The sequence below is a fragment of the Klebsiella sp. P1954 genome (assembly GCF_018199955.1).
In the GTDB taxonomy this organism is placed as follows: domain Bacteria; phylum Pseudomonadota; class Gammaproteobacteria; order Enterobacterales; family Enterobacteriaceae; genus Klebsiella; species Klebsiella pneumoniae.
Genome location: NZ_CP073373.1, coordinates 3,373,021 through 3,598,390 on the forward strand (window position 1 = coordinate 3,373,021; position 225,370 = coordinate 3,598,390).

General features: G+C 56.1%; 239 protein-coding genes, 3 tRNA genes, 4 rRNA genes and 1 other RNA gene (2 of these 247 running past the window's edge). 160 read left to right on the forward strand and 87 right to left on the reverse strand.

Annotation, left to right across the window (positions count from 1 at the left end; translation table 11 throughout):
• Positions 1-51, forward strand: partial view of a 4-alpha-glucanotransferase gene (malQ, locus tag KB890_RS16035; RefSeq protein WP_004181464.1) — the 3' end only. The gene continues 2,043 nt to the left of window position 1, outside the view; 51 of the gene's 2,094 nt are visible here — the last part of the coding sequence; its start codon lies off the left edge, out of view; it ends in the stop codon at positions 49-51.
• 102 nt (positions 52-153) lie between these two features.
• On the opposite strand, the gene gntT is transcribed toward malQ, so the two are convergent.
• From gntT to gntX, 3 genes are all read right to left on the reverse strand, one after another.
• The gene (gene gntT / locus KB890_RS16040) at positions 154-1,470 is read right to left on the reverse strand and encodes a gluconate transporter (protein WP_002920542.1); all 1,317 of its coding nucleotides are present in this window, start codon (positions 1,468-1,470) and stop codon (positions 154-156) included.
• 336 nt (positions 1,471-1,806) lie between these two features.
• On the reverse strand, positions 1,807-2,382 hold the full coding sequence (gene nfuA / locus KB890_RS16045; protein ID WP_002920540.1) for a Fe-S biogenesis protein NfuA: 576 nt from the start codon (positions 2,380-2,382) through the stop codon (positions 1,807-1,809).
• A gap of 58 nt (positions 2,383-2,440) precedes the next feature.
• A complete protein-coding gene (gene gntX, locus KB890_RS16050) occupies positions 2,441-3,115 on the reverse strand; it encodes a DNA utilization protein GntX (RefSeq protein ID WP_004181462.1) in 675 nt (224 codons plus the stop codon).
• Positions 3,116-3,153: 38 nt separating this feature from the next.
• On the opposite strand from gntX, the gene bioH reads away from it, so the two are divergent.
• Complete coding sequence (gene bioH / locus KB890_RS16055; protein ID WP_004181461.1) at positions 3,154-3,927, forward strand: pimeloyl-ACP methyl ester esterase BioH; 774 nt, start codon at positions 3,154-3,156, stop codon at positions 3,925-3,927.
• A gap of 120 nt (positions 3,928-4,047) precedes the next feature.
• Positions 4,048-4,317: a YdgH/BhsA/McbA-like domain containing protein gene (locus KB890_RS16060; protein ID WP_002920510.1), complete on the forward strand. Its 270-nt coding sequence runs from the start codon at positions 4,048-4,050 to the stop codon at positions 4,315-4,317.
• A gap of 88 nt (positions 4,318-4,405) precedes the next feature.
• On the opposite strand, the gene feoC is transcribed toward KB890_RS16060, so the two are convergent.
• The 5 genes from feoC to greB form a co-directional block, all read right to left on the reverse strand.
• Complete coding sequence (feoC, locus tag KB890_RS16065) at positions 4,406-4,645, reverse strand: [Fe-S]-dependent transcriptional repressor FeoC (protein WP_002920509.1); 240 nt, start codon at positions 4,643-4,645, stop codon at positions 4,406-4,408.
• 9 nt (positions 4,646-4,654) lie between these two features.
• Positions 4,655-6,973 carry a Fe(2+) transporter permease subunit FeoB gene (gene feoB / locus KB890_RS16070; protein ID WP_002920508.1) on the reverse strand — a complete coding sequence of 773 codons (2,319 nt, stop codon included), beginning with the start codon at positions 6,971-6,973 and terminating at the stop codon, positions 4,655-4,657.
• A 28-nt stretch (positions 6,974-7,001) separates the two neighbouring features.
• Complete coding sequence (feoA, locus tag KB890_RS16075) at positions 7,002-7,229, reverse strand: ferrous iron transporter A (RefSeq protein ID WP_002920506.1); 228 nt, start codon at positions 7,227-7,229, stop codon at positions 7,002-7,004.
• A 412-nt stretch (positions 7,230-7,641) separates the two neighbouring features.
• Entirely contained in the window at positions 7,642-9,972 is a 2,331-nt protein-coding gene (locus KB890_RS16080) for a Tex family protein (protein ID WP_004150056.1), read from the reverse strand.
• A 100-nt stretch (positions 9,973-10,072) separates the two neighbouring features.
• Complete coding sequence (greB, locus tag KB890_RS16085; RefSeq protein WP_002920503.1) at positions 10,073-10,546, reverse strand: transcription elongation factor GreB; 474 nt, start codon at positions 10,544-10,546, stop codon at positions 10,073-10,075.
• Between the two features lie 227 nt (positions 10,547-10,773).
• Here greB and ompR point away from each other — a divergent pair, with 227 nt between their 5' ends.
• Positions 10,774-11,493 (forward strand): osmolarity response regulator transcription factor OmpR, encoded by a 720-nt coding sequence (gene ompR, locus KB890_RS16090; protein ID WP_001157751.1) that lies wholly within the window; start codon positions 10,774-10,776, stop codon positions 11,491-11,493.
• On the forward strand, positions 11,490-12,845 hold the full coding sequence (envZ, locus tag KB890_RS16095) for a two-component system sensor histidine kinase EnvZ (RefSeq protein WP_002920333.1): 1,356 nt from the start codon (positions 11,490-11,492) through the stop codon (positions 12,843-12,845). The genes ompR and envZ overlap by 4 nt, the downstream gene beginning before the upstream one ends.
• Before the next feature lie 77 nt (positions 12,846-12,922).
• Here envZ and pckA read toward each other — a convergent pair whose 3' ends face one another.
• The 5 genes from pckA to KB890_RS16120 form a co-directional block, all read right to left on the reverse strand.
• Positions 12,923-14,545, reverse strand: coding sequence for a phosphoenolpyruvate carboxykinase (ATP) (pckA, locus tag KB890_RS16100; protein ID WP_004181458.1), 1,623 nt, complete (start codon positions 14,543-14,545; stop codon positions 12,923-12,925).
• Between the two features lie 360 nt (positions 14,546-14,905).
• On the reverse strand, positions 14,906-15,790 hold the full coding sequence (gene hslO, locus KB890_RS16105) for an Hsp33 family molecular chaperone HslO (RefSeq protein ID WP_004188324.1): 885 nt from the start codon (positions 15,788-15,790) through the stop codon (positions 14,906-14,908).
• Between the two features lie 18 nt (positions 15,791-15,808).
• Positions 15,809-16,210 (reverse strand): ribosome-associated heat shock protein Hsp15, encoded by a 402-nt coding sequence (gene hslR / locus KB890_RS16110; RefSeq protein ID WP_004181457.1) that lies wholly within the window; start codon positions 16,208-16,210, stop codon positions 15,809-15,811.
• A complete protein-coding gene (gene yrfG, locus KB890_RS16115) occupies positions 16,207-16,890 on the reverse strand; it encodes a GMP/IMP nucleotidase (RefSeq protein ID WP_020323924.1) in 684 nt (227 codons plus the stop codon). The genes hslR and yrfG overlap by 4 nt, the downstream gene beginning before the upstream one ends.
• A 60-nt stretch (positions 16,891-16,950) precedes the next feature.
• Entirely contained in the window at positions 16,951-19,077 is a 2,127-nt protein-coding gene (locus KB890_RS16120; protein WP_103809532.1) for an intracellular growth attenuator family protein, read from the reverse strand.
• Positions 19,078-19,397: 320 nt separating this feature from the next.
• Here KB890_RS16120 and nudE point away from each other — a divergent pair, with 320 nt between their 5' ends.
• Positions 19,398-19,958 carry an ADP compounds hydrolase NudE gene (gene nudE / locus KB890_RS16125; RefSeq protein WP_002920321.1) on the forward strand — a complete coding sequence of 187 codons (561 nt, stop codon included), beginning with the start codon at positions 19,398-19,400 and terminating at the stop codon, positions 19,956-19,958.
• 53 nt (positions 19,959-20,011) lie between these two features.
• Here the strand turns inward: nudE and mrcA are convergent, their stop codons facing one another.
• Positions 20,012-22,570: a peptidoglycan glycosyltransferase/peptidoglycan DD-transpeptidase MrcA gene (mrcA, locus tag KB890_RS16130; RefSeq protein ID WP_004185951.1), complete on the reverse strand. Its 2,559-nt coding sequence runs from the start codon at positions 22,568-22,570 to the stop codon at positions 20,012-20,014.
• A gap of 118 nt (positions 22,571-22,688) precedes the next feature.
• Between mrcA and KB890_RS16135 the strand changes: the two genes are divergently transcribed.
• From KB890_RS16135 to trpS, 12 genes are all read left to right on the forward strand, one after another.
• The gene (locus KB890_RS16135; RefSeq protein WP_020323926.1) at positions 22,689-23,489 is read left to right on the forward strand and encodes a type IV pilus biogenesis protein PilM; all 801 of its coding nucleotides are present in this window, start codon (positions 22,689-22,691) and stop codon (positions 23,487-23,489) included.
• Positions 23,473-24,006 (forward strand): PilN domain-containing protein, encoded by a 534-nt coding sequence (locus tag KB890_RS16140; RefSeq protein WP_020323930.1) that lies wholly within the window; start codon positions 23,473-23,475, stop codon positions 24,004-24,006. The genes KB890_RS16135 and KB890_RS16140 overlap by 17 nt, the downstream gene beginning before the upstream one ends.
• Entirely contained in the window at positions 23,996-24,424 is a 429-nt protein-coding gene (locus tag KB890_RS16145) for a HofO family protein (protein WP_020323928.1), read from the forward strand. The genes KB890_RS16140 and KB890_RS16145 overlap by 11 nt, the downstream gene beginning before the upstream one ends.
• The gene (locus tag KB890_RS16150) at positions 24,414-24,797 is read left to right on the forward strand and encodes a HofP DNA utilization family protein (RefSeq protein WP_004889465.1); all 384 of its coding nucleotides are present in this window, start codon (positions 24,414-24,416) and stop codon (positions 24,795-24,797) included. The genes KB890_RS16145 and KB890_RS16150 overlap by 11 nt, the downstream gene beginning before the upstream one ends.
• Positions 24,730-25,974 (forward strand): DNA uptake porin HofQ, encoded by a 1,245-nt coding sequence (hofQ, locus tag KB890_RS16155; protein ID WP_014906844.1) that lies wholly within the window; start codon positions 24,730-24,732, stop codon positions 25,972-25,974. Before KB890_RS16150 ends, hofQ begins: the two co-directional genes overlap by 68 nt.
• A gap of 270 nt (positions 25,975-26,244) precedes the next feature.
• Positions 26,245-26,766 (forward strand): shikimate kinase AroK, encoded by a 522-nt coding sequence (gene aroK / locus KB890_RS16160; RefSeq protein ID WP_002920267.1) that lies wholly within the window; start codon positions 26,245-26,247, stop codon positions 26,764-26,766.
• A 55-nt stretch (positions 26,767-26,821) separates the two neighbouring features.
• On the forward strand, positions 26,822-27,916 hold the full coding sequence (gene aroB / locus KB890_RS16165; protein WP_002920264.1) for a 3-dehydroquinate synthase: 1,095 nt from the start codon (positions 26,822-26,824) through the stop codon (positions 27,914-27,916).
• Positions 27,917-28,000: 84 nt separating this feature from the next.
• Complete coding sequence (damX, locus tag KB890_RS16170; RefSeq protein ID WP_020323919.1) at positions 28,001-29,287, forward strand: cell division protein DamX; 1,287 nt, start codon at positions 28,001-28,003, stop codon at positions 29,285-29,287.
• A gap of 78 nt (positions 29,288-29,365) precedes the next feature.
• Positions 29,366-30,193 (forward strand): adenine-specific DNA-methyltransferase, encoded by an 828-nt coding sequence (gene dam, locus KB890_RS16175; protein ID WP_002920260.1) that lies wholly within the window; start codon positions 29,366-29,368, stop codon positions 30,191-30,193.
• A 17-nt stretch (positions 30,194-30,210) separates the two neighbouring features.
• Positions 30,211-30,888, forward strand: coding sequence for a ribulose-phosphate 3-epimerase (rpe, locus tag KB890_RS16180; RefSeq protein ID WP_002920259.1), 678 nt, complete (start codon positions 30,211-30,213; stop codon positions 30,886-30,888).
• Positions 30,881-31,642: a phosphoglycolate phosphatase gene (gph, locus tag KB890_RS16185; protein ID WP_002920257.1), complete on the forward strand. Its 762-nt coding sequence runs from the start codon at positions 30,881-30,883 to the stop codon at positions 31,640-31,642. The genes rpe and gph overlap by 8 nt, the downstream gene beginning before the upstream one ends.
• Positions 31,635-32,639: a tryptophan--tRNA ligase gene (trpS, locus tag KB890_RS16190; RefSeq protein ID WP_002920253.1), complete on the forward strand. Its 1,005-nt coding sequence runs from the start codon at positions 31,635-31,637 to the stop codon at positions 32,637-32,639. The genes gph and trpS overlap by 8 nt, the downstream gene beginning before the upstream one ends.
• A 72-nt stretch (positions 32,640-32,711) precedes the next feature.
• Here trpS and cysG read toward each other — a convergent pair whose 3' ends face one another.
• From cysG to nirB, 3 genes are all read right to left on the reverse strand, one after another.
• Positions 32,712-34,085, reverse strand: a complete 1,374-nt coding sequence (gene cysG, locus KB890_RS16195; protein ID WP_002920252.1) for a siroheme synthase CysG — start codon at positions 34,083-34,085, stop codon at positions 32,712-32,714.
• A gap of 153 nt (positions 34,086-34,238) precedes the next feature.
• Positions 34,239-34,565, reverse strand: coding sequence for a nitrite reductase small subunit NirD (gene nirD / locus KB890_RS16200; RefSeq protein WP_002920249.1), 327 nt, complete (start codon positions 34,563-34,565; stop codon positions 34,239-34,241).
• Positions 34,562-37,105 (reverse strand): nitrite reductase large subunit NirB, encoded by a 2,544-nt coding sequence (gene nirB, locus KB890_RS16205; protein ID WP_002920243.1) that lies wholly within the window; start codon positions 37,103-37,105, stop codon positions 34,562-34,564. The genes nirD and nirB overlap by 4 nt, the downstream gene beginning before the upstream one ends.
• A 238-nt stretch (positions 37,106-37,343) precedes the next feature.
• Between nirB and KB890_RS16210 the strand changes: the two genes are divergently transcribed.
• Complete coding sequence (locus KB890_RS16210) at positions 37,344-38,666, forward strand: cytosine deaminase (protein ID WP_004174045.1); 1,323 nt, start codon at positions 37,344-37,346, stop codon at positions 38,664-38,666.
• On the opposite strand, the gene tsgA is transcribed toward KB890_RS16210, so the two are convergent.
• A complete protein-coding gene (gene tsgA, locus KB890_RS16215) occupies positions 38,663-39,850 on the reverse strand; it encodes an MFS transporter TsgA (RefSeq protein ID WP_002920240.1) in 1,188 nt (395 codons plus the stop codon). The genes KB890_RS16210 and tsgA overlap by 4 nt on opposite strands.
• 276 nt (positions 39,851-40,126) lie before the next feature.
• On the opposite strand from tsgA, the gene ppiA reads away from it, so the two are divergent.
• The 5 genes from ppiA (at position 40,127) to argD (ending at position 43,469) form a co-directional block, all read left to right on the forward strand.
• A complete protein-coding gene (ppiA, locus tag KB890_RS16220) occupies positions 40,127-40,696 on the forward strand; it encodes a peptidylprolyl isomerase A (RefSeq protein WP_002920238.1) in 570 nt (189 codons plus the stop codon).
• Positions 40,697-40,802: 106 nt separating this feature from the next.
• Positions 40,803-40,970 (forward strand): YhfG family protein, encoded by a 168-nt coding sequence (locus tag KB890_RS16225; protein WP_002920231.1) that lies wholly within the window; start codon positions 40,803-40,805, stop codon positions 40,968-40,970.
• Entirely contained in the window at positions 40,960-41,562 is a 603-nt protein-coding gene (locus tag KB890_RS16230) for a putative adenosine monophosphate-protein transferase Fic (RefSeq protein WP_004181446.1), read from the forward strand. The genes KB890_RS16225 and KB890_RS16230 overlap by 11 nt, the downstream gene beginning before the upstream one ends.
• Before the next feature lie 32 nt (positions 41,563-41,594).
• A complete protein-coding gene (gene pabA / locus KB890_RS16235) occupies positions 41,595-42,158 on the forward strand; it encodes an aminodeoxychorismate synthase component 2 (protein ID WP_002920229.1) in 564 nt (187 codons plus the stop codon).
• Positions 42,159-42,248: 90 nt separating this feature from the next.
• A complete protein-coding gene (argD, locus tag KB890_RS16240; RefSeq protein WP_002920226.1) occupies positions 42,249-43,469 on the forward strand; it encodes a bifunctional acetylornithine/succinyldiaminopimelate transaminase in 1,221 nt (406 codons plus the stop codon).
• Here the strand turns inward: argD and KB890_RS16245 are convergent.
• A complete protein-coding gene (locus KB890_RS16245; protein WP_020323923.1) occupies positions 43,459-45,537 on the reverse strand; it encodes a YccS/YhfK family putative transporter in 2,079 nt (692 codons plus the stop codon). The genes argD and KB890_RS16245 overlap by 11 nt on opposite strands.
• A 51-nt stretch (positions 45,538-45,588) precedes the next feature.
• Positions 45,589-46,221 (reverse strand): cAMP-activated global transcriptional regulator CRP, encoded by a 633-nt coding sequence (gene crp / locus KB890_RS16250; RefSeq protein ID WP_000242758.1) that lies wholly within the window; start codon positions 46,219-46,221, stop codon positions 45,589-45,591.
• A 306-nt stretch (positions 46,222-46,527) separates the two neighbouring features.
• Between crp and KB890_RS16255 the strand changes: the two genes are divergently transcribed.
• The gene (locus KB890_RS16255; RefSeq protein WP_002920158.1) at positions 46,528-46,932 is read left to right on the forward strand and encodes an OsmC family protein; all 405 of its coding nucleotides are present in this window, start codon (positions 46,528-46,530) and stop codon (positions 46,930-46,932) included.
• A 54-nt stretch (positions 46,933-46,986) separates the two neighbouring features.
• Here the strand turns inward: KB890_RS16255 and KB890_RS16260 are convergent, their stop codons facing one another.
• From KB890_RS16260 to KB890_RS16275, 4 genes are all read right to left on the reverse strand, one after another.
• The gene (locus tag KB890_RS16260; RefSeq protein WP_002920153.1) at positions 46,987-47,856 is read right to left on the reverse strand and encodes a phosphoribulokinase; all 870 of its coding nucleotides are present in this window, start codon (positions 47,854-47,856) and stop codon (positions 46,987-46,989) included.
• 36 nt (positions 47,857-47,892) lie between these two features.
• A complete protein-coding gene (locus tag KB890_RS16265) occupies positions 47,893-48,111 on the reverse strand; it encodes a YheU family protein (protein ID WP_004174055.1) in 219 nt (72 codons plus the stop codon).
• Positions 48,108-49,106 carry a hydrolase gene (locus tag KB890_RS16270; RefSeq protein ID WP_021468514.1) on the reverse strand — a complete coding sequence of 333 codons (999 nt, stop codon included), beginning with the start codon at positions 49,104-49,106 and terminating at the stop codon, positions 48,108-48,110. Before KB890_RS16270 ends, KB890_RS16265 begins: the two co-directional genes overlap by 4 nt.
• A gap of 227 nt (positions 49,107-49,333) precedes the next feature.
• The gene (locus KB890_RS16275; protein ID WP_004174057.1) at positions 49,334-51,238 is read right to left on the reverse strand and encodes an ABC transporter ATP-binding protein; all 1,905 of its coding nucleotides are present in this window, start codon (positions 51,236-51,238) and stop codon (positions 49,334-49,336) included.
• A 173-nt stretch (positions 51,239-51,411) separates the two neighbouring features.
• Between KB890_RS16275 and kefG the strand changes: the two genes are divergently transcribed.
• The 4 genes from kefG (at position 51,412) to slyD (ending at position 54,660) form a co-directional block, all read left to right on the forward strand.
• Entirely contained in the window at positions 51,412-51,975 is a 564-nt protein-coding gene (kefG, locus tag KB890_RS16280) for a glutathione-regulated potassium-efflux system ancillary protein KefG (RefSeq protein ID WP_004151401.1), read from the forward strand.
• A complete protein-coding gene (gene kefB / locus KB890_RS16285) occupies positions 51,962-53,767 on the forward strand; it encodes a glutathione-regulated potassium-efflux system protein KefB (RefSeq protein ID WP_004181441.1) in 1,806 nt (601 codons plus the stop codon). The genes kefG and kefB overlap by 14 nt, the downstream gene beginning before the upstream one ends.
• Positions 53,768-53,778: 11 nt before the next feature.
• The gene (locus tag KB890_RS16290; RefSeq protein WP_002920143.1) at positions 53,779-53,979 is read left to right on the forward strand and encodes a YheV family putative zinc ribbon protein; all 201 of its coding nucleotides are present in this window, start codon (positions 53,779-53,781) and stop codon (positions 53,977-53,979) included.
• Between the two features lie 93 nt (positions 53,980-54,072).
• On the forward strand, positions 54,073-54,660 hold the full coding sequence (slyD, locus tag KB890_RS16295) for a peptidylprolyl isomerase (RefSeq protein ID WP_002920140.1): 588 nt from the start codon (positions 54,073-54,075) through the stop codon (positions 54,658-54,660).
• Between the two features lie 58 nt (positions 54,661-54,718).
• Here the strand turns inward: slyD and KB890_RS16300 are convergent, their stop codons facing one another.
• Positions 54,719-54,937 carry a protein SlyX gene (locus KB890_RS16300; RefSeq protein WP_002920136.1) on the reverse strand — a complete coding sequence of 73 codons (219 nt, stop codon included), beginning with the start codon at positions 54,935-54,937 and terminating at the stop codon, positions 54,719-54,721.
• 222 nt (positions 54,938-55,159) lie between these two features.
• On the opposite strand from KB890_RS16300, the gene fkpA reads away from it, so the two are divergent.
• From fkpA to bfr, 11 genes are all read left to right on the forward strand, one after another.
• A complete protein-coding gene (gene fkpA, locus KB890_RS16305; RefSeq protein ID WP_004174060.1) occupies positions 55,160-55,990 on the forward strand; it encodes an FKBP-type peptidyl-prolyl cis-trans isomerase in 831 nt (276 codons plus the stop codon).
• A gap of 168 nt (positions 55,991-56,158) precedes the next feature.
• Positions 56,159-56,881, forward strand: coding sequence for a helix-turn-helix transcriptional regulator (locus KB890_RS16310; RefSeq protein ID WP_002920130.1), 723 nt, complete (start codon positions 56,159-56,161; stop codon positions 56,879-56,881).
• Positions 56,881-57,267, forward strand: coding sequence for a sulfurtransferase complex subunit TusD (gene tusD / locus KB890_RS16315; RefSeq protein ID WP_002920128.1), 387 nt, complete (start codon positions 56,881-56,883; stop codon positions 57,265-57,267). Before KB890_RS16310 ends, tusD begins: the two co-directional genes overlap by 1 nt.
• On the forward strand, positions 57,267-57,626 hold the full coding sequence (gene tusC / locus KB890_RS16320; protein ID WP_004174061.1) for a sulfurtransferase complex subunit TusC: 360 nt from the start codon (positions 57,267-57,269) through the stop codon (positions 57,624-57,626). Before tusD ends, tusC begins: the two co-directional genes overlap by 1 nt.
• A gap of 7 nt (positions 57,627-57,633) precedes the next feature.
• Positions 57,634-57,921 (forward strand): sulfurtransferase complex subunit TusB, encoded by a 288-nt coding sequence (gene tusB / locus KB890_RS16325; RefSeq protein WP_002920119.1) that lies wholly within the window; start codon positions 57,634-57,636, stop codon positions 57,919-57,921.
• A 124-nt stretch (positions 57,922-58,045) separates the two neighbouring features.
• Positions 58,046-58,420: a 30S ribosomal protein S12 gene (gene rpsL, locus KB890_RS16330; protein ID WP_002920115.1), complete on the forward strand. Its 375-nt coding sequence runs from the start codon at positions 58,046-58,048 to the stop codon at positions 58,418-58,420.
• Positions 58,421-58,516: 96 nt separating this feature from the next.
• Positions 58,517-58,987 (forward strand): 30S ribosomal protein S7, encoded by a 471-nt coding sequence (rpsG, locus tag KB890_RS16335; protein ID WP_002920113.1) that lies wholly within the window; start codon positions 58,517-58,519, stop codon positions 58,985-58,987.
• Positions 58,988-59,083: 96 nt separating this feature from the next.
• Positions 59,084-61,198: an elongation factor G gene (gene fusA / locus KB890_RS16340; protein WP_002920103.1), complete on the forward strand. Its 2,115-nt coding sequence runs from the start codon at positions 59,084-59,086 to the stop codon at positions 61,196-61,198.
• Positions 61,199-61,267: 69 nt separating this feature from the next.
• Positions 61,268-62,452, forward strand: coding sequence for an elongation factor Tu (gene tuf, locus KB890_RS16345; RefSeq protein ID WP_004174069.1), 1,185 nt, complete (start codon positions 61,268-61,270; stop codon positions 62,450-62,452).
• A gap of 180 nt (positions 62,453-62,632) precedes the next feature.
• Positions 62,633-62,827, forward strand: coding sequence for a bacterioferritin-associated ferredoxin (gene bfd / locus KB890_RS16350; RefSeq protein ID WP_004152415.1), 195 nt, complete (start codon positions 62,633-62,635; stop codon positions 62,825-62,827).
• 73 nt (positions 62,828-62,900) lie between these two features.
• Entirely contained in the window at positions 62,901-63,377 is a 477-nt protein-coding gene (gene bfr, locus KB890_RS16355; RefSeq protein ID WP_002919971.1) for a bacterioferritin, read from the forward strand.
• Here bfr and KB890_RS16360 read toward each other — a convergent pair.
• Complete coding sequence (locus KB890_RS16360) at positions 63,361-63,846, reverse strand: prepilin peptidase (RefSeq protein ID WP_004197092.1); 486 nt, start codon at positions 63,844-63,846, stop codon at positions 63,361-63,363. The two genes, bfr and KB890_RS16360, sit on opposite strands and share 17 nt — an antisense overlap.
• Before the next feature lie 383 nt (positions 63,847-64,229).
• Here KB890_RS16360 and rpsJ point away from each other — a divergent pair, with 383 nt between their 5' ends.
• The 31 genes from rpsJ (at position 64,230) to KB890_RS16515 (ending at position 79,128) form a co-directional block, all read left to right on the forward strand.
• Positions 64,230-64,541 (forward strand): 30S ribosomal protein S10, encoded by a 312-nt coding sequence (gene rpsJ, locus KB890_RS16365; RefSeq protein ID WP_001181005.1) that lies wholly within the window; start codon positions 64,230-64,232, stop codon positions 64,539-64,541.
• A gap of 32 nt (positions 64,542-64,573) precedes the next feature.
• Positions 64,574-65,203: a 50S ribosomal protein L3 gene (gene rplC, locus KB890_RS16370; protein ID WP_002919796.1), complete on the forward strand. Its 630-nt coding sequence runs from the start codon at positions 64,574-64,576 to the stop codon at positions 65,201-65,203.
• 10 nt (positions 65,204-65,213) lie between these two features.
• Complete coding sequence (rplD, locus tag KB890_RS16375; protein ID WP_002919794.1) at positions 65,214-65,819, forward strand: 50S ribosomal protein L4; 606 nt, start codon at positions 65,214-65,216, stop codon at positions 65,817-65,819.
• Positions 65,816-66,118, forward strand: coding sequence for a 50S ribosomal protein L23 (rplW, locus tag KB890_RS16380; protein ID WP_000617546.1), 303 nt, complete (start codon positions 65,816-65,818; stop codon positions 66,116-66,118). The genes rplD and rplW overlap by 4 nt, the downstream gene beginning before the upstream one ends.
• Before the next feature lie 17 nt (positions 66,119-66,135).
• A complete protein-coding gene (gene rplB / locus KB890_RS16385; protein WP_002919786.1) occupies positions 66,136-66,957 on the forward strand; it encodes a 50S ribosomal protein L2 in 822 nt (273 codons plus the stop codon).
• 16 nt (positions 66,958-66,973) lie between these two features.
• Complete coding sequence (gene rpsS / locus KB890_RS16390) at positions 66,974-67,252, forward strand: 30S ribosomal protein S19 (RefSeq protein ID WP_001138115.1); 279 nt, start codon at positions 66,974-66,976, stop codon at positions 67,250-67,252.
• A 14-nt stretch (positions 67,253-67,266) separates the two neighbouring features.
• Positions 67,267-67,599, forward strand: a complete 333-nt coding sequence (rplV, locus tag KB890_RS16395; RefSeq protein ID WP_002919773.1) for a 50S ribosomal protein L22 — start codon at positions 67,267-67,269, stop codon at positions 67,597-67,599.
• Between the two features lie 17 nt (positions 67,600-67,616).
• The gene (rpsC, locus tag KB890_RS16400; RefSeq protein ID WP_002919766.1) at positions 67,617-68,315 is read left to right on the forward strand and encodes a 30S ribosomal protein S3; all 699 of its coding nucleotides are present in this window, start codon (positions 67,617-67,619) and stop codon (positions 68,313-68,315) included.
• A 12-nt stretch (positions 68,316-68,327) separates the two neighbouring features.
• A complete protein-coding gene (gene rplP / locus KB890_RS16405) occupies positions 68,328-68,738 on the forward strand; it encodes a 50S ribosomal protein L16 (RefSeq protein WP_002919759.1) in 411 nt (136 codons plus the stop codon).
• A complete protein-coding gene (gene rpmC, locus KB890_RS16410) occupies positions 68,738-68,929 on the forward strand; it encodes a 50S ribosomal protein L29 (protein WP_002919754.1) in 192 nt (63 codons plus the stop codon). The genes rplP and rpmC overlap by 1 nt, the downstream gene beginning before the upstream one ends.
• Positions 68,929-69,183 carry a 30S ribosomal protein S17 gene (rpsQ, locus tag KB890_RS16415; protein WP_002919751.1) on the forward strand — a complete coding sequence of 85 codons (255 nt, stop codon included), beginning with the start codon at positions 68,929-68,931 and terminating at the stop codon, positions 69,181-69,183. The genes rpmC and rpsQ overlap by 1 nt, the downstream gene beginning before the upstream one ends.
• A gap of 165 nt (positions 69,184-69,348) precedes the next feature.
• Positions 69,349-69,720: a 50S ribosomal protein L14 gene (rplN, locus tag KB890_RS16420; protein ID WP_002919748.1), complete on the forward strand. Its 372-nt coding sequence runs from the start codon at positions 69,349-69,351 to the stop codon at positions 69,718-69,720.
• A gap of 10 nt (positions 69,721-69,730) precedes the next feature.
• The gene (rplX, locus tag KB890_RS16425) at positions 69,731-70,045 is read left to right on the forward strand and encodes a 50S ribosomal protein L24 (protein WP_000729185.1); all 315 of its coding nucleotides are present in this window, start codon (positions 69,731-69,733) and stop codon (positions 70,043-70,045) included.
• Positions 70,046-70,059: 14 nt separating this feature from the next.
• A complete protein-coding gene (gene rplE / locus KB890_RS16430; protein ID WP_001096200.1) occupies positions 70,060-70,599 on the forward strand; it encodes a 50S ribosomal protein L5 in 540 nt (179 codons plus the stop codon).
• A gap of 14 nt (positions 70,600-70,613) precedes the next feature.
• Complete coding sequence (rpsN, locus tag KB890_RS16435; RefSeq protein WP_002919667.1) at positions 70,614-70,919, forward strand: 30S ribosomal protein S14; 306 nt, start codon at positions 70,614-70,616, stop codon at positions 70,917-70,919.
• A gap of 33 nt (positions 70,920-70,952) precedes the next feature.
• Positions 70,953-71,345, forward strand: coding sequence for a 30S ribosomal protein S8 (gene rpsH / locus KB890_RS16440; protein ID WP_002919665.1), 393 nt, complete (start codon positions 70,953-70,955; stop codon positions 71,343-71,345).
• A 12-nt stretch (positions 71,346-71,357) separates the two neighbouring features.
• Positions 71,358-71,891, forward strand: a complete 534-nt coding sequence (gene rplF, locus KB890_RS16445; RefSeq protein WP_002919662.1) for a 50S ribosomal protein L6 — start codon at positions 71,358-71,360, stop codon at positions 71,889-71,891.
• 9 nt (positions 71,892-71,900) lie between these two features.
• Positions 71,901-72,254, forward strand: a complete 354-nt coding sequence (gene rplR / locus KB890_RS16450; protein WP_000358960.1) for a 50S ribosomal protein L18 — start codon at positions 71,901-71,903, stop codon at positions 72,252-72,254.
• A 14-nt stretch (positions 72,255-72,268) separates the two neighbouring features.
• On the forward strand, positions 72,269-72,772 hold the full coding sequence (gene rpsE, locus KB890_RS16455) for a 30S ribosomal protein S5 (RefSeq protein ID WP_002919545.1): 504 nt from the start codon (positions 72,269-72,271) through the stop codon (positions 72,770-72,772).
• A 3-nt stretch (positions 72,773-72,775) separates the two neighbouring features.
• Positions 72,776-72,955, forward strand: a complete 180-nt coding sequence (gene rpmD, locus KB890_RS16460) for a 50S ribosomal protein L30 (RefSeq protein ID WP_001140434.1) — start codon at positions 72,776-72,778, stop codon at positions 72,953-72,955.
• 3 nt (positions 72,956-72,958) lie between these two features.
• Positions 72,959-73,393, forward strand: coding sequence for a 50S ribosomal protein L15 (gene rplO, locus KB890_RS16465; protein ID WP_002919516.1), 435 nt, complete (start codon positions 72,959-72,961; stop codon positions 73,391-73,393).
• A gap of 7 nt (positions 73,394-73,400) precedes the next feature.
• Positions 73,401-74,732 carry a preprotein translocase subunit SecY gene (gene secY, locus KB890_RS16470; RefSeq protein WP_002919515.1) on the forward strand — a complete coding sequence of 444 codons (1,332 nt, stop codon included), beginning with the start codon at positions 73,401-73,403 and terminating at the stop codon, positions 74,730-74,732.
• A 33-nt stretch (positions 74,733-74,765) separates the two neighbouring features.
• Entirely contained in the window at positions 74,766-74,882 is a 117-nt protein-coding gene (gene rpmJ / locus KB890_RS16475) for a 50S ribosomal protein L36 (RefSeq protein ID WP_000868187.1), read from the forward strand.
• Positions 74,883-75,028: 146 nt separating this feature from the next.
• Positions 75,029-75,385, forward strand: coding sequence for a 30S ribosomal protein S13 (gene rpsM, locus KB890_RS16480; RefSeq protein ID WP_002919259.1), 357 nt, complete (start codon positions 75,029-75,031; stop codon positions 75,383-75,385).
• Between the two features lie 16 nt (positions 75,386-75,401).
• Positions 75,402-75,791: a 30S ribosomal protein S11 gene (rpsK, locus tag KB890_RS16485; RefSeq protein WP_002919257.1), complete on the forward strand. Its 390-nt coding sequence runs from the start codon at positions 75,402-75,404 to the stop codon at positions 75,789-75,791.
• 33 nt (positions 75,792-75,824) lie between these two features.
• A complete protein-coding gene (rpsD, locus tag KB890_RS16490) occupies positions 75,825-76,445 on the forward strand; it encodes a 30S ribosomal protein S4 (RefSeq protein WP_002919224.1) in 621 nt (206 codons plus the stop codon).
• A gap of 25 nt (positions 76,446-76,470) precedes the next feature.
• A complete protein-coding gene (locus KB890_RS16495; RefSeq protein ID WP_002919219.1) occupies positions 76,471-77,460 on the forward strand; it encodes a DNA-directed RNA polymerase subunit alpha in 990 nt (329 codons plus the stop codon).
• 40 nt (positions 77,461-77,500) lie between these two features.
• The gene (gene rplQ / locus KB890_RS16500; protein ID WP_002919206.1) at positions 77,501-77,887 is read left to right on the forward strand and encodes a 50S ribosomal protein L17; all 387 of its coding nucleotides are present in this window, start codon (positions 77,501-77,503) and stop codon (positions 77,885-77,887) included.
• A 108-nt stretch (positions 77,888-77,995) separates the two neighbouring features.
• On the forward strand, positions 77,996-78,364 hold the full coding sequence (locus tag KB890_RS16505) for a DnaJ family domain-containing protein (protein WP_004181439.1): 369 nt from the start codon (positions 77,996-77,998) through the stop codon (positions 78,362-78,364).
• Between the two features lie 2 nt (positions 78,365-78,366).
• Complete coding sequence (zntR, locus tag KB890_RS16510) at positions 78,367-78,792, forward strand: Zn(2+)-responsive transcriptional regulator (RefSeq protein WP_002919201.1); 426 nt, start codon at positions 78,367-78,369, stop codon at positions 78,790-78,792.
• Between the two features lie 57 nt (positions 78,793-78,849).
• Positions 78,850-79,128 (forward strand): alternative ribosome-rescue factor A, encoded by a 279-nt coding sequence (locus tag KB890_RS16515; protein ID WP_004145324.1) that lies wholly within the window; start codon positions 78,850-78,852, stop codon positions 79,126-79,128.
• On the opposite strand, the gene mscL is transcribed toward KB890_RS16515, so the two are convergent.
• The 5 genes from mscL to def form a co-directional block, all read right to left on the reverse strand.
• On the reverse strand, positions 79,064-79,477 hold the full coding sequence (gene mscL / locus KB890_RS16520; RefSeq protein ID WP_004145325.1) for a large-conductance mechanosensitive channel protein MscL: 414 nt from the start codon (positions 79,475-79,477) through the stop codon (positions 79,064-79,066). The genes KB890_RS16515 and mscL overlap by 65 nt on opposite strands.
• 140 nt (positions 79,478-79,617) lie before the next feature.
• Positions 79,618-80,994 (reverse strand): Trk system potassium transporter TrkA, encoded by a 1,377-nt coding sequence (gene trkA / locus KB890_RS16525; protein WP_002919153.1) that lies wholly within the window; start codon positions 80,992-80,994, stop codon positions 79,618-79,620.
• 13 nt (positions 80,995-81,007) lie between these two features.
• Positions 81,008-82,303, reverse strand: coding sequence for a 16S rRNA (cytosine(967)-C(5))-methyltransferase RsmB (rsmB, locus tag KB890_RS16530; protein ID WP_004181438.1), 1,296 nt, complete (start codon positions 82,301-82,303; stop codon positions 81,008-81,010).
• A gap of 52 nt (positions 82,304-82,355) precedes the next feature.
• Positions 82,356-83,303, reverse strand: coding sequence for a methionyl-tRNA formyltransferase (gene fmt / locus KB890_RS16535; protein WP_004150007.1), 948 nt, complete (start codon positions 83,301-83,303; stop codon positions 82,356-82,358).
• 14 nt (positions 83,304-83,317) lie between these two features.
• Entirely contained in the window at positions 83,318-83,827 is a 510-nt protein-coding gene (def, locus tag KB890_RS16540; protein ID WP_004174081.1) for a peptide deformylase, read from the reverse strand.
• 128 nt (positions 83,828-83,955) lie between these two features.
• Between def and dprA the strand changes: the two genes are divergently transcribed.
• Genes dprA through KB890_RS16570 form a run of 6 tightly spaced genes read left to right on the forward strand, consistent with a single transcriptional unit; the run spans position 83,956 to position 87,747 of the window.
• Positions 83,956-85,080, forward strand: coding sequence for a DNA-protecting protein DprA (gene dprA, locus KB890_RS16545; protein ID WP_002919139.1), 1,125 nt, complete (start codon positions 83,956-83,958; stop codon positions 85,078-85,080).
• Entirely contained in the window at positions 85,052-85,525 is a 474-nt protein-coding gene (gene smg / locus KB890_RS16550; protein ID WP_002919137.1) for a DUF494 family protein Smg, read from the forward strand. Before dprA ends, smg begins: the two co-directional genes overlap by 29 nt.
• Positions 85,526-85,551: 26 nt before the next feature.
• Positions 85,552-86,094: a DNA topoisomerase family protein gene (locus tag KB890_RS16555; protein ID WP_004145330.1), complete on the forward strand. Its 543-nt coding sequence runs from the start codon at positions 85,552-85,554 to the stop codon at positions 86,092-86,094.
• A 4-nt stretch (positions 86,095-86,098) separates the two neighbouring features.
• Positions 86,099-86,671: an L-threonylcarbamoyladenylate synthase type 1 TsaC gene (gene tsaC / locus KB890_RS16560; protein ID WP_002919132.1), complete on the forward strand. Its 573-nt coding sequence runs from the start codon at positions 86,099-86,101 to the stop codon at positions 86,669-86,671.
• Between the two features lie 3 nt (positions 86,672-86,674).
• A complete protein-coding gene (gene aroE, locus KB890_RS16565; protein ID WP_004181437.1) occupies positions 86,675-87,493 on the forward strand; it encodes a shikimate dehydrogenase in 819 nt (272 codons plus the stop codon).
• Complete coding sequence (locus KB890_RS16570) at positions 87,490-87,747, forward strand: DUF1488 family protein (protein WP_002919125.1); 258 nt, start codon at positions 87,490-87,492, stop codon at positions 87,745-87,747. The genes aroE and KB890_RS16570 overlap by 4 nt, the downstream gene beginning before the upstream one ends.
• Here KB890_RS16570 and KB890_RS16575 read toward each other — a convergent pair.
• Positions 87,723-88,277 (reverse strand): gamma carbonic anhydrase family protein, encoded by a 555-nt coding sequence (locus KB890_RS16575; RefSeq protein ID WP_002919123.1) that lies wholly within the window; start codon positions 88,275-88,277, stop codon positions 87,723-87,725. The genes KB890_RS16570 and KB890_RS16575 overlap by 25 nt on opposite strands.
• A gap of 471 nt (positions 88,278-88,748) precedes the next feature.
• Between KB890_RS16575 and KB890_RS16580 the strand changes: the two genes are divergently transcribed.
• From KB890_RS16580 to rrf (KB890_RS16600), 5 genes are all read left to right on the forward strand, one after another.
• Positions 88,749-90,288 (forward strand): 16S ribosomal RNA (locus tag KB890_RS16580).
• A 198-nt stretch (positions 90,289-90,486) separates the two neighbouring features.
• Positions 90,487-93,388 (forward strand): 23S ribosomal RNA (locus tag KB890_RS16585).
• A gap of 96 nt (positions 93,389-93,484) precedes the next feature.
• Positions 93,485-93,600: ribosomal RNA gene (gene rrf / locus KB890_RS16590) — 5S ribosomal RNA — on the forward strand.
• A gap of 14 nt (positions 93,601-93,614) precedes the next feature.
• A tRNA-Thr gene (locus KB890_RS16595) sits at positions 93,615-93,690 on the forward strand.
• A gap of 38 nt (positions 93,691-93,728) precedes the next feature.
• Positions 93,729-93,844, forward strand: a 5S ribosomal RNA gene (gene rrf / locus KB890_RS16600).
• Together the 16S, 23S and 5S rRNA genes with 1 tRNA gene alongside form the textbook arrangement of a ribosomal RNA operon.
• Before the next feature lie 404 nt (positions 93,845-94,248).
• On the opposite strand, the gene KB890_RS16605 is transcribed toward rrf (KB890_RS16600), so the two are convergent.
• The 3 genes from KB890_RS16605 to KB890_RS16615 all read right to left on the reverse strand — a co-directional run bounded on the left by KB890_RS16605 (position 94,249) and on the right by KB890_RS16615 (position 99,025).
• Positions 94,249-94,470: a putative periplasmic lipoprotein gene (locus tag KB890_RS16605; RefSeq protein WP_002919103.1), complete on the reverse strand. Its 222-nt coding sequence runs from the start codon at positions 94,468-94,470 to the stop codon at positions 94,249-94,251.
• A gap of 292 nt (positions 94,471-94,762) precedes the next feature.
• Positions 94,763-97,873 carry an efflux RND transporter permease subunit gene (locus tag KB890_RS16610; protein ID WP_004144975.1) on the reverse strand — a complete coding sequence of 1,037 codons (3,111 nt, stop codon included), beginning with the start codon at positions 97,871-97,873 and terminating at the stop codon, positions 94,763-94,765.
• Between the two features lie 12 nt (positions 97,874-97,885).
• Positions 97,886-99,025 carry an efflux RND transporter periplasmic adaptor subunit gene (locus KB890_RS16615; RefSeq protein ID WP_002919101.1) on the reverse strand — a complete coding sequence of 380 codons (1,140 nt, stop codon included), beginning with the start codon at positions 99,023-99,025 and terminating at the stop codon, positions 97,886-97,888.
• 378 nt (positions 99,026-99,403) lie between these two features.
• On the opposite strand from KB890_RS16615, the gene envR reads away from it, so the two are divergent.
• On the forward strand, positions 99,404-100,054 hold the full coding sequence (envR, locus tag KB890_RS16620; RefSeq protein ID WP_004150972.1) for an acrEF/envCD operon transcriptional regulator: 651 nt from the start codon (positions 99,404-99,406) through the stop codon (positions 100,052-100,054).
• An 87-nt stretch (positions 100,055-100,141) separates the two neighbouring features.
• Here envR and fis read toward each other — a convergent pair whose 3' ends face one another.
• The 10 genes from fis to msrP form a co-directional block, all read right to left on the reverse strand.
• On the reverse strand, positions 100,142-100,438 hold the full coding sequence (gene fis, locus KB890_RS16625; protein WP_000462905.1) for a DNA-binding transcriptional regulator Fis: 297 nt from the start codon (positions 100,436-100,438) through the stop codon (positions 100,142-100,144).
• Positions 100,439-100,462: 24 nt separating this feature from the next.
• Entirely contained in the window at positions 100,463-101,428 is a 966-nt protein-coding gene (gene dusB / locus KB890_RS16630; protein ID WP_004144972.1) for a tRNA dihydrouridine synthase DusB, read from the reverse strand.
• A gap of 357 nt (positions 101,429-101,785) precedes the next feature.
• Positions 101,786-102,667: a 50S ribosomal protein L11 methyltransferase gene (gene prmA / locus KB890_RS16635; protein ID WP_002918745.1), complete on the reverse strand. Its 882-nt coding sequence runs from the start codon at positions 102,665-102,667 to the stop codon at positions 101,786-101,788.
• An 11-nt stretch (positions 102,668-102,678) separates the two neighbouring features.
• Positions 102,679-104,130, reverse strand: a complete 1,452-nt coding sequence (gene panF, locus KB890_RS16640; protein WP_004181435.1) for a sodium/pantothenate symporter — start codon at positions 104,128-104,130, stop codon at positions 102,679-102,681.
• Entirely contained in the window at positions 104,120-104,362 is a 243-nt protein-coding gene (locus KB890_RS16645) for a YhdT family protein (RefSeq protein ID WP_002918740.1), read from the reverse strand. Before KB890_RS16645 ends, panF begins: the two co-directional genes overlap by 11 nt.
• A gap of 110 nt (positions 104,363-104,472) precedes the next feature.
• Complete coding sequence (gene accC / locus KB890_RS16650) at positions 104,473-105,822, reverse strand: acetyl-CoA carboxylase biotin carboxylase subunit (RefSeq protein ID WP_002918738.1); 1,350 nt, start codon at positions 105,820-105,822, stop codon at positions 104,473-104,475.
• A gap of 10 nt (positions 105,823-105,832) precedes the next feature.
• Complete coding sequence (gene accB / locus KB890_RS16655) at positions 105,833-106,300, reverse strand: acetyl-CoA carboxylase biotin carboxyl carrier protein (protein WP_002918736.1); 468 nt, start codon at positions 106,298-106,300, stop codon at positions 105,833-105,835.
• Between the two features lie 22 nt (positions 106,301-106,322).
• Positions 106,323-106,775, reverse strand: coding sequence for a type II 3-dehydroquinate dehydratase (gene aroQ, locus KB890_RS16660; RefSeq protein WP_020325264.1), 453 nt, complete (start codon positions 106,773-106,775; stop codon positions 106,323-106,325).
• Positions 106,776-106,998: 223 nt separating this feature from the next.
• Positions 106,999-107,607, reverse strand: a complete 609-nt coding sequence (gene msrQ, locus KB890_RS16665; protein ID WP_020325267.1) for a protein-methionine-sulfoxide reductase heme-binding subunit MsrQ — start codon at positions 107,605-107,607, stop codon at positions 106,999-107,001.
• Complete coding sequence (msrP, locus tag KB890_RS16670) at positions 107,607-108,608, reverse strand: protein-methionine-sulfoxide reductase catalytic subunit MsrP (RefSeq protein WP_004174108.1); 1,002 nt, start codon at positions 108,606-108,608, stop codon at positions 107,607-107,609. The genes msrQ and msrP overlap by 1 nt, the downstream gene beginning before the upstream one ends.
• 228 nt (positions 108,609-108,836) lie before the next feature.
• Between msrP and KB890_RS16675 the strand changes: the two genes are divergently transcribed.
• The 9 genes from KB890_RS16675 to tldD all read left to right on the forward strand — a co-directional run bounded on the left by KB890_RS16675 (position 108,837) and on the right by tldD (position 121,378).
• Entirely contained in the window at positions 108,837-109,028 is a 192-nt protein-coding gene (locus KB890_RS16675) for a hypothetical protein (protein WP_020325272.1), read from the forward strand.
• Positions 109,029-109,107: 79 nt separating this feature from the next.
• A complete protein-coding gene (csrD, locus tag KB890_RS16680) occupies positions 109,108-111,048 on the forward strand; it encodes an RNase E specificity factor CsrD (RefSeq protein ID WP_002918686.1) in 1,941 nt (646 codons plus the stop codon).
• Positions 111,049-111,353: 305 nt separating this feature from the next.
• Entirely contained in the window at positions 111,354-112,397 is a 1,044-nt protein-coding gene (mreB, locus tag KB890_RS16685) for a rod shape-determining protein MreB (RefSeq protein WP_002918653.1), read from the forward strand.
• Between the two features lie 70 nt (positions 112,398-112,467).
• Complete coding sequence (gene mreC / locus KB890_RS16690) at positions 112,468-113,460, forward strand: rod shape-determining protein MreC (protein WP_004149974.1); 993 nt, start codon at positions 112,468-112,470, stop codon at positions 113,458-113,460.
• Complete coding sequence (gene mreD, locus KB890_RS16695) at positions 113,460-113,948, forward strand: rod shape-determining protein MreD (protein ID WP_002918648.1); 489 nt, start codon at positions 113,460-113,462, stop codon at positions 113,946-113,948. The genes mreC and mreD overlap by 1 nt, the downstream gene beginning before the upstream one ends.
• Positions 113,949-113,955: 7 nt before the next feature.
• Complete coding sequence (locus KB890_RS16700; protein ID WP_002918646.1) at positions 113,956-114,537, forward strand: Maf family protein; 582 nt, start codon at positions 113,956-113,958, stop codon at positions 114,535-114,537.
• Positions 114,538-114,539: 2 nt separating this feature from the next.
• Positions 114,540-116,009 (forward strand): ribonuclease G, encoded by a 1,470-nt coding sequence (rng, locus tag KB890_RS16705; RefSeq protein WP_002918644.1) that lies wholly within the window; start codon positions 114,540-114,542, stop codon positions 116,007-116,009.
• Between the two features lie 37 nt (positions 116,010-116,046).
• Entirely contained in the window at positions 116,047-119,844 is a 3,798-nt protein-coding gene (yhdP, locus tag KB890_RS16710; RefSeq protein WP_020325269.1) for an AsmA2 domain-containing protein YhdP, read from the forward strand.
• An 88-nt stretch (positions 119,845-119,932) separates the two neighbouring features.
• Entirely contained in the window at positions 119,933-121,378 is a 1,446-nt protein-coding gene (gene tldD, locus KB890_RS16715; RefSeq protein WP_020325261.1) for a metalloprotease TldD, read from the forward strand.
• Between the two features lie 35 nt (positions 121,379-121,413).
• On the opposite strand, the gene aaeR is transcribed toward tldD, so the two are convergent.
• Positions 121,414-122,343 (reverse strand): HTH-type transcriptional activator AaeR, encoded by a 930-nt coding sequence (aaeR, locus tag KB890_RS16720; RefSeq protein WP_002918641.1) that lies wholly within the window; start codon positions 122,341-122,343, stop codon positions 121,414-121,416.
• A 131-nt stretch (positions 122,344-122,474) separates the two neighbouring features.
• Here aaeR and aaeX point away from each other — a divergent pair, with 131 nt between their 5' ends.
• From aaeX to KB890_RS16740, 4 genes are all read left to right on the forward strand, one after another.
• Entirely contained in the window at positions 122,475-122,678 is a 204-nt protein-coding gene (aaeX, locus tag KB890_RS16725; RefSeq protein WP_002918640.1) for a p-hydroxybenzoic acid efflux pump operon protein AaeX, read from the forward strand.
• A 7-nt stretch (positions 122,679-122,685) separates the two neighbouring features.
• Positions 122,686-123,618: a p-hydroxybenzoic acid efflux pump subunit AaeA gene (aaeA, locus tag KB890_RS16730; RefSeq protein ID WP_002918639.1), complete on the forward strand. Its 933-nt coding sequence runs from the start codon at positions 122,686-122,688 to the stop codon at positions 123,616-123,618.
• A gap of 5 nt (positions 123,619-123,623) precedes the next feature.
• Positions 123,624-125,591, forward strand: coding sequence for a p-hydroxybenzoic acid efflux pump subunit AaeB (gene aaeB, locus KB890_RS16735; RefSeq protein WP_002918632.1), 1,968 nt, complete (start codon positions 123,624-123,626; stop codon positions 125,589-125,591).
• A gap of 79 nt (positions 125,592-125,670) precedes the next feature.
• Entirely contained in the window at positions 125,671-125,946 is a 276-nt protein-coding gene (locus KB890_RS16740) for a barstar family protein (protein WP_002918629.1), read from the forward strand.
• A 50-nt stretch (positions 125,947-125,996) separates the two neighbouring features.
• Here the strand turns inward: KB890_RS16740 and yhcN-B are convergent, their stop codons facing one another.
• The 3 genes from yhcN-B to argR all read right to left on the reverse strand — a co-directional run bounded on the left by yhcN-B (position 125,997) and on the right by argR (position 127,471).
• The gene (yhcN-B, locus tag KB890_RS16745; protein ID WP_022631430.1) at positions 125,997-126,263 is read right to left on the reverse strand and encodes a DUF1471 family stress response protein YhcN-B; all 267 of its coding nucleotides are present in this window, start codon (positions 126,261-126,263) and stop codon (positions 125,997-125,999) included.
• A 98-nt stretch (positions 126,264-126,361) separates the two neighbouring features.
• Complete coding sequence (gene yhcN / locus KB890_RS16750; protein WP_004889568.1) at positions 126,362-126,625, reverse strand: peroxide/acid stress response protein YhcN; 264 nt, start codon at positions 126,623-126,625, stop codon at positions 126,362-126,364.
• 375 nt (positions 126,626-127,000) lie between these two features.
• Positions 127,001-127,471 (reverse strand): transcriptional regulator ArgR, encoded by a 471-nt coding sequence (gene argR, locus KB890_RS16755; RefSeq protein WP_002918625.1) that lies wholly within the window; start codon positions 127,469-127,471, stop codon positions 127,001-127,003.
• 414 nt (positions 127,472-127,885) lie between these two features.
• On the opposite strand from argR, the gene mdh reads away from it, so the two are divergent.
• The 10 genes from mdh (at position 127,886) to KB890_RS16805 (ending at position 137,545) form a co-directional block, all read left to right on the forward strand.
• The gene (mdh, locus tag KB890_RS16760) at positions 127,886-128,824 is read left to right on the forward strand and encodes a malate dehydrogenase (RefSeq protein WP_002918570.1); all 939 of its coding nucleotides are present in this window, start codon (positions 127,886-127,888) and stop codon (positions 128,822-128,824) included.
• A gap of 130 nt (positions 128,825-128,954) precedes the next feature.
• The gene (locus KB890_RS16765) at positions 128,955-129,584 is read left to right on the forward strand and encodes a GntR family transcriptional regulator (protein WP_004181430.1); all 630 of its coding nucleotides are present in this window, start codon (positions 128,955-128,957) and stop codon (positions 129,582-129,584) included.
• A complete protein-coding gene (locus KB890_RS16770; protein WP_004181429.1) occupies positions 129,571-130,236 on the forward strand; it encodes a GntR family transcriptional regulator in 666 nt (221 codons plus the stop codon). Before KB890_RS16765 ends, KB890_RS16770 begins: the two co-directional genes overlap by 14 nt.
• Before the next feature lie 211 nt (positions 130,237-130,447).
• Positions 130,448-131,716, forward strand: coding sequence for an SLC13 family permease (locus KB890_RS16775; protein WP_020325273.1), 1,269 nt, complete (start codon positions 130,448-130,450; stop codon positions 131,714-131,716).
• 32 nt (positions 131,717-131,748) lie between these two features.
• A complete protein-coding gene (ttdA, locus tag KB890_RS16780) occupies positions 131,749-132,648 on the forward strand; it encodes a L(+)-tartrate dehydratase subunit alpha (RefSeq protein WP_004181427.1) in 900 nt (299 codons plus the stop codon).
• The gene (gene ttdB / locus KB890_RS16785) at positions 132,648-133,265 is read left to right on the forward strand and encodes a L(+)-tartrate dehydratase subunit beta (RefSeq protein ID WP_004181426.1); all 618 of its coding nucleotides are present in this window, start codon (positions 132,648-132,650) and stop codon (positions 133,263-133,265) included. The genes ttdA and ttdB overlap by 1 nt, the downstream gene beginning before the upstream one ends.
• Before the next feature lie 141 nt (positions 133,266-133,406).
• Complete coding sequence (locus KB890_RS16790; protein ID WP_004181425.1) at positions 133,407-133,658, forward strand: oxaloacetate decarboxylase subunit gamma; 252 nt, start codon at positions 133,407-133,409, stop codon at positions 133,656-133,658.
• 15 nt (positions 133,659-133,673) lie between these two features.
• Positions 133,674-135,458 carry a sodium-extruding oxaloacetate decarboxylase subunit alpha gene (oadA, locus tag KB890_RS16795; RefSeq protein WP_004181424.1) on the forward strand — a complete coding sequence of 595 codons (1,785 nt, stop codon included), beginning with the start codon at positions 133,674-133,676 and terminating at the stop codon, positions 135,456-135,458.
• Positions 135,459-135,473: 15 nt separating this feature from the next.
• The gene (locus KB890_RS16800) at positions 135,474-136,775 is read left to right on the forward strand and encodes an oxalacetate decarboxylase subunit beta (protein ID WP_004181423.1); all 1,302 of its coding nucleotides are present in this window, start codon (positions 135,474-135,476) and stop codon (positions 136,773-136,775) included.
• A gap of 59 nt (positions 136,776-136,834) precedes the next feature.
• Positions 136,835-137,545, forward strand: a complete 711-nt coding sequence (locus tag KB890_RS16805; protein WP_004181422.1) for a hypothetical protein — start codon at positions 136,835-136,837, stop codon at positions 137,543-137,545.
• 25 nt (positions 137,546-137,570) lie between these two features.
• On the opposite strand, the gene degS is transcribed toward KB890_RS16805, so the two are convergent.
• From degS to zapG, 3 genes are all read right to left on the reverse strand, one after another.
• On the reverse strand, positions 137,571-138,629 hold the full coding sequence (gene degS, locus KB890_RS16810) for an outer membrane-stress sensor serine endopeptidase DegS (RefSeq protein ID WP_002918568.1): 1,059 nt from the start codon (positions 138,627-138,629) through the stop codon (positions 137,571-137,573).
• A gap of 87 nt (positions 138,630-138,716) precedes the next feature.
• Positions 138,717-140,084 carry a serine endoprotease DegQ gene (gene degQ / locus KB890_RS16815; protein WP_004174125.1) on the reverse strand — a complete coding sequence of 456 codons (1,368 nt, stop codon included), beginning with the start codon at positions 140,082-140,084 and terminating at the stop codon, positions 138,717-138,719.
• A gap of 173 nt (positions 140,085-140,257) precedes the next feature.
• Positions 140,258-140,656: a Z-ring associated protein ZapG gene (gene zapG, locus KB890_RS16820; RefSeq protein ID WP_002918565.1), complete on the reverse strand. Its 399-nt coding sequence runs from the start codon at positions 140,654-140,656 to the stop codon at positions 140,258-140,260.
• A gap of 190 nt (positions 140,657-140,846) precedes the next feature.
• Here zapG and zapE point away from each other — a divergent pair, with 190 nt between their 5' ends.
• The 6 genes from zapE to KB890_RS16850 all read left to right on the forward strand — a co-directional run bounded on the left by zapE (position 140,847) and on the right by KB890_RS16850 (position 145,353).
• Positions 140,847-141,974, forward strand: a complete 1,128-nt coding sequence (gene zapE / locus KB890_RS16825) for a cell division protein ZapE (protein ID WP_004144945.1) — start codon at positions 140,847-140,849, stop codon at positions 141,972-141,974.
• Positions 141,975-142,239: 265 nt separating this feature from the next.
• Entirely contained in the window at positions 142,240-142,668 is a 429-nt protein-coding gene (gene rplM / locus KB890_RS16830; RefSeq protein ID WP_002918559.1) for a 50S ribosomal protein L13, read from the forward strand.
• Between the two features lie 15 nt (positions 142,669-142,683).
• Positions 142,684-143,076: a 30S ribosomal protein S9 gene (rpsI, locus tag KB890_RS16835; RefSeq protein WP_000829818.1), complete on the forward strand. Its 393-nt coding sequence runs from the start codon at positions 142,684-142,686 to the stop codon at positions 143,074-143,076.
• 311 nt (positions 143,077-143,387) lie between these two features.
• Positions 143,388-144,026: a stringent starvation protein SspA gene (gene sspA / locus KB890_RS16840; protein ID WP_002918467.1), complete on the forward strand. Its 639-nt coding sequence runs from the start codon at positions 143,388-143,390 to the stop codon at positions 144,024-144,026.
• A 3-nt stretch (positions 144,027-144,029) separates the two neighbouring features.
• Positions 144,030-144,524, forward strand: a complete 495-nt coding sequence (gene sspB, locus KB890_RS16845; RefSeq protein WP_002918465.1) for a ClpXP protease specificity-enhancing factor — start codon at positions 144,030-144,032, stop codon at positions 144,522-144,524.
• 124 nt (positions 144,525-144,648) lie between these two features.
• On the forward strand, positions 144,649-145,353 hold the full coding sequence (locus tag KB890_RS16850) for an N-acetylmannosamine-6-phosphate 2-epimerase (protein ID WP_004181421.1): 705 nt from the start codon (positions 144,649-144,651) through the stop codon (positions 145,351-145,353).
• A 54-nt stretch (positions 145,354-145,407) separates the two neighbouring features.
• Here KB890_RS16850 and KB890_RS16855 read toward each other — a convergent pair whose 3' ends face one another.
• Both KB890_RS16855 and gltB read right to left on the reverse strand, forming a co-directional pair.
• The gene (locus KB890_RS16855; RefSeq protein ID WP_002918461.1) at positions 145,408-146,826 is read right to left on the reverse strand and encodes a glutamate synthase small subunit; all 1,419 of its coding nucleotides are present in this window, start codon (positions 146,824-146,826) and stop codon (positions 145,408-145,410) included.
• Positions 146,827-146,835: 9 nt separating this feature from the next.
• Complete coding sequence (gene gltB / locus KB890_RS16860; protein WP_004144939.1) at positions 146,836-151,296, reverse strand: glutamate synthase large subunit; 4,461 nt, start codon at positions 151,294-151,296, stop codon at positions 146,836-146,838.
• A 673-nt stretch (positions 151,297-151,969) separates the two neighbouring features.
• Here gltB and KB890_RS16865 point away from each other — a divergent pair.
• On the forward strand, positions 151,970-152,902 hold the full coding sequence (locus KB890_RS16865) for a tRNA modification radical SAM protein MnmL/YtqA (RefSeq protein ID WP_002918455.1): 933 nt from the start codon (positions 151,970-151,972) through the stop codon (positions 152,900-152,902).
• Positions 152,903-152,953: 51 nt separating this feature from the next.
• On the opposite strand, the gene KB890_RS16870 is transcribed toward KB890_RS16865, so the two are convergent.
• Both KB890_RS16870 and KB890_RS16875 read right to left on the reverse strand, forming a co-directional pair.
• Positions 152,954-154,237: an MFS transporter gene (locus KB890_RS16870; RefSeq protein ID WP_002918453.1), complete on the reverse strand. Its 1,284-nt coding sequence runs from the start codon at positions 154,235-154,237 to the stop codon at positions 152,954-152,956.
• 85 nt (positions 154,238-154,322) lie between these two features.
• On the reverse strand, positions 154,323-155,339 hold the full coding sequence (locus KB890_RS16875) for a Zn-dependent oxidoreductase (RefSeq protein WP_004181420.1): 1,017 nt from the start codon (positions 155,337-155,339) through the stop codon (positions 154,323-154,325).
• Between the two features lie 296 nt (positions 155,340-155,635).
• Between KB890_RS16875 and uxuA the strand changes: the two genes are divergently transcribed.
• The 4 genes from uxuA (at position 155,636) to mtgA (ending at position 160,795) form a co-directional block, all read left to right on the forward strand.
• The gene (uxuA, locus tag KB890_RS16880; protein WP_004181419.1) at positions 155,636-156,700 is read left to right on the forward strand and encodes a mannonate dehydratase; all 1,065 of its coding nucleotides are present in this window, start codon (positions 155,636-155,638) and stop codon (positions 156,698-156,700) included.
• A gap of 146 nt (positions 156,701-156,846) precedes the next feature.
• On the forward strand, positions 156,847-159,186 hold the full coding sequence (gene arcB, locus KB890_RS16885; protein ID WP_002918444.1) for an aerobic respiration two-component sensor histidine kinase ArcB: 2,340 nt from the start codon (positions 156,847-156,849) through the stop codon (positions 159,184-159,186).
• A 233-nt stretch (positions 159,187-159,419) separates the two neighbouring features.
• Positions 159,420-160,073: an isoprenoid biosynthesis glyoxalase ElbB gene (gene elbB, locus KB890_RS16890; RefSeq protein WP_004181418.1), complete on the forward strand. Its 654-nt coding sequence runs from the start codon at positions 159,420-159,422 to the stop codon at positions 160,071-160,073.
• A complete protein-coding gene (mtgA, locus tag KB890_RS16895) occupies positions 160,070-160,795 on the forward strand; it encodes a monofunctional biosynthetic peptidoglycan transglycosylase (RefSeq protein ID WP_004144927.1) in 726 nt (241 codons plus the stop codon). Before elbB ends, mtgA begins: the two co-directional genes overlap by 4 nt.
• Before the next feature lie 63 nt (positions 160,796-160,858).
• Here the strand turns inward: mtgA and npr are convergent, their stop codons facing one another.
• The 11 genes from npr to KB890_RS16950 form a co-directional block, all read right to left on the reverse strand.
• Entirely contained in the window at positions 160,859-161,131 is a 273-nt protein-coding gene (npr, locus tag KB890_RS16900; protein WP_002918431.1) for a PTS phosphocarrier protein NPr, read from the reverse strand.
• Positions 161,128-161,982, reverse strand: a complete 855-nt coding sequence (rapZ, locus tag KB890_RS16905; protein WP_002918428.1) for an RNase adapter RapZ — start codon at positions 161,980-161,982, stop codon at positions 161,128-161,130. The genes npr and rapZ overlap by 4 nt, the downstream gene beginning before the upstream one ends.
• A gap of 45 nt (positions 161,983-162,027) precedes the next feature.
• Positions 162,028-162,516, reverse strand: a complete 489-nt coding sequence (gene ptsN, locus KB890_RS16910; RefSeq protein WP_004144926.1) for a PTS IIA-like nitrogen regulatory protein PtsN — start codon at positions 162,514-162,516, stop codon at positions 162,028-162,030.
• Between the two features lie 70 nt (positions 162,517-162,586).
• A complete protein-coding gene (gene hpf, locus KB890_RS16915) occupies positions 162,587-162,874 on the reverse strand; it encodes a ribosome hibernation promoting factor (protein ID WP_002918423.1) in 288 nt (95 codons plus the stop codon).
• 22 nt (positions 162,875-162,896) lie between these two features.
• On the reverse strand, positions 162,897-164,330 hold the full coding sequence (rpoN, locus tag KB890_RS16920; RefSeq protein WP_002918420.1) for an RNA polymerase factor sigma-54: 1,434 nt from the start codon (positions 164,328-164,330) through the stop codon (positions 162,897-162,899).
• Between the two features lie 47 nt (positions 164,331-164,377).
• On the reverse strand, positions 164,378-165,103 hold the full coding sequence (gene lptB / locus KB890_RS16925) for an LPS export ABC transporter ATP-binding protein (protein WP_002918417.1): 726 nt from the start codon (positions 165,101-165,103) through the stop codon (positions 164,378-164,380).
• Between the two features lie 6 nt (positions 165,104-165,109).
• A complete protein-coding gene (gene lptA, locus KB890_RS16930; RefSeq protein ID WP_002918415.1) occupies positions 165,110-165,655 on the reverse strand; it encodes a lipopolysaccharide ABC transporter substrate-binding protein LptA in 546 nt (181 codons plus the stop codon).
• Entirely contained in the window at positions 165,624-166,199 is a 576-nt protein-coding gene (lptC, locus tag KB890_RS16935; protein WP_002918413.1) for an LPS export ABC transporter periplasmic protein LptC, read from the reverse strand. The genes lptA and lptC overlap by 32 nt, the downstream gene beginning before the upstream one ends.
• Positions 166,196-166,762: a 3-deoxy-manno-octulosonate-8-phosphatase KdsC gene (gene kdsC, locus KB890_RS16940; protein WP_002918405.1), complete on the reverse strand. Its 567-nt coding sequence runs from the start codon at positions 166,760-166,762 to the stop codon at positions 166,196-166,198. The genes lptC and kdsC overlap by 4 nt, the downstream gene beginning before the upstream one ends.
• Before the next feature lie 14 nt (positions 166,763-166,776).
• A complete protein-coding gene (gene kdsD, locus KB890_RS16945) occupies positions 166,777-167,781 on the reverse strand; it encodes an arabinose-5-phosphate isomerase KdsD (protein WP_004144922.1) in 1,005 nt (334 codons plus the stop codon).
• The gene (locus tag KB890_RS16950) at positions 167,778-168,755 is read right to left on the reverse strand and encodes a calcium/sodium antiporter (RefSeq protein WP_002918397.1); all 978 of its coding nucleotides are present in this window, start codon (positions 168,753-168,755) and stop codon (positions 167,778-167,780) included. The genes kdsD and KB890_RS16950 overlap by 4 nt, the downstream gene beginning before the upstream one ends.
• 209 nt (positions 168,756-168,964) lie before the next feature.
• On the opposite strand from KB890_RS16950, the gene mlaF reads away from it, so the two are divergent.
• The 7 genes from mlaF to murA all read left to right on the forward strand — a co-directional run bounded on the left by mlaF (position 168,965) and on the right by murA (position 173,771).
• Complete coding sequence (mlaF, locus tag KB890_RS16955; protein ID WP_004150950.1) at positions 168,965-169,777, forward strand: phospholipid ABC transporter ATP-binding protein MlaF; 813 nt, start codon at positions 168,965-168,967, stop codon at positions 169,775-169,777.
• A 7-nt stretch (positions 169,778-169,784) separates the two neighbouring features.
• Positions 169,785-170,567: a lipid asymmetry maintenance ABC transporter permease subunit MlaE gene (mlaE, locus tag KB890_RS16960; RefSeq protein ID WP_004150949.1), complete on the forward strand. Its 783-nt coding sequence runs from the start codon at positions 169,785-169,787 to the stop codon at positions 170,565-170,567.
• Positions 170,568-170,571: 4 nt separating this feature from the next.
• A complete protein-coding gene (gene mlaD, locus KB890_RS16965) occupies positions 170,572-171,123 on the forward strand; it encodes an outer membrane lipid asymmetry maintenance protein MlaD (protein WP_002918387.1) in 552 nt (183 codons plus the stop codon).
• 18 nt (positions 171,124-171,141) lie between these two features.
• Positions 171,142-171,777, forward strand: a complete 636-nt coding sequence (gene mlaC, locus KB890_RS16970) for a phospholipid-binding protein MlaC (RefSeq protein ID WP_002918386.1) — start codon at positions 171,142-171,144, stop codon at positions 171,775-171,777.
• Positions 171,777-172,064 (forward strand): lipid asymmetry maintenance protein MlaB, encoded by a 288-nt coding sequence (mlaB, locus tag KB890_RS16975; RefSeq protein WP_004181416.1) that lies wholly within the window; start codon positions 171,777-171,779, stop codon positions 172,062-172,064. The genes mlaC and mlaB overlap by 1 nt, the downstream gene beginning before the upstream one ends.
• Before the next feature lie 139 nt (positions 172,065-172,203).
• Positions 172,204-172,458: a BolA family iron metabolism protein IbaG gene (gene ibaG, locus KB890_RS16980; RefSeq protein ID WP_004144910.1), complete on the forward strand. Its 255-nt coding sequence runs from the start codon at positions 172,204-172,206 to the stop codon at positions 172,456-172,458.
• Between the two features lie 53 nt (positions 172,459-172,511).
• A complete protein-coding gene (gene murA / locus KB890_RS16985; protein ID WP_002918382.1) occupies positions 172,512-173,771 on the forward strand; it encodes a UDP-N-acetylglucosamine 1-carboxyvinyltransferase in 1,260 nt (419 codons plus the stop codon).
• 55 nt (positions 173,772-173,826) lie between these two features.
• On the opposite strand, the gene sfsB is transcribed toward murA, so the two are convergent.
• Together sfsB and ispB are read right to left on the reverse strand one after the other, a co-directional pair.
• A complete protein-coding gene (gene sfsB, locus KB890_RS16990) occupies positions 173,827-174,099 on the reverse strand; it encodes a DNA-binding transcriptional regulator SfsB (RefSeq protein WP_002918381.1) in 273 nt (90 codons plus the stop codon).
• Between the two features lie 197 nt (positions 174,100-174,296).
• Positions 174,297-175,268 carry an octaprenyl diphosphate synthase gene (gene ispB, locus KB890_RS16995; RefSeq protein WP_004144907.1) on the reverse strand — a complete coding sequence of 324 codons (972 nt, stop codon included), beginning with the start codon at positions 175,266-175,268 and terminating at the stop codon, positions 174,297-174,299.
• Between the two features lie 260 nt (positions 175,269-175,528).
• On the opposite strand from ispB, the gene rplU reads away from it, so the two are divergent.
• The 4 genes from rplU to cgtA all read left to right on the forward strand — a co-directional run bounded on the left by rplU (position 175,529) and on the right by cgtA (position 178,371).
• On the forward strand, positions 175,529-175,840 hold the full coding sequence (gene rplU / locus KB890_RS17000) for a 50S ribosomal protein L21 (RefSeq protein WP_002918379.1): 312 nt from the start codon (positions 175,529-175,531) through the stop codon (positions 175,838-175,840).
• A 20-nt stretch (positions 175,841-175,860) separates the two neighbouring features.
• On the forward strand, positions 175,861-176,118 hold the full coding sequence (rpmA, locus tag KB890_RS17005) for a 50S ribosomal protein L27 (protein WP_002434222.1): 258 nt from the start codon (positions 175,861-175,863) through the stop codon (positions 176,116-176,118).
• A 93-nt stretch (positions 176,119-176,211) separates the two neighbouring features.
• A complete protein-coding gene (locus KB890_RS17010) occupies positions 176,212-177,177 on the forward strand; it encodes a DMT family transporter (protein ID WP_004149938.1) in 966 nt (321 codons plus the stop codon).
• Positions 177,178-177,192: 15 nt separating this feature from the next.
• Positions 177,193-178,371, forward strand: coding sequence for an Obg family GTPase CgtA (gene cgtA, locus KB890_RS17015; RefSeq protein WP_002918377.1), 1,179 nt, complete (start codon positions 177,193-177,195; stop codon positions 178,369-178,371).
• A 51-nt stretch (positions 178,372-178,422) separates the two neighbouring features.
• On the opposite strand, the gene dacB is transcribed toward cgtA, so the two are convergent.
• Complete coding sequence (dacB, locus tag KB890_RS17020; protein WP_004149937.1) at positions 178,423-179,856, reverse strand: serine-type D-Ala-D-Ala carboxypeptidase; 1,434 nt, start codon at positions 179,854-179,856, stop codon at positions 178,423-178,425.
• Positions 179,857-180,091: 235 nt separating this feature from the next.
• On the opposite strand from dacB, the gene greA reads away from it, so the two are divergent.
• On the forward strand, positions 180,092-180,568 hold the full coding sequence (gene greA, locus KB890_RS17025) for a transcription elongation factor GreA (protein ID WP_002918375.1): 477 nt from the start codon (positions 180,092-180,094) through the stop codon (positions 180,566-180,568).
• Between the two features lie 152 nt (positions 180,569-180,720).
• Here the strand turns inward: greA and yhbY are convergent, their stop codons facing one another.
• Complete coding sequence (gene yhbY, locus KB890_RS17030; protein ID WP_002918374.1) at positions 180,721-181,014, reverse strand: ribosome assembly RNA-binding protein YhbY; 294 nt, start codon at positions 181,012-181,014, stop codon at positions 180,721-180,723.
• Between the two features lie 123 nt (positions 181,015-181,137).
• Here yhbY and rlmE point away from each other — a divergent pair, with 123 nt between their 5' ends.
• The 7 genes from rlmE to KB890_RS17065 all read left to right on the forward strand — a co-directional run bounded on the left by rlmE (position 181,138) and on the right by KB890_RS17065 (position 187,274).
• Positions 181,138-181,767 (forward strand): 23S rRNA (uridine(2552)-2'-O)-methyltransferase RlmE, encoded by a 630-nt coding sequence (rlmE, locus tag KB890_RS17035; RefSeq protein ID WP_002918373.1) that lies wholly within the window; start codon positions 181,138-181,140, stop codon positions 181,765-181,767.
• Positions 181,768-181,866: 99 nt separating this feature from the next.
• Entirely contained in the window at positions 181,867-183,801 is a 1,935-nt protein-coding gene (gene ftsH, locus KB890_RS17040; RefSeq protein WP_002918372.1) for an ATP-dependent zinc metalloprotease FtsH, read from the forward strand.
• A gap of 93 nt (positions 183,802-183,894) precedes the next feature.
• The gene (gene folP, locus KB890_RS17045) at positions 183,895-184,743 is read left to right on the forward strand and encodes a dihydropteroate synthase (RefSeq protein WP_002918371.1); all 849 of its coding nucleotides are present in this window, start codon (positions 183,895-183,897) and stop codon (positions 184,741-184,743) included.
• A complete protein-coding gene (glmM, locus tag KB890_RS17050; RefSeq protein ID WP_002918370.1) occupies positions 184,736-186,073 on the forward strand; it encodes a phosphoglucosamine mutase in 1,338 nt (445 codons plus the stop codon). The genes folP and glmM overlap by 8 nt, the downstream gene beginning before the upstream one ends.
• A gap of 229 nt (positions 186,074-186,302) precedes the next feature.
• Positions 186,303-186,632 (forward strand): preprotein translocase subunit SecG, encoded by a 330-nt coding sequence (secG, locus tag KB890_RS17055; RefSeq protein ID WP_002918369.1) that lies wholly within the window; start codon positions 186,303-186,305, stop codon positions 186,630-186,632.
• Between the two features lie 9 nt (positions 186,633-186,641).
• Positions 186,642-186,728, forward strand: a tRNA-Leu gene (locus KB890_RS17060).
• Between the two features lie 297 nt (positions 186,729-187,025).
• On the forward strand, positions 187,026-187,274 hold the full coding sequence (locus tag KB890_RS17065; protein ID WP_014906872.1) for a hypothetical protein: 249 nt from the start codon (positions 187,026-187,028) through the stop codon (positions 187,272-187,274).
• Positions 187,275-187,315: 41 nt separating this feature from the next.
• Here KB890_RS17065 and KB890_RS17070 read toward each other — a convergent pair whose 3' ends face one another.
• The 3 genes from KB890_RS17070 to argG form a co-directional block, all read right to left on the reverse strand.
• The gene (locus KB890_RS17070; protein WP_020325268.1) at positions 187,316-187,867 is read right to left on the reverse strand and encodes a YfaZ family outer membrane protein; all 552 of its coding nucleotides are present in this window, start codon (positions 187,865-187,867) and stop codon (positions 187,316-187,318) included.
• Between the two features lie 341 nt (positions 187,868-188,208).
• Positions 188,209-188,838 (reverse strand): winged helix-turn-helix transcriptional regulator, encoded by a 630-nt coding sequence (locus KB890_RS17075; RefSeq protein WP_004174150.1) that lies wholly within the window; start codon positions 188,836-188,838, stop codon positions 188,209-188,211.
• 169 nt (positions 188,839-189,007) lie between these two features.
• On the reverse strand, positions 189,008-190,351 hold the full coding sequence (gene argG / locus KB890_RS17080) for an argininosuccinate synthase (protein ID WP_004144895.1): 1,344 nt from the start codon (positions 190,349-190,351) through the stop codon (positions 189,008-189,010).
• A gap of 307 nt (positions 190,352-190,658) precedes the next feature.
• On the opposite strand from argG, the gene KB890_RS17085 reads away from it, so the two are divergent.
• From KB890_RS17085 to mtr, 12 genes are all read left to right on the forward strand, one after another.
• A tRNA-Met gene (locus KB890_RS17085) sits at positions 190,659-190,735 on the forward strand.
• A gap of 208 nt (positions 190,736-190,943) precedes the next feature.
• On the forward strand, positions 190,944-191,396 hold the full coding sequence (gene rimP, locus KB890_RS17090; RefSeq protein ID WP_002918364.1) for a ribosome maturation factor RimP: 453 nt from the start codon (positions 190,944-190,946) through the stop codon (positions 191,394-191,396).
• 27 nt (positions 191,397-191,423) lie between these two features.
• Positions 191,424-192,911, forward strand: coding sequence for a transcription termination factor NusA (gene nusA, locus KB890_RS17095; RefSeq protein WP_002918252.1), 1,488 nt, complete (start codon positions 191,424-191,426; stop codon positions 192,909-192,911).
• Between the two features lie 24 nt (positions 192,912-192,935).
• Positions 192,936-195,626 carry a translation initiation factor IF-2 gene (gene infB / locus KB890_RS17100; protein ID WP_002918250.1) on the forward strand — a complete coding sequence of 897 codons (2,691 nt, stop codon included), beginning with the start codon at positions 192,936-192,938 and terminating at the stop codon, positions 195,624-195,626.
• Positions 195,627-195,728: 102 nt separating this feature from the next.
• Positions 195,729-196,130 carry a 30S ribosome-binding factor RbfA gene (gene rbfA / locus KB890_RS17105; RefSeq protein WP_002918248.1) on the forward strand — a complete coding sequence of 134 codons (402 nt, stop codon included), beginning with the start codon at positions 195,729-195,731 and terminating at the stop codon, positions 196,128-196,130.
• Positions 196,130-197,074 carry a tRNA pseudouridine(55) synthase TruB gene (truB, locus tag KB890_RS17110; RefSeq protein ID WP_004144892.1) on the forward strand — a complete coding sequence of 315 codons (945 nt, stop codon included), beginning with the start codon at positions 196,130-196,132 and terminating at the stop codon, positions 197,072-197,074. Before rbfA ends, truB begins: the two co-directional genes overlap by 1 nt.
• Positions 197,075-197,222: 148 nt before the next feature.
• Entirely contained in the window at positions 197,223-197,492 is a 270-nt protein-coding gene (gene rpsO / locus KB890_RS17115) for a 30S ribosomal protein S15 (protein WP_002918244.1), read from the forward strand.
• Positions 197,493-197,734: 242 nt separating this feature from the next.
• Positions 197,735-199,870, forward strand: coding sequence for a polyribonucleotide nucleotidyltransferase (gene pnp, locus KB890_RS17120; RefSeq protein WP_004150944.1), 2,136 nt, complete (start codon positions 197,735-197,737; stop codon positions 199,868-199,870).
• Between the two features lie 108 nt (positions 199,871-199,978).
• Positions 199,979-200,863 carry a lipoprotein NlpI gene (gene nlpI, locus KB890_RS17125; protein ID WP_002918241.1) on the forward strand — a complete coding sequence of 295 codons (885 nt, stop codon included), beginning with the start codon at positions 199,979-199,981 and terminating at the stop codon, positions 200,861-200,863.
• A gap of 104 nt (positions 200,864-200,967) precedes the next feature.
• Positions 200,968-201,048, forward strand: coding sequence for a protein YrbN (gene yrbN, locus KB890_RS17130; RefSeq protein WP_085903200.1), 81 nt, complete (start codon positions 200,968-200,970; stop codon positions 201,046-201,048).
• Complete coding sequence (gene deaD / locus KB890_RS17135) at positions 201,041-202,972, forward strand: ATP-dependent RNA helicase DeaD (protein ID WP_004150943.1); 1,932 nt, start codon at positions 201,041-201,043, stop codon at positions 202,970-202,972. Before yrbN ends, deaD begins: the two co-directional genes overlap by 8 nt.
• A gap of 144 nt (positions 202,973-203,116) precedes the next feature.
• Positions 203,117-204,361: a tryptophan permease gene (gene mtr / locus KB890_RS17140; RefSeq protein ID WP_004185824.1), complete on the forward strand. Its 1,245-nt coding sequence runs from the start codon at positions 203,117-203,119 to the stop codon at positions 204,359-204,361.
• Positions 204,362-204,405: 44 nt separating this feature from the next.
• On the opposite strand, the gene KB890_RS17145 is transcribed toward mtr, so the two are convergent.
• The 3 genes from KB890_RS17145 to ubiU form a co-directional block, all read right to left on the reverse strand.
• Positions 204,406-205,413: a luciferase-like monooxygenase gene (locus KB890_RS17145; protein ID WP_002918234.1), complete on the reverse strand. Its 1,008-nt coding sequence runs from the start codon at positions 205,411-205,413 to the stop codon at positions 204,406-204,408.
• A 143-nt stretch (positions 205,414-205,556) separates the two neighbouring features.
• Positions 205,557-206,435 carry a U32 family peptidase gene (locus KB890_RS17150; protein WP_020325274.1) on the reverse strand — a complete coding sequence of 293 codons (879 nt, stop codon included), beginning with the start codon at positions 206,433-206,435 and terminating at the stop codon, positions 205,557-205,559.
• 5 nt (positions 206,436-206,440) lie between these two features.
• Positions 206,441-207,436, reverse strand: coding sequence for a ubiquinone anaerobic biosynthesis protein UbiU (gene ubiU, locus KB890_RS17155; RefSeq protein ID WP_002918232.1), 996 nt, complete (start codon positions 207,434-207,436; stop codon positions 206,441-206,443).
• Positions 207,437-207,657: 221 nt separating this feature from the next.
• On the opposite strand from ubiU, the gene ubiT reads away from it, so the two are divergent.
• Both ubiT and KB890_RS17165 read left to right on the forward strand, forming a co-directional pair.
• On the forward strand, positions 207,658-208,182 hold the full coding sequence (gene ubiT, locus KB890_RS17160; protein ID WP_002918231.1) for a ubiquinone anaerobic biosynthesis accessory factor UbiT: 525 nt from the start codon (positions 207,658-207,660) through the stop codon (positions 208,180-208,182).
• The gene (locus KB890_RS17165; RefSeq protein WP_022631432.1) at positions 208,176-208,679 is read left to right on the forward strand and encodes a GNAT family N-acetyltransferase; all 504 of its coding nucleotides are present in this window, start codon (positions 208,176-208,178) and stop codon (positions 208,677-208,679) included. Before ubiT ends, KB890_RS17165 begins: the two co-directional genes overlap by 7 nt.
• Here the strand turns inward: KB890_RS17165 and KB890_RS17170 are convergent.
• Positions 208,666-208,956 (reverse strand): GIY-YIG nuclease family protein, encoded by a 291-nt coding sequence (locus tag KB890_RS17170; RefSeq protein WP_002918226.1) that lies wholly within the window; start codon positions 208,954-208,956, stop codon positions 208,666-208,668. The genes KB890_RS17165 and KB890_RS17170 overlap by 14 nt on opposite strands.
• A gap of 49 nt (positions 208,957-209,005) precedes the next feature.
• Between KB890_RS17170 and KB890_RS17175 the strand changes: the two genes are divergently transcribed.
• The gene (locus tag KB890_RS17175; RefSeq protein WP_020325263.1) at positions 209,006-209,449 is read left to right on the forward strand and encodes a YhbP family protein; all 444 of its coding nucleotides are present in this window, start codon (positions 209,006-209,008) and stop codon (positions 209,447-209,449) included.
• Here the strand turns inward: KB890_RS17175 and KB890_RS17180 are convergent.
• The gene (locus KB890_RS17180) at positions 209,411-209,947 is read right to left on the reverse strand and encodes a type 1 glutamine amidotransferase domain-containing protein (protein WP_002918221.1); all 537 of its coding nucleotides are present in this window, start codon (positions 209,945-209,947) and stop codon (positions 209,411-209,413) included. The two genes, KB890_RS17175 and KB890_RS17180, sit on opposite strands and share 39 nt — an antisense overlap.
• 128 nt (positions 209,948-210,075) lie before the next feature.
• Here KB890_RS17180 and KB890_RS17185 point away from each other — a divergent pair, with 128 nt between their 5' ends.
• Positions 210,076-210,723, forward strand: a complete 648-nt coding sequence (locus KB890_RS17185; RefSeq protein ID WP_020317103.1) for an NAD(P)H-binding protein — start codon at positions 210,076-210,078, stop codon at positions 210,721-210,723.
• Positions 210,724-210,798: 75 nt separating this feature from the next.
• Complete coding sequence (locus tag KB890_RS17190; protein ID WP_020325275.1) at positions 210,799-211,839, forward strand: permease; 1,041 nt, start codon at positions 210,799-210,801, stop codon at positions 211,837-211,839.
• A 121-nt stretch (positions 211,840-211,960) separates the two neighbouring features.
• Here KB890_RS17190 and dolP read toward each other — a convergent pair whose 3' ends face one another.
• Genes dolP through KB890_RS17210 form a run of 4 tightly spaced genes read right to left on the reverse strand, consistent with a single transcriptional unit; the run spans position 211,961 to position 215,614 of the window.
• Positions 211,961-212,536 (reverse strand): division/outer membrane stress-associated lipid-binding lipoprotein, encoded by a 576-nt coding sequence (gene dolP, locus KB890_RS17195; protein ID WP_002918214.1) that lies wholly within the window; start codon positions 212,534-212,536, stop codon positions 211,961-211,963.
• Between the two features lie 9 nt (positions 212,537-212,545).
• A complete protein-coding gene (gene diaA / locus KB890_RS17200; protein ID WP_002918211.1) occupies positions 212,546-213,136 on the reverse strand; it encodes a DnaA initiator-associating protein DiaA in 591 nt (196 codons plus the stop codon).
• 25 nt (positions 213,137-213,161) lie between these two features.
• Positions 213,162-213,548, reverse strand: a complete 387-nt coding sequence (locus KB890_RS17205) for a YraN family protein (RefSeq protein WP_002918206.1) — start codon at positions 213,546-213,548, stop codon at positions 213,162-213,164.
• The gene (locus KB890_RS17210) at positions 213,506-215,614 is read right to left on the reverse strand and encodes a penicillin-binding protein activator (RefSeq protein WP_004181409.1); all 2,109 of its coding nucleotides are present in this window, start codon (positions 215,612-215,614) and stop codon (positions 213,506-213,508) included. The genes KB890_RS17205 and KB890_RS17210 overlap by 43 nt, the downstream gene beginning before the upstream one ends.
• Positions 215,615-215,677: 63 nt before the next feature.
• Here KB890_RS17210 and rsmI point away from each other — a divergent pair, with 63 nt between their 5' ends.
• A complete protein-coding gene (gene rsmI, locus KB890_RS17215; protein ID WP_004144878.1) occupies positions 215,678-216,541 on the forward strand; it encodes a 16S rRNA (cytidine(1402)-2'-O)-methyltransferase in 864 nt (287 codons plus the stop codon).
• A 200-nt stretch (positions 216,542-216,741) separates the two neighbouring features.
• Here the strand turns inward: rsmI and garD are convergent, their stop codons facing one another.
• Positions 216,742-218,313, reverse strand: coding sequence for a galactarate dehydratase (gene garD, locus KB890_RS17220; protein ID WP_002917960.1), 1,572 nt, complete (start codon positions 218,311-218,313; stop codon positions 216,742-216,744).
• A gap of 392 nt (positions 218,314-218,705) precedes the next feature.
• Here garD and KB890_RS17225 point away from each other — a divergent pair, with 392 nt between their 5' ends.
• The 5 genes from KB890_RS17225 (at position 218,706) to rnpB (ending at position 223,376) form a co-directional block, all read left to right on the forward strand.
• The gene (locus KB890_RS17225) at positions 218,706-220,037 is read left to right on the forward strand and encodes an MFS transporter (protein WP_004181408.1); all 1,332 of its coding nucleotides are present in this window, start codon (positions 218,706-218,708) and stop codon (positions 220,035-220,037) included.
• A 26-nt stretch (positions 220,038-220,063) separates the two neighbouring features.
• Positions 220,064-220,834 (forward strand): 2-dehydro-3-deoxyglucarate aldolase, encoded by a 771-nt coding sequence (gene garL, locus KB890_RS17230; protein ID WP_004181407.1) that lies wholly within the window; start codon positions 220,064-220,066, stop codon positions 220,832-220,834.
• A gap of 26 nt (positions 220,835-220,860) precedes the next feature.
• The gene (gene garR / locus KB890_RS17235) at positions 220,861-221,751 is read left to right on the forward strand and encodes a 2-hydroxy-3-oxopropionate reductase (protein ID WP_002917952.1); all 891 of its coding nucleotides are present in this window, start codon (positions 220,861-220,863) and stop codon (positions 221,749-221,751) included.
• 64 nt (positions 221,752-221,815) lie between these two features.
• Positions 221,816-222,961: a glycerate 2-kinase gene (gene garK, locus KB890_RS17240; protein ID WP_004181406.1), complete on the forward strand. Its 1,146-nt coding sequence runs from the start codon at positions 221,816-221,818 to the stop codon at positions 222,959-222,961.
• A 32-nt stretch (positions 222,962-222,993) separates the two neighbouring features.
• Positions 222,994-223,376: RNase P RNA component class A (rnpB, locus tag KB890_RS17245), an RNA gene on the forward strand.
• A gap of 461 nt (positions 223,377-223,837) precedes the next feature.
• On the opposite strand, the gene KB890_RS17250 is transcribed toward rnpB, so the two are convergent.
• Positions 223,838-224,302, reverse strand: coding sequence for an OB-fold putative lipoprotein (locus KB890_RS17250; protein ID WP_004150939.1), 465 nt, complete (start codon positions 224,300-224,302; stop codon positions 223,838-223,840).
• A 305-nt stretch (positions 224,303-224,607) separates the two neighbouring features.
• Between KB890_RS17250 and KB890_RS17255 the strand changes: the two genes are divergently transcribed.
• Entirely contained in the window at positions 224,608-225,018 is a 411-nt protein-coding gene (locus KB890_RS17255) for a Spy/CpxP family protein refolding chaperone (protein ID WP_004181404.1), read from the forward strand.
• Between the two features lie 73 nt (positions 225,019-225,091).
• Here KB890_RS17255 and KB890_RS17260 read toward each other — a convergent pair whose 3' ends face one another.
• Together KB890_RS17260 and KB890_RS17265 are read right to left on the reverse strand one after the other, a co-directional pair.
• The gene (locus KB890_RS17260; RefSeq protein WP_002917926.1) at positions 225,092-225,259 is read right to left on the reverse strand and encodes a hypothetical protein; all 168 of its coding nucleotides are present in this window, start codon (positions 225,257-225,259) and stop codon (positions 225,092-225,094) included.
• Positions 225,260-225,283: 24 nt separating this feature from the next.
• Positions 225,284-225,370, reverse strand: partial view of a pirin family protein gene (locus KB890_RS17265; RefSeq protein WP_002917925.1) — the 3' portion only. It continues 615 nt past the right edge of the window; the window shows 87 of its 702 coding nt (coding positions 616-702); the start codon falls outside the window, past its right edge; it ends in the stop codon at positions 225,284-225,286.

A 225,370-nucleotide genomic window follows, 5' to 3' on the forward strand; every position in this document is an offset into this window, starting at 1 on the left:
AAGGATCTGGATAAACGGCGCAAGGCGGCAAGCAAGAAAGCCGCCTCCTGATAACTTCCTGCCGCGCGCTCCTCTGCGCGGCGAAGAGCATGTCCGATAAAAAAGGCCGGCCCGCTTCACGCGGACCGGCCTTTTTCTGTGGCGGGAGTGACCTTACACCACCATCCCCAGCAGCAGACAGCCCACCAGGCCGCAGACTGAGATAATGGTTTCCAGCACCGACCAGGACTTGATGGTCTCGCCGATGGTCAGGTTAAAGTACTCTTTGAACAGCCAGAAGCCCGGATCGTTAACATGGGAGAAGATAACGCTGCCGGAGCCAACGGCGATAACCATCAGCTCCGGGCTGACGCCGGTGGTGGCGATCAGCGGCGCGGCGATCCCGCCCGCGGTGATGGCGGCTACGGTCGCCGAACCCAGCGCGATACGCAGCACCGCGGCGATAGACCACGCCATAAACAGCGGAGACATGTTCGATTCGTGCATGATAGAGGCGATGTATTTATCCATGCCGCTATCCACCAGCACCTGCTTGAAGGCGCCGCCGCCGCCGATAATCAACAGCATCATGGCGATGATTTTGATCGAAGAGGTCAGGGTATCGTTGATCTGCTCCATGGAGCGGCCGCGGTTCAAACCGAAGGTGAACAGGGCAATCAGTACCGCAATCAGGGTGGCCATCACCGGGTCGCCGAAGAACTCGGCAATTGGCAGGAAGGCGTGGCCTTTCGGCAGGATCATCTCAGCCACGGCGCGCATCGCCATCAGGATCACCGGAACCAGCGAGGTCCAGACGCTGACGCCAAAGCCTGGCATCTCTTCTTCAGTGAACACTTTCGGGTTATGCAGGCCTTCCGGGATCGGCTTATCTATCCCTTTCAGGAAGCGCGCAAATACCGGTCCCGCCAGGATAACCGTCGGGATAGCCAGAATGGTGCCGTAGAGCAGCGTTTTGCCCATATCGGCATGGAAGATGGTGGCGATCGCGGTCGGACCCGGATGCGGCGGCAGGAAGCCGTGGGTGACGGAGAGCGCGGCTGCCATCGGTACGCCGACGTACAGCAGCGGAATACGGGCCGAGGCGGCGATGGTGAACACCAGCGGCAGCATCAGCACGAAGCCCACTTCATAGAACAGGGCGAAGCCAACGGTGAAGCCGGTCAGGACCACCGCCCACTGAATATGCTTCTTACCGAACTTATTGATAAGCGTGGTGGCGATACGCTGGGCGCCGCCGCAGTCTGCCAGCAGCTTACCGAGCATAGCGCCGAAGCCCATGATCAGCGCGAGGCTGCCAAGGGTGCCGCCAACGCCGTTTTTGATGGAGACGATCACTTTATCCAGTGGCATACCCTGCATTAATCCGACGGCGAGCGCCACCAGAACCAGCGCAATGAAGCCGTTCATTTTGAAACGGATCATTAACAGCAACAACAGGGCAACCCCGATAGCAACGATGACTAATGGCATGATTTACCTGGCCTTAATTTGTTATGGGTAACGTCAAAGTTCGAACCTGTAGAGCATCCGCTCCGTCAGGGAGCAAAATAGTCTGGCGCCGTAAACGCTTGCATTATCCTTACCCAGAGAAAGGATAGCTGGCTATTTTTTTGCCGGTGGCGCCTGAAATGGATGATACGGGTAACATGTGAGGGTTGAGAATCACCTGACGGGGGAAAATGTTAAATATGAGACTTAAGTCATACTCTTTCCCCGGTTTTTGCCGGTCATTTAGCGGGAGATGTTGCGCGGTAACACAGAAAGGGCCAGGGAGGACCGGCGGCAGGGTGCCGCCGGAGGAAGGGCTTAGTAGTAGGAGTGCTCGCCGCGCTGATGCTCGGTCAGATCGCGAACCCCTTTCAGCTCCGGAAACTCGTTCAGCAGCTGTTTTTCAATACCTTCTTTCAGGGTCACGTCGACCATCGAGCAGCCGTTGCATCCGCCGCCGAACTGCAGGATAGCCAGACCGTCGTCGGTGATCTCCATCAGCGATACGCGGCCGCCGTGGCCCGCCAGCTGCGGGTTAATCTGCGACTGCAGCAGGTACTCGACGCGCTCCATCAGCGGGGCATCGTCAGAGACTTTGCGCATTTTGGCGTTCGGCGCTTTCAGCGTCAGCTGCGAGCCGAGCTGGTCAGTGACGAAATCAATTTCAGCGTCTTCCAGATAGGGCGCGCTGAGCTCATCGACATAGGCGGTCAGCTGTTCAAATTTCAGCGCCGTGTCGGTGTCTTCCACCGCATCCGGTGGGCAGTAGGATACGCCGCACTCAGCGTTTGGGGTGCCGGGATTAATCACAAATACGCGAATTTGCGTCCCTTCTTCCTGATTTGCCAGCAGTTTGGCAAAGTGCGCTTGTGCAGCATCGGAAATACGGATCATAGCGTTGGCCTAATAGTTGACTATTTTACTGGGTTATAATACGCCCATCAGCGGGGGTCTACAAGGTACGGCACAAACACCATACCTGAACCGTCGCGGCGCCGTTTCGCAAAAGCAGGCGGGATATCTCGGCGACGGTGCTGCCGGTCGTGACGACATCATCCACCAGAGCGATATGGAGTCCCTGCACGGCAAATTCAAGCTGAAAGGCATTTTTCAGGTTCTGCCTGCGCTGGCGGGCATTGAGCGAATGTTGGACGGCGCCGGCTCGCTGGCGAGTCAGGCCTTCGCGATGCCAGACGCATCCTCGCCAGCGGGCTAACGGTCGGCACAGTTCGTCGCACTGATTATAACCCCGGCGCCAGCGACGGCGATGCCATAGCGGCACGCCGATCAGAGCGTCTACTGGCGGCAAATCGTCACGCTGCAGAAGGCGCTGCAGCAGCAGACGCGCGAGGGCGGGGCCCAGCTCCGGGCGATGGTGAAACTTCAGCTGCTGCACCAGACCGCTCAGCGGCGGGCGATAGTCATTGACCGCCACCAGCCGATGCCAGGGAGGCGGCTTTTGCAGGCAGCGGCCGCAGGGGTGACGGGATGCCGCCGCCGGCAGGCCGCACTGCGGGCAGAGCGGGGGACAGGCGAGCAGGGCGCGGCTGCAGCGGGAGCAGATCCCCCAGCGGGCGACTGCCAGCGGCATTTGGCATAGCCAGCATAAGCTGTGTGCTGTTAGCATATTTGGCCTTCTGTCCAGTAAAAAGAGAACGGTAACGGATGAACGACATCTGGTGGCAAACAATCGGCGAAGGAGATTGTCATCTTGTGCTGCTGCACGGCTGGGGGCTGAACGCTCAGGTATGGGATTGCATCACGCCGCAGCTGGCTTCGCATTTTACCCTCCACCTGGTGGATCTGCCGGGCTATGGCCGCAGCGGCGGGTTTGGGGCGATGTCGCTGGAGGCGATGGCGCAGCGGGTGCTGGAGCAGGCCCCTCCACAGGCGGTGTGGCTGGGCTGGAGCCTGGGCGGGCTGGTGGCCAGCCAGGTCGCGATTATGCGTCCGGAACGCGTGCAGGCGCTGGTGACGGTTGCCTCTTCCCCCTGTTTCGCGGCTCGTGACGACTGGCCCGGCATCAAGCCCGAGGTGCTGGCCGGATTTCAGCAGCAGCTGAGCGACGATTTCCAGCGCACCGTCGAGCGATTCCTCGCCCTGCAAACCATGGGCACAGAGAGCGCGCGTCAGGATGCGCGGGCGTTAAAGCAGGCGGTGCTCTCGCTGCCGATGCCTTCCGCCGAGGCGCTGAATGGCGGACTGGAGATCCTCAGAACCGTCGATCTGCGTCAGGCGCTGGTCAGGCTGCCGATGCCGTTTCTGCGGCTGTATGGCCGGCTGGATGGACTGGTGCCGCGCAAGATCGTCCCGTTGCTGGATGACCTGTGGCCGGAAAGCGAGTCAATCCTCTTCGATAAGGCCGCGCATGCGCCGTTTGTTTCCCATCCCGCGGCCTTCTGCGAGCCGCTGCTGGCGCTGAAGAGGCGGCTGGGGTAATTTTTTTTGCCGCGCCATGGTAAAAGGGCCATTCCTAGCAATACTTAGGTTGTTACGGTGGTTGATTATTTCAATCCGCCACCGTGACCTACAATAACAACCTTATGGAGAGTAGAGGCTATGAAACTTGTTACAGGAATGGTTGCATCTCTGGTGATAGGCACCCTCTCTTTCGGCGCATTCGCCGCGAAAGAGATCCAAAAAGAAGACGTGGCGAAGATGAATCTGACCAAGGTCGGTAGCATTACGACCTCCAGGACGACGTCGCCGATGGATGCCCGACGTGATCTGTCGAAAAAAGCCGATGAGCTGGGTGGGAAATACTTTGTGGTGATTGCCGGGCAGAAAAACGAAAAAACCGTACACGCGAACGCTGACGTTTATAAATAATCCAGTCATAAGAAAACGGGCCTGCTGGCCCGTTTTTCATAGCTGTCTTACTCGTTTTACCTCGTTGCGCGACCAGGCCTGACTCCTTTCATCGCAGCGCCCACCACTCCTGTCGGCACGCCGCTTTCCCTTCAGGGCAACTTTTACAGCTGCCGGAGAGGCAGCCCTCGCTCGTTTCGCTGATCCGGACCACCTTACCCATGGCTTCCATTCGCTCAAGCATGGCGTCAATCAGCGGCTGAGGCGTCTGCAGGCGAGCACTGAGCTGTTTCGCCTCCATGCGGCCCTGCAGGGCCAGCATATCGCGGACTTCCATTAACGACGCCACAGTCCCTCCTTAGTGGCAATCGCCAGCCGGGCTGGAACAGCAGGAGGCCGGCGTTTTTCGCGTGGCCAGCAGCGAGACGTCCACCCGGCTGCGCGCCCGGCGCAACAGGCCGAAGAGCACCACGTTGAACAACACTACCGCCAGGATACACACCAGACTGTAGCGCGGGTGATCGCTAAAGCTAACGGTCTGGTAATAGAGCGTCGAGAGCGAATAGGCGATATTCAGCCCCCACAGGATGGAGAAGGTCATCCAGCCGCGGCTTGATTCGCGGGCGATGGCGCCCATCACCGAGATGCAGGGAATATAGAGCAGGACGAAGATCAGGTAGCTGTATGCCGCCGCCGCGCTGCCAAATTTACTGCCCATCACCCCCATGGCGCCGGTGGCCATTTCGCCATCGCCTTTGCTGGCTTCGATGGGGTTGGCCAGGACGCTGAGGCTGAAGGTGTCTTTCAGTCCCTGCCATGTCTCATCGACGGCGGCGAGCAGTTCTTCGCCGAGGCTGAAGGTCTGCGGATTGAATTCCTCATTCTGGATATCTTCGGCGGTATAGAGGGTGTTCAGCGTACCCACTACCACCTCTTTCGCCATCGCGCCGGTAAACAGGCCGACGGTGGCCTGCCAGTTATCTTCATGCACGCCGATCGGTTTAAACACCGGCGTAATGACCCTGCTCACCGAGGCCAGCGCGGAGTCGTTGATGTTGTCGACGACCTTACCGCTCAGTGAGAAGCTGTTCAGCGCGCTGAGGAAGATGCTGACGATGACGATCACCTTCCCGGCGCGCAGCACAAAGCCTTTCAGGCGCTGCCAGGTCTGGATAATCAGGCTCTTGATATGCGGGACGTGGTACACCGGCAGCTCCATCACGAACGGCGAGGCTTCGCCGCGCATAATGGTGTGCTTCAGCATCAGGCCGGTGAGGATGGCCATCACAATGCCCAGCACATAGAGCGAGAAGACCGCCAGCGCGCCGTTCTGACCAAAGAAGGCGGCCGCGAAGACGGCGAAGATCGCCAGCCGCGCGCCGCAGGACATAAACGGCGCCATCATAATGGTCATCAGACGCTCGCGCGGCGCGTCAAGGGTGCGGGCGCCCATCACCGACGGCACGTTGCAGCCAAAACCGACAATCAGCGGGACGAAGGATTTCCCCGGCAGGCCGAGGGCTTGCATCAGGCGATCCATCACAAAGGCGGCGCGCGCCATGTAGCCGGAGTCCTCAAGGAAGGAGAGAAACAGATACATCATGCCGATCTGCGGCACCAGCGGCAGCACGGTGTTGATACCGCCGCCGATCCCCTGGGCGAGGAACACGGTCAGCCAGTCCGGGAAGTGCAGGGTGTAACCCAGCCATTGAATGCCATGCACAAAGATCGCGACCGAGCCGGCATCGAAAATCGGCTGCAGCGCGCCGCCGATGTTGATCGCCAGCAGGAACATCAAGTACATGACAAAGAGAAAAATCGGCAACCCGAGGAAGCGGTTGAGGATCACTTTGTCCATCGCGGCGGTGAAGCGGCTTGGTTCGGCGGTCAGGGTATTGCTGACGGCGTCGCAAATGGCGGCGATGGTCTGATAGCGCGCGTCAGCGATGTGCAGCGCCGGGTCGTCGATCTCGTCGCTGAGATTCGCCAGGGCGATATCCAGTTTATCGGCGGCGTCGCCGGCATAGGCCCGGCTGTAGATATCGCCCTCCAGCATCTGCAGACCCAGCCAGCGCCGCTGCCGGGTCGGGATCTGCGCTGACATCTGCTGCGCCAGCAGGTCAGCTTCGCGCAGCAGCGGCTGCGGATAGTGGACCAGCTCAAGATCGCTGTTCGCCTGATGACGGTCGAGGGCGATCTTCAGCGCTTCGATCCCCCGTCCGCGAGTCGATACCAGCGGAATGACCGGGCAACCGAGACGGGCGGCGAGGGCGTCGATATCGATCCGCACCTGCTGCTTTTCGGCGATATCCAGCATGTTCAGCGCGACGACGCAGGGGATCCCCAGCTCGAGCAGCTGTAGCGTCAGATAGAGGTTGCGCTCGAGGTTGGAGGCATCGACCACGTTAATCAGCATGTCGGCGTCGCCGCTCAGGATGTAGTGGCAAGCAATCTGCTCGTCCAGCGAGGTCTGCGAGGAGATGGTGGTCAGGGAGTAGGTTCCCGGGAGGTCGACCAGCGTGACCTGGTGGTCAGTGGTGGCGAAAATCCCCTCTTTACGCTCAACGGTCACCCCAGCCCAGTTGCCCACGCGCTGGCGAGCGCCGGTCAGCTGATTAAATAAGGTGGTCTTGCCGGAATTAGGATTACCAATTAAACCAACGGTTAATTTTTGCATATTTCAGACTCTTGTGCCGGGCCAGCCGTTATTGTGCAACCGCTTCCAGTTCGATTAAGGCGAGATCTTTTTTGCGTAATACCAGACTGACGCGTCGGGTTTCAATATGAACAGGATCGCCGAGCGGCGCCACGCGAACCACATGAAAAGAGGAACCGGGCAGCATGCCGAGGGAGAGCAGTTTCTGACGGTATGCTGGGCTAATATCGCGAGAAAAACCGGTAATTTTCCACGCACTATCAGGTGTGAATTGCATAGGGCCTACTTGTCTATCGCTAACCGAAGAAGAATTTTCCGGACGCCTGGAGGCAGCTGCGCCGGGGACCGTAGCCAACGAAAAAAGAAAAAACGTTCTGTAATCGATGATAATGAGAATGGTTTTTATCATCAATACATATGATGCGCTGCAGGCTATTTTTAAAGTGAAAATCACCTTTTTATTGATATGCCGCAAAGTCAGCCTGTAATCAAAAATGCGCGAAATATTATTTCGGCGATCTAATGTTTAATTAAGGTTTCTGAAGTTAACGAAATGAAAATATTAATTTCGCTGCCTTTCAGGCATGGAATAAAAGCAGGTTATCAGAAACAACTGAACCTGTTTTGCGCGTGATGGCGATGGCCTGGTCATGAAAAAAAACTGCCCCTGAAAAAGGGGCAGGGAGAGTTTAGCGTTTTTTACCCATCGCTGCGGCGAGGGCATCCATCATCGCGCTGTTGCCGGCAGGCTGCGCCTCGCGACCGCGGGGTTTGGCGGCTTTCGCGGCCGGGCGATTTCCCTGCGGGCGCTCCTGACCACCGCCGCGGCGGGCGTTGCTGTCGCCCGGCTGCTCGTCGAGACGCATGGTCAGGGCGATACGCTTACGCGGCAGATCGACTTCCATCACTTTGACCTTGACGATGTCGCCCGCTTTCACCACGGTGTGCGGATCCTCAACAAACCGGTCAGAAAGCGACGAAATGTGTACCAGTCCGTCCTGATGAACGCCGATATCAACAAACGCGCCGAAGTTGGTGACGTTGGTGACGGCACCTTCCAGAATCATTCCCGGCAGCAGGTCATTCATGGTCTCCACACCATCGGCGAACTTCGCGGTCTTAAACTCCGGACGCGGATCGCGGCCCGGTTTTTCCAGCTCTTTGATAATGTCGGTGACCGTCGGGACGCCAAACTTCTCATCGGTGAAGTCCACTGCCTTCAGGTGGCGCAGCGCACTGCTATTGCCCATCAGATCTTTCAGCGCCTGCTGGGTGGCGGCCAGAATACGTTCGACCACCGGGTAAGCTTCCGGGTGAACGGTGGAGGCATCCAGCGGGTTGTCGCCGTGGTTGATACGCAGGAAGCCCGCGCACTGTTCAAAGGCTTTCGGCCCCAGACGGCTGACTTTCAGCAGCTGCTGGCGGTTCTGGAACTGACCATTCTCGTCGCGCCAGGCGACGATGTTCTGCGCCATCATGCGGGTCAGGCCGGCGACGCGGGTCAGCAGCGGAACGGAGGCGGTGTTCAGGTCAACGCCGACGGCGTTCACACAGTCTTCCACCACCGCGTCCAGCTTACGCGCCAGCTGGGTCTGGCTGACGTCGTGCTGATACTGGCCGACGCCAATGGATTTCGGGTCGATTTTCACCAGCTCGGCCAGGGGATCCTGCAGACGGCGGGCGATGGAGACCGCGCCGCGCAGCGACACGTCGAGGTCCGGAAACTCCTGCGCCGCCAGCTCGGAGGCGGAGTAAACGGAAGCCCCGGCTTCGCTGACGATCACCTTCTGGGCGGTGACCTTCGGGAACTGTTTCTGCACGTCGAGGAAGAAACGCTCGGTTTCACGCGAGGCGGTACCGTTGCCGATGGCCACCAGCTCAACGTTGTACTTCTCACACAGCGCGGCGACGGCGACGGCCGCTTTGGCGGCCTGGCCGGTGTGGGGATAGATGGTATCGGTAGCGACCAGTTTACCGGTGGCGTCGACGACGGCCACTTTCACCCCGGTGCGCAGGCCCGGATCGAGTCCCATGGTGGCGCGCAGCCCGGCGGGCGCGGCCATCAGCAGATCGTGCAGGTTGCGGGCGAAGACGTTGATTGCCTCGTCCTCCGCGCGTTCGCGCACGGTGCCCATCAGCTCGGTTTCGAGATGCATCAGGACTTTGATCCGCCAGGTCCAGCTGACGACGCCTTTACGCCAGCTGTCCGCCGGGGCGTTATTCAGGCGCAGGCCCAGGTGGTCGATAATAATTTGCTCGCCGTGGCTCTCTTTCGGCGGCTCGTCAAACTGCGGGTCAGCGTTTAAAGAGAGCTGCAGGACGCCTTCGTTGCGACCGCGGAACATCGCCAGCGCGCGATGCGACGGCACGGTGGCGATCGGTTCATGGTGATCGAAGTAGTCGCGGAATTTAGCGCCTTCCTCTTCTTTACCGCTGACGACGGTGGAGACCAGGTGGGCGTTTTTCCACAGATAGTCACGGACCTTCGCCAGCAGCGCGGCGTCTTCGGCAAACCGCTCCATCAGAATATAGCGCGCGCCGTCCAGGGCCGCTTTGCTGTCGGCTACGCCCTTATCGGCATCAATATATTTTGCGGCCTCCGCTTCCGGATCGTGGGCCGGTTCGTTCCACAGCAGGTCAGCCAGCGGTTCGAGCCCGGCTTCGATAGCGATCTGCCCGCGTGTACGGCGCTTCGGCTTGTAGGGCAGGTAGAGATCTTCCAGTTCGGTTTTGCTGAGCGTGGTGTTGATGGCTTTTTCCAGCGCGTCGGTCAGTTTGCCCTGTTCAGCGATGGATTTGAGGATCGCCTGACGACGGTCTTCGAGTTCGCGCAGATAGCCGAGGCGAGTTTCCAGATTACGCAGCTGCGTGTCATCCAGACCGCCGGTGACTTCTTTACGATAACGTGCAATAAACGGCACGGTGTTCCCTTCATCAAGCAGGCGAACGGCAGCTTCTACCTGTTCGGCTCTGGCCTGAAGTTCACCCGCAATAATGCGGCAGAGCGAATCATTCATCATGGCTTTTAATTCATCTTTAGGGTCAAAAAACAGGGACTAGTTATACGGACTGACGGCTAAAAATACCAGCCGCGCCGGGCGTCTCTCGGAAAGTTCTTGTCTATTTAACGTATTCGATCTCGTTGACATACCAGCTGGCTTCGCCCGCCGGCGTGTTGACGATGGCCAGATCGCCAACCTCTTTTTTTAACAGTGCGCGCGCCATCGGCGAGTCGATGGAGATATAGTCTTTGCGGCCAAAAATTTCATCGTAACCGACGATGCGAAAGCGCTTGATATCGCCTTCATCGTTTTCAATCTCTACCCAGGCGCCGAAGAAGACTTTACCTTCCTGTTGCGGCGAGTAATCGACGATTTTCAACTGTTCCAGACATTTGGTCAGATAGCGGACCCGGCGATCGATCTCCCGCAGGCGCTTTTTGTTGTACTGGTAGTCCGCGTTCTCGCTGCGGTCGCCGAGGCTGGCGGCCCAGGTCACCTTTTTGGTCACTTCCGGACGCTCCTGGCGCCACAGGTAGTCCATCTCCTGCTTCAGTTTTTCATATCCCTCGCGGGTGATCAGCGGCGTTTTCATCGTGAGTTCAACCTTCTGACTGTCTGTCGTTGCGCACAATTTGTAGCGCGTAATAATACCGACAGGATAAATACTGTGTCTTATGATTAAATGTATACTTAACCTGCTGTTAAATATGCTTTGTAACAATTTAGCCTGGAATATATACCAGATTTAGCTGGTGAGCGCGCCGGGCTTTTTTGAGAATACGCACTGACTATTGCAGTGAACCTTTGGGAGTACAAACAATGCAAGAGAATTATAAGATTCTGGTTGTGGATGACGACATGCGCCTGCGTGCGCTGCTCGAGCGTTATCTGACCGAGCAGGGCTTCCAGGTTCGTAGCGTGGCGAACGCCGAACAGATGGATCGTCTGTTAACCCGTGAATCCTTCCACCTGATGGTGCTGGATCTGATGCTGCCGGGCGAAGATGGTCTCTCTATCTGCCGTCGTCTGCGCAGCCAGAGTAACCCGATGCCGATCATTATGGTGACGGCGAAAGGCGAAGAGGTCGATCGGATCGTGGGCCTGGAGATCGGGGCTGACGACTATATTCCGAAGCCGTTTAACCCGCGCGAACTGCTGGCCCGCATCCGGGCGGTGCTGCGCCGCCAGGCGAACGAGCTGCCGGGCGCGCCGTCGCAGGAAGAGGCGGTTATCGCCTTTGGTAAATTCAAACTGAACCTGGGTACCCGCGAGATGTTCCGTGAAGACGAGCCGATGCCGTTGACCAGCGGCGAATTCGCGGTCCTGAAGGCGCTGGTGAGCCATCCCCGTGAGCCGCTGTCGCGCGATAAGCTGATGAACCTCGCCCGCGGCCGCGAATACTCTGCGATGGAGCGCTCCATCGACGTACAGATCTCCCGCCTGCGCCGCATGGTGGAAGAGGACCCGGCGCATCCGCGCTACATCCAGACCGTCTGGGGTCTGGGCTACGTCTTCGTCCCGGACGGTTCTAAGGCATGAAACGCGTGCGCTTTTCGCCGCGCAGCTCCTTTGCTCGCACACTGCTCCTGATCGTCACCTTGCTGTTCGTCAGCCTGGTGACGACCTATCTGGTGGTACTGAATTTCGCGATCCTGCCGAGTCTCCAGCAGTTTAATAAAGTGTTAGCCTACGAAGTGCGTATGCTGATGACCGACAAACTGCAGCTGGAGGATGGCACCCAGCTGGTGGTGCCCCCGGCGTTTCGTCGTGAAATTTATCGCGAGCTGGGGATTTCGCTCTATTCCAATGAAGCGGCGGAAGACGCAGGCCTGCGCTGGGCGCAGCATTATGAATTCTTAAGTCAGCAGATGGCCCATCAGCTTGGTGGCCCCACAGAGGTGCGGGTAGAGGTCAATAAAAGCTCCCCTGTGGTGTGGCTGAAGACCTGGCTGTCGCCCAATATCTGGGTGCGGGTGCCGCTGACCGAGATCCATCAGGGCGACTTCTCGCCGCTGTTCCGCTATACCCTGGCGATCATGCTGCTGGCGATAGGCGGCGCCTGGCTGTTTATTCGTATTCAGAACCGCCCGTTGGTGGATCTGGAGCACGCGGCGCTGCAGGTCGGGCGCGGCATTATTCCGCCGCCGCTGCGCGAGTATGGCGCCTCCGAAGTGCGTTCGGTGACGCGCGCCTTTAACCATATGGCGGCGGGCGTGAAGCAGCTGGCTGATGACCGTACGCTGCTGATGGCCGGGGTCAGTCATGATTTACGAACCCCGCTGACCCGCATTCGTCTGGCCACCGAGATGATGGGCGAGCAGGACGGCTATCTCGCGGAGTCGATCAACAAAGATATCGAAGAGTGCAACGCCATCATCGAGCAGTTTATCGACTATCTGCGCACCGGGCAGGAGATGCCGATGGAGCTGGCGGATCTGAATGCGGTGCTGGGGGAAGTGATCGCTGCGGAGAGCGGCTATGAGCGGGAAATCGCCACCGCCCTGCAGGCCGGCGAAATTCCGGTACGTATGCACCCGCTGTCTATCAAGCGCGCGCTGGCGAATATGGTGGTCAACGCGGCCCGCTATGGCAATGGCTGGATCAAGGTCAGCAGCGGCAGCGAAGCGAGCCGGGCCTGGTTCCAGGTAGAAGATGACGGACCGGGGATTAAACCTGAGCAGCGGGAGCACCTGTTTCAGCCGTTTGTACGCGGCGACAGCGCCCGCAGCACCAGCGGCACCGGGCTGGGGTTGGCGATTGTTCAGCGTATTATCGACAATCACAACGGCCGGCTGGAGATTGGCTCCAGCGAACGCGGCGGGTTACTGATCCGCGCCTGGCTGCCGGTGCACCGGATGCTGGCGCCGATGAAACCCGCCAGGGAGAGCTGATCGCGCCCGCGGTTAGCTGCTCAGGATGTTGCACAATAAAAAGCCGGGCAAGCCCGGCTTTTTCACCTTTGCGCCCGTTAGCGCTGCGGTCCTGCCGCCACCAGCGCGGCGCCCGCTGGCGTATCGGTATACTTCTCAAAATTCTCAATAAACAGCTTCGCCAGCTGGTCGGCTTTTTCCTGCCACTGCTCCGGGGAACCATAGGTGCTGCGCGGATCGAGGATGTGGGTATCCACGCCCGGGAGCGCCGTCGGGATCTGCAGGTTAAACATCGGCAGGGTAAAGGTCTCCGCGTTGTCCAGCGAGCCATTGAGGATGGCGTCGATGATCGCGCGGGTATCTTTAATCGAGATGCGCTTGCCGGTGCCGTTCCAGCCGGTATTGACCAGATAAGCCTGCGCGCCAGCCGCCTGCATGCGTTTGACCAGCACTTCGGCGTACTGCGTCGGGTGCAGCGACAGGAAGGCGGCGCCGAAGCAGGCGGAGAAGGTTGGCGTGGGTTCGGTTACGCCGCGCTCGGTGCCGGCCAGTTTGGCGGTAAACCCGGACAGGAAATGGTACTGCGTCTGGTCGGCGGTCAGGCGGGAGACCGGCGGCAGGACGCCGAACGCATCGGCCGTCAGGAAGATCACTTTGGTAGCGTGACCCGCTATAGACACCGGCTTAACAATGTTGTCGATGTGGTCGATGGGGTAGGAGACGCGGGTATTTTCGGTCTTTGAACCGTCATCGAAATCGACCGTGCCGTCGGCGCGTACCACCACGTTTTCCAGCAGGGCGTTGCGGCGGATGGCGTGATAGATATCCGGCTCGGCCGCTTCAGAGAGCTTGATGGTCTTGGCGTAGCAGCCCCCTTCGAAGTTAAACACGCCGTCGTCATCCCAGCCATGTTCGTCATCGCCAATCAGGCGGCGTTTCGGGTCGGTGGAGAGGGTGGTTTTGCCGGTGCCTGAGAGGCCGAAGAAAATGGCGACATCGCCTTTCTCGCCGACGTTGGCTGAGCAGTGCATGGAGGCGATGCCCTTCAGCGGCAGCAGGTAGTTCATGATCGAGAACATCCCTTTCTTCATCTCGCCGCCGTACCAGGTGCCGCCGATCAACTGAATGCGCTCGGTGAGGTTGAAGGCGACGAAGTTTTCCGAATTGAGGCCCTGCTCTTTCCACTGCGGATTGGTGCATTTCGCGCCGTTCATCACGATGAAGTCGGGCTCGAATTCAGCCAGCTCTTCATCGCTCGGACGGATGAACATGTTTTTAACGAAGTGCGCCTGCCAGGCCACTTCGGTAATGAAACGTACGCTGAGACGGGTATCGGCGTTGGCGCCGCAGAAAGCGTCGACGATAAACAGGCGTTTACCGGACAGTTGCTGGGTCACCAGCCCTTTCAGATGCTGCCAGGTTTCCTGCGAAAGCGGCTTGTTGTCGTTTTTACCTTTGCCTTTATCGGACCACCAGACGGTGTCGCGGGTGGTGTCGTCGCGCACGAGATACTTATCTTTCGGAGAACGACCGGTAAAAATGCCCGTGTCGACGGCGATAGCACCCAGAGTGGTTAATACGCCACGTTCGTAGCCTTCCAGGTTCGGGTCGAGCTCTTCCTGAAACAACATGTCGTAGCTGGGGTTGTGGACGATATCCTGGACGTCATTGATACCATAAGCCTTGAGATCCTGCGGGGTTAAACCATGATTAACGCGCATGTCACTGCTCCTTAGCCAAGATGTACTGCTGTAAATTGTAGGGTTAATTGCCGGGTATTGACCGCGACCAGGCTCATAGATTTACGTATCTCGACATTCCTCAGAATGACGATAAAAACGGTGACTCCTGTCACGAAGTGGAGTGGATTATCTCAGGAAATGGGCGGATGGTGGGGTTAGATGTTTCTCAATGGTTAAAAAGTAATTAAAAAAACTGCCGAAATGTGAATGTAATCGCTTTCCTGAAATTAAATTACGTAACTCTTTCAGGGAAAATCGATTCAACTCGCGAATAAATTAAAAGTCAGGCACAACGCGACAAACAACATTGCCGCCCTGTGCCTGAGAAAGATGCGGGGATTAATGAACCTGCGGATCGGCCGGAGAGGCGTTATTACGGATCTCGGCGATGTCCATGGCATTGAAGATATAGTGGTTACCGCAGTAGTCGCAGTGCATGTCAATTTCGCCTTCGTCGGCGAGGATGCTATCAATCTCTTCATCCGGCAGCGTCTTCAGCGCGCCGGCACAGCGTTCGCGGGAGCAGGTGCACTTGAACTCCACGCTCTGCGGGTCGTAGACCGTGACTTCTTCTTCATGATACAGGCGCCACAGCACATCATTTGCCGGCAGGGTGAACAGCTCTTCCGCCTTAATGGTCTCGGTAAGCGTCGCCAGGTGCTCGAAGTCGGCAGTCTGGGCATCCTGCGCCGGCATCACCTGCAGCAGCATCCCGCCCGCCATCGGCTGGCCTTCATGATCGCCGGTGCGGATGATAAGGCGCGTCGGCAGCTGCTCTGAACGCTGGAAATAATCTTCCAGGCAGGCGGCCAGCGTATCGCCTTCCAGACCGACCACGCCCTGATAGCGCTCACCTTCTTCCGGAGAGATGGTAATGACCAGGTAGCCGTTGCCGACCATCGTTTTCAGATCCGCATCGTCCGCAATCTCGCCCTGCACGCGCGCGACGCCGCGCAGCTGCTGCTGGTTATTGCCGTTGATCACCGCCAGCTGTAAAGGGCCATCCCCCTGCAGCTGTACGGTAATGTCGCCGGCAAACTTCAGCGTCGCGGTCAGCAGACTGGTGGCGACCAACAGCTCCGCCAGCACCGTTTTGACCGGTTGGGGATAGGTGTGATTCGCCAGAATCTGTTCCAGGGTTTCCGACACCGTCACCAGCTCGCCGCGCACGGCATAGTTTTCAAACAGATAACGATGTAATTGATCGTGTTGAGTCATAATCATCTCTCTTTCTGGCGCGAGTTATTCACTCTCGCCGTGTTTAAATCTCATCAGGTCGCGGCGCTCTTTCTTGTCCGGACGTCTGTCAGGGTGCGGCATGGTCAGGGCGTTCATTTTGCGCGCCAGGGCCATTTTTTCACGCTTCTCGATACTCTCCGCCGTCTCTGCATACAGGTTGACGGCTTCGCTTGCCGGGCGGCGCTGTTCGGTAATACCGATAATGCGCACCGTCCGCTCGTCGTTGCCCTGGCGCAGCGTCAGCATGGCGTCGAGTTCGACGATTTTTCCGGGTTTGCTACGTTGTCCGTTGTAATGCACCTTGCCGCCTTCAATCATTTCCCGCGCCAGCGCGCGGGTTTTGTAAAAGCGGGCGGCCCAAAGCCATTTGTCCAGTCTGACGGTTTCGGTGGGCTTTTCTTTCATCGCCTCTCCTTCGGGGTAAGCGAAGGGATCAGTCGTCGGTAATCATTCAGCCCCGGATGGCGCAGATACTGCTTTTCCGCCAGTCCGGAGTCAGGATTGGTAATACCCAGGCAGTAACGAATGCCAAACTCCCTCGCGGCATCCAGTATCGCCTCGCTGTCGTCGACAAACAGCGTTTTGTGCGCCTCAAGGCCAGTTTCCTCCGCCACGGCGCGCCACAGACGCTGCTCCTCTTTCGGATAACCAAATGTGTGGGTGGAAAGTAATAAATCAAGGTGCGCGTCCAGGCCGGTGTGTTTGAGCTTCACCGCCAGATTGTGGGGATGGGCATTGGTCAACAGAATGCGTCGCTTACCGCAGGCCTTGAGCGCATCAAGGAACGGCACGGTATCCTCGCGCAGCGTGGCGCGCGGACCTTGTTCGCTGGTCATCGCACAAATATCCAAACCCAGGCGCTCGCTCCAGTAATCCAGACAGTACCAGTTTAGCGTATGCTGCACGGCGTGATACTCCTGGCGCATGGCGTCTTTCGCCTCCTGCAAATTGAGGCCGCGGGCGGCCCCCCAGGTTTCAGGCACCAGCGTTTGCCAGAAGTAGTTGTCGAAGGCGAGGTCCAGGAGCGTGCCGTCCATATCCAGCAGAACGGTATCGACCTCCTGCCAGGCGATATCAAAGTGCATGATGACTCTCCAGCGAGCGGAAAATGGGCGACAGGGTATCACACCCTGTCGCCGGGAAAATTAATCTTGCGAGTCAGATGAGGGGAGCAAAACCGGATTAAGGCAGCTTTCGTAATATTTCTGAATCTCTTCCATACGCTGACGATGGCGTTGATAACGACGCAGGGCCTGCACGGCGTGGTAAGCCGTGCACCCCACCATTGACAGCAGCAGGGTGATGCCCAGATAACGCCACAGGCCGCTGCGGTCGGGGATGCGATGCAGGTTGATATGCTGCGTGCCGTTGGCGTCAGTAAACAGGTTGGTAACGATACCTTCGGCATGGAAGGGGGTATGCATGAGCATACCGGCCAGCCGCCGCAGTTCGCCCCACTGCTCATGGGCCGGATAATCATACAGACTCACCGCCGGCCACGGCTGATTGACCAGTACGCTGCCCTCATCGCTGGCGATAAGAAAACCGCCGGGAGCCGGGCTGTTCAGCGCCTGCGCGGCCCGTGAGGTTTCGCGTATCACAAAGGGCGCGGTTGAGGTGGTCACCAGATTCTCCAGCGACTCGGCGCTGACCGGCCGCAGCAGCACGTTCACGCCATCCAGCTTGCCGGCGGTGGCGCGCTTGGTTAACGTTTCCCAGTTACGGGTATTGCCAAGATTGACCAACGCATTCTTCAGTCGCAGGCAATCATCCTTTGCCGAGCAGAGATCGTTAGTTTTCTGCACGATATCGCCGAAATCATCCAGTAGCACCATGCCTGATTTCTGAATGGCGGAGCGTAGGGCAGGGCTGACGCGGGAATCATCGTCGGTTTCCGGGTGCAGCTGGCGCTGGACGGACTGCATCAGGGCGGTCGCTTTGCTGACAATGTCAGACTCCGGCAGCGGCAGAGGAGGGGCGTCGTTCCACACAATCTGTGAACAATCGAAAGGCAGGAACGGCGAATCCTCTTTGGCGGACCAACTGCCCGGCGTGCGGATGTTACACATCCCGGTACCGGTCAGGCGCAGCGTATCGCCAATGCGCACATGGGCTTTTTCCAGCTGGCTGACGGTAGTGGCTTCAATCGTTTGCGCGCCCTTCAGCCACGACAGGGTGAACTTAAACGGCATATTCAACGGTACGCTGGCCCACAGCATAATCACCACCACCAGGGCGCCGGCGGCGATAATCGCGCTGCGTAGCCAGTACTGCAGCGGGAAGTTTTTCACTTCATCATGAAGCGACAGGTAGCGTCCCTGACGGGCCACGTGGCGGTTGAGATAGATATCAATATCGGTCTGCTGCCCCAGGTCCTGGGCAATCCAGGGTTGCCAGTGGCGCGGATAGATGAGATCGATAATGCCCAGCGAGATGTTATTGATCTGCTCCTGATCGTTTTCGCCAAACAATCCCCAGCGCTTAGGGACGCCCCGCAGGCAATGGATTTCGCGCAGCGCGGCGCGACGCGGCGGGGCATAAATCCCCCACAGTCCGGCGGCGAGCAGCAACAAACCTGCGGCGACCAGCCAGGGGGTAAAGACAGCTGGCCCAATCAGGCTGAAATAAAAGAACAGAAAGGAGGCGACGATCAGGATCGCTTCGCGCAGCCCGTCCGGGCGATTCAGAGCGTGTTCTTCAGGCGTTTCCCGACGGATCTGCCGCAACTCTACCTGCTCGCTCTCTTCGCCGCGAATGGAGGCCTGGGTGGCCGAAGCGCGTTCCAGGGCGTAGCTTTGCGCTTCCTGGCGATAGTCGCTCAGGCTATGACCGTTAAGGGTGATAACCAGCGGCAGGCTGTCGGTGGGGATCAGCTCGACGCTGTTTTCATCGTTGATATGCTGTTCCCAGAACGGCGGCAGATGAACTTCAACCGAATCGAGGAAATAGCGCCATTTATTCGGCGCGTCGGTGGTGATCCCGTAGCGGGTGATGGCGCGTGTCACCGCATAGACGGTATCACTCTGTTCGTTCAGCGCCAGAGCGACAGGCGCGCTGGTCGCACCGGACGCCGGCACCTGCTGGGCGTGGCTCAACTCGGCAACATACTTCTCAATAGCCTGGCGCTCATCCGCAGGAAGCTGCCGCGTGGTAGCGTCGCTAAAGGCGTGCAGTAGGGGGAGTCGGCGGCGTCTGGCGTGAGCGCGATACCACCATCCGATGAGCAATACGCAGATTAGCAGAGCTGTAAGGAATATCAGAAAGGTGCCCATGCCCATCCCATCAAAGTTATTTTTTTCTTACGAAATCGTCGGTGAACGTGAAGACTAACGTCAAGCTGCAGTGTTAGCGGCGCACCTGCTTACAGGGTAGTGAATATGTCATGCAGCAGCGCACAAGCTTACCAAAAACGTTAAAGCGCAGAAATCGGTAAATTCTCAAAGCGAATTCAAGCTATTGACTTTTTTATCTTTATTACTTTTCCCCCTGAAGGGAAAAGGTTACAACTCTGTAAATAAGTAGCAATTTGGATTGCCGAAAGCGTGTTGCGTATCGCACAATGACTGCTTAATCACAGCATAGACCGATGACAATGAGCAAATCATTACAAAAACCCACCATTCTCAATGTTGAAACTGTCGCCCGTTCGCGCCTCTTTAATGTCGAAAGCGTCGATCTGGAGTTCAGCAACGGTGTGCGTCGCGTTTATGAACGTATGCGGCCTTCCACCCGTGAAGCGGTGATGATTGTGCCGATTGTGGATGATCACATTATTTTGATTCGTGAGTATGCCGTGGGGACGGAGTCCTACGAGCTGGGCTTCTCCAAAGGGCTGATTGATCCAGGTGAAACCGTGGATGAAGCGGCCAATCGCGAGCTGAAAGAAGAGGTTGGCTATGGCGCCAATAAGCTGACGTTTTTGAAGAAGCTCAGTATGGCCCCCTCCTACTTCTCCAGCAAAATGAATATCATGGTGGCGGAAGATCTCTATCCGGAGTCACTGCCGGGCGATGAACCTGAGCCGCTACCGCAGGTGCGCTGGCCGCTGGCGCAGCTGATGTCGCTGCTGGATGAAGAAGATTTTAACGAGGCCCGTAACGTCAGCGCGCTGTTTTTAGTGCGGGAATGGCTGCAGGCCCAGGGCCGACTCTGAACGAGCGTCCACGCTAAGTAGCAATAAAAAAGCGCCCGCAGGCGCTTTTTTTGTCAGAACAATTCGTGGGTTTCACCGCCGCCGTCAGTCAGGGTGGTGCCCACCTCACGGACTGCCTGCTGGGTGGGCTGGGTTCCTTCAATAAAGTACTCCGCCCGGCTATTGCCCCCATTCGCCAACTGACCGGTGCTGCGGTCGATATTCACCGTGACGATACCCGGCGGCGGAGTTAACGGTTCTTCCGGAACGCCTTCCAGCACGCTCTTCATAAAGCTGTCCCAGGCCGGCTGGGCGCTTTTGGCACCGCCTTCATAGCCAGAGATCTGATCTTTAATCGCTCCGGAGGCGGTGGTCCGGCCAAGATCGCGACGATGATCGTCAAAGCCGATCCAAACCGAGGTCACCACGCCCGGTCCGTAGCCTGAGAACCAGGCGTCCTTCGAGCTGTTGGTGGTCCCGGTTTTCCCACCGATGTCATGCCGCTGCAGATCGCGTCCGGCGCGCCAGCCGGTGCCCATCCAGCCCGGCTCGCCAAAGATGTTGCTGTTCAGCGCGCTCTTGATCAGGAAGGCCAGCGGTGTGTTAATCACATGCGGCGCGTATTCCTGTGCGCCGCTCTGCGCGACCAGCGACTGGTTGGCCTGCTCCAGCTGCGGCTGCGGCGGCACGTTGCCATTCTGCGGTTCCGCGGAGGTGGCGACATCTTCCACATCCTTGTTTTCCAGCACGTTGGATTTTGGCGTATCGCCGTAAATTACCGGTAAATCACACTGCGGACAGGCAATTTTCGGACGCTCCTCGAAGAGGACCCCGCCCTGATCGTTCTCAATCTTACTGATAAAGAAAGGATTGACCAGGAAGCCGCCGTTGGCCATCACCGAATAACCGCGAGCGACCTGCAGGGGCGTAAAGGAGGCTGAGCCCAGCGCCAACGATTCCGTGTGGACAATGTTCTGCGCCGGGAAGCCAAAGCGCTGCAGATACTCGGCGGCGTAGTCTACGCCCATGGCGCGCATAGCGCGCACCATCACCACGTTTTTCGACTGCCCCAGGCCCTGGCGTAAACGAATCGGACCGGCATACTGCGGCGGCGAGTTCTTCGGCCGCCAGTCGGAACCTGCGCCCGCATCCCAGCGCGAGATCGGCACATCGTTGAGCATACTTGCCAGCGTTAAGCCTTTATCCATCGCGGCGGTATAGAGGAACGGTTTAATGTTGGAGCCGACCTGGCGCAGCGCCTGGGTGGCGCGGTTGAATTTGCTCTGGTTAAAGTCAAACCCGCCGACAAGGGCAATAATCGCGCCGTTTTGCGGGTTAATGGAGACCAGCGCTGAGTTGACGTCCGGGAGCTGGGACAGCCACCAGCTGTCACCCACCTTGCGTACCCAGATCTGCTGCCCGGCCTGCACAACGTCGTTGACTTTACGCGGGGTCGCCCCTTGCTGCGTATCAGAGATAAAGCGACGGGCCCAGCGCACGCCCTCCATCGTCAGCGAAACGGAGTCGCCGTTAGCCAACAGCGCGACAGCCTCCTGGGCATTCGCGGAGGTGACCACCGCCGGGAAAAGCGGACCGTAGCCAGACTGACGCTTCAGCGAATCGACGATCTTCTTCGTCTCCCACGGCGTTTCGCCGACTTTCCACAGTACGCTGGCCGGGCCGCGGTAGCCGTGACGCATATCGTAATCCAGCACGTTATTGCGTACCGCCTGCTGGGCCGCCTGCTGGTTTTTGCGGGTAATGGTGGTATAGACCCGATAACCGTCTTCGTAGGCCTGCTCGCCGTAGCGATTCACCATCTCCTGGCGCACCATTTCACTCAGGTAAGGGGCGGAGAAGGCGATTTTCGGCGCGTGATAGCTGGCGTCGATGGGTTCGCTGCGCGCCTCATCGTATTGCGCCTGGGTGATGTATCCTTCGCTCAGCATACGCGACAGCACCACGTTGCGACGGGCGGTCGCGCGATCCATCGAATAGAGCGGGTTAAAAGTGGAAGGCGCTTTCGGCAGACCGGCAATCACCGCCATCTCACTCAGGGTCAGTTGGTCGATAGGTTTGCCAAAATAGACCTGCGCCGCGGCGCCGACGCCATAGGCGCGGTAGCCGAGGTAGATCTTGTTCAGATACAGCTCAAGGATTTCATCTTTATTCAGCAACTGCTCGATGCGGATGGCCAGAAAGGCCTCTTTAATCTTACGCATCAACGTCTTCTCGGGGCTGAGAAAGAAGTTACGCGCTAACTGCTGGGTGATGGTGCTGGCGCCCTGGGAGGCGTGGCCTGAAAACATCGCCACGCTGGCGGCGCGGAAAATACCTACCGGATCGACGCCGTGGTGCTCATAGAAGCGGCTGTCTTCGGTGGCGATAAACGCTTTCACCAGCTCGGGGGGAATTTGCTGCAACGTCACAGGGATACGGCGCTTTTCGCCGTACTGCGCAATAAGCTCACCGTCGGCGCTATAGACCTGCATCGGGATCTGCAAACGCACATCCTTCAGGGTTGCGACGTCGGGGAGTTGCGGCTCTATGTATTTGTAGAGGCCAAAAATCGAGCCTGCTCCCAGCAGTACGCAACAGACTGCAAGGATCAATAGATACTTTACGAACTTCACCGGTGTTTTCCCATTTAGTTTTATTTGGGCAGTTTATAAACAAACGCGCGGTAGTATAAAGGCAAGCCAGGTGCATTGATATAGCCGGGCAGTTTTGCCGGATAAGGAGATCGTAAGCATGGCTTTCAGAAACTGGCGGCTTGGAATGCATATCCAACAGGATAGCATTGCCATTGTCGCGCTATTGCATGAACGTTCACACTGGGCGCTGCGCCGCTGGTGGCGTATCCCATTGCCGCCGGGGCTGGTACGTCAGGGAATGGTGGCGGACGTCAGCGCACTCGGTTCGCGGCTGGCCGCCTGGCGGCGGGAGCTACCGGCGCAGCATCAGGTTAGTATCGCCTTTCCCGCGGTGCGCACACTGCAAAAGCGTCTTCCGTATCCCCAGTTCGCCCTGCGGGAGCGGGAACAGGCGACGTGGGTAGCCAGCGCCATGAGCCAGCAGCTGGCAATGCCTGCCTCCGCGCTATGTATTGATTATGCGCCCACCTCGCGGGATGACGGCTGGCAGGTTACGGCGGCGCAGCGGCTGGATATCAATGTTCTGCGGGAGCTGGCAGGGCGGCTGCGGCTGCGGGTGGCGGCCATCGTACCGGATGCCAGTGCGCTCGGCGCCTTTTTCCCCTGGATGACTGCGGCAGACCAGGGCCTGGCGTGGCGGGATGAAAAGCGCTGGCTGTGGGCGACCCGTGAGGCCTGGGGCAGCGACGCCTGCGCTGATGTCGGGTCCTTAAGCCAGCTGGCGGGGCAGCTTCAGGTTCCGCTGCGCCTGTGTATTGACGCGGGCGATGAGGCCAGTCGCTTTGATGTCTGGCAAGTGATTCACCGTCGGCAGCCCCCGCTGCCAGCCGATGGCGATCGTTACGCCATTGCCCTTGGGCTGGCGCTGGGAGGCGGGCGGCATGACGCATGTCGTTAATCTTCTTCCCTGGCGCGACCTGCGTCGCCGCCAGCGCCTGCGCTACGTCCTGTTGTTAACCATCGGCATTGTGCTGCTGGGCGGGATGGGCCTGCTGGTGAGCCGAACGGCGCGTCTGCAGCGCGACTTCCTGGCGACGCTTCACACGACGGCCGACGCGCAGCTGCTCGCTTCGCTTAAGCAGCGCGAGCAGGCGATGCGTGAGGCGTGGCAGCAGCATCAATGGCAGCGCCAGCAGTACCAGCGCAGATCGGCGATCGCCGCCTGGCAACCCAGGCTGCAGGCGCTGGCGGCAGATCTGCCCGCGCAGGCGTGGCTGACGCGGCTGGAGTACCAGGGCGTACTCCTCACGCTGGACGGCCTGGCCCTTAACCTGCAGGCGCTAACCAGCGTGGAGGCTGCGCTGACTCGCGTCGCGGGATTCGCGCCGGCAAAAGCCGGCGGGATCCAGCGCGACGCCGAGGGGCGTTGGCAGTTCAGTTTTACCCTGACGGGAGCGCGCGCTGATGCGGATTAACCTTCGGGGCGCCTGGACGGGGCTGCCGATCCTGATCGCAATGGGGCTGTCGGGAGGCGGCGTGGCGCTCTGGCGCGATCTGCGCCCGCCGCAGGCGGCGGTAACCCGTGATGCGGCGTTGCAAACGCAGTGGCGGCGGATCATGGCGCTGCGCATCCCCGGCGAGGAAAATCCCGGGGCGCGCATCGACACGCAGTCATTTTCGCCCATAGCCATTCCGCTCTCCGGAGCGAAGCTTATCGCCTGGCGTCCGCAGGGAAGCGGCGGCGAGATGGAGCTGACCCTGTCCTGGTCAACGGTACCCGCGCTTTTTTCCTGGCTGGCGCGCTGCGGGATGAATCCGCGTTCGTTGTCGCTGGGCCGTGAGGCGCAGACGCTCCGCCTGCGACTGCTGCTGGAGGCGGAAGATGAGCGGTAAACGCTGGATCTTCCTGTGGCTACCGCTGTCGCTGCTGGCGGCCGAGCGTGACCCTTTCCAGCCGGTTGAGGATCCCTGCCGCACGGCGCAGCTTTCGCAATGGCGCTATGGCGGGGCGGTTGGGGATGATGCTGGCTGGACGGGGTTTCTGCAGGATGGGAACGGAAAGTGGCGACGGGTACGCATGGATGAGCAATTGCCCACGGGCTGGCGGGTGAGCCGGCTGACGGCCGGTGAGCTGGACATCGTCACGTCTTCGGGATGTGAACCGCCAGCGTGGCGCTGGCAACGTGAAGGGAAACAACATGATGCGATGGATAAGCCTGCTGCTTCTGCTGCTGCCGCTGGTGGTGGCCCCCGCCGCCCGCAATGATAAACCGGTTTCGCTGGTGATTGACGATGCGCCAGTGGCTCAGGTGCTGCAAGCCCTGGCCGAAATGAACCATAAGAACCTCGTCGTCGCGCCGGACGTCAGCGGCACGCTCTCCCTGCGTCTGCAGAAGGTTCCCTGGAGCCAGGCGCTGCGGGCGGTAGCGGATAGCGCGGGTCTCTCTTTGCAACAGCAGGGGACGGTCATCTACGCGCACACTCAGGCCTGGCAAAAGGCAAATCAGGCGCAGCGTGAAGCCGAACAGGAGAAACGCCTGCAGAACCTGCCCCTGCAGGCGGAGAGCGTGACCCTGCACTTTGCCGACGCTGAAGAGCTGGCTAAAAGCGGCGGAAAGCTGCTCAGCGCCAGGGGACACCTGATGGCGGACAAGCGGACTAATCGGCTGCTGATCCGCGATGATGCCCGGCACCTGCCGGCGTTGAAGGCCTGGGCGCAGGAGATGGATCTGCCGGTCGGCCAGGTGGAGCTGGCCGCCCATATCGTGTCGATGAGCGAAACCAGCCTTCGTGAGCTGGGGGTGAAGTGGCGGCTTGCGGAAGCCGGAAGCCCGCCAGGCTCCGGGCAAATCACCACCCTAAGCAGCGATGTATCGGTAAACGATGCCAGCACCCGCGCAGGGTTTAACATCGGCAAGATCAACGGTCGCTTGCTTGAGCTGGAGCTATCCGCGCTGGAGCGCAAGCAGCAGGTCGAAATTATTGCCAGCCCGCGTTTATTGGCCTCCCACATGCAGCCTGCCAGCATCAAGCAGGGAAGCGAGATCCCCTATCAGGTTTCCAGTGGCGAAAGCGGCGCCACTTCGGTGGAGTTCAAAGAGGCGGTGCTGGGCATGGAGGTCACGCCGACGGTGCTGCAGCAGGGAAGAGTGCGGCTTAAGCTGCGAATAAGCGAGAATACGCCAGGCCAGGTGCTGAAGCAGGAAAACGGCGAAGCGCTGGCCATCGATAAGCAGGAGATAGAGACCCTGGTGGAAGTTCGCAGCGGCGAGACTTTAGCGTTGGGCGGCATCTTTTCGCAGAAAAACAAAACCGCCCGCGACAGCGTCCCGCTGCTTGGCGATATCCCGGTACTGGGACGTCTGTTTCGTCGTGACGGGAAAGATAATGAACGTCGCGAACTGGTTGTCTTTATTACGCCACGGATTCTGGCAGTACGTTAAGCAGGTTTTTCATGCTAAACACGTTTCAGGTGTTTGACGTGAGGACGGATTTAGCATACAAGGGGTACCGATTTGAGAGTCGGGTACGACATCAATCCTCCCTTTATTGTCCGGCGATTTTATTCAGTTGCCAAACCAGCCGGAGTATTGAGATAATTTTTAGTCTGACTCTCGCTCTATTGCATATGAGGTTTCAGTTCATGCCCTGCGGCGCTGGGTGTCTGCGAAGCGGGTTTATCATTAACGAATAGTCTTAGTAGTACCGAAAAAATGGCAGAGAAACGCAATATCTTTCTGGTTGGGCCTATGGGTGCCGGCAAAAGCACTATTGGGCGCCAGTTAGCCCAACAGCTCAACATGGAATTTTACGATTCTGATCAAGAGATTGAGAAACGCACTGGCGCTGATGTGGGCTGGGTCTTCGATGTTGAAGGCGAAGAAGGCTTCCGTGACCGTGAAGAGAAAATTATCAATGAGTTGACGGAAAAACAGGGGATTGTGCTGGCGACTGGCGGCGGCTCTGTAAAATCCCGTGAAACGCGTAACCGTCTCTCCGCCCGCGGCGTGGTGGTCTACCTGGAAACTACGATCGAGAAGCAGTTGGCCCGTACGCAGCGCGATAAAAAGCGTCCTTTGCTACAAGTCGATGCGCCGCCTCGTGAAGTGCTGGAAGCGCTGGCTGACGAGCGTAACCCGCTGTATGAAGAGATCGCCGATGTGACTATCCGCACAGACGATCAGAGTGCGAAAGTCGTCGCGAACCAGATTATTCATATGCTGGAAAGCAACTGATTCTGGCTTAATAAAAGTGCGTCAGAGTAATAGTCATTGAGGTGGATGTCGCGTTATGGAGAGGCTTACTGTTACCCTCGGGGAACGTAGTTACCCGATTACCATCGCGGCTGGTTTGTTTAACGATCCAGCTTCCTTCCTGCCACTCAAGTCGGGCGACCAGGCTATGCTGGTCACCAACGAAACGCTGGCGCCGCTTTATCTGGATACCGTCCGCTCTGCGCTGGAGCAGTCAGGGGTCAACGTTGACAGCGTCATTCTGCCAGACGGCGAGCAATACAAAAGCCTGGCGGTGATGGATACCGTGTTTACTGCGCTGTTGCAAAAACCACATGGCCGCGACACCACTCTGGTGGCGCTTGGCGGGGGGGTGATCGGTGATTTAACCGGTTTCGCCGCGGCAAGCTATCAGCGCGGCGTGCGTTTCATCCAGGTCCCTACCACCCTGTTGTCGCAGGTCGACTCGTCGGTCGGCGGCAAAACCGCAGTGAACCACCCTCTCGGCAAAAACATGATTGGCGCCTTCTGGCAGCCGGTTTCCGTGGTAGTTGATCTTAACTGTCTGAAAACTCTGCCGAAGCGCGAGCTCGCTTCCGGACTGGCTGAGGTCATCAAGTACGGGGTGATCCTGGATGGTGAATTCTTCAGCTGGCTGGAAAACAACATTGATGCGCTGCTGGCGCTGGACGATACCGCCATGGCGTACTGCATTCGCCGCTGCTGTGAACTGAAAGCGGAGGTTGTGGCAGCCGACGAGCGTGAAACCGGGTTACGTGCTTTACTCAATCTTGGACATACCTTCGGCCATGCTATCGAAGCGGAAATGGGCTACGGTAACTGGCTGCATGGCGAAGCGGTGGCGGCAGGTATGGTGATGGCGGCACGCACGTCCGAACGGCTGGGGCAGTTCCGCGCGCAGGATACTCAGCGCATTATCGATCTGCTCAAGCGTGCAGGCTTACCGGTACGCGGCCCGCAGGAAATGAGTGCGCAGGCGTATTTGCCCCATATGATGCGCGATAAAAAGGTACTGGCTGGCGAAATGCGGCTGGTGCTCCCGCTCGCAATAGGAAGCAGCGAGCTGCGCGGCGGAGTGCCGCACGATGTGGTTCTTGGCGCGATTGCTGATACTCAGCAGGCGCAACAATAAGAAGGTCTGGCCGCGTTCGCGCGGCGTTATCATTTCGGGTGATGTGCAATAATCGTGAGCATAAGCCTTTTAGTGGGGTGTTAAATGGATGATTTCAAACCAGAAGACGATATGAAAGCCGATCGCAACGATCGTCGTGCTGGTCGTTCCCGTCAGTCTTCCGAGCGTGATGCCGATCCGCAGATCAATTTTGACGATGTTGATCTTGATGCCGATGAAGGCCGTCCGACGCGCGCTGGTAAGGCCCGTCGCGAGCGTGAAGAGGAAGAGTTCGAAGAAGAACTGGATGCGCAAGACGAGGAGATGCTCGAAGAGCAGCCTGTAGAGCGTCGTCCGCGCAAGCGTAAAAAAGCGCCGGCCAAACCGGCCTCCCGCCAGTATATCATGATGGGTGTGGGGATTCTGGTGCTGCTGCTGTTGATCGTGGGTATCGGTTCCGCACTGAAATCGCCATCATCTTCCAGCCAGCAGACCGCTTCCGGCGAGAAGAGCATTAATCTGTCTGACGACCAGTCCGCCAGCATGCCTGCTGCCGGCCAGGACCAGACTGCCGCCGCTAACAGCACCTCACAGCAGGACGTAACGGTACCGCCTATTGCCGCGAACCCGACGCAGGGCCAGGCAGCGGTTGCGCCGCAGGGTCAGCAGCGTATCGAAGTTCAGGGCGATCTGAACAATGCGTTGACCCAGCAGCAGGGCCAACTGGACGGCGCCGTGGCTAACTCGACGCTGCCGACTGAACCGGCTACCGTCGCGCCAATCCGGAATGGCGCCAATGGCACCGCGGCGCCGCGCCAGGCGACCGAGCGTCAGACAGCAGCGACCCCGCGTCCGGCTGAACGTAAGCATACCGTTATCGAAGCGAAGCCGCAGCCGAAGCCACAGGCCGTGGTGAAAACGCCGGTAGAATCAAAGCCGGTCCAGCCGAAGCATGTTGAAAGCACGGCGACCACCGCTCCGGCGAAAACGTCCGTCAGCGAAAGCAAACCGGTGGCCACCGCTCAGAGCAAGCCGACCACGACGACCGCAGCGCCAGCGGCAACGGCAGCTGCGGCAGCGCCGGCAGCGAAGAGCGGGAAGACGGCAGGTGACGTCAGCTCAATGAAAACTGCGCCGTCGGGTCACTATACTCTGCAGCTCAGCAGCTCCTCTAACTACGACAACCTCAACAACTGGGCGAAGAAAGAGAAGCTGGATAAATATGTTGTCTATGAAACGTCGCGTAACGGCCAACCATGGTACGTGCTGGTGAGCGGTATCTATGCATCGAAAGATGAAGCGAAACGTGCTGTCACCTCGCTGCCGGCGGACGTGCAGGCGAAAAATCCATGGGCAAAACCGCTGCATCAGGTTCAGGCTGACCTGAAATAATGCCGTGGGGTAGTCTTAAGCGCAGGATGCTGTCGGAGCTTTCTCCACAGCCGGAGAACGTGTAATTAGTTAGGCAGCATGAAAAAGAATCGCGCTTTTCTGAAGTGGGCAGGGGGAAAGTTCCCCCTGCTTGACGATATTAAAAAGCATTTGCCGGAAGGCGAGTGCTTGATCGAGCCCTTTGTGGGCGCCGGGTCGGTATTTCTTAATACCGACTTTTCTCGTTATATCCTCGCGGATATCAACAGTGACTTAATCGGCCTGTACAACATCGTCAAACTGCGCACCGACGAATACGTCGCCGCCGCCCGTGAGATGTTTACCCCGGAAAATAACGTCGCTGAGCGCTACTACCTGTATCGTGATGAATTTAACCAAAGCCAGGATCCGCTGCGTCGCGCGGTGCTGTTCCTGTATTTGAACCGTCACGGCTACAATGGCCTGTGCCGCTACAATCTGCGCGGCGAGTTCAATGTGCCGTTTGGCCGTTATAAAAAGCCCTATTTCCCCGAAGCTGAGCTCTATCATTTCGCCGAGAAGGCGCAAAACGCCGAGTTTTACTGCGAATCTTACGAAGAGTGCATGCAACGTGCGGATAGCCGCACAGTGGTGTATTGCGATCCGCCCTATGCGCCGCTAACGGCGACGGCGAACTTTACCGCCTACCACACCAACAGTTTCAACCTGGAACAACAGGTACTGCTGGCGCAAAAGGCGGAATCGCTGATGAAAAAGCGCATCCCGGTGCTGATTTCCAACCACCGCACGCCGCTGACGCAGGAATGGTATAAAAACGCGGCAGAAACGCATATTGTGAAGGTGCGGCGCAGCATCAGCAGCAACGGTGGTACGCGTAAAAAGGTGGACGAGCTATTAGCGCTCTACCGTCCGCCTAAGACCAAATAAATTTCAAGGAGATGCGGATGAAGCAGTATTTGATTGCCCCTTCGATTCTGTCGGCTGATTTTGCCCGTCTGGGTGAGGATACCGCGAAGGCGCTGGCGGCGGGTGCGGATGTCGTGCACTTCGACGTTATGGACAACCACTACGTGCCAAACCTGACGATTGGCCCGATGGTGCTGAAGTCACTGCGTAATTACGGTATTACCGCGCCAATCGACGTTCACCTGATGGTGAAGCCGGTCGACCGCATCATTCCTGATTTTGCCGAAGCCGGCGCCAGCATTATCACCTTCCATCCGGAAGCCTCCGAACACGTCGATCGCAGCCTGCAGCTTATCAAAGAGCACGGCTGTAAAGCGGGCCTGGTGTTTAACCCGGCGACGCCGCTGAGCTACCTCGATTACGTGATGGATAAGCTGGACGTGATCCTGCTGATGTCGGTTAACCCGGGCTTTGGCGGCCAGTCCTTTATTCCCCAGACGCTGGATAAACTGCGTGAAGTGCGCCAGCGCATCGATGCGTCCGGCTACGACATCCGCCTGGAAGTGGATGGCGGCGTGAAAGCCAGCAATATCGGCGAAATCGCCGCGGCGGGTGCGGATATGTTTGTTGCCGGTTCGGCGATCTTCGGTCAGCCGGACTACAAGCAAGTCATTGATCAAATGCGTAGTGAATTAGCGAAGGTGAGTCATGGATAAATTACAGGCGATCCGCGGCATCGCATTTGATCTCGACGGCACGCTGGTGGACAGCGCGCCGGGTCTAACCTCGGCGGTTGATAACGCCCTGTACGCCCTGGAGCTGCCGGTGGCGGGAGAAGAACGCGTTATCACCTGGATCGGTAACGGCGCCGATGTCCTGATGGAGCGGGCGCTGACCTGGGCTCGTCAGGAGCGAGCAACGTTACGTGCGGCGATGGGTAAGCCTTCCGTCGACGATCATGATATTCCGCAAGACGAGCAGCTGCGCATTTTGCGTAAACTGTTTGACCGCTATTACGCCGAAGCGGCGGAAGAGGGCAGTTTCCTGTTCCCGGCGGTGGCCGATACGCTCGGCGCGCTGTATGCCAAAGGCCTGCCGCTGGCGCTGGTTACCAATAAGCCGACGCCGTTTGTCGCCCCGCTGTTGGACGCGCTCGATATTGCGAAATATTTTACCGTGGTGATTGGCGGCGATGACGTGCAGAATAAAAAGCCGCATCCGGAACCGCTGCTGCTGGTGGCGGAAAAGCTCTCTCTGGCTCCAGCCGAGCTGCTGTTTGTCGGCGATTCGCGCAATGATATTCAGGCGGCCAAAGCGGCAGGCTGCTGCTCTGTTGGTCTGACCTACGGTTATAACTATGGTGAACCGCTTGCGCTGAGCGAGCCGGACTATCTCTTCGACCAGTTTAACGAACTCTTACCCGCTCTCGGGTTACCGCACAGTGAAACTCAGGAATTGAAACATGACTAAGCCCATCGTTTTTAGTGGCGCACAGCCCTCAGGTGAACTGACCATTGGCAACTATATGGGTGCGCTGCGTCAGTGGGTAAACATGCAGGACGATTACCACTGCATCTATTGCATCGTGGACCAGCACGCCATCACCGTGCGCCAGGATCCGCAGCAGCTGCGCAAGGCGACGCTGGACACCCTGGCGCTGTATCTGGCCTGCGGCATCGACCCGCAGAAAAGCACTATCTTCGTGCAGTCGCACGTGCCGGAACATGCCCAGCTAGGCTGGGCGCTGAACTGCTACACCTATTTCGGCGAACTGAGCCGCATGACTCAGTTTAAAGACAAGTCAGCGCGCTACGCGGAGAACATCAACGCCGGTCTGTTTGATTATCCGGTACTGATGGCCGCTGACATTCTGCTGTACCAGACCAACCAGGTTCCGGTGGGCGAAGATCAGAAACAGCACCTTGAGCTAAGCCGCGATATCGCCCAGCGTTTTAACGCCATCTACGGCGATATTTTTAAAGTGCCTGAGCCGTTTATCCCTAAATCCGGCGCGCGCGTGATGTCGCTGCTGGAGCCGACGAAAAAGATGTCCAAGTCCGACGACAACCGCAACAACGTCATCGGCCTGCTGGAAGATCCGAAATCGGTGGTCAAGAAGATTAAACGTGCGGTCACCGACTCCGACGAGCCGCCGGTAGTGCGTTACGATCTGAAAGAGAAAGCGGGCGTCTCCAACCTGCTGGATATCCTCTCCGCGGTTACCGGGAAAACTATTCCTGAGCTGGAACAGCATTTTGAAGGCAAAATGTATGGCCACCTGAAAGGCGAAGTCGCCGAAGCGGTATCGGGCATGCTGATTGACCTGCAGGAGCGCTATCACCGTTTCCGTAACGACGAAGCGTTTCTCAATCAGGTGATGAAAGACGGTGCGGAAAAGGCCAGCGCGCGGGCTTCTCAAACCCTGAAAGCGGTATACGAAGCGATTGGCTTTGTCGCCAAGCCGTAAGCGACGCAACAGCTAAAAGGGCGGGATGCTATCCCGCCCTTTTTTATGCCTGTCACTTTATGGGAGGCAAGGTTAATGGTTCGAAAACCAGTTCAGTTTATCCCGCAGACCGACCACGCGGCCGACGATGATCAGCGCCGGGCTGGCCATCTGCTGCGCCAGAATATCCAGTTGTCCTAAGGTGCCGCTGACCACTTTTTGCGTCACAGCGGTGCCGTTCTCGACGATGGCGGCGGGCATATCTTCAGCCATGCCGTGAGCGATAAGCTTCTCGCGGATCGCCGGCGCCTGGTTCAGACCCATGTAGAACACCAGGGTTTGCTTCTCCACCGCCAGGTTCGCCCAGTCCAGCTCGCCGCCGGTTTTCAGGTGGCCAGTGACCAGGCGGACGCCCTGCGCGAAATCGCGGTGGGTCAGGGGGATCCCCGAATAAGCGGAGCAGCCGGAGGCGGCGGTAATGCCAGGCACAACGGAGAAGGGGATGCCCGCCTCGCAAAGCGTCTCCAGCTCTTCCCCTCCGCGGCCAAAGATAAAGGGATCGCCGCCTTTCAGCCGGACCACGCGTCTTCCTTTTTGCGCTTCGCGCAGCAGGATCTGGTTGATCTCCTCCTGCGGGACGCAGTGGTAGCCTGAGCGCTTGCCGACGAACACCCGATCGGCATCGCGGCGCACCAGATTCATGATGTCATCGGAGACCAGCCGATCATAGACCACCACGTCAGCCTGCTGGATCTGCTGCAGGCCTTTGAGCGTGAGCAGCCCGGCGTCACCGGGGCCGGCGCCAACCAGCACCACCTCGCCGCGATGCTCCAACGGCTCCGTCAGCAACTGCTCAGTGGTATCCGCGACTGCCTGCCGATCGTCATTAGCCAGCGACTGCGCCAGACGGTCGTTAACAAACAGCTTCTCCCAGAAGCGGCGACGCTCGCCTACGGTGGCAAACTGCTGCTTAACCCGCGCGCGCAGATGGCCGGCATAGCGGGCCAGCTGGCCGAGATGCAGGGGCAGAATTGACTCCAGTTTCTCGCGCAGCAGGCGCGCCAGAACCGGTGATGTCCCGCCCGAGGAGACGGCGACCATCAGCGGCGAGCGATCGATGATCGACGGCATGATAAAGCTGGCCTGGCGCGGGGCATCCACCACGTTACAGAAGATACGCCGCGCTTCGGCCGCCTCGCTAACCTGCTGGTTGACCGTCTCATCATCAGTAGCGGCGATGGCCAGCCAGCAGTTATCCAGCAGCGAGGGGATAAACTCCCCCTGCACCAGAGTTAGCATCTGTGAATCAGCCCACACCTGAAACTGGGGCGTGAAGTCGAGCGCATTGACCGTGACGTTAGCGCCAGCATCCAGCAGCAGACGGGCTTTGCGTTCGGCGACATCCCCGCCGCCAACCAGTAAACAATCGCGCTGGCGCAACTGGCAGAATATGGGTAAGTGATCCACAGAATAACCTCATAAAAATAAGGGGTAGAAAACGAGTGGTCGTAGAATAGCAGCAAAGGTAATACAAAACATGCGACATATCCCGCACTCATGCGCTGTCGGTCAGAACTGTTACTTATATCTCCCCCCGTGGCCGGGGGGAGGGAGAAGGACTTACGCTTTAAGCTGAACGTGTCCGTCTTTCACGCGAGCGTCGAAGCGGGCGATAGAGTGGCTGGCATCTTCCATGCACAGGCCGTCGCTTAGACGGAAGCGCTGTTTTTTCAGCGGGCTGGCGACCCATAGCGCGCCGTCATGCTCGGCGATAATCCCGCGAGACAGTACGCTGGCGTTGAAGAACGGATCAATGTTGCTGATGGCGAATACTCTGTCGTCATGGTAGGGACGGAAGATCGCCACCTGCTGCTGACCGAGCAGGGCGCAGACGCCGGTGGCCGGCAGGATGTCGTCGATGCTGCAGATATTTACCCACTGGCTCATGCTTTTTCCTCCACCAGAGTAACCGGGATACGCTCATACGGCGTGGCCGGGCGGTGCTGGTCACGTTCCGGCACCACCTGAACGTTCGGGTCGCGCTGGTCGCTGTTGATAAAGTGTTTGAAGCGGGTCTGCGCCGCCGGGTTGTTGACGGTCTCGGTCCACTCGCAGGCGAAGGCGGCGCGCAGGCGAGCCAGTTCTTCTTCCAGATGGTCGTTCAGACCGAGCTTGTCATCGATGATGACGCTGCGCAGATAGTCGATACCGCCTTCCATATTGTCCAGCCACGGGGCAGTGCGGGTCAGCTTATCGGCGGTGCGGATGTAGAACATCATAAAGCGGTCGAGATATTTGATCAGCGTATCGCGATCGAGGTCCGCGGCCAGTAGATCGGCGTGGCGTGGTTTCATCCCGCCGTTACCGCACACGTACAGGTTCCAGCCTTTCTCGGTGGCGATGATCCCGACGTCTTTGCCCTGAGCCTCGGCACATTCGCGGGTGCAGCCGGAGACGCCGAACTTCATTTTGTGCGGGGTGCGGATGCCTTTGTAGCGGTTTTCCAGTTCCACGCCGAAGCCGACGCTGTCGCCAACGCCGTAGCGGCACCAGGTGCTGCCGACGCAGGTTTTCGCCATTCGCAACGCTTTGGCGTAGGCGTGGCCGGTTTCGAATCCCGCTTCAATTAGCTGCCGCCAGATCTCCGGCAGGTCGTCTTTCTGCGCGCCAAACAGGCCGATGCGCTGAGAGCCGGTGATTTTGGTGTACAGATTGAATTCACGCGCGATGCGGCCCACGGCGACCAGCCCTTCCGGCGTGATTTCGCCGCCAGCTGAGCGCGGGATCACCGAATAGGTACCATCTTTCTGAATGTTGGCGAGGAAGTTGTCGTTGCTGTCCTGCAGCGGCGTGTGCTGCGGCTTGAGGATGTACTCATTCCAGCAGGAGGCCAGCAGGGAACCGACGGTCGGCTTACAGACTTCACAGCCGTAGCCCTGACCGTGTTTTTCCAGCAGCTCGTCGAAGGTTTTGATGCCTTCCACGCGGATCAGGTGGAACAGTTCCTGGCGAGAGTAGGCGAAGTGTTCGCACAGATTGTTGTTGACCTCGATGCCCTGTTTCGCCAGCTCGGCGTTGAGCACCTGAGTGACCAGCGGAATACAGCCCCCGCAGCCGGTCCCGGCTTTGGTTTCCGCTTTCAGCGCCGCCACGGTGTGGCAGCCTTTATTGATAGCGGCGATCAGGTCGCCTTTGCTGACGTCGAAGCAGGAACAGATCTGCGCGCTGTCCGGCAGTTTATCCACGCCGATGGACGGCTTGCCGCTGCCGGCGTGGGCCGGGAGGATCAGCGAATCCGGGTTTTCCGGCAGCTCGATGGCGTTGAGCACCAGCTGCAGCAGATTGCCGTAGTCGCTGGTATCGCCGACCAGCACCGCGCCGAGCAGCGTTTTGTTGTCGGCGCTGACGATCAGGCGCTTATAAACTTCTTTGCTTTCGTCGAGATAGACGTAGCTACGGGCGCCCGGCGTGCGGCCGTGGGCATCGCCGATCCCGCCCACGTCCACACCCAACAGCTTCAGCTTGGCGCTGAGGTCGGCGCCGGTGAAGCTATTTTCACTGCCGAGGAGATGGTCGACGGCCACCTGGGCCATTTTATAGCCGGGGGCGACCAGACCGTAGACGCGGTTGTTCCAGCTGGCGCATTCCCCGATGGCATAGATATCCGGATCGGAGGTCTGGCAGCTATCGTTGACCATGATGCCGCCGCGCTGGGCGACCGCCAGCCCGCACTGGGTGGCCAGCTTATCGCGCGGGCGGATCCCGGTTGAGAAGACGATGAAATCGACCTGCAGCTCGCTACCGTCGGCGAAGTGCATGGTTTTGCGCGCCTCGGTGCCCTGCTGAACAATCTCTTTGGTGTTTTTGCTGGTGTGAACTTTCACGCCCATGCTTTCGATTTTGCGCCGCAACTGCTCGCCGCCCATCTGGTCGAGCTGTTCGGCCATCAGCATCGGCGCGAATTCGATAACATGGGTTTCCACGCCGAGGTTTTTCAACGCGCCGGCCGCTTCCAGGCCGAGCAGGCCGCCGCCGACTACCGCGCCGCGTTTGCTGCGGCGGGCGCAGGATTCGATGGCGTTAAGATCTTCAATAGTGCGATAGACGAAGCAATCCTGGGTTTCCGCGCCTTTAATCGGCGGGATCCACGGGTATGAGCCGGTCGCCATAATCAGCTTGTCGTAGAACACGGTACGCCCGGCGCTGGAGTGGATCACTTTCTCCTGGCGGTTGATGGTGATCGCCCGTTCGCCGACCAGCACCTTGACGCCGTGTTTCTCATAGAAACCTTCGCGTACCAGCGACAGTTCTTCCGCAGTGTGATGGGAGAAATAAGACGACAGGTGGACGCGGTCGTAGGCGATACGCGGTTCTTCACAGAACACGGTAATGTCGAACTGTCCGGCAGGCGCCTTATCGAGAAGCTCTTCGATAAAGCGATGGCCAACCATGCCGTTACCGATAATAGCGATTCTGACTTTGCTCATTTTTGCCTCGATTTCTTTTCTATTACCGCCTACCTTAACGATTCAGCCATCAGGCTTATTGATGCAAATCAATGACAACTTCACCTACCACTTAATGGGTATGCGTTTGATTTGTCAGTATTTTTATAAGTCATGGAAAACGCTGACTTTTCCTTTTTGCTGATTTTGTGTACAAGAATTGGGTAAGCCGCGATTGGGGTTAGACAGAAAACAAGCCGTATTGAATAGAGAGGGTGATATGACAGCAGCGCCGCTTTGGTTGATTCAGAACGTACGCCTGGCAGACCGCGACGGCCTGTGGCAAATAGCCATTGATAAGGGCCGCTTTGGCGCGATCACGCCGATGGGGGAGGCGCACGATGAAAGCTATGAGGTATTGAACGCTCGCGGCGGGCTAGCGATCCCGCCTTTTATCGAGCCGCATATCCATCTGGATACCACCCAGACGGCCGGCGAGCCGAACTGGAATCAGTCCGGTACTCTGTTCGAGGGGATTGAGCGCTGGGCGGAGCGGAAAGCGCTGCTCAGCCATGAGGACGTCAAAGCCCGGGCGTGGAAAACCCTGAAGTGGCAGATCGCCAATGGCGTGCAGTTTGTCCGCACTCATGTCGATGTTTCCGATCCCACGTTAACGGCGCTGAAGGCGATGCTGGAGGTCAAACAGGAGGTGGCGCCATGGGTCGAGTTACAGATTGTCGCTTTTCCACAGGAGGGGATCCTCTCTTACCCCAACGGCGAGGCGCTGCTGGAGGAGGCCCTCAAGCTGGGGGCGGACGTCGTCGGGGCGATCCCGCATTTTGAGTTCACCCGTGAATATGGTGTGGAATCGCTGCATATCGCCTTCCGTCTGGCGCAGCAATATGACCGCCCACTGGATATTCACTGCGATGAAATTGACGATGAGCAGTCGCGCTTTGTTGAAACCGTTGCCGCGCTGGCGCTGAAAGCGGGGATAGGGCCGCGGGTAACGGCCAGCCATACCACCGCTATGCACTCCTATAATGGCGCTTATACCTCGCGTCTGTTCCGCTTGCTTAAGCTCTCCGGCATCAACTTTGTCGCCAATCCGCTGGTGAATATTCATCTGCAGGGCCGGTTTGACGACTACCCGAAGCGACGGGGCATTACCCGGGTGAAGGAGCTGTTGGCGGCGGGGATCAACGTTTGCTTTGGTCATGATGACGTCTTTGACCCGTGGTACCCGCTGGGGACCGGCAATATGCTGCAGGTCCTGCATATGGGGCTCCATGTTTGCCAGCTGATGGGCTACCAGCAGATCAACGACGGCTTGCAGCTTATCACTGACAACAGCGCCCGCACGTTTGGCCTCGAGGATTACGGCATTGTCAGCGGCAACCCGGCTAACCTGATCATTCTCCCGGCGGAGAATGGCTTTGAGGCCGTCCGCTGCCAGGTGCCGGTGCGCTGGTCAATTCGCCAGGGAAGGGTGATCGCGACCACCCAGCCGGCGCAAAGCTGGATCCAAACTGACCGCGGTGGCGAGGAGCTTTCTTTTATGAGGAACAGCCCCCTTGCGGATGCAAAGGGGCCGAAGGCTTAGTGAGACGCCGCCTGAGCGTTGTTCTGGCGATGACGGGAGACGAAGCCGAGGATAAAGCACATTACGAATACCACGGCATAGAGGCCGTTAGCGGTGTGCAGCGCGGCCAGGGGACCGCTGGCCGCCACAATCGGGCCGGTGACCACGAAAGTGAGCATGGTGCCGATGGTGCCGCAGGTGAGGATAAAGTTCACCAGCTTCGGCGAAGCGACCCGCGTCTGCTGCGAACCGAGCGTAATGATCGAGGTGTAAATGGCGCTGGAGAAGAAGCCCAGGGTCAGAATAAACCACGGCATATGCTCCGGCGAACCATTGATAAACAGGTACATCAGCACCGTCGCGAGCCCGGCGAGGACGGTTAAGATACGCTGCAGGTCGAAGAAGCGCAGGATGAAGCTGAATGACCACATGCCGATCATGTAGGACATCCAGAAATCGCTCACCAGTTTACCGGCGTCGCCGAGGCTCATGCCCAGGCTCTTCGCATATTCCGGTACCCAGGAGATAAAGCCCAGCTGACCGAGGATGTAGCACAGCGCCGCAACGGAGAGGAACAGTACGCCAATGCCCCACTTCTCTTTCACCACCGGCTGGCTGTTTTCACTCTGGGCTTTTTTGCCCAGCACCGGGAAATCACAGCCGAAAGTCAGGACGAAAATAGCGACATACACCAGACCAATACAGGCGTAGACCCAGTACCACTCGATGCTGCGCGCCAGCAGGACGGCGGCGACCATCGGGAAAATCATGCCCGCCATGCTAAAGAAGGAGTCGGTAAACAGCAGACGCGCCCCGCGCTGACGGCCTTCATACATATGGGTGATCAGGAAGGTCCCGATCGACATGGTGATCCCGCTCACCAGGCCAAGAACGAACATTGACGCGGAGAACAGCGCCAGGCTGTGGCTGAGCATCAGGCCGGCCACCGCCAGCACCATCAAAATAAAGCCAAAGCGCAGCTGAGTTTTCAGCGGCACGATTTCCATCAGCCAGGCATTGAGGAAGATGGAGATAAGAATACCGGCGTTCAGAAAGGTAAAGGTGTTGCTCATACTGGAAACGGGCAGATGGAAATAATCCGCAATGTTACCCATCACCATCCCGGTGACGATCACCAACGCGCCGGTCAGGGCGTAGGAGAAGAAGCTGATCCATGTGAGCTTAATACGGTTGCTGTTAGTCATGACTGGCCTGTGAATAGAAAGGTAAAGCGCGTTGACGCTGCGCCGGGCGGACAGATTTTATTCGTTCAGGTGATGTAATTAAATGTTTATTGTGAAATGGGTTATCTTTTGCATGTTTTAATGTGATCTGCATCACGCTTGTTCGCTGCAAAGGAGATCGTTTGCGCGGTTACAATTATTACAGCTAAGTAAAATTTGGTAAAAGGCTGGCCCAGGATGCAAAGGCTCTTTAGAATCAAGGCACTCGCTTTTATTCTGCTCCGTTAAGGAATTTCCATGCTCAAATCAACACTGGCGGCGATGGCTGCCGTTTTCGCTATTTCAGCGTTCTCCCCGGCCATGGCGGCAAAGGGCGATCCGCATGTGCTGCTGACCACTTCGGCAGGTAACATTGAGCTTGAGTTAAACAGCCAGAAAGCCCCGATTTCCGTGGATAACTTCCTGAAGTACGTCAACAGCGGCTTCTACAACAACACCACCTTTCACCGCGTGATCCCGGGATTCATGGTGCAGGGCGGCGGCTTTAACGAACAGATGCAGCAGAAGCAGCCTAACCCGCCGATCAAGAATGAAGCAGACAACGGCCTGCGCAACACCCGCGGTACCATCGCGATGGCGCGTACCGCCGATCAGGATAGCGCCACCAGTCAGTTCTTCATCAACGTGGCGGATAACGCCTTCCTCGACCATGGCCAGCGCGACTTTGGCTATGCGGTATTCGGCAAAGTGGTGAAGGGGATGGATGTTGCGGATAAGATCTCCCAGGTCCAGACCCATAACGTTGGTCCGTACCAGAATGTGCCGACCAAACCGGTCGTTATCCTCTCTGCGAAAGTGCTGCCCTAATCCTCCCGCGGCGCGGTGGTCTATCGCCGCGCCCGGTCGCCTCCCGGCATAACCTGAAATTGCTGCTTATACTTGTGGCACACAGGGGACGATAAGGGGGGCGACGATGCGTCCACTCACCGATAAGCAAAAATCCCGACTCTGGGAACAGACACGCAATACCAATTTTCAGGCCAGCCGTCGCCTTGAAGGCGTGACGGTGCCGCTGGTTACGCTGACTGCCGAAGAGGCGTTGGCGCGTCTGGCGACGTTGCGGAGGGAGTATGAGCGATAAATTCGGCGATGAACGCGATCCTTACCTTTATCCGGCGCTGAACGTGCTGCGCAACCGTCTCGGCATCCGCCAGGCTAAAAATCTGCAGCAGGCCGCCTTTGAGATGACAGCGCTGCGGGCGGCCACTCTGCCGCTGGGCCCGCGGGTGCGCGGCTTACCCTATTTGTGCGCTATTCATCATCAGTTGTATCAGGATCTGTTTGACTGGGCGGGCCGCTTGCGTGAAGTGAACCTCTACCTGGGCGATACGCCGTTCTGCCACTTTGCCCGGATCGAGGAGGAGGGGAATGCCCTGATGCAGGCCCTTGAGCAGGAGGATTATCTCAATGGCCTGCCGCGCGATACCTTCATCGAACGCCTGAGCTGGTTCTATGGTGAAATTAATGTGCTGCACCCTTTTCGTCTTGGCAATGGCCTGACCCAGCGCATTTTCTTTGAACAGCTGGCGATACATGCCGGCTACCTTCTTAACTGGCGTGACGTTGACCCCGCCGGCTGGAGTGCGGCCTGCCAGCAGAGCGCGATGGGCGATCTGGCCCCGCTGGTGGCGATCTTTCGCAAAGTGGTAAGCGAAGCGCGGGAATCTGAGTAGAATAGCCCGGTTTTGATTGTTCCGGAGCCGCTATGATCCTGCTTATCGATAACTATGACTCTTTCACCTGGAATCTGTATCAGTACTTCTGCGAACTGGGGGCGGAAGTACTGGTCAGGCGCAACGATGCGTTGACGCTGGAGGAGATAGCGGCGCTGGCGCCGGAGAAAATCGTGATCTCGCCAGGCCCCTGCACGCCGGATGAGGCGGGGATTTCCCTCGCGGTTATCCGCCACTATGCCGGAAAAACGCCGCTGCTGGGCGTCTGTCTCGGGCACCAGGCGATCGCCCAGGCGTTTGGCGCGACTATCGTGCGGGCGGCCCAGGTGATGCATGGCAAAACCTCGCTTATCGAGCATAACGGCGAAGGGGTGTTTCAGGGGCTGAATAATCCCCTGACGGTGACCCGCTATCACTCGCTGGTGATTGACCCGCCGACGCTCCCGTCCGAGTTTAACGTCACTGCCCGCAGCGCCAGCGGTGAGATTATGGGGATCCGTCACCGCGAATGGGATCTCGAGGGCGTGCAGTTTCATCCGGAAAGCATCCTCAGCGAGCAGGGCCATCAATTGCTGGCCAACTTTTTGAAACGGTGATTTTCAGTTGCTATTGACTGATTTTTTATGCATATTTTGTGATTATATTATCATAATCGCATCTGCGTAACGAAGAGGGATGGGCAAGACATGGCAACTGAACAACCGGCAATCACCCGCGCCACATTCGATGAAGTTATTTTGCCAATTTATGCACCGGCAGAATTCATCCCGGTGAAGGGGAAAGGCAGCCGCGTCTGGGATCAGCAGGGGAAAGAGTATATCGATTTCGCCGGCGGTATCGCGGTGACGGCGCTTGGCCATTGCCATCCGGCGCTGGTGGCGGCGCTGCATCAGCAGGGCGAAACGCTGTGGCACACCAGCAACGTCTTTACCAATGAGCCGGCGCTGCGTCTGGGACGTAAACTTGTCGAGGCTACCTTCGCCGAGCGCGTGGTGTTTATGAACTCCGGCACCGAAGCCAATGAAACGGCCTTTAAGCTGGCGCGTCACTATGCGGTGACCCGCCATAGCCCGTATAAAACCAAAATCATCGCCTTCCATAATGCCTTTCATGGCCGCTCCCTGTTTACCGTTTCCGTCGGCGGTCAGCCGAAGTATTCCGATGGTTTCGGCCCAAAACCGGCGGATATTGTCCATGTTCCCTTCAACGATCTGCAGGCGGTAAAAGCGGTGATGGATGACCACACCTGCGCGGTGGTGGTGGAGCCGATTCAGGGCGAAGGCGGCGTGACGGCGGCCACGCCGGCTTTTCTGCAGGGACTGCGCGAGCTGTGCGATCAGCACCAGGCGCTGCTCGTCTTTGATGAAGTACAGTGCGGTATGGGGCGTACCGGCTCGCTGTTCGCCTATATGCACTACGGCGTGACCCCGGATATTCTGACCAGCGCCAAAGCGCTGGGCGGCGGCTTCCCGGTCAGCGCCATGCTGACCACCCACGAGATCGCCAGCGCCTTCCATGCGGGCTCCCATGGCTCAACCTACGGCGGCAACCCGCTGGCCTGCGCGGTCGCCAACGCCGCCTTCGATCTGATCAATACCCCGGCGGTGCTGGATGGCGTGAGCGCGAAGCGCGAACTGTTCGTCAAACACCTGCAGCGGCTGGATGCCGAGTTTGATCTGTTCAGTGATATACGCGGGATGGGCCTGCTGATCGGCGCGGAACTCAAGCCGCAGCACAAAGGCCGTGCGCGTGATTTCCTCTATGCCGCGGCCGACGCCGGCGTCATGGTGCTCAACGCCGGGCCGGACGTGATGCGTTTTGTTCCCTCGCTGATCATCGACGAGCAGGATATTGCCGAGGGGATGGCGCGCTTTGCTCAGGCCGTGGCAAAGGTGATTAACGGCTGATCTTCCGCAGCCAGATGCCATGGTGCGGCCGCTGACGCCATGCCACTGATGAAATGGTGTGCATGGTGTTCAGATGGCCCAGAATGCGTTGCAGATGCTGCTCCAGGGTGCTTAACGGACCGATCGGCGCCTCGCTTTCCGGCGACTCCATAATATTGGCATCCCCTGCGCTGCCGGGACCATCGCTGTCCAGCCGCTGCTGGCAGCGCTGCAGCGCAATCTCACAGGATTCGAGATAGCGCTGGGCAAGATCCGGGGTCAGCATCGTATGCTCCCGGGCCAGGGTGGTCATAGCGTTGATGTGTTCGACGATAAACTGGCTGTGCGTCACCCACAGCTTCATATCTTCCAGATAGTGGGTATTAAACCCGGGTTCCTGCATCGCCTGATTCAGGGAGTTGTAGAGCGCGTTGTGCGCCTGGTTGACGCGCATGCGTTGATAGGCCAGCGCGGGGGCTTTTGGATCGGCGCTGAGGATCAGGCGAATTGCCTGCTGGTCGGCCTCCAGCGCATCGTGGGCGTTTTTTTTAAGCAGGCCGCTCTGCCACTGCGGCCACAGCCAGACCATCCCGCCGAAGGCAATCAGGCAGCCGATAAGGGTGTCGATCAGCCGGGCGATAATAAACTGTTCCCCGTTAAGCGTCAGCAGCTGCAGGGTATATACCGCCGTCACCGTAAACCCAACCATCGCCCAGCCATAGTGTTTGCGAATGATCAGATAGCTGAGCAGGGTAATCAGCAGCATCCCGCTCAGGGTGTAGCTCTCCGGAACGTGAAAATGCAAGGTCAGCCCGGCGATCGTCAGGCCGGCGAGTGTCCCCGCCGCCCGGTGAACAATACGCACCCGGGTGGCGCCATAGCCGTTCTGGGTGACGAAAAGCACCGTCATCAGGATCCAGTAGGGCTTAGGCAAGTGCAGGGCGTTGCCCATCAGGCTGGCGACGCTCAGCATCACGCTGATGCGGGCGGCATTGCGCAGCGCGGGCGATTTTAGCGACAGGTAGTTCTTTAGCGCGGGCAATAGCGGTAAACGACGCTCTTTATCGGCCATCAGGTCCCGGGCATACAGCGGGCGCTGGGTATGCAGCACCCGGGCGATGCGGCTGAAGTGCCAGGCGCAGAAGTGGCCGACCGGGTTATCCGGATGTTGTCTGGCGATCTTTTCCAGAGCCTCGATCTGTTTATCCATCTGAAAGCGCTTTGGAAAGCGATGATAGAGCATGTCATCCGCCAGCACGCGCAGGCGGGCGGCGACGGTCTGCGCGTTCCAGCGGATCACCGCTTCGGCATGGCTGCGTTCCACCAGCTTTTGCACCTCTTCCGGCTGATGCAGGCTGACCGAAATATGCTCCTGCAGATCCAGCCCCATCTGAAACGCCCGCAGCAGGCGCTTATGATCGTTGCGTTGGTTAGCGGCCAGCATATGCATCTGCTGATAGCACTGGGTAATCAGATCGACCACTTTCTGCTGGCGGGTGAGCAGCGGCGGCAGGGCGGTCGAGGGATCGGTATGCTGGGTCAGCAGGCTGTATTTGGCTTCACAGTAGTCCGCCAGCTCCCGGTAAAGCAGGCTAAGCGACTCCCGTAGCGGCTGTTCGCGCCACAGCCAGAACCAGAACCAGTTAAACACGCCGTACCACAGCGTGCCGAAGGCGTAGATCAGCAGCGGCTCCCAGATGGGCATATTGCCCGCCAGGCTCAGGGTAAAGATGGCGGCGATCAGCGACGCGGGCAGCAGCCGCGCGTGCAGCGAACTGATCTCCGCGGTAACGCCGAGCAAGAGCGCCAGGCCGCTTAGAATAAACGGCAGGGGTATCGCCTGGGCAAGCAGCAACTGCACCACCAGACTGCATCCGGCAAACAGGCAGCCGCCGATAATCAGGCGTTTGAAAAAGCGCTTATGCGGGGTATCAAGACCGGCAATGTTGCAGCAGGCGGGGACTAAGGAAAATAACAGCCCCTGCTGGAGATGGCCGAGCAGAAGACCGATGGCCACGGGCAGACACAGCACCAGCGTTTGCCGCAGTGCATAGTTGACTTCCGGGTGGTAAATCAGCCTGCGCCACATGAGGGAAAAACAAAAACGGCGTACTGCGGGAGCAATACGCCGCTTAGCAACTTAACGGGTGCCGTAGACGACGATGGTTTTACCGTGCGCGGAAATCAGGTTCTGATCTTCCAGCATTTTCAAAATACGACCAACGGTTTCACGAGAGCAGCCGACGATCTGACCAATTTCCTGGCGGGTAATTTTAATTTGCATACCGTCCGGGTGGGTCATGGCATCCGGTTGCTTCGCCAGGTTCAGCAGCGTCTGGGCGATACGGCCCGTCACGTCGAGGAAGGCGAGGTTGCCCACTTTCTCAGACGTGACCTGCAGACGGCGAGCCATTTGCGAAGAGAGACGCATCAGAATGTCCGGGTTCACCTGGATCAGCTGACGGAATTTCTTATAAGAGATTTCGGCCACTTCACATGCGGTTTTCGCCCGTACCCAGGCGCTACGCTCCTGACCCTCTTCAAACAGGCCTAATTCACCGATGAAATCGCCCTGGTTGAGGTAGGAGAGGATCATCTCTTTACCTTCTTCATCCTTGATGAGTACAGCCACGGAGCCTTTAACGATGTAGTACAGCGTTTCTGCTTTTTCACCCTGGTGGATCAGCGTGCTCTTTGATGGGTACTTATGAATGTGGCAATGAGACAAGAACCATTCAAGGGTAGGGTCTGTTTGCGGTTTGCCAAGCACCATGCGCGGTTATCCTCTGTTATAAGCTATCTCCGGGCGCCGACACTACACGGCGTCCGGGCATGCAATCGTATTGTTTCCCTATACCTGGGAAGCTGGCTGATGATTTTTCGACAGCCCGTAATGTGAACTCCTCTGCATACATGCAGTACATCAATGTATTACTGTAGCATCCAGACTGTTTTAGCATAGCTTTCGCCGCATGTCTCCTGGTGTCTCGCTTCAGCATGACGCAGGTCGCCTTCCGTTGCGAGAATTGTTATGTGCGCGTAATCTGACAGGAATATTGCGATACTGGAGTTAAATTTTATGCAAGCGCGTGTGAAATGGGTAGAAGGGTTAACCTTTATCGGGGAGTCCGCATCGGGACACCAGATTCTGATGGATGGCAACTCCGGGGATAAGGCTCCCAGCCCGATGGAGATGGTGCTGATGGCGGCGGGCGGTTGCAGTGCGATCGATGTGGTCTCCATTCTGCAAAAAGGTCGTCACGACGTGACCAATTGCGAAGTGAAGCTGACCTCCGAGCGTCGCGAAGAGGCTCCGCGTCTGTTCACGCATATTAATCTGCATTTTATCGTCACCGGCAAGGCGCTGAAAGATGCCGCGGTCTCCCGGGCGGTGGACCTGTCGGCAGAGAAATACTGCTCGGTGGCGCTGATGCTGGAAAAAGCGGTGAACATCACTCACTCCTATGAAGTGATCGAGGCGTAGTCTTCGCCTGCCGTTGTATCGAATCTCAACCCCGGCCAGGCCGGGGTTTTTTGGTTAGCCTATCTTACGGCCTTCCATCAGGCGCTCGACCAGCGGCGTCATGATAAGCTCCATCGCCAGCCCCATTTTACCGCCCGGCACCACCAGGGTGTTCATGTGCGAGATAAACGAGCCCTGCAGCATCGCCAACAGCCAGGGGAAATCGATATTCTGCAGATTGCGGAAATGGATCACCACAAAGCTCTCGTCCAGCGAGGGGATCGCTTTGGCGGCAAACGGGTTGGAGGTGTCCACCGTCGGCACGCGCTGAAAGTTGATATGGGTGCGGGAAAATTGCGGGGTAATGAAGTTGATGTAATCTTCCATCGAGCGGACGACCGAGTCCATCACCGCCTCCCGGGAGTGGCCGCGTTCGCTGGTGTCGCGAATAAGCTTTTGGATCCACTCGAGGTTAACGATAGGCACCACCCCGACCAGCAGGTCGACATGGCTGGCGACATCATGCTGCGGCGTGACAACCCCGCCGTGCAGCCCCTCATAGAACAGCACGTCTGTCGGCTCCGGCAGCGGCTGCCAGGGGGTAAAGGTCCCCGGCACCTGATTCCACGGCACGGCTTCGTCATAGGTGTGGAGGTATTTCCGCGACTGACCTTTACCGTGGCGACCATAGTCGACAAAGGTCTGCTCCAGCAGGCCGAAGTCGTTCGCCTCCGGGCCAAAGTAGCTGATATGTTTGCCCTGATCCCGCGCCTTACGGATCGCCATGTCCATTTCCGGGCGGGTGTAGCGATGAAAGCTATCGCCTTCCACCTCCGCGGCGTGCAGGTTTAGCTGCGCGAAGATTTTGCGAAAGGCAAGGCTGGTGGTGGTAGTGCCCGCGCCGCTGGAGCCCGTGACGGCGATCACCGGATGTTTGGCAGACATAACAACTCCCTGGTTAAACGATGTAGTGGCGTCGCCTTAGCCGTTAAACAGCGCGCGCGGCATAATATTGACCGTCTCATGCAGTTCCGACCACACAAGGACCGCCTCTCCGCGTTTCAGCTGCTGTTTTACATCGGCGACTTTATCGGCAAGTGAACGTTCATATTCACCATAATCGGTGCCTTCACGTAACACAAAGCTTTCAATCAGGTTATCCAGCGTTTCGGGATCCAGATCCTGCCAGGGAATAATCATGCGGGAACCTCCAGCCAGCGGTTTAACCAGTCGGGAATGCGTCTTTCCAGCCACATCTCCGGTTTACGCAGAGTGCCGCTGACAAAACCAACGTGGCCGCCTTGCTCGGTCAATTGATACTCTACGTTCGCGGGCAGTTGCTCCTGCGGCGGAATAGAGTGGTGATCCATAAACGGATCGTCTTTCGCGTGAATGATGAGCGTCGGCTTAGTGATATCGCTGAGCCGCGGCATGGCGCTGCATTGCCGGTAATAATCCAGCGCATCGGCAAAGCCATGGATTTTGGCGGTGATCATATCGTCAAATTCCCGGATGCGGCGCATCCCTTTGAGCTGGCGTAAATCGACGGGCAGCGAGCCCGGGTACGCTTTCAGCTTGCGTGAAGCGTTGGCTTTTAACAGATTGAGCAGATAGCGCTGATAAACCCGCGAGAAGCCCTTATCCATATGATAGCTGCAGGCTTCGAGCATGAAAGGCGCGGAGACGATCACCGCCGCATCCAGCGGGCAGCGGTCGCCTTCTTCTGCCAGCAGGCAGCCCAGCATATTGCCGCCCAGCGAATAGCCGACGGCCGCGGTCGGCGCGGGACCAAACTCGCGCTTCAGCCAGTGCAAAAACCAGGTGCCATCTTCCGTTTCGCCGGAGTGATAGATGCGGTGATTGCGGTTAGGTTCGCCGCTGCAGCCGCGGAAATGCATCACCACGCCCAGCCAGCCGCGCTGCATCGCCGCGTGGATCAGACCATGGGCGTACGGGCTGTGCAGACTGCCTTCCAGGCCGTGAAAAACGACGAGGCGCGGCTTATGGCGCGCCTGGTGCGGGTCTTCGCTCCAGGCCAGATCGACAAAATCGCCGTCCGGCAGCTCAAGGCGCTGCCAGTGCGGGGTAAAGCGCAATTTACGGCGAATCAGCCGCGGCAGCATGGTTTGCAGATGACGATTGCCCACGCCGCGCATCGGATGGAACTCACGCGAATCGTTTTCGGGGGGCGTCATGTCTGTGGGGATGATTTCAACCATAGCACCAGAACAATTAATAAACGTGATGATGACTATACCGCGCAGGGCATGCAGGGGGTTAGCCAATATGTGGTCTTGCGGCCAGTGACGCCAGCTTACAGCAAAAACAAATCATTGATGTCGCTGATGGCCAGGCCATGAAGAGGGCAGAAACCCACCCTGCCAGCGGCAGCGTACGCGCAGGCAGGATGAAGAGGAAGAGTTTAGCCTTCCTGAAGCATGCGCTCCAGCTGCTCCTGGGCCTCCAGCCAGGCCATCTCGCACTCCTCCAGCCCGGACTTCGCGCTGGCCTGCTGCTGCAGGCATTCGGTCAGCTCGGCTTTACGTGAGGCGTCATAAAGCTCACTGTCGCCAAGTTTTTCTTCCGCACTGGCCAACTGCGCGTTGAGCTTGTCCATCTCTTTTTCCAGACGGGCGATCTCTTTGCGCAGCGGTTGGGTCTGGCTGCGCAGCTCCGCTTCCCGACGCTTCTGGTCTTTGCGCGCCTGGGCGCTATTGCCGCTCTCTTTTGGCGCCTCGCCGCTCTGGGACTCCTGTTTTTGCGAGTCGCTGAGCCACTGCTGATAATCTTCCAGATCGCCGTCGAACGGCTCGACTTTACCATCGTGGACGAGGTACAGATCGTCAGTGGTGGAACGGATCAGGTGCCGATCGTGCGATACGACCACCAGCGCCCCTTCAAAGTCGATCAGCGCTTCGGTTAAGGCCTGACGCATATCGAGGTCAAGGTGGTTGGTCGGTTCATCGAGCAGCAGCAGGTTAGGGCGCTGCCAGACGATCAGGGCCAGTACCAGGCGCGCTTTTTCTCCACCGGAGAAGCGGCGGGTTTCTTCGCTCACCTTATCGCCCTGGAAACCAAAGCCGCCGAGATAATCACGCAGCTTCTGCTCCAGCTCCTGCGGCGCCAGACGCGCCAGGTGCTGCAGCGGCGACTCATCGGCGCGCAGGAATTCCAGCTGATGCTGGGCGAAGTAGCCGAGCTTGATGCCTTTCGCGAGGCCGATCTCGCCGCTTACGGGCTGGAGCTCGCCTGCCAGGAGCTTAATCAGCGTCGACTTCCCGGCGCCGTTGCGGCCCAGCAGGCCGATACGCGAGCCCGGCACCAGGTTAAGCTTGATGGAGTCGAGAATAATACGCTCGCCGTAGCCGGCGCTGACTTTCTCCATCTTCAGCAGCGGGTTAGGCAAGCTCTCCGGCTGGCGGAAGCTGAAGTGGAACGGGTTATCCACGTGCGCCGGAGCGATAAGCTCCATCCGCTCCAGCATTTTGATCCGGCTTTGCGCCTGCTTGGCCTTGGTGGCTTTGGCACGGAAGCGATCGATATAGCTTTGCAGGTGCGCGACGCGCTGCTGCTGGCTTTCGTACATCGCCTGCTGCTGAGCGAGGCGGGTGGCGCGCTGCACTTCAAACGAACTGTAGTTGCCGGTGTACTCAAACATTGTCTGCTGTTCGATATGGATAATTTTGTCGACGATAGGATCGAGAAAATCGCGATCGTGGGAGATGAGGATCAGCGTTCCCGTATAGCCCTTCAGCCACTTCTCCAGCCAGATCACCGCATCGAGATCGAGGTGGTTAGTCGGTTCATCGAGCAGCAGCAGATCGGAGCGGCAGATCAGCGCCTGGGCGAGGTTAAGGCGCATACGCCAGCCGCCGGAAAAATCGCTGACCGGCCGCTCAAGCTGTTCATTGCTGAAACCCAGACCGTGCAGCAGGCTGGCGGCGCGCGAACGGATCGTCCAGGCGTCGATGGCGTCCAGCTTACCGTGGACGGTGGCGATAGCATGACCGTCGTTGCGTTCGTTAGCCTGCTGGAGCGCGGCCTCCAGTTGGCGATATTCTCGATCGCCGTCAATGACATAATCGATTGCCGGCTGCGGTAGCGCCGGGGTTTCCTGATTCACCCAGGCCAGCTGCCAGTTGCCGGGATAGGTCATACTGCCGCCGTCAGCGCTTATCTCGTTTTTCAAAAGCGATAGCAGCGTCGATTTCCCGCAGCCGTTTTTCCCCACCAGACCGACCTTTTGGCCAGGATTGATGGTAGCGGTGGCGTTGTCCAGCAGGACGCGTACGCCGCGACGAATTTGTAACGAGGAGAAAACAATCATAAGGCGCCGTATGTTCAGACTATGTTAATTTGTCATTATGATAATGTAGTGTGGAAGCGAATCGCTTCACCGGGCCGCCATGGTAGCCCAAAACGAAGACGATACACAAAGTCATTCTGGCTGTGTCAAAACGCCGGGGCTGTGCAGGCCGCCAGAAGACCTACGGGAGGGGAATGATGTCTCAGACAGCGAAAGTGTTGCTGCTGTATGCCCACCCAGAATCTCAGGATTCCGTGGCCAACCGGGTTTTATTAGAGCCGGCCTTACAGTTGCCGAACGTCACCGTGCACGATCTCTACGCGCACTATCCGGATTTTTTTATCGATATTGCTTACGAACAGGACCTGCTGCGCCAGCATGAGGTGATTGTTTTCCAGCACCCTTTATATACCTGGAGCTGTCCGGCGCTGCTTAAGGAGTGGCTGGATCGTGTGTTAAGCCGCGGCTTCGCCAGCGGCGCCGGAGGGAACGAACTGGCGGGAAAGTACTGGCGCAGCGTGATCACCACCGGCGAGCCTGAGAGCGCCTACCGTCGCGATGCTAATCGCTATCCGATGAACGATATTTTACGTCCTTTTGAACTGACCGCCGGCATGTGCCGTATGCACTGGATGAGCCCCATTATCGTCTACTGGGCCCGGAGGCAGCAGCCAGAGGAGCTGCGCAGCCGCGCCCTGGCCTACCGGGACTGGTTGGCCAACCCTATCGCCGCCGGAGGTGTCCATGGCGGGATCTGATTTGCTGCTGGCGGGGGTGTTGTTTTTGTTCGCGGCCGTCATCGCCGTCCCTCTGGCTTCAAGACTGGGGATTGGCGCGGTGCTGGGCTATCTGCTGGCCGGGATCGCCATTGGTCCGTGGGGGCTCGGGTTTATCAGCGATGTGGATGAAATTCTCCATTTCTCTGAGCTCGGCGTAGTGTTTCTGATGTTTATCATCGGCCTGGAGCTCAATCCCGCCAAGCTATGGCGACTGCGGAGCTCCATCTTCGGCGTTGGCGCGGCGCAGGTGATGCTCAGCGCGGCGATCCTCGGTGGGTTGCTGATGACGACCGGGTTTTCATGGCAGGCGGCGGTGGTCGGCGGGATCGGCCTGGCGATGTCTTCCACCGCCATGGCGCTGCAGCTGATGCGTGAGAAGGGAATGAGCCGCAGCGAAGCGGGACAGCTAGGCTTTTCGGTGCTGCTGTTTCAGGATCTGGCGGTGATCCCGGCGCTGGCGCTGGTGCCCCTGCTGGCCGGTTCAGCGGATGAGCATGTGAACTGGTTGACGGTCGGCATGAAGGTCCTGGCCTTTGCCGGGATGCTGATTGGCGGACGCTATCTGCTGCGGCCGGTGTTCCGTTTTATCGCCAGCTCGGGGGTCAGGGAGGTGTTCACTGCCGCCACGCTGCTGTTGGTCCTCGGATCTGCCCTGTTTATGGAGGCGCTGGGGCTGTCGATGGCGCTGGGCACCTTTATTGCCGGCGTGCTGCTGGCGGAAAGTGAGTATCGCCACGAACTGGAGATCGCTATCGATCCGTTCAAGGGGCTGCTGCTCGGGTTGTTCTTTATTTCCGTCGGCATGGCGCTGAACCTTGGCGTACTGTATACCCATCTGCTGTGGGTGGCGGTGAGCGTGGCGGTGCTGGTGGCGGTAAAAATGCTGGTGCTCTATCTGCTGGCCCGTCTCTATGGCCTGCGAAGTTCCGAGCGGATGCAGTTCGCGGGCGTATTAAGCCAGGGCGGCGAGTTCGCGTTTGTCCTCTTTTCGCTGCCCGCCTCTCAGCGGTTGTTTCAGCACGACCAGATGGCGCTGCTGCTGGTGGCGGTAACGTTGTCGATGATGACGACGCCGCTGCTGATGAAGGGGATAGATAAGCTATTGTCGCGACGGCTGAACCCGGCGGACGATACTGATGAGGCGCCGTGGGTGGAGGATGACAAGCCGCAGGTGATTATTGTCGGGTTTGGTCGCTTTGGTCAGGTCATTGGTCGCCTGCTGATGGCCAATAAGATGCGTATTACGGTACTGGAGCGGGACATCAGCGCGGTAAATCTGATGCGCAACTATGGCTATAAAGTCTATTTTGGCGATGCCACCCAGCTGGAGCTGCTGCGCTCGGCGGGAGCGGAAGAGGCGCAGTCGATCGTCATCACCTGTAATGAGCCAGAAGATACCATGCGGCTGGTGGAAATGTGTCAACAACACTTTCCACATCTGCATATTCTGGCCCGCGCTCGCGGGCGCGTTGAGGCGCATGAGCTGCTGCAGGCCGGCGTGACGCAGTTTTCTCGTGAAACTTTCTCCAGTGCGTTGGAACTGGGGCGCAAAGCGCTCATCACCCTCGGGATGCATCCTCACCAGGCCCAGCGCGCGCAGCTGCACTTCCGACGCCTCGATATGCGAATGCTGCGCGAGCTAATGCCAGTGCATACTGATACGGTACAGATATCACGCGTGCGGGAGGCCCGGCGCGAACTGGAAGAGATTTTCCAGCGCGAAATGCAGAAAGAGAGCCGGCAGCTGGACGGCTGGGACGAGTTTGAATAAAGGTAAATCTTATGGCAGTGCGTAAACGTTTTATTGCCGGGGCGAAATGTCCGGCGTGCCAGGCGCAGGATTCGCTGGCAATGTGGCGTGAGAATAATGTCGATGTTGTTGAGTGCGTTAAATGCGGTCATCAGATGCGTGAGGCAGATAAAGAGGCCCGTGAGCATGTACGCAAAGAGGAGCAGGTGATTGGCATTTTTCATCCCGACTAGCGTTATCCGTCGGCTTTTTTTAAGCTAAAGGGTACACGGCAGCAGAATTCCGCTACAATCTGCGCCACTATTCTTCCCATCTCAGGAGATATCATGAAAGTAGCAAAAGACCTGGTGGTCAGCCTGGCCTATCAGGTACGTACAGAAGACGGTGTGTTGGTTGATGAGTCTCCGGTAAGCGCGCCGCTGGATTACCTGCACGGTCACGGCTCCCTGATTTCCGGCCTGGAAAACGCGCTGGATGGCCACGAAGTGGGCGACAAATTTGACGTTGCCGTCGGCGCTAACGACGCTTACGGTCAGTATGACGAAAACCTGGTGCAGCGTGTACCGAAAGACGTCTTCATGGGCGTTGATGAACTGCAGGTTGGCATGCGCTTCCTGGCGGAAACCGATCAGGGTCCGGTACCAGTAGAAATCACTGAAGTTGAAGACGACCACGTTGTGGTTGATGGCAACCACATGCTGGCTGGCCAGAACCTGAAGTTTAATGTGGAAGTCGTCGCCATCCGCGAAGCGACTGCGGAAGAGCTGGAGCACGGTCACGTGCACGGCGCGCATGGCCACGATCACGATCATGACCATGGTCATGACGGTTGCTGCGGCGGCCACGGCCACGATCATGGTCACGACCATGGTAAAGGCGGCTGCGGCGGCCACGGTGGCTGCGGCTGCCACTAATCTTTGCGCTTCGGCACGAAGACGACAAAAAAGCGGGGAAACCCGCTTTTTTTACGCCTCAATAGTGCGGCGGTGGCGTTTCTTCCGCCTGGGAGGCGATATGGGAGGGTTGGGTCGCCTTCAGCTTCTCGATCATCAGACGCATATGCTCCCGCATCTTCGCCATCTCGATCTCGTGGGCGGTCACGGTTTTGTTGAGGTCTTCGATGGTGATTTCCTGAAACGCCAGCCGGCTTTCCAGCTCCGCAAGGCGCGTTTCTAATGTGCTATCGTGCATGGGTAACCTCTTTAGTCTGATCCTGCGGGCGGATTCTACTTAAGTTTCCCCTGGCGCGCAGCATCGCTGCGCCGTACAGGAAACTTATTCATACAAAAATAGTCCTAAAAGAGGCGATATTCAGGAACGTCCGTATGTAGATTTTAACGGCAACGTTCTATAGTACGTTTTTTGCTTTTTACGATAACCCTGGGGCGAGAGGCCCCGGCCCTGGAGAAATGGATGAAATCACTGTTTAAAGTAACGCTGCTGGCGACCACAATGGCCGTCGCCCTGAATGCACCGCTGACCTTCGCTGCAGATACGGCAACGAAGGCAGCCCCGGCGGCTGAGAGTAAATCGGCATTTAAAAATGACGATCAGAAATCTGCCTATGCGCTGGGCGCGTCCCTGGGGCGTTACATGGAAAACTCCCTGAAAGAACAAGAGAAGCTGGGCATTAAGCTGGATAAAGCCCAGCTGATCGCCGGCGTACAGGACGCGTTTGCCGATAAGAGCAAACTGTCCGACCAGGAGATCGAACAGACTCTGCAGGCCTTTGAAACGCGCGTGAAGACCGCGGCTCAGCAGAAAATGGAAAAAGACGCCACTGAGAACGAAGCCAAAGGCAAAGCGTTCCGTGACAACTTTGCCAAAGAGAAGGGCGTGAAAACCTCAAAAACTGGCCTGCTGTATAAAGTCGAGAAAGAAGGCGCTGGCGATGCGCCGAAAGACAGCGATACCGTGGTGGTAAACTACAAAGGTACCCTGATCGACGGTAAAGAGTTTGATAACTCTTATACTCGCGGCGAGCCGCTCTCTTTCCGTCTCGACGGCGTGATCCCGGGCTGGACTGAAGGCCTGAAGAACATCAAGAAAGGCGGCAAAATCAAGCTGGTTATTCCGCCGGACCTGGCCTACGGTAAAACTGGCGTCCCGGGCATCCCGGCCAACTCTACGCTGGTCTTTGATGTAGAACTGCTGGATATCAAACCGGCGCCGAAGGCAGATGCACAGCCGGAAGCCGCAGGCGATGCGAAAGCCGCGGACGCGAAAGCTGACGCTAAGAAGTAATCAGGTTCAGGCCGCCGTCTCGTCAGAGGCGGCGGCTTTTTTATTGAGCGCAGATATAATTAAAACTGGAAAGATCCTCAGGCGCTGTATTACTTTAGATAGCTTAATAATGATGATGAGCCTGCCCTGACAATAACGACAGGCTCCTGAAAAGGAGTGCTTTTTTTCATGTCCAGGTCGCTTTTAACCAATGAAACCAGCGAGCTTGACCTGCTGGATCAACGTCCCTTTGACCAGACCGATTTCGATATTCTCAAATCTTATGAAGCGGTAGTGGACGGGTTGGCGATGCTCATCGGTTCGCACTGTGAAATCGTGCTGCATTCTTTGCAGGATCTGAAATGCTCTGCCATCCGTATCGCCAATGGTGAACATACCGGCCGCCAAATTGGTTCACCGATTACCGATCTTGCGCTGCGCATGCTGCACGATATGACGGGCGCCGATAGCAGCGTTTCCAAATGCTACTTTACCCGTGCTAAAAGCGGCGTACTGATGAAGTCGGTGACGATTGCCATTCGCAACCGCGATCACCGGGTGATTGGTCTGCTGTGTATCAACATGAATCTGGATGTGCCGTTTTCCCAGATCATGAGCACCTTTATTCCGCCAGAAACGCCTGAAGTGAACTCGCCGGTGAACTTTGCTTCTTCGGTAGACGATCTGGTCGCCCAGACGCTGGAGTTCACCATTGAAGAGGTGAATGCCGATCGCAGCGTGTCTAACAATGCGAAAAACCGTCAAATCGTGCTGAATCTCTACGAGAAAGGGATCTTCGATATTAAAGACGCTATTAACCAGGTAGCCGATCGTCTGAACATCTCCAAGCACACCGTCTACCTCTATATTCGCCAGTTCAAAAGCGGCGATTTCCAGGGGCTGGATAAGTAATGCGTTTTGCCCTCACGGTGACCGGCCCAGCCTATGGCACGCAGCAGGCGAGCAGCGCCTGGCAATTTGCCCAGGCCGTGCTGCAGGAAGGCCATGAGCTGGCGTGCGTTTTTTTCTATCGCGAAGGCGTGCTTAACGCTAACCAGTTGACGGCGCCCGCCAGCGATGAGTTCGATCTGGTGCGCGGGTGGCAATCCCTCCACGATGAGCACGGCGTCGCGCTGCATATCTGCGTGGCGGCCGCCCTGCGTCGTGGCGTAACGGACGAACGCGAAGCGCAACAGCTCGCTCTGCCTGGCCACAATTTGCAGCCGGGTTTTACCTTGAGCGGGCTCGGCGCGCTAGCGGAAGCGGCGCTTACTTGCGATCGGATGGTGCAGTTCTGATGAAACGTGTGGCTTTTGTATTTTCCTCTGCGCCGCACGGCAGCGCCGCTGGCAGGGAAGGCCTCGATGCCTTATTAGCAACCTCCGCGCTCACCGACGATATTGGCGTGTTTTTTGTGGGCGACGGCGTGTTTCAGCTGTTACCCGAACAGCGGCCTGGCGCTGTGCTGGCCCGCGACTACATCGCTACCTTTAAATTGCTGTCGCTATATGATATCGACCAGTGCTGGCTGTGCGCCGACTCAGCGCGAGAGCGCGGCCTGGATCCCGCGACCCCGTGGGTGGTGGATGTCGAATGCCTGGCGCCGGATGCCCTGCGCGCCCGTCTGCATGAATTTGATGTGATTTTGCGTTTCTGAGGCCCCCATGCTCCATACGCTCAGTGTTTCCCCCTGGCATGCCGACATCGCAGCGATGCTTCGTTTGATGGAGCACGGCGACGATCTGGTACTACTGTCTGACGGCGTCACCGCGGCCATCGCCGATGGTCGCTTCCTTGAGATCCTGCAATCCGCCCCCATAACCCTATACGTGCTGCAAGACGACGTTGACGCCCGCGGGCTGGCTGGTCAAATTGCGGACAGTGTCGGCAGGGTTAGCTATACTGATTTCGTCAGACTCACAGTCAAACATGCCGGTCAGTTGGCCTGGTGATGGCGGGATCGTTGTATATTTCTTGACACCTTTTCGGCACCGCCCTAAAATTCTGCGTCCTCATAATATATGAGGCGATTTATTACGTGTTTACGAAGCAAAAGCTAAAACCAGGAGCTATTTAATGGCAACAATTAACCAGCTGGTACGCAAACCACGCGCGCGCAAAGTTGCAAAGAGCAACGTGCCAGCGCTGGAAGCCTGCCCGCAGAAACGTGGCGTATGTACTCGCGTATATACCACCACTCCTAAGAAACCGAACTCCGCACTGCGTAAAGTTTGCCGTGTGCGTCTGACTAACGGTTTCGAAGTCACCTCCTACATCGGTGGTGAAGGTCACAACCTGCAGGAGCACTCCGTGATCCTGATCCGTGGCGGTCGTGTTAAAGACCTTCCGGGTGTTCGTTACCACACCGTTCGTGGTGCGCTTGACTGCTCCGGCGTTAAAGACCGTAAGCAGGCTCGCTCCAAGTACGGCGTGAAGCGTCCTAAGGCTTAATGGTTCTCCGTTAAGTAAGGCCAAACTGATTTATCTTAATGTCATACTAAACTCTTAGAGTTTTGGACAATCCTGAATTAACAACGGAGTATTTCCATGCCACGTCGTCGCGTCATTGGTCAGCGTAAAATTCTGCCGGATCCGAAGTTCGGATCAGAACTGCTGGCTAAATTTGTCAATATCCTGATGGTAGATGGTAAAAAATCTACTGCAGAAACTATCGTATACAGCGCGCTGGAGACCCTGGCTCAGCGTTCTGGTAAATCTGAACTGGAAGCCTTCGAAGTTGCGCTCGAAAACGTGCGCCCGACTGTCGAAGTTAAGTCCCGCCGCGTAGGTGGTTCTACTTATCAGGTTCCAGTTGAAGTTCGTCCGGTCCGTCGTAATGCCCTGGCAATGCGTTGGATCGTTGAAGCTGCTCGTAAACGCGGTGATAAATCCATGGCTCTGCGCCTGGCGAACGAACTCACTGATGCTGCAGACAACAAAGGTACTGCAGTTAAGAAACGTGAAGACGTTCACCGTATGGCCGAAGCCAACAAGGCGTTCGCTCACTACCGTTGGTAATCCCTTCGGAGTCATAGTCACCAGGCGGGCGCTTCAGATGAGTCGCCCGCTCTGGATAACTTAACTGAACGCCTAAAGAAATAAACGAGGAATCAAATGGCTCGTACAACACCCATCGCACGCTACCGTAACATCGGTATCAGTGCGCACATCGACGCCGGTAAAACCACTACTACCGAACGTATTCTGTTCTACACCGGTGTAAACCACAAAATCGGTGAAGTTCATGACGGCGCCGCTACCATGGACTGGATGGAGCAGGAGCAGGAACGTGGTATCACCATCACTTCCGCTGCGACTACTGCATTCTGGTCTGGTATGGCCAAACAGTATGAACCGCACCGCGTAAACATCATCGACACCCCGGGGCACGTTGACTTCACTATCGAAGTAGAACGTTCCATGCGTGTTCTTGATGGTGCGGTAATGGTTTACTGCGCAGTTGGTGGTGTTCAGCCGCAGTCTGAAACCGTATGGCGTCAGGCAAACAAATATAAAGTTCCGCGCATCGCGTTCGTTAACAAAATGGACCGCATGGGCGCTAACTTCCTGAAAGTTGTTGGTCAGATCAAAACCCGTCTGGGCGCGAACCCGGTTCCGCTGCAGCTGGCAATTGGTGCTGAAGAAGGTTTCACCGGCGTTGTTGACCTGGTGAAAATGAAAGCCATCAACTGGAACGATGCAGACCAGGGCGTAACCTTCGAATACGAAGATATCCCGGCTGACATGCAGGACCTGGCTGATGAATGGCACCAGAACCTGATCGAATCCGCAGCTGAAGCTTCTGAAGAGCTGATGGAAAAATACCTGGGTGGTGAAGAACTGACTGAAGAAGAGATCAAAAAAGCTCTGCGTCAGCGCGTTCTGAACAACGAAATCATCCTGGTAACCTGTGGTTCTGCGTTCAAGAACAAAGGCGTTCAGGCGATGCTGGATGCGGTAATTGATTACCTGCCATCCCCGGTTGACGTACCTGCGATCAACGGTATCCTGGACGACGGTAAAGATACCCCGGCTGAGCGTCACGCAAGCGACGACGAGCCGTTCTCTGCACTGGCGTTCAAAATCGCTACCGACCCGTTCGTGGGTAACCTGACCTTCTTCCGCGTGTACTCCGGTGTGGTTAACTCTGGTGATACCGTACTGAACTCCGTGAAAGCTGCACGTGAGCGTTTCGGTCGTATCGTTCAGATGCACGCTAACAAACGTGAAGAGATCAAAGAAGTTCGCGCGGGCGACATCGCTGCTGCTATCGGTCTGAAAGACGTAACTACTGGTGACACCCTGTGTGACCCGGATGCGCCGATCATTCTGGAGCGTATGGAATTCCCTGAGCCGGTAATCTCCATCGCCGTTGAGCCGAAAACCAAAGCTGACCAGGAAAAAATGGGTCTGGCTCTGGGTCGTCTGGCTAAAGAAGACCCGTCTTTCCGCGTATGGACTGACGAAGAGTCTAACCAGACCATTATCGCCGGTATGGGTGAGCTGCACCTCGACATCATCGTTGACCGTATGAAGCGTGAATTCAACGTTGAAGCGAACGTCGGTAAACCTCAGGTTGCTTACCGTGAAGCGATTCGCGCGAAAGTTACCGATATCGAAGGTAAACACGCCAAGCAGTCTGGTGGTCGTGGTCAGTACGGTCACGTTGTGATCGACATGTACCCGCTGGAGCCGGGCTCTAACCCGAAAGGTTACGAGTTCATCAACGACATCAAAGGTGGTGTAATTCCTGGCGAATACATCCCGGCCGTTGATAAAGGCATCCAGGAACAGCTGAAAGCTGGTCCGCTGGCAGGTTACCCGGTAGTTGATATGGGTATCCGTCTGCACTTCGGTTCTTACCATGACGTTGACTCCTCTGAGCTGGCGTTTAAACTGGCTGCGTCTATTGCCTTTAAAGAAGGCTTTAAGAAAGCAAAACCAGTTCTGCTTGAGCCGATCATGAAGGTTGAAGTAGAAACTCCGGAAGAGAACACTGGTGACGTTATCGGTGACTTGAGCCGTCGTCGCGGTATGCTGCGCGGTCAGGAATCCGAAGTAACCGGCGTTAAGATCCACGCTGAAGTACCGCTGTCCGAAATGTTCGGTTATGCAACTCAGCTGCGTTCTCTGACCAAAGGTCGTGCATCATACACCATGGAATTCCTGAAGTATGATGATGCGCCAAACAACGTTGCTCAGGCCGTTATTGAAGCCCGTGGTAAATAATCCACAGGATTAAAACCTAAGTCCCGTGCTCTCTCCGAAGGGGAGAGCACTATAGTAAGGAATATAGCCGTGTCTAAAGAAAAATTTGAACGTACAAAACCGCACGTCAACGTTGGTACTATCGGCCACGTTGACCATGGTAAAACTACCCTGACTGCTGCCATCACTACCGTTCTGGCTAAAACCTACGGTGGTTCCGCTCGCGCATTCGACCAGATCGATAACGCGCCGGAAGAAAAAGCTCGTGGTATCACCATCAACACCTCTCACGTTGAATATGACACCCCGACTCGCCACTACGCGCACGTAGACTGCCCGGGCCACGCCGACTATGTTAAAAACATGATCACCGGTGCTGCGCAGATGGACGGCGCGATCCTGGTTGTTGCTGCGACTGACGGCCCGATGCCGCAGACTCGTGAGCACATCCTGCTGGGTCGTCAGGTAGGCGTTCCGTACATCATCGTGTTCCTGAACAAATGCGACATGGTTGATGACGAAGAGCTGCTGGAACTGGTTGAGATGGAAGTTCGTGAACTGCTGTCTCAGTACGATTTCCCGGGCGACGACACTCCGATCGTTCGTGGTTCTGCTCTGAAAGCGCTGGAAGGCGACGCAGAGTGGGAAGCGAAAATCATCGAACTGGCTGGCCACCTGGATACCTATATCCCGGAACCAGAGCGTGCGATTGACAAGCCGTTCCTGCTGCCGATCGAAGACGTATTCTCCATCTCCGGTCGTGGTACCGTTGTTACCGGTCGTGTAGAGCGCGGTATCATCAAAGTAGGTGAAGAAGTTGAAATCGTTGGTATCAAAGAAACCGCGAAAACCACCTGTACTGGCGTTGAAATGTTCCGCAAACTGCTGGACGAAGGCCGTGCTGGTGAGAACGTAGGTGTTCTGCTGCGTGGTATCAAACGTGAAGAAATCGAACGTGGTCAGGTACTGGCTAAGCCGGGCACCATCAACCCGCACACCAAGTTCGAATCTGAAGTGTACATCCTGTCCAAAGACGAAGGCGGCCGTCATACTCCGTTCTTCAAAGGCTACCGTCCGCAGTTCTACTTCCGTACTACTGACGTGACTGGCACCATCGAACTGCCGGAAGGCGTAGAGATGGTAATGCCGGGCGACAACATCAAAATGGTTGTTACCCTGATCCACCCGATCGCGATGGACGACGGTCTGCGTTTCGCAATCCGTGAAGGCGGCCGTACCGTTGGCGCGGGCGTTGTAGCTAAAGTTCTGGGCTAATTCGTTAGCTTTGAATTAAAAAGGGCGCTTCGGCGCCCTTTTTGCTGTCTGTCATTCAGCGAAAAACGGATTTTTGCTGGCTATTCATATCGTGCGTTGCGGCGGATAATGAGCAAATGGTCTATTGTAATCATAACCATTCTCATTTAATATTTGTGCATAAATTGAACGGGAGTTTCTATGTACGTTTGTTTGTGCAATGGCGTCAGCGATAAAAAAATTCGTCAGGTTGTGCGCCAGTTTCAACCGCAATCTTTTCAGCAATTACGTAAGTTTGTTCCCGTGGGAAATCAATGCGGTAAGTGTGTTCGTGCCGCGCGTGAAGTGATGGAAGATGAATTAACCACCATGCCGGAATTCAAAGAAATCGCCTGAAGTCCACGCTTCTCTTTTGACATCCCTATAGGCCGGACTACGCTTCAATGAGTGGAAGCGGAGGGACTATATAATGAAAGGTGATGTCAAAATCATAAGTTATCTCAATAAATTATTGGGAAATGAGCTAGTCGCAATTAATCAGTACTTTCTTCATGCGAGAATGTTTAAAAATTGGGGCCTGATGCGCCTCAACGATATTGAGTACCACGAATCCATCGACGAAATGAAGCACGCCGATAAGTATATCGAGCGTATTCTTTTTCTCGAAGGTATCCCTAATCTGCAGGATCTCGGCAAACTTGGCATCGGTGAAGATGTGGAAGAGATGCTGCGGTCCGATTTGAGGCTGGAGCTGGAAGGGGCGCAAAATTTGCGTGAGGCTATTGCCTATGCCGACAGCGTCCATGACTACGTCAGCCGCGATATGATGATTGAGATCCTGGCGGATGAAGAAGGCCATATCGACTGGCTGGAAACCGAACTCGATTTGATTGGCAAAATCGGTCTGCAAAATTACCTGCAGTCGCAGATCAAAGTGTCAGATTAGCCAGCGTCTGCCACCCGCACCAAAAACCCGCGGCCGCCAGGAATGGCCCAAACGGCAGCGGGTTGCTTCTTCCCCATTTGCTCTTCCTGCCGCAACTGGCGTATAAACCTGCTCCTGCCCACGCTATGCCGGCGAGTAGCGAGGCAACCAGGACCAACTGCGGCAGCAATCGCCAGCCATGCCAGGCGCCGAGGGCGGCAAGATATTTTATATCTCCATAACCCAACCCTTCATAGCCGCGGATACCGCGGTATAGCCAGTAAATCGCAGCCAAAGAGAGATAGCCCGCTATCGCCCCCCAGACGGCATCATGCAGCTGGTGCGGCGCCAGACAGAGATAAAAAAGTAAAGCACTCCACAGCAGGGGACAGGTGTAACGGTCGGGCAACAGACCGTGGCGCAGATCCTGGTGGCATAATGCCACGGTCAAACCGCTATAGCACAGCAAGAAGGGGAGGGCGGCGAGCATAGTTGACCCCGCAATGATCGATGAACATTGCGTCACTATGCTCATCCTCTCCCATTCAGCACAAAAGGCATTTTCCGGGAATGGATCCCACATTCCGCGCTCTTACTCCGCATTGCAGCCCCGTACAGCGCGCTAACGCGAAGGCGCGCAAATCCTGGTGATGATTTTCTAAACAGCACTTGCGTCGCGCCAGAATTTGCGTATAATGCGCGGGCCTGTCAAAGTTGACGGCCGGTTCAATATGAACCCTGGTAATCGCATTTGGGTTATCAAACAATGTCCCCAATCGGGGGACTATGTAAGAACGGTTACACTCTCCCATCAATCGTAATGGGTATGAGGAGTAATCATTTCGTCTATAAAATAATTGGAGCTCTGGTCTCATGCAGAACCAAAGAATCCGTATCCGCCTGAAAGCGTTTGATCATCGTCTGATCGATCAATCAACCGCGGAAATCGTCGAGACTGCTAAGCGCACTGGTGCGCAAGTCCGTGGTCCGATCCCGCTGCCGACCCGCAAAGAGCGCTTTACCGTTCTGATCTCCCCGCACGTCAACAAAGACGCGCGTGACCAGTACGAAATTCGCACTCACAAGCGTCTGGTTGACATCGTTGAGCCAACTGAAAAAACCGTTGATGCTCTGATGCGTCTGGATCTGGCTGCCGGTGTAGACGTGCAGATCAGCCTGGGTTAATCAGGTCATCGAGCGATTGAGAGGTTGAAACAATGATTGGTTTAGTCGGTAAAAAAGTGGGCATGACCCGCATCTTCACTGAAGATGGCGTTTCTATCCCAGTAACCGTAATCGAAGTTGAAGCAAACCGTGTTACTCAGGTTAAAGACCTGGCTAACGATGGCTACCGCGCAATCCAGGTTACCACCGGTGCTAAAAAAGCTAACCGTGTAACCAAGCCGGAAGCGGGTCACTTCGCTAAAGCTGGCGTTGAAGCTGGCCGTGGTCTGTGGGAATTCCGTCTGGCTGACGGCGAAGAATTCACCGTAGGTCAGAACATTAGCGTTGAACTGTTTGCTGACGTTAAAAAAGTTGACGTAACCGGTACCTCTAAAGGTAAAGGTTTTGCTGGTACCGTTAAGCGCTGGAACTTCCGTACCCAGGACGCTACTCACGGTAACTCCTTGTCCCACCGCGTTCCGGGTTCTATCGGTCAGAACCAGACTCCGGGCAAAGTGTTCAAAGGCAAGAAAATGGCAGGTCAGCTGGGTAATGAGCGTGTAACCGTTCAGAGCCTGGACGTAGTACGTGTTGACGCTGAGCGCAACCTGCTGCTGGTTAAAGGTGCTGTCCCGGGTGCGACCGGTAGCGACCTGATCGTTAAACCAGCTGTGAAGGCGTGAGGAGATAGCAATGGAATTAGTATTGAAAGACGCGCAGAGCGCGCTGACTGTTTCCGAAACTACCTTCGGTCGTGATTTCAACGAAGCGCTGGTTCACCAGGTTGTTGTTGCTTATGCAGCCGGTGCGCGTCAGGGCACTCGTGCTCAGAAGACTCGTGCTGAAATCACTGGCTCCGGTAAAAAACCGTGGCGCCAGAAAGGTACCGGCCGTGCGCGTTCTGGTTCTATCAAGAGCCCGATCTGGCGTTCCGGTGGCGTGACCTTCGCTGCTCGTCCGCAGGACCACAGTCAAAAAGTTAACAAGAAGATGTACCGCGGCGCGCTGAAAAGCATTCTGTCCGAACTGGTACGTCAGGATCGTCTGATCGTTGTCGAGAAGTTCTCTGTTGAAGCGCCGAAAACTAAGCTGCTGGCACAGAAACTGAAAGACATGGCTCTGGAAGATGTGCTGATCATCACCGGTGAGCTGGACGAGAACCTGTTCCTGGCCGCACGTAACCTGCATAAGGTTGACGTACGTGATGCGAACGGTATCGACCCGGTTAGCCTGATCGCCTTCGACAAAGTCGTAATGACTGCTGATGCTGTTAAGCAAGTTGAGGAGATGCTGGCATGATTCGTGAAGAACGTCTGCTGAAGGTGCTGCGCGCACCGCACGTTTCTGAAAAAGCGTCTACTGCGATGGAAAAAACAAACACCATCGTTCTCAAAGTTGCTAAAGACGCGACCAAAGCAGAAATCAAAGCTGCTGTGCAGAAACTGTTTGAAGTCGAAGTCGAAGTCGTTAACACCCTGGTTGTTAAAGGGAAAGTTAAACGTCACGGACAGCGTATCGGTCGTCGTAGCGACTGGAAAAAAGCTTACGTCACCCTGAAAGAAGGCCAGAATCTGGACTTCGTTGGCGGCGCTGAGTAAGTCGGAGGAGTAATACAATGGCAGTTGTTAAATGTAAACCGACATCTCCGGGTCGTCGCCACGTCGTTAAAGTGGTTAACCCAGAGCTGCACAAGGGCAAACCTTTTGCTCCGTTGCTGGAAAAAAACAGCAAATCCGGTGGTCGTAACAACAATGGCCGTATCACCACCCGTCATATCGGTGGTGGCCACAAGCAGGCTTACCGTATTGTTGACTTCAAACGCAACAAAGATGGTATCCCGGCAGTTGTTGAACGTCTTGAGTACGATCCGAACCGCTCCGCGAACATCGCGCTGGTTCTGTACAAAGACGGCGAGCGCCGTTACATCCTGGCCCCGAAAGGCCTGAAAGCTGGCGACCAGATTCAGTCTGGCGTTGATGCTGCAATCAAAGCAGGCAACACCCTGCCGATGCGCAATATCCCGGTTGGTTCTACCGTTCATAACGTAGAAATGAAACCTGGTAAAGGCGGTCAGCTGGCTCGTTCCGCTGGTACTTACGTTCAGATCGTTGCTCGTGACGGTGCTTATGTCACCCTGCGTCTGCGTTCTGGTGAAATGCGTAAAGTCGAAGCAGACTGCCGCGCGACTCTGGGCGAAGTTGGCAATGCTGAGCATATGCTGCGCGTTCTGGGTAAAGCAGGTGCTGCACGCTGGCGTGGTGTTCGTCCTACCGTTCGCGGTACTGCGATGAACCCAGTAGACCACCCACATGGTGGTGGTGAAGGTCGTAACTTTGGTAAGCACCCGGTATCCCCGTGGGGCCTGCAGACCAAAGGTAAGAAGACCCGCAGCAACAAGCGTACTGATAAATTCATCGTACGTCGCCGTAGCAAATAATTTTAGAGGATAAGCCATGCCACGTTCTCTCAAGAAAGGTCCTTTTATTGACCTGCACTTGCTGAAGAAGGTAGAGAAAGCGGTGGAAAGCGGAGACAAGAAGCCCCTGCGCACTTGGTCCCGTCGTTCAACGATCTTTCCTAACATGATCGGTTTGACCATCGCTGTCCATAATGGTCGTCAGCACGTTCCAGTATTTGTTTCCGACGAAATGGTCGGTCACAAACTGGGTGAATTCGCACCGACTCGTACTTATCGCGGCCACGCTGCTGATAAAAAAGCGAAGAAGAAATAAGGTAGGAGGAAGAGATGGAAACTTTAGCTCAACATCGCCATGCTCGTTCTTCTGCTCAGAAGGTTCGCCTTGTAGCTGACCTGATTCGCGGTAAGAAAGTGTCGCAGGCCCTGGATATTCTGACCTACACCAACAAAAAAGCTGCTGTACTGGTCAAGAAGGTACTGGAATCTGCCATTGCTAACGCTGAACACAACGATGGCGCTGACATTGATGATCTGAAAGTTGCGAAAATTTTCGTAGACGAAGGCCCGAGCATGAAGCGCATTATGCCGCGTGCTAAAGGTCGTGCAGATCGCATCCTGAAGCGCACCAGCCACATCACTGTGGTTGTGTCCGATCGCTGAGACTCTGGAGACTAGCAATGGGTCAGAAAGTACATCCTAATGGTATTCGCCTGGGTATTGTCAAACCATGGAACTCTACCTGGTTCGCGAACACCAAAGAATTCGCTGACAACCTGGACAGCGATTTTAAAGTACGTCAGTTCCTGACTAAAGAACTGGCTAAAGCGTCTGTATCTCGCATCGTTATCGAGCGTCCGGCTAAGAGCATCCGTGTGACCATTCACACCGCTCGCCCGGGTATCGTTATCGGTAAGAAAGGCGAAGACGTAGAAAAACTGCGCAAGGTCGTAGCGGATATCGCTGGCGTACCTGCACAGATCAATATCGCCGAAGTTCGTAAACCTGAACTGGACGCAAAACTGGTTGCTGACAGCATCACTTCTCAGCTGGAACGTCGCGTTATGTTCCGTCGTGCGATGAAGCGTGCTGTACAGAACGCAATGCGTCTGGGCGCTAAAGGTATCAAAGTTGAAGTTAGCGGCCGTCTGGGCGGCGCGGAAATCGCACGTACCGAATGGTACCGTGAAGGTCGCGTACCGCTGCACACTCTGCGTGCTGACATCGACTACAACACCTCTGAAGCGCACACCACTTACGGTGTAATCGGCGTTAAGGTATGGATCTTCAAAGGTGAGATCCTGGGTGGTATGGCTGCTGTTGAACAACCGGAACCGGCTGCTCAACCTAAAAAGCAGCAGCGTAAAGGCCGTAAATAAGGAGCGTCGCTGATGTTACAACCAAAGCGTACAAAATTCCGTAAAGTGCACAAAGGCCGCAACCGTGGTCTGGCGCAGGGTACGGATGTTAGCTTCGGCACTTTCGGTCTGAAAGCTGTTGGCCGTGGTCGTCTGACTGCACGTCAGATCGAAGCAGCACGTCGTGCTATGACCCGTGCAGTTAAGCGTCAAGGTAAGATCTGGATCCGTGTATTCCCGGACAAACCGATCACCGAGAAGCCGCTGGAAGTTCGTATGGGTAAAGGTAAAGGTAACGTGGAGTACTGGGTTGCCTTGATTCAGCCGGGTAAAGTCCTGTATGAAATGGACGGTGTACCGGAAGAGCTGGCCCGTGAAGCATTCGGCCTGGCAGCAGCGAAACTGCCGATCAAAACCACCTTTGTAACTAAGACGGTGATGTAATGAAAGCAAAAGAGCTGCGTGAAAAAAGCGTTGAAGAGCTGAACGCTGAGCTGCTGAACCTGCTGCGTGAGCAGTTCAACCTGCGCATGCAGGCTGCAAGTGGCCAGCTGCAACAGACTCATCTGCTGAAGCAAGTGCGTCGTGATGTTGCACGCGTTAAGACTTTACTGACTCAGAAGGCGGGTGCGTAATGACCGATAAAATCCGTACTCTGCAAGGTCGCGTAGTTAGCGACAAAATGGAGAAATCCATTGTTGTTGCTATCGAACGTATGGTGAAACACCCGGTTTACGGTAAATTCATCAAACGTACGACCAAACTGCACGTACATGACGAGAACAACGAATGCGGTATCGGCGACAAGGTTGAAATCCGCGAATGCCGTCCGCTGTCCAAGACTAAGTCCTGGACGCTGGTTCGCGTTGTAGAGAAAGCGGTTCTGTAATAGAGTACGCATTCTCGATACGGATAAACGGCTCAGCGATGAGCCGTTTATTTTTTCTACCCATATCTGGTTTGTGGTGTTATAATGCCGCGCCCTCGATATGGGGCTTTTTAACGACCCTAATTTTCGGGTCTCAGTAGTAGTTGACATTAGCGGAGCACTAAAATGATCCAAGAACAGACTATGCTGAACGTCGCCGACAACTCCGGTGCACGTCGCGTAATGTGTATCAAGGTTCTGGGTGGCTCGCACCGTCGCTACGCAGGCGTAGGCGACATCATCAAGATCACCATCAAAGAAGCAATTCCGCGTGGTAAGGTCAAAAAAGGTGATGTGCTGAAGGCGGTAGTGGTGCGCACCAAGAAGGGTGTTCGTCGCCCGGACGGTTCTGTCATTCGCTTCGATGGTAATGCATGCGTTATTCTGAACAATAACAGCGAGCAGCCTATCGGTACGCGTATTTTTGGGCCGGTAACTCGTGAACTTCGTACCGAGAAGTTCATGAAAATTATCTCTCTGGCACCAGAAGTACTCTAAGGAGCGAATCATGGCAGCGAAAATCCGTCGTGATGACGAAGTTATCGTGTTAACCGGTAAAGATAAAGGTAAGCGCGGTAAAGTTAAGAATGTCCTGTCTTCCGGCAAGGTCATTGTTGAAGGTATCAACCTGGTTAAGAAACACCAGAAGCCGGTTCCGGCTCTGAACCAACCAGGCGGCATCGTTGAAAAAGAAGCTGCAATTCAGGTTTCTAACGTTGCAATCTTCAATGCGGCAACCGGCAAGGCTGACCGTGTAGGCTTTAGATTCGAAGACGGTAAAAAAGTCCGTTTCTTCAAGTCTAACAGCGAAACTATCAAGTAATTTGGAGTAGTACGATGGCGAAACTGCATGATTACTACAAAGACGAAGTAGTTAAGAAACTCATGACTGAGTTTAACTACAATTCTGTCATGCAAGTCCCTCGGGTCGAGAAGATCACCCTGAACATGGGTGTTGGTGAAGCGATCGCTGACAAGAAACTGCTGGATAACGCAGCAGCTGACCTGGCAGCAATCTCCGGTCAAAAACCGCTGATCACCAAAGCACGCAAATCAGTTGCAGGCTTCAAAATCCGTCAGGGCTATCCGATCGGCTGTAAAGTAACTCTGCGTGGCGAACGCATGTGGGAGTTCTTTGAGCGCCTGATCACTATTGCTGTACCGCGTATTCGTGACTTCCGCGGCCTGTCCGCTAAGTCTTTCGACGGTCGTGGCAACTACAGCATGGGTGTCCGTGAGCAGATCATCTTCCCAGAAATCGACTACGATAAAGTCGACCGCGTTCGTGGTTTGGATATTACCATTACCACTACTGCGAAATCTGACGAAGAAGGCCGTGCTCTGCTGGCTGCCTTTGACTTCCCGTTCCGCAAGTAAGGTAGGGTTACTTAATGGCTAAGCAATCAATGAAAGCACGCGAAGTAAAGCGCGTGGCTTTAGCTGATAAATTCTTCGCTAAACGCGCTGAACTGAAAGCTATCATCTCTGATGTGAACGCAACCGACGAAGATCGTTGGAATGCCGTTCTCAAGCTGCAGACTCTGCCGCGTGATTCCAGCCCGTCTCGTCAGCGTAACCGCTGCCGTCAAACAGGTCGTCCGCATGGTTTCCTGCGGAAGTTCGGGTTGAGCCGTATTAAGGTCCGTGAAGCCGCTATGCGCGGTGAAATCCCGGGTCTGAAAAAGGCTAGCTGGTAATTGTCACCAATTGAATCACGGGAGTAAAGACAGATGAGCATGCAAGATCCGATCGCGGATATGCTGACCCGTATCCGTAACGGTCAGGCCGCGAACAAAGCTGCGGTCACCATGCCTTCCTCCAAGCTGAAAGTGGCAATCGCCAACGTGCTGAAGGAAGAAGGTTTTATCGAAGATTTTAAAGTTGAAGGCGACACCAAGCCTGAACTGGAACTTACTCTCAAGTATTTCCAGGGCAAAGCTGTTGTAGAAAGCATTCAGCGTGTCAGCCGCCCAGGTCTGCGCATCTATAAGAAAAAAGATGAGCTGCCGAAAGTTATGGCCGGTCTGGGTATCGCAGTTGTTTCTACCTCTAAAGGTGTTATGACTGATCGTGCAGCGCGCCAGGCTGGTCTTGGTGGCGAAATTATCTGCTACGTAGCCTAATCGGAGGAAAAAATGTCTCGTGTTGCTAAAGCACCGGTCGTTGTTCCTGCCGGCGTTGATGTAAAAATCAACGGTCAGGTTATTACGATCAAAGGTAAAAACGGCGAGCTGACTCGTACTCTCAACGATGCTGTTGAAGTTAAACATGCAGATAATGCACTGACCTTCGGTCCGCGTGATGGTTACGCAGACGGTTGGGCTCAGGCTGGTACCGCGCGTGCCCTGCTGAACTCAATGGTTATCGGTGTTACCGAAGGCTTCACTAAGAAGCTGCAGCTGGTTGGTGTAGGTTATCGTGCAGCGGTCAAAGGGAATGTAGTAAACCTGGCTTTAGGTTTCTCTCACCCGGTTGATCATCAGCTGCCTGCGGGTATCACTGCAGAATGTCCGACTCAGACTGAAATCGTGCTGAAAGGCGCTGATAAGCAGGTGATCGGCCAGGTTGCAGCAGATCTGCGCGCCTACCGTCGTCCTGAGCCTTACAAAGGCAAGGGTGTTCGTTACGCCGACGAAGTCGTGCGTACCAAAGAGGCTAAGAAGAAGTAAGGTAACACTATGGATAAGAAATCTGCTCGTATCCGTCGTGCGACCCGCGCACGCCGCAAGCTCCAGGAGCTGGGCGCAACTCGCCTGGTGGTACATCGTACCCCGCGTCACATTTACGCACAGGTAATTGCACCGAATGGTTCTGAAGTTCTGGTAGCTGCTTCTACTGTAGAAAAAGCTATCGCTGAACAACTGAAGTACACCGGTAACAAAGACGCTGCAGCAGCTGTGGGTAAAGCTGTCGCTGAACGCGCTCTGGAAAAAGGCATCAAAGATGTTTCCTTTGACCGTTCCGGGTTCCAATATCATGGTCGTGTCCAGGCACTGGCAGATGCTGCCCGTGAAGCTGGCCTTCAGTTCTAAGGTAGAGGTGTAAGATGGCTCACATCGAAAAACAAGCTGGCGAACTGCAGGAAAAGCTGATCGCGGTAAACCGCGTATCTAAAACCGTTAAAGGTGGTCGTATTTTCTCCTTCACAGCTCTGACTGTAGTAGGCGATGGTAACGGTCGCGTTGGTTTTGGTTACGGTAAAGCGCGTGAAGTTCCAGCAGCGATCCAGAAAGCGATGGAAAAAGCCCGTCGCAATATGATTAACGTCGCGCTGAACCACGGCACCCTGCAGCACCCGGTTAAGGGTACTCACACGGGTTCTCGTGTATTCATGCAGCCGGCTTCCGAAGGTACCGGTATCATCGCCGGTGGTGCAATGCGCGCCGTTCTGGAAGTCGCTGGGGTTCGTAACGTTCTGGCTAAAGCGTATGGTTCCACTAACCCGATTAACGTGGTTCGTGCAACTATCGACGGTCTGGAAAACATGAAGTCCCCGGATATGGTCGCTGCCAAGCGTGGTAAATCCGTTGAAGAAATTCTGGGGAAATAAACCATGGCAAAGACTATTAAAATTACTCAAACCCGCAGTGCAATCGGTCGTCTGCCGAAACACAAGGCAACGCTGCTTGGCCTGGGTCTGCGTCGTATTGGTCACACCGTAGAGCGCGAGGATACTCCTGCTGTTCGTGGTATGGTCAACGCGGTTTCCTTCATGGTTAAAGTTGAGGAGTAAGAGATGCGTTTAAATACTCTGTCTCCGGCCGAAGGCTCCAAAAAGGCGGGTAAACGCCTGGGTCGTGGTATCGGTTCTGGCCTCGGTAAAACCGGTGGTCGTGGTCACAAAGGTCAGAAATCTCGTTCTGGCGGTGGCGTACGTCGCGGTTTCGAGGGTGGTCAGATGCCTCTGTACCGTCGTCTGCCGAAATTCGGCTTCACTTCTCGTAAAGCGATGATCACCGCAGAGATCCGTCTCTCCGATCTGGCTCACGTAGAAGGCGATGTAGTAGACCTGAACGCGCTGAAAGCGGCTAACATTATCGGTGTCCAGATCGAGTTCGCGAAAGTGATCCTGTCTGGTGAGGTAACTCGTCCGGTAACTGTTCGTGGCCTGCGTGTGACTAAAGGTGCTCGTGCTGCTATCGAAGCTGCTGGCGGTAAAATTGAGGAATAAGTAGCAGATGGCTAAACAACCGGGATTAGATTTTCAAAGTGCCAAAGGTGGCCTTGGCGAACTGAAACGCAGACTTCTGTTTGTGGTCGGTGCGCTGATAGTGTTCCGTATTGGCTCTTTTATTCCGATCCCTGGTATTGATGCCGCTGTACTTGCCAAACTGCTTGAGCAACAGCGAGGCACCATCATTGAAATGTTCAACATGTTCTCTGGTGGTGCTCTCAGCCGTGCTTCTATCTTTGCGCTGGGGATTATGCCGTACATTTCGGCATCGATCATCGTGCAGCTGCTGACGGTGGTTTATCAACCGCTGGCGGAACTGAAGAAAGAAGGGGAGTCTGGTCGTCGTAAGATCAGCCAGTACACCCGCTACGGTACTCTGGTGCTGGCGATATTCCAGTCGATCGGTATTGCTACCGGTCTGCCGAATATGCCTGGTATGCAAGGCCTGGTGATTAATCCAGGCTTTGCATTCTATTTCACCGCTGTTGTCAGTCTGGTCACAGGGACTATGTTCCTGATGTGGCTCGGCGAACAGATCACTGAACGTGGTATCGGTAACGGTATCTCGATCATTATCTTCGCCGGTATCGTTGCGGGACTCCCGCCGGCCATCGCCCATACTATCGAGCAAGCGCGTCAAGGCGACCTGCACTTCCTCCTGTTGCTGTTGGTTGCAGTATTAGTATTTGCAGTGACCTTCTTTGTTGTATTCGTTGAGCGTGGTCAACGCCGCATTGTGGTAAACTACGCGAAACGTCAACAGGGTCGTCGTGTCTATGCTGCACAGAGCACACATTTACCGCTGAAAGTGAATATGGCGGGGGTAATCCCGGCAATCTTCGCTTCCAGTATTATACTGTTCCCGGCAACCATCACGTCATGGTTCGGGGGTGGTACTGGTTGGAACTGGCTGACAACAATTTCGCTGTATTTGCAGCCTGGGCAACCGCTTTATGTGTTACTCTATGCGTCTGCAATCATCTTCTTCTGTTTCTTCTACACGGCGTTGGTTTTCAACCCGCGTGAAACAGCAGATAACCTGAAGAAGTCCGGTGCATTTGTACCAGGAATTCGTCCGGGAGAGCAAACGGCGAAGTATATCGATAAAGTGATGACTCGCCTGACTCTGGTTGGTGCGTTGTACATTACTTTTATCTGCCTGATCCCGGAGTTCATGCGTGACGCGATGAAAGTGCCGTTCTACTTCGGTGGGACCTCGCTGCTTATCGTTGTTGTCGTGATTATGGACTTTATGGCTCAAGTGCAAACTCTGATGATGTCCAGTCAGTATGAGTCTGCATTGAAGAAGGCGAACCTGAAAGGCTACGGCCGTTAAAACTGGTCGCCCGAGAAGTTACGGAGAGTAAAAATGAAAGTTCGTGCTTCCGTCAAGAAATTATGCCGTAACTGCAAAATCGTTAAGCGTGATGGTGTCATCCGTGTGATTTGCAGTGCCGAGCCGAAGCATAAACAGCGCCAAGGCTGATTTTTTCGCATATTTTTCTTGCAAAGTTGGATTGAGCTGGCTAGATTAGCCAGCCAATCTTTTGTATGTCTGTACGTTTCCATTTGAGTATCCTGAAAACGGGCTTTTCAGCATGGTGCGTACATATTAAATAGTAGGAGTGCATAGTGGCCCGTATAGCAGGCATTAACATTCCTGATCACAAACATACCGTTATCGCTTTAACCGCTATTTTCGGTATCGGCAAAACCCGTTCTAAAGCCATCTGCGCTGAAACGGGCATCGCTGAAAATGTTAAGATCAGTGAGCTGTCTGAAGAACAAATTGATATTCTGCGTGAAGCAGTAGGTAAATTTGTCGTTGAAGGTGATCTGCGCCGTGAAATCACCCTGAGCATCAAGCGTCTGATGGACCTTGGTTGCTACCGTGGTTTGCGTCATCGTCGTGGTCTCCCGGTTCGCGGTCAGCGTACCAAGACCAACGCACGTACCCGTAAGGGTCCGCGTAAACCGATCAAGAAATAATCGGGGTGATTGAATAATGGCAAAGGCACCAATTCGTGCACGTAAGCGTGTAAGAAAACAAGTCTCTGACGGCGTGGCTCATATCCATGCTTCTTTTAACAACACCATCGTTACCATCACTGATCGTCAGGGTAACGCACTGGGTTGGGCAACAGCCGGTGGTTCCGGTTTCCGTGGTTCTCGCAAATCCACTCCGTTCGCAGCTCAGGTTGCAGCAGAGCGTTGCGCAGAAGCCGTAAAAGAATACGGCATCAAGAATCTGGAAGTTATGGTCAAAGGTCCGGGTCCGGGTCGCGAATCTACCATTCGTGCACTGAACGCCGCTGGTTTCCGCATCACTAATATTACTGATGTGACTCCGATCCCTCATAACGGTTGTCGTCCGCCGAAAAAACGTCGCGTATAACGCTGCGTTTTCCAGGTTAGTTGGAGAAAGAAAATGGCAAGATATTTGGGTCCTAAGCTCAAGCTGAGCCGTCGTGAGGGCACCGACTTATTCCTTAAGTCTGGCGTTCGCGCGATCGATACCAAGTGTAAAATTGAACAAGCTCCTGGCCAGCACGGTGCGCGTAAGCCGCGTCTGTCTGACTATGGTGTGCAGTTGCGTGAAAAGCAAAAAGTTCGCCGTATGTACGGTGTGCTGGAGCGTCAGTTCCGTAACTACTATAAAGAAGCAGCACGTCTGAAAGGCAACACCGGTGAAAACCTGTTGGCTCTGCTGGAAGGTCGTCTGGACAACGTTGTATACCGTATGGGCTTCGGCGCCACTCGTGCTGAAGCACGCCAGCTGGTTAGCCACAAAGCGATTATGGTAAACGGTCGTGTTGTTAACATCGCTTCTTATCAGGTTAAAGCGAATGACGTTGTCAGCATTCGTGAGAAAGCGAAAAAGCAATCTCGCGTGAAAGCCGCTCTGGAGCTGGCTGAGCAGCGTGAAAAGCCAACCTGGCTGGAAGTTGATGCTGGCAAGATGGAAGGTACGTTCAAGCGTCAGCCGGAGCGTTCTGATCTGTCTGCGGACATTAACGAACACCTGATCGTCGAGCTTTACTCCAAGTAAAGCTTAGTACCAAAGAGAGGACACAATGCAGGGTTCTGTGACAGAGTTTCTAAAACCGCGCCTGGTCGATATCGAGCAAGTGAGTTCGACGCACGCCAAGGTGACCCTTGAGCCTTTAGAGCGTGGCTTCGGCCATACTCTGGGTAACGCACTGCGCCGTATTCTGCTCTCATCGATGCCGGGTTGCGCGGTGACCGAGGTTGAGATTGATGGTGTACTGCACGAGTACAGCACCAAAGAAGGCGTTCAGGAAGACATCCTTGAAATCCTGCTCAACCTGAAAGGGCTGGCGGTGAGAGTTCAGGGTAAAGATGAAGTCATCCTTACTTTGAATAAATCTGGCATTGGCCCTGTGACCGCAGCCGACATTACCCACGACGGTGATGTCGAAATCGTCAAGCCGCAGCACGTGATTTGCCACCTGACTGATGAGAACGCTGCTATTAGCATGCGTATCAAAGTTCAGCGCGGTCGCGGTTATGTGCCGGCTTCTGCCCGAATTCATTCGGAAGAAGATGAGCGCCCAATCGGCCGTCTGCTGGTCGACGCCTGCTACAGCCCTGTAGAGCGTATTGCCTACAATGTTGAAGCTGCGCGTGTAGAACAGCGTACCGACCTGGACAAGCTGGTCATCGAAATGGAAACCAACGGCACAATCGATCCTGAAGAGGCGATTCGTCGTGCGGCAACCATCCTGGCTGAACAACTGGAAGCTTTTGTTGACCTACGTGATGTACGTCAGCCAGAAGTGAAAGAAGAGAAACCAGAATTCGATCCGATCCTGCTGCGCCCTGTTGACGATCTGGAATTGACTGTCCGCTCTGCTAACTGCCTCAAGGCAGAAGCTATCCACTATATCGGTGATCTGGTACAGCGTACCGAGGTTGAGTTGCTGAAAACGCCGAACCTGGGTAAAAAATCTCTTACTGAGATTAAAGACGTGCTGGCTTCCCGTGGACTGTCTCTGGGCATGCGCCTGGAAAACTGGCCACCAGCAAGCATTGCTGACGAGTAACCGGATCACAGGTTAAGGTTTTACTGAGAAGGATAAGGTCATGCGCCATCGTAAGAGTGGTCGTCAACTGAACCGCAACAGCAGCCATCGCCAGGCTATGTTCCGTAACATGGCAGGTTCGCTGGTTCGTCATGAAATCATCAAGACGACCCTGCCGAAAGCGAAAGAACTGCGTCGCGTAGTTGAGCCGCTGATTACTCTTGCCAAGACTGATAGCGTTGCTAATCGTCGTCTGGCATTCGCCCGCACTCGTGATAACGAGATCGTGGCAAAACTGTTTAACGAGCTGGGCCCGCGTTTCGCGAGCCGCGCCGGTGGTTACACTCGCATTCTGAAGTGTGGCTTCCGTGCAGGCGACAACGCGCCGATGGCATACATCGAGCTGGTTGATCGTGCTGAGCCGAAAGCAGAAGCTGCTGCAGAGTAATCTGTAGTAACGTAAAAAAACCCGCCCAGGCGGGTTTTTTTATATCTACCCCATCCCCATTTCACTACACTATCTGTACTCTTTTTGTTCATCCCCTGGAGCCGTAGAATGTGGTTGCTGGATCAGTGGGCGGAACGTTATATCCTCGATGCCCAAACCAAAGGTGAGTTCGATAATTTACCCGGCAGCGGAGAACCGCTGACTCTCGATGACGATTCACATGTGCCGGCGGAGTTGCGGGCAGGCTATCGCCTTCTGAAAAATGCAGGATGTCTTCCTCCGGAACTGGAGCAACGCAAAGAAGCGTTGGCTCTGGCAGACTTACTGAACGGCGTCCGTCAGGACGATCCGCGTCATGCCGAACTTAGCAAACGCCTTGCCCTGCTCGAGCTGAAGTTACGTCAGGCAGGTCTGAACACCGACTTTTTACGCGGTGAGTACGCCGATGCGTTGCTGCAAAAAATAAATCAGGAGTAAATATGTATCGTATTGGTGAACTGGCAAAACTGGCTGACGTGACGCCTGATACCATCCGCTACTATGAAAAGCAGCAGATGATGGATCATGACATACGCACCGAGGGAGGATTTCGTCTGTACTCGGATAACGATCTTCAACGGCTGCGCTTTATTCGTTATGCCCGACAACTGGGTTTCAGCCTGGAAGCGATCCGCGAATTATTGTCGATCCGCATCGATCCGGAGCATCATACCTGCCAGGAGTCGAAAGGGATCGTTCAGGCGCGATTAAGTGAAGTTGAGGCGCGGATTAAAGAGCTACAGACGATGCGCCGCTCTCTGCAGCGGCTCAACGATGCCTGTTGCGGCACTGCCCACAGCAGCGTTTACTGTTCTATCCTTGAGGCCCTTGAACAAGGGGCCAGCAACGGCAATGGCGGACGTTGATTTTTTAAACGCGCGGATCTACACTCGCGCCGAGTTTATACATATACCGGAGTAACTATGAGTCGCTATCAGCATACTAAAGGACAAATTAAAGATAACGCCATTGAGGCACTTCTCCACGATCCGTTATTCAGGCAGCGCGTAGAGAAAAACAAGAAAGGGAAAGGAAGCTATCAACGTAAAGATAAACATGCAGGAAGGATTGATCGGGAGGCCAGTGGCAAGCAAGCGAATCGCTTTTTTACCACTGGCCTTCTGCTTTCTCTGCTGATTAAGAACGGTTGTTTTGTTCTTTCAGCAGATCGCGAATTTCGCTCAGCAGAACTTCTTCTTTAGAGGGAGCTGGCGGTGCCGCCGGAGCCTCTTCTTTCTTACGATTTAACTTATTCATCAATTTAATCGCCATGAAGATGGCAAACGCGACGATGATGAAATCGAAAACGTTCTGAATGAATACCCCATAATGCATCACCACAGCCGGGACATCGCCCTGGGCATCACGTAGCGTGACGGCAAACTGTTTAAAATCGATCCCGCCAATCAACAGGCCGAGTGGCGGCATAATAATATCCGCGACCAGTGATGAAACAATTTTACCGAATGCTGCACCGATGATCACACCCACTGCCAAATCGACAACGTTCCCGCGCATCGCGAATTCGCGAAACTCTTTTAAAAAACTCATTTTATTCTCCTTGTGCCAGCTGACGTTGTAAGTTTAACAAATGTATTTTCATTTGCCATTCCCAGCAGATAGTTACTGCAAAATATTAACCTTTGAATAATAAGGGATAATAAAAAGGCGCCTGTTCGGCGCCCTGGGAATTACAGGAAGAAAGGACTTGGCTGGAACAGCCTTTCGACATCGGAAATAAACTTCTTATCGGTCAAAAACATGATCACATGGTCGCCCTGCTCGATCCGTAGATTATTATTGGCGATCATCACGTCATTGCCCCGCACGACGGCGCCGATGATCGTGCCCGGTGGAAGTTTGATCTCATCGATCGAACGCCCGACTACCCGGGAGGTGCTCTCATCGCCGTGCGCGACTGCCTCAATCGCTTCTGCAACGCCGCGGCGCAAGGAGGAGACGCCGACAATATCGGCTTTACGGACATGACTGAGGAGTGCGGAAATTGTGGCCTGCTGAGGCGAAATCGCAATATCGATGACGCTACCCTGGACCAGATCCACGTAGGCTCTGCGCTGGATTAGCACCATCACTTTTTTCGCGCCCATTCGCTTGGCCAACATAGCCGACATAATATTGGCTTCGTCGTCGTTAGTGACGGCAATAAACAGGTCCACCTGGTCAATATGCTCTTCAGCCAACAGCTCCTGGTCCGATGCATCCCCGTAGAAGACGATAGTATGCTGCAGCTTTTCCGCCAGCTCAGCGGCTCGCTGCTGATTACGTTCGATAAGCTTAACGCTGTAATCTTTTTCCAGCTTATGGGCCAGACCCGCGCCAATATTGCCCCCGCCGACCAGCATAATACGCTTATACGGCTTTTCCAGTCGCTGCAGTTCGCTCATGACCGCGCGAATATGCTGCGAGGCGGCAATAAAGAAGACTTCATCTCCGGCCTCGACAATCGTCGAACCCTGCGGGCGGATGGGGCGATCGTGGCGGAAAATGGCGGCCACGCGCGTATCGATATGCGGCATATGCTCCCGCATAGTGGATAAGGCATTCCCCACCAGCGGGCCACCATAATAGGCTTTTACTACCGCGAGACTGACTTTTCCTTCTGCGAAGTTCACGACCTGCAGCGCGCCGGGATATTCGATCAGACGGTGGATGTTGTCGATGACCAGTTGTTCCGGAGCGATTAAGTGATCGATGGGTACCGCTTCAGAGTTGAAGAGCTTTTCCGCATCACGAACGTAATCAGGCGCACGAATACGCGCTATGCGGTTTGGCGTATTGAACAATGAATAAGCGACCTGGCAGGCCACCATGTTGGTTTCGTCCGAACTAGTGACCGCTACCAGCATATCGGCATCATCGGCCCCCGCCTCACGCAGTACGCGAGGGTGAGAGCCATGCCCCTGGACGACACGCAGGTCGAACTTATCCTGCAGGCTGCGCAGACGGTCGCCATTGGTATCAACCAGCGTAATATCATTGTTCTCGCCGACGAGGTTTTCCGCCAGCGTGCCGCCGACCTGGCCGGCGCCCAGAATAATAATCTTCATCTGCAGTAACCCATTAGTTCCGACGTTTGATTAGCTTAGCGTAAAAGAAGCCATCACCTTCTTCCACGCCCGGCAGATTTTGCTGCCCGGGGCTCGCCGGCGTGCCGGTTGCGTGAAGTTCTGCATCCGGAGTTCGCGCGAGGAAGGCGGCAATTTGCTGACTGTTCTCTTCCGGCAGAATAGAACAGGTTGCGTAAACCAGCGTGCCGCCTGGCTTCAGGTGCCCCCAGATGGCATTGAGGATCTCGGCCTGCAGTTGGGCTAACTCGGCGATATCCCGATCCCGGCGCAGCCATTTGATATCCGGATGGCGGCGAATAACGCCGGTTGCGGAGCAGGGGGCATCCAGCAGAATACGATCGAACTGCTCATTGCCACACCACTGCTCAGGGAAGCGACCATCGCCCTGTTTTACTTCCGCTTTTACACCCAGACGCTTCAGGTTGTCATAGACGCGGGACAGACGCTGTTCATCAATATCCACCGCCATGACCTGAGACTGGGGGGCGACTTCCAGAATATGCGTCGTCTTCCCGCCCGGTGCCGCGCAGAGATCGAGGATGCGTTCGCCATTTTCCGGCTGCAGGTAGCGCATACAGCCCTGGGCCGAGGCGTCCTGAACGGTTACCCAACCTTCATCAAATCCTGGTAACGCGTGGACCGGGGCAGGGGTGGCCAGGCGTACGGCGTCCGGATAATCAGGGTGGGTGAAGCCCTCTAAACCGGTCTCGTTAAGCAGGGCAAGCCACTCATCCCGGGAATGATGGTTGCGGTTAACGCGCAGCCACATCGGCGGGCGCTGGTTGTTCGCCTCGACGATCTCCTGCCACTGCTGCGGCCAGGCCTGCTGCAGGCGTTTCAGCAGCCATTTGGGATGAAGATAGCGGTTTTCATGCTCAGCAAATTCGGCTAAAAACGCTTCCTGCTGGCGCTGGAACTGGCGTAGCACGCCGTTGATCAGCCCTTTAAGCTGCGGGCGTTTAATGGCCACCGCGCCTTCTACCGTTTCCGCCAGCGCGGCGTGTGGGGGAATGCGGGTGTAGAGTAACTGATAGAGACCAACCATGATCAGAAAGTGCACGGTGCGCTGTTTGCCGGTCATCGGACGCGCCATTAGCTTGCTGATAAGCCACTCCAGCTGGCTTAGAGTACGTAGTACACCAAAGCACAACTCCTGCAGTAGCGCTTTATCTTTATCGCTGACTTTCTGCTGTAGAGGGGGCAGTACGTTGCTTAAAGACTGCCCTTTTTCAACAACTTGTTCGATAGCCTGGGCGGCCAGGCTGCGTAAATTTATATTCTTTTTCATAAGCGCAAAAATAAAAATGCCCGGCGAACCCGGGCTTCAGAAGAGACGACCGTCAGGCGAGACGGGTGCCAGGGATAAACCACTCCCGGCGGGAATTGAGTAAGTCCTGGGCGCTCATCGCTTTTTTACCCGCAGGCTGTAGCGACTCCAGGCTGAGGATCCCATCCCCCGTGGCGACCTGAATACCCTGTTTGGTTGCTGCCACGATAGTACCCGGTTCGGCGTGAGCGGCTTCGGCGATGACCGATGCCCGCCACACTTTTACCGGTTGTCCGTCAATTTCCAGCCAGCTCATTGGCCACGGATTAAACGCGCGGATGCAGCGTTCCAACTGCGCAGCGGAAAGCGACCAATCGATACGAGCCTCTTCTTTACTCAGCTTTTCGGCATGGCACACCAGCGATTCATCTTGTACTTCAGGCCGTGCGGTGCCGTTGGCCAGCTGGGCTAACGTTGCCAGCAGCCCCTGAGGGCCGAGCTCGGCCAGCTTATCGTACAGGCTGCCGCTGGTATCCTCTGCGGTAATGGGGCAGGAAAGCTTATACAGCATATCCCCCGTATCAAGGCCGACGTCCATCTGCATGATGGTTACGCCAGTTTCGCTATCCCCCGCCCACAGTGAACGCTGAATAGGCGCTGCGCCACGCCAGCGCGGTAGCAGCGAGCCGTGAACGTTGATACAGCCCAGACGGGGCATCTCCAGCACCGCTTTAGGCAGAATCAGACCGTACGCCACTACCACCATAATATCGGCGCCGAGATCGGCAACTAACCGCTGGTTATCCTGCGGACGCAGGGAGGATGGCTGGAACACAGGTAAGTTATGGGCTTCTGCCAGCACTTTTACCGGGCTTGGCATCAATTTTTTGCCGCGACCAGCAGGGCGATCAGGCTGAGTAAATACGCCAACAACCTGATGTTCAGACGACAGCAGCGCATCAAGATGACGCGCTGCAAAATCAGGGGTGCCGGCGAAAATGATACGTAGTGATTGTGACACGGTATTCCTTGTTATCAGGCACGGGAACGTAAACGATCCAGTTTCTCTACCTTCTGACGAATGCGCTGTTGTTTGAGTGGTGACAGATAGTCAATAAACAGTTTGCCGACCAGGTGATCCATCTCATGCTGGATACAGATAGCCAGCAGGCCATCGGCCTCCAGTTCAAACGGCTTACCATCGCGATCCAGTGCCCGGATCTTCACTTTTTCCGCACGCGGCACCAGGGCGCGCTGTTCAGGAATAGACAAGCAGCCTTCTTCAATACCGGTTTCGCCATCTTTCTCCAGCATTTCCGGGTTAATTAATACCAGCTGCTCTTCACGATTTTCCGACACATCAATAACGATAATGCGCTGATGGATATCGACCTGGGTTGCGGCCAGACCGATGCCTTCCTCGGCGTACATGGTGTCGAACATATCATCGACGATACGCTGAATTTCCGCATTCACTTCTTTGACCGGCTCGGCGACTTTGCGAAGGCGCTCGTCCGGAATATGTAACACTTGCAAAACTGCCATAAAGTTCCAGAGTCGTATTCAGGAGTTGATAAGATTATTAGCTCTATTCTAGACAAAACCCCCTGCAATTGACAGTCTCACTGTCCAATCGCAAAGATTGTCAATACCGCTTATGGCAGGGGGTAAGGATGACGCCCGACGAGATTTGGCTGCGGCTGATGAAGGTCAGTAGCTTGTATGGCGACAGGATGGTAGAGATCGCTCAGCGCTTATGCGCAGCCGCCAGCGTTGATCGTGAAGCGCTGCATGCCGTCGGGATGACCGCGGCGCAGGCAAAGTTATTTTTCCGGCTTGACGAGCATGAGCTTGACGAGACGCGGCGCTGGCTGGGACAACCGGATCATCATCTGTTACGGGGTGACGATCCGCGCTATCCATTGCGGTTAAAGGCTATCGCTGATTATCCCGGCGCGTTGCTGGTCAGCGGCGGCCTCGCCCTGCTTCACAGCGCGCAGCTTGCCGTTATTGGCAGTCGCTCGCACTCCTGGTATGGCGCCCGCTGGGGGAAACTGTTCAGCGAAACGCTGGCGCAGAAAGGGATTACCATCACCAGTGGGCTGGCGTTAGGCATTGACGGGGTCGCGCACCGCGGCGCGCTGGCGGCGGAGGGTAAAACTATCGCGGTACTGGGCAATGGGCTGAGTCAGGTTTATCCGCGGCGCCATGCAACCCTCGCCCGGCAGATCATCGACAATGGCGGTACGCTGGTATCTGAATTTCCACTCATTACGCCGCCGCTTCCCGCACATTTCCCCAGGCGCAACCGGATTATCAGCGGCTTAAGCCTGGGCGTGCTGGTGATTGAGGCGGCGTTGCGAAGCGGATCGCTGGTCACCGTCCGCTGCGCCCTGGAGCAGGGAAGGGATGTGTTCGCCCTGCCTGGCCCGATAGGCAATCCGGGATCGGAAGGCCCGCACTGGTTAATTAAGCAAGGCGCGGTGCCAGTGACCTCGCCAGAGGATATTGTGGAATACTGGCATAACGAGCTGGCCTGGCTGACTGATACGTCTGATTCGATAAATATTTGCGTCGATCAGCCGTCTGTAGCATTGCCATTTCCGGAGCTCCTGGCTAACGTAGGAGATGAGGTAACACCTGTTGACGTTGTCGCTGAACGTGCCGGCCAATCTGTGCCAGTAACCGTAGCTCAGCTACTTGAACTGGAGTTAGCAGGCTGGATCGCAGCTGTACCCGGCGGCTATGTCCGATTAAGGAGGGCAAGCCATGTTCGACGTACTCATGTATTTGTTTGAAACTTACATCCATAGCGAAGCAGAAATGCGCGTGGATCAGGACAAACTGACGCGGGATCTTACCGATGCGGGTTTTGAGCGGGAAGACATCTATAACGCGTTAATGTGGCTCGAGAAACTGGCTGATTACCAGGAGGGTCTCGTTGAACCCATGCAGCTCGCTTCCGACCCGCTCTCTCTTCGGGTATATACCGAAGAGGAGTGCCAGCGTCTGGATGCCAGTTGCCGGGGGTTTTTACTCTTCCTCGAGCAGATTCAGGTGTTGAACCTCGAAACGCGAGAAATGGTGATAGAGCGCGTACTGGCGCTGGATACGGCAGAATTTGAGCTGGAAGACCTGAAATGGGTCATCCTGATGGTACTGTTCAATATCCCGGGCTGTGAAAACGCCTATCAGCAAATGGAAGAATTACTCTTCGAAGTAAATGAAGGTATGCTGCATTAATCTTTTTGCAGCAACATCGAGTTGTTATGACCAAATCAGCACTGTTTTCGGTGCGTAAAAATGAGCCCTGCCCGCAGTGCGGGGCCGAACTGGTGATCCGTTCCGGGAAACATGGCCCGTTTCTCGGCTGTTCGCATTATCCGGACTGTGACTATATTCGTCCCCTGAAAAGCCAGGCGGACGGGCATATCGTTAAGGTGCTGGAGGGGCAAGAGTGCCCATCGTGCGGTGCGGTTATGGTGTTACGCCAGGGGCGTTTTGGGATGTTCATTGGCTGTAGCCGCTATCCGGAATGTGAACATACCGAGCTGATTGATAAACCCGATGAGACGGCTATCGCTTGCCCGCAGTGCGGACAAGGCCATCTGGTCCAGCGTCGTTCCCGTTTCGGTAAAACCTTTCACTCCTGCGATCGCTATCCTGATTGCCAGTTCGTTATCAATTTTAAACCGGTGGCGGGCGAATGCCCTGAATGCCATTACCCGCTGTTAATTGAAAAGAAGACGGCGCAGGGGCTCAGACGCTTCTGTGCCAGTAAACAATGTGGAAAGCCGATCCCGGCGGAATAAATCAGTGAACAATAACCTGCCCTCAGAAGCCGTCGCCCATGCCGTGGCGGTCCTGAAAAATGAACATGTCATCGCCTATCCCACCGAAGCTGTGTTTGGCGTCGGCTGCGACCCTGACAGCGAAACGGCCGTTATGCGCCTGCTGGAGCTGAAGCAGCGTCCTGTTGAGAAAGGATTGATCCTTATCGCCGCCAGCTTTGAGCAACTGAAGCCCTATATTGATGATTCACGGTTAAGTGACTCACAGCGGGAAGCCATCTTCTCTTGCTGGCCGGGACCGGTGACGTTTGTATTCCCGGCGCGTCCTGAAACGCCGCGCTGGCTGACTGGACGTTTTGATTCACTGGCCGTACGCGTGACTAACCATCCGCTGGTAATCGAATTGTGCGAAGCCTACGGAAAACCACTGGTTTCGACCAGCGCCAATCTCACCGGGCAACCACCGTGCCGTACTACCGCAGAGGTCCATGCTCAGTTTGGCGACAGCTTCCCGGTGGTGGATGGCGCCACGGGCGGCCGGCAAAACCCATCTGAAATCCGTGATGCCCTGACGGGTGAACTGTTCCGCCAGGGGTGAACCATGGAAACCTATGCCGTTTTTGGTAATCCGATCGCGCACAGCAAGTCGCCTGCTATTCATCAGCTGTTTGCCCGCCAGTTAGGAATTACTCATCCTTATGGACGTGTACTGGCGCCGCTGGACGATTTTGTCTCTTCTCTGAATCAGTTCTTTGCAGAAGGAGGACAGGGGGCCAACGTCACCGTTCCTTTTAAAGAGGAAGCCTTTGCGCGTGCCGACGAACTGACAGAACGCGCAGCGCTGGCGGGAGCAGTAAACACCCTGAAACGCCTGGAAGATGGCCGTTTACTGGGGGACAACACCGACGGTATTGGTCTTCTGAGCGATCTGGAACGCCTGGGATTCATTAAGCCACGCCAACGGATCCTGCTTGTTGGTGCTGGTGGGGCATCTCGCGGGGTTCTTTTGCCGCTTCTGTCGCTGGGATGCGCCGTCACGATCGTGAATCGCACCTATTCTCGTGCCCGTGAGTTAGCCACTCTCTTCGCCCATACCGGGAGCGTTAGCGCAAGGGAGATGGATACCTTATCCGGGGCAACATTCGATCTGATCGTCAATGCGACGTCCAGTGGAATAGACGGTGATGTACCAGCTATCCCGGCATCTATTGTCAACGCTGACGTATATTGCTATGACATGTTTTACCAGAAAGGGCCGACACCGTTTCTTCACTGGTGCCAGCAATATGGCGCAGTTCACTGTGCCGATGGGCTGGGAATGCTGGTGGCGCAAGCCGCCCATGCTGTTCTGCTATGGCACGGCGTTCTGCCGGCTATCGCTCCGGTCATTGAAACGCTGCAGCAGGAACTGAATGCATGAATCAGGCGATTCAGTTTCCTGACCGGGAATCATGGGATGCCGAACGGCAGGGCGTGGTTTTTCCCGCGCTGGTGAATGGGATGCAATTAACCTGCGCAATTTCAGGGCAAATCCTGCAGCAGCGTTTCGGCGCAGAGGGGCCAGCGCAGTGGCTGGCCGCCTTCCAGGAACATCGTTGGGATCTAGAGGAAGAGGCAGAAGCATTGATCCGCGATGGTCAGGAAGATGCTCAGGGCTGGATCTGGTTATCCTGATCCAGGTACTCATTTTTCCATTTCACATAGTTATTTGCTGAATACTTGAGTCCTTCCCGTTCCGCCTCTGTCAGGGGGCGGATCTGTTTGACCGGATTGCCAAAGTAAAGGTAGCCGCTTTCCAGCTGTTTGTTCTGCGGTACCAGACTTCCCGCACCTATCATGACGTCGTCGCCAACGACGACACCATCTAATAAGATCGAACCCATGCCAACCAGTACGCGGTTGCCGATAGTGCAGCCGTGCAGCATCACTTTATGACCAACAGTTACATCCTCACCAATGATCAGCGGATTTCCCTCCGGCTTATAAGAGGACTTATGGGTCACATGGAGAACGCTACCGTCCTGAATATTGCTGCGTTGACCTATCGATACATAGTTGACGTCGCCGCGAATGGCCACCAGAGGCCAGACGCTGACGTCATCGGCAATTCTGACATCGCCGATGACAACGCTGGATGCGTCAATCATGACGCGAAGACCGATTTGTGGGAAAAATGCTTTGTAGGGGCGCAGCTGAGCAGACATATAGACCTCAAAAATACGGGAGCATAAGAAGACTTTGGTGGCTTTTATCTCCCTGTGCAACCCCTGAAAACGGTGAAAATTGAGCAAATCGTGCAAATACACGGCGAAAAGGGTGAAAAATCACCATTCAGAAAAAAAGATCGAAAAAAGGCTTGTGCAAAAAAATGGGATCCCTATAATGCGCACCCACTGACACGGCAGATGTGAATCACTTCACACAAACAGCCGGTTCGGTTGCAGAGAAAAATCCTGAAAAACGGGTTGACTCTGAAAGAGGAAAGCGTAATATACGCCACCTCGCGACAGAGCGCTAAAGCGCGTCGCAACTGCTCTTTAACAATTTATCAGACAATCTGTGTGGGCACTCAAAGTGACATGGATTCTTAACGTCCTCGGACGAAAAATGAATACCAAGTCTCAAGAGTGAACACGTAATTCATTACGAAGTTTAATTCTTTGAGCATCAAACTTAAATTGAAGAGTTTGATCATGGCTCAGATTGAACGCTGGCGGCAGGCCTAACACATGCAAGTCGAGCGGTAGCACAGAGAGCTTGCTCTCGGGTGACGAGCGGCGGACGGGTGAGTAATGTCTGGGAAACTGCCTGATGGAGGGGGATAACTACTGGAAACGGTAGCTAATACCGCATAACGTCGCAAGACCAAAGTGGGGGACCTTCGGGCCTCATGCCATCAGATGTGCCCAGATGGGATTAGCTAGTAGGTGGGGTAACGGCTCACCTAGGCGACGATCCCTAGCTGGTCTGAGAGGATGACCAGCCACACTGGAACTGAGACACGGTCCAGACTCCTACGGGAGGCAGCAGTGGGGAATATTGCACAATGGGCGCAAGCCTGATGCAGCCATGCCGCGTGTGTGAAGAAGGCCTTCGGGTTGTAAAGCACTTTCAGCGGGGAGGAAGGCGTTAAGGTTAATAACCTTGGCGATTGACGTTACCCGCAGAAGAAGCACCGGCTAACTCCGTGCCAGCAGCCGCGGTAATACGGAGGGTGCAAGCGTTAATCGGAATTACTGGGCGTAAAGCGCACGCAGGCGGTCTGTCAAGTCGGATGTGAAATCCCCGGGCTCAACCTGGGAACTGCATTCGAAACTGGCAGGCTAGAGTCTTGTAGAGGGGGGTAGAATTCCAGGTGTAGCGGTGAAATGCGTAGAGATCTGGAGGAATACCGGTGGCGAAGGCGGCCCCCTGGACAAAGACTGACGCTCAGGTGCGAAAGCGTGGGGAGCAAACAGGATTAGATACCCTGGTAGTCCACGCCGTAAACGATGTCGATTTGGAGGTTGTGCCCTTGAGGCGTGGCTTCCGGAGCTAACGCGTTAAATCGACCGCCTGGGGAGTACGGCCGCAAGGTTAAAACTCAAATGAATTGACGGGGGCCCGCACAAGCGGTGGAGCATGTGGTTTAATTCGATGCAACGCGAAGAACCTTACCTGGTCTTGACATCCACAGAACTTTCCAGAGATGGATTGGTGCCTTCGGGAACTGTGAGACAGGTGCTGCATGGCTGTCGTCAGCTCGTGTTGTGAAATGTTGGGTTAAGTCCCGCAACGAGCGCAACCCTTATCCTTTGTTGCCAGCGGTTCGGCCGGGAACTCAAAGGAGACTGCCAGTGATAAACTGGAGGAAGGTGGGGATGACGTCAAGTCATCATGGCCCTTACGACCAGGGCTACACACGTGCTACAATGGCATATACAAAGAGAAGCGACCTCGCGAGAGCAAGCGGACCTCATAAAGTATGTCGTAGTCCGGATTGGAGTCTGCAACTCGACTCCATGAAGTCGGAATCGCTAGTAATCGTAGATCAGAATGCTACGGTGAATACGTTCCCGGGCCTTGTACACACCGCCCGTCACACCATGGGAGTGGGTTGCAAAAGAAGTAGGTAGCTTAACCTTCGGGAGGGCGCTTACCACTTTGTGATTCATGACTGGGGTGAAGTCGTAACAAGGTAACCGTAGGGGAACCTGCGGTTGGATCACCTCCTTACCTTAAAGAACCTGCCTTTGTAGTGTCCACACAGATTGTTTGATAAATAATAAATTTCAAAATGTACTGCGAAGTGCATTGTGAAATTTTGCTCTTTAAAAATCTGGATCAAGCTGAAAATTGAAACGACACACAGTTAATGTGTGTTCGAGTCTCTCAAATTTTCGCAATCAGAAGTGAAACATCTTCGGGTTGTGAGGTTAAGCGACTAAGCGTACACGGTGGATGCCCTGGCAGTCAGAGGCGATGAAGGACGTGCTAATCTGCGAAAAGCGTCGGTAAGGTGATATGAACCGTTATAACCGGCGATGTCCGAATGGGGAAACCCAGTGCAATTCGTTGCACTATCGTTAACTGAATACATAGGTTAACGAGGCGAACCGGGGGAACTGAAACATCTAAGTACCCCGAGGAAAAGAAATCAACCGAGATTCCCCCAGTAGCGGCGAGCGAACGGGGAGCAGCCCAGAGTCTGAATCAGCTTGTGTGTTAGTGGAACGGTCTGGAAAGTCCGACGGTACAGGGTGATAGTCCCGTACACCAAAATGCACAGGCTGTGAACTCGAAGAGTAGGGCGGGACACGTGGTATCCTGTCTGAATATGGGGGGACCATCCTCCAAGGCTAAATACTCCTGACTGACCGATAGTGAACCAGTACCGTGAGGGAAAGGCGAAAAGAACCCCGGCGAGGGGAGTGAAAAAGAACCTGAAACCGTGTACGTACAAGCAGTGGGAGCACCTTCGGGTGTGACTGCGTACCTTTTGTATAATGGGTCAGCGACTTATATTCTGTAGCAAGGTTAACCGTATAGGGGAGCCGCAGGGAAACCGAGTCTTAACTGGGCGTTAAGTTGCAGGGTATAGACCCGAAACCCGGTGATCTAGCCATGGGCAGGTTGAAGGTTGGGTAACACTAACTGGAGGACCGAACCGACTAATGTTGAAAAATTAGCGGATGACTTGTGGCTGGGGGTGAAAGGCCAATCAAACCGGGAGATAGCTGGTTCTCCCCGAAAGCTATTTAGGTAGCGCCTCGTGAATTCATCTTCGGGGGTAGAGCACTGTTTCGGCTAGGGGGTCATCCCGACTTACCAACCCGATGCAAACTACGAATACCGAAGAATGTTATCACGGGAGACACACGGCGGGTGCTAACGTCCGTCGTGAAGAGGGAAACAACCCAGACCGCCAGCTAAGGTCCCAAAGTCATGGTTAAGTGGGAAACGATGTGGGAAGGCACAGACAGCCAGGATGTTGGCTTAGAAGCAGCCATCATTTAAAGAAAGCGTAATAGCTCACTGGTCGAGTCGGCCTGCGCGGAAGATGTAACGGGGCTAAACCATGCACCGAAGCTGCGGCAGCGACACTATGTGTTGTTGGGTAGGGGAGCGTTCTGTAAGCCTGCGAAGGTGTGCTGTGAGGCATGCTGGAGGTATCAGAAGTGCGAATGCTGACATAAGTAACGATAAAGCGGGTGAAAAGCCCGCTCGCCGGAAGACCAAGGGTTCCTGTCCAACGTTAATCGGGGCAGGGTGAGTCGACCCCTAAGGCGAGGCCGAAAGGCGTAGTCGATGGGAAACAGGTTAATATTCCTGTACTTGGTGTTACTGCGAAGGGGGGACGGAGAAGGCTATGTTAGCCGGGCGACGGTTGTCCCGGTTTAAGCATGTAGGCTGATTATCCAGGCAAATCCGGATAATCAAGGCTGAGGTGTGATGACGAGGCACTACGGTGCTGAAGTAACAAATGCCCTGCTTCCAGGAAAAGCCTCTAAGCATCAGGTAACATCAAATCGTACCCCAAACCGACACAGGTGGTCAGGTAGAGAATACCAAGGCGCTTGAGAGAACTCGGGTGAAGGAACTAGGCAAAATGGTGCCGTAACTTCGGGAGAAGGCACGCTGGTGTGTAGGTGAAGCCCCTGCGGGTGGAGCTGAGACCAGTCGAAGATACCAGCTGGCTGCAACTGTTTATTAAAAACACAGCACTGTGCAAACACGAAAGTGGACGTATACGGTGTGACGCCTGCCCGGTGCCGGAAGGTTAATTGATGGGGTTATCCGTAAGGAGAAGCTCTTGATCGAAGCCCCGGTAAACGGCGGCCGTAACTATAACGGTCCTAAGGTAGCGAAATTCCTTGTCGGGTAAGTTCCGACCTGCACGAATGGCGTAATGATGGCCAGGCTGTCTCCACCCGAGACTCAGTGAAATTGAACTCGCTGTGAAGATGCAGTGTACCCGCGGCAAGACGGAAAGACCCCGTGAACCTTTACTATAGCTTGACACTGAACATTGAGCCTTGATGTGTAGGATAGGTGGGAGGCTTTGAAGCGTGGACGCCAGTCTGCGTGGAGCCAACCTTGAAATACCACCCTTTAATGTTTGATGTTCTAACGTTGGCCCCTGACCGGGGTTGCGGACAGTGTCTGGTGGGTAGTTTGACTGGGGCGGTCTCCTCCCAAAGCGTAACGGAGGAGCACGAAGGTTAGCTAATCCTGGTCGGACATCAGGAGGTTAGTGCAATGGCATAAGCTAGCTTGACTGCGAGCGTGACGGCGCGAGCAGGTGCGAAAGCAGGTCATAGTGATCCGGTGGTTCTGAATGGAAGGGCCATCGCTCAACGGATAAAAGGTACTCCGGGGATAACAGGCTGATACCGCCCAAGAGTTCATATCGACGGCGGTGTTTGGCACCTCGATGTCGGCTCATCACATCCTGGGGCTGAAGTAGGTCCCAAGGGTATGGCTGTTCGCCATTTAAAGTGGTACGCGAGCTGGGTTTAGAACGTCGTGAGACAGTTCGGTCCCTATCTGCCGTGGGCGCTGGAGAATTGAGGGGGGCTGCTCCTAGTACGAGAGGACCGGAGTGGACGCATCACTGGTGTTCGGGTTGTCATGCCAATGGCACTGCCCGGTAGCTAAATGCGGAAGAGATAAGTGCTGAAAGCATCTAAGCACGAAACTTGCCCCGAGATGAGTTCTCCCTGAGACTTTAAGTCTCCTGAAGGAACGTTGAAGACGACGACGTTGATAGGCCGGGTGTGTAAGCGCAGCGATGCGTTGAGCTAACCGGTACTAATGAACCGTGAGGCTTAACCTTACAACGCCGAAGATGTTTTGGCGGATTGAGAGAATTTTCAGCTCTGATACAGATTAATCGATACGTTGGTGAGACGTGTTGATAAAACAGAATTTGCCTGGCGGCACTAGCGCGGTGGTCCCACCTGACCCCATGCCGAACTCAGAAGTGAAACGCCGTAGCGCCGATGGTAGTGTGGGGTCTCCCCATGTGAGAGTAGGGAACTGCCAGGCATCAAATTTAGCGTGCTGATATGGCTCAGTTGGTAGAGCGCACCCTTGGTAAGGGTGAGGTCCCCAGTTCGACTCTGGGTATCAGCACCACTTTTTAGGTTAAAGTTCGGCACGTTGTAAAGAATTTGCCTGGCGACAATAGCGCGGCGGTCCCACCTGACCCCATGCCGAACTCAGAAGTGAAACGTCGTAGCGCCGATGGTAGTGTGGGGTCTCCCCATGTGAGAGTAGGGAATCGCCAGGCATCAAATAAAGCAAAAGGCCCAGTCGAAAGACTGGGCCTTTTGCTTTTGTGTTATCGTTTGCCGATGAGCTTCTTTGCTGCCCAGGGAAAATCTAACTGGCATCGATATGAACATTGCGCAGCAACGGTCCGGAGAGAGGGACAGGACGTTCGCCATCATTGCTCACCATCAGAGTAAAGGCCCGCTCTTCGACCGGGCCTTTGGTGTTTGTTGGTCCTGAACCCTGAATCTGAAAAGTTTGCCGATAGCGATGGACGACTCATTGCCAGCGGTCTCTGGCAACAACAACGGCTAAGAAAGCTGGCGAACTATCGTCAGGAAGAGCCTGAATGATCGCTTACTTTGGGGAATGGAGTGGAGCAGATACAGGGGATATACCTGTATCTGCGGTTGGGGAAGCGATCTAGCGGGTCAGAGCAACGATCCCTAACGTGAGGCCGGCTACCGCGGCCGCACCCCCGGCGATTGCGCCTGCGGTTTCCCAGTTGTCTTCTGTTGTGCCTTTCATACAGGTATTGGTATGGACTAAGCGGCCTTGCGAGTCATAAACCGGTACGCAGGGAGAGTCATGGGCACAGCCTGCCAGCAGAGAGGCCAGCAGCGCCACGATTAAATACTTTTTCATGATATTACCTCTGGATAATCCGCTGGGTTGTACTGAAAGCCAGTGCAGAACGGAATGGCTTATTTTATCACCGCGGATTGTCCGGGCCGGAGGCCGAAATCATCTCAATATATGAGCCGCGTAAATATCGTGAAGATAAGCCCGGGAATATGCAGAAAAGATGGAGAGAAAGATTGTGATTCAGCAATGCTGCGTGCGATGGCGGTTGCCAGACTGTGGCGCGTTTAGCTGGCTGCCAATATTGCATGCGAAAAAAAGCGCCCGCAAGGGGCGCCTTCAAGACATAGCCGAGTTATTCAGCGTGCCGGGTAAAGCGTCGTCTAACGACCACGAAGAAGACCGGAACAAAGAAGATTGCCAGCAGCGTCGCGGTCAGCATCCCGCCCATCACGCCGGTGCCAACCGCATTCTGCGCCCCGCTGCCGGCACCATGGCTAATCACCAGCGGCATGACCCCGAGAATAAAGGCCAGAGAGGTCATCAGAATAGGCCGCAGGCGCATCCGCGATGCCTCCAGCGTGGCCTCAATGATCCCTTTCCCTTCTTTCTCCATCAGATCCTTGGCGAACTCGACGATCAGGATCGCATTCTTGGCCGACAAACCGATCGTGGTCAAGAGCCCGACCTGGAAGTAAACGTCATTATTCAGCCCACGCAGCGTGGCGGCTAACAGCGCGCCAATGACCCCCAGCGGAACCACTAACATGACTGAGAAGGGGATCGACCAGCTCTCATACAGCGCCGCCAGACACAGGAATACGACGATCAGCGAGATGGCATAGAGCGCAGGCGCCTGGTTGCCGGAGAGCCGTTCCTGGTAAGACATCCCGGTCCAGTCATAACCGATGCCGCTCGGCAGTTTACTGGCCAGCGTTTCCATCAGCGCCATGGCTTCCCCGGTACTTTTGCCTGGCGAAGCTTCACCGAGGATCTCCATAGATGGCAACCCGTTGTAGCGCTCCAGGCGCGGCGAGCCATATATCCAGCGTGAAGTGACAAAGGCGGAGAACGGCACCATTTCGCCGTTGGCGCTACGAACATACATGTTGTTAATGTCGCTCGGCAGCATACGGAAGTGGGCATCAGCCTGAACGTACACTTTTTTCACGCGGCCGCGGTCAATAAAGTCATTGACGTAGTATCCGCCCAGCGCGGCTGATATCGTTTCATTGATATCGGAGAGCGATACGCCCAGCGCCTGCGCTTTTTCCTGATCGACATCCAGTTTGAACTGAGGGGTATCTTCCAGCCCATTAGGGCGTACCCGAACCAGCTGATCCGGATGCTGTTTCACCATGCCCAGCAGTTGATTGCGCGCCTGGGTCAGAGCGGTATGACCGAGTCCGCCCTGGTCGATCAGTTCAAAGTCGAAGCCGGTGGCGGTACCCAGCTCAATAATGGCTGGCATGTTGAACGGGAAAACCATGGCGTCTTTGATCTGGCTAAAGGCTACGGTGGCCCGCTTGATGATGGACTCCACGCTGTTTTCATCGCCGCTGCGCGCTTCCCAGGGCTTCAGACTGACAAACGCCATACCGGAGTTTTGTCCCTGGCCGCTGAAGCTGAAGCCGTTAACGGTAAAGACGCTTTCGACGTTGGCCTTCTCGTTATGCAGGTAGTAGTCTGTCACCGTATCCAGGACCTTCTGCGTGCGCTCCTGGGTAGCACCGGACGGCAGCTGGATCATGGTCAGGAAGACGCCCTGGTCTTCGTCGGGCAGAAAGGACGTGGGCAAGCGCATGAACAGCACGGCCATCCCCACGACGATCAGCAGGTAGATCACCAGATAACGGCCAGTTCCACGTAAAATACCGCTGACGCTGTTGGTATAGTGGTTAACGCTCTGGTCGAAGCGGGCGTTAAACCAGCCGAAAAATCCTTTTTTCTCATGGTGTTCAGCTGAGGCTGGCTTCAACAACGTGGCGCAGAGCGCCGGAGTCAGTACCAGCGCAACCAGCACGGAGAGCGCCATGGCGGAGACGATGGTGATTGAAAACTGACGATAAATCGCGCCGGTTGAGCCGCCGAAAAAGGCCATCGGGACAAATACTGCGGAGAGCACCATGGCGATACCCACCAGCGCTCCCTGGATCTGCGACATAGATTTTTCCGTCGCTTCTTTTGGCGAGAGCTTCTCCTCAACCATCACACGTTCGACGTTTTCCACTACTACGATAGCGTCATCGACCAGCAGACCTATCGCCAACACCATGCCAAACATTGTCAGCGTGTTGATGGAGTAGCCAAACATCGACAATACCGCGAAGGTTCCCAACAGCACCACGGGTACGGCAATGGTTGGAATGAGCGTTGCGCGCATGTTCTGCAGGAACAGATACATGACAAGAAAGACGAGAATAATTGCTTCAAAAAGCGTTTTGACCACTTCGTGAATGGAGATTTTGACGAAAGGGGTCGTATCATACGGATAAACCACCTTCATCCCCTGAGGGAAGTAGGGCTGCAGCTCGGCCAGCTTCGCTTTAATCGCGGTGGCGGTATCCAGGGCGTTGGCGCCGGTCGCAAGCTTAATACCCAGACCAGAGGCAGGTTTACCGTTAATTCTGGCGACAACGTTATAGTTCTCTCCCCCCAGCTCAATGCGGGCGACGTCTTTCAGATGGACGACAGAGCCATCGGCGTTGACCCGCAGCGTGACCTTGCCAAACTCCTGCGGATCTTTGAGCCGCGTCTGAGCGATGATTGACGCGTTCAACTGCTGGCCTTTCAGCGCTGGCGTACCGCCGAGCTGACCCGCGGCGATCTGATCGTTCTGGACCTGCAGCGCATTGATGACGTCCACCGGCGTCAGGTTGTATTTATTCAGCAGGTTGCCATCCAGCCAGACGCGCATAGCGTACTGCGCGCCGAACAGCTGCACATCGCCCACGCCGTTGAGGCGGCTAATAGGATCTTTGACATTGGAGGCAACATAGTCAGAAATATCGTCCTGGGTGGTGGTCGGGTTATCAGAGATAAAGCCGGCGACCAACAGGAAGCTGCTACTGGATTTCTCGACGCTAATCCCTTGCTGCTGTACTTCCTGGGGCAGCAGCGGCGTGGCCAGCTGCAGTTTGTTTTGCACCTGTACCTGGGCAATATCGGGATCGGTACCCGATTTAAAGGTGAGCGTAATGGTTACCGAACCGGCAGAGTCGCTGGTCGACGACATATACATCAGGTTGTCGATGCCGTTCATATTCTGCTCGATAACCTGGGTGACGGTATCCTGTACGGTCTGGGCATCTGCACCGGGGTAGGTGGCGGAGATCGCTACCGCAGGAGGGGCGATTGTCGGGTACTGAGCTATCGGCAGCTGCAGGATGGCCAGGCCGCCGGCAATCATCATAATGATGGCCAGCACCCAGGCGAAGACCGGTCGATGAATAAAAAACTTAGACATGGCTGGGTATCCTTATTGCACGGCCGGCGCCGCACGCTCCGCTTCCGCTTTGACAGTGACGCCTGGACGGACTTTCTGTAAGCCGCTGACAATCACTTTATCGCCCGGCTTCAGCCCACTGGTGATAAGCCACTTATCGCCAACGGCCTGAGTCGCGACCACTTCCCGGGTTTCAACCTGGTTTTTGTCATTCACCAGCATCACGGAGGCATCACCACGCGGCGTGCGGGTCACCCCTTGCTGCGGTACCAGGATAGCCTGCGGATCGACGCCTTCGTCTATGCGGGCGCGGACGAACATCCCTGGCAGCAGGACATGCTGCGGGTTAGGGAAGATAGCGCGCAGAGTAATTGAGCCCGTACTTTCATCAACAGTGACGTCAGAAAACTGCAGTGAACCTTTGAGCGGATAGGCCTGGCCGTTCTCCATGACCAGCTCAACGCTTTTAGTATCACCGCCGCGCTGCAGGCTTTCCTGCTTAAGGCGCATGAAGTCATTACTGGACTCCGTCACGTCAACATAGATGGGATCGAGCTGCTGGACGGTAGCCAGGGCATCCGATTGGCCGTTGGTGACCAGCGCCCCTTCGGTGACGCTCGATTTACCGATGCGCCCGCTAATGGGGGAGGTTACTTTGGTGTAGGCCAGGTTGATACGGGCCGTTTCTACGGCAGCTTTGGTGGCGATGACATCGGCATCGGCCTGGCGGGCGGTGGCCACTGCCTGATCGTATTCCTGCTGGCTGATATATTTAGTACCCAGCAGTGGAACGTAGCGTTTCACCGTCAAATGGGCGATAGCGGCCGCGGCTTCGGCTTTGGCCTCATCGCCTTTGGCGCTGTTCCACGCCGCCTGGTAGGTCGCCGGATCGATCTGATAGAGCGACTGGCCTGCTTCGACATCACTTCCTTCAACAAAGTTACGCTTCAGAATGATACCGCTCACCTGGGGGCGGACTTCCGCTACGCGAAAAGCAGAGGTTCGGCCCGGCAGTTCGGTGGTGACTGATAGCGGCGCGCTGTTCACTACATGGACCGTCACCTGCGGCGCCTGCGCATGGGGTTGCTGGTTGTCAGAATTATCGCAACCGGTTAGCAATAAGGCCGAGATAATTAAACCGGATAAAAGTGTCACTCTGGCGTGAGTCGTCATGGCGGTTCCTTATAGATTACGTACCCAATCAGGCGGCGAATCTGTGAAAGAAAGAGGGAATCAAAAAGCAGTTTGCCATCCTACAAATAAACGCCGTTGGATGTAAGAGATACTTATTTTTAAGCAATCAGCAAGGCACGCAAAAACAAAAAAATGGTCACTGTAGTATTGCGATTTATCGCAATTGTAAAAGTTGATAAATAGACATTATTTCAGTGAATGTATTTTCCGGTGATATTCACTTGAATAATTAATTCTCTTTTCGCATCAGGATTAACTTGTCTGCATTTTTGCTAAATAATACTTCATGGCAAATGCTAGATTAATTCTAATTAAGAATATCCTATATGATCTGCTTATCGGGAAGTGGGGCCTTGTATGGCAAGAAAAACAAAAGAAGAGGCGCAGCGCACGCGGCAGCTCCTGATTGAGTCCGCAATCCAGCAGTTCGCCCTGCGCGGAGTAACCAACACCACCCTGACGGATATCGCCGATGCGGCGGGAGTGACTCGCGGCGCGGTGTACTGGCATTTTGCCAGTAAGACGGAGCTGTTTAATGAAATGTGGCAGCAGCAGCCGCCGCTTAGAGATTTGATTCAGCCCAGTCAGGCCATAGAGTACGAACATGAGCCGCTAAATGCTTTACGCGAGCGGTTTATTGCAGGCCTGCGCTATATTGCTGCGAATCCTCGACAGCGCGCTCTGATGCAAATTCTTTATCAGCGCTGTGAGTTTTCCAGTGATATGCTTTCGGAATACGAAATTCGCCAACGTATTGGTTTTAATTATTCACTCATTGGCGGCATCCTGCAGTGCTGCGTGCGTAACAATATATTGCCAGCCGAAACAAACATTGAGATGATATTAATTGTTTTACACAGTGCTTTTTCCGGGCTGATTAAAAACTGGCTGCTCGATCCGCAACGCTTCGATCTTTATCAGCAGGCGCCTGCGCTGGTGGATAATATAATGGCGGTGGTCTGTGCTGCGCGTTTATCGGGAGGGCCTGCGCTACGGCTGGTGAATTAGTAATGAGTTCTGTTGGCGCAGATAATAAAAAAGGCGCTTCCCCATGCCGAAGAGCGCCTTTTATATCAAGCAAGCAACTGACTAGTATCAGTTCATGCCGTATTTTTTCAGTTTTTTACGCAGCGTACCGCGGTTGATGCCCATCATCAGAGCAGCGCGGGTCTGGTTACCACGGGTGTATTGCATCACCATGTCCAACAGGGGCTGTTCAACTTCAGCCAGTACCAGCTCATACAGGTCATTCACATCCTGACCGTTCAGTTGAGCAAAATAGTTCTTCAGTGCCTGTTTAACCGAGTCACGCAGGGGCTTTTGAGTTACCTGATCCTGAGAGTTAACGGTAGAAACGGTCAGTACGTCAGAATTTACGCGTTGTTCGAACATAGTTCTGTCAGCTCTTTATTTCTATTACGCAAAATTTTCGAAGTATGCCTCCAACGCCTCCAGCTGTTCGCTGGCATCCTCAATGGCGTTGAATGTGCGCCGAAACTGGTCATCTGGAGCATGTTCCTGAAGATACCAGGAGACGTGTTTACGCGCGATTCGGTACCCTTTTGCCTGACCATAAAAGTCATGCAATTCCCGAACGTGCGCACAAAGCAAGCGCTTCACCTCTGCCAGCGGCAGCGGGGGTAGCAGCTCTCCAGTGTCCAGATAATGCTGGATTTCCCGAAAGATCCAGGGTCTTCCCTGAGCTGCACGGCCTATCATCAGGGCATCAGCCCCTGTATAGTCGAGCACAGCTCTGGCTTTAAGCGGGTCAGTAATGTCGCCATTCGCGATAATCGGAATGGAAACTTTCTGCTTAACTGCCCGAATACTGTCGTACTCAGCGTCTCCGTTAAACAAGCAGGCGCGGGTGCGTCCGTGAATAGTCAGAGCCTGAATGCCACACTCTTCGGCCAGTTGGGCAATCTCTACGCAGTTACGGTGTTCCGGTTCCCAACCGGTGCGAATCTTGAGAGTCACAGGAACGTCCACCGCGTTAACGACCGCCGTCAGGATCGACTTCACCTGGTCGGGGTACTGCAAGAGGGCTGAACCTGCAAGCTTGCGATTCACCTTTTTCGCCGGGCATCCCATATTGATATCAATAATCTGGGCGCCGCTTTCCACGTTAATCCGCGCGGCGGCAGCCATCTCTTCCGGCACGCTACCGGCGATTTGCACGGTACGAATACCGGGCTCATCGATATGCACCATCCGTAAACGGGACTTGTCGCTCTCCCACACCTGTGGGTTAGAAGACATCATCTCGGAAACGGTTAAACCCGCTCCCATCTCGTAGCACAGCGTCCGGAATGGTCTGTCAGTAATGCCAGCCATGGGCGCTGCGATCAGGCGATTTCTGAGCTGGTGGTGTCCGATGCGCATGAGTTAAGAAATGACCATACTGTGACTGCAAGGCGGCGTATATTACGCATTTTTTGCACGAGATGAAAGGCCAAACTTTGAGCAATCCTCTGTTGCAGATCAATGAATCCGGGACTAGCGTAAAAGGGATGAATAAATACTTATATTAATCATTGATTTAATGGATGATGGATAATTTGTGTCCATTTATAAAATCATAAAACTTCTCGATTTTTCTTGGATAAACTGGCCGCATGGCGATATAAAACGCTGTTTTTGTAGCCAAAAAAGTGCTCTGTAGTGCGATCTGCCTCTCATTTCCTGGCATTATTTGGTGGCAACTGGAAACAAAAATGCGGCCCGTAGGCCGCATCGCGCTTAGTTTTTCCGGCCGGTAATCCGGCACCACTCTTCCTTCTCGACCACCGGGTCAAGGGCGAAGAGATCGGCATAGGCTTCACAGACGCTCTCCGCCTGGCTGGCAAGGATGCCGGAAAGCCCCAGCAAACCGCCTGAAACGGGCAGGACGCTGATTAATGGCGCCAGCTCACGCAGCGGGCCTGCCAGGATATTCGCGACCACCACGTCGGCTTTCATCGACTCCGGTTGGTCCTGAGGAAGATAGAGCTCCAGGCGTTCAGAAACGCCGTTACGCTGCGCGTTATCACGACTGGCCTGAATAGCCTGCGGGTCGATATCAATCCCGATTGCTTTTGCCGCCCCCAGCTTCAGTGCGGCAATCGCCAGGATGCCGGAGCCGCAGCCGAAATCAATCACCGTTTTTCCGTTGAGGTCGAGCCCATCCAGCCACTGCAGGCACAGGGATGTCGTCGGATGCGTACCGGTGCCAAAGGCCAGACCCGGATCGAGCATCACGTTGACGGCATTTTCATCCGGAACATCGCGCCAGCTTGGGCAGATCCATAGCCGCTCCCCGAAGCGCATGGGGTGGAAGTTATCCATCCATTCCCGTTCCCAGTCTTTATCTTCCAGCTGCTCGATCTTATGCGCGAACCCGGCGCCCAGCAGCGGATGCTGCTCCAGTTGGGCAACGACCGCTTTCATATCGGTTTCAGCATCGAACAGGCCGATTACGTCGGTATCCCCCCACAGGCGGGTTTCCCCGGGCAATGGCTCAAATACCGGCGTATCGTGCGTATCCTGGAAGGTGATCGAGACCGATCCGGCCTCCATCAGCGCATCGCTAAGATCTTCAGCGTTCGCGCCGGTGGTATTTAGTTTCAGTTGGATCCATGGCATAGCAAAACTCTTTATTTATCAGTAGTCAAAATGGGGGGCTGTGGGGCGGGACGACCGAAACGGTTCCCCGCCACAAACGCCAGCAAACTCAGTAGCAGCGCGGGAACGATCGGGTGAAAGCCCAGAAACTGCACTTTCAGCGTGGCCAGTACGGCATACAGGACGCCGCCTACGATCATCGCGCTCAGCGCGCCAGCCGCGTTGGCGCGTTCCCAGTAAAGGCCCAGCACCAGCGGCCACAGGAAGACGGCTTCCAGGCCGCCGAAAGCCAGCAGGTTCAGCCAGATTATCATCTCCGGCGGCCGCCAGGCCGCGAGCAGCAACAAGACCCCCAGCAGGAGCGTGATGCCGGCGGACATGCGTTTAAGCCGCTTTTCGTTAGTCGCCTGATCCGGCCGCCAGTTCAGGTACAGATCTTTGATGATCGTAGCGGAACTTTGCAGAAGTTGGGCATTGATCGTCGACATAATCGCCGCCATCGGCGCGGCAAGGAAGATCCCGGCGGCAAAGGGCGGAAGCACTTTAACCATCAGCGTCGGGATCACCAGATCCGGCACGGTTAAATCGGGGATCACCGCCCGGCCTAATGCCCCAGCCAGATGCATGCCAAACATCAGGATCGCCACCACGATGGTGCCGATAATGATGCCGCGATGCACGGCTTTGCTGTCTTTGTAGGAGATACAGCGCACTGCGGTATGTGGCAGACCAATAACGCCGAAGCAGACCAGCACCCAAAACGAGGCCATAAAGGTTGGCGAGAGGATATCTTCCGCGCCCTGCGGGGACACCAGCTTGACGTCGATCGACTGCAGCGTCTCTACCGCATGGCCAACCCCCCCGGCGGCGTGGATCACGCCTACCAGCAGCACGATCGTGCCGATCAGCATTACCATGCCCTGCATCGTGTCGTTGAGCACGCTGGCGCGAAAGCCGCCATAGGCGGTATACAGCGCGATGCTGACCCCGAAGATCAGCAGGCCGGTATCGTAAGGAATACCGGCAGCCGTCTCCAGCAGGCGGGCGCCGCCGATAAACTGGACGGTCATGGCGCCGACAAAGGCCACCAGCAGACTCAGGCTGGCCAGCCAGACCAGCAGGCGACTCTGATAGCGAGCAAACAGCATGTCATTGAGGGTGACAGCATTATAGCGACGCGCAAGGATGGCGAATTTTTTCCCCAGCACGCCCAGCGACAGCCAGATGGCGGGGAGCTGGATCATCGCCAGCAGCACCCAGCCCAGGCCGTATTTATAGGCGGCGCCGGGTCCGCCGATAAATGAGCTGGCGCTGATATAGGTGGCGGTTAGCGTCATGGCCAGCACGAAGCCGCCCATCGAGCGGCTGCCGAGAAAGTACTCATTAAGAAAGCTACCTGAGGCGCGTTTTCTCATGGCGTAGAGGGATAAACCGAACACCACCACCAGGTAGGCGATCAGGGGAATAATGACCTCAAACTGCATCATCGTCCTCCAGAGAAATATCGCGGAAAATCAGTTTGACCATCGCCCAGCACAGCAGAATGAACAGCAGCGGTACCAGCAGGCAGGCCATTTCAAACCAGTGTGGCAGGCCGGTAAAGCCAATAGCCACCCCCGGCAGATAGGCGGCGGCCAGCCAGGCGGCAAGGTAGAGAAGGGTCAGCCACAGCGCCCAGCGCGCTTCTTTGTGGGCCTGAACAAAGCGTTTGTCCATTTTTTGTCCCTTGAGGATGAAGAAAGCGGGGATTGTACCGCATGGTATAGATGAGGAGAGAGAAAAAGAAAAAAGGCCGGTTTACCCGGCCTTTTGCTGAGAGAGCAGAATTATTTTTCCTGCAAGCCGAGTTTTTTCTCCAGATAGTGGATATTGGTGCCACCATGCTGGAAATTCTCGTCGCTCATAATGCGCATCTGCAGATCGACGTTGGTTTTGATGCCATCGATGATCAGCTCCTGCAGCGCATTCTTCATGCGGGCAATCGCCACGTCACGGCTTTCGCCGTAGCAGATCAGTTTACCGATCATGGAGTCATAGTACGGCGGTACGGTGTAACCGGCGTAAATATGTGACTCCCAGCGCACGCCAAAGCCACCCGGCGCGTGGAAACGGGTGATTTTGCCCGGGCTCGGCAGGAAGGTGTTCGGGTCTTCGGCGTTGATACGGCATTCCACCGCATGGCCGCGAACCACCACTTCATCCTGCTTGATAGACAGCGGCTGGCCGGCTGCGATACGCAGCTGCTCTTTGATCAGGTCAACGCCGGTGATCATTTCAGTTACCGGATGCTCTACCTGGATACGGGTGTTCATTTCAATGAAGTAGAACTCGCCGTTTTCGAACAGGAACTCAAAGGTACCCGCCCCGCGGTAGCCGATATCCACACAGGCTTTCGCGCAACGCTCGCCGATGTAGCGACGCAGTTCCGGGGTGATGCCCGGCGCCGGCGCTTCTTCGACCACTTTCTGATGACGGCGCTGCATGGAGCAGTCACGTTCAGCCAGATAGATAGCGTTGCCCTGACCATCCGCCAGCACCTGAATTTCAATGTGGCGTGGGTTTTCCAGGTATTTCTCCATGTAGACCATGTCGTTGTTGAAAGCCGCTTTGGCTTCCGCTTTGGTCATGGAGATGGACTGTGCCAGTTCAGCGTCGCTACGTACAACGCGCATACCGCGACCGCCGCCGCCGCCGGAAGCTTTGATGATCACCGGATAGCCGATGCGTTTGGCATGGGCGCGGTTAGCGTCCATGTCGTCGCCCAGCGGGCCATCAGAACCTGGAACGGTCGGAACGCCAGCTTTCTTCATGGCGGTGATGGCGGACACTTTGTCGCCCATCAGGCGGATAGTGTCGGCTTTCGGGCCGATGAAGATAAAGCCGGAACGCTCAACCTGCTCAGCAAAATTAGCGTTCTCAGAGAGGAAGCCATAACCCGGGTGAATCGCTACCGCGCCAGTGATCTCAGCGGCGCTGATAATGGCCGGAATGTTCAGATAGCTTTTTACGGACGGAGCCGGACCGATGCAGACCGTCTCATCCGCTAACAATACGTGTTTTAGATCGCGATCCGCAGTAGAGTGCACAGCGACAGTCTTGATGCCCAGTTCTTTACAGGCACGCAGGATGCGCAGTGCGATCTCGCCACGGTTAGCGATGACAATTTTATCCAGCATGTTCGCCTCGTTACTCGATAACTACCAGCGGCTCGTCGAATTCTACCGGTTGGCCGCTTTCGATCAGAATGGCTTTCACCACGCCGGCTTTGTCGGCTTCGATCTGGTTCATCATTTTCATCGCTTCGACGATGCACAGGGTGTCGCCCACGTTAACTTTCTGGCCAACTTCCACAAACGCTTTCGCGTCCGGGCTCGGCGTACGATAGAAAGTACCAACCATCGGGGAACGTACGATGTGACCACTGATTTCCGCTTTCGCCGGCGCTTCAGCCGCAGCAGCTGGTGCGGCAGTCGCGGCGGCAGGCGCCTGAGGCTGCATCATCGGCGCAGCATAAGCCTGCTGCATAACCGGATAGCTTGCGGCCGGTGCAGAGCGGCTGATGCGAACAGACTCTTCGCCTTCAGAAATTTCCAGTTCGGAGATACCTGATTCTTCAACCAGCTCGATCAGTTTTTTAATCTTACGAATATCCATGAGTGGGTTCCGTACTCTTTGTTTAGTGTGATTGTGACAGGCGTTTTACCGCCGTCTGTAAAGCGTATGAATAACCATCCGCCCCCAGCCCGCAAATGACGCCAGCGGCGACATCTGACAGATACGAGTGCTGGCGGAAGGGTTCGCGTGCATGCACATTGCTCAGGTGAATCTCGATAAACGGGATGTTCACGGCGAGCAAAGCGTTACGGATTGCTACGCTGGTATGCGTGAACGCGGCCGGATTAATCAGGATATAGTCCACGTTGTCTTTAGCCTGATGAATTCGGTCGATTAACGCATGCTCCGCGTTGGACTGCAGGTGATCCAGACTCACATTCAGCGCCGCCGCTTCAGATGTTAAACGGTTAACAATTTCAGCCAGCGTGAGAGGGCCATACTTCTCAGGCTCGCGGGTACCGAGCATGTTAATGTTTGGACCATTCAAAAGCAAAATGTGAAACTTCACTGCCATTGTGTGGCGATCTCCTGCCATTTTCGGGTAAAAAACAACATATACCTTCAATGCGCCCTTGTCACCTTTTCAGGGTCAGAAAACCCCGTCAGGAAAACCAAAGTCGCACATTATAACGATTTCGTAGCAATTGGCAGCTAAATACTGGTCTTATCAGGGAAGATTATCAACCGCTATCTGAAAAAGAGTCGCGGTTGATAAAGGATCTGCGGGAAACTGCACATTACCGGATTGCGCGCCACCACTGGCGGAACTTCTTGTAACGCCATGTCAATAGCGCCGCTGCCAGCAGGGCATATATAACGGGCTGCGGCGAGACGATCTTCACTGACCACAGGTAGTGTATCGGCGCGAGGATCGCCACCAGATAGACGAAGTTGTGTAAAAGTTGCCAGCGATGCCCCAGTTTTCGCTGCATCGCTTGCGTGGAGGTCACCGCCAGCGCCAGCAGAATCGCCCAGCAGATCATGCCCAATGTCAGATAGGGGCGGGTGATAATCTCCGAGCCCAGCAGCGCCAGATTGTTAATGCCCAGCTCCAGTAGGGTATAGCTGGTCAGGTGCAGCGTCGCCCAGGCAAAACACCATAAACCTAACAGCCGACGAACGCGAATCAATAATGGCTGCTTCGCATAGCGCGCCAGCGGAGAGACCAGCAGCGTCGCCAGCAGAAACTTAAGCGCCATTCTGCCGGTAAAGTGCTGGATATCCTTGGCTGGATCGGCGCTCAAGTAGCCCTGGTGCCCGGCCCAGAATAACCAGACCAGCGGCAAAAACCCCGCAAGGTGAAGTAAAACCTTCAGACAGACGATCTGTTTGACGGTGAAACGCACTAGAAGTTCTCCCGCAGATTCATGCCGCGATACAGCGACGCCACTTCGTCGGCATAGCCATTAAACAGCAACGTCGGTTGACGCTTCACATCGAGCACGCCGCCGGCGCCGATAAACCGCTCGCTAGCCTGTGACCAGCGGGGGTGATCGACGTGCGGATTGACGTTGGCGAAGAAGCCGTATTCGTCCGGCGCCGCCAGGTTCCAGGTGGTTGGCGGCCGCTCGCGGGTCAGCTCGATACTAACAATGGATTTTATGCCTTTAAAACCGTACTTCCACGGCACGGTCAGGCGGACCGGCGCGCCGTTTTGCGGCGGCAGCGCTTTGCCATACACCCCGACGGTGAGTAGCGTCAGCGGGTGCATCGCTTCATCCAGCCGTAGCCCCTCCACGTAAGGGTAAGCGAGCCCCCCGCCGATAAACCGGTCTTTCTGGCCGGGCATTTGATCCGGAGCATAGAGGGTTTTGAAGGCCACATAGCGCGCGCTGCTGGTGGGCTCCACCAGCGCCAGCAGTTTATGCAGCGGGAAGCCGACCCAGGGGACCACCATCGACCAGGCTTCCACACAGCGCATACGATAAATGCGCTCTTCCAGCGGGAAGCGTTTGGTCAGATCGTCATGGTCAAGGGTCAGAGGTTTCGCCACTTCGCCACCGATGGTGAGCGTCCAGGGATCGGTGCGCAGGCTACCCGCGTTCGCCGCCGGATCGGCTTTATCGAGGCCGAATTCATAAAAATTATTGTAACCGGCGACCTTATCTTCCGGGGTAAGCGTCAGATTAGCCTGCCACTCGGCGGGTTTAGCAAACTCCAGGGCCTTGCCCGCTGGCGCTGGTGGGCGGTCGTGGCCTTTAAACCAGTCCAGCAGGTCGGCCTGCGCGGCGGCGGGAAGGGAAAGCGCGGTCGCGCTGATACCCAGCATTTTCAGCACCTGGCGCCGCTTGAGCATAAAAACGGATTCGGCCGTGACGTCGGCTTCCGTCAGTTTTTTTCTTTTCATGGTGTCCTCCGTCATGCGTTTTCCTAAGCATGACGGAGACGGCGATGAATGGCGAATATGTCACGAAAAATTGCACATTAGGATGAGGAGCCGCCGCCGAAGCAGAGGCGCGGTCGTCCAGGAATCATCGGAAAGTGGCGCAAGACGTTTCCTTTGCCGCGCATGACCCGGCATCTTTAGCAGGGAAAAGGGAGCGTTAAGCTGGCCAGACGGTATAGCGGTAATAATTTGCGCCGCCGGCGCGGGTTTGTCATCCTGCGTCTAAAATTAAAGCGCTTCTGGCACAGGCCGCAGGCGGGCGACGATTGGCAAATTTTTTCTGCAAACTATACTCGCTATCGGCATACTTTTACCGATAATACGCATTCCATTGCCAGACTCGCCATCTTTGATAGTATGCGTCGCGCTTTAAAAGGTTAATGCTTGCGGCAAGGCGCGCGCCGGCACGGGAGCCTGATGGTTCATCGGGTAGTCATTCACTCGCGGAGTTAACACAGGGATGCGATTAACGACGAAGTTCTCAGCCTTTATTACGCTGCTAACTAGCCTGACCATCTTTGTCACGCTGATTGGCGCTTCGCTGAGTTTTTATAACGGCATTGAGAACAAGGTCGAAAACCGCGTTCAGGCGGTGGCGACCATGCTGGATAACCGGCTCATCACCACCTCTTTCGATAAGCTTGAACCGCAGTTGGATGAGCTGATGACGCCGATCGAGATCGTGCATATCGATTTCATGCTCAACGGCAAACCGCTCTACAGCCATTCCCGACCCGATAGCTATCGCCCGCTCGGCAGCCATGAGCAATTCCGTGAGATCACGGTTCAGTCGCTTAAACATCCTGGCATTACGCTGCATCTGGTCTACGTTGACCCGATGGTGAACTATTTCCGTTCGCTGTCGATCACTGCCCCGCTGTCGATCTCAATTGGCTTCATGGTGGTAATTATTTTCTTCGCCGTCCGCTGGATCCGCCGCCAGCTGGCCGGCCAGGAGCTGCTGGAGCTGCGTTCCACGCGTATCCTGAGCGGCGAGCGCGGGCCGCAGGTGCGCGGGTCGGTCTATGAATGGCCGGCCAGCACCAGTAGCGCGCTGGATATGCTGCTGTCGGAGCTGCAGTTCGCCAGCGATCAGCGCAGCCGGATGGATACGCTTATTCGCTCCTACGCGGCGCAGGATTCGAAAACCGGACTGAATAACCGCCTGTTTTTTGACAATCAGCTGGCCACGCTGCTGGAAGACCAGGAGAAGGTGGGAGCCTACGGCATCGTGATGATGATCCGTCTGCCGGAGTTTGATCTGCTACGGGACAACTGGGGACGGGCGGCGGCCGAAGAACATTACTTTACGCTTATCAACCTGCTCTCTACCTTTATTATGCGTTACCCCGGCGCGCTGTTGGCGCGCTATCACCGTAGCGACTTCGCCGTGCTGCTGCCGCACCGTACGTTGAAAGAGGCGGATAGTATCGCCGGCCTGTTGCTGAAGGCGATGGATGCGCTGCCTCCAACGCGTATCCTCGATCGCGACGATATGATGCATATCGGCATCTGTTCTTTCCGCAGCGGGCAATCGGCGGCGCAGGTGATGGAACATGCGGAAGCGGCGACGCGCAACGCGGTGCTGCAGGGCAGCAACAGCTGGTCGGTCTATGATGACACCCTTCCGGAGAAAGGTCGCGGCAACGTTCGCTGGCGAACGCTGATCGAACAGATGCTGAGCCGCGGCGGGCCGCGGTTGTACCAAAAACCTGCTGTCACCCGCGACGGGCGGGTACATCATCGTGAACTGATGTCGCGGATGTACGACGGTAAAGAAGAGGTGATTGCAGCGGAATACATGCCGATGGTGCTGCAGTTTGGCCTGGCGGAGGAGTATGACCGCCTGCAGGTAACGCGCCTGCTGCCGTTTTTAGGCTTCTGGCCCGAGGAGAATTTGGCGCTCCAGCTGTCGGTGGAGTCGCTGATCCGTCCGCGTTTCCAGCGCTGGCTGCGCGATGCCTTGATGCAGTGTGAAAAATCGCAGCGTCAGCGGATTATTTTTGAACTTGCAGAGGCAGATGTTTGTCAATATATCGGCCGTCTGCAGCCGGTTATGCGATTGGTTAACGCTCTGGGCGTTCGGGTGGCAGTGGTTCAGGCGGGGTTAACCCTGGTTGGAACCAGCTGGATCAAGCAGCTGGATGCGGAGCTGATCAAACTGCATCCGGGTCTGGCGCGCAACATCGAAAAGCGCAGCGAGAACCAACTGCTGGTGCAAAGCCTGGTGGAAGCCTGTAAAGGCATGCCTATGCAAGTTTTTGCGACGGGCGTACGCAGCCGCAGCGAGTGGTTGGTACTGTCCCAATGCGGTGTCACGGGCGGGCAGGGGGAATTTTTTGCCGCCTCACAGCCACTTGACACAAATGTGAAAAAATATTCGCAAAGATACTCGGTTTGATCTGCCGTTTAGCGTGATTTCACGTAGAATAACGCGCGCCATCGTGAAGGGGGTGTGCTTGTCTACCTGCCGGATCATCGCAATGTAAATGCCAGTGACCCTCCTTTGACAGGTTACAAATTCAGGCGTGGAGCGCTGCTGAAGATTTCAGCAATGAACGGAGTCGGGAAAATTTGTAACAAAGGAAATGAACTGCACTAATTTTCACCGCAGCAGGTGATTTTTGCGCCTTGTCGCTGCTGCGTGTGGTTGGTAAAGTAAGCGGATTTTGTTTTCCGCCCCAGCTTTCAGGATTATCCCTTAGTATGTTAAAAAAATTTCGTGGCATGTTTTCCAATGACCTGTCCATTGACCTGGGTACCGCGAATACCCTTATTTACGTAAAAGGACAAGGCATCGTATTGAATGAGCCTTCCGTGGTGGCCATTCGTCAGGATCGTGCCGGATCGCCGAAAAGCGTCGCCGCCGTGGGTCATGAAGCGAAGCAGATGCTCGGCCGTACCCCGGGTAATATCGCGGCGATTCGCCCGATGAAGGACGGCGTTATCGCTGACTTCTTCGTGACGGAAAAGATGCTGCAGCACTTTATCAAACAAGTGCACAGCAACAGCTTTATGCGCCCGAGCCCGCGCGTGCTGGTGTGTGTACCGGTTGGCGCAACCCAGGTCGAACGTCGCGCTATTCGTGAATCCGCGCAGGGCGCAGGCGCCCGTGAAGTCTTCCTGATCGAAGAGCCGATGGCGGCAGCGATTGGCGCAGGCTTACCGGTTTCTGAAGCGACCGGCTCCATGGTGGTGGATATCGGTGGCGGTACCACTGAGGTGGCGGTTATCTCCCTGAACGGCGTGGTCTATTCCTCTTCTGTACGTATCGGCGGTGACCGCTTCGACGAAGCCGTTATCAATTACGTGCGTCGTAACTACGGCTCCCTGATCGGTGAAGCGACCGCTGAACGTATCAAGCATGAAATCGGTTCGGCTTACCCGGGCGATGAAGTGCGCGAAATTGAAGTGCGCGGTCGTAACCTGGCGGAAGGCGTGCCACGCGGCTTCACCCTGAACTCAAACGAAATTCTTGAAGCGCTGCAGGAGCCTCTGACCGGCATCGTGAGTGCGGTCATGGTTGCCCTTGAGCAGTGCCCGCCGGAACTGGCGTCTGATATCTCTGAACGCGGGATGGTTCTCACCGGCGGTGGTGCGCTGCTGCGCAACCTGGACCGTCTGTTAATGGAAGAAACCGGTATTCCAGTCGTGGTTGCTGAAGATCCGCTGACCTGCGTAGCGCGTGGCGGCGGCAAGGCGCTGGAGATGATCGACATGCACGGCGGCGACCTGTTTAGCGAAGAGTAGTCAGCCTGAAGGTCCGGGGCGGCATACGAGCTGCCCCTGGTCTTTACTGACACGAGAATACGCATAGCCTATGAAGCCAATTTTTAGCCGTGGCCCCTCGCTACAGATTCGCCTTATTCTGGCGGTGCTGGTGGCGCTTGGCGTGATTATCGCCGACAGCCGCCTGGGTACGTTCAGTCAAATCAGAACGTACATGGATACAGCCGTCAGCCCTTTCTACTTTGTCTCTAATGGTCCCCGGGAACTGCTCGACAGCGTATCGCAGACGCTAGCTACCCGCGACCAGCTCGAACTGGAAAACCGCGCGCTGCGCCAGGAGCTGTTGCTGAAAAACAGCGATCTGCTGATGCTGGGCCAGTACAAGCAGGAGAACGCGCGCCTGCGTGAACTGCTTGGCTCGCCGCTGCGCCAGGACGAGCAAAAAATGGTGACGCAGGTCATCTCAACGGTCAACGACCCTTACAGCGATCAGGTGGTTATTGACAAAGGCAGCGTGAACGGCGTCTATGAAGGCCAGCCGGTTATCAGCGATAAAGGCGTCGTGGGGCAGGTCGTGGCCGTGGCGAAAATGACCAGCCGGGTGCTGCTGATCTGCGATGCCACTCATGCGCTGCCGATCCAGGTTCTGCGTAACGACATTCGCGTCATTGCCGCCGGTAACGGCTGCACGGACGATCTCCAGCTTGAGCATCTGCCGGCGAATACCGATATTCGCGTCGGCGACGTGCTGGTGACCTCCGGTCTCGGCGGTCGTTTCCCTGAAGGGTATCCGGTTGGGGTAGTCTCCTCGGTGAAACTGGACACCCAGCGCGCCTATACCGTGATTCAGGCGCGTCCGACGGCCGGGCTGCAGCGCTTGCGCTATCTGTTGCTGCTGTGGGGCGCCGATCGTAATGGCGCTAACCCGATGACCCCGGAAGAGGTTCATCGGGTGGCTAACGAACGTCTGATGCAGATGATGCCGCAGGTACTGCCTGCGCCGGATGCGATGGGGCCGCAGATGCCGGCGCCCGCCACCGGGTTGACGCCGCCTCAGCCGTCGCAGCCTGCAGGGGGGCAATAGTGGCAAGTTACCGTAGCCAGGGACGCTGGGTTATCTGGCTCTCGTTTCTTATCGCGCTATTGCTGCAAATTATGCCCTGGCCGGCGGACATCAGCGTTTTCCGGCCCAACTGGGTATTATTGATCCTGCTGTACTGGATCCTCGCGTTGCCGCACCGGGTAAACGTGGGGACGGGTTTCGTGATGGGGGCTATTCTTGATCTCATCAGCGGTTCAACGCTCGGCGTTCGCGCGCTGTCTTTAAGCATCGTCGCCTATCTGGTCGCGCTGAAGTATCAGCTGTTCCGTAACCTGGCGCTGTGGCAGCAGGCGCTGGTGGTAATGCTGTTATCCCTGGCCGTGGATATCATTGTTTTCTGGGCAGAGTTTTTAGTGATCAACGTCTCTTTCCGTCCGGAAGTATTCTGGAGTAGTGTAGTAAACGGCATCCTCTGGCCATGGCTCTTCCTGCTGATGCGTAAAGTGCGTCAGCAATTTGCAGTGCAATAAGGTTGATATGACAACTCTGTATCTCGCTTCTGGTTCCCCGCGTCGGCAGGAACTGCTGACTCAGCTTGGTCTCGCTTTCGAGCGTCTGGTTCCTGGTATCGAGGAGCAGCGACAGCCGCAGGAGAGCGCCCAGCACTATGTCGTCCGCCTGGCGCGCGAAAAAGCGCAGGCCGGGGTGGCGATGGCCACCCGCGATTTGCCGGTGCTGGGAGCGGATACGATTGTCATTTTGAACGGCGAAGTGCTGGAAAAACCGCGCGACGCCGAACACGCTGCAGCGATGCTGCGTTTGCTTTCCGGCCACACCCATCAGGTCATGACCGCGGTGGCGCTGGCGGATAAGCAGCAAACGCTGGACTGTCTGGTGGTCACGGAAGTGACCTTCCGGCGGCTCAGCGAGCAGGATATCGCCGATTATGTGGCCAGCGGCGAGCCTTTAGATAAAGCAGGTGCATACGGTATTCAAGGGTTGGGTGGTTGCTTCGTCAGGAAGATTAATGGCAGCTATCACGCCGTAGTCGGCTTACCGCTGGTGGAAACGTATGAGTTGCTCAGTAACTTTAACTCACTGCGTAAAGGAAAGGGATAAAGATGACGGCTGAATTATTAGTTAACGTAACGCCATCCGAAACGCGCGTTGCGTATATTGATGGCGGTATTCTGCAGGAAATCCATATTGAGCGTGAAGCGCGACGCGGAATAGTAGGCAATATCTACAAAGGTCGTGTTAGCCGAGTGCTGCCGGGAATGCAGGCGGCTTTTGTAGATATTGGTCTGGATAAGGCGGCGTTCCTTCACGCCTCCGATATCATGCCGCATACCGAGTGCGTCGCCGGTGAGGAGCAAAAGCAGTTTACCGTGCGCGATATTTCGGAGCTGGTGCGCCAGGGCCAGGACCTGATGGTCCAGGTGGTTAAAGATCCGCTGGGTACCAAAGGCGCGCGTCTGACCACCGATATTACCCTGCCTTCCCGCTATCTGGTCTTTATGCCAGGCGCCTCCCACGTGGGGGTCTCTCAGCGGATTGAAAGCGAAGCCGAGCGCGAGCGCCTAAAAAAGGTCGTCGCAGAATATTGCGATGAGCAGGGCGGGTTTATCATTCGCACCGCTGCGGAAGGTGTTCACGAGCAGGAGATGGCCGCCGATGCCGCTTATCTTAAGCGCGTATGGACCAAGGTGATGGAGCGCAAAAAGCGCAACCAGACCCGCTATCAGCTGTATGGCGAGCTGGCTCTGGCCCAGCGCGTGCTGCGTGATTTTGCCGATGCGCAACTGGATCGCATTCGCGTCGACTCGCGCCTGACCTATGAGGCGTTGCTCGAATTCACCGCCGAATATATCCCGGAAATGACCAGCAAGCTGGAACACTACAGCGGCCGTCAGCCGATATTCGATCTCTTTGACGTTGAGAACGAAATTCAGCGCGCGCTGGAGCGTAAAGTCGAGCTCAAATCCGGGGGCTATCTGATCATCGACCAGACCGAGGCGATGACCACCATCGATATCAACACCGGGGCCTTTGTCGGGCACCGCAATCTTGACGATACGATCTTCAATACCAACATCGAAGCCACCCAGGCGATAGCCCGCCAGCTACGTTTGCGTAATCTCGGCGGCATTATCATCATTGATTTCATAGACATGAACAATGAAGATCACCGTCGACGGGTGTTGCACTCTTTAGAGCAGGCGCTGAGTAAAGATCGGGTGAAGACCAGCATTAACGGCTTCTCCCAGCTGGGCCTGGTGGAGATGACCCGTAAACGCACCCGTGAAAGCGTGGAGCATGTGCTGTGCAACGAGTGCCCAACCTGCCACGGACGTGGAACGGTAAAGTCGGTGGAAACGGTGTGCTATGAGATTATGCGTGAGATCGTCCGCGTACATCATGCTTATGATTCCGATCGCTTCCTGGTCTATGCTTCCCCTGCGGTGGCGGAAACCCTGAAAGGGGAAGAGTCGCATGCGCTGGCGGAAGTGGAAATCTTTGTCGGCAAACAGGTGAAGGTACAAATTGAGCCGCTCTATAATCAAGAGCAGTTCGATGTGGTTATGATGTAAGACACCGCGTCATTGTGCGGCTGACAAGGAGAGAGGCGTGAGGCGACTGCCCGGGATTTTATTGCTCACCGTGGCAACATTGATTGTTATCGTCGCGCTGCTGGTGAGTGGCTTGCGTCTCGTGTTGCCACAGCTCGACGCCTGGCGTCCGCAGCTGCTGGAGAAGATCTCCACCCTCACCGGTACGCCGGTGGACGCCTCGCAGATCACCGCCAGCTGGCAGACTTTTGGTCCGACGTTAGACGCCCGCGATATCCATGTCGGGCTGAAAGATGGCGGCACAATGGCGGTCAAGCGCGTAACCCTGGCGCTGGATGTCTGGCAGAGCCTGCTGCATATGCGCTGGCAGTTCCGCGACCTCACCTTCTGGCAGCTGCAGGTCCATACCAATACCCCTATTCAGACCAATGACGGTGGCGAAAGCCTGAAAACCGACCGCATCAGCGATCTCTTTTTACGTCAGTTCGATCACTTTACTCTGCGCGACAGCCATCTGAGCTTCCTGACCCTTTCCGGTCAGCGGGCGGAGCTGGCGGTTCCGCAACTGACATGGCTTAACGGCAGGAACCGTCATCGCGCCGAGGGGCAGCTCAGCCTCTCCAGCCTCACCGGCCAGCATGGCGTCATGCTGGTGCGGATGGATCTTCGCGATGAGGATGGCCTGCTGAATAAAGGCCGGGTCTGGCTGCAGGCGGATGATATCGACGTCAAACCGTGGCTGGGACGCTGGATGCAGGACAATATCGCCCTGAAAAGCGCCCGCTTCAGCCTCGAAGGCTGGATGACCATTGAAAAAGGCGATGTGGCCAGCGGCGACGTATGGCTGAAAAAAGGGGGCGCCAGCTGGCAGGGCGATAACGAAGTCCATCATTTGTCGGTGGATAACCTGACGGCGCATCTCTCCCATGATAAGCAAAGCTGGGCCTTTTATATTCCCGATACGCGGATCGCTATCGATGATAAACCCTGGCCAAGCGGAGCCCTGGCGATGGCGTGGATCCCGGCGCAGGACGTTGGTGGCGACGATCGTCAGCGTAGCGATGAGTTACGTATTCGCGCCAGCAATTTGGCTCTCAGCGGCCTGAGCGGGTTACAGCCGTTTGCTGATAAGCTGGCGCCTTCTCTGGGCGAACTCTGGCGTACCACGCAGCCTGGCGGCAAAATCAATTTGCTGGCTCTCGATATCCCCCTGCAGGCGACGGAGAAAACGCGTTTTCAGGCGCAGTGGAGCGATCTGGCGTGGAAGCAGTGGAAACTCCTGCCTGGGGCAGAGCACTTCTCCGGCAGTCTGAATGGCAGCGTTGAGCACGGGGAATTACGCGCCCATATGGCGAAGGCGCTGATGCCGTATGCCGGCGTCTTCCGCGCGCCGCTGGAGATAGCCGCTGGCGAAGCCACGCTCAGTTGGGTGAAAAACGACAAAGGGTTTATGCTTGATGGCCGCGATATCGACGTGCAGGCGACAGGCGTACGCGCCCGCGGCGGCTTCCGCTATCTGCAACCGCAGGGGGACGATCCCTGGCTGGGCATTCTGGCGGGCATCAGCACCAATGACGGTGGCCAGGCATGGCGTTATTTCCCGGAAAATCTGATGGGCAAAGCGCTGGTGGACTATCTCAGCGGCGCGATTAAAGCGGGGCAAGCCAGCGATGCGACGCTGGTGTATGGCGGCAATCCGCATCTATTCCCTTATCCGCATAATGAAGGCCAGTTCCAGGTTTATGTTCCGCTGAAGAACGCCACTTTTGCCTTCCAACCGGACTGGCCGGCGCTAACCGGGCTGAACATCGACCTCAATTTTATCAACAACGGCCTGTGGATGCGGGCGGATAAAGCGATGCTTGGCAACGTGACCGCCAGCAATCTCGATGCCGCAATCCCGGACTATGCGCAGGAAAAACTGCTGATTGATGCCGATATCAAAGGCCCGGGCAAAGAGGTTGGACCTTACTTTAATACTACGCCGCTGAAAGAGTCGCTCGGGGCGGCGCTGGATTCCCTGCAGCTGGATGGGGATGTGAGCGCTCGCTTACATCTGAATATCCCCCTCGACGGCGAGATGACCACCGCGAAAGGCGATGTGCGCCTGCAGAATAATAGCCTGTTTATCAAACCGTTAGATACTACGCTGCAGAACCTGAGCGGTAATTTCAGCTTTGTGAATGGCGATCTCAATAGTCAAACGTTGAGCGCGACCTGGTTTAATCAGCCGTTGAACCTCAATTTTTCCACCCGCGAAGGTGAAAAAGCGTTTCTGGTGGATGTCGGGATGAATGCCAACTGGCAGCCGTCGCGCACCGGGCTGCTGCCGAAAGCCGTGAGTGAGGCGTTGAGCGGTAGCGTCCCGTGGGATGGCAAGGTCGCCATCGAACTGCCGTACCATGGCAATGCCAGCTATAAGGTCGATATCAACGGCGATCTGAAGAATGTGAGCAGTCGCTTACCTTCGCCAGTCAGTAAGCCCGCCGGCGAACCCCTTCCGGTCAAAATTAACGTCGCCGGCGGCCTGAGCAGCTTCGACATAACCGGCTCCATCGGGGCGAAGAATCATATTAACAGCCGCTGGTTGCTCAATCATAAGCTGACGCTGGATAGAGCGATCCTTACCACTGACAGCAAAGGGTACTCTCCGCTGCCCGATCAGCCCGGTATCGAGCTCAATCTGCCGCCGATGGATGGCGCGCAGTGGCTGGCGCTCTTCGAGAACGGCGCGGCAAATGAAGTGAGCAGCAGCGTGCTCTTTCCACCGCGCATTGTGCTGCGTACGCCGTCGCTGGCCCTTGCGGGTCAACAGTGGAACAACGTCAGTCTGATGTCCCAGCCGGTCGCCGGCGGCTCGCAGGTTGAGGCGCAGGGGCGTGAGATCAATGCCACATTGACGATGCGCGACAATGCTCCGTGGCTGGCAAATGTGCGTTATCTCTATTTCAATCCGGCCAGCGCCAGCGGCCAGAACGCAACAGAGAATGTGGCCCCCCAGACGGCGACGCGGCTGGATTTCCATGGCTGGCCCGATCTGCAGCTACGCTGCGCGGAATGTTGGCTGTGGGGACAAAAATATGGCCGCATCGATGGGGATGTGGCGATCAAAGGGGATACCTTAACGCTCTCCAACGGCCTGGTGGATACCGGGTTTGGCCGGCTGACGACCAACGGCGTGTGGGTGAACGCCCCTTCAGGGGTTCGAACCTCGCTGAAAGGCAGACTGCACGGCAATAAGACGGATGCATTTGCGGATTTCTTTGGCGTCTCCACGCCGGTGAAGGATTCGCCGTTTGATATCGACTACGATCTGCACTGGCGCGCGCCGCCCTGGTCACCCGATGTCGCGTCGCTCAATGGCATCATTAAAAGCCACCTGGGCAAGGGGCAGTTTACCGACCTGAGTACCGGGCACGCTGGCCAGCTGCTGCGTCTGCTGAGTGTGGATGCCCTGCTGCGTAAACTGCGTTTCGATTTCAGCGATACCTTCAGCGAAGGCTTTTACTTCGATTCGATTAACAGTACGGCATGGATTAAGGATGGCGTACTGCATACCGATGATACGCTGGTGGATGGCCTTGAAGCGGATATTGCTATGAAAGGGTCGGTCGATCTGGTGCGTCGCCAGCTGGATCTGCAGGCGGTGGTGGCGCCGGAGATCTCCGCGACCGTCGGCGTGGCGGCGGCCTTTGCCGTCAACCCCATCGTCGGCGCGGCGGTATTTGCCGCCAGCAAAGTGCTGGGTCCGCTGTGGAATAAAGTTTCGATTCTGCGCTACCGCATCACCGGCCCGATTGACCAGCCGCAGATCAATGAAGTGCTGCGCCAGGCGCGCAGCAATAAAAAGCAATGATTTGACGATTGCCGGGAATTGCCGCAATCTCAATAGATAGCCTTCTGTATTTCCGCCTGTCAGGCGGCAACAAACGAGTAGCATAACGATGAGTCTGAACCTGGTAAGTGAACAATTACTGTCGGCAAATGGCCTGAATCATCAGGACCTGTTTGCCATTCTTGGTCAACTGACCGAGCGCCGCCTCGATTACGGCGATCTCTATTTTCAGTCGAGCTATCACGAATCCTGGGTTCTGGAAGACAGCATCATTAAAGATGGGTCGTACAATATCGACCAGGGCGTAGGCGTGCGCGCCGTCAGCGGCGAAAAAACGGGCTTTGCCTACGCCGATCAGATCAGCAAACTGGCGCTGGAGCAGAGCGCCCAGGCGGCGCGGACCATTGTGCGCGACACCGGCAATGGCAAAGTGCAGACCCTCGGCGCCGTAGAGCATCGTGCCCTGTACACCAGCATCGACCCGCTGCAGAGTATGACCCGGGAAGAGAAGCTGGATATTCTGCGCCGGGTAGACAAAGTCGCCCGGGCGGCGGACCAGCGGGTGCAGGAGGTTTCAGCCAGCCTGAGCGGGGTGTATGAGCTGATCCTGGTCGCCGCCACCGATGGCACTCTGGCCGCCGACGTTCGTCCGCTGGTTCGTCTTTCCGTCAGCGTGCTGGTGGAAGAGGATGGCAAGCGTGAGCGCGGCAGCAGCGGCGGTGGCGGGCGTTTTGGTTATGACTATTTCCTCGCCTCCCATGAGGGCGACGTGCGGGCCGATGCCTGGGCGAAAGAAGCGGTGCGCATGGCGCTGGTCAACCTCTCGGCGGTCGCCGCCCCTGCGGGGATGCTGCCGGTGGTGCTCGGCGCCGGCTGGCCTGGCGTCCTGCTGCATGAAGCGGTTGGCCATGGGCTGGAAGGCGATTTCAACCGGCGTGGCACCTCGGTCTTTAGCGGCCATATGGGGGAATTAGTCGCCTCTGAGCTGTGCACCGTAGTGGATGACGGCACCATCGCCGATCGCCGTGGCTCGGTGGCCATTGATGACGAAGGGACGCCGGGGCAATACAACGTGCTAATCGAAAACGGCATTCTGAAAGGCTATATGCAGGATAAACTCAACGCGCGCCTGATGGGCGTCGCACCGACCGGCAATGGCCGACGTGAGTCGTATGCCCATCTGCCGATGCCGCGTATGACCAACACCTATATGCTGGCGGGCCAGTCGACGCCACAGGAGATTATCGAATCGGTCGACTACGGTATCTTTGCGCCTAACTTCGGCGGCGGGCAGGTGGATATCACCTCCGGTAAATTCGTCTTCTCCACTTCCGAGGCCTATCTGATCGAAAAAGGGAAGGTCACGAAGGCGGTGAAAGGGGCCACGCTGATTGGCTCCGGCATTGAGACCATGCAGCAGATTTCGATGGTGGGCAACGACCTGCGCCTGGATAACGGCGTCGGCGTCTGTGGCAAAGAGGGCCAGAGCGTGCCGGTGGGCGTCGGCCAGCCGACCCTGAAGGTCGATAACCTTACCGTCGGCGGCACCGCCTGATCCTGACCTGGTTCCCGGCGCTGCCGGGAACCGCTTCACCGGGCGATCCCGCGCCCGTGCATGCCCTGATAGATCTTCGCCACGTCGACAAAATACTCCGTCAGATAGTTGATACAGACCTGCACTTTCAGCGGCAGTTTATCCTTTTCCGTATACAGGGCGTAGACCGGTCGCGGATCGGACTGATAGCTGGGCAGCAGGATCTCAAGCTCACCGCGGTTGATCTCTTCGATCGCCCACATTAAGGGTACATAGGCGATACCCACCCCGGCGGTCAGCCAGCGCACCAGCGTCATAGGGTCGTTGGTCACGAAGCGCCCCTGCGGGGTCAGGCGGGTCGAGATCCCTTCCGGCGCGATAATGACAAACTCATTGTCCGGCCGCACGCTATATTCCAGCCAGGCATGTCCGGCAAGGTCGGCCGGTTTCTCTGGATTGCCAGCCTGCGCCAGATAGCTTTTAGCGGCGCATAATACCATCGGCATTGAGCCCAGGCGGCGGGAAAAAAGGCTGGAATCCTGCAGGGCGCCCACGCGGATCACCACGTCAAGGCCGTCGGCGATCAGGTCTGGCGCAGGTATGCCGGTGACCAGATTAACAGAGAGCCCGGGGTATTCTTTGAGCATTTTCGCCGTTATGCGCGCCAGAACATTCTGTGCCATAGTTGAAGAGCAGCCGATGCGCAGCGTCCCGATGGGGGTATTGTTAAATGCGTATAATTGCTCATGGACATCCTGCGCTTCAAACAGCATCCTACGGCAGCCCTGGTAATAGATTTTACCTGCTTCAGTTAAGCCAAGGCTGCGGGTGCTGCGGTTGAGCAGCTTTACCTGCAGCTCATCTTCCAGTTTGGCGACGGTCTGACTGATCGAGGAAACGCTCATCTGAAGCTGGCGGGCCGCTGCGGTGAATGAACCTAATTCGACCACTTTGGCGAAAACGGACATGCGTTTTAATCGTTCCATTATTCACTCTGGCTTAAAAGTGATTTAGATCACACATTATAGATAATGCGGCAATCGTTACGTTAATATATTGTTAGCTACATAATAAACGCATCTGCTCACTACCTGTACGCTTCTTATTCAAGGTCATCATGAGTCTGTTTCCTGTCATCGTGATTTTCGGCTTATCGTTTCCGCCGATCTTCTTCGAGTTGCTTTTGTCGCTGGCTATCTTTTGGCTGGTGCACCGACTGCTGGTTCCGACCGGCATTTACGATTTTGTCTGGCACCCAGCACTGTTTAATACGGCGCTCTATTGCTGCCTTTTTTATTTGATATCGCGCTTGTTCGTTTGAGGTTGATGTGAAAACACTAACAAGAAATATCCTCCGTACTGCCATTACCGTGATACTGGTCATTCTGGCCTTCGTGGCGATTTTCCGCGCCTGGGTTTATTACACCGCCTCGCCGTGGACGCGTGATGCGCGCTTTAGCGCCGACATTGTGGCGATTGCCCCCGACGTCTCCGGGCTGATTTCTCAGGTAAACGTCAAGGATAACCAACTGGTTAAGAAAGACCAGGTATTGTTCGTTATTGACCAACCTCGTTACCAAAAAGCGCTGGCGCAGGCGGAAGCTGATGTCGCCTATTATCAGACGTTAGCTCAGGAAAAACGCGTCGAAGCCGGTCGGCGTAATAAGCTTGGCGTACAGGCGATGTCGCGGGAAGAGATTGATCAGGCGAACAACGTACTGCAAACCGTTGAACATCAGCTGGCGAAAGCGGTGGCTAGTCGCGACCTGGCCAGGCTAGATCTGGAGCGGACGGTCATTCGCGCCCCTGCGGATGGCTGGGTGACTAACCTTAACGTCTACACTGGGGAATTTATCACCCGTGGCTCCACGGCGGTGGCGCTGGTGAAAGAGAATACGTTTTACGTCATGGCCTATCTGGAAGAGACCAAACTGGAGGGCGTCCGTCCAGGCTATCGTGCGGAGATTACCCCGCTGGGCAGCAGCAAAACCATTAAAGGGACGGTGGACAGTATCGCTGCGGGGGTGACCAACGCCAGCAGCAGCAGCGACTCGAAAGGGATGGCCTCGGTCGACTCCAACCTTGAGTGGGTGCGTCTGGCGCAGCGTGTGCCGGTGCGTATTCGCCTCGATCACCAGCAGGGGAATCTGTGGCCATCGGGCACCACGGCGACGGTAGTGATCACCGGTCAAGAAGATCGTGATACCAGCCAGGCCAACTTCTTCCAGAAACTGGCTATGCGCCTGCGCGAATTTGGTTAATCGCTATGGGGACATATACCATTGCTCCCCGGCATCTCCGCTTTGCCATTAAGCTTGCATGCGCGGTGGTGCTGGCGCTGTTTGTCGGTTTCCATTTTCAGCTCGAAACGCCGCGCTGGGCGGTACTGACGGCAGCGATCGTCGCCGCCGGGCCGGCCTTTGCTGCTGGCGGCGAACCGTACTCCGGCGCGATCCGCTATCGCGGTATGTTGCGTATTGCCGGGACCTTTATTGGCTGTATTGCGGCGCTGGTTATCATCATCCTGATGATCCGCGCGCCTCTGCTGATGATGCTGGTCTGCTGTCTGTGGGCCGGGTTTTGTACCTGGGTTTCGTCGCTGGTCAAGGTCGAAAACTCCTATGCCTGGGGGCTGGCCGGGTACACCGCGCTGATTATCATTATTACCATCCATACCAATCCGATGCTGGCGCCGCAGTTTGCTGTCGAACGCTGCAGCGAAATTGTCATCGGTATTGTCAGCGCCATCGTCGCCGATCTCCTGTTTTCGCCGCGTTCGATTAAAAAAGAGATCGACCTCGAGCTCGATAACCTGCTAATTGCCCAGTATAAGCTGATGCAGTTATGCGTCGCGCACGGTGAAAAAGAGGAAGTGGATCAAGCCTGGGGAGCGCTGGTACGCCGCACTACGGCGCTGGAAGGTATGCGTAGTAACCTGATTATGGAATCCTCACGCTGGGCAAAGGCGAATCAGCGCCTGAAGGCGATCAACACCCTTTCGCTAACCCTTATCACCCAGGCTTGCGAAACCTATCTGATTCAGAACTCACGCCCGGAAATGGTCACGGACGACTATCGCGAGCTGTTCGCCGAGCCGGTTGAGACGGTGCAGGATGTTCACCAGCAGCTGAAGCGCATGCGCCGCTTCCTGACCTGGAAAGGCGAGCATAATACCCCGGTCACGATATATAGCTGGGTGGGCGCCGCCACGCGTTATCTGCTGCTTAAGCGCGGCGTGGTGGGGAATACTAAAATCAGCCGTATCGAGGATGGCGTGTTGCGCGGCGAAACGGTGGTTAAAGTGGAATCCGCCGAACGTCATCACGCGATGGTGAACTTCTGGCGCACCTCCGTCTCCTGTATTCTCGGAACGCTATTCTGGCTGTGGACGGGCTGGACCTCAGGCAGCGGCGCGATGGTAATGATCGCCGTGGTTACCGCGCTGGCGATGCGCCTGCCAAACCCGCGTATGGTGGCGATAGACTTCCTCTATGGCACCCTGGCGGCGTTACCGTTGGGCACCTTGTACTTCCTGGTGATCATGCCGGCGACGCAGCAGAGCATGCTGTTGCTTTGCATCAGCCTGGCGGCAATGGCGTTCTTTATCGGGATCGAAGTGCAGAAAAGGCGTCTCGGATCGCTGGGGGCGCTGGCGAGCACCATCAACATTCTGGTGCTGGATAACCCGATGCAGTTCCAGTTCAGCCAGTTCCTCGATAGCGCGCTGGGGCAGATCGTCGGCTGTTTCCTCGCTCTGATGGTTATTCTCATTGTCAGAGATAACTCCCGGGCCAGAACCGGTCGGGTGCTGCTGAACCAGTTTGTCTCCGCGGCGGTCTCTTCGCTGACCACCAACTCGGCGCGTCGCAAAGAGAATCATCTGCCCGCGCTCTATCAGCAGCTGTTTTTATTACTCAATAAATTCCCGGGTGACGTCGCCCGTTTCCGTCTGGCCTTGACGTTAATCATCGCCCATCAGCGCTTGCGCGATGCGCCCGTGCCGGTGAATGACGATCTCTCCGCCTTCCATCGTCAGCTGCGACGTACCGCGGACCATGTGATCTCCGCCGGCAGCGATGATAAGCGTCGGCGCTATTTTACCCAGCTGCTGGCGGAGCTTGATGTCTATCAGGAGAAGCTGCGGGTCTGGGAGGCCTCGCCGCAGGTTACCGAGCCGGTACGGCGACTGGTTGAGATGTTGCATAAGTACCAGCATGTGCTGACCAGCAGCTAACCCATAAACCGACGCCCAGGCGTCGGTTTTTTTATCGCTATACTTAACGGCGACAGAAAGAGAAGCGGGAGGGGCTGTCATGACCACCTATACGTTTGATTTTGACGAAATCGCTGAACAACAGGATTTCTACCGGGAGTTTTCCCGAACCTTCGAGCTGGCTCAGGATAAGGTCAACAACCTGGATTCGCTATGGGACGCAGTGACCGGTGGCCTGCTACCGCTGCCGCTGGATATTGAGTTCATCCATTTAAATGACAAGCAGCGCCGGCGCTTTGGCGCATTGATTTTATTGTTTGATGAAGCAGAGGAAGAGCTGGAGGGGGAGTTGCGTTTTAATGCCCGACAAGCATAAAAAAGCCCCCGGCAGGCGGGGGCAAGTCGTCGAAATAAGACGACGAGGGTTTATTTGTACAGCTCAGCGGTGGCGTGCCAGCTATCGCCGGTACGTGCTTCAATAATACGGTAGCTGCTGGCGCCTTCTTTCTCGGCTTTAGCCGCCAGTTCCTGACGCATGTCCATTGGCGCACTACCTACCTGGGATACGGAGATGGTGCCCATGGATTGCAGATTTTGGGCTTGCTCTGCGTTCACTTGCTGGACAGCCGCGCTGGTACCGAAAGAGAGAAGGGAAGCCAGGCCAAGGGATGCGATGATCATTGCGCGTTTCATAATCTTTACTCCAGTCTTTGTTTTGCCGCGGCGGGGCGATGTATGTCGCCGGGCCGCGGTAGAGAATTTTTGTCAGGTTAATCGTTGACGTCTAAAACTTATTTATACAGCTCAGCAGTGGCATGCCAGTGGTCGCCAGTGCGGGCTTCAATAATGCGGTAAGAAGAAGCCCCTTCTTCCTGCGCTTTTTTGTTCAGCATTTCATGCATATCCATCGGGGAAGATGCTACCGCGCCGACGGAAACCGTGCCGATGGCCTCGCGGCCCTGGGCCTGCTCGCTGTTGATAATATCAGCGGCGAAAGCGCCAAACGACACGACGGACAGGATGCTGAGAGCAGCTACAGTGGTTTTGATTTTCATGATGTTCACCTCGTCGAATCTTTTTGTTGGGGGTCTTTGTTTCGTGACCCTCATCACAAAACCAAGTATACACTAATCACCAAAAATATTAATACCATGCTAATTGTTTTGTGAGTTAATAGTTACAATAGATTGCGCTTTTTATAACGGATAAGAATTAAAAATGACACGTTAGCGACAGCGATAAGATTTATTTCTAATAAATTCATAAAGGTATACGAATTTGATCTTTTGTGCGTTTTACGATTTTCGCGTTAGTAAAAGAACGTATAGACGGCGTAAATGACACTAAGTGTTAAATAGTTGTTGTGCCGGAAGGGGGGAGAGGCAAAAGAAAAGGGAGTCGCCCTCTGACGGTAGCCAGAGGGGAATTACTCAGAGTTCCTGCTCAAACAGGACCAGAATGGCGTCGTGCAGATCTTTCACCGTAAAACCGCGCGCAGGCGTGGTAAAGATGGTGTCATCCCCGGCGATACTGCCAAGAATGCCTTCCGCTTTGCCCAGCGAGTCGAGAAGACGGGCGATCAGCTGTGCGGCGCCGGGGCTGGTATGAATCACCACTACGGCATCGTTATAGTCGATATCCAGCACCAAATTCTTCAGCGGGCTGGAGGTGGTCGGTACCCCAAGCTCGGCAGGCAAGCAATAGACCATTTCCATTTTGGCGTTACGGGTACGCACCGCGCCAAATTTGGTGAGCATGCGGGAAACCTTCGATTGGTTGATATTCTCGAAGCCCTCTTCCTGCAGCGCCTGGACGATCTCTCCCTGCGAGCTGAATTTCTCTTCTTTAAGCAGCGCTTTAAACGCTTTAACCAGTTCTTCTTGTTTTGCCGAACTTCGCATAAGTCACCCAGATTATGGTGGTAAAATCAACATCATTATGCATAACCATGAATTTTTATGCAAATAATCCGCGAAAGGATAGGTCAATAATGTTATGAAGGGGGCATATTTTAGCAAAAAAACCGTATAAGGAACATGTTCTCATCACAACGCTTAAAGCCATGTAAAAGTAAATGAAATGTTATTGAGTTGGTGTTGTTTTGCGCAACTGGCTGGGTGTATTGTAACCAATAGTCGATCCGGTACTTCGCTTTGCTGGATGGTCAGTCAGGAAGCATAAAGTGCGCCGCTGTTCTATTGCTACGCACAATAATGCATTCTTCAGCCATAATCATTGTAATTGTTCATCTTGTGAATTAAGGTCCAGGCGACGGAATAACGAAAGACTAAATTAACCATAATAAGGAGTTTAGGATGAAAGTTGCAGTCCTTGGCGCTGCCGGTGGTATCGGCCAGGCGCTTGCCCTACTACTTAAGACCCAACTGCCTTCAGGTTCAGAGCTCTCGTTGTACGACATCGCTCCGGTTACACCGGGCGTGGCGGTAGATCTAAGTCATATCCCCACAGATGTAAAAATTAAAGGATTTTCCGGTGAAGACGCTACTCCGGCGCTGGAAGGCGCGGATGTAGTGCTGATCTCCGCGGGCGTGGCGCGTAAGCCCGGCATGGATCGTTCCGACCTGTTTAATGTGAATGCGGGTATCGTGAAGAACCTCGTGCAGCAGATTGCCAAAACCTGCCCGCAGGCCTGCATCGGCATTATCACCAACCCGGTGAATACCACCGTGGCTATCGCCGCCGAAGTACTGAAAAAAGCCGGCGTGTACGATAAAAACAAACTGTTCGGCGTTACCACGCTGGACATCATCCGTTCCAATACCTTTGTGGCGGAGCTGAAAGGTAAATCGGCAACCGAGGTGGAAGTCCCGGTCATTGGTGGTCACTCCGGGGTCACCATTCTGCCTTTACTGTCGCAGATCCCCGGCGTCAGCTTTAGCGATCAGGAAATTGCCGACCTGACTAAACGTATTCAGAACGCCGGTACCGAAGTCGTGGAAGCGAAAGCGGGCGGCGGGTCGGCGACCTTGTCGATGGGCCAGGCGGCTGCCCGTTTTGGTCTCTCTCTGGTTCGCGCCATGCAGGGGGAAAAAGGCGTGGTGGAGTGCGCCTACGTGGAAGGCGACGGCCACTATGCGCGTTTCTTCTCCCAGCCGCTGCTGCTGGGGAAAAACGGCGTGGAAGAGCGACAGTCTATCGGCAAACTCAGCGCCTTTGAACAGCAGGCGCTGGAGGGCATGCTGGACACCCTGAAGAAAGATATCGCGCTCGGCGAAGACTTCGTCAACAAGTAATCTCGCCCTAACAGAAGAGCCGGAACCGCAGTTCCGGCTTTTTATTACCTCACTTTTCGCCCCAATGCGCCTGCTGCCGGGCAAATCTGCTAAAATCCCCGCGTTTTAAGCCACCAGCCATGAGGACAGCGTGAAAAAGATTGAAAGAAAGCCGACCCGGGACCAAATCGCGCAGATGATTCGCTACCAGATCCTTTCCGGTGCGATGAAGGCTGGGGATGAGCTGACGCAAGAGAGCATCGCGGAACAGCTGGGACTTTCACGTATGCCGGTTAGGGAAGCGCTGCAATCTCTTGAGCAGGAAGGGTTTCTGGTGCGCTTGCCTAACCGGCATATGCAGGTCTCCACCTTGGCCGTGGAGGATGTGAGCCATATTTTTCGCGTTATTGCGGTGATGGCCGCCGAACTCTTTGCCCTTGTGCCGGCGAATCAGGGGGAAGTGCTGCGCGCACGCGCGCAGGAGCTGGCGCGTCCGGGAGAGAATACGCGCGAACTGGCGTTCCATCAGCTGCTGATTTCCTATCTTGATAATCGCTATCTGGCGAAGGCGTATCAGCAATTTTTGGACGGTTATATTTCTTATGTCATTCTTTATCTGAAAGAGAATGGCCAGGAATCGGCTCTGATACTGAGCGAACTGGCCAACGCCATCGGCAATGGCGAAGGCGGAAAAATTGCCCAGACAACGCAGCGTTATTTCCTTATGCTTGCGGAAATTATGCGTCAACATATGAAGGATTGGGAAAGTGCAGAAGCCTAAATTAGGGAAAATTAAGCTTCTTTCCGCGAAGGAGCAGGTGGCGGCGGTGTTGCGTAAAGCGATCCTGTCGCGGGATTTAGTGGAAGGGCAGGAGATTACCCTTGAAGGGATTGCCCGACTGGTTGGCGTTTCCAGCATGCCGGTACGCGAAGCGTTTCAAATTTTAGCCGCCGACGGTCTGATTCAAGTGCGGCCGAATAAAGGCGCGGTGGTGCTGGGGATTAATGAGCAGACCATCCGCGAACATTATGAAATTCGCGCCGTACTGGAAAGTGAAGCCGTGGCGAAAGCTTCTCGTCCAGGGACCGATATTTCACGCATCGCCCAGGTTCACTATGCCGCAGAGAAGGCGCTGGCAGACAATAATTCTGCTGAATATTCCGACCTGAACCAGGCTTTCCATATGGAGATCTGGAGCGCGGCGGGCAATGAAAAAATGAAGATGCTACTCTGCAACATGTGGAACGGCCTGTCGATGGGACATAAAGTCACCGAAGAAGAGTATGCCGTTATCTCAATTCGCGAACATAAAGCGATTTTACAAGCGCTTGAGCAACATAACGAAGCACTGGCCCGCCAGCGAATGCATGAACATATTATTCGCTCGATGGAAAATATGCTCACTCGATACCTGCCCGATACCACCACCTGAAGGGCTCCTCCGCCAGCGACAGGCTGGCTTTTCTTACATTTATCTGCGCTATTAGTTACTTTTCGTGACGATCTGCACAGGATCTTGATGCAGATCTCATTGCGCGATCATTCCGCAAAAACGCATTGACTTACTTTTTACATGGGAATAATTTCTCCTTCGTCAATATTGGATACAATATCATATATCATTGATAGGAAAAATTATAAGTATGGAACCTATTACCATCACCCTATGTTTGCTGGTGTTCGCTATCCTCATGTTTGTCTGGGAGAAAGTGCCACTGGCAGTGACTTCCATGGTGGTTTGTGTGGCGTTAGTGCTCACCGGTGTATTGGATCTCAAGCAGGCGTTTGCCGGTTTTATCGACAGCAACGTCATTCTTTTTGTCGCCATGTTCATCGTTGGCGGGGCGTTATTTGAAACCGGGATGGCAAACAAAGTCGGTGGCGTGATCACCCACTTCGCCAAAACGGAGAAGCAGCTGATCTTCATCATTATGGTGGTGGTTGGCGTAATGTCCGGTTTTCTCTCCAATACCGGTACGGCAGCCGTTTTGATCCCGGTCGTTATCGGTGTAGCCGCCAAATCGGGATTCACCCGTTCGCGTCTGCTGATGCCGCTGGTGTTTGCTGCCGCGCTTGGCGGCAACCTGTCGCTGATTGGCGCCCCCGGTAATTTGATCGCGCAATCGGCCTTGCAGAATATCGGCAGCGGCTTCGGTTTCTTTGAGTATGCGAAAGTGGGCCTGCCGATGCTGGTCTGCGGCATCCTCTATTTCCTAACCATCGGCTATAAGTTTCTGCCTAATAACTCGAACAGTAGTGAGGTGGGCAGCATTGGCGAACAGCGGGATTACAGCCACGTTCCGCGCTGGAAGCAGATCCTGTCCCTGGTGGTGCTGATCGCCACGATCCTCGGCATGATTTTCGAAAAACAGACCGGTATTAGTCTGACGGTAGCCGGCTGCATTGGTGCCCTGGTGCTGGTCATCACCGGCGTGTTGACGGAAAAACAGGCTTATAAAGCCATTGATTCGCAAACTATTTTTATCTTCGGCGGCACCCTGGCGCTGGCTAAAGCGCTGGAAATGACCGGTGCGGGTAAGCTGGTTGCCGATCAGGTTATCGGCCTGCTGGGTAATAACTCCTCACCGTTTATGCTGCTGGTAGTGGTCTTTGCCCTCTCCGTGGTGATGACCAACTTTATGTCTAATACCGCCACCGTCGCGTTGCTGGTGCCGGTGAGTTTGTCGATTGCCGCCGGTATGGGCGCCGATCCGCGTGCGGTACTGATGGCGACGGTAATCGGTAGCTCCTGCGCCTATGCGACGCCGATCGGTATGCCTGCCAACATGATGGTGCTGTCGGCCGGGGGCTATAAGTTCGTCGATTACGCCAAATCCGGCATTCCTCTAATTATCGTTTCTACCATTGTCAGCCTGATCCTGCTGCCAATCCTTTTCCCTTTTCATCCGTAATTTACGGACGCTGTTCTGACTAAGGAGCCTTTATGAGCAAAAGTGAACAGATATCCCGCATGACCGACATTATGGCCAGGTTCGTGGGATATACCGGCAAAGTATTGCCTGATGACGTCACGGCAAAGCTGCAAGATCTGCATAAGAAAGAGACCAGTCAACTGGCCGACGTGATCTTCACCACCATGATTGAAAACCAACGTCTGGCGAAAGAACTGGATCGTCCTTCCTGCCAGGACACCGGCGTGATCCAGTTTCTAGTGGAGTGCGGCGCCAACTTCCCGCTGATCGGCGAGCTGGAAGCGCTGCTGCGCGAATCGGTAATCAAAGCTACCATCGACTCCCCGCTGCGTCATAACAGCGTGGAGACCTTTGATGAATACAACACCGGCAAAAACGTCGGCAAAGGGACGCCGACGGTATTCTGGGAGATCGTTCCGAATTCCGACCAGTGCAGCATCTACACCTATATGGCTGGCGGCGGCTGCTCGCTGCCGGGTAAAGCGATGGTATTGATGCCGGGCGCTGGCTATGAAGGGGTGACTCGCTTCGTGCTGGATGTGATGACCAGCTATGGCCTGAATGCCTGCCCGCCGCTGCTGGTTGGCGTTGGGGTGGCGACGTCTGTAGAAACCGCGGCGCTGCTGTCGAAGAAAGCGTTGATGCGTCCGATTGGTTCGCACAATGACAACGAACGTGCGGCATTGCTGGAAAAAATGCTCGAAGACGGCATCAACAAAATTGGCCTTGGCCCGCAGGGAATGTCCGGCAATACCTCCGTGATGGGCGTCAATATCGAAAATACCGCACGCCACCCTTCCACTATTGGCGTGGCGGTCAACGTCGGCTGCTGGTCGCACCGTAAAGGGCATATCGTTTTCGATAAAGACCTGAACTACACCATTACGTCTCACACAGGAGTGGCATTCTGATGGCTAAAAAAATACTCACTACGCCCATTAAAGATGAAGATTTAGCGGATATTAAAGCGGGCGATATTATTTATCTCAACGGCCATATTGTGACCTGCCGTGATGTGGCTCATCGTCGCTTAATTGAGGGCGGACGTGAATTACCGGTAAACGTTGCTGGTGGCGCGATATTACATGCCGGGCCCATTGTGCGCCCGATTAAAGGTACGGAAGATAAATTTGAAATGGTCTCCGTTGGGCCAACCACCAGTATGCGCATGGAAAAATTTGAAAAAGAATTTATTGCTAAGACCGGTGTGAAATTAATCGTCGGCAAAGGCGGTATGGGCAAAGGAACCGAAGAGGGCTGTATGGAACATAAAGCCTTGCACTGTGTGTTCCCTGCCGGCTGTGCGGTAGTCGCCGCGGTCTGTGTGGAAGAGATTGAAGATGCGCAATGGCGTGATTTAGGCATGCCAGAAACGTTATGGGTTTGCCGGGTGAAAGAGTTCGGGCCGTTAATTGTATCGATCGATACTCACGGCAATAACCTGTTTGAGCAGAATAAAGTGATCTTTAATCAGCGCAAAGAAATTGTCGCCGATGAAATCTGCAAACATGTGAGCTTTATTAAATAACCCCGATTGAATATATCGCGCAGTAATGGCAGCGGCAGCTGACTGCTAAACCGAGGCTTCTGACCAGGCGGTCCGGGGAAATCCACTCTGCTGACGTGGGCTACCGTAAGCCATTATTGCGCTCCCCCCAAAGGCCATTTTATGACTGACAATGCCGTCCTGTTAGGCGAAGGCTTCACCCTGATGTTTCTCGGCATGGGCTTTGTGCTGGTGTTCCTGCTGCTGCTCATCTTTGCCATCCGGGGAATGTCCCTCGCCGTCAACCGCCTGTTTCCTGAGCCGTCCGCCGCCCCCGCAGCGGCACCGGCCGCCGTCGCGCCCGCCGACGATTTCGCCCGCCTGAAGCCGGCGATTGTCGCCGCCATTCACCACCATCGCCGTCTTCACCCTTAATTCACGGAGGAATTCATGACCGTTGCCATTACCGATGTCGTCCTGCGCGACGCCCACCAGTCCCTGTTCGCTACCCGTCTGCGTCTCGACGATATGCTGCCCGTTGCCGCTCAGCTGGACGACGTCGGCTACCGCTCCCTTGAGTGCTGGGGCGGCGCCACCTTTGATGCCTGCATCCGCTTTCTCGGCGAGGACCCGTGGGTCCGCCTGCGCGAGCTGAAAAAGGCGATGCCCAAGACCCCGCTGCAGATGCTGCTCCGCGGCCAGAACCTGCTCGGCTACCGCCACTACGCCGACGACGTGGTGGAGCGCTTCGTGGAGCGCGCCGTCAAAAACGGCATGGACGTCTTCCGCGTCTTCGATGCCATGAACGACCCGCGCAACATGCAGGCCGCCCTGCAGGCGGTCCGCCGCCACGGCGCCCACGCCCAGGGTACGCTTTCGTACACCACCAGCCCGGCCCACACCCTGCAGACCTGGCTCGACCTCACCGAACAGCTGCTGGAGACCGGCGTTGACTCCGTCGCCATCAAGGACATGTCCGGCATTCTGACGCCGCATGCCGCCTTTGAGCTGGTCAGCGAAATCAAGAAGCGCTACGACGTCACCCTGCACCTGCACTGCCATGCCACCACCGGGATGGCGGAGATGGCCCTGCTGAAGGCCATTGAAGCCGGGGTCGACGGCGTCGATACCGCCATCTCCTCGATGAGCGCCACCTATGGCCACCCGGCCACCGAGGCGCTGGTGGCCACCCTCGCCGGCACGCAATATGACACCGGGCTGGATATCCACAGGCTGGAGAGCATCGCCGCCTACTTTCGCGAGGTGCGCAAAAAATACCACGCCTTCGAAGGCCAGCTGAAGGGCACCGACAGCCGTATCCTCGTCGCCCAGGTGCCGGGCGGGATGCTCACCAACCTCGAAAGCCAGCTGAAGCAGCAGAGCGCCGCCCACCGTCTGGATGAGGTGCTGGCGGAAATCCCCCGCGTGCGCGAGGACCTCGGCTTCATCCCGCTGGTGACCCCGACCTCGCAGATTGTCGGCACCCAGGCGGTGCTCAACGTCCTGACCGGCGAGCGCTACAAAACCATTGCGAAGGAGACCGCCGGTATTCTGAAAGGCGAATACGGCCGCACCCCGGCGCCGGTGAACGCCGCCCTGCAGGCGCGGGTGCTCGACGGCGCCGACCCGGTGACCTGCCGCCCGGCCGACCTGCTGAAGCCGGAGCTGGCGCAGCTGGAAGCCGACGTCAGACGCCAGGCGCAGGAGAAGGGCATCACGCTTGCCGAAAACGCCATCGACGACGTGCTCACCGTGGCGCTGTTCCCGCAGCCAGGCCTGAAGTTCCTCGAAAACCGCCACAACCCGGCAGCCTTTGAGCCGGTACCGCAGGCGGAAGCCGCGCAGCCAGTGGCAAAAGCAGAAAAACCTGCCGCCTCCGGCGTCTACACCGTGGAGGTGGAAGGCAAAGCCTTTGTGGTCAAAGTCAGCGACGGCGGTGACGTCAGCCAGCTGACGGCGGCTGCTCCTGCTCCTGCTCCTGCTCCTGCCTCTGCACCCGCCGCTGCCGCCCCGGCCGGCGCCGGTACCCCGGTGTCCGCCCCGCTGGCGGGCACCATCTGGAAGGTGCTGGCCGCGGAAGGCCAGACGGTGGCCGCAGGCGAGGTGCTGCTGATTCTGGAAGCCATGAAGATGGAAACCGAAATCCGCGCCGCGCAGGCCGGGACCGTGCGCGGTATCGCGGTGAAAGCCGGCGACGCGGTGGCGGTCGGCGACACCCTGATGACCCTGGCGTAAGGAAAAGGAACGGAAATGGAAAGTCTGAACGCCCTGATTCAGGGCATGGGGCTGATGCACCTCGGCGCCGGCCAGGCCATCATGCTGCTGGTCAGCCTGCTGCTGCTCTGGCTGGCGATTGCGAAGAAGTTCGAGCCGTTACTGCTGCTGCCGATTGGCTTCGGCGGCCTGCTCTCCAATATCCCGGAGGCCGGGCTGGCGCTCACCGCCCTGGAGAGCCTGCTGGCTCACCACGACCCGGCGCAGCTGGCGGTGATTGCCGCGAAGCTCCACTGCGCGCCGGACGTCCACGCCATCAAAGAGGCACTGGCGCTGGCCCTGCCGTCGGTACAGGGGCAGATGGAGAGCCTCGCGGTGGACATGGGCTACTCCGCCGGGGTGCTGGCCATCTTCTATAAGGTGGCGATTGGCTCGGGCATCGCGCCGCTGGTCATCTTTATGGGCGTCGGGGCGATGACCGATTTCGGCCCGCTGCTGGCCAACCCGCGCACCCTGCTGCTGGGGGCGGCGGCGCAGTTCGGGATCTTCGCCACCGTGCTCGGGGCGCTGACGCTGAACTACTTCGGCATCATCAGCTTCACCCTGCCGCAGGCGGCGGCCATCGGCATCATCGGCGGCGCCGACGGTCCGACGGCGATTTACCTGTCGGGCAAGCTGGCGCCGGAGCTGCTGGGGGCCATCGCGGTGGCGGCGTACTCCTATATGGCGCTGGTGCCGCTGATCCAGCCGCCGATCATGAAGGCGCTGACCACGGATAAGGAGCGGAAGATCCGCATGGTGCAGCTGCGCACGGTGAGTAAGCGGGAGAAGATCCTGTTCCCGGCGGTGCTGTTGCTGCTGGTGGCGCTCCTGCTGCCGGACGCCGCGCCGCTGCTGGGGATGTTCTGCTTCGGCAACCTGATGCGCGAGAGCGGGGTGGTGGAGCGGCTGAGCGATACAGTGCAGAACGCGCTGATCAACATAGTGACCATCTTCCTCGGACTGTCGGTGGGGGCCAAGCTGGTGGCGGACAAGTTCCTGCAGCCGCAGACGCTGGGGATCCTGGTGCTGGGGGTGATCGCCTTCTGCGTGGGGACCGCCGCCGGGGTGCTGATGGCGAAGCTGATGAATGTGTTCAGCAGGCACAAAATCAACCCGCTGATCGGCTCGGCGGGGGTGTCGGCGGTGCCGATGGCGGCGCGGGTGTCGAACAAGGTGGGTCTGGAAGCGGACGGGCAGAACTTCCTGCTGATGCACGCCATGGGCCCGAACGTGGCGGGGGTGATCGGCTCGGCGATCGCCGCCGGGGTGATGCTCAAGTACGTGCTGGCGATGTAAGCCAGCCTGTTCCCGCGGCTGGCAAGCCGGCCGCGGAGATTTCTCATAAGGAGACGGTGATGAATGAAGGCATAGCATGCTGTCCGGAAAACCGGACATCAACACGGGAGGCGGTGGTTGACGCCATGCTGGCGTCAGGCGATGAACTTGCACAACTGCAGCCGGCGCTGAACCTGCTTTCGCCCCCGCTGAACGCCACGCCTGGTGAAGCGCTGCTGGCCAGCTGTTATGAGGCCGGCGCTGACCACAACGCTGACGAGGCAACACGGGCGGTGAGCGCCTTACCGGCGGCGGTCGTGCGCTCTGCGACGCCCTCGCTGCAGCGCAGCGGTCTGCTGTGCATGGCGGCCGGGGCGCTCAGCGCCCGGCAACTTCCACTGACGCACAACCGGCTGTGTGACGTGGCGGGGCAGTTCGCCCGCGCTATCCCTGAAGGCGATGAAGAGGCGGGCAGTGGATTTTATACCGTGCGCAGCGTGTCCCTGCCCGTCTACCGGCGGCTGCGGCGGGATAACCATTCTCACAGCGTCTGTCTACAGCAGGCGCTGCTGCATTTGCTGGCCTGGAAGAGTGAGTCGCCCTGGGCGCGGCAGCAGGCGCAGCGTCTGCTCTGGCAGGGTGGCGTGCTGGGTGAGAAGGGGGAATTTGCGCTACTGACGCTGGATGATGAGCTTCGCGAGCGACAGATAGTCTGGCCCGCGCTGAGATCGCTGCTGGCGGTGACCGGGTTTCTGGTCAGATTCCCGGCCGGTCCGGTATTTAGCGATTAACGTGGCTCCCCAAACGGGGAGCCGTTTAGTTGGTGGCCGGGTATTCCTGGACGGCGATATGGAGCGTGATTTTCTTATCATCACGCATGATGACCACCGGAATTTCCGATCCCGGGCGGATCTCGGCCACCTGATCCATCGTCTCCAGCGCCGAGACGGCGGGTTTGTCATTCACGGAGATGATTACGTCGTTGGCGCGGATCCCGGCTTGCGCCGCTGGACCGTCCGGGGCCACATCGTTAACGACGATCCCCTGAATCTGATCGATCCCTCCGCCCTGCGCGTGCAGCGGGGCGATCTCCCGGCCGCTAATGCCGATATAGCCGCGGATCACCCGGCCATCGCGGATCAGTTTATCCATAATTTTGGTCGCTAACTGGAACGGGATCGCAAAGCCAATGCCTTCCGGCGTTTCGCCGTCATTGCTCTTGTCAAAGGAGAGGGTGTTAATCCCCATCAGCTCGCCGAGGGAGTTCACCAGCGCCCCGCCGGAGTTACCGTGGTTGATCGAGGCGTCAGTCTGCAGGAAGTTCTGGCGGCCGGTCGGATTGAGGCCAATGCGCCCTGTGGCGCTGATAATCCCCTGGGTGATGGTCTGCCCCAGGTTATAAGGGTTGCCAATCGCCAGCACCACGTCGCCGATGTGCGGCGTGCGTTTCGGATTGATCGGGATCACCGGCAGCCCGCCGGTAGCATTGATCTTGAGCACGGCGAGATCGGTGAGGGAATCGGATCCTACCAGCAGCGCTTCGAAGACGCGGCCGTCCTGCAGGGCGACGATAATCTGATCGGCATCGTTGATAACATGCTTGTTGGTCAGGATATAGCCGCGCTGATCCATAATCACCCCTGAGCCAAGCGTCAGCTGATTATGGCTGGTGCTGTTAAGGGCGCGGTTATAGACGTTCACCACGGCGGGCGCCGCGCGGCGCACCGCGGCGTTATAGCTCGCCGGGGAGTCGTCTGCCGTATCGTTCTGGGTAGTCGGCGCCAACTGCCACTGGCGCAGCGAGGGCATCAGGGCCAGCAGCAGACCCCCGACAAGCAAACCGATGAGTACTGAACGTAATAACTTTCCAGGCATGATGCAGATATCGTTAATGAATGGTCAGGCGCAGCATAGCATGAGTTGTCCGGACATCGCACATGGCGGCGATGCCCGGAGAGACAATCAGCGCAGCAGCAGATAGATGCTTTCGTTGCCGCGGATCACGTTCAGGGCGATGACCGGCGGTTTGCCTTCGAGCGCTTTGCGCAGTTCGGCAATTGAGTGAATACGCTGCCGGTTAAGGCCAATGATAATGTCATCCTTATGCAGACCGACCTGGGCGGCGGCGCTGCCTTTATCCACATTATCGATCACCACTCCTTTGGTGCCATCTTTCATCTGGCCGTCGCTGAACGAGGCCCCCTGCAGCGCCGGGATAATCAGTTCCGCGCTGGCGGTTGAGGAGGTGCTCTTATCCAGGGTCACTTCGACATCGACCGGCTTTCCATCGCGCAGCAGGCCCAGTTTGACCTTGGTACCCGGCTCGGTGGTGGCGATCCGCGAACGCAGTTCGGCGAAACTGTTCAGCGGTTTGCCGTTCAGACTCACGATGACGTCCCCGGATTTAATCCCCGCTTTGGCGGAGCCGGAGTTTGGCAGGACTTCACTGACGAAGGCGCCGCGCTGAACGTTGAGATTCATCGCTTTGGCGATGTCGGCGCTCATTTCCATGCCTTTAATGCCCAACAGGCCGCGCTTGATTTCGCCAAACTGAATAAGCTGGTCGGCGAGGGTTTTCGCCATATTGCTTGGAATGGCAAAGCCGATGCCGATGCTGCCGCCGCCCGGCGCGAGGATCGCGGTGTTGATCCCGATAAGCTCGCCGTTGAGGTTCAGCAGCGCGCCGCCGGAGTTGCCGCGGTTAATCGAGGCGTCGGTCTGAATGAAATTCTCCAGCCCTTCAAGGTTCAAGCCGCTGCGGCCAAGGGCAGAGATAATGCCGGAGGTGGCGGTCTGGCCAAGGCCGAACGGGTTGCCGACGGCGACGGCGAAGTCGCCGACGCGAAGTTTATCAGAGTCAGCAATGGCGATTTGCGTCAGGTGGTCTGGCTTAATCAGCTGCAGCAGAGCGATATCGCTCTGTTCATCGCTCCCGACCAGTTTGGCATCGAACTCACGGCCATCGTTCAGCTGGACGCTGATCTTCTGCGCCTGATTGATGACGTGGTTATTGGTCAGCACATAGCCTTTCGCCGCGTCGATGATAACGCCGGAGCCGAGCCCTTCAAACGGCTGCGCCTGCTCCTGCGGGGCGTTATCGCCAAAATATTTTTTCAGCTCTTCCGGCATATTGAGCGTCGGCGAGGCAGTGCCTTCCACCTGTACGCTAACCACCGCCGGCAGAACCTTTTCCAGCATCGGCGCCAGGCTTGGTAACGCGCCCTGGCCGGGCACCTGAGTCGGTAAGGATGCCGCTGCCGGAGGCAGGACCGACAACGATAACCCAATGCTTAACGCTAACGCACTCAACAGCAAAGTCTGTTTCTTCATTAGATGCTGGCTCTCGTAACCTGAGGTGTATGGAAAAATGTCCTGAATAACCTGATGTTATTGAATTTTTGCACAGGTAACAACGTGGGGACTGGTTTAAATTGTAGCCGGGAAGTGGGGGAAGGAGCGGGCGCGACGGGCGCGCCCGGAGAATATTTTAATCGCAGCGAGGCTTAATCGCGTTTTGCGCCTCCGCGCAGTAAACCGGATGCGCCCTCGGAGTAGTCGCGCGGCATCTGGACCGGCGCCTGATCGTTGCTGGCTTCAGACTCTTCCAGACGGTTGCGGAACGGGTTGGCGTCTGCCATCGAGTCCGGCAGCAGGTTGTTAGAGCTTTTCGCCATATGCTGATATAGCTGACGATAGTCGTGCGCCATGTTATCCAGCAGTTCGGCGCTACGCGCAAAGTGGCTCACCAGCTCTTCACGGTACTCTTCAAGCTCGGCTTTATTCTTTTCCAGTTCGTACTGCAGCGCCTGCTGTTGGCGCAGTTTGCGGTTGCCGAAACGCATGGCGACGGCACCAATGATGATACCGACGACTAACCCAATTAGCGCGTATTCCCAGGTCATGAACATCTCCCGTTGTATTGTGGTTCCGTAGGGTGGCTCTTAGGCTCTCCGCCTGCGCCCGATAGTGCCACTATAACCGCTAATTCCACAGAAGTGGAATCCTGGCGTATCATCGCGTAGTGTAGAACGGCCTTTTTTTCGTCAATCGTGAGCTTCGGCATTACGGTTTTCAAGGAATAACAATTAGATCATGCAAAGCCTGTCTCCAACATCGCGTTACCTTTTAGCCCTGAAAGAGGGCAGCCATCAACCCGACGACGTCCAGCAAGAAGCGGTGAGCCGCCTTGATACCATTTACCAGGAACTGCAGACGCAGCCCGCGCCGGTCGCGTCAGGCGGCGGTTTGCGCGCGAAATTCGGCAAACTGCTGGGTAAGCGCGAGCCGGCTGCCGGGACGGCACCTGTCCGCGGCCTGTATATGTGGGGCGGCGTGGGGCGAGGCAAAACCTGGCTGATGGACCTGTTTTACCAGAGCCTGCCGGGCGAGCGTAAACAGCGCCTGCATTTCCATCGTTTCATGCTGCGCGTACACGAAGAGCTGACCACCCTGCAGGGACATAGCGACCCGCTGGAGATCGTCGCCGACCGCTTTAAAGCGGAAACCGACGTGCTCTGTTTCGACGAGTTTTTTGTCTCCGATATTACCGACGCCATGCTGTTGGGCGGGCTGATGAAAGCCCTGTTCGCCCGCGGCATCACCCTGGTGGCGACCTCCAATATTCCGCCGGATGAACTCTATCGCAATGGCCTGCAGCGGGCCCGTTTTCTACCGGCGATCGACGCCATCAAGCAGCATTGCGATATTATGAACGTCGATGCCGGCATCGATTATCGGCTGCGTACCCTGACGCAGGCGCACCTGTGGCTGTCGCCGCTGAATAACGACACCCGCGAACAGATGGATAAACTGTGGCTCGCGCTGGCGGGCGCGCCGCGCGCTGCCGGACCGACGCTGGAGATTAACCATCGCGAGCTGCCTACCCTCGGCGTAGAAAACCAGACGCTGGCGGCGTCATTCGCCACGCTATGCGTGGATGCGCGCAGCCAGCATGACTATATCGCGCTCTCCCGACTGTTCCATACGGTGATGCTGTTCGACGTGCCGGTGATGACCGCGCAGCTGGAGAGCGAGGCCCGCCGCTTTATCGCTCTGGTGGATGAGTTCTACGAGCGCCATGTAAAGCTGGTGGTCAGCGCGGCAGTACCGCTGTACGACATTTACCAGGGCGAGCGGCTGAAGTTTGAGTTCCAGCGCTGTCTCTCGCGTCTGCAGGAGATGCAGAGCGAAGAGTACCTCAAACGTCCGCATATGCCCTGACAGGGGACTTTTTCAGGCGGATTCAGGGCCGCAAGGCCGCCCCGGGCGCGGCCTGAAAAATCTCATAAAGGGGTCGATCTTTGACCCCGACTTCTCTATAATCTTGCGACCCCACGTTACGAGAAGGTTTTTTTCCCGAAACTTTCTATGCGCCGGCATAGGCTATTCGAAGGGGTAGGTTTGCTGGACAATGTCGTGTGAACCTCAACTGACTAAACGTTTGGGTGTTCACCAACGTGTAACTTATTATTTGGGTAAGCTTTTAATGAAAACTTTTACAGCTAAACCAGAAACCGTAAAACGCGACTGGTATGTTGTTGACGCGACCGGTAAAACTCTGGGCCGTCTGGCTACTGAACTGGCTCGTCGCCTGCGCGGTAAGCACAAAGCGGAATACACTCCGCACGTTGATACCGGTGATTACATCATCGTTCTGAACGCAGAAAAAGTTGCTGTTACCGGCAACAAGCGCGAAGACAAAATGTACTACCACCACACCGGCCACATCGGTGGTATCAAAGAAGCGACCTTTGAAGAGATGATTGCCCGCCGTCCTGAGCGTGTGATTGAAATCGCGGTTAAAGGCATGCTGCCAAAAGGCCCGCTGGGTCGTGCTATGTACCGTAAACTGAAAGTTTACGCGGGTAACGAGCACAACCACGCGGCACAGCAACCGCAAGTTCTTGACATCTAATCGGGATTATAGGCAATGGCTGAAAATCAATACTACGGCACTGGTCGCCGCAAAAGTTCCGCAGCTCGCGTTTTCATCAAACCGGGCAACGGTAAAATCGTTATCAACCAGCGTTCTCTGGAACAGTACTTCGGTCGTGAAACTGCCCGCATGGTAGTTCGTCAGCCGCTGGAACTGGTCGACATGGTTGAGAAACTGGATCTGTACATCACTGTTAAAGGTGGTGGTATCTCTGGTCAGGCTGGTGCGATCCGTCACGGTATCACCCGCGCTCTGATGGAGTACGACGAGTCCCTGCGTTCCGAACTGCGTAAAGCTGGCTTCGTTACTCGTGACGCTCGTCAGGTTGAACGTAAGAAAGTCGGTCTGCGTAAAGCACGTCGTCGTCCGCAGTTCTCCAAACGTTAATTGTTTTCTGCTCACGCAGAACAATTTGCGAAAAAACCCGCTTCGGCGGGTTTTTTTATGGATAAAACGGCTGTTATCCACAAGCATAGCGCCGGTTCTCGCCACTTTTTCAGCATTTCCAGAATCCCCTCACCACAACGTCTTCAAAATCTGGTAAACTATCATCCAATTTTCTGCCCAAATGCTGGTGATTGTTCATTTTTTGTTTTATTCGTGAACGAAGGTGACATCGCGCTAATGGGGTTTTTACATCTGGCTGGTCATGAGTGGCCGGCAGCAGTACAAAATTCTGAATATACCTGGAGGTTTTCATGGCTGTCGCTGCCAACAAACGTTCGGTAATGACGCTGTTTTCTGGTCCTACTGACATCTATAGCCATCAGGTCCGCATTGTGCTGGCCGAGAAGGGTGTCAGTTTTGAGATAGAGCACGTGGAGAAGGATAACCCGCCTCAGGATCTGATTGACCTCAACCCGAATCAAAGCGTACCGACGCTGGTGGATCGTGAGCTCACTCTGTGGGAATCCCGCATCATTATGGAGTATCTGGATGAGCGTTTCCCGCACCCGCCGTTAATGCCGGTTTATCCGGTGGCGCGTGGTGAAAGCCGCCTGTATATGCAACGTATCGAGAAGGACTGGTATTCGCTGATGAACACCATCCAGAGCGGTACCGCAGCGCAAGCTGATGCTGCGCGTAAGCAGCTGCGTGAAGAACTGCTGGCCATCGCGCCGGTCTTCACCCAGAAACCTTACTTCCTGAGCGATGAGTTCAGCCTGGTGGACTGCTACCTGGCGCCGCTGCTGTGGCGTCTGCCGGTTCTTGGTGTGGAGCTGGTTGGCGCTGGCGCGAAAGAGCTCAAAGGCTATATGACTCGCGTATTTGAGCGTGATTCCTTCCTCGCTTCTTTAACTGAAGCCGAGCGTGAAATGCGCCTCGGTCGGGGCTAAATAATGGATGTATCACAGCTGACGCCGCGTCGCCCGTATCTGTTACGGGCGTTTTATGACTGGCTGCTGGATAACCAGCTGACGCCGCACCTGGTGGTGGATGTGACGCTGCCGGGCGTGCTCGTGCCGATGGAGTACGCGCGCGATGGGCAAATCGTTCTCAATATTGCCCCGCGTGCGGTAGGCAATCTCGAGCTGGCGAACGACGAAGTGCGCTTCAACGCGCGCTTTGGCGGCGTACCACGCAACGTGTCTGTCCCGCTGGCTGCGGTACTCGCCATCTACGCCCGTGAGAACGGCGCTGGTACGATGTTCGAACCGGAAGCGGCCTATGACGAAGACGTCAGCAGCCTCAACGATGATGACGTCGCGCCGGAGAGTGAAAGCGAAACGGTGATGTCGGTGATCGATGGCGATAAGCCGGATAATCACGACGACGATCCTGACGACACGCCGCCGCCGCGCGGTGGTCGCCCGGCGCTGCGCGTGGTGAAGTAAATCCCTTCTCTGACAGGCCCTGCGGGGCCTGTTTTTTTGTCTGTCCGCTTTGTTAACTCTGCCACAAACGAGGCGTCCTATGGCTGGTATCGTCATCGCCACAGGTAGTTTTTAGGGAGCAGACATGTCTTTACTCGCACAACTGGACCAGCGTATCCGTCATCATGGCGGATTAATTGTCTCCTGCCAGCCGGTGCCGGGCAGTCCGCTGGATAATCCCGCTATCGTCGCGGCAATGGCGCTGGCGGCTGAGCAGGCGGGAGCGGTAGCGCTGCGCATCGAAGGCCTGGCCAACCTGCAGGCCGTTCGTCCGTTAGTGACAGTGCCCGTTATTGGGTTGATCAAACGCGATTTGCCCGATAGCCCGGTGCGTATTACGCCATGGCTGGAAGATATCGACGCGCTGGCGCAGGGCGGAGCGGATATTATTGCTATTGACGGCACCCAGCGTCAGCGTCCGGCGTCAGTGTCGGCGCTATTAGCAGAAATTCATCGGCTGGGGAAAGTGGCGATGGCCGATTGCTCATCTCTCGACGATGCTCTCGAGTGCTGGCAGTTGGGGGCTGAGATTGTCGGCACGACTCTCTCCGGCTATACCGCAGAAGAGACGCCGGATGAGCCGGATCTGGCGCTGGTGCAATGCCTGAGCGTGGCGGGCTGCAGAGTGATTGCCGAAGGGCGCTATAACACGCCTGCCCAGGCGGCGGAGGCGATGCGCTGCGGCGCGTGGGCGGTGACCGTCGGCTCGGCGATTACCCGCCTGGAGCATATCTGCGGCTGGTATAATACGGCGCTGAAAGCGGCGGTTTGCCCGGCGAATGAGCAATAAAAAAGCCCGATGACGTTAACCATCGGGCTTTTATGCGTGAGGTTCCGGACCTAATCAGACTTCAAGGTAGTTGAGGATCCCGTCCGCCGCTTTACGGCCTTCGGCAATCGCGGTGACCACCAGATCGGAACCGCGAACGATATCGCCACCGGCGAAGATTTTCGGGTTGCTGGTCTGGAAGGCGTTTTCGCTGCCTTCCGGGGCGATAATACGGCCCTGGGAGTCCAGTTCGACGCTGTGCTTCGCCAGCCACTCCATGCTGTGCGGACGGAAGCCAAACGCCATGACTACGGCGTCAGCCGGCACCACGTGCTCAGAGCCGGGGACGATCTCCGCGCGGCGGCGGCCCTTCGCATCCGGCTGGCCCATTTCGGTGCGCGCCATCTTCACGCCGCAAACCTTACCGTTGGCATTCACTTCCACGCCCAGCGGCTGGACGTTAAACTGGAACTCAACGCCTTCTTCGCGCGCGTTTTTCACTTCGCGTTTTGAGCCGGGCATGTTCTCTTCGTCACGGCGATAGGCGCAGATCACGTGCGCCGCATTCTGACGGACGGAGGTGCGTACGCAGTCCATCGCGGTATCGCCACCGCCGAGCACCACCACGCGTTTGCCTTCCATGCTGACATAGGGCTCATCGGCGGTTTCACCAAAGCCCATGATCTGCTTAGTGTTAGCGATCAGGAACGGCAGCGCGTCGTAAACACCCGGAGCGTCTTCGTTGTCCAGTCCACCGCGCATCGACTGATAGGTCCCGACGCCGAGGAACACCGCATCGTACTCCTTCAGCAGGTCGTCGAGCTGCACGTCGCGGCCCACTTCGGTATTGAGTTTGAACTCAATGCCCATGCCGGTGAAGATCTCCCGGCGGCGGGTCATCACCTCTTTTTCCAGCTTGAACGCCGGGATACCGAAGGTCAGCAGGCCGCCGATTTCCGGATGGCGGTCAAATACCACCGCCTTGACGCCGTTACGGGTCAGCACGTCGGCGCAGGCGAGGCCCGCCGGGCCAGCGCCGATGATCGCGACGGTTTTACCGGTCGGCTTCACGTCGGAGAGATCCGGACGCCAGCCCATCTCGAATGCCTTATCGTTGATATAGCGTTCGATGTTGCCGATGGTCACCGCGCCGAACTCATCGTTCAGCGTACAGGAGCCTTCACACAGGCGGTCCTGCGGGCAGACGCGCCCGCAGACTTCCGGCAGAGTGTTGGTTTGATGCGACAGCTCGGCCGCTTCAAAAATACGCCCCTCGTTGGCCAGCTTCAGCCAGTTCGGGATGTAGTTATGCACCGGGCACTTCCATTCGCAGTACGGGTTGCCACAGGAGAGGCAGCGATCCGCCTGCGCCTTGGCCTGGCCTTCTGAAAACGGCTCGTAAATTTCCACAAACTCAATTTTACGGATCTTCAGCGGTTTCTTTGGCGGATCAACACGCTGCAGGTCGATAAATTGATAAACGTTCTGACTCATCTTAACCCCTTACTGCGCCTGCACCCGCAGCTCAGCTGCGGAACGACTACGGTGACCCAACAGTGCTTTAACATCGCTGGACTTTGGTTTAACCAGCGCAAACTTCGCGGAGAAGGCCGGCCAGTTGGCGAGGATCTCTTCGCCGCGTTGCGAACCGGTAAGCTGTACGTGCTCGGTGATTAAACCGCGCAGGTGCTCTTCATGGATGGCCAGAGAATCAACGTCCAGCACTTCCACCAGCTCCGGGTTCACGCGTTTGCGGAAGTCGCCATCTTCATCCAGGACATAGGCAAAGCCGCCGGTCATCCCTGCGCCAAAGTTGACGCCGGTTTTTCCGAGCACGCAGACGATGCCGCCGGTCATATATTCGCAGCCGTTGTCGCCGATGCCTTCCACCACGGTGATGGCGCCGGAGTTACGCACGGCGAAACGCTCGCCCGCGCGGCCTGCGGCGTACAGACGACCACCGGTCGCGCCGTACAGGCAGGTGTTGCCGATAATACTGGCTTCATGGCTGCGGAACGCAGAGCCCACCGGCGGACGAATGGCCAGCAGACCGCCCGCCATGCCTTTCCCGACGTAGTCGTTGGCGTCGCCAGTCAGATGCAGTTCCACGCCGCCGGCGTTCCACACGCCGAAGCTCTGGCCCGCGGTACCGCTAAAGTGAGCGACGATCGGGTCGCCCGCCAGTCCCTGGTCGCCATGGGTCTGGGCGATATACCCGGACAGCGAGGCCCCCACGGAGCGGTCGGTGTTGCGGATATCAAACCAGAACGTCTTGCTCTGCTTTTCATCCACGTACGGTTTCGCCTGCTGCAGCAGCTGGGCGTTGAGCACGCCGTTATCGAACGGTGGGTTGTTCTCGGTGCAGTACAGCGCTTTGCCCGGATGCGGCTCTGCGGTCTCCAGCAGTTTACCCAGATCCAGTTTCTGCTGCTTGGCGGTGAACCCATCCAGCTCTTTGAGCAGATCGGTGCGGCCAATCAGATCCACCAGACGCTTGACGCCCAGCTGGGCCATCAGCTCGCGGGTCTCACGGGCGATAAATTCAAAGTAGTTGGTCACTTTGAACGGCAGACCGTGATAGTGATTCTTACGCAGTTTGTCATCCTGGGTCGCCACGCCGGTAGCGCAGTTGTTCAGGTGGCAAATACGCAGGTATTTACAGCCCAGCGCGACCATCGGGCCGGTACCGAAACCGAAGCTCTCCGCGCCGAGGATCGCCGCTTTGATGATATCAAGACCGGTTTTCAGGCCGCCATCCACCTGCAGACGGATCTTATGACGCAGACCGTTGGCAACCAGCGCCTGCTGGGTTTCCACCAGGCCGAGCTCCCACGGACAGCCGGCATATTTCACCGAAGAGAGCGGGCTCGCCCCGGTGCCGCCGTCGTAGCCGGCGATGGTGATCAGGTCGGCATAGGCTTTGGCCACGCCGGTGGCGATGGTGCCAACGCCCGGCTCAGAAACCAGTTTGACCGAAATCATCGCTTTCGGATTGACCTGCTTGAGGTCGAAAATCAGCTGCGCCAGATCCTCGATAGAGTAGATATCGTGGTGCGGCGGCGGGGAAATCAGCGTGACGCCCGGTACCGAATAGCGCAGTTTGGCGATGTATGGGGTGACTTTATCACCCGGCAGCTGGCCACCTTCACCCGGTTTCGCCCCCTGGGCGACTTTGATCTGGATGACGTCGGCATTGACCAGGTAGGCTGGCGTGACGCCGAAGCGGCCGGACGCGACCTGCTTGATGCGCGACACTTTATTAGTGCCGTAGCGCGCCGGGTCTTCACCGCCTTCACCGGAGTTGGAGAAGCCGCCGATGCTGTTCATCGCTTCCGCCAGCGACTCGTGCGCTTCCGGGCTCAGGGCGCCGATCGACATCGCCGCGGTATCGAAGCGTTTAAACAGCTCCTTCGCCGGCTCTACTTCGTCGATGCTGATGGCGTCTTCGCCTGGGTTGAGCGCCAGCAGGTCGCGCAGCGTGGCCGCTGGACGTTCGTTAACCAGTTTCGCGTATTGTTGATAATCGCTGTATTCGCCGCTCTGCACGGCCTGCTGCAGGGTGCGCACCACGTCCGGGTTGTAGGCATGATATTCGCCGCCGTGCACATATTTCAGCAAACCGCCCTGGGCCAGTGGCTTACGCGCCAGCCAGGCGCGTTTCGACAGATTCAGCAGATCCTGCTGGAAGTCGTCGAAGCTGGCGCCGCCGATGCGGCTGACCACGCCCTGGAAGCAGAGATCGGAGACATCGCGATGCAGACCGACCGCTTCGAACAGCTTCGAGCAGCGGTAGGAGGCGATGGTCGAGATCCCCATCTTGGACATGATCTTATACAGACCTTTGTTGATACCGTTGCGATAGTTCAGCATCACCGCACGGTACGGTTTATCGATGGCTTTGCTGTCGACCAGCTTCGCCAGCGTTTCGTAGGCGAGGTATGGATAGATAGCCGTCGCCCCAAAGCCGAGCAGCACGGCGAAGTGGTGCGGATCGCGGGCGCTGGCGGTTTCAACGATGATGTTGGCATCGCAGCGCAGGCTTTTATCGACCAGACGGGTCTGGATCGCGCCAACGGCCATCGGCGCCGGTACCGGCAGACGGTCTTTGGCGATGTTGCGGTCAGAGAGCACCAGCAGCACGGTGCCGTCGCGCACCATTTGCTCCGCTTTATCGCACAGCGCTTTCACCGTCTCGCTGAGGGAGGCCTCTGCCGGGTTGAACGTGATATCGAGGACGTCGGCGCGATAGTGCTCTTCTTCCATCGTCGTCAGCTGTTTAAAATCGGAGTACAGCAGGATCGGCGATTTGAAGCTCAGACGATGCGCCTGGCCTTCCGCTTCGCAGAAGACGTTCATTTCGCGACCGATGCTGGTAGCCAGCGACATGACGTGCGCTTCGCGCAGCGGGTCGATCGGCGGGTTAGTCACCTGGGCGAACTGCTGACGGAAGTAATCGTAGATAATGCGCGGCTGGCTGGAGAGCACGGCGAAAGGCGTGTCATCGCCCATCGAACCGACTGCTTCCTGGCCATTTTCGCCGAGCACGCGCAGGACGGAGTCCAGCTCTTCCGCGCTGTAGTTAAACTGTTTCTGGTAGCTGGCGAGCGTGTCGTCATCCAGCTGGCGGCTGCCAACCTCTTCGTCCGGCAGATCTTCGAACGGCACCAGGCGACGAACGTTTTTCTCCATCCACTCTTTATACGGATGGCGGCTCTTCAGATCGTCATCGGTTTCCGCTGAGTGCAGAATGCGTCCGGCACGGGTATCGATAACCATCAGCTCGCCCGGGCCCACGCGGCCTTTCTCGACCACTTCGTCAGGCTGGTAATCCCAGATGCCGACTTCGGAGGCGCAGGTGATGAGCTTATCTTTGGTAATGACGTAGCGCGCCGGGCGCAGACCGTTACGGTCGAGGTTACAGGCCGCGTAGCGGCCATCGGACATGACGATGCCCGCCGGGCCGTCCCACGGCTCCATATGCATGGAGTTAAAGTCGAAGAACGAACGCAGCTCCGGATCCATATCCGGGTTGTTCTGCCAGGCTGGCGGCACCAGCAGACGCATGGCGCGCACGATGTCCATCCCGCCGGCCAGCAGCAGCTCCAGCATGTTGTCCATGGAACTGGAGTCGGAGCCGGTTTCGTTAACGAACGGCGCGGCGTCGTGCAGGTCAGGGATCAGCGGGGTCTGGAACTTATAGGTACGGGCGCGGGCCCACTGGCGGTTGCCGGTAATGGTGTTAATTTCACCGTTGTGCGCCAGGTAGCGGAACGGCTGCGCCAACGGCCAGCGTGGTACGGTGTTGGTGGAGAAGCGCTGGTGGAACAGGCAGATAGCCGACTCCAGGCGCAGGTCCGCGAGGTCCAGGTAGAAGCGCGGCAAATCCGCCGGCATACACAGACCTTTATAGATGTTGACCAAATTGGACAAGCTACAAACGTAGAAATCTTTGTCTTCCTGCAGACGTTTTTCAATGCGACGACGCGCAATAAACAGACGGCGCTCCATATCGCGCGGGCGCCAGCCAGCCGGGGCGTTGACAAAGATTTGCTCAATACGGGGCAGCGAGGAGAGGGCGATTTCACCGAGCACGCCTTCGTTGGTCGGCACATCGCGCCAGCCGACAATCGACAGGGTCTCAAGCTGAAGTTCTTCTTCAACGATGCGGCGCGCCGCTTTAGCCAGCTCAGGATCTTTATTCAGGAACAGCATCCCAACGGCGTAGTTTTTGGCTAAACGCCAGCCGCGCTCTTCGGCAACGATGCGGAAGAAACGATCGGGTTTTTGCAGCAGCAGACCGCAACCGTCGCCGGTTTTACCATCGGCAAGGATTGCGCCACGGTGCTGCATGCGGGCCAGTGCGTGTATTGCGGTTCGCACTACCTTGTGGCTAGGTTCGCCTTCTATGTGGGCGATCAGGCCGAAACCACAGTTATCCCTCTCAAGGGATTTGTCGTACAACATATCAGTGAACCTCCCCAGGCTCTACGGACACCCTCCGATACCGATTGCGCACAGGCACAGAAAGAGCATGGCGACGGGGTTTACACCTCGCATTCGCCCTCTTTAAATCCTTTTCGCATCGGTACACAAGTTTGAGGACTTGCTGTTAAGAGGGAATCTCAATTACTGCATAAATATGATGAGCAGAGTGCTCATCCAGAAAGCTTCCAGCGGATTCCCAACTTATCGGGAATCCACACTTACGTCAAATGGCAATCTTATTAATACAAAAATGTGCTATACACAAGTTAACTAATTGTTATTAAAGAAAATAATGGCAATTTTTACGCTTTGAATACGCCTGCTGGTGGTGCGGCTAGTGTGATCTGTCTCACTGTGCACGCGGCTTTGCATTACCAATATGCGCTGAAATACATTTCATTATTAGCATATTTGACTGCAATATTTTTAACTACTGGACATTAATACCGTTTTTTACCAGAAAGCAGATTAGGGCAATGCGAAGATAAAATATAAGGAAAACTCATCACCTGGTGGTTGAATGAAATTGCAGTAATCTTGATTGTTTATGCAATAGGGTTGGTCGCCGCGCTGACGATTGATCCAGGTCATCGCCGTCGGTGACGAAAAGTGGCAGGCTTGGCCCCCTTTGTTGAGGGCGGTCTATCAGATTATGCAGTTACAGAAATTAGTCAATATGTTTGGTGGGGATCTTATGCGTCGCTATGGCGAAAAGGTCCATAAGCTAACGCTGCACGGCGGTTTTAGCTGCCCAAACCGCGACGGCACGCTGGGCCGCGGCGGTTGCACTTTCTGTAACGTGGCATCATTTGCCGATGAGGCGCAGCAGCATCGCTCTATCGCCGAACAGCTCGCTCATCAGGCGCAGCTCGTCAACCGGGCGAAGCGCTATCTGGCCTATTTTCAGGCCTACACCAGCACCTTCGCTGAAGTGCAGGTGCTCCGTTCAATGTATCGTCAGGCCGTCAGTGCCGCAAATATCGTTGGCCTGTGCGTCGGCACCCGCCCGGACTGCGTTCCGCAGGCGGTCCTTGACCTGCTGAGTGAATACCATCAGCAAGGGTATGAGGTATGGCTGGAGCTGGGGCTGCAAACTGCTCATGACAAGACCCTGCATCGCATTAACCGTGGACACGATTTCGCCTGTTATCAGCGTACCGCGCGCCTGGCGCGAGAGCGGGGGCTGAAAGTCTGTGCGCATCTGATCGTCGGTCTGCCAGGAGAGAGCCAGGGGCATTGTCTGCAGACGCTGGAGCAGGTAGTGGCGACCGGCGTGGATGGGATCAAATTGCATCCACTGCATATTGTGAAAGGCAGCATTATGGCCAAAGCGTGGCAGGCCGGGCGTCTCGATGGCATTGAGTTGGAGGCGTATACCGTCACCGCTGGAGAGATGATCCGCCATACGCCGCCGGAGGTGATCTACCACCGTATTTCCGCCAGCGCCCGTCGGCCCACGCTGTTGGCGCCGCTGTGGTGTGAAAATCGCTGGACCGGCATGGTTGAACTGGATCGTTATCTGAATCAGCAGGGCGCTCAGGGCTCGGCGCTGGGCCGTAGCTGGGTTGCTCCCCAGGCTGAGTGAGAAGTACGAGCGCGATGTCCGGAACAATGCCGGACATCGCGCTCCTGCCATTTATGCCTGGCTGGCTTTCATCGTCACACGCGGAGTTTTGATCACGAACAGCACCAGCAGGGCGCCAAGCGCGGCGATAGTGCCGGCGAGTACGAAAGCGCTGTCAAATTTACCAGTAGACTGCACGATATAGCCGGTAACAATCGGCCCCACGATGCCGGAGACGCTGCCGATAAGATGGATAAAGCCGCTGGCGCCGCCGACGCGGGATTTATGCACCACGTCCTGGATGATCGCCCAGTAGATCGCCCCGGTTACATAGAGGAAAAAGATGGAGACCGACATCAGCAGAACGGCAGGCACGACGCTGCTGACGGTACCCGCCAGTCCCACGCAGATAGCGGCCATCAGCAGGCATACCACCAGCACAATTTTGCGCGACAGCAGCAGGCGCCCGGTGAGTTTAAAAATTTTATCGGAAATATAGCCCCCAAGCGCGAGACCGACAAAGCCGACTATCCATGGGATCATAGTGGTAAGGCTCATCTGTTTAATATCCAGATGGTGCTGTTGTACCAGATAGGACGGAAACCAGCTGAGAAAGAAAAACAGAATATAGTTGTAGCAGAAGAAGGCAAAGGCCGTTACCAGAATAATTGGCTGTTTCAAATAATAACCCAGCGAGTGAGCTGTTTGATTTTCTATTGTTTCCAGCGCGACTTCTTCTTCTTTCATTTTATTAATCAGCTTAAGTTCTTCCTGGCTGACTTTTTTGTGCTTTTCGGGCGAATTAGCGGCAATGAAAAACCACGCTATCATCCATACAATACCGATAGCGAAAATAATCATAAAAGCCGGGCGCCAGCCGAATGCCAGGGCCAGGTAACCGACGATGGGGCCGGCGACCGCGCCGCCCAGCGGAGAGCCTGCGCTGAGAAAGCCGACGGCGGTAGCCGCTTGCTTTTTAGGAAACCAGCCGTTGATCATCTTGTTCGCCGATGCGCAGATCGGGCCTTCCGCCATCCCGAAAAGCACCCGCAGCACCAGCATGGAATAAAAGCCGGTGGCTACCGCGGTTAAGCCGCAAAACAGCGACCACAGACCGACCGCCAGGCCCATTACCAGCGTTGCGCCAAACTTATCCACGGCCAAACCGCCAATAAAATTAAATACCGCGTAGCCGAAGAAAAAGCTGCCGAAAATAATGCCGAATTGTTCAGCGTTAAGTGCAAGGTCCTTTTCAATCATCGGGACCGTAATGGATAATGCCACCCGGTCAAGATAATTTATCATATATACTAAAAATAATAACAGGACGATAATCCAGCGGATATTTTTTCCCATGATAACACCATGCTCATTATATTATTTATATCAGGCGCGGCGGATACGCAGATATCCGTCGGCCGTTATTCTATACGATGCCGGTTTAACCCAGCTGCAGCAGCACTTTGCAGCAGGTCTTACGGTCGTTAGCAAAAATCTCCATGGCCTCTTTCACCTGCTCCAGCGGCATACAATGGGTGATTAACGCCTCCGGACGAATAAGGCCTTTCTCCATCCAGTCGATGACCAGCGGAAAACGCCCGCTGTTCAGCCGGGAGGAGAAAATAGAAATTTCTTTACTGGTGATGCTTTGCTGAGTGAGGGTTGAGGCCTCGCCGGAGAAACCGAGTATACCGATGCGGGCGGCGGGGGAGGCGAGGAGAATGGCTTCCTGCAGGATCGCCGGGTGGCAGGCGGCATCAATGACCAGCGTGGGGGCAAGCTGCCGCTGCGCCAGCTGTTCCGCGAGCGGCTGGTCAGTGTTATCGAGCGTCAGATCGGCGCCGTTTTCCCGGGCCATCTGCAGACGTTCGGCAATGCGATCCACGACGATCACCTGCTTAACGCCATATACCCCCTTTAGCGCCTGAATGATAGTCAGCCCCATCGGGCCAGCGCCGTAAACCAGGGCAACATCTTGCGCCGTGGGCTGCAGCTGGGCGGTAATATTTGCCGCGATGGTAAAAGGCTCAACCATCGTTGCCTGACGGTCGCTGATAGCCTCGGGGATGCGCCAGGCATTTTTCGCCGGCACGCAGGCATAGTCGCTAAATCCCCCGTCGCGGTGAACTCCTATGACCTGGAGCTGCGTACAGACATTCGGCCTTCCTACCGAGCAAGGATAACAATGGCCGCAGCTGACAACGGGGTCCACCGCGACACGCTCGCCGATGCGTGCCGGAGATACCTGCTCGCCGACGGCGTCGATGATGCCATAGAATTCATGGCCGATGACGCGGGGATATTTCGCGAAAGGGTTGTGGCCGTGATAGATGTGTACATCGGAACCACAGATCCCGGCAAAAGCAATTTTCACCCGTACTTCATGGGCGCCCGGAACTGGAACCGGACGTGATTCAATGTTCAGTTGGCCTGGCTCTTTGACGACGACGCTTCTCATTTTGATTCCTTCCATTGTCTTTTTTCTGAACAAATTACGCTACTTTTATTACCATACAAGTATGCAAAAGATCATAATCAGGCCTGGATCACATTTGAGAAAGCTCGGCAGAAAAAGCCATGGCATGATTAATCTATTGAAATAAATTGAAAAAAATTATGAATGCACCGACGCATTCACCGCTGGCGAGCCGGTCGGCAGGAATGTGATCGCTATCACGACAGCCAACGCTCAATCATCTATGATTGCTGGTATGGTAGTAGGGTAAATTAAACTAAGTTGAGCAGGTGAAGACAATGCAGATGACAATGCGCTGGTTTGGACCAGAGGAAGACAAGATTTCATTAGAACATATTCGCCAGGTGCCTGGCGTTGAGGGGGTGGTCGGCGCGCTCTACGACGTCGCGGTGGGCGAAGTATGGCCGGTGGATAAAATTGAGCGTCTGGTCGGTCAGGCCCATGCCGCAGGCCTGAAAATGGAGGTGATCGAGAGCGTCAACATCCATGACGACATCAAAATCGGCCTACCTACCCGTGACCGCTATATTGCCAACTACCAGCAGACCATCCGCAACCTTGCCCGCTTTGGCGTTAAAGTCATCTGCTATAACTTCATGCCGGTTTTCGACTGGATGAAGACGGATATGAACTACGTCCTACCGGATGGCTCGCTGACGATGGCGTTTGAGAAGAAAGATATCGATAAGCGGCTGGAAGACGTGGTGAAGGAGGTGCTTGAGAATTCAAACGGCTTCGCCTTGCCGGGCTGGGAGCCGGAACGGCTGGCGGAGGTGCAGACCCTGTTTGCCAAATATAGCGCGGTGGATGATCAGAAGCTGCGGGAGAACCTGGTTTATTTTCTGCAGGCGGTGATCCCGGTTTGCGAAGAGGTTGGGGTGAAAATGGCGATCCACCCGGACGACCCGCCGTACTCCATTTTTGGCCTGCCGCGGGTGGTCAAAAACCGCGACGATCTGGACTGGATCTGCCGGGCCGTCGATTCACCCGCCAACGGCATTACGCTCTGCACCGGCTCGATTGCCGAAGATCCTGATAATGACGTGTACGCCATCCTGGCCGAATTTACCCGGCGTAAGCGAATTCATTTTGCCCACGTCCGCAATATAAAGCTGATACAGGATAAAGACTTTTACGAGTGCGCCCATCCGTCAGAATACGGCTCCCTCGATATGTACAAAGTGATGCAAGCGCTGTATGACAACGGATTCGACGGCTATATTCGCCCGGATCATGGTCGCTTTATCTGGGGAGAGACCGGACGGCCGGGCTATGGCCTGTTCGACCGCGCCCTCGGCGTAACCTACCTGAAAGGACTCTGGGAGGCGTTAAGCAAGCGTTAATCCCTCTTCTGATCCCCCTCTTTTGCGGCTGGTTCGCCTCAGCGGCCGGCCGCCGTATCGACTCCTGCCCGCATTTTTTGCACAACTTACAGCGCATTGCTCAGAATTGAGTATTATTGTGCGGAGTTGTCGTGAAGGAATCCCCTATGAAGCAAATTCGTATGCTGGCGCAGTATTATGTCGACCTGATGATGAAGCTGGGTCTGGTCCGCTTTTCGATGCTGTTGGCTCTTGCGCTGGTGGTGCTGGCCATCGTGGTACAGATGGCGGTTACCATGGTGCTGCATGGCCAGGTTGAAAGTATCGACGTTATCCGCTCTATCTTCTTTGGCCTGCTGATCACACCTTGGGCGGTCTACTTTCTCTCGGTGGTGGTGGAGCAGCTCGAAGAGTCCCGTCAGCGTCTTTCGCGGCTAGTGGACAAGCTGGAGGAGATGCGTGAGCGCGATCTAAAGCTGAACGTCCAACTGAAAGATAACATCGCGCAGTTGAATCAGGAGATTGGCGAACGTGAAAAAGCGGAAGCCGAGCGCGAGACCACCCTCGAGCAGTTGAAGATTGAGATGAAAGAGCGTGAAGAGACGCAGATCCAGCTCGAACAGCAATCCTCCTTTCTGCGCTCTTTCCTTGATGCTTCCCCGGACCTGGTCTTCTATCGCAATGAGGATAAGGAGTTTTCAGGCTGTAACCGGGCGATGGAGCTGCTGACCGGCAAAAGCGAGAAACAGCTGATCCACCTCAAACCGCAGGACGTCTATAGCGAAGAGGCGGCGGAAAAGGTACTGGAGACCGACGAGAAGGTGTTCCGCCATAATGTATCGCTGACCTATGAGCAGTGGCTGGACTATCCCGATGGCCGCAAAGCGTGCTTTGAAATCCGCAAGGTCCCCTACTACGATCGCGTCGGTAAGCGTCGCGGCCTGATGGGCTTCGGCCGCGATATCACCGAACGTAAACGCTATCAGGACGCTCTTGAGCGCGCCAGCCGGGATAAAACCACCTTTATTTCTACCATCAGTCATGAGCTGCGTACCCCGCTAAACGGGATCGTCGGGCTGAGCCGAATTTTGCTGGATACCGAACTGACCAGCGAGCAGGAAAAATACCTGAAAACTATCCATGTCTCGGCGGTGACGCTGGGGAATATCTTCAATGATATTATCGACATGGACAAAATGGAGCGCCGCAAGGTGCAGCTCGATAACCAGCCGGTGGACTTCACCAGCTTCCTTGCCGACCTTGAAAACCTATCCGGCCTGCAGGCACAGCAGAAGGGGCTGCGCTTTGTGCTGGAGCCGAGCCTGCCGCTGCCGCATAAGGTAATCACGGATGGGACCCGCCTGCGGCAGATCCTGTGGAATCTTATCAGCAACGCCGTGAAGTTTACCCCGCAGGGCGGAGGGGTGAACGTCCGCGTGCGCTATGACGAAGGCGATATCCTGCACTTCGAAGTGGAAGACTCCGGAATTGGTATTCCTGAAGCGGAACAGGACAAAATTTTCGCCATGTATTACCAGGTCAAAGACAGCCACGGCGGCAAACCGGCCACCGGAACCGGGATTGGTCTCGCCGTCTCGCGTCGCCTGGCGCGTAATATGGGCGGTGATATCAGCGTTACCAGCCAGCCGGGTAAAGGGGCGACCTTTACGCTTACTGTCCATGCGCCTGCCATTGCGGAAGAAGTGGAAGATACGCTGGCTGAAGACGACATGCCATTACCGGCGCTCAACGTGCTGCTGGTTGAGGACATTGAGCTCAACGTTATTGTGGCCCGTTCAGTGCTGGAAAAACTGGGTAACAGCGTTGATGTGGCGATGACCGGGAAAGCCGCGCTGGAGATGTTTGAGCCAGGCGAATATGACCTTGTGCTGTTGGATATTCAGTTACCGGACATGACCGGACTGGATATTTCCCGTGAACTGAAACAGCGCTTTGCCGCTGACGAGCTACCGCCGCTGGTCGCCCTCACCGCCAACGTGCTGAAGAATAAGAAAGAGTATCTCGACGCCGGGATGGACGATGTATTGAGTAAGCCGCTATCGGTGCCAGCGCTAACGGCCATGATCAAGAAATTCTGGGATGCACCGGATGAGGAAGCGCAGGAAGCGCCGGCGGCTGATCTGCATAAAGCCGACGCGGTGCTGGATACCGATATGCTGGAGCAATATATCGAGCTGGTGGGACCGAAGCTTATCAACGATGGTCTCGCGGTGTTTGAGAAGATGATGCCGGGCTACATGTCCGTTCTGGAGTCTAATCTGACCGCCCGCGACCAAAAAGGGATTGTCGAAGAGGGGCATAAGATCAAAGGGGCGGCCGGTTCTATCGGACTGCGCCACATCCAGCAGCTGGGCCAGCAGATCCAGACTCCGGATCTGCCTGCCTGGTCTGATAATGTCGCTGAATGGGTTGAAGAGATGAAATCCGAGTGGCAAAACGATGTAGCGGTACTGAAGGCGTGGGTGGCGAAAGCCAGCAAAAAATGACCCCGGACAGACCGGGGTGCGCGAATACTGCGCCAACACCAGGGAACTGGTGGTTGAGCCAGTGTTGTTTGAGTGATGTTGTTACGTGGCGCAACCGAAGAAGTGGATTGCTCGCTCATTAAGATAGCAAAGCTTAACTAATTTGTTACATGAATCAGTAAAATATGTGAAGCATAGCGAGTTAATCGACATTTTTGACTGGTTTCAGCGAGTTGCATGGAGGAGCGAAAGCGATGAAAAAAATTGGTGTGGTACTGGGCGGCTGCGGCGTGTACGACGGCAGTGAAATCCATGAGGCGGTGATTACCCTGCTGGCGATCGCGCGCAACGGCGCGCAGGCAGTGTGCTTTGCGCCCGATAAACCGCAGCGCGATGTCATCAACCATCTAACCGGGGAGGCGATGCCAGAGCAGCGCAATGTGCTGGTGGAAGCAGCGCGTATCGCCCGCGGCGACATCCTGCCGCTGGCGCAGGCGCGTGCGGAGACGCTGGACGCGCTGATCGTCCCTGGCGGCTTCGGCGCGGCGAAAAATCTAAGCAGCTTCGCCGCCGAGGGCAGCGAATGCCAGGTGGATCCCGATCTGCGGGCCCTGGCGCTGGCGATGCATCAGACCGGCAAGCCGCTGGGCTTTATGTGCATTGCCCCGGCGATGCTGCCGAAAATCTTTGCGTTTCCGCTGCGGATAACCATTGGGACCGATCTTGATACCGCCGATGTGGTGGAAGAGATGGGGGCAGAGCACGTGCCTTGCCCGGTCGACGACATCGTGGTGGATGAAGACAACAAAGTGGTCACCACTCCGGCGTATATGCTGGCGGAGGACATTGCGCAAGCCGCCACCGGAATTGAGAAGCTGGTGGCCCGCGTGCTGGCGCTGAGCGCATGAGGCTCCGCATTGCGCCCTTTGCGCTGCTAAAACGTCTGGCATTGCGTCTGCTGCTGATCGCCGCCGTTTTCTGGGGCGGGGGGATCGCGCTGTTTAGCGTGCTGCCGGTGCCGTTTTCGGCGGTGATGCTTGAGCGGCAGGTGAGCGCCTGGCTGTCCGGCGATTTCCATTATCTGGCGCATTCCGACTGGGTCGCTATGGATAAAATCTCCCCATGGATGGGGCTGGCGGTGATTGCCGCCGAAGATCAGAAGTTCCCGGAACACTGGGGGTTCGACGTGTCGGCGATTGAGAAAGCGCTGGCGCACAATGAACGTCACGAGACCCGCATCCGCGGCGCGTCAACGCTGTCGCAGCAGACGGCGAAAAACCTGTTTTTATGGGATGGCCGCAGCTGGCTGCGTAAGGGGCTGGAAGCCGGGCTGACTGTCGGGATCGAAACCGTGTGGAGTAAAAAGCGGATCCTGACCGTCTACCTGAATATTGCCGAGTTCGGCGATGGGATATTTGGTGTGGAAGCGGCCGCCCAGCGCTATTTTCATAAACCCGCCAGTCAGCTGACGCCGGGGGAAGCGGCTCTGCTGGCCGCGGTGCTGCCGAACCCGATCCGCTATCGCGCCGATGCGCCGTCAGGCTATGTGCGCAGTCGTCAGGCCTGGATCTTACGCCAGATGCGACAGCTGGGCGGGGAAGGGTTCATGCGCGAGCATAAGCTCTATTAGCAGGTTACTCCGGCGCCGGGGCTGGTACAGTCGCCAGTCGTCCGTCGCCGGGAAGCGTCACGTTTAGTCTTCGTCAAAGCCAGCGTTAAACAGGGCAATCACCGCGGCGAGGGCTTCAACTTCCTGCGGACCGCTGGCCTCCACCTCTATCTGTCGCCCTTTCGCCGAGTCCAGCATCAGCAGGGCAATCACGCTGTTGGCTTCCGCCTCCGTGCCTTCATCGTTGCGCAGCAGTACTTCGGCATCGAAATTCTGCATCAGTTCGAACAGCTTCATCGCCGGGCGGGCGTGCATGCCCAGCTTATTGGTGATTTCAACGGTCTGCTTTACGGTCATGATTTACGTTTTTCCAGCGTCCGATGACGAGACTGCACGTTCTTGCCGCGCGAGCGGAAGTAGTCAGCCAGTTGTTCAGCAATATAAACCGAACGATGTTTACCGCCGGTACAGCCAATGGCCACCGTCAGATAGCTGCGATTGTTGGTCTCCAGCATCGGTAACCATAGCTCAAGATAGCTTCGGGTCTGATAAATAAAGTTGTGCACTTCAGTGTGCCGATCGAGGAAGGCGGCCACTGGTTTATCCAGGCCGGTCATTGGACGCAGTTTCGGATCCCAGTGCGGGTTGGGCAGAAAGCGCACGTCAAAGACGTAATCGGCATCGATCGGAATACCGTGCTTGAAGCCGAAGGATTCGAAGACCATCGTCAGTTCACGCTCGCGTTTACCCAGCAGTCGGGTACGCAGCATTTCCGCCAGCTCATGCACCGACATTTCCGACGTATCGACGATCAGATCGGCGCGGGAGCGCAGGGGCTCCAGCAAATCGCTCTCTTCGTCGATGGCGCTTTCCAGCGACAGATTCTTGCTCGACAGCGGGTGCAGACGACGGGTGTCGCTGTACCGGCGGATCAGGGTATTGCGGTCGGCATCAAGGAACAGCAGCTGCGGAGAAAAACATTCCGGCAGATTCTGCATCGCCTGCTCGAAGATCTCCGGGGATTCCGGCATGTTACGCACGTCGATGCTGACGGCTGCGGAGATATTACGGTCAGCCAGCGACCGCGCCAGGTCGGGCAGCAGCACGACCGGCAGGTTATCCACGCAGTAAAAGCCCATATCTTCCAGCGCTCGCAGAGCGACGGATTTCCCCGAGCCCGAGCGGCCGCTGACGATCATCAGTACCATGTACCGTTTCTCCTCAGTACGATAAAGGATAAGGTGCGACTGCCGTTATGCGTCATCGCTGCTTCCTGCTTCGGTGATGATCTCATACAACTCTTCATCGCTCTGCGCCGCGCGCAGGCGACGACAAATCGCTTTGTCCGCCAGCCGTTTGGCCACCAGGGAGAGCGTATGCAGGTGAGTTTTTGTCTGGTCGGCCGGCACCAGCAGCGCGAACAGCAGGTCGACAGGTTGATTGTCGATCGCGTCGAAGGCGATGGGGGTTTCCAGCTGGACAAAAACGCCGACAGCACGCAGCGTATCCTCTTCCAGTTTTCCGTGGGGAATGGCGATACCATTGCCGATCCCGGTACTGCCCATTTTTTCGCGGGTGAGGATCGCTTCGAACACCACCTGCGGCGGCAAACTTAACTGTTTGGCGGCCAGTTCGCTGATGATTTCCAGAGCACGCTTCTTGCTCTGGCAGTGCACCTGGCTACGGGTACATTCCTGGTTCAGGACGTTGCTCAGTTGTAGAGCCGAATCGTTGTTCATCATAATTTCACCTGAGCGCCCCCGCGCCCGTCGCCGATGATATCCAGCGACGGGCGCAAGGGGGCCCGGACAATTAGTGTTGTTTTAGTTTATCTTTGTGCTTCGTTAACTGTCTTGCCAGCTTGTCGATAAGACCATCGACAGCCGCATACATATCCTGCCCTTCCGCACTGGCATGGATTTCGCCACCGTTGACATGCAGATTCGCGTCCGCAATTTGCGTCACTTTCTCTACTTTTAACACAATATAGACCTGATTGATCCGGTCGAAAAATTGCTCCAGCTTGCTGAACTTCGCCGTAACGAATTCGCGCATCGCAGGCGTAATTTCGACGTTGTGTCCTGTAATGTTGAGCTGCATAGTGTCTTCCTTATCGGTTATGTCAGACCAGTTGTTTACGCTGGTTTGACGGCGGGATGGATAAAGACTCTCTGTACTTCGCGACAGTGCGGCGCGCCACCATAATACCCTGCTCGGACAGCATGGAGGTGAGCTTACTGTCGCTCAACGGCTTCGCGGGGTTTTCCGCGGCGATGAGCTTCTTCACCAGCGCGCGAATAGCCGTCGACGAGGCTTCGCCTCCGCCTTCGGTATTCACATGGCTGGAGAAGAAATACTTCAGTTCAAAAATACCGCGCGGACTGTGCAGATATTTTTGCGTGGTGACACGGGAAATCGTCGATTCATGCATCTCGACGGCCTGGGCGATATCGGCCAGCACCATCGGCTTCATATACTCTTCACCCTGTTCGAAAAAAGCCTGCTGCTGCTCTACGATGCAGCGGCTGACGCGCAGCAGGGTATCGTTGCGGCTTTCCAGACTTTTAATCAGCCAGCGGGCTTCCTGCAGATTGCTGCGAATGAACTGGCCGTCGGCGTCATTGCGGGCGCTGTTGCCCATTGCCGCATACTGCTGATTTATTTTCAACCGTGGAATGCTGTCGGCGTTGAGCTCGACGGTCCAGCGGCCGCTCACCTTGCGCACCAGCACATCCGGGATGACATATTCCGGTTCGCTGGTCTGAATGGACTGGCCAGGGCGAGGATCCAGGGACTGGATCAGGTTGACCGCCTCTTTAAGCACCTCTTCTTTCAGGCGGGTGACTCGCATTAGAGTGCGGAAATCATGGTTGGCCAGCAGATCAAGATGGTCGCTGATAATCAGCCGCGCCTCTTCCAGCCACGGCGTCTCTTTAGCAAATTGCGACAGCTGGATCAGCAGGCAGTCGCGCAGATCTTTCGCTGCGACGCCAACCGGATCAAAACGCTGGATTCGCTTGAGGACCGCTTCCACCTCCTCCAGGCCGATCTCGTCATCGCCGATGCTGTCGACAATATCTTCAATCTGAATCGTGAGGTACCCCGTATCGTCGACGGCGTCGACGATAGAGGTGGCAATAGCGCGGTCGGTGTCGGTGAAAGGCGTCAGCTCAACCTGCCACATCAGATAGTCCTGCAGCGTCTGGGTGGTCTCGCCTTGATAGACGGGAAGCTCGTCGTCCTGATAGTCGACGCCGTTACCCGACGGCGTGCCAGCGGTATAGATTTCATCCCAGCTGGCATCGAGAGGCAGTTCGTCGGGCATCTCTTTTTGCTCAAGCGCATCGACGGTATCGAGGGACTCGCGGTCCTCCACCTCTTTTGCCTCTACCTCGTCGTGAAGATCGGTTTGCTCAAGCAACGGGTTACTTTCCAGCGCTTGCTGGAGCTCTTGCTGGAGTTCTAACGTGGACAACTGCAGCAAACGAATCGCCTGCTGCAGCTGCGGCGTCATGGCAAGCTGTTGGCTAAGCCTTAATTGCAAACCTTGCTTCATGTTCAGGGTAAATATCTCCGGCTAAAACGTCTGTAACCTCTACCCTATCAGAGTCTGAAGTCTTCCCCAAGATACACGCGCTTAACCTGCTCATCTTCGAGGATCTGCTGCGGTGTACCATGAGCGATAAGGTGTCCCTGACTGACAATATACGCGCGTTCGCAGACCGCGAGGGTCTCACGGACGTTATGGTCGGTAATCAGAACGCCGAGACCACTGTCGCGCAGGTGCTCAATGATGCGTTTAATATCGATAACGGAGATCGGATCCACGCCGGCAAAGGGTTCATCCAGAAGAATAAATTTCGGATTCGCCGCCAGCGCGCGGGCGATTTCGACGCGGCGGCGTTCACCACCGGAGAGCGCCTGACCGAGGCTGTCGCGCAGGTGCTCAATATGAAACTCTTCCATCAGCTCTTTAGCGCGATCTTCCCGTTGCTCGCTGGTTAGATCGTCACGGATCTGCAGGACCGCCATCAGGTTGTCATAGACGCTGAGGCGACGGAAAATCGACGCTTCCTGCGGCAGGTAGCCGATGCCCCGTCGCGCGCGCGCGTGCAGCGGCAGCAGGCTGATGTCTTCGTCATCGATGATGATATTGCCTGCGTCGCGGGGCACAATCCCGACCACCATGTAGAAGGTGGTCGTTTTACCGGCGCCGTTCGGGCCGAGCAAGCCGACAATCTCGCCCGAGTTAACGGTGAGACTGACATCTTCCACCACGCGGCGGCCTTTATACGCTTTAGCGAGATTCTTCGCAGTTAAGGTTGCCATAACGGATTAGTTACTCTTCTTTTGCTGGTTGCCGCTTTTGTCCTGCAGCTCGGACGGCACCAGAACGGTGGTGACGCGTCGACCTTTGTCGCTGAAGGCCTGCATTTTTTGCTCTTTCACCAGATAGGTGATCTTGTCGCCCTTGATGTTGCTGTCGAGCTGTTCCAGATAAGCGTTGCCCGTCAGCACGACGTAATCGTTCTGCAGCTCGTAGCGCATTTTCGACGCCCGGCCTTTTACCGGCTTGCCGTTATCCTGCATCTGATAGAAAGTAGCCGGGTTACCGAAACCTTCGATCACCTCTTTGCCTTTCTCGTTGCCCGGACGGGTGACCACCACTTTATCAGCGTTAATCTTGATCGTCCCCTGGGTCACGACCACGTTACCGGTGAAGGTGACGACATTGCCCTGCATGTCCAGCGACTGCTGATCGGATTCGATATGGATCGGCTGATCGGTATCGCCCGTCTTGGCGAGGGCCGGCAGGCTGGCGGCCAGTAACGCGCCGGCGAGCGCAATCTTAAGGCTGAGTTTGTTTGTTCTGAATTTCATAAGAGGTTCTCACCTTTTCAATCAGCTCGGCATTTTTGCTGCGAAGGTTTCCACGCATTTTCAGGCCGCTGGAATTAAATGTGGTGCCGTATAACGTCACCATGTCATCGGAGGTAACGTCCTGCGTTACCAGATTTATCTGGGCGTTATCCGTCGTAATTTTGCGCAGTTGAGAATCTGGCGCGAGCGCATTCACCTCAACGTGCCCGTAAAGATAGAGCATCCGGTCATTCGTCAGCTTCGCTTTGTCTGCTCTGACCGACCAGGTAGGCACCTTGTTAGTATCAAAGGTGGTCATCACCGGTTTGGTAAACCAGGAGACCTCCTGATCGGAAAAATATTCCACGTGCTCGGCAATCAGCCGATAGCTCAGGGCGCCTTCCGGACTGTATACCACGGTGTCGGTATGTTCGCTTTTATACGTAGGGTCGTTAGGATTGACCTCCGGCTGGGCCGTGTCGTCCGTATTCGCCAGATTCAGGCCGATAAGGATCAGCGCGAGCAGCGACAGTAAAATGATAACCCAACGTCTGGTTTTACTCATATTGATTGCCCTTTGGCCTCATCCAACTTGCCCTGCGCCAATAGTAACAAATCGCAGACTTCGCGTACCGCGCCGCGTCCGCCGTTAATTCGCGTGACATAATTCGCCCGCGGTAGCAGCAGCGGATGCGCATCGGCGACGGCGACGCTAAGGCCCACTTCGGCCATCACCGGCCAGTCAATAAGATCGTCGCCGATGTAGGCGACTTCTTCCGGCCGCACGTGCAGTTTGTCCGTCAGATCGCGGAACGCCAGCAGCTTGTCCGACTGCCCCTGGTACAAATGCGTAATGCCCAGCGTCTGACAGCGATCTTCTACCAGTTTAGCTTTTCGCCCGGTAATAATCGCCACTTCAATACCCGAGGTCAGCGCGCAGCGGATACCATAGCCATCGCGGACGTTAAACGCTTTCAGCTCCTCGCCGTGATTACCCATATAGATAAGCCCGTCGGATAATACACCGTCGACATCAAGGATCAGTAGACGGATCTTCGCCGCGCGATCGACAAACGCCTGGCTTACCGGCCCGTAGCAGGTCGCTAACTGAGCATCAGCATTATTCATTATTTTTTCCTTACTTACACTACGCCCGCGCGCAGCAGATCGTGCATATGTACCACACCCAGCAGATGGTCGCCATCGGCAACCAGCACGCAGGTGATATGACGGGATTGCATCAGGTTTAGCGCATCCACCGCCAGAGTGCCGGGGCGGATGCGGATACCTCCCCGGGTCATGACGTCGGCAATGCTGGCATCGCGCATATCAACGCCGGTATCGAAGACCCGGCGCAGGTCACCGTCGGTAAAGATACCGATGATGTTCATATCGTCATCGCAGATAGCGGTCATGCCTAAATTTTTACGCGTGATTTCCAGCAGCGCATCGCGCAGGGTCGCCTGCAGGCCGACGTGCGGGATTTCATCACCGGTATGCATAATATCATTGACCCGCAGCAACAGCTTACGGCCGAGTGCGCCGCCCGGATGCGACAGGGCGAAATCCTCAGCGGTAAAGCCGCGGGCTTCCAGCAGGGCGACGGCGAGGGCATCACCCATCACCAGCGCGGCGGTGGTGCTCGACGTGGGCGCCAGTCCTAACGGGCAGGCCTCCTTCGGCACTTTCACGCACAGATGGATATCCGCCGCGCGCGCCATGCTGCTCTCCGGCCGGCTGGTGATACAGATAAGCTTCACCTGCTGGCGCTTGAGGACCGGGATCAGCGCGAGGATTTCATTCGATTCGCCGGAGTTCGACAACGCAATTACCACATCCTGCGGGGTGACCATACCTAAATCACCGTGCGCCGCTTCGCCGGGGTGGACAAAAAATGCCGAGGTGCCGGTACTGGCGAAGGTTGCCGCCATTTTGCGGCCGATGTGGCCGGATTTGCCCATCCCCATCACCACGACTTTCCCGCCGCAGCGGAAAATCGTTTCGCAGGCATGGGTAAAGTCTTCATTTATGTATTGATCGAGCTGGGCCAGACCTTCACGTTCAATTTCCAGCACCTGACGGCCTGCCTGTTGAAAGTCAAAATCCGTGGGCAAATCTATTTGCGACATGATGTTATCCCGAATCATTCAACGAAGAGCGGTGCTGTCCAAAACAGCATCGCCAACCAAACCACAAAGCCGCCGACCAGCAGCGCGCCAACCAGTCGTCCCGGCTGCTGCTGACGGCGCCAGCACAGCACTGCGAAGATCAGGCTGACCAGCAGCATCACGCCATAATCGCGAGTGAAGGCTTCGGTCGCAAAGCTCCCCGGCGCGATCAGCGCCGGTAAACCCAGCACCAGTGCGATATTAAGGATATTGGCGCCGATGATATTGCCGATGGCAATATCATCTTCCCCTTTCCGCGCCCCGGCGATGGCGGTGGCCAGCTCCGGCAGGCTGGTGCCTATCGCCACCACCGTCAGGCCGACGGTCAGTTCGCTGATGGCGAAATAGTTTGCCAGCACTGTACTGTTATCCACCACCATGCGGGTCGCCATCGGCATGACGATCATCGCTACCCCTAACCAGAGCAGGGCGACCGGCAGCGACCCTTCGCGTGGCAGCTCCGCCAGCTGTTCGCGGGTCAGGCTATCGCTTCCCTGGCGCTCCGCCAGGCGAGCGATTTTGATGGTGAACAGCAGCCACAGAAGCGCTAATGCCAGTAAAAATAGCCCGTCGAGACGGGTCAGTTGTCCATCGTAGAGCACCAGTCCCGCCAGCACGCTGACCAGCAACATTAGCGGTAATTCGCGGCGCAGAATATCAGAATGCACGGTAAATGGCCTGAGTAAGGCGGCGAGACCGAGGATCAATAAGATATTGGTGATATTAGATCCGAGCGCGGTGCCGACCGCCAGATCGGTCTGCCCGTGCAGCGAGGCCGCGGTGGCGACCATGATCTCAGGCAGACTGGTGCCGATACTGACCACTGTCATGCCGATGATCAGGGGCGGGATCCCCAACATACGACACAGGATGGAGGCGGCATAGACCAGACGATCGGCGCTGTAGACAACCAGCAATAAACCAATAATTAACAGAGCCGTCGCTAAGAGCATCTAAAGTCCTTTCTTCAGGTATAATCGTCGCCTCGCTGGGTTATCCCTACGCAGCGTAACGAATTCTTAATTTTGACTTTATGTGTGCCAAAAGTAAAACAAATGCCAGCTTTCGCTAACCTGTGCAGGTAAGATTCTGTAAAAATGTTGTGATTGTGGCGCAAGAAAGGGCCATGCTTGCCCGTCAGGTGTTTAGTAAGGATGATTTTATGAGCCAAACTCAGGCGAATTTAGTTGAAGTGCGCGGTATCCGCTTTTCACGCGGCGATCGTGTGATCTTCGACGACATCTCGCTGTCGGTGCCGCGCGGTAAAATTACTGCGATCATGGGACCTTCGGGGATCGGCAAGACTACCCTGTTACGCCTGATCGGCGGCCAGATCCCGCCGGACAGGGGAGAGATCCTGTTTGATGGCGAGAACGTGCCGCAGATGACGCGTTCGCGTCTTTATACGGTGCGTAAGCGGATGAGCATGCTGTTCCAGTCCGGCGCGCTGTTCACCGATCTCAATGTCTTTGACAACGTTGCCTATCCGCTGCGCGAACATACGCATTTGCCGCCTGCGCTGCTGCATACGACGGTGATGATGAAGCTGGAAGCGGTGGGGCTACGCGGTGCGGCGAAGTTAATGCCTTCTGAGCTTTCCGGTGGGATGGCGCGCCGCGCCGCCCTGGCGAGAGCCATTGCCCTGGAGCCGGATCTGATTATGTTCGACGAACCGTTCGTCGGGCAGGATCCCATCACTATGGGCGTGCTGGTGAAGCTGATTTCTGAACTCAACAGCACGCTGGGTGTCACTTGCATCGTGGTTTCGCACGATGTGCCCGAGGTGCTTAGTATTGCGGACTACGCGTATATCGTGGCGGATAAAAAGATTGTCGCCCACGGTAGCGCCCAGTCGCTACGGGAGAATACCGATCCTCGGGTTCGTCAGTTCATTGATGGTATTGCCGACGGTCCGGTGCCGTTCCGTTATCCTGCTGGCGACTATCACCATGATTTATTAGGCATAGGGAGTTGAGCGACTCATGCTGTTTAATGCGCTGGCCGCGCTAGGTCATCGCGGTATTAAAACCACCGCGACGTTTGGACGCGCCGGATTAATGCTTTTCAACGCCGTTGTCGGCAAACCAGAGTTTCGCAAGCACGCGCCGCTGCTGGTTCGTCAACTCTATAACGTCGGCGTCCTGTCGATGCTGATTATCATTGTATCGGGCTTGTTTATCGGTATGGTGCTCGGGCTGCAGGGGTATCTGGTGTTAACCACCTACAGCGCAGAGACCAGTCTTGGCATGCTGGTGGCGCTGTCGCTGCTGCGTGAGCTGGGGCCGGTGGTCGCCGCGCTGCTGTTTGCCGGCCGCGCCGGGTCGGCGCTGACCGCCGAGATTGGCCTTATGCGGGCCACGGAACAGCTCTCCAGTATGGAGATGATGGCGGTGGATCCGCTGCGTCGCGTCATTTCCCCACGCTTCTGGGCCGGTGTCATTTCGCTGCCGCTGCTGACGATTATCTTCGTCGCGGTAGGGATCTGGGGCGGTGCGCTGGTGGGTGTGAGCTGGAAAGGCATTGACGGTGGTTTTTTCTGGACCGCGATGCAAAATGCCGTCGACTGGCGAATGGATCTGGTGAACTGCCTGATTAAGAGTCTGGTGTTCGCTATTACGGTAACCTGGATTGCGTTATTTAATGGTTATGACGCTATCCCCACTTCCGCCGGGATTAGCCGGGCGACAACGCGTACCGTGGTGCATGCGTCGCTGGCGGTTCTGGGGCTGGATTTTGTGCTGACTGCGCTGATGTTTGGGAATTGAGTTCATGCAAACGAAAAAAACTGAAATCTGGGTAGGGGTGTTCTTACTGGTGGCGCTGCTGGCGGCGCTGTTTGTCTGCCTGAAGGCGGCGAACGTCACCTCGCTACGCACCGAGCCGACTTATCGCCTTTATGCGACTTTCGATAACATCGGCGGCCTGAAGGCGCGCTCGCCGGTGCGCATCGGCGGCGTGGTAGTGGGGCGGGTAGCGGACATTACGCTCGATCCGAAAACCTATCTGCCACGCGTGGAGCTCGATATCGATGAGCGCTACAACCATATCCCGGATACCAGTTCGTTGGCGATCCGCACCTCTGGCCTGCTGGGCGAGCAGTACCTGGCGCTGAACGTCGGTTTTGAAGACCCGGACCTCGGGACGACTATCCTTAAAGACGGAGGCACTATCCAGGACACCAAGTCCGCCATGGTGCTGGAAGATCTGATTGGTCAGTTCCTTTATAACAGTAAGGGCGGCGACAATCAGAATTCTGGCAATGATAAGGCCGAGGCAGAAGGTCATACTGACGCGACGCCGGCAGCCGGCACGACGCATTAATTTCAGGAGAAATACGATATGTTTAAACGCTTACTCATGGTCGCCATGCTGGTGATTGCCCCGCTGACCGCCGTCCAGGCCGCAGATCAGTCCAATCCGTATAAGCTGATGAATGAAGCGGCGCAGAAAACCTTCGATCGCCTGAAGAATGAACAGCCGAAGATTAAAGCTAATCCTAACTATCTGCGCGACATCGTCGACCAGGAGTTATTGCCGTATGTACAGGTAAAATATGCCGGCGCGCTGGTGCTGGGCCGCTATTACAAAGAAGCGACCCCTGCGCAGCGTGAGGCCTATTTTGCCGCCTTCCGTGAATACCTGAAGCAGGCCTACGGTCAGGCGCTGGCGATGTACCATGGGCAGACTTACCAGATTGCTCCGGAGCAGCCGCTGGGCAGCGCAACCATCGTTCCGATCCGCGTCACTATCATCGACCCGAACGGTCGTCCGCCGGTACGTCTTGACTTCCAGTGGCGTAAAAATACCCAGACCGGCAACTGGCAGGCCTACGATATGATCGCGGAAGGGGTGAGCATGATCACCACCAAACAGAATGAGTGGAGCGATCTGCTGCGCACCAAGGGCGTTGATGGCCTGACCGCGCAGCTGAAAGCGATCTCTGCGCAGCCGATCACCCTGGAACAGAAAAAATAATGAGCGGGCAGCTGAGCTGGACTCGCGAGGGCGAGACGCTGGCGCTGCACGGGGAGCTGGATCAGGATCTGCTGGTCCCGCTCTGGGAGGCGCGCGCCCAGGCGACGGCGGGAACGGCGATCATCGATCTCAGTCAGACCACGCGCGTGGACACCGCGGGCCTGGCGCTGTTAGTGCATTTTGTGGCGCTGATTCGCCGTCAGGGCCGGGAAGCGCAGCTGGTCGGCAAGAGCGAAAACCTGCAAACGCTGATCGGTCTTTACAACCTGCCTGCCGATCTGATCTGATAATCTTTTCAGTGCCTTAGCACTGAAGCTATTCCGAAAGCCCTGGCAATCTTTTCGCCGGGGCTTTTTGCTTGTTTAAGACCGCGCCACTTTCCTCTAAGATGTTGGGCTGTTTTCACTATCAGATAAATTTGAGCCCATGGAAAATCATGAAATTCAGACCGTGCTGATGAACGCACTCCCCCTCCAGGAAGTCCACGTCTCTGGCGATGGCAGCCACTTTCAGGTTATTGCTGTGGGTGAGATGTTCGATGGCATGAGTCGGGTGAAAAAGCAGCAGAGCGTCTACGCGCCGCTGATGGAATATATTGCCGACAACCGCATCCATGCGCTGTCGATCAAGGCCTTTACTCCGCAGGAGTGGGCGCGAGACCGCAAACTCAATGGCTTCTAAGCTGTGGGGGATCCCCTGCAGCGTATGTGAATTTTTAATAGAGAACAGAATCAATGGATAAATTCCGTGTTCAGGGGCCGACTCGCCTTCAGGGTGAAGTCACCATCTCCGGGGCAAAAAACGCCGCCCTGCCAATCCTCTTTTCCGCGCTGCTTGCCGAAGAGCCGGTAGAGATCCAAAACGTACCTAAGCTGAAAGACATCGATACCACCATGAAGCTGCTGAGCCAGCTGGGCGCGAAGGTCGAGCGCAATGGTTCGGTATGGATTGACGCCGGCCCGGTCGATGTATTCTGTGCTCCGTACGATCTGGTGAAAACCATGCGCGCCTCTATCTGGGCGCTGGGCCCGTTGGTGGCGCGTTTCGGTCAGGGGCAAGTTTCTCTGCCTGGCGGCTGCGCTATCGGCGCGCGTCCGGTCGATCTGCATATTAGCGGTCTGGAGCAGCTGGGCGCCGAGATCAAACTGGAAGAAGGTTATGTCAAAGCCTCGGTCAGCGGTCGCCTGAAAGGCGCGCATATTGTGATGGATAAGGTGAGCGTCGGCGCCACCGTAACCATCATGAGCGCAGCGACGCTTGCGGAGGGAACGACGATTATTGAAAACGCCGCTCGCGAGCCGGAGATTGTCGATACCGCCAACTTCCTGAACGCGCTGGGCGCAAAAATCACAGGCCAGGGTAGCGATCGCATTACCATCGAAGGCGTGCAGCGCCTGGGCGGCGGCGTCTACCGTGTGCTGCCTGACCGTATTGAAACCGGGACTTTCCTGGTGGCCGCGGCGATTTCCGGCGGCAAGATCCTCTGCCGTAACGCGCAGCCGGATACCCTGGATGCCGTACTGGCGAAGCTGCGCGACGCCGGGGCTGACATCGAAACGGGCGAAGACTGGATCAGCCTCGATATGCACGGCAACCGTCCGAAAGCGGTCAACGTGCGTACCGCGCCGCACCCGGGCTTCCCGACCGATATGCAGGCCCAGTTCACGCTGCTTAACCTGGTAGCGGAAGGGACCGGCGTGATCACCGAAACGATCTTTGAAAACCGCTTCATGCACATTCCGGAGCTGATCCGTATGGGCGCGCACGCGGAGATCGAGAGCAATACCGCTATCTGTCACGGCGTGAAGCAGCTTTCTGGCGCGCAGGTGATGGCGACCGATTTGCGCGCGTCGGCGAGCCTGGTGCTGGCCGGCTGTATCGCTGAAGGGACCACCATCGTCGATCGCATCTATCATATCGATCGCGGCTATGAGCGTATCGAAGATAAACTGCAGGCGCTGGGCGCCAATATTCAACGCGTGAAGGGCGAGTAACCGCGTCCTGACAGCGCCCCGGGACGTTGTTCCGGGTCGCTGTCGAGCAATCACATCACTTGTCGATCTTCTTCTGACGCATCATCTGCGTTCTGTCGATAAACTCATGAGTCACCGGGTCGTGGTAGCGTGACGGCCAGATGACCCACGGCTGCGTTTCCAGCGCTGTGGCGATAATCAATTCGCCTTTCGGCCAGGGGCGGGTCAGGGCGTTCGCCAGCGTTGAAGAACTTAGTCCGTGCCGTCGCGACTCTGCCGCCAGCGATGTTCCCCGTTTACGTAATCCCGCAACAATATCTGCGGGATGCCAGTCGATGAACTTATCCATAAATTCTCCTGGTGTTAAAGGTCCAGATCGTCCCACATGGGCGATAGAGACACTATACCCGCGTACTATGTAGGGTTCTAACAAGTTCTGTTAAAGCGCCGGAATATTCAGAATCTATCAAGATATTCGGAAGTTTAGGGAGAGAAATGGCATTTTACTGGAACTTTCCCGCGCGTCGCGCGGGAAAGGAGGGGGGATTAATGATCGCGCTGGACTGCAATATGCGCCAGCCCAATCAAGGCTTCGCGCCAGGGCGTGTCCGGGAGGATCTGCAGCGCGGCAATGGCTTTGTCAGCTTCTTCTTCGGCACGCTTCTGCGTCCATTCCAGCGAACCGCAGGTCGCCATCGTTTCCAGCACAGCATCCAGTAGATGGCGGCCGTTGCCTTGCTCGATCGCACCGCGGATCATCGCTGATTGATCGGGTGTGCCATGGTGCATGGCGTGCAGCAGCGGTAGCGTGGGTTTACCTTCGTTCAGGTCGTCACCGACGTTTTTACCGAGCCGCTCGCCGTCAGAGCTATAATCGAGTAAATCGTCGATTAGCTGGAAAGCGGTGCCGAGATAGCGGCCATAATCCTGCAACGCGCGCTCTTCTTCCGCAGTGCAGTCGGCCAGCAGTCCCGCACACTGCGAGGCAGCTTCAAACAGACGCGCCGTCTTGCTGTAGATAACGCGCATGTAGTTCTCTTCGGTGATATCCGGGTCATTGACGTTCATCAGCTGCAGCACTTCGCCTTCGGCAATGACGTTCACCGCTTCCGACATGACCTCAAGGATCTTCAGCGAGCCCAGCTGGGTCATCATCTGAAAGGCGCGGGTATAGATAAAATCGCCGACCAGCACGCTGGCGGCATTGCCAAACGCCGCATTGGCCGTGGCTTTGCCGCGACGCATATCAGACTCATCGACGACGTCGTCATGCAGCAGGGTGGCGGTATGAATAAATTCAATCAGCGCGGCAATGGTGACATGCGCGCTCCCCTGATAGCCCACCGCGCGTGCGGCGAGCACAGCAATCATCGGGCGAATGCGTTTGCCGCCGCCGCTGACGATGTAATAGCCTAACTGATTGATAAGCTGAACATCGGAGTTGAGTTGCTCAAGAATCGTCGCATTGACACCCGCCATATCTTGCGCGGTTAACTCATTGATTTTTTCTAAATTCATCGCAAAAGCCGGGCCAAATGTCCTGTTACCATGAATCCAGGTGGGATCACAGAAGGATTAAGACAGAATTAAAAGAAGATATGATTGTACTGAAAAATTGCCGTAGATAAACGTTGTCGTGAAAGTTGTGTTTTTTTTCTGCATTGATCGCTAATCGCTCTTGTCAAAGGCTCGCGTTTTGCGTAATATTCGCGCCCTATTGTGAATATTTATAGCGCACTCTGAATCACATAAAGAGGTGCGCGGAAGCGGAGTTTTATATGTACGCGGTTTTCCAAAGTGGTGGTAAACAACACCGAGTAAGCGAAGGTCAGACCGTTCGCCTGGAAAAGCTGGACATCGCAACTGGCGAAGCTGTTGAATTCGCTGAAGTGCTGATGATCGCAAACGGTGAAGAAATCAAGATCGGCGTTCCTTTCGTTGAGGGCGGCGTAATCAAAGCTGAAGTTGTTGCTCACGGTCGTGGCGAGAAAGTTAAAATCGTTAAGTTTCGTCGTCGTAAACACTATCGTAAGCAGCAGGGCCATCGTCAGTGGTTCACTGATGTGAAAATCACTGGCATCAGCGCCTAAGACCTGAGGAGTAGATTTAAATGGCACATAAAAAGGCTGGCGGCTCGACTCGTAACGGTCGCGATTCAGAAGCTAAACGTCTGGGCGTAAAACGTTTCGGCGGTGAAGCAGTTCTGGCAGGTAGCATCATCGTTCGTCAACGTGGTACTAAATTCCACGCTGGTACCAACGTTGGTTGCGGCCGTGACCACACTCTGTTCGCTTTGACTGACGGTAAAGTCAAGTTCGAAGTTAAAGGCCCGAAAAACCGTAAATTCATCAGCATCGTTGCTGAATAAGTTTTTCGCGTCCCGGTAACGGATGAAAGCCCCGCAACACGTTGCGGGGCTTTTTACATTCGTCTACCGGAAAATTTTTGCAGGGAAACAGGCATGAAGCAGCAGGCTGGGATTGGCATTATTCTGGCGCTTACCACCGCAATGTGTTGGGGAGCGTTGCCGATTGCAATGAAACAGGTTCTCGAGGTGATGGCGCCGCCTACGGTGGTCTTTTATCGCTTCCTGATGGCCAGCATTGGGCTTGGCGCGATCCTCGCGATCAAAGGCAAACTGCCGCCGATGCGAATTTTTCGCAAGCCGCGCTGGCTGGTGTTATTAGCGATTGCCACCGGCGGTCTGTTCGGTAACTTCATCCTGTTTAGTTCTTCCCTGCAATACCTCAGCCCCACGGCTTCTCAGGTCATCGGCCAGCTATCGCCGGTGGGGATGATGGTGGCTAGCGTCGTAATTCTGAAAGAGCGCATGCGCGGCACCCAGGTGGTGGGCGCGTTGATGCTGCTCAGCGGGCTGGTGATGTTCTTCAATACCAGTCTGATTGAAATCTTTACCCGCCTGACGGACTACACGTGGGGGGTAATTTTCGGCGTTGCTGCCGCTACGGTGTGGGTAAGCTACGGCGTCGCGCAAAAGGTGTTATTGCGCCGTCTGGCATCACAGCAGATACTATTTTTGCTGTACACTTTGTGTACGATTGCATTACTGCCGCTTGCTGAGCCCGGAGTGATTTCCCGGTTAAGCAGCTGGCAACTGGCATGCCTGATTTTTTGCGGGCTGAATACCCTGGTCGGCTACGGGGCGCTGGCGGAAGCCATGGCGCGCTGGCAGGCGGCGCAGGTCAGCGCGTTAATCACCTTGACGCCACTGTTTACGCTACTGTTTTCTGATTTATTATCAATGGCCTGGCCCGATGTTTTCGCCAGACCGATGTTAAACCTGATTGGTTATCTCGGTGCGTTTGTCGTGGTTGCGGGCGCGATGTATTCCGCCATCGGTCATCGTCTTTGGGGACGTTGGCGTAAGCGAGAGGCGGTAGTACCGCTGCCCCGCTCAGGCGAATGATTTACGGAGAGTAAAATGAAGTTTGTAGATGAAGCAACGATCCTGGTCGTAGCAGGTGACGGCGGCAATGGTTGCGTAAGCTTCCGCCGCGAAAAGTATATTCCGAAAGGCGGTCCGGACGGCGGCGATGGCGGCGATGGCGGCGATGTCTGGCTGGAAGCGGACGAGAACCTGAATACCCTGATCGACTACCGTTTTGAAAAATCGTTCCGCGCCGAACGTGGGCAGAATGGTCAAAGCCGCGACTGTACCGGTAAGCGCGGTAAAGACGTGACGGTAAAAGTGCCGGTCGGCACCCGGGTTATCGATCAGGGCACCGGCGAGACCATGGGCGATATGACCAAACACGGTCAGCGTCTGATGGTGGCGAAAGGCGGCTGGCACGGTTTGGGCAACACCCGTTTCAAATCATCCGTCAACCGTACGCCGCGTCAGAAAACCATGGGTACCCCGGGTGATAAACGCGACCTGCAGCTGGAGCTGATGCTGTTGGCCGATGTCGGGATGCTGGGCATGCCGAACGCCGGCAAATCCACCTTCATCCGTGCGGTCTCCGCCGCCAAGCCGAAAGTGGCTGACTATCCGTTTACCACCCTGGTGCCAAGCCTGGGCGTGGTGCGTATGGACAATGAAAAGAGCTTCGTAGTTGCCGATATCCCGGGGCTGATTGAAGGCGCAGCGGAAGGGGCAGGCCTCGGTATCCGCTTCCTCAAGCACCTCGAGCGCTGCCGCGTACTGCTGCACCTCATCGATATCGATCCGATCGACGGCTCCGATCCGGTTGAGAATGCGCGCATTATCATCGGCGAGCTGGAGAAATACAGCGAGAAGCTAGCCTCCAAACCACGCTGGTTAGTTTTCAACAAGATTGACCTGATGGACAAGGCCGAAGCCGAAGCCAAAGCCAAAGCGATTGCTGAAGCGCTGGGTTGGGAAGAGAAATTCTACCTGATCTCCGCGGCCAGCCAGCAGGGCGTGAAAGAGCTGTGCTGGGACGTGATGACCTTCATCATCGAAAACCCGATCGTGCAGGCGGAAGAAGAGCAGAAGCCGGAGAAAGTCGAGTTTATGTGGGACGACTATCACCGTCAGCAGCTTGAAGAGGCCGAAGCCGAAGCAGAAGATGACGAAGACTGGGATGACGACTGGGATGAGGACGACGAAGAAGGCGTCGAATTCATCTACAAACGCTAATCCTGACTTCTCTGGATCAAAAAGGGCCGCATCTGATGCGGCCCTTTTGTTTTAATTGTTCTGGTACAAATCTTTATACAAGCGGCTTTCAAAGCGGACCAGTGGGATGCGGCGATTGCGCTGATCAGCTGGCTCCACGGCGTATCCGGAGAGATATTGCACGAAGGCCACCTTTTGTCCGCTGGCGGTAGTGATGAAGCCTGCGAGGTTATAAACCCCCTGGAGCGACCCGGTTTTCGCCGAAACTTTACCATCGACGCCCGCCTGATGAAGACCGGCGCGATACTGCAGCGATCCGTCATGGCCCGCCAGCGGCAGCATGGAGATGAAGTTGAGCTCGGTATCGTGCTGGGCGATATACTGCAGCACCTGCATCATGGTCGCCGGGGCGATCAGGTTGTGGCGCGACAGGCCAGAGCCGTCGGCGATGATAGTGTTGCCGAGATCGACCCCAGCCTGTTGACGCAGGATCTGCCGTACGGCATCGGAGCCCGCCCGCCAGGTGCCAGGTACGCCGAACCGGGCGTGGCCGATGGTGCGAAAGACGGTGTCGGCAATCATGTTGTCTGACTTCTTCAGCATGATCCGCAGCAGATCGTGCAGCGGAGCCGACTGGCTGGTTGCCAGCACGGTGCCGGGCTCATTGGCCAGCGTCTGGCGCAGCAGCGTGCCGCTGTAGGTGATCCCCGCCTGGGCCAGCTCGGCTTTGAGGATCGCTCCGGCATAGCTGGCGCCATCCTGAATGGCGAAGGCCAGAGGCAGCGGCTCGCTACGCTGCGGCAGGCAGCCGGTGAGAGTATAGCGATTGAGATCGCCCGGCACCACGTCGAGCTCGCAATACTGCGCTTCCGATGAGCCACGCGCCAGCGTTCGCACCTGGCTGAACATGGTGACCGGATAATAGGATGCAACGCGAATGAAGGCGACATCGCCCGGTTTCTGCGCGCTATACAGCGAGACAGAGAAGCAGTTACGGTCGACAATCGCCGCCGCCGGCGGGGCGCTGAAGCACTGCGTCAGGTCGTTCCACGGCCAGCCGGGCGCTTTGTCATGGCTGGCGAAGACCGAGGTATCGATGAGCACATTGCCTTCGATACGCTGCACGCCGGCTTTTTTCAGCGTCGCCACCATATTGCGAATATCCTGCCGTTTAAGCGTCGGATCGCCGCCGAAGCGTGCAATCAGGTCGCCTTTCAGCACGCCGCCGTCAAGGGAACCTTTGGTTTCCAGCGTGGTGGTAAAGCGAAAATCGGGCCCCAGTTGCAGCAGCGCCGCCAGCGCGGTGATGACCTTTTGCGTACTGGCCGGGAGCGCCATTTGCTGGCTGTGATAGTCGATTTCCGGCGTCGATGCGCCGACCTTTTGCGCCATAAAGGCAAGGTTCGCACCGGCGGGAAGCTGGTTGATGTACTCGTCAATATTCGCCGCCTGAGCGCTAAGCGCTATACCGGCGGTCAATCCGATGATAAATCTGGGAAATCGCATAATCTCGCGCTAACAACCTGAAGCCAGGCCGTCATACTACGGTGCAACGCCCAGTAAAGTAAACGATGACCCATAATGAACTTCGGGGTAAAATACCCATCAAATGAAAAATTGCTGCTGACCTGGGGAGTGTTTCCCGGGTCGGTTTCTTTTTGCTCGTGTCCTGCCCGTGGGCAGGACAGGTGGCGGAGCGGAGCTAGCCGTTCCCTGAAGGAATGATAAAGAGGTATAACTAATGCAAGCGATTCCGATGACCTTACGTGGCGCTGAAAAACTGCGCGAAGAACTGGATTATCTGAAGTCTGTGCGTCGTCCTGAAATCATTGCCGCTATTGCTGAGGCCCGTGAACACGGCGATCTGAAAGAGAATGCCGAGTATCACGCCGCGCGTGAGCAGCAGGGTTTCTGCGAGGGGCGTATCAAGGATATCGAAGCGAAGCTGTCTAACGCGCAGGTTATCGATATCACCAAAATGCCGAACAACGGCCGGGTGATTTTTGGTTCTACCGTCAGCGTGCTGAACCTCGATACCGACGAGGAACAGACCTACCGCATCGTGGGCGATGACGAAGCTGATTTTAAGCAGAATCTGATCTCCGTGAACTCGCCGATCGCCCGCGGTCTGATCGGCAAAGAGCAGGATGACGTCGTGACTATCCGTACCCCGGGTGGGGAAGTGGAATACGAAATTACCAAGGTTGAATACCTGTAAGGCGTATTTCCCGCTACGATGTTTATAGATTGTAAAGAAAGGAAAAAGGCCGCATAGCGGCCTTTTATCAACGTCAGGAGCATGGCATTTTGCTCGCCTGGCCGCAGAAATCCCTCGTTTTACACAAAGTTGTGTCGAGATTCAGGATATTCTTAGCGTGGCAGCGAGATTTTACGCTCTGGCGTTGGGCGGTACAGAACCAGCGTTTTACCGATGACCTGTACGTTACAGGCGCCGGTTTCGCGTACGATGGCTTCCACGATCAAGGCTTTTGTTTCGCGATCTTCTGAGGCGATCTTCACCTTGATGAGTTCATGGTGCCCTAACGCTTGTTCGATCTCGGCCAGTACCCCTTCGGTCAAACCATTGTTGCCAAGCATAACTACCGGCTTGAGCGGATGTGCCAGACCTTTCAGGTGCTGTTTTTGTTTAGTACTCAGATTCATCGTATTTTTTTGCTTACGTTGGGATTGAAAACGGGTCATTCTACCGCCATCTCCCATATATCGCCAAACTACCGCGTCGATTTTTACGCAGTAAAGTACGATGAACCCGAACGGGAATGTTAAATGACAGGTAAAAAGCGTTCTGCCAGCTCAAGCCGCTGGCTTCAGGAACACTTTAGCGATAAATATGTTCAACAGGCACAGAAAAAGGGGTTACGTTCCCGTGCCTGGTTTAAACTTGATGAAATACAGCAAAGTGACAAAATTTTTAAGCCGGGGATGACGGTAGTCGACCTCGGTGCTGCTCCCGGTGGCTGGTCGCAGTATGCGGTCACGCAGATCGGCAACAGCGGCCGCATCATCGCTTGCGATCTTTTACCAATGGATCCAATCGTTGGTGTGGACTTCCTTCAGGGCGATTTTCGTGATGAATTAGTCCTGAAAGCGTTACTTGAGCGAGTGGGCGACAGTAAAGTCCAAGTTGTCATGTCCGATATGGCGCCGAATATGTGCGGAACACCGGCGGTGGATATTCCCCGGGCTATGTATCTGGTAGAACTGGCGCTTGAAATGTCTCGTGATGTATTAGCGCCAGGTGGTAGTTTTGTAGTGAAGGTGTTCCAGGGCGAAGGCTTCGATGAGTATCTTCGAGAAATTCGCTCCCTGTTTACGAAGGTCAAAGTTCGTAAGCCGGACTCTTCCCGCGCTCGTTCGCGTGAAGTGTATATTGTAGCGACCGGGCGTAAACCATAACCGGCAGATTTCAAACGAAAGTTTGAAAGAAACTGGATATAGAGTATCCTGACGCTGTTTTTAACACAGTTGTAATAAGAGGTTAATCCCTTGAGTGACATGGCGAAAAACCTAATACTCTGGCTGGTCATTGCCGTTGTGCTGATGTCAGTATTCCAGAGCTTTGGGCCCAGCGAGTCGAATGGCCGCAAGGTGGATTATTCTACCTTCCTGCAAGAGGTCAATCAGGACCAGGTTCGCGAAGCGCGTATCAACGGACGTGAGATCAACGTTACCAAGAAAGATAGTAACCGTTACACGACTTACATTCCGGTTAACGATCCGAAGCTGCTCGATAACCTGTTGACTAAAAACGTCAAAGTTGTTGGCGAACCACCAGAAGAGCCGAGCCTGCTGGCTTCCATCTTCATCTCCTGGTTCCCAATGCTGCTGCTGATCGGCGTCTGGATCTTCTTTATGCGGCAAATGCAGGGCGGCGGCGGGAAGGGCGCGATGTCCTTCGGCAAAAGCAAAGCCCGTATGTTGACGGAAGACCAGATCAAAACCACTTTTGCAGACGTTGCCGGGTGTGACGAAGCGAAAGAGGAAGTCGGCGAGCTGGTAGAATACCTGCGTGAGCCGAGCCGCTTCCAGAAACTGGGCGGTAAAATCCCGAAAGGCGTCCTGATGGTCGGCCCTCCGGGTACCGGTAAAACGCTGCTGGCGAAAGCGATCGCTGGTGAAGCGAAGGTACCGTTCTTTACCATTTCCGGTTCTGACTTCGTCGAAATGTTCGTCGGTGTGGGCGCTTCTCGTGTGCGTGACATGTTCGAACAGGCTAAGAAAGCCGCGCCTTGCATCATCTTCATCGATGAAATCGACGCCGTCGGCCGCCAGCGTGGCGCAGGCCTGGGCGGTGGTCACGATGAACGTGAGCAGACCCTGAACCAGATGCTGGTTGAGATGGACGGCTTCGAAGGTAACGAAGGTATCATCGTTATCGCGGCGACTAACCGTCCGGACGTTCTTGACCCCGCGCTGTTGCGTCCGGGCCGTTTTGACCGCCAGGTGGTGGTTGGCCTGCCGGATGTTCGCGGTCGTGAGCAGATCCTGAAAGTGCATATGCGTCGCGTTCCGCTGGCGCCGGATATCGATGCGGCAATCATTGCGCGCGGTACCCCGGGCTTCTCCGGTGCGGATCTGGCCAACCTGGTCAACGAAGCGGCGCTGTTTGCTGCCCGCGGCAACAAACGCGTTGTGTCGATGGTTGAGTTCGAGAAAGCGAAAGACAAAATCATGATGGGTGCGGAACGTCGCTCCATGGTGATGACGGAAGCGCAGAAAGAGTCTACTGCTTATCATGAAGCGGGCCATGCGATTATTGGTCGCCTGGTGCCGGAGCACGATCCGGTGCACAAAGTGACGATTATCCCGCGCGGTCGTGCGCTGGGTGTGACCTTCTTCCTGCCGGAAGGCGATGCAATCAGCGCCAGCCGTCAGAAACTGGAAAGCCAGATCTCCACCCTGTACGGCGGTCGTCTGGCGGAAGAGATTATCTACGGTCCGGAACATGTTTCTACCGGTGCGTCCAACGATATTAAAGTGGCGACGAACCTGGCGCGTAACATGGTGACCCAGTGGGGCTTCTCCGACAAACTCGGTCCGCTGCTGTATGCGGAAGAAGAGGGTGAAGTCTTCCTCGGCCGTAGCGTTGCGAAAGCGAAGCATATGTCCGATGAAACCGCGCGTATCATCGACCAGGAAGTTAAATCGCTGATTGAGCGTAACTACGGTCGTGCTCGCCAGCTGCTGAACGACAACATGGACATTCTGCACGCGATGAAAGATGCGCTCATGAAGTATGAGACCATCGATGCGCCGCAGATTGACGACCTGATGGCTCGTCGCGAAGTTCGTCCGCCAGCGGGTTGGGAAGAACCTGGTTCTTCTAACAACTCTGACAACAATGGCACGCCTCGTGCGCCGCGTCCGGTTGATGAACCGCGTACGCCGAACCCGGGCAACACCATGTCAGAGCAGCTGGGCGACAAGTAAGCTACCGCTGTTGATGCTTGTTTAACCTTAAAACCCCGGGCGTCCGCTCCGGGGTTTTTCTTTTTTAACCTCTTCAGTCTCAGGGATTTTGTGATGAAACTTGTAGCCCAGGGCTCAACCCTCGATCTCTCTCACCCCCACGTGATGGGTATTCTAAATGTGACGCCTGACTCCTTCTCCGATGGCGGCGCCCATAATTCGCTGATTGAGGCGGTGAAGCATGCCAATCTGATGATCAACGCCGGCGCGACCATCATTGATATCGGCGGTGAATCGACGCGGCCAGGGGCGGCTGAGGTTAGTGTGGAAGAGGAGCTTGCGCGGGTGATACCGGTGGTTGAAGCCATTGCCCAGCGCTTTGAGGTATGGATCTCAGTGGATACCTCCAAGGCGGAGGTTATTCGCCAATCGGCCAGGGCCGGGGCGCATATCATCAACGATATTCGTTCGCTGACCGAGCCCGGCGCGCTGCAGGCCGCCGCGGAAACCGGACTGCCGGTGTGTCTGATGCATATGCAGGGACAACCAAAAACCATGCAGGAGGCGCCGAAGTATGAGGACGTCTTCGCCGATGTTGAGCGTTTTTTTAATGAGCACATTGTGCGCTGCGAACAGGCGGGGATCGCAAAAGAAAAATTGCTGCTCGACCCGGGATTCGGTTTCGGTAAAAATCTCTCCCACAATTACCAACTGTTGGCCAGGCTTGGGGAGTTTCATCACTTTGGTCTGCCTCTGCTGGTCGGTATGTCACGTAAGTCGATGGTAGGTCAGTTGCTGAACGTCGGGCCGTCGGAGCGGCTGAACGGCAGCCTGGCGTGTGCCGTCATTGCAGCAATGCAGGGCGCGCAGATTATCCGCGTCCATGATGTCAAAGAAACGGTAGAAGCGCTGCGCGTGGTGGAAGCCACCCTCGCCGCTAAGGGAAAAAAACGTTATGAGTAACCGCAAGTATTTTGGCACCGATGGTATTCGTGGCCGCGTCGGCGATGCGCCGATCACTCCGGAGTTTGTGCTCAAGCTGGGCTGGGCGGCGGGCAAAGTGTTAGCGCGTCACGGTTCGCGTAAAATTATCATCGGCAAGGATACCCGTATTTCGGGCTATATGCTGGAATCGGCGCTGGAAGCTGGACTGGCGGCAGCGGGGCTCTCTGCGTCGTTCACCGGGCCTATGCCGACACCGGCCATCGCCTACCTGACGCGCGCCTTCCGCGCCGAGGCGGGGATTGTTATCTCTGCTTCACATAACCCTTTCTACGACAACGGCATTAAATTCTTCTCCATTGAGGGCACCAAGCTGCCGGATGATGTCGAAGAGGCGATTGAAGCCGAAATGGAGAAAGAGCTCACCTGCGTGGATTCGGCTGAGCTGGGCAAAGCCAGCCGTATCGTCGATGCGGCGGGGCGCTACATTGAATTTTGTAAGGGTACCTTTCCCAACGAACTGAGCCTGGGCACGCTGAAAGTGGTGGTGGATTGCGCGCACGGCGCGACCTATCACATCGCCCCTAATGTCTTCCGCGAGCTGGGAGCCCAGGTTATCGCGATGGGCTGCGAGCCAGACGGTCTCAACATCAACGAAGAGGTCGGCGCCACTGACGTGCGGGCGCTGCAGGCGCGCGTGCTGGCGGAAAAAGCCGATCTGGGCATCGCCTACGACGGCGATGGCGATCGGGTGATTATGGTTGACCACGAAGGCAATAAAGTCGATGGCGACCAGATCCTCTATATCATAGCCCGGGAAGGATTGCGTCAGGGGCAGCTGCGCGGCGGCGCCGTCGGCACGCTGATGAGTAATATGGGGCTGGAGCTGGCGCTCAAGCAGTTAGGCATCCCGTTTGCCCGCGCGAAGGTCGGTGACCGCTATGTACTGGAGATGCTCCAGGAAAAAGGCTGGCGCATCGGTGCGGAAAACTCCGGCCATGTGATCCTGCTGGATAAAACCACCACCGGCGATGGCATTGTCGCCAGCCTGCAGGTGGTCGCGGCGATGGTCCGCAACCACATGAGCCTGCATGACCTGTGCAGCGGGATGAAAATGTTCCCTCAGCTGCTGGTGAATGTCCGCTTTACCGAGGGCAGCGGTAACCCGCTGGAGAATGAGCACGTCAAAGCGGTGACCGCGGAAGTGGAGGCGGCGTTAGGAAAACGCGGCCGTGTCCTGCTGCGTAAATCGGGTACGGAGCCGCTGATCCGCGTGATGGTGGAAGGCGAGCATGAAGATCAGGTGCACGAGTTTGCGCACCGCATCGCTGAGGCGGTAAAAAGCGTTTAGCTTTGCCGGCTAAGTGGTTAAAAAGGCGGCGCTTGCCGCCTTTTTTATGATCGAAAATTGGCTTTTTGCTGTTTTTTTCTGCAGTTGATACAATGTGTCGAAATTGCCCTTGCGAAGGTCATTCGCTTTGGTTAGTATTCACACCCGCTTCAGTGGGAAACGTTAAAACGTCCCGCTTTATTGGTCGAAGCACTTGGTATGCGGCGAATCCGCAAGGAACAGGTTGATTATGTACGAAGCTCTTTTGGTTGTTTTCCTTATTGTAGCGATTGGCCTTGTAGGTCTGGTTATGCTGCAGCAAGGTAAAGGCGCTGATATGGGAGCCTCCTTCGGTGCAGGCGCTTCCGGCACACTGTTTGGGTCCAGCGGTTCTGGCAACTTTATGACCCGTATGACCGGCATCCTGGCTGCGCTGTTCTTCATCATCAGTCTGGCGCTGGGTAATATCAACAGCAACAAGACCAGTAAAGGAAGTGAGTGGGATAATCTGAGCGCGCCGAAAACGGAGCAAACTCAGCCAACTGCGCCGGCTCAGCCGACCAGCGATATCCCGCACTAAGTATTCTGTACCGAGGTGGTGGAATTGGTAGACACGCTACCTTGAGGTGGTAGTGCCCTAACGGGCTTGTGGGTTCGAGTCCCATCCTCGGTACCAATATTCCAGAAAAAAGACGCTGAAAAGCGTCTTTTTTTGTTTTTGTCCCCGCTGGCCATTTATTTATAAACATCTCTTCGCTGGTTGCCTCCTTTTACTGTCGTTAAAGTCGCCTCGTCAAATTAACAGAGGTGAAGTGACACAATGAACAAGATCGGGTTGCTTATCGTCGCCGGCGTACTCGGTTTAGCTGGGTGCAGTTCAACATCGCCCTTCCAAACGGTGGAGACGATTAATGCGCTAACCATACCGGTATCGCCCAGTGAGTCTGGGACTACAGCGAATCATGCCCAGGCGGTGAGGCGCTATTTCCAGGACAATACGGCACTGATTAGTCGCCTTAACCATTCGTTGAAAAGTCATTATCTGCAGGACGTGGAGCGCCGCGATGTGTTCGACAGACACAGCGAGGCGTATAAGGTGTATGGCGCCCTGACCCGCCTGGAGCAGATGGCGTCCATGAATGAGGTTTACCGCAAAGAGAATAATGTTGCGGGCCTACAAGAGATCAACCGCGTACTGAAAAGCGTGCCGCTGACCAGCTGAGAATGAAACAGGGACTGCCGACCGGCAATCCCTGTGAAGAGTTAAAAGCGGAAGTTAACCCCGGCGTAAGCGCCGTCGGCCAGCGTGTTATCGCGATTGCCATCTTTCCCTGCCATATCAATATAGCGATAGCCAGCTTCGATATTCAGAGACGGGAGCACGTTAAGGCGTACCCCGGCATTGGCCTCCACATAATCCTTAACGCCGCTGGACATTGAGTCCGGTGAGTAATAGCCCTCGCCGAAAAGCGTGAAATACTGACCAAGGGGGAGTTCAGCGCCACCACCGGCGGCGATGGCGTAACCTTCATCACCATCTTTTGGGTTCAGATAGACCGCCTTACCGCCCAGGGTCATCAGAAAAGGGCCAAGGTTAAAGTTATAACCCATTCCCAGTCCTACACTATCTCCATCGTTGTCGCTATGAGCCCACTGAGAACTGAACGTCATACCCGGTTCCCCGGCGCCAAAGCTGGCGGACAGATTGGTAAACTCGGCGCCAGCTTCTCCATGCAGGTTAACGGCTGCGCAGGCAGCGCTGCTGGCTCCCAAAGCGATCGTTACGGCAACCATTTTTGCAGCAATAGACTTCATTATTAAATTCCTTCAGATAAAAAAAAGCCCGATATGGGCGTTCGGGCATAATTAACGGGTTCGTGCATCTCATTGTTATGGTCGCAGCAGGCGAGGGGGCAACTCTCGCTACCGCCGCACACGTCTGGCCGATTTCCGCTGGCATATCCTGAGCCGGTGCAGGCCCGGCGGTTAACGCCGTTTGTGGTCGTCTGCTGGCGAACTCAGGAATAGATTGTCTTCCGGGAAACCCAGGCGCTTAGCATAAAATTTTTGTTCTTTTAGCGGTAACGGTTATTGGTTTAAATTTAAACATCTTCCCCGCTGCAGCAAATAACAATAAATGATAGGAGGAGTGCAGGTCAGAATTTTTCAGGAAGTGAGACGATATTTTGTAAATAACCGCCGCGGGCAAAGGCAATATAACCGCCTTTCTTTAATGCTGACAATACATTGAGAATACTGCTACGCGACAGAAGGGTCCTGTCCTGAATATACTCAAGAATAGATACTCGCTGTCGGGTCTCTTCGCTTAATAGCATCATCTCCAGCAGATGGTTACGGATGACCGAATAGGTACGCTGCTGCAGGACCAGATCGTCACGATACACCATATACGAGGTATGATAAGCCAACAGGCTGGTCACCTCTTCCCATAGGTTATGCTGGCGAAAAAGCGCCGAAGCCAGGTCGTGGTCGATCCGTAGCAGTTCGCATGATACCTCGGCTCGCAGGCTGTGGCTGCGGCTGGGCTGCAGCATTTCCGCCACGCCGAAAAGATGCGGCTCATAGACGGTCACCATCAGTAGCCTGTCGGAATTACGAATAATCGACAGCTCGCCTTTTTTAAAAATAAAGAGCTGGGTTTTGCCTTTATATTCCCATGTCAGTCTTTTTCTGGCGATCGCGTTAACGGGTGTCGCGTGTGGCTCAAGTACATCGATCAGTCGGTCAATGGTCTTTTGCGGCCTGATCGGCGGTTTAATATTCATGATGTGTATCACCAGATATGAATTAATCAATTGAGGCTATTATAGTCAACAGTTTTGCTGGTCTGGCGATAAGGAAAAAATGCGTCATGGCATTTTTTTTACGTTGGTGGGTCATGCAAAATAAAAAGCCGGCGGTGATCCGCCGGCGGAAAGCAACATTGTCAGGCGATTATTTGCCTTTGTTTTCCAGATTTTCAACCTGCGGTAAACCGGTTGCCGAGGAGGCGCTCAGCAGGCCAGACTGGGCATAGCCGAACAGCTTCTCGCGGGTATCGGTGATGTCCAGATTACGCATGGTCAGCTGGCCGATACGGTCTTCGGCAGTAAACATGGAATCGCCTTTTTCCATGGTCAGACGCTCCGCTTTATAGGTCAGGTTGTCTGATACCGTATTGAGGATCGAGTAGTCGTTACCGCGACGCAGTTCGAGGGTGACTTCGCCGGTGATCTGGCTGGCGACCCAGCGCTGCAGCGAATCACGCAGCATCAGCGCCTGGGAATCAAACCAGCGGCCCTGATACAGCAGGCGGCCCAACTGGCGACCGTGGGCGTGATATTGCTCAATCGTATCTTCGTTATGGATACCGGTCAGCAAACGCTCGTAGGCAATATGCAGCAGCGCCATCCCCGGAGCTTCATAAATGCCGCGGCTTTTCGCTTCGATAATCCGGTTTTCAATCTGGTCGCTCATGCCCAGGCCGTGACGACCGCCGATGCGGTTGGCTTCCAGCATCATCTCGACGTCATCGGCAAAGGTTTTACCATTCAGCGCCACCGGATGGCCCTGCTCAAAGCGTACGGTGACCTCTTCCGCAGGGATCTTCACGTTTTCGTCCCAGAACTTCACGCCCATAATCGGGTTGACGATCTTGACGCTGGAGTTCAGGAATTCGAGATCTTTCGCTTCATGGGTCGCGCCGAGCATATTGGAGTCGGTGGAGTAGGCTTTCTCGACCGACATCTTGTAATCAAAGCCGCAGGCGATCATAAATTCGGACATTTCGTGACGACCGCCGAGCTCATTGATAAAGTCGCTGTCCAGCCACGGTTTGTAAATCTGCAGTTCAGCGTTGGTCAGCAGGCCGTAACGATAGAAACGTTCGATATCGTTGCCTTTATAGGTGCTGCCATCGCCCCAAATGTTAACGCCGTCTTCTTTCATCGCCGCCACCAGCATGGTGCCGGTGACCGCGCGGCCTAGCGGCGTGGTGTTGAAGTAGGTCAACCCACCGGTGGTGTTATGGAAAGCGCCACACTGAATCGCGGCGATCCCTTCTGCGACCAGCTGTTTGCGGCAGTCGATCAGACGGGCGCCTTCAGCGCCGTACTCTTTCGCGCGGCGCGGGATAGCATCGTAGTCGTCTTCGTCCGGTTGACCCAGGTTAGCGGTATATGCATAAGGCACGGCGCCTTTTTTGCGCATCCATAACAGCGCGGCGCTGGTATCCAGTCCACCAGAGAAAGCGATACCAATACGTTGACCAACCGGGAGATGCTTGAGAATCGTCGTCATAAAATAAAACCCTGCTCGATAGACTGTGGTGAGTTCGACCCAACAACCTTAACTGCATTTTTATGCATTAATTGTGAGTATTCATTTAACCATCTTTTACTGGCGACAGGAAGTGCTTCATCATCTTTTTGCTAAAAAAGCCTGAAATACCAGCACAAACGGCAATCGGGGGCGCTAAAAAGCATGTTGACAAAATATACTAATCGCCGTTACAATTCATCTCGATTTTATGTCCCGTCTTCGGTACCAAATCCCAGCAGTATTTGCGTCTTTTGCTCAAAAAGAGTAAAATATGCCACGTTTCAGGCGCGGGGTGGAGCAGCCTGGTAGCTCGTCGGGCTCATAACCCGAAGGTCGTCGGTTCAAATCCGGCCCCCGCAACCACTTTCCCATTAAGTACTTTTTCAAATATACTGTGAGGACTAGGTGTCCTTCGTAGCCGAATTTGAAAGAATTCTTGCGGAAGGTGTTCCAGATCGCCATGGCGATCTCAGGGTTCAGTTATCTAAAGCCCCGATTTATCGGGGTTTTTTGTTATCTGACTTCAGAATAACTGGGCTATACGCCCTTTTTTTATGTCTTGGGGGTGGGTTTGTCCACATTAGAGCAAAAATTGACAGAGATGCTCACTGCGCCGGTTGAAGCGCTTGGCTTTGAGCTGGTCGGCATCGAATTTATTCGCGGTCGCACATCCACACTGCGCATCTATATTGATAGTGAAGATGGCATCAACGTTGATGATTGTGCTGATGTGAGCCACCAGGTAAGCGCCGTCATGGATGTCGAAGACCCGATCACTGTCGCTTACAACCTGGAAGTCTCTTCGCCTGGTCTTGACCGTCCGATGTTCACCGCCGAACACTATCAACGTTTCACCGGCGAAGAAGTTGCGCTGGTGCTGCGCATGGCGGTTCAGAACCGCCGCAAATGGCAGGGCATTATCAAAGCGGTAGACGGTGAGATGATCACGGTAACCGTCGAAGGCAAAGATGAAGTGTTCGCGCTGAGTAACATCCAGAAGGCGAACCTGGTTCCCCACTTTTAACAGTCTGGATTGAGGTGAAAGGCCCCGATGAACAAAGAAATTTTGGCTGTTGTTGAAGCCGTTTCCAACGAAAAAGCGCTGCCGCGTGAGAAAATTTTCGAAGCGCTGGAAAGCGCGCTGGCAACGGCCACCAAGAAAAAATACGAACAAGAGATCGACGTTCGCGTTGAAATCGACCGCAAGAGCGGCGATTTCGATACCTTCCGTCGTTGGCTGGTTGTAGAAGAAGTCACCCAGCCAACGCGCGAGATCACGCTGGAAGCAGCGCGTTTCGAAGATGAAAGCATGAACGTCGGCGACTATGTCGAAGATCAGATCGAATCTGTTACCTTCGACCGTATCACCACCCAGACCGCTAAGCAGGTTATCGTGCAGAAAGTCCGCGAAGCCGAGCGCGCGATGGTGGTCGATCAGTTCCGCGAGCACGAAGGTGAGATCATCACCGGCGTGGTGAAAAAAGTGAACCGCGACAATATCACACTGGATCTGGGTAACAACGCTGAAGCCGTGATCCTGCGTGAAGATATGCTGCCGCGTGAAAACTTCCGTCCGGGCGACCGCATTCGCGGCGTACTGTACGCTGTCCGTCCGGAAGCGCGTGGCGCCCAGCTGTTCGTCACCCGTTCCAAACCTGAGATGCTGATCGAACTGTTCCGCATCGAAGTGCCGGAAATCGGTGAAGAAGTGCTGGAGATCAAAGCGGCGGCTCGCGATCCGGGCTCTCGTGCCAAAATCGCGGTGAAAACCAACGACAAGCGCATCGACCCGGTTGGCGCTTGCGTCGGTATGCGCGGTGCGCGTGTGCAGGCCGTGTCGACTGAGCTGGGTGGTGAACGCATCGATATCGTCCTGTGGGATGATAACCCGGCGCAGTTCGTGATTAACGCTATGGCGCCGGCAGACGTCGCGTCCATCGTGGTGGATGAAGATAAACACACCATGGATATCGCGGTAGAAGCGGGCAACCTGGCGCAGGCGATCGGCCGTAACGGTCAGAACGTCCGCCTGGCTTCACAGCTCAGCGGCTGGGAACTCAACGTCATGACCGTTGACGATCTGCAGGCTAAGCACCAGGCGGAAGCGCATGCCGCTATCGATACCTTCACCAAATATCTTGATATTGATGAAGATTTCGCGACAGTGCTGGTTGAAGAAGGCTTCTCCTCGCTGGAAGAGCTGGCCTATGTGCCGATGAAAGAACTGCTGGAAATCGACGGTCTGGATGAAGCCACCGTTGAAGCACTTCGTGAGCGTGCGAAAAACGCACTGACTACGCTGGCGCTGGCTCAGGAAGAAAGCCTGGGAGATAACAAACCTGCCGATGATCTGTTGAATCTCGAAGGTCTGGATCGTGCCCTGGCATTCAAACTGGCTGCCCGTGGTGTTTGTACGCTGGAAGATCTCGCCGAGCAGGGCGTTGATGACCTGGCTGATATCGAAGGGATGACCGACGAGAAAGCTGGCGAGCTCATCATGGCCGCTCGCAACATTTGTTGGTTCGGCGACGAAGCGTAATAAACTGTAGCAGGAAGGAACAGCATGACAGATGTGACTATTAAAGCGCTGGCCTCAGAGATTCAGACCTCTGTGGATCGCCTGATACAGCAATTTGCTGACGCAGGCATCCGCAAATCGGCTGATGATTCTGTGACCTCGCAAGAGAAACAAACTTTGTTGACGCACCTGAACCGTGAACACGGCTCGGCGCCAGACAAGCTGACGTTACAGCGTAAGACGCGCAGTACGTTAAATATTCCAGGTACCGGTGGAAAGAGTAAATCGGTACAAATCGAAGTCCGCAAGAAACGCACCTTTGTGAAACGCGATCCGCAAGAGGCTGAACGCCTGGCCGCGGAAGAGCAGGCGCAGCGTGAAGCGGAAGAGCAGGCCCGTCGTGAAGCTGAAGAAGCAGCGAAACGCGAGGCGCAATTAAAAGCTGAACGTGAGGCCGCAGAACAAGCTAAACGTGAAGTCGCTGATAAAGCGAAACGTGAAGCTGCGGAAAAAGACAAAGTGAGCAATCAACATACCGACGAAATGACCAAAACCGCCCAGGCTGAAAAGATCCGTCGCGAGAACGAAGCCGCGGAATTGAAGCGCAAATCGGAAGAAGAAGCACGCCGCAAACTTGAAGAAGAAGCGCGCCGTGTAGCGGAAGAAGCACGCCGTATGGCTGAAGAAAACGAAAAAAATTGGTCTGAAACCTCAGACAGCCCGGAAGATAGCAGCGACTATCACGTCACCACATCACAGCATGCTCGTCAGGCTGAAGATGATAACGATCGTGAAGTCGAAGGCGGTCGCGGCCGTAGCCGTAGCAGCAAAGCGGCTCGTCCGGCGAAGAAAGGCAACAAACACGCTGAATCGAAAGCTGATCGTGAAGAAGCCCGCGCGGCCGTGCGCGGCGGTAAAGGCGGTAAGCACCGTAAAGGTTCCGCTCTGCAGCAGGGCTTCCAGAAGCCAGCGCAGGCCGTTAACCGTGACGTCGTAATCGGCGAAACCATCACCGTTGGCGAACTGGCTAACAAGATGGCGGTGAAAGGTTCTCAGGTCATCAAAGCGATGATGAAGCTGGGCGCCATGGCGACCATCAACCAGGTCATCGACCAGGAAACCGCACAGCTGGTTGCCGAAGAGATGGGCCACAAAGTTATCCTGCGTCGTGAAAACGAACTGGAAGAAGCCGTAATGAGCGACCGTGACACCGGCGCGGCGGCTGAACCGCGCGCACCGGTCGTGACCATTATGGGTCACGTTGACCACGGTAAAACCTCGCTGCTGGACTACATTCGTTCTACCAAGGTTGCCTCCGGCGAAGCGGGTGGTATTACCCAGCACATCGGTGCTTACCACGTCGAAACCGACAACGGCATGATCACCTTCCTGGATACCCCGGGCCACGCCGCGTTTACCTCCATGCGTGCTCGTGGCGCGCAGGCGACGGATATCGTGGTTCTGGTGGTGGCGGCAGACGACGGCGTGATGCCGCAGACTATCGAAGCTATCCAGCACGCTAAAGCGGCGCAGGTACCGGTGGTAGTGGCGGTGAACAAGATCGATAAGCCAGAAGCCGATCCGGATCGCGTGAAGAACGAACTGTCCCAGTACGGCATCCTGCCGGAAGAGTGGGGCGGCGAGAGCCAGTTCGTCCACGTTTCCGCGAAAGCGGGTACCGGCATCGACGACCTGCTGGACGCGATCCTGCTGCAGGCTGAAGTTCTTGAGCTGAAAGCGGTCCGCAACGGTATGGCGAGCGGCGCGGTCATCGAATCCTTCCTTGATAAAGGTCGTGGTCCGGTAGCTACCGTTCTGGTTCGCGAAGGTACTCTGCACAAGGGCGACATTGTTCTGTGCGGCTTCGAATATGGCCGTGTGCGCGCGATGCGTGACGAACTGGGTCGCGAAGTGCTGGAAGCGGGTCCGTCCATTCCGGTGGAAATCCTCGGCCTGTCCGGTGTGCCGGCTGCCGGTGATGAAGTGACCGTAGTGCGTGACGAGAAAAAAGCGCGTGAAGTGGCGCTGTATCGTCAGGGCAAATTCCGTGAAGTTAAGCTGGCGCGTCAGCAGAAATCTAAACTGGAAAACATGTTCGCTAACATGACCGAAGGCGAAGTTCACGAAGTGAACATCGTACTGAAGGCGGACGTACAGGGTTCTGTCGAAGCGATTTCCGATTCCTTACTGAAACTGTCTACCGACGAAGTGAAAGTGAAGATCATCGGTTCCGGCGTAGGTGGTATCACCGAAACCGACGCTACCCTGGCAGCAGCATCCAACGCGATTCTGGTTGGCTTCAACGTTCGTGCCGATGCCTCTGCGCGTAAAGTTATCGAAGCGGAAAGCCTGGATCTGCGTTACTACTCCGTCATCTATAACCTGATCGACGAAGTGAAAGCGGCGATGAGCGGCATGCTGTCTCCGGAACTGAAACAGCAGATCATCGGTCTGGCTGAAGTGCGTGATGTCTTCAAATCGCCGAAATTCGGCGCCATCGCGGGCTGTATGGTTACCGAAGGGACGATCAAACGTCACAACCCAATCCGCGTTCTGCGTGACAACGTGGTTATCTATGAAGGCGAGCTGGAATCCCTGCGCCGCTTCAAAGATGACGTTAACGAAGTCCGTAACGGCATGGAATGTGGTATCGGCGTGAAGAACTACAACGACGTTCGCGTTGGCGATATGATCGAAGTGTTCGAAATCATCGAAATCCAGCGTAGCATCGATTAATCATTTGATGGCTAAGCAGCCGGGGAAGCGAAGCGCCACCCGGCAATCATTTTAAAAAGGGGCTTTTGGCCCCTTTTTTGTCTTTATTCTGGAGAACTTATTATGGCGAAAGAATTTGGTCGCCCGCAGCGTGTGGCCCAGGAGATGCAAAAAGAGATTGCCATCATCCTGCAGCGTGAAATTAAAGATCCGCGTCTGGGCATGATGACCACCGTTTCCGGTGTGGAAATGTCCCGTGACCTGGCCTATGCCAAGGTGTATGTCACCTTCCTTAACGACAAAGATGAAGCCGCGGTGAAAGCGGGCATCAAAGCGCTGCAGGAAGCTTCTGGCTTTATCCGCTCTCTGCTGGGGAAAGCGATGCGTCTGCGCATCGTACCGGAACTGACTTTCTTCTACGACAACTCACTGGTGGAAGGGATGCGTATGTCCAACCTGGTCACCAGCGTGGTGAAACACGACGATGAGCGTCGTGTGAACCCGGACGACAGCAAGGAGGACTGATGAGTCGTCCTCGTCGTCGCGGCCGCGACGTGCATGGCGTATTGTTGCTGGACAAGCCTCAGGGCGCCTCCAGTAACGATGTGCTGCAGAAAGTAAAACGTATTTATAACGCCAACCGCGCCGGGCATACCGGCGCGCTGGATCCGCTGGCGACCGGTATGCTGCCGATCTGCCTTGGCGAAGCGACCAAGTTTTCCCAGTATCTGCTGGACTCCGATAAGCGTTACCGCGTGATCGCCAAACTTGGCCAGCGCACGGATACCTCCGATGCCGACGGTCAGGTGGTGGAAGAGCGCCCGCTGACTTTTAGCGACGAACAGCTGGCGGCGGCGCTGGACAGCTTCCGCGGCGAGACGCAGCAGGTGCCGTCGATGTATTCGGCGCTGAAATATCAGGGCAAGAAGCTATACGAATATGCTCGCCAGGGTATTGAAGTTCCGCGGGAAGCCCGGCCGATAACCGTCTATGAGCTGCTGTTTATTCGCCGCGAAGGCGATGAGCTGGAGCTGGAGATCCACTGCTCGAAAGGCACCTACATCCGGACGATTATCGATGATTTAGGTGAGAAGCTCGGCTGCGGCGCGCACGTGATTTTCTTGCGTCGCCTGGCAGTAAGCAAATACCCGGTCGAGCGGATGGTGACCCTCGAGCAGCTGCAGGCGCTGGTCGATGAGGCGGCGGCGCAGGATATTCCTGCCGCTCAGTTGCTTGATCCGCTGCTGATGCCGATGGACAGCCCGGCCTCGGATTACCCGCTGGTTAATATTCCAGAAACCTCCGCAGTCTACTTTAAGAACGGCAACCCGGTACGTCAGTCAGGCGCGCCGCTTAACGGGCTGGTGCGGGTGATGGAGAGCGAGTCCGGCAAGTTTCTCGGCATGGGCGAAATTGACGATGAAGGCCGCGTGGCCCCGCGTCGTCTGGTGGTGGAATACCCGGCGTAAGCGCTTTTCTTGCGATAAAAGCCTGCTACGAGTAGAATATCGCCGCTTAACGTCCGCTAACGTGTTTTAACATTTTCGGGCGTTGCATCAGGGGTCGCTGAATTAGAGATCGGCACCCTTTCTTTCTTTTAATTTTTGGAGTTATAAAATGTCTCTAAGCGTTGAAGCTAAAGCAAAAATCGTTTCTGAGTTTGGTCGTGGCGAAAACGACAGCGGTTCTACCGAAGTTCAGGTTGCACTGCTGACCGCACAGATCAACCACCTGCAGGGCCACTTTGCAGAGCACAAAAAAGATCACCACAGCCGTCGTGGTCTGCTGCGCATGGTTTCTCAGCGTCGTAAACTGCTCGACTACCTGAAACGTAAAGATGTTGCCCGTTACTCTGCGCTGATTGAGCGTCTGGGTCTGCGTCGCTAATTCTGCGAGTTTCAGAAAAAGGGGCCTGACGGCCCCTTTTTTCGACCGGGCGGCAGCAATTCATTCAAAACTCATGTATTGTTGCTAGTAATGATCTTCATGCAGAGGTTCGCGCGGCTAATGAGAGGCTTCATCCGCAGGGGCGGGTAAAGGTTGTCATTAGTCGCGAGGATGCAGAAGATCGGGTCAATAGACGCTATGTCGTGGATATGGCGTGATTTATAGATAAAAAGGATAGAATTTTGCTTAATCCGATCGTTCGTAAATTCCAGTACGGCCAGCATACCGTGACCCTGGAAACCGGCATGATGGCGCGCCAGGCAACGGCCGCTGTGATGGTTAGCATGGATGACACTGCGGTATTCGTTACCGTTGTGGGTCAGAAAAAAGCGAAGCCAGGCCAGGACTTTTTCCCGCTGACCGTTAACTACCAGGAGCGTACCTACGCTGCCGGTAAAATCCCGGGTGGTTTCTTCCGTCGTGAAGGCCGTCCAAGCGAAGGCGAAACCCTGATCGCGCGTCTGATTGACCGCCCGGTTCGCCCGCTGTTCCCGGAAGGCTTCGTTAACGAAGTTCAGGTTATCGCCACCGTCGTTTCCGTTAACCCGCAGGTTAACCCAGACATCGTCGCGATGATCGGTGCTTCCGCTGCGCTGTCGCTGTCTGGTATTCCGTTCAATGGCCCAATCGGCGCTGCGCGCGTGGGTTACATCAACGACCAGTACGTACTGAACCCAACCCAGGAAGAACTGAAGTCCAGCAAACTGGACCTGGTGGTTGCCGGTACCGAAGCGGCCGTGCTGATGGTGGAATCCGAAGCGGAACTGCTGAGCGAAGACCAGATGCTGGGCGCGGTGGTCTTCGGCCACGAGCAGCAGCAGATTGTTATTCAGAACATCAACGACCTGGTGAAAGAAGCCGGTAAACCGCGTTGGGACTGGCAGCCGGAAGCGGTCAACGAAGCGCTGAACGCGCGCGTGGCTGCGCTGGCTGAATCCCGTCTGAGCGATGCTTACCGTATCACCGACAAACAAGAGCGTTACGCTCAGGTTGACGTGATCAAATCTGAAACCATCGCCACGCTGGTTGCTGAAGATGAAACCCTGGACGCTAACGAGCTGGGTGAAATCCTGCACGCCATCGAGAAAAACGTGGTTCGTAGCCGCGTACTGGCCGGCGAGCCGCGTATCGATGGCCGTGAAAAAGATATGATCCGTGGTCTGGACGTTCGTACCGGCGTTCTGCCGCGTACTCACGGTTCCGCGCTGTTCACCCGTGGCGAAACGCAGGCGCTGGTTACCGCGACTCTGGGTACCGCACGTGATGCGCAGAACATCGACGAACTGATGGGCGAGCGCACCGACTCCTTCCTGTTCCACTACAACTTCCCTCCGTACTCCGTAGGCGAAACTGGCATGGTGGGGTCTCCGAAGCGTCGTGAAATCGGTCACGGTCGTCTGGCGAAGCGCGGCGTACTGGCCGTGATGCCGACTATTGAAGAATTCCCGTACACCGTGCGCGTGGTATCGGAAATCACCGAATCTAACGGTTCCTCTTCCATGGCTTCCGTCTGCGGCGCCTCTCTGGCGCTGATGGACGCCGGCGTGCCGGTAAAAGCCGCTGTGGCGGGTATCGCAATGGGTCTGGTGAAAGAAGGCGACAACTTCGTCGTGCTGTCTGACATCCTCGGTGACGAAGACCACCTCGGCGATATGGACTTCAAAGTTGCGGGTTCCCGCGACGGTATCTCTGCGCTGCAGATGGATATCAAAATTGAAGGTATCACCAAAGAAATCATGCAGGTTGCATTGAACCAGGCTAAAGGTGCGCGTCTGCACATCCTGGGCGTGATGGAGCAGGCGATTAACGCGCCGCGCGGCGATATCTCTGAATTCGCACCGCGTATCCACACCATCAAGATCAACCCGGACAAGATCAAAGACGTTATCGGTAAAGGCGGTTCTGTTATCCGTGCCCTGACCGAAGAGACCGGTACTACCATCGAGATCGAAGATGACGGTACCGTGAAGATCGCAGCGACCGACGGCGACAAAGCGCAGCATGCTATCCGTCGTATCGAAGAGATCACCGCTGAGATCGAAGTTGGCCGCATCTACAATGGTAAAGTGACCCGTATCGTTGACTTTGGCGCATTCGTTGCCATCGGCGGCGGTAAAGAAGGTCTGGTTCACATCTCGCAGATCGCTGACAAGCGCGTTGAGAAAGTGACTGACTACCTGCAGATGGGTCAGGAAGTACCGGTTAAGGTTCTGGAAGTTGACCGCCAGGGCCGTGTCCGTCTGAGCATTAAAGAAGCAACTGAACAGACTCCGTCTGCCGCAGCGCCGGAAGCTCCGGCTGCCGAGCAGGGCGAGTAAGGTTGCCGTTAGCCCTCCGCTTTTGCGGAGGGCGTTTTACGGGCAGGACGCCTCGTTTGCAGCCGGGGAACAGGACGTTCATCCAATCGTTGTCTTCGGGAGTGGGAAATGAAGCCTTTTTTGCGCTGGTGTTTCGTGGCGACAGCTCTCACGCTGGCAGGATGCAGTAGCACCGCCTGGCGTAAGGACGCCGTCCTCGCAGTACCATTGCAACCGACTTTACAGCAAGAAGTGATTCTGGCACGCATGGAACAAATTCTTGCCAGTCGGGCTTTATCCGATGACGAACGCGCACAGCTTTTATATGAGCGCGGAGTGTTGTATGATAGTCTCGGTCTGAGGGCACTTGCGCGAAATGATTTTTCACAAGCGCTGGCAATCCGACCCGATATGCCGGAAGTATTCAATTACTTAGGCATTTACTTAACGCAGGCAGGCAATTTTGATGCTGCCTATGAAGCGTTTGATTCTGTACTTGAGCTTGATCCAACTTACAACTACGCGCACTTGAACCGCGGTATCGCCCTGTATTACGGCGGCCGGGCTAAGTTAGCGCAAGATGATCTGCTGGCGTTTTATCAAGACGATCCCAATGATCCTTTCCGTAGCCTGTGGCTTTATATCGCCGAGCGTAAACTCGACGAGAAGCGGGCGCTTGAAGCACTCAGAGAGCGCTTAAACAAGTCGGATAAAGAGCAATGGGGATGGAACATTGTCGAGTTCTACCTTGGCGACATTAGCGAAAAAGAGCTGATGACTCGTCTGAAGGCAGACGCAACGGATAACACCTCGCTCGCTGAGCATCTCAGTGAAACCAACTTCTATTTAGGTAAGTACTACCTAAGTCTGGGGGACAAGGACAGCGCTACGGCACTGTTCAAACTGGCGGTCGCCAACAACGTACACAACTACGTTGAGCACCGATACGCATTGTTGGAATTATCGCTCTTGGGCCAGGAGCAAGATGACCTGGCAGAATCGGACCAGCAATAGCTGACGAACACATCAGCCCATAGTTTTTTGCTTGCCATCACCTTCGCGGGTGAGGGCGTTGTTGTTCGTTAATACACCTACTTTGAGCCGGTTCACACTTTTCAATGAAAATTACCGTAAATTTTCACGATGAGTTATGTAGACTGGCCGCCATTAATTTTGAGGCACACGTACTACATGGCTGAATTCGAAACCACTTTTGCAGATCTGGGCCTGAAGGCTCCTATCCTTGAAGCGCTCACCGATCTGGGTTACGAAAAACCATCTCCGATCCAGGCTGAGTGCATTCCGCATCTGCTGGACGGCCGCGACGTTCTGGGTATGGCCCAGACCGGTAGCGGTAAAACCGCAGCATTCTCTTTACCGCTGCTGAACAACATCGATCCTGAGCTGAGAGCACCGCAGATTCTGGTGCTGGCGCCGACCCGCGAACTGGCGGTACAGGTTGCTGAAGCAATGACGGAATTCTCTAAACATATGCGCGGCGTGAACGTGGTTGCCCTGTACGGCGGCCAGCGTTATGACGTGCAGCTGCGCGCCCTGCGTCAGGGTCCGCAGATCGTCGTCGGTACCCCGGGTCGTCTGCTGGACCACCTTAAGCGCGGCACCCTGGACCTCTCCAAACTGAGCGGCCTGGTACTGGATGAAGCAGATGAAATGCTGCGCATGGGCTTTATCGAAGACGTAGAAACCATTATGGCGCAGATCCCGGAAGGGCATCAGACCGCGCTGTTCTCCGCCACCATGCCGGAAGCTATCCGTCGCATTACCCGTCGCTTTATGAAAGAGCCGCAGGAAGTGCGCATTCAGTCCAGCGTGACGACTCGCCCGGATATCAGCCAGAGCTACTGGACTGCCTACGGCATGCGTAAAAACGAAGCGCTGGTGCGTTTCCTGGAAGCGGAAGACTTTGATGCGGCGATTATCTTCGTCCGTACCAAAAACGCGACCCTGGAAGTAGCTGAAGCGCTGGAGCGTAATGGCTACAACAGCGCGGCGCTGAACGGCGACATGAACCAGGCGCTGCGTGAGCAGACTCTGGAACGCCTGAAAGATGGTCGTCTGGATATCCTGATTGCGACTGACGTTGCGGCCCGTGGCCTGGACGTTGAGCGTATCAGCCTGGTGGTGAACTACGACATCCCAATGGATTCTGAATCCTACGTTCACCGTATCGGCCGTACTGGTCGTGCCGGTCGTGCTGGCCGCGCGCTGCTGTTCGTTGAGAACCGCGAGCGTCGTCTGCTGCGCAACATCGAACGCACCATGAAGCTGACCATTCCTGAAGTGGAACTGCCTAACGCGGAGCTGCTGAGCAAGCGTCGTCTGGAAAAATTCGCCGCGAAAGTTCAGCAGCAGCTGGAAAGCAGCGATCTGGATCAGTACCGTGCACTGCTGGCGAAAATCCAGCCGACGGCGGAAGGTGAAGAGCTGGACGTGGAAACGCTGGCTGCTGCGCTGCTGAAGATGGCTCAGGGCGAACGTTCGCTGATCGTTCCGCCGGACGCGCCGATGCGTCCACGTCGTGAATTCCGCGATCGTGACGATCGTTTCGACCGTCGTGGCGACCGTAATGATCGCGGCCCGCGCGGCGATCGCGAAGATCGTCCGAAGCGTGAGCGTCGTGACGTGGGTGACATGGAGCTGTATCGCATTGAAGTGGGTCGCGATGACGGCGTTGAAGTGCGTCATATCGTTGGCGCGATCGCCAATGAAGGCGATATCAGCAGCCGTTACATCGGTAACATCAAGCTGTTCGCTTCTCACTCCACCATTGAGCTGCCGAAAGGGATGCCGGGCGAAGTGCTGCAGCACTTTACTCGTACCCGTATCCTGAACAAGCCGATGAACATGCAGCTGCTGGGCGATGCGCAGCCGCGCACCGAACGTCGTGGCGGCGGTGAGCGTCGCGAAGGCGGCCGTGGCTTCGGCGGCGAGCGTCGTGAAGGCGGCCGTGGCTTCGGTGGCGAACGTCGTGAAGGCGGTCGTGGTGAAGGACGTCGTTTCAGCGGCGAACGTCGTGAAGGCCGTGCGCCGCGTCGTGACGATGCATCCGCGCCGCGCCGCGATGACTCAGCCGGTCGCCGTCGCTTCGGTGGCGATGCGTAATCAACGCCGCCCGCTAGCGTAAACTAAATAATACAGCCCCGATCGTCATGATTGGGGCTTTTTTTATTCCCTTTGTACTCGTGTACTGGTACAGTGCGTCATGCTCAACGTGAGCGAAGTATTTTCGACTGGAGAATTCGGTAAATGGCGACACTAACCACTACGGCAACCCGTCCGTCTCTGTTTGGCGGCGTGGTGATTATCGGCGGCACGATTATCGGCGCGGGCATGTTCTCGCTGCCGGTGGTGATGTCCGGCGCGTGGTTTTTCTGGTCGCTGGCGGCGCTGGTCTTCACCTGGTTCTGCATGCTGCACTCCGGTTTGATGATCCTCGAGGCCAATCTTAACTACCGCATCGGCTCCAGCTTCGACACCATTACCAAAGACCTGCTCGGCAAGGGCTGGAACCTGGTGAACGGTGTATCAATCGCCTTTGTGCTCTATATCCTGACCTACGCCTATATTTCGGCGAGCGGTTCGATCCTCCACCACACCTTCAGTGAACTGTCGCTGAAGGTGCCGGCGCGCGCGGCGGGCTTCGGCTTTGCGCTGCTGGTGGCGTTTATCGTCTGGATGAGCACCAAAGCGGTGAGCCGCATGACGGCTATCGTACTGGGCGCTAAGGTGATCACCTTCTTCCTGACCTTCGGTAGCCTGCTCGGGCACGTCGAGCCGACGACGCTATTTAACGTTGCGGAGAAGAATGCCTCCTATGCGCCATACCTGCTGATGACGCTCCCGTTCTGCCTGGCCTCGTTTGGCTATCACGGCAACGTGCCGAGCCTGATGAAATACTACGGAAAAGATCCGCGCACCATCATCCGCTGCTTAACCTACGGTACGCTGCTGGCGCTGGGTCTGTATGTCGTTTGGCTGCTGGTGACGATGGGTAACATCCCTCGTCCGCAGTTTATCGACATCGCGCAGAAGGGCGGCAACATTGATGTGCTGGTGCAGGCGCTGAGCGGCGTGCTGAATAGTCGGAGCCTGGATCTGCTGCTGGTGGTGTTCTCGAACTTTGCTGTCGCCAGTTCGTTCCTCGGCGTGACGCTGGGGCTGTTCGACTACCTGGCGGATCTGTTTGGCTTTGACGATAGCGCGATGGGACGCTTTAAAACCGCGCTGCTGACCTTTATCCCGCCGATGATTGGCGGACTGGTCAAACCCGATGGTTTCCTCTACGCCATCGGCTATGCTGGCCTGGCGGCGACGATCTGGGCGGCGATTGTACCGGCGCTGCTGGCTCGCGCCTCACGCAAACGCTTCGGCAGCCCACAGTTCCGCGTTTGGGGCGGAACGCCAATGATTGTGCTGATCCTGCTCTTTGGCCTCGGCAATGCGGTTGTACATATCCTGTCGAGCGTCAATCTGCTGCCGGTTTATCAGTAAAGCTATTGCCCGGTGGCGCGACGTCCACCGGGCTGACGTGTGTGTTACCCCAACAGCTCCTCTTTCACCTGCATCGCTAAATCGAAAGAATGCAGACGCGCCTGGTGGTCGAAGATCTGGCCATTGACCATGATTTCGTCCGCCTCGGTTTCACGCAGAATCGACTCTAGCCCATGGCGGACTTTAGTTTTATCGCCGACCAGCGACATGCTCAGTGCCTGCTGCACACCATACTGCTCGGACGCTGACCACAGCTGATGCATATTTTCCACCGGCGGCGGCAACTGCCCGGTCTCGCCGCGACGCAGCTTCACAAACGCCTGCTGCATGGAGGTGAAGAGAAACTCCGCATCGCGGTTGCTGTCGGCGGCGATGATATTGATACACACCATCGCGTACGGTTTTTCCAGCCGCGCCGAAGGTTTGAAATTGCTGCGATACAGATGCAGGGCCTGGAACAACATATCCGGCGCGAAGTGCGAGGCGAAGGCAAACGGCAGGCCGAGCTGCGCCGCCAGTTGCGCGCTATAGAGGCTTGAGCCCAGCAGCCATACTGGAATGCGCTCCCCGTAGCCGGGAACCGGGCGCACGTGCGGGTTCGGATCGCGGGCGTCAAACCAGTCCACCAGTTCCGCTACATCGCGCGGGAAATTATCGACATCGCCGCTCATATGGCGACGCAGGGCGCGCATGGTCGGCTGATCGCTGCCCGGCGCGCGGCCAAGGCCGAGGTCGATCCGCCCGGGGTAAAGGGTGTTCAGGGTGCCGAACTGCTCAGCTATCACCAGTGGAGAGTGGTTAGGCAGCATCACGCCGCCGGACCCGAGATGCAGGGTGGTGGTGTTGGCGGCGAGATAGCCAATCAGCACCGAGGTCGCTGCGCTGGCAATGCCGACCATATTATGGTGCTCCGCCAGCCAGTAGCGATGATAGCCGCGCGATTCGGCCAGCCGGGCGAGATCCAGAGAGTGGGTAAAGGCTTCTTTGGCAGAAGATCCTTGCGGGATCGGCGCCAGATCGAGCACCGAGAATGGAACAGATTTGTCAGTCATAAAGGCTCACTTTGCTACAGCATCGTCATCAGATTGAAGGTCTTCTTCCAGCCTGGCGCATCCTGGACGCGCCAGCCAGAAAAGCTGCATCTTTAATAATGCATTAAAATCTGAGCACTGTTGTTAACAAAGTGAGCGGTTTATCAGGCCTGAAGCACCAGTCCTGGCAATCGTTTCCAGTAGCCGTTGCAATCGCTATTGCTGGTGAGATCCAGCGGCGCAGCGCCGTTTTCGTTGGCGCGGAAGGCCTCGAGCATGGCGAAGGTCTCGTTGCCCATCGGCGACAGGCGCACCATATCCACCAGGCCGTGCATGGAGGTCAGCTCATTGCCCAGGTTATAGACGTAGCCGCTCATGGTCTGAATACCGTTGAGCACGAACACCTGCTGGTTCTCCTGCGACAGCATGCTGCGCCCGGTTGGGTACTTGATGCAGCAGGTTTCGCACTCGTCCTTTGGCCGGTCTTCCGAGCGGGCGGTAAAGCAGCGCGCGGAATAAGCCAGCGGCAGATGGCCGTAGCTCAGCACTTCGACTTCAAACTGGTTGCGGATACCCAGCTCTTCGCACTGGGTCAGTAAATTAGCCAGCCAGTCGCGGGAGAGTTCCACCGGCATGCACCAGCGCACCATGCCCTGTTTCCGCAGCAGGCGCAGGGTGACGGCGTTGTAGCAGTTCAGCGCATGCCCGGCGACGAACGGTAGCTTGCGTTCGGCGCAGAGATTTACCACGCCCAAATCACTGGCCTCAATCAGAAATTCGCCGTTATCGACATAGCGCTTCAGCTCGCCCAGTTCAGAAGAGGCCTGCACCAGCGCGAGGGTGGAGAGCACAACCTGCTTGCCGCTAGCGGCCAGCGTTTTCGCCATTTCGATCCAGTCGCCAACTTTGGTGGCGCGGCGTTTGCTGCATACCGCTTCGCCGAGATAAATGGTGTCGGCGCTGCAGTTTGCCGCCTGCAGGTAAAAATCTTCCAGCGTCTCTTTTGGCCAGTAGTACAGCACCGGCCCTAATGAATATTTCATGTTTCTCACTGCCATTTACGGTGATAAGCGCCAAGGGTAGTTTGTGTCCCCTCGGACATGGCGCCCAGGGTCTCCATCCAGGCGGACTGCGGTACGAAATTCTGCGGATCGGCTTTGCAGCGATCGATCGCCTGGCGCCAGACTTTCGCCACCTGGGTCACGTAAGCCGGGCTGCGCTGACGGCCTTCGATTTTCACCGAGGCGATATTGGCGGCCATCAATTCCGGCAACAGTTCCAGGGTGTTGAGGCTGGTGGGCTCCTCCAGCGCGTGATAGCGCTCGCCATCAACCAGGTAGCGGCCTTTGCACAGCGTCGGATAACCGGCATTTTCGCCATCCTGATAACGGTCAATCAGCACTTCGTTGAGACGCGATTCCAGCCCCTGCGGCGTTTGCTGCCAGCGTACGAAGCGGGCAGGCGAACAGGCGCCGACGGTGTTGGGCGATTCGCCGGTCAGGTAGGAAGAGAGATAGCAGCGGCCTTCCGCCATGATGCACAGGCTGCCGAAGGCGAAGACTTCCAGCGGCACCGGCGTAGCGCGGGCCAACTGTTTCACCTGATGAATAGACAACACGCGCGGCAGTACGACGCGCGCGACGTCGAAGTTGCGATGATAGAAGCGAATGGCCTCTTCATTGGTGGCGGAAGCCTGCACCGAAACGTGACGCTCAATGTGTGGGTAACGCTCCGCAGCGTACTCCAGCATGGCGATATCGGCCAGAATGAGCGCATCGGCGCCCAGCTGAGCGGCCATATCCACTGCTCGCTGCCAGCGGGCGTAGCCGTCGGGATGAGCGAAGGTATTGATGGCGATATGCAGCTTACGACGGTGCTGATGCACAAAGCTGACGGCTTCCTGCAGTTTCTTTTCGGTGAAATTAAGGCCGGCAAAGTGGCGGGCGTTGGTGTCATCTTTCAGCCCGATATAGACGGCATCGGCGCCGTTTTCGATGGCCGCCTTAAGCGCCGGAAGGTTACCGGCTGGGCAGAGCAGCTCCATAATTTTTCCTGAAAAATGCGGCCCGTCAGGGACGCTGAATGGTTAACGAGCAGGGATTTTAGTTAACCTTCTGGTGACAATTTTTGATTTGAGGCAGTTAAAAGTGTATTGGCGGCGCCAATAACTGGCGGCCGTCATCGCGTTTTTGTTGATTTACGCCGCTATGTTGTTTATGTGATATGGCACAATAGCGGAACTATTGCATTCATGGAGTAAAGCTTGTGTTGGATAAACTGCGTTCCCGGCTGGTCCACTTTGGCCCGTCTTTAATGAGCGTGCCGGTTAAGCTGGCGCCTTTTGCCCTCAAGCGCCAGGTGCTGGAGCAAGTGCTGAGCTGGCAGTTTCGCCAGGCGCTGGCGGAGGGGGAGCTGGAGTTTCTTGAGGGGCGTTGGTTAAGTATTCATGTGCGTGACATCGGTCTGCTGTGGTATACCTCGGTAGTCGATGGTCGACTGGTGGTCAGCCAGCAGGCCGACGCCGACGTCAGCTTCAGCGCCGACGCCAGCGATCTGTTAATGATCGCCGCGCGCAAGCAGGATCCGGATACGCTATTCTTCCAGCGTCGTCTGGTCATTGAAGGCGATACGGAGCTGGGGCTGTATGTAAAAAATTTGATGGACGCCATTGAGCTCGAGCAGATGCCAAAAGCGCTGCGCGTGATGTTGCTGCAACTGGCGGATTTTGTCGAAGCTGGACTGAAGAGCCCGCAGAAACCTGAACAGACATCGGTAGGTGAGGCATGCTGATTCGAGTGGAGATTGGGATTGATGCACCGGGAATCGACGCGCTGCTGCGTCGTACCTTCGGCCGCGATGCCGAAGCGCAGCTGGTGCACGATCTGCGTGAAGATGGACTGATCACGCTGGGGGTAGTGGCGACGGATGATGAAGGCCAGGTGATCGGCTACGTTGCCTTCAGCCCGGTGGCGGTGGAAGGTGAAGAGCTGCAGTGGGTCGGCCTGGCGCCGCTGGCGGTAGATGAACGCTACCGCGGACAGGGCATTGGCCGGCAGCTGGTTTATGAAGGGCTGGACTCGCTGAATGAGTTTGGCTACGCCGCGGTGGTGACGCTGGGCGAACCGGATTTATACCGTCGCTTCGGCTTTGAACCGGCCGCGCGCTTCGATCTCCGCTGCCGCTGGCCGGACAGCGCCGAGGCGTTCCAGGTTCACCGTCTGGCGGATGACGCCCTCGACGGCGTCCATGGCCAGGTAGAATACAGCGAGCACTTTAATCGTCTTTAAGCCTTGCCAGCAGGGTTTCGAAGGCATCCTCTCCGGCAACGAGGCGCTCTTTTTCGCGCTTCGTTAGCTGCTTGACGCGATATTCCAGTCGCAATGCAAGTGAGTGTTCACCAACTTCGTGGCTAAAGGCCAGCTGCAGGTCGCCTTTGCCGCGCAACGCCTTTGCGCCTTTTCCCGCCTGATGCTGGCGAAAGCGGCGTGGCACGTCGGTGGTGATGCCGGTATAAAGGCGATTATCCGCGGTTCGAATGAGATACAGAAACCAGCACACGGTCACAAAGTCACTATGGTAAGGTGTGTGCACCATAGCATAATGGAGAAGAAAGATGGATACGCTTGCCGCCATTGGTCGCTGGCTGAGTAAACAGCACGTCGTCACCTGGTGCGTCTCCCGTGAAGACGAGCTGTGGTGCGCGAATGCCTTTTACGTCTATGACCCGGATACCGTGGCCTTTTATCTGCTCAGCGAGGAGCACACCCGCCATGGCCAGATGACCGGACAGAGGGCGAAGGTGGCCGGCACGGTTAACGGCCAGCCAAAAACGGTGGCCCTGATCCGCGGCGTGCAGTTCAAAGGCGAGATCCGTCGTCTGAGCGGTGACGAAGAGGCGCGAATGCGCCAGCGCTACGTCAAGCGCTTCCCGGTGGCCCGCATGCTGTCGGCGCCGGTATGGGAGATTCGTCCGGACGAAATCAAATTTACCGACAACACGCTGGGTTTCGGGAAAAAATTATACTGGCGGCGTGATGCCGGCGCCGAGCAGGCGTAGCGCTTCGCGATTGAAGGCCGGCAGATCGTCCGGCGTTCTGCTGGTGACCAGCTGTTCGTTATCGACCACCACCTCCTGGTCGTAAAACTCGCCCCCGGCGTTTTTCACATCCACCACAATCGGTTTCACCGCCGTGAGCTTACGTCCGCGGATCACATCGGCGCTGATCAGCAGCTGCGGACCGTGGCAGATGGCAAACACCGGCTTACCGCCGTTGACAAAATCGCGGGTAAAGGTGACGAAGCGTTCATCACCACGCAGCTGGTCGGGAGAGTAGCCCCCGGGCAGCAATAAGGCATCAAATTCACCCGGTGTGACGTCATCGATGGCTCTGTCGATGGCGACCTCGGCTTCTCCCTGCTTACCCTTCACCGTTTTGCCAGCCTGCTTTTCGATCGTGATGACCTGATGCCCGGCGAGCTTAAAGGCTTCGGCGGGAGAGGTAAATTCAGAATCTTCAAAGTCGTCGGTAATGAGGACGGCTATCTTTTTACTCATGCTTCCTCCACTGTCTGGATGGTCAATGAGGTAATTCCATGATGATGGTGGATACTTACCTTGTAAGGTATTAAGCCTGGAACATGAGCCTGAAAGTGCAAGGCGGAGAATTCTGTAAAGGAGAACCAATGAGTCAGGTATTATTAACCGGCGCGACCGGGTTAGTTGGCGGTCACTTACTCCGGCTGCTGCAGAATGAGCCCCGTATAAGCACCATCGCCGCGCCGACGCGTCGCCCGCTGGCGCCAGCGGAAGGTGTCTTTAATCCTCACGATCCCCAGCTGACCGATGCCCTGGCGCAGGTGGTTGACCCGGTGGATATCGTCTTCTGTTGCCTGGGAACGACGCGCCGGGAGGCCGGGAGCAAAGAGGCCTTCGTCCATGCTGACTACACGCTGGTGGTTGATACCGCGCTGACCGGCAAACGACTGGGTGCGCAACATATGCTGGTGGTTAGCGCGATGGGCGCCAACGCCCACTCGCCGTTTTTCTACAATCGGGTGAAGGGGGAAATGGAGGCGGCGCTGATTGAGCAAGACTGGCCGCGGCTGACCATCGCCAGGCCGTCGATGCTGTCAGGCGAGCGGGAAAAAAAGCGGACCAATGAGACCTTCCTCGCACCATTGTTCCGGCTCTTGCCGGGGAACTGGAAATCCATTGCGGCCCGCGATGTGGCGATCGCCCTGCTGGCGGAGGCGCTGTCGCCCACCCACGAAGGGGTGCGAATTCTGACATCATCGGAACTACGGGAGCGCGCCGCGCGGCAGGCTGAATAGCGGTTTGCAAACGCAGGCTTCCGGCGTAGTATTCACGGCTTCAATTCATATCCACATTTCTTGCTGGGGAATGCTATGGCTGGTCAGTCTTCATCTCAGGCGGCGTCACCATTTCAATGGTGGAAACCCGCGCTTTTCTTTCTCGTCGTGATTGTTGGTCTGTGGTACGTCAAATGGCAGCCGTACTACGGGAAAGCCTTCACCGCTGCGGAAACCCACAGTATCGGTAAATCCATTCTTGCCCAGGCCGACGCTAACCCGCTGATGGCGGCGTGGGACTATGCGATGGTTTACTTCCTTGCCGTCTGGAAAGCGGCGGTGCTCGGCGTGCTGCTCGGGTCATTGATTCAGGTACTCATTCCGCGCGACTGGCTGCTACGCACCTTGGGACAATCGCGGTTTCAGGGCACGCTGCTGGGAGCGATTTTCTCGCTGCCCGGCATGATGTGCACCTGCTGCGCCGCGCCGGTCGCGGCCGGGATGCGCAAACAGCGGGTGTCGATGGGCGGGGCGCTGGCGTTCTGGATGGGGAACCCGCTACTCAATCCGGCGACGCTGGTGTTTATGGGTTTTGTTCTGGGCTGGCAGTTTGCGCTGGTTCGCCTGGTGGCGGGTCTGGCGACAGTATTAACTGTGGCGACGCTGGTGCAGAAATGGGTGAAAGAGGCGGCGACGCAGCCGGTAGCGGTGCCTGCTGCACCGTCGGAAGCGACTCAGGGCGGCTTCTTTAGCCGCTGGCTGCAGGCGCTGTGGACGCTGTTCTGGAACACGATCCCGGTTTATATCCTCGCGGTGCTGGTGCTGGGAGCGGCGCGCGTCTGGCTGTTCCCGCACGCCGATGGCGTGGTGGATAATACGTTGTTCTGGGTTATCGCGATGGCGATCGCCGGCTGCCTGTTTGTCATCCCTACCGCGGCGGAAATTCCGATTGTGCAGACAATGATGCTGGCGGGTATGGGGACGGCGCCCGCGCTGGCGCTGCTCATCACACTGCCGGCAGTGAGCGTGCCGTCGCTGATTATGCTGCGTAAAGCCTTCCCGGCCAAAGCGCTGTGGCTGACGGGCGGACTGGTGGCGCTGTGCGGGGCGATTGTCGGTGCGCTGGCGCTGGTGTAGTTTGCCGTAAACGTACGCATAGCCGGATTGGATGCCGGGTGGCGGCTACGCCTTACCCGGCACAAAACGGACAGGGGGCGGTAGCCCGGCTAAGCGCAGCGCCAGCCGGGAAACTGCAGCTTTATTTAATGTAGGTAAAGGCGGTGGTCACCCGGGATACGCCGCTTACCCGGCTGGCAATATCCGCCGCCGCCCGGCCTTCGCGGTCGGTCACCAGCCCCATCAGGAAGACTTCGCTGTTTTCCGTGGTTACTTTCACGTTCGAGGATTTGACCTGATCGGTGCTCAGGAGCTGCGAACGCACCTTGGTGGTAATCCAGGTATCAGACGAGGCGGTGCCTAAACCAATCGGCTGGCCCTGGCGCACTTCATTAAACACTTCCGTGGTCCCTTCCACGCCCATGGCGATTTGCTTGGCGCGCGCGGAGAGGTCCGGCGTCGGCGACTGGCCGGTCAGCAGGACTTTGCCCTGATAAGCGGTGACGTTGATACGGGCCTGTTTCTTAATCTGTTCATCTTTCGACAAGGCGCTATTGACGCGCAGTTCCAGGGTACTGTCATCGACCTGGGTTCCCACCGTACGCGGGTCCGTTGCGGCTTTGGTGCCGACTGCTGCCGTTCCGACTACCGCGGCGGCAACGCAGCCCTGCAGCAGTAGTGCAGAAAGCAGGATGGCGAGGGGCGAGAGAGCCTTCATGTGTTCTCCTTAATCGTCCTGGTGTGGAAAAAGAGTGTTATCTATCAAATCGCACAGACAGTTGACGGTCAGCATGTGCATCTCCTGGATACGCGCGCTGCGATGGGAGGGGATGCGGATTTCGACATCCTGTTGACCTAACAGGCCCGCCAGCTCACCGCCGTCATAGCCGGTTAACGCGACGATGGTCATGTCGCGGGTCACGGCGGCTTCCACCGCCTTGACGATGTCCCGACTGTTTCCGCGCGTAGAGATCGCCAGCAGCACATCGCCGGCGTGTCCCAGGGCGCGCACCTGCTTGGCGTAGATCTCGTCATGCAAGCGATCGTTAGCGATGGCGGTTAAGACCACATTATCGGTATTTAGTGCAATGGCAGGTAAACCAGGGCGTTCCGTTTCAAAGCGATTAATCATGCTGGCAGCAAAATGCTGTGCGTTGGCGGCGGAGGTGCCATTACCACAACAGAGGATTTTGTTGCCGTTAAGCAGGGACTGGACGAGCGTCATCGCCGCCCGGGAGATGGCGTCCGGGAGTGCTTCCGCTGCGGCAATTTGGGTTTGAATGCTTTCGGTAAAGCAGGCTTTGATTCTGTCGAGCACGGGATCCCTTACTTCTGGTATTACGCTATTCGCCAAAGGCGTTTTTTAGCCATTGGATGTCGTTTCCGGTGAAGGCTACCACATCGAAACGGCAATCCACAGTCTCAAAGCTCCCATTCTGTCGGCAGAGCCACAAACGGGCGGCTTTAAGCAGTCGTTGTTGTTTTTGCGGAGTGACGCTGGCTGCCGCATCACCGTACCGGGCGCTACGGCGGTAGCGCACTTCGATAAAAACGGTGACCGTGCCGTCGCGCATGATAAGGTCAATTTCGCCGCCACGCTCGCGGGCATTGGCGGCGATAAAACGCAGGCCCTGGCCTTCCAGCCAGCGGCGCGCCTGGTTTTCCCAGGCATCGCCGGTCTGTTTGCTTAGCTGGCCGGAACGATTTTTCCCTGCTGGTACTTGAGCCATGACAGTTTCCTGTTAATCACGCAATCCTGGTTGGCCGTCAGATCGCCGGTATTGCCGTTCAGCTCGAAGCCAGGCGTCTGGCGCATTTGCGTGAAGTGATTTGCCAGTGACCAGGCGTCAGCGCCCATGGCATACAGACGCGCCAGCGAGTAGTCATTACGCACCGCGGACAGCGCCTGCTGCATTAGCGACGGATTGCTGCCGGCCAGCATTGGGATCTCACTATACTGCAAGCCTTCCATCTCCAGACGGAAATCCGGCCCCGCGGTGCCCTGGGCGCTGCGCGAGCTGGCGTACAGGGTGACATTGCTCTGGCTGCCGTTGCGCATGGCGATCATCGGTTTGATATAGGCAATCTGTTCCGGGGTGGCGAGGATATAGGCCGCATCGACGCTGCCGCCGCTGCTTACCGGCATCTCATCCGCACTGCCGAGGATGCTGTTCTGCGCTGATGGCAGGGTGGAGACCGGGGTGCCGCTCAGCGCAATGCCCCCGCCGCCGTTCACGCCGGCGCGCAGCTCGGCCGTGGATCCAAAACGCTGCTGCAGGACGCTGGCGCCGCCCAGCTTCAGCCACTCGTCGGCAAAAGCGCTAACCACACGATCGCCCAGCGCGCCGCGCGGAACCAGCAGCAGCGGGGTCTGTTTCCCCTGTTGGTGGATATGTCGGGCGGCGTCACGCGCTTCGTCTTCCGGAGAAAGCGCGAAATAGCAGAGGTTAGCGCGGCTTTCGACTTTTTCCGGCTGGTTGAGGGCCAGCACATTGAGCGGCGTGTTGCTCTTGATAACCTCTTCAACGTTTTCTTTCAGCAACGGCCCAACCACCAGGGTGGCGCCATCCTGCTGCGCCTGGGCGAGCAGCTGGCTTATCGGCTGGCTGGTGGTGTCGTAAATTTTCAGTTCCGCAGAAGGGTTAGCGGCGGTTGCGACCACGGGCTGCGGCTGTGCGGCCGGCGCGGTAACCGGCTGGGTGGCCGGGGAAGCGGTAGTCTGCGGCGTGGCGGATGTTGCCGGCGCCTGGGCTGCCGGTTCCGCAGCAGGCGCTGCCTGGTCCTGCGTCGGGGCCTGAACCGGATCCGCGCGGCTTCCGGCGGCGGTAAGATCGCTGATTTCTGCCTGCGACGGACTCACCACATCATCATTACCGGAGACATTCGCCGCCTGGGCGACCTGGGCGGGAACCGCGCTGCCCGTCACCGACGGCGCGCCGTTTTTGGCGGCTTCAAAGCCCTGCTGGATAGTGCGGCCGAAGATCGACGCCTGACCGTTCAGCGGCAGAAAAAGCGCAATCTTGTTGATGGACGCAGGCTTATAGTTTTGCATATTCACAAGCACCGTCGGCAGCATTTTAGCGCCCGGGTTTTGCGGATAGCGCGTCTGCCAGTCTTTAACGCCCGCTTTCAGTAGCGTCGGATCGTTGCGGTTGTCAAACCACATCCGCTGCAGATCCAGCCAGCCCTGGAGGATATTTTCATCGGCGTTGATCACCAGCGCATTGGCCTGGTCCTGGGGCATCGAGGTGAGCGCTTGCCAGGTCGCATCAATATTTTTCTGACGCTGTTTGGCGTCACTCAGCAGCGGCTGCTGGGCGATTAAGGCGCGCAGCAGGGTCAGCGATGGTTTGCCCTGGCTGGCATCGATTTGCGCCTGCCAGTAGCGCGCCTGCTGAGGCTGCTCAAGGTTTGTCGGATCGATCTTAGCCAGCAGATTACGGGCGGCCTGATAATCGTTCTGCGCCAGCTTCACTTCCACCGCCAGCAGCGACTGTTCACGGGCCTGAGAGCTGTTCAGGTTCGCCGGCAGCTGGTTAAACAGGTCGATAGCCTGCTGCTTCTTCCCTTCCTGCAGTAGTGCACGAATGGCGAGTAATTGCCAGTTGGTCTTGCTATCATTCGTGCTTTGCTGCATCTGCTGTAAGTAGAAACTGGAGTTGGCCTGCGACGTACCCTGCATAAACGCCGCGCTTTGATCCTGCGTGTGGGTGCCGCAGCCAGCAAAAATAAGAGTCGCCAGCAATACGGGCAGGCAGCGCGCGGGCTTAGAACGAAGAAATGTTGACGGTACCATAAGTGTCCAGTGATATTTTTTTGGCTCAATGCTCAATATTAAATCGGCAATACGGACGAGACAATGAAACAACACGAATCAGCGGATAATTCTCAGGGGCAGCTCTATATTGTGCCCACTCCGATAGGAAATCTGTCTGATATCACGCAGCGTGCACTGGAAGTGCTGCAAGCTGTTGATTTAATTGCAGCGGAAGATACCCGTCATACCGGTTTGCTGCTGCAACATTTTGCGATAAACGCCCGTTTGTTTGCGCTTCACGACCATAATGAGCAGCAAAAGGCGGAAACCCTGCTTGCCAAACTGAAAGAAGGGCAAAACATCGCGCTGGTTTCCGATGCCGGCACGCCGCTGATTAACGATCCTGGTTACCATCTGGTGCGCACCTGTCGCGAAGCGAATATTCGCGTGGTGCCGCTGCCGGGCCCCTGTGCGGCTATCGCCGCCCTGAGCGCCGCCGGCCTGCCTTCCGACCGTTTCTGTTATGAAGGCTTCCTGCCGGCGAAATCGAAAGGCCGCCGCGATACCCTGAAAGCGCTGGAAGAAGAGCCGCGCACCCTTATCTTCTATGAGTCGACCCACCGTCTGGTGGAGAGTCTGGAGGATATCTGCGCGGTACTGGGAGAATCCCGCTATGTGGTGCTGGCTCGTGAGCTGACCAAAACCTGGGAGTCGATCCATGGCGCGCCGATTGGTGAGCTGGTGGCGTGGGTGAAGGAAGATGAAAACCGTCGTAAAGGCGAGATGGTGCTGATCGTCGAAGGTTTCAAGGCTCAGGAAGAGGCGCTGCCGGCGGCCGCGCTGCGTACTCTGGCGCTGCTGCAGGCGGAGCTGCCGCTGAAGAAAGCCGCCGCGCTAGCCGCGGAAATCCACGGCGTGAAGAAAAATGCGTTGTATAAGTACGCCCTGGAGCAGCAGGGGGAGTGATCCTGTAAACCCAATTGAAGCCTGGCAAGCAGCCCTTCAGATAGTGAAGAGCTGCTTGAGCGTCCTCCCACATGTCGGAAGAAATGTCGGAAAAAATGTCGGAAGAAAAGGGCAGAACCGCTTTTCTTGCCGCCCAGCATCCCTAACCAACAAGCCCGGATAGATCCGGGCTAAAAGTGGTTAAATCCTTACGCTCTCGATCAGGTTACCGGCGCCGGGTTAAATACCGCCAGCTGGTTGTGCAGGCCCCATTGATCGGAGAAGGTTTTTTTGCGTCCGCTGGCGACGTCGAGAATAAATTCGAACAGCTTCCGCCCGACATCCTCAATCGTCTCTTCGCCAGTGGCGATGGTCCCGGCGTTAATGTCCATTAAGTCATACCAGCGGTTGGCCAGCTCGGTACGGGTCGCCATTTTTATCACCGGTACTGCCATCAGCCCGTACGGCGTACCGCGACCGGTGGTGAATACCTGCACCGTGATGCCAGAGGCTACCTGCTGGGTGCCGCAGACAAAATCGCTGGCGGGGGTTGCGGCGTAAATGAGGCCGCGTTTGGTCGGACGCTGCCCCGGAGAGAGCACCTCAACGATGGCGCTTTTCCCTGATTTGGCAATCGACCCCAGCGCTTTTTCCACCACGTTGGCCAGACCGCCTTTCTTGTTGCCGGGGGAGGGGTTAGCGCTGCGGTCGGTTTTGCCCATATCAAGATAGTTATCGTACCAGGCCATCTCTTCCAGCAGACGTTTACCGACCTCTTCGTTAATCGCCCGCGGGGTCAACAGATGAATGGCGTCGCGTACTTCGGTCACTTCCGAGAACATCACCGTCGCGCCGCAGCGCACCAGCAGGTCGGACGCGTAACCTACCGCCGGGTTGGCGGTCACGCCTGAAAAGGCGTCGCTGCCGCCGCACTGCATCCCGACCACCAGCTCAGAGGCCGGGCAGGTTTCCCGCTGGCGCTGGTTCAGTTTCGCCAGGTGGCGCTCGGCGACCTGCAGAATGTCATCGACCATCGATTTAAAACCAACATGCTTTTCATCCTGCAGGCTGACGATGCTGGCGCTGTCCACCGGGATACTTTTGACGTCTTCCGTGCCCTGCAGCAGGCGTTCCGGCTGCAGCTTCTCACAGCCGAGGCCAATGACCATCACCTCGCCGCCGAAGTTTGGGTTGAGGGCGATATTATGAATGGTGCGAATCGGCACTACCGCCGCCGGCGCATTAATCGCCACGCCGCAGCCGTAGAGATGATTCAGGCCCACCACGCCATCGACGTTGGGATAGTTTGGCAGCAGGTCGCGTTCAATGATTTTCACCACGTAATCGACCACGCCAGCGACGCAGTGCACGCTGGTGGTAATACCCAGCAGATTCTTGGTACCCACGCTGCCGTCAGCATTGCGGTAGCCTTCGAAGGTGTAACCTTCCAGCGGCGGTAGCGGTTCAGGCACTTTAGTGGCCAGCGGCAGGGTATTCAGCGGCGGGGCGGTGGGCAGCTCCACCAGCGACTCGTCAATCCAGCTTCCCTGCGGGATATCGCGTACGGCATAGCCAATGACTTCGCCGTAGCGGATGATTTCACCATGGGCGGGGATATCCACCAGGGCAACTTTGTGACCCTGCGGGATATGCTCGACGAGCGTCAGGCCGTCCGGGAAACGCGTTCCGGCGGTTAAGCCGCGATCGTTGACAATAATCGCCACATTATCTGTCGGGTCAACTTTAATATAAAACGCGGTCGGCGATTGTTGTCGAATTGCAATGTCAGCCATTGTCCAGTCATCTCCAAACAGGTGCTAATAATAAAATAAAACGCTAATTCATTTGCTACGTATCAGTATGATGGAATAAAGGATGTCAGCTGAGTTGATTTTAAAATGTGATCGTCATCACTCCTTTTTATGACGCTAACCTCTGCAGGGCAGGCAATCGTAAGAAGTGTGGATTAGCGCCCATGACTTATGGCATAAGCACAATTATGGCTTTAAATAATAACTTTATATTGTGGGTATGCATAGTGTCTGGCGGGGGCGTGCTGATTATACTGAGTCATGTTTTTGAGGTGATCGATATGCGAATAGACAGTTTCAATATCGTCTTTTAAATAAATCAGAAACCACTTAAAACAATTATAAAAGGTGTTCTGTGCCCGAGGAATGTCTAAATGATTTTGGATTCTACATTAGATGAAAAAAAAGGAATACCGACCCGCTATTTAATTCTGTTGATGATATTTGTGGTGACGGCAGTGAACTATGGCGACCGCGCGACCTTGTCTATCGCCGGTACTGAAGTCGCGAAAGAGCTGGGGCTCAGCGCGGTGTCGATGGGATACATTTTTTCCGCCTTCGGCTGGGCTTATCTGCTGATGCAGATCCCTGGCGGCTGGCTGCTGGATAAATTTGGCTCGAAAAAGGTTTATTCATACAGTCTGTTTTTCTGGTCACTGTTTACCTTCCTGCAAGGCTTTATTGATGTGTTCCCGCTCGCCTGGGCCGGGGTCTCCATGTTCTTTATGCGTTTTATGCTGGGCTTTTCCGAAGCGCCCTCGTTTCCCGCCAACGCCCGCATTGTGGCGGCCTGGTTTCCGGCCAAAGAGCGGGGTACGGCTTCAGCTATCTTTAATGCCGCTCAGTACTTCTCGCTGGCTCTGTTCTCGCCGCTGCTCGGCTGGCTGACCTTCGCGCTGGGCTGGGAACATGTCTTTACCGTGATGGGGATAATAGGGTTTGTGCTCACCATCATCTGGGTGAAGTTTGTGCATAACCCCACCGATCATCCGCGAATGTCGGCCGCGGAGCTGAAATATATCTCAGAAGGCGGCGCAGTGGTCGATATGGACCATAAAAAAGAGGCCGCCCCGGCGGCCGGGCCGAAGATGGACTATATCCGCCAGTTGCTGACTAACCGAATGATGTTAGGCGTATTTTTCGGTCAGTATTTCCTGAATACCATTACATGGTTCTTCCTGACGTGGTTTCCGATCTACCTCGTGCAGGACAAGGGAATGTCGATTCTGAAAGTGGGGTTTGTGGCTTCGATTCCGGCGCTGTTTGGCTTTGCTGGCGGCGTACTGGGCGGGCTGTTTTCGGATTATCTGATTGGCCGCGGCTGCACGCTGACTTTTGCGCGTAAGCTGCCCATTGTGCTGGGAATGCTGCTGGCGTCGTCCATCATCCTGTGTAACTACACGGCCAGCACGCCGCTGGTCATTACGCTGATGGCGCTGGCGTTCTTTGGCAAAGGCTTTGGCGCGCTGGGCTGGCCGGTTATCTCGGATGTCGCGCCGAAGGAGATTGTTGGCCTGTGCGGCGGGGTATTCAACGTCTTTGGCAATGTGGCCTCGATCGCCACGCCGCTGGTTATTGGCTACATCGTGAGCGAACTGCACTCATTTAATGGCGCACTGATTTTTGTTGGCGGCTCCGCGCTGATGATGATGGTCTGCTACCTGTTTGTGGTTGGCGATATCAAACGTATGGAATTGCAGAAGTAAGCAACGATTAACGCAAGGTAAAAATCATGGATAACGCAATTTTTCCGAACAAATTTAAGGCCGCGCTGGCGGCGCATCAGGTGCAGATTGGCTGCTGGTGCGCTTTGGCTAACCCGATTAGCACCGAGGTGCTGGGTCTGGCGGGGTTCGACTGGCTGGTGCTGGACGCGGAACACGCGCCAAACGACGTCACCACGCTCATTCCGCAGCTGATGGCCCTGAAAGGTAGCTCCAGCGCGCAGGTAGTCCGTGTGCCGACCAATGAACCCATCATCATCAAGCGCATGCTGGACATCGGCTTCTATAACTTCCTGGTGCCGTTTGTCGAGACGGCTGAACAGGCGGCGCAGGCGGTGGCTTCGACCCGTTATCCGCCGGAAGGGATCCGCGGGGTCTCCGTTTCCCACCGCGGCAATATGTTTGGCACCGTGCCGGACTACTTCGCCCAGTCCAACAAGAACATTTCCATTCTGGTGCAGATTGAGAGCCAGACCGGAGTGGACAACGTCGAGGCGATTGCCGCGGCCGAGGGCGTGGACGGTGTGTTTGTCGGCCCGAGCGACCTGGCCGCCGCCTTAGGCCATTTGGGCAATGCCGCCCATCCTGAGGTGCAGCGCGCTATCCAGCATATCTTCGCCAGCGCGAAGAAGCACGGTAAGCCAAGCGGCATTCTGGCGCCAGTGGAAGCCGATGCGCGCCGCTATCTGGAATGGGGCGCGACCTTCGTCGCCGTTGGCAGCGATCTGGGCGTCTTCCGTTCTGCAACCCAGAAACTTGCCGACGCGTTTAAAAAATAATCACCAGGATGAAGAGAGAGAACATTATGACAATCAAAGTAGGTTTTATCGGTCTTGGCATTATGGGCAAACCGATGAGCAAAAATTTGCTGAAAGCGGGTTACTCGCTGGTGGTGTCTGACCGTAACCCGGAAGCGATTGCCGACGTGATCGCCGCTGGCGCTGAGACCGCGACGACGCCGAAAGCGATTGCCGAACAGTGCGAGGTGATCATCACCATGCTGCCGAACTCTCCGCATGTTAAAGAGGTGGCGCTGGGTGAAAACGGCATTATTGAAGGGGCGAAACCGGGCACCGTGGTGATCGATATGAGCTCCATTGCGCCGCTGGCGAGTCGGGAAATCAGCGAAGCGCTGAAAGCCAAAGGTATTGATATGCTGGATGCGCCGGTGAGCGGCGGCGAACCGAAAGCCATCGACGGCACGCTGTCGGTCATGGTCGGCGGCGATAAAGCGATCTTCGATAAATACTACGATCTGATGAAAGCGATGGCCGGCTCCGTAGTGCATACCGGCGATATTGGCGCGGGCAACGTCACCAAACTGGCTAACCAGGTGATTGTCGCGCTGAACATCGCGGCGATGTCTGAAGCGCTGACCCTGGCGACTAAAGCCGGCGTCAATCCGGATCTGGTTTATCAGGCTATTCGCGGCGGTCTGGCGGGCAGTACCGTGCTGGATGCGAAAGCCCCGATGGTGATGGACCGTAACTTCAAACCGGGTTTCCGTATCGACCTGCATATTAAAGATCTGGCCAATGCGTTGGATACCTCACACGGCGTGGGCGCCCAACTGCCGCTGACGGCGGCGGTGATGGAGATGATGCAGGCGCTGCGCGCGGACGGTCTCGGCACTGCAGACCATAGCGCGCTGGCGTGCTATTACGAAAAACTGGCGAAAGTGGAAGTCACTCGCTAACAAGAAGGGCGCCCTGCGCGCCCTGTTATGCTTGCCTTGCGCGGCACTGTCAGGCTACAAAATTATGAAAATCGTCATTGCCCCAGACTCTTACAAAGAAAGCCTTTCTGCCAGCGAGGTAGCTCAGGCGATAGAAAAAGGATTTCGGGAAATTTTCCCTGATGCACAGTATGTTTCCCTGCCCGTCGCCGACGGCGGCGAGGGGACGGTGGAAGCCATGATTGCCGCCACCCAGGGAAAGGAACATTTCGCATGGGTAACGGGTCCGCTGGGTGAGAGAGTGAAGGCCTGCTGGGGCATGTCCGGCGACGGCGTCACCGCGTTTATTGAGATGGCGGCAGCCAGCGGTCTGGGGCTCGTTCCGCCCGACAAACGTAACCCGCTCATCACCACTTCACGGGGTACCGGGGAGCTAATATTACAGGCGCTGGAGCATGGTGCGGAACGGATCATTATCGGCATCGGCGGTAGTGCGACCAACGACGGTGGGGCGGGTATGATGCAGGCGCTAGGCGCCCGCCTCTGTGACGCCGAGGGACAAGAGATCGGCCATGGCGGGGGCAATTTGAGCCGTCTGAGCCGGATCGATCTTTCCGCCATCGATCCGCGCTTACGTGACAGGATGATCCACGTGGCCTGCGATGTTACCAATCCGCTGGTGGGCGAGCGTGGGGCGTCGCGGATCTTTGGCCCACAGAAAGGGGCGACCGAGGCGATGATCGTCGAGCTGGATCGTAATCTGGCGCATTATGCCGATGTCATTAAGGCGTCGCTGCAGGTGGACGTGAAGTCGATCCCCGGCGCGGGAGCGGCCGGCGGCATGGGCGCGGCGCTGATGGCCTTTCTCAATGCGGAGCTGCGCAGCGGGATTGAGATCGTTACCGAGGCGCTGAAGCTGGAAGAACAAATCCATGACTGCTCACTGGTGGTCACCGGGGAAGGGCGGCTCGATAGCCAGTCTGTTCACGGTAAGGTGCCGGTGGGGGTGGCCCGGGTGGCGAAGAAATACCGTAAGCCGGTGATCGGTATTGCTGGCAGCCTGACTCACGATGTCGGCGTGGTTCACCAGCACGGTATCGATGCCGTATTCAGCGTGTTAACTTCCGTTTCGACGCTGGAAGAGGCATTTCGCGGGGCGTTTGATAATATTTACCGCGCGTCGCGTAATATTGCTGCCACCCTGCAGGTTGGGATGACCACTGAGGGATGACAACGGGCGGTAAACCCTCTATACTGCGCGCCGAAGCTGACCAGACAGTCGCCGCTTCGTCGTCGTCCTCCTTCGGGGGGAGACGGGCGGAGGGGAGGAAAGTCCGGGCTCCATAGGGCAAGGTGCCAGGTAACGCCTGGGGGGTGTCACAGCCCACGACCAGTGCAACAGAGAGCAAACCGCCGATGGCCCGCGCAAGCGGGATCAGGTAAGGGTGAAAGGGTGCGGTAAGAGCGCACCGCGCGGCTGGTAACAGTCCGCGGCACGGTAAACTCCACCCGGAGCAAGGCCAAATAGGGGTTCATAAGGTACGGCCCGTACTGAACCCGGGTAGGCTGCTTGAGCCAGTGAGCGATTGCTGGCCTAGATGAATGACTGTCCACGACAGAACCCGGCTTATCGGTCAGTTTCACCTTTTACGCAAAAACCCCGCTCCGGCGGGGTTTTTGCTATTCGAATAGCGGAGAAAGGATGAATGACTGTCCACGACGCTATACCAAAAGAACGCGGCTTATCGGTCAGTTTCACCTTTTTATGTCAAAACCCCGCTACGGCGGGGTTTTTGCTATTCGAATAGCGGAGAAAGGATGAATGACTGTCCACGACGCTATACCAAAAGAACGCGGCTTATCGGTCAGTTTCACCTTTTTATGTCAAAACCCCGCTACGGCGGGGTTTTTGCTATTCGAATAGCGGAGAAAGGATGAATGACTGTCCACGACGCTATACCAAAAGAATGCGGCTTATCGGTCAGTTTCACCTTTTTATGTCAAAACCCCGCTCCGGCGGGGTTTTTGCTATTCGAATAGCGGAGAAAGGATGAATGACTGTCCACGACGCTATACCAAAAGAAGGCGGCTTATCGGTCAGCTACCGTTATTTAACCACCTTAGGATTCTGTAGCGTCGGGATCGTGGAATCTTGCACCTGATGAACCTGGCCGACGATCGTGGCGACGCTGCCGTTGCTTAAAGCCTCTACGTCTGCGCTGTTATGCGAGCCAAAATTAAAGGTAAGACGTTTATCCGTTTTATTCTGTTCATCTCGCATGGTCACGATAAAATAGTAGCTGCCGGCGATACCGCTCTTCCGACGAATGTCGACAATCACCCCGCGTACCTTGACCCATTTACCCAGATAATCGCTGCTGGCCTTCGCCGGGTTGAGAGTAAACGGCTGCAGGAACTGAGCCACTGAATACGTCTGCATCGAAGCGACGGCGTCATCTCCGGGTTGAAATAATTTGTCTCCCGCGGAATAAAAGGCTTTAGAAGCCAGGCCGCAGCCGCTTAACAGCGAGATGACAAAAACCAGCGGTAATACGCGAAAACGTAATAACATCTCAATCTCCTTATCTATTTTTAAATGATATCCTTGATGCGCTGGATAACGTAATATGCGCTAATTAAATTAAAGGAAAAGTCACCGCTGTCAAATATTTTGCCTGCTGTTGAAATTAAAATAAAAACTGGTGATGTTAGGGCGTCAAATATATAAATTAACACAGCATTCATATTTTATATGTTTTAGTGAAGTATATTAGTGCTGTGGATATATAATGTTTGGCTATCATTTTTTACATTTATTCACTGCGCCCTGTAAAATAATAATCCGCTATTTCTGCCACCTTTACTTCAGGAAAAAAAATGAAATTGATAACCCGTATTGCCTTTGCCACGCTGTTGACCACCGGTTTCTCTATCACGGCTCAGGCCGCAGACGTTAAGGCGGCGCCAGCACCGGCGCAGGATCCTATTGTTCAGCACTTAAAACTTACCAAAGATCAGGTCGCGAAAATTAAAAGCCTGCATCAGCAGTTGGAGAGTAATGTCCAGCAGATTTCCCAACAGGAAATTAAAGACGGGGCTCTGATAAACGTGATTGATTCCGGTAAATGGGATGAAAAAGCGGTCAACGATCAGCTGGCGGCCTTCAGCAAGATTGATCAGCAGGTGCGTTATTACCGCGTGAAGTACTATTTTGAGGTGAATAAGGTACTGACGCCGGAGCAGCGCACGCAGGTGAAAAAAGATCTTGCCGACGCGCTGAGTGAATAATGCCATCGGCCCCTCGCGGGGCCGATATCTTCTTCAGGCCATTAATGAAAATCAACCCAGCCATTTTGCCGTTTCAGGCGAGACTTTCTTCATCCCGCAGGCGGATCTCCGCTTCGGCAACAATGGCTTCCAGTTCGCTAAGCATCTCATCATAACCAAAGCTGGCGGCCCCGGCGACTTGCGGTTGCACCGGGGCTAACGGCGTTGGTGACGCCTTTTTTCTGTTTTTCTTCTTACTCACTGACAGACTCCATCACTTCCGTTGTTACACCGGTAAATCTATCAGCAAAGCGCGCAGCGGCGTATCGGCGACGAGGGTAATGTTAGCTTCGTCACGAATAAATGCGCCGTC

Coding starts and splice junctions, on each gene's coding strand:
- KB890_RS16740 (WP_002918629.1), top strand. CDS start 125,671: ATGACCACCTATACGTTTGATTTTGACGAAATCGCTGAACAACAGGAT.
- rpmC (WP_002919754.1), top strand. CDS start 68,738: ATGAAAGCAAAAGAGCTGCGTGAAAAAAGCGTTGAAGAGCTGAACGCT.
- KB890_RS16120 (WP_103809532.1), bottom strand. CDS start 19,077: ATGGGCACCTTTCTGATATTCCTTACAGCTCTGCTAATCTGCGTATTG.
- pckA (WP_004181458.1), bottom strand. CDS start 14,545: ATGCGCGTTAATCATGGTTTAACCCCGCAGGATCTCAAGGCTTATGGT.
- mlaF (WP_004150950.1), top strand. CDS start 168,965: ATGAGCCAAACTCAGGCGAATTTAGTTGAAGTGCGCGGTATCCGCTTT.
- sspB (WP_002918465.1), top strand. CDS start 144,030: ATGGATGTATCACAGCTGACGCCGCGTCGCCCGTATCTGTTACGGGCG.
- mscL (WP_004145325.1), bottom strand. CDS start 79,477: ATGAGTTTTTTAAAAGAGTTTCGCGAATTCGCGATGCGCGGGAACGTT.
- rplD (WP_002919794.1), top strand. CDS start 65,214: ATGGAATTAGTATTGAAAGACGCGCAGAGCGCGCTGACTGTTTCCGAA.
- nirB (WP_002920243.1), bottom strand. CDS start 37,105: ATGAGCAAAGTCAGAATCGCTATTATCGGTAACGGCATGGTTGGCCAT.
- lptB (WP_002918417.1), bottom strand. CDS start 165,103: ATGGCAACCTTAACTGCGAAGAATCTCGCTAAAGCGTATAAAGGCCGC.
- KB890_RS16805 (WP_004181422.1), top strand. CDS start 136,835: ATGAATGAAGGCATAGCATGCTGTCCGGAAAACCGGACATCAACACGG.
- accB (WP_002918736.1), bottom strand. CDS start 106,300: ATGGATATTCGTAAGATTAAAAAACTGATCGAGCTGGTTGAAGAATCA.
- rpmD (WP_001140434.1), top strand. CDS start 72,776: ATGGCAAAGACTATTAAAATTACTCAAACCCGCAGTGCAATCGGTCGT.
- greA (WP_002918375.1), top strand. CDS start 180,092: ATGCAAGCGATTCCGATGACCTTACGTGGCGCTGAAAAACTGCGCGAA.
- KB890_RS16515 (WP_004145324.1), top strand. CDS start 78,850: ATGAGTCGCTATCAGCATACTAAAGGACAAATTAAAGATAACGCCATT.
- rpsK (WP_002919257.1), top strand. CDS start 75,402: ATGGCAAAGGCACCAATTCGTGCACGTAAGCGTGTAAGAAAACAAGTC.
- mreB (WP_002918653.1), top strand. CDS start 111,354: ATGTTAAAAAAATTTCGTGGCATGTTTTCCAATGACCTGTCCATTGAC.
- rpsO (WP_002918244.1), top strand. CDS start 197,223: ATGTCTCTAAGCGTTGAAGCTAAAGCAAAAATCGTTTCTGAGTTTGGT.
- yhbY (WP_002918374.1), bottom strand. CDS start 181,014: ATGAATCTGAGTACTAAACAAAAACAGCACCTGAAAGGTCTGGCACAT.
- KB890_RS16505 (WP_004181439.1), top strand. CDS start 77,996: ATGTGGTTGCTGGATCAGTGGGCGGAACGTTATATCCTCGATGCCCAA.
- envZ (WP_002920333.1), top strand. CDS start 11,490: ATGAAACGCGTGCGCTTTTCGCCGCGCAGCTCCTTTGCTCGCACACTG.
- mlaE (WP_004150949.1), top strand. CDS start 169,785: ATGCTGTTTAATGCGCTGGCCGCGCTAGGTCATCGCGGTATTAAAACC.
- npr (WP_002918431.1), bottom strand. CDS start 161,131: ATGACCGTAAAGCAGACCGTTGAAATCACCAATAAGCTGGGCATGCAC.
- yrbN (WP_085903200.1), top strand. CDS start 200,968: ATGAAAATTACCGTAAATTTTCACGATGAGTTATGTAGACTGGCCGCC.
- smg (WP_002919137.1), top strand. CDS start 85,052: ATGTTCGACGTACTCATGTATTTGTTTGAAACTTACATCCATAGCGAA.
- damX (WP_020323919.1), top strand. CDS start 28,001: ATGGATGATTTCAAACCAGAAGACGATATGAAAGCCGATCGCAACGAT.
- argD (WP_002920226.1), top strand. CDS start 42,249: ATGGCAACTGAACAACCGGCAATCACCCGCGCCACATTCGATGAAGTT.
- sfsB (WP_002918381.1), bottom strand. CDS start 174,099: ATGGATAAGTTCATCGACTGGCATCCCGCAGATATTGTTGCGGGATTA.
- KB890_RS17250 (WP_004150939.1), bottom strand. CDS start 224,302: ATGTTATTACGTTTTCGCGTATTACCGCTGGTTTTTGTCATCTCGCTG.
- garD (WP_002917960.1), bottom strand. CDS start 218,313: ATGGCTGACATTGCAATTCGACAACAATCGCCGACCGCGTTTTATATT.
- KB890_RS16610 (WP_004144975.1), bottom strand. CDS start 97,873: ATGTCTAAGTTTTTTATTCATCGACCGGTCTTCGCCTGGGTGCTGGCC.
- KB890_RS16255 (WP_002920158.1), top strand. CDS start 46,528: ATGCAAGCGCGTGTGAAATGGGTAGAAGGGTTAACCTTTATCGGGGAG.
- oadA (WP_004181424.1), top strand. CDS start 133,674: ATGACCGTTGCCATTACCGATGTCGTCCTGCGCGACGCCCACCAGTCC.
- trpS (WP_002920253.1), top strand. CDS start 31,635: ATGACTAAGCCCATCGTTTTTAGTGGCGCACAGCCCTCAGGTGAACTG.
- degS (WP_002918568.1), bottom strand. CDS start 138,629: ATGCCTGGAAAGTTATTACGTTCAGTACTCATCGGTTTGCTTGTCGGG.
- hofQ (WP_014906844.1), top strand. CDS start 24,730: ATGATGCGATGGATAAGCCTGCTGCTTCTGCTGCTGCCGCTGGTGGTG.
- lptC (WP_002918413.1), bottom strand. CDS start 166,199: ATGAGTAAAACCAGACGTTGGGTTATCATTTTACTGTCGCTGCTCGCG.
- aaeB (WP_002918632.1), top strand. CDS start 123,624: ATGGGGACATATACCATTGCTCCCCGGCATCTCCGCTTTGCCATTAAG.
- KB890_RS16310 (WP_002920130.1), top strand. CDS start 56,159: ATGTCCAGGTCGCTTTTAACCAATGAAACCAGCGAGCTTGACCTGCTG.
- panF (WP_004181435.1), bottom strand. CDS start 104,130: ATGCAGTTTGAGGTCATTATTCCCCTGATCGCCTACCTGGTGGTGGTG.
- rpe (WP_002920259.1), top strand. CDS start 30,211: ATGAAGCAGTATTTGATTGCCCCTTCGATTCTGTCGGCTGATTTTGCC.
- KB890_RS16775 (WP_020325273.1), top strand. CDS start 130,448: ATGGAACCTATTACCATCACCCTATGTTTGCTGGTGTTCGCTATCCTC.
- gntX (WP_004181462.1), bottom strand. CDS start 3,115: ATGCTAACAGCACACAGCTTATGCTGGCTATGCCAAATGCCGCTGGCA.
- gntT (WP_002920542.1), bottom strand. CDS start 1,470: ATGCCATTAGTCATCGTTGCTATCGGGGTTGCCCTGTTGTTGCTGTTA.
- mlaD (WP_002918387.1), top strand. CDS start 170,572: ATGCAAACGAAAAAAACTGAAATCTGGGTAGGGGTGTTCTTACTGGTG.
- argR (WP_002918625.1), bottom strand. CDS start 127,471: ATGCGAAGTTCGGCAAAACAAGAAGAACTGGTTAAAGCGTTTAAAGCG.
- rplC (WP_002919796.1), top strand. CDS start 64,574: ATGATTGGTTTAGTCGGTAAAAAAGTGGGCATGACCCGCATCTTCACT.
- rplF (WP_002919662.1), top strand. CDS start 71,358: ATGTCTCGTGTTGCTAAAGCACCGGTCGTTGTTCCTGCCGGCGTTGAT.
- hslO (WP_004188324.1), bottom strand. CDS start 15,790: ATGATTATGACTCAACACGATCAATTACATCGTTATCTGTTTGAAAAC.
- KB890_RS16870 (WP_002918453.1), bottom strand. CDS start 154,237: ATGGGAAAAAATATCCGCTGGATTATCGTCCTGTTATTATTTTTAGTA.
- kdsD (WP_004144922.1), bottom strand. CDS start 167,781: ATGATTCGGGATAACATCATGTCGCAAATAGATTTGCCCACGGATTTT.
- rng (WP_002918644.1), top strand. CDS start 114,540: ATGACGGCTGAATTATTAGTTAACGTAACGCCATCCGAAACGCGCGTT.
- KB890_RS17145 (WP_002918234.1), bottom strand. CDS start 205,413: ATGACTGACAAATCTGTTCCATTCTCGGTGCTCGATCTGGCGCCGATC.
- KB890_RS17210 (WP_004181409.1), bottom strand. CDS start 215,614: ATGGTACCGTCAACATTTCTTCGTTCTAAGCCCGCGCGCTGCCTGCCC.
- kdsC (WP_002918405.1), bottom strand. CDS start 166,762: ATGAATAATGCTGATGCTCAGTTAGCGACCTGCTACGGGCCGGTAAGC.
- bfr (WP_002919971.1), top strand. CDS start 62,901: ATGAAAGGTGATGTCAAAATCATAAGTTATCTCAATAAATTATTGGGA.
- tusB (WP_002920119.1), top strand. CDS start 57,634: ATGCTCCATACGCTCAGTGTTTCCCCCTGGCATGCCGACATCGCAGCG.
- bioH (WP_004181461.1), top strand. CDS start 3,154: ATGAACGACATCTGGTGGCAAACAATCGGCGAAGGAGATTGTCATCTT.
- infB (WP_002918250.1), top strand. CDS start 192,936: ATGACAGATGTGACTATTAAAGCGCTGGCCTCAGAGATTCAGACCTCT.
- KB890_RS16245 (WP_020323923.1), bottom strand. CDS start 45,537: ATGTGGCGCAGGCTGATTTACCACCCGGAAGTCAACTATGCACTGCGG.
- KB890_RS17070 (WP_020325268.1), bottom strand. CDS start 187,867: ATGAAGTCTATTGCTGCAAAAATGGTTGCCGTAACGATCGCTTTGGGA.
- rplR (WP_000358960.1), top strand. CDS start 71,901: ATGGATAAGAAATCTGCTCGTATCCGTCGTGCGACCCGCGCACGCCGC.
- pabA (WP_002920229.1), top strand. CDS start 41,595: ATGATCCTGCTTATCGATAACTATGACTCTTTCACCTGGAATCTGTAT.
- kefB (WP_004181441.1), top strand. CDS start 51,962: ATGGCGGGATCTGATTTGCTGCTGGCGGGGGTGTTGTTTTTGTTCGCG.
- garR (WP_002917952.1), top strand. CDS start 220,861: ATGACAATCAAAGTAGGTTTTATCGGTCTTGGCATTATGGGCAAACCG.
- KB890_RS16865 (WP_002918455.1), top strand. CDS start 151,970: ATGCAGTTACAGAAATTAGTCAATATGTTTGGTGGGGATCTTATGCGT.
- zapE (WP_004144945.1), top strand. CDS start 140,847: ATGCAAAGCCTGTCTCCAACATCGCGTTACCTTTTAGCCCTGAAAGAG.
- KB890_RS16790 (WP_004181425.1), top strand. CDS start 133,407: ATGACTGACAATGCCGTCCTGTTAGGCGAAGGCTTCACCCTGATGTTT.
- ttdB (WP_004181426.1), top strand. CDS start 132,648: ATGGCTAAAAAAATACTCACTACGCCCATTAAAGATGAAGATTTAGCG.
- KB890_RS16615 (WP_002919101.1), bottom strand. CDS start 99,025: ATGACGACTCACGCCAGAGTGACACTTTTATCCGGTTTAATTATCTCG.
- cgtA (WP_002918377.1), top strand. CDS start 177,193: ATGAAGTTTGTAGATGAAGCAACGATCCTGGTCGTAGCAGGTGACGGC.
- dacB (WP_004149937.1), bottom strand. CDS start 179,856: ATGCGATTTCCCAGATTTATCATCGGATTGACCGCCGGTATAGCGCTT.
- rplE (WP_001096200.1), top strand. CDS start 70,060: ATGGCGAAACTGCATGATTACTACAAAGACGAAGTAGTTAAGAAACTC.
- folP (WP_002918371.1), top strand. CDS start 183,895: ATGAAACTTGTAGCCCAGGGCTCAACCCTCGATCTCTCTCACCCCCAC.
- KB890_RS16950 (WP_002918397.1), bottom strand. CDS start 168,755: ATGCTCTTAGCGACGGCTCTGTTAATTATTGGTTTATTGCTGGTTGTC.
- aaeX (WP_002918640.1), top strand. CDS start 122,475: ATGAGTCTGTTTCCTGTCATCGTGATTTTCGGCTTATCGTTTCCGCCG.
- KB890_RS16225 (WP_002920231.1), top strand. CDS start 40,803: ATGCGTCCACTCACCGATAAGCAAAAATCCCGACTCTGGGAACAGACA.
- mlaC (WP_002918386.1), top strand. CDS start 171,142: ATGTTTAAACGCTTACTCATGGTCGCCATGCTGGTGATTGCCCCGCTG.
- KB890_RS17075 (WP_004174150.1), bottom strand. CDS start 188,838: ATGAATATTAAACCGCCGATCAGGCCGCAAAAGACCATTGACCGACTG.
- def (WP_004174081.1), bottom strand. CDS start 83,827: ATGGCAGTTTTGCAAGTGTTACATATTCCGGACGAGCGCCTTCGCAAA.
- rpsL (WP_002920115.1), top strand. CDS start 58,046: ATGGCAACAATTAACCAGCTGGTACGCAAACCACGCGCGCGCAAAGTT.
- rplN (WP_002919748.1), top strand. CDS start 69,349: ATGATCCAAGAACAGACTATGCTGAACGTCGCCGACAACTCCGGTGCA.
- rpmA (WP_002434222.1), top strand. CDS start 175,861: ATGGCACATAAAAAGGCTGGCGGCTCGACTCGTAACGGTCGCGATTCA.
- garL (WP_004181407.1), top strand. CDS start 220,064: ATGGATAACGCAATTTTTCCGAACAAATTTAAGGCCGCGCTGGCGGCG.
- garK (WP_004181406.1), top strand. CDS start 221,816: ATGAAAATCGTCATTGCCCCAGACTCTTACAAAGAAAGCCTTTCTGCC.
- zapG (WP_002918565.1), bottom strand. CDS start 140,656: ATGACCTGGGAATACGCGCTAATTGGGTTAGTCGTCGGTATCATCATT.
- murA (WP_002918382.1), top strand. CDS start 172,512: ATGGATAAATTCCGTGTTCAGGGGCCGACTCGCCTTCAGGGTGAAGTC.
- gph (WP_002920257.1), top strand. CDS start 30,881: ATGGATAAATTACAGGCGATCCGCGGCATCGCATTTGATCTCGACGGC.
- nfuA (WP_002920540.1), bottom strand. CDS start 2,382: ATGATCCGTATTTCCGATGCTGCACAAGCGCACTTTGCCAAACTGCTG.
- argG (WP_004144895.1), bottom strand. CDS start 190,351: ATGACGACGATTCTCAAGCATCTCCCGGTTGGTCAACGTATTGGTATC.
- dusB (WP_004144972.1), bottom strand. CDS start 101,428: ATGCGCATCGGACACCACCAGCTCAGAAATCGCCTGATCGCAGCGCCC.
- rplU (WP_002918379.1), top strand. CDS start 175,529: ATGTACGCGGTTTTCCAAAGTGGTGGTAAACAACACCGAGTAAGCGAA.
- rpsH (WP_002919665.1), top strand. CDS start 70,953: ATGAGCATGCAAGATCCGATCGCGGATATGCTGACCCGTATCCGTAAC.
- zntR (WP_002919201.1), top strand. CDS start 78,367: ATGTATCGTATTGGTGAACTGGCAAAACTGGCTGACGTGACGCCTGAT.
- aroE (WP_004181437.1), top strand. CDS start 86,675: ATGGAAACCTATGCCGTTTTTGGTAATCCGATCGCGCACAGCAAGTCG.
- rpsQ (WP_002919751.1), top strand. CDS start 68,929: ATGACCGATAAAATCCGTACTCTGCAAGGTCGCGTAGTTAGCGACAAA.
- rpsJ (WP_001181005.1), top strand. CDS start 64,230: ATGCAGAACCAAAGAATCCGTATCCGCCTGAAAGCGTTTGATCATCGT.
- aroQ (WP_020325264.1), bottom strand. CDS start 106,775: ATGGCAGTGAAGTTTCACATTTTGCTTTTGAATGGTCCAAACATTAAC.
- elbB (WP_004181418.1), top strand. CDS start 159,420: ATGAAAAAAATTGGTGTGGTACTGGGCGGCTGCGGCGTGTACGACGGC.
- ubiU (WP_002918232.1), bottom strand. CDS start 207,436: ATGGAGCTGCTCTGCCCAGCCGGTAACCTTCCGGCGCTTAAGGCGGCC.
- crp (WP_000242758.1), bottom strand. CDS start 46,221: ATGGTGCTTGGCAAACCGCAAACAGACCCTACCCTTGAATGGTTCTTG.
- rpmJ (WP_000868187.1), top strand. CDS start 74,766: ATGAAAGTTCGTGCTTCCGTCAAGAAATTATGCCGTAACTGCAAAATC.
- rpsS (WP_001138115.1), top strand. CDS start 66,974: ATGCCACGTTCTCTCAAGAAAGGTCCTTTTATTGACCTGCACTTGCTG.
- KB890_RS16150 (WP_004889465.1), top strand. CDS start 24,414: ATGAGCGGTAAACGCTGGATCTTCCTGTGGCTACCGCTGTCGCTGCTG.
- mreC (WP_004149974.1), top strand. CDS start 112,468: ATGAAGCCAATTTTTAGCCGTGGCCCCTCGCTACAGATTCGCCTTATT.
- nirD (WP_002920249.1), bottom strand. CDS start 34,565: ATGAGCCAGTGGGTAAATATCTGCAGCATCGACGACATCCTGCCGGCC.
- KB890_RS17225 (WP_004181408.1), top strand. CDS start 218,706: ATGATTTTGGATTCTACATTAGATGAAAAAAAAGGAATACCGACCCGC.
- KB890_RS16275 (WP_004174057.1), bottom strand. CDS start 51,238: ATGATTGTTTTCTCCTCGTTACAAATTCGTCGCGGCGTACGCGTCCTG.
- KB890_RS16300 (WP_002920136.1), bottom strand. CDS start 54,937: ATGCACGATAGCACATTAGAAACGCGCCTTGCGGAGCTGGAAAGCCGG.
- slyD (WP_002920140.1), top strand. CDS start 54,073: ATGAAAGTAGCAAAAGACCTGGTGGTCAGCCTGGCCTATCAGGTACGT.
- bfd (WP_004152415.1), top strand. CDS start 62,633: ATGTACGTTTGTTTGTGCAATGGCGTCAGCGATAAAAAAATTCGTCAG.
- KB890_RS16060 (WP_002920510.1), top strand. CDS start 4,048: ATGAAACTTGTTACAGGAATGGTTGCATCTCTGGTGATAGGCACCCTC.
- ispB (WP_004144907.1), bottom strand. CDS start 175,268: ATGAATTTAGAAAAAATCAATGAGTTAACCGCGCAAGATATGGCGGGT.
- KB890_RS16230 (WP_004181446.1), top strand. CDS start 40,960: ATGAGCGATAAATTCGGCGATGAACGCGATCCTTACCTTTATCCGGCG.
- KB890_RS17205 (WP_002918206.1), bottom strand. CDS start 213,548: ATGGCTCAAGTACCAGCAGGGAAAAATCGTTCCGGCCAGCTAAGCAAA.
- msrP (WP_004174108.1), bottom strand. CDS start 108,608: ATGAAAAGAAAAAAACTGACGGAAGCCGACGTCACGGCCGAATCCGTT.
- rpsI (WP_000829818.1), top strand. CDS start 142,684: ATGGCTGAAAATCAATACTACGGCACTGGTCGCCGCAAAAGTTCCGCA.
- KB890_RS17190 (WP_020325275.1), top strand. CDS start 210,799: ATGGCTGGTCAGTCTTCATCTCAGGCGGCGTCACCATTTCAATGGTGG.
- glmM (WP_002918370.1), top strand. CDS start 184,736: ATGAGTAACCGCAAGTATTTTGGCACCGATGGTATTCGTGGCCGCGTC.
- truB (WP_004144892.1), top strand. CDS start 196,130: ATGAGTCGTCCTCGTCGTCGCGGCCGCGACGTGCATGGCGTATTGTTG.
- KB890_RS16140 (WP_020323930.1), top strand. CDS start 23,473: ATGACGCATGTCGTTAATCTTCTTCCCTGGCGCGACCTGCGTCGCCGC.
- aroK (WP_002920267.1), top strand. CDS start 26,245: ATGGCAGAGAAACGCAATATCTTTCTGGTTGGGCCTATGGGTGCCGGC.
- rpsN (WP_002919667.1), top strand. CDS start 70,614: ATGGCTAAGCAATCAATGAAAGCACGCGAAGTAAAGCGCGTGGCTTTA.
- KB890_RS16265 (WP_004174055.1), bottom strand. CDS start 48,111: ATGATTATTCCCTGGCAGGATCTGGATCCCGAAACGCTGGATAACCTG.
- trkA (WP_002919153.1), bottom strand. CDS start 80,994: ATGAAGATTATTATTCTGGGCGCCGGCCAGGTCGGCGGCACGCTGGCG.
- KB890_RS16135 (WP_020323926.1), top strand. CDS start 22,689: ATGGCTTTCAGAAACTGGCGGCTTGGAATGCATATCCAACAGGATAGC.
- rbfA (WP_002918248.1), top strand. CDS start 195,729: ATGGCGAAAGAATTTGGTCGCCCGCAGCGTGTGGCCCAGGAGATGCAA.
- fis (WP_000462905.1), bottom strand. CDS start 100,438: ATGTTCGAACAACGCGTAAATTCTGACGTACTGACCGTTTCTACCGTT.
- rsmI (WP_004144878.1), top strand. CDS start 215,678: ATGAAACAACACGAATCAGCGGATAATTCTCAGGGGCAGCTCTATATT.
- KB890_RS16855 (WP_002918461.1), bottom strand. CDS start 146,826: ATGAGTCAGAACGTTTATCAATTTATCGACCTGCAGCGTGTTGATCCG.
- aroB (WP_002920264.1), top strand. CDS start 26,822: ATGGAGAGGCTTACTGTTACCCTCGGGGAACGTAGTTACCCGATTACC.
- feoB (WP_002920508.1), bottom strand. CDS start 6,973: ATGCAAAAATTAACCGTTGGTTTAATTGGTAATCCTAATTCCGGCAAG.
- rplQ (WP_002919206.1), top strand. CDS start 77,501: ATGCGCCATCGTAAGAGTGGTCGTCAACTGAACCGCAACAGCAGCCAT.
- yrfG (WP_020323924.1), bottom strand. CDS start 16,890: ATGCACTTTGATATCGCCTGGCAGGAGGTCGATACCGTTCTGCTGGAT.
- degQ (WP_004174125.1), bottom strand. CDS start 140,084: ATGAAGAAACAGACTTTGCTGTTGAGTGCGTTAGCGTTAAGCATTGGG.
- rplX (WP_000729185.1), top strand. CDS start 69,731: ATGGCAGCGAAAATCCGTCGTGATGACGAAGTTATCGTGTTAACCGGT.
- rplO (WP_002919516.1), top strand. CDS start 72,959: ATGCGTTTAAATACTCTGTCTCCGGCCGAAGGCTCCAAAAAGGCGGGT.
- KB890_RS17165 (WP_022631432.1), top strand. CDS start 208,176: ATGCTGATTCGAGTGGAGATTGGGATTGATGCACCGGGAATCGACGCG.
- ppiA (WP_002920238.1), top strand. CDS start 40,127: ATGCTCAAATCAACACTGGCGGCGATGGCTGCCGTTTTCGCTATTTCA.
- rpsG (WP_002920113.1), top strand. CDS start 58,517: ATGCCACGTCGTCGCGTCATTGGTCAGCGTAAAATTCTGCCGGATCCG.
- rlmE (WP_002918373.1), top strand. CDS start 181,138: ATGACAGGTAAAAAGCGTTCTGCCAGCTCAAGCCGCTGGCTTCAGGAA.
- secY (WP_002919515.1), top strand. CDS start 73,401: ATGGCTAAACAACCGGGATTAGATTTTCAAAGTGCCAAAGGTGGCCTT.
- arcB (WP_002918444.1), top strand. CDS start 156,847: ATGAAGCAAATTCGTATGCTGGCGCAGTATTATGTCGACCTGATGATG.
- KB890_RS16260 (WP_002920153.1), bottom strand. CDS start 47,856: ATGTCTGCCAAACATCCGGTGATCGCCGTCACGGGCTCCAGCGGCGCG.
- KB890_RS16605 (WP_002919103.1), bottom strand. CDS start 94,470: ATGAAAAAGTATTTAATCGTGGCGCTGCTGGCCTCTCTGCTGGCAGGC.
- KB890_RS16800 (WP_004181423.1), top strand. CDS start 135,474: ATGGAAAGTCTGAACGCCCTGATTCAGGGCATGGGGCTGATGCACCTC.
- tusD (WP_002920128.1), top strand. CDS start 56,881: ATGCGTTTTGCCCTCACGGTGACCGGCCCAGCCTATGGCACGCAGCAG.
- KB890_RS17010 (WP_004149938.1), top strand. CDS start 176,212: ATGAAGCAGCAGGCTGGGATTGGCATTATTCTGGCGCTTACCACCGCA.
- KB890_RS16080 (WP_004150056.1), bottom strand. CDS start 9,972: ATGATGAATGATTCGCTCTGCCGCATTATTGCGGGTGAACTTCAGGCC.
- rplM (WP_002918559.1), top strand. CDS start 142,240: ATGAAAACTTTTACAGCTAAACCAGAAACCGTAAAACGCGACTGGTAT.
- rpsE (WP_002919545.1), top strand. CDS start 72,269: ATGGCTCACATCGAAAAACAAGCTGGCGAACTGCAGGAAAAGCTGATC.
- KB890_RS16575 (WP_002919123.1), bottom strand. CDS start 88,277: ATGTCTGCTCAGCTGCGCCCCTACAAAGCATTTTTCCCACAAATCGGT.
- KB890_RS17175 (WP_020325263.1), top strand. CDS start 209,006: ATGGATACGCTTGCCGCCATTGGTCGCTGGCTGAGTAAACAGCACGTC.
- envR (WP_004150972.1), top strand. CDS start 99,404: ATGGCAAGAAAAACAAAAGAAGAGGCGCAGCGCACGCGGCAGCTCCTG.
- ibaG (WP_004144910.1), top strand. CDS start 172,204: ATGGAAAATCATGAAATTCAGACCGTGCTGATGAACGCACTCCCCCTC.
- greB (WP_002920503.1), bottom strand. CDS start 10,546: ATGAAAACGCCGCTGATCACCCGCGAGGGATATGAAAAACTGAAGCAG.
- rapZ (WP_002918428.1), bottom strand. CDS start 161,982: ATGGTACTGATGATCGTCAGCGGCCGCTCGGGCTCGGGGAAATCCGTC.
- rplB (WP_002919786.1), top strand. CDS start 66,136: ATGGCAGTTGTTAAATGTAAACCGACATCTCCGGGTCGTCGCCACGTC.
- KB890_RS16360 (WP_004197092.1), bottom strand. CDS start 63,846: ATGCTCGCCGCCCTCCCCTTCTTGCTGTGCTATAGCGGTTTGACCGTG.
- KB890_RS16145 (WP_020323928.1), top strand. CDS start 23,996: ATGCGGATTAACCTTCGGGGCGCCTGGACGGGGCTGCCGATCCTGATC.
- rsmB (WP_004181438.1), bottom strand. CDS start 82,303: ATGAAAAAGAATATAAATTTACGCAGCCTGGCCGCCCAGGCTATCGAA.
- yhcN-B (WP_022631430.1), bottom strand. CDS start 126,263: ATGAAACGCGCAATGATCATCGCATCCCTTGGCCTGGCTTCCCTTCTC.
- nudE (WP_002920321.1), top strand. CDS start 19,398: ATGAGCAAATCATTACAAAAACCCACCATTCTCAATGTTGAAACTGTC.
- dolP (WP_002918214.1), bottom strand. CDS start 212,536: ATGAAGGCTCTCTCGCCCCTCGCCATCCTGCTTTCTGCACTACTGCTG.
- mlaB (WP_004181416.1), top strand. CDS start 171,777: ATGAGCGGGCAGCTGAGCTGGACTCGCGAGGGCGAGACGCTGGCGCTG.
- KB890_RS17180 (WP_002918221.1), bottom strand. CDS start 209,947: ATGAGTAAAAAGATAGCCGTCCTCATTACCGACGACTTTGAAGATTCT.
- KB890_RS17255 (WP_004181404.1), top strand. CDS start 224,608: ATGAAATTGATAACCCGTATTGCCTTTGCCACGCTGTTGACCACCGGT.
- feoA (WP_002920506.1), bottom strand. CDS start 7,229: ATGCAATTCACACCTGATAGTGCGTGGAAAATTACCGGTTTTTCTCGC.
- aaeR (WP_002918641.1), bottom strand. CDS start 122,343: ATGGAACGATTAAAACGCATGTCCGTTTTCGCCAAAGTGGTCGAATTA.
- ttdA (WP_004181427.1), top strand. CDS start 131,749: ATGAGCAAAAGTGAACAGATATCCCGCATGACCGACATTATGGCCAGG.
- mtr (WP_004185824.1), top strand. CDS start 203,117: ATGGCGACACTAACCACTACGGCAACCCGTCCGTCTCTGTTTGGCGGC.
- accC (WP_002918738.1), bottom strand. CDS start 105,822: ATGCTGGATAAAATTGTCATCGCTAACCGTGGCGAGATCGCACTGCGC.
- KB890_RS16555 (WP_004145330.1), top strand. CDS start 85,552: ATGACCAAATCAGCACTGTTTTCGGTGCGTAAAAATGAGCCCTGCCCG.
- deaD (WP_004150943.1), top strand. CDS start 201,041: ATGGCTGAATTCGAAACCACTTTTGCAGATCTGGGCCTGAAGGCTCCT.
- csrD (WP_002918686.1), top strand. CDS start 109,108: ATGCGATTAACGACGAAGTTCTCAGCCTTTATTACGCTGCTAACTAGC.
- secG (WP_002918369.1), top strand. CDS start 186,303: ATGTACGAAGCTCTTTTGGTTGTTTTCCTTATTGTAGCGATTGGCCTT.
- nusA (WP_002918252.1), top strand. CDS start 191,424: ATGAACAAAGAAATTTTGGCTGTTGTTGAAGCCGTTTCCAACGAAAAA.
- hslR (WP_004181457.1), bottom strand. CDS start 16,210: ATGAAAGAAAAGCCCACCGAAACCGTCAGACTGGACAAATGGCTTTGG.
- sspA (WP_002918467.1), top strand. CDS start 143,388: ATGGCTGTCGCTGCCAACAAACGTTCGGTAATGACGCTGTTTTCTGGT.
- yhcN (WP_004889568.1), bottom strand. CDS start 126,625: ATGAAAATCAAAACCACTGTAGCTGCTCTCAGCATCCTGTCCGTCGTG.
- rplV (WP_002919773.1), top strand. CDS start 67,267: ATGGAAACTTTAGCTCAACATCGCCATGCTCGTTCTTCTGCTCAGAAG.
- KB890_RS16210 (WP_004174045.1), top strand. CDS start 37,344: ATGACAGCAGCGCCGCTTTGGTTGATTCAGAACGTACGCCTGGCAGAC.
- ptsN (WP_004144926.1), bottom strand. CDS start 162,516: ATGATGAACAACGATTCGGCTCTACAACTGAGCAACGTCCTGAACCAG.
- rpoN (WP_002918420.1), bottom strand. CDS start 164,330: ATGAAGCAAGGTTTGCAATTAAGGCTTAGCCAACAGCTTGCCATGACG.
- prmA (WP_002918745.1), bottom strand. CDS start 102,667: ATGCCATGGATCCAACTGAAACTAAATACCACCGGCGCGAACGCTGAA.
- KB890_RS16570 (WP_002919125.1), top strand. CDS start 87,490: ATGAATCAGGCGATTCAGTTTCCTGACCGGGAATCATGGGATGCCGAA.
- lptA (WP_002918415.1), bottom strand. CDS start 165,655: ATGAAATTCAGAACAAACAAACTCAGCCTTAAGATTGCGCTCGCCGGC.
- KB890_RS16875 (WP_004181420.1), bottom strand. CDS start 155,339: ATGAGAAGCGTCGTCGTCAAAGAGCCAGGCCAACTGAACATTGAATCA.
- hpf (WP_002918423.1), bottom strand. CDS start 162,874: ATGCAGCTCAACATTACAGGACACAACGTCGAAATTACGCCTGCGATG.
- ompR (WP_001157751.1), top strand. CDS start 10,774: ATGCAAGAGAATTATAAGATTCTGGTTGTGGATGACGACATGCGCCTG.
- dam (WP_002920260.1), top strand. CDS start 29,366: ATGAAAAAGAATCGCGCTTTTCTGAAGTGGGCAGGGGGAAAGTTCCCC.
- KB890_RS16270 (WP_021468514.1), bottom strand. CDS start 49,106: ATGACGCCCCCCGAAAACGATTCGCGTGAGTTCCATCCGATGCGCGGC.
- KB890_RS17185 (WP_020317103.1), top strand. CDS start 210,076: ATGAGTCAGGTATTATTAACCGGCGCGACCGGGTTAGTTGGCGGTCAC.
- ftsH (WP_002918372.1), top strand. CDS start 181,867: ATGGCGAAAAACCTAATACTCTGGCTGGTCATTGCCGTTGTGCTGATG.
- KB890_RS16645 (WP_002918740.1), bottom strand. CDS start 104,362: ATGGACAAACGCTTTGTTCAGGCCCACAAAGAAGCGCGCTGGGCGCTG.
- KB890_RS17150 (WP_020325274.1), bottom strand. CDS start 206,435: ATGAAATATTCATTAGGGCCGGTGCTGTACTACTGGCCAAAAGAGACG.
- rplW (WP_000617546.1), top strand. CDS start 65,816: ATGATTCGTGAAGAACGTCTGCTGAAGGTGCTGCGCGCACCGCACGTT.
- KB890_RS16850 (WP_004181421.1), top strand. CDS start 144,649: ATGTCTTTACTCGCACAACTGGACCAGCGTATCCGTCATCATGGCGGA.
- KB890_RS16290 (WP_002920143.1), top strand. CDS start 53,779: ATGGCAGTGCGTAAACGTTTTATTGCCGGGGCGAAATGTCCGGCGTGC.
- rplP (WP_002919759.1), top strand. CDS start 68,328: ATGTTACAACCAAAGCGTACAAAATTCCGTAAAGTGCACAAAGGCCGC.
- rpsC (WP_002919766.1), top strand. CDS start 67,617: ATGGGTCAGAAAGTACATCCTAATGGTATTCGCCTGGGTATTGTCAAA.
- kefG (WP_004151401.1), top strand. CDS start 51,412: ATGATGTCTCAGACAGCGAAAGTGTTGCTGCTGTATGCCCACCCAGAA.
- fusA (WP_002920103.1), top strand. CDS start 59,084: ATGGCTCGTACAACACCCATCGCACGCTACCGTAACATCGGTATCAGT.
- KB890_RS16700 (WP_002918646.1), top strand. CDS start 113,956: ATGACAACTCTGTATCTCGCTTCTGGTTCCCCGCGTCGGCAGGAACTG.
- KB890_RS16495 (WP_002919219.1), top strand. CDS start 76,471: ATGCAGGGTTCTGTGACAGAGTTTCTAAAACCGCGCCTGGTCGATATC.
- mtgA (WP_004144927.1), top strand. CDS start 160,070: ATGAGGCTCCGCATTGCGCCCTTTGCGCTGCTAAAACGTCTGGCATTG.
- uxuA (WP_004181419.1), top strand. CDS start 155,636: ATGCAGATGACAATGCGCTGGTTTGGACCAGAGGAAGACAAGATTTCA.
- mdh (WP_002918570.1), top strand. CDS start 127,886: ATGAAAGTTGCAGTCCTTGGCGCTGCCGGTGGTATCGGCCAGGCGCTT.
- rpsD (WP_002919224.1), top strand. CDS start 75,825: ATGGCAAGATATTTGGGTCCTAAGCTCAAGCTGAGCCGTCGTGAGGGC.
- tusC (WP_004174061.1), top strand. CDS start 57,267: ATGAAACGTGTGGCTTTTGTATTTTCCTCTGCGCCGCACGGCAGCGCC.
- dprA (WP_002919139.1), top strand. CDS start 83,956: ATGACGCCCGACGAGATTTGGCTGCGGCTGATGAAGGTCAGTAGCTTG.
- nlpI (WP_002918241.1), top strand. CDS start 199,979: ATGAAGCCTTTTTTGCGCTGGTGTTTCGTGGCGACAGCTCTCACGCTG.
- tsgA (WP_002920240.1), bottom strand. CDS start 39,850: ATGACTAACAGCAACCGTATTAAGCTCACATGGATCAGCTTCTTCTCC.
- tldD (WP_020325261.1), top strand. CDS start 119,933: ATGAGTCTGAACCTGGTAAGTGAACAATTACTGTCGGCAAATGGCCTG.
- gltB (WP_004144939.1), bottom strand. CDS start 151,296: ATGTTGTACGACAAATCCCTTGAGAGGGATAACTGTGGTTTCGGCCTG.
- fkpA (WP_004174060.1), top strand. CDS start 55,160: ATGAAATCACTGTTTAAAGTAACGCTGCTGGCGACCACAATGGCCGTC.